The sequence below is a fragment of the Parvularcula lutaonensis genome (assembly GCF_014651915.1).
GTDB lineage: Bacteria > Pseudomonadota > Alphaproteobacteria > Caulobacterales > Parvularculaceae > Parvularcula > Parvularcula lutaonensis.
In genome coordinates this window covers 481,425-708,797 of the sequence record NZ_BMXU01000002.1, presented here as the reverse complement: position 1 = coordinate 708,797, position 227,373 = coordinate 481,425, and the positions used below count along the sequence as shown (strand labels likewise).

Below are 227,373 nucleotides of genomic sequence, written 5' to 3'. Positions count from 1 at the left end.
AGAACTTGTCCAGCTGCGCCTTCGAGGCCTCGAGGAGCTGGTCCGACCATTCGAGGGGCTGGCGGTACTGTGCGGAGAGAAGCGCCATGCGCAGTACCTCGCCGTGCCATTCCTCGAGAAGCTCCGTAGGCGTCACGATATTGCCAAGAGACTTCGACATCTTCGTATCGCCCATGCGCAGCATCCCATTGTGCATCCAGTGCCGGGCGAGGGGCACGCCGCCGAGATCAGTGGCGCAGCAGCTCTGGGCGATTTCATTCTCATGGTGCGGGAAGCGCAGGTCGAGACCGCCGAGATGGAGGTCGATCGGCGCACGGAGATTCTCTTCGATCATCGCGGAGCATTCGAGGTGCCAGCCCGGCCGCCCCTTCCCTTCGATGCCCCAAGCCTCGGGAGCATCCCAACCGGGCTCGCCTTCCTTGGCGGGCTTCCACAGCACGAAATCCGCAGGATCGCGCTTGTATGGCGCGACCTCCACCCGCGCTCCAGCGATGATGTCGTCGCGGTTCAAACGACTGAGGCTACCGTAACCGGGGAACGCCTGGGTGTCGAAAAGCACATGATCCTCGGCGACATAGGCGAAGTCCTGCTCCAGGAGGCTCGTCACCATCGACTGCATGGCATCGATGTGGCCCGTGGCCTTCGGCATCATGTCCGGCAGGTCGCAGCCCAGAGCCTCGAGATTCGAAAGATAAGCCTCGGTTGCCCGCGCCGTGATGATCTCGATATCGACGCCTTCCTCGTTGGCGGCGGCGATGATCTTGTCATCGATATCGGTCAGGTTCCGGGCGTAAACGACGTTTTTCTCGCCATAGACCTCGCGGAGAAGGCGCACCATCTGGTCCGCAACCACCCCTGCCCGCGCATTCCCGATATGTGGCGGCGCATAGACCGTTGGTCCGCAGCAATAGACCGTCACCCGCTCCTCTTGTGCAGGGCGGAACTCGACCTTCTCGCCGCGGAAGGTGTCGTGGACATGGATCTTCTGGCTCATGGGTTTTCCATGCCCTGAGCCTTGCCGGGACGCAACGTCGCGGCGCAAAGGTTGGCGTTTTGCGCCCTGATCGCCATATATTCCGGAGCCGCCCACTCGAGGAGCGAGGGAAAAGTTGCGGCTCAATCGGTGCCTGAAAGGGCCCCCGAACAGTTAGGACAGACCTTCCATGAGCGTCATTGCCTACGATGAGAGCGTGGTTCCCACGCCCGAAGAAGAAACTTACGTCTCCAGCCGACCCAGCCGCCACGAAGCCGAAGAGGCCGTGCGGACGCTGATCCGCTGGGCCGGGGACGATCCGACACGAGAAGGACTGCTCGACACGCCGAAGCGCGTCGCGAAGGCCTATGAAGAGTGGTTCGGCGGATACCGCGAAGACCCCGAGGCAATCCTCGCCCGGGTCTTCGAGGAAGTCGAAGGCTATGACGACATCGTCCTCCTGAAGGACATTCGCGTCGAGAGCGTCTGCGAGCACCACATGGCGCCGATCATTGGCAAGGCCCACATCGCCTACCTGCCGGACAGGCGCGTGGTTGGCATCTCCAAGCTTGCGCGTCTTGTCGATATCTACGGCAAGCGCATGCAGGTGCAGGAAAAGATGACGGCCCAGATCGCCGACACCCTGCAAAAGGTCCTGAAACCCCGCGGTGTCGCCGTGATGATCGAGGCTGAGCACCAGTGCATGTCCACCCGCGGGGTGCACAAGCACGGCGTCGATACGGTGACGACGCGCTTCACCGGCGCTTTCAAGGATGACCCCAAGATGGAAGAACGCTTTCTGCGGCTCGCGGGCAAGTAACCTGCTGTCGGTCAAGGGCCTCTGCTTTCGCAGGGGCCTTTTTAGTTGAACAGGGTCAGGAGGATGTTCGAACGGCTGTTCGAAATCTGGAGGCTCTGCCGGGCGAGCGTCGTCTGGACCTGGAACGACTGGAGCCGGGCCGACTCCTCCTGCAGGTCCGCTTCGACGAGGGCCGCGACGCCCTCTTCCAGGGAATCCGTCAGGCCCATGAGGTAATCGCGCTGGCCGGTGATCCGGTCCTCGTAGAAGCCGAGCTGGGCGAAGGCACGGTTGGCCTTCTCCTGCGCGGCATCGAGCACTTCGAGGGCAGCGGCTGTCGAGAAGCCGGGCTGGTCGACAGGCGCGACGGCTTCGAGAAGCTCGACAAGCGTCGCGCTGTCCTGGCGCGCCTGGCTGCCGATATAAAAGGCGATGCCCTTCGGTGGCAGCCAGCCCTCGGCCAGATAGGACGTCATCTGATCGAATTCGGCTGGCGTGAAGATCTGGTTGTAGAGGACGACCTTGTCGTTCGCACCCTGGAACCGGTTGCCCGTAGGGCCCGCACCCGTGTCGTTCTTGACCACGCCATTGACGACGGCGTTGCCGGCGATCCGGCCGAGACCGATGGCGTTGCCGTGGTTGTAGAGGACGCCGACGCCCGTCGCCGTATCGACGAGCGTGCCGTCAAGGTAAGCCCTGAACTCACCCGTGGCGGAGGCGTTGCCGTCCAGGACGAGCTGCGCCGTGTACCGCGTGTTGGCCTGCACGGTCGCCTGCGCCTCGCGGTAGCCCCAGGGCGTCGTGCCGTCGTTCGGAATGTTGTAGCCACCGAAGACCAGCTGACCGTTCCTGATCGAGATGTTCAGGCCACGGATACCGCCGCCTTCTTCGTAGATGATCTGCTCGGTCGTGATGTCAGCCCCGGTCTCGAAACTGATGGCGAATGTCCGCTGGCTGACGCCGCTGCCCCCGAGGCCGACATTCACGCCGCTGATCGAGCCGAGGCTCTGCGGTGTGTAGGCGCCCGGCGTGCCGAATGTGTTTTGCGAGTTGAGATCAAGCGCCGCGCCCGGTAGCGGGTTGATCGTCGCGCTGACCGGAGCGGTCCGCAGGGCTAGGCCCTGTGCACGGATCGACAGCGTATCGAAATCAAGGCTCCGCCCTTCGCGCTCATAGCCGAGAAGGAACGTCTCGACATTGTCGCGTTCGAGCAGGTTGATGCCATTGAAGCTTGTCCCCGAGATGATCTTACGGACTTGATCGACCTGTTCGAGAATGACGCGTTCGAGTTCCTTCTCTCCTGAACCCGTTTCCAGAGCGACCACGGCCGACTTGATGTTCAGGATAGCATTGTCGATCTCGGACTGCGCCGCCTGGGCCGTCTGGATCGCGCCAAGGGCGTAAAGAAGGGTATCGCGCTGGCCTTCATAGGCCGTGATGTCACCGCGGACCGTGTTCGAGACGAGAAAGAACGCCGGGTTGTCACCGGCCTTGGAGACCTTGAAACCCGTCGAGATCCGGTTCTGCGTTGTATCGAGATTGCTCTCGGCCAGTCGCAGCGTCCTCATGGCGGTCATCGCCGAAGCATTGGTCAGCAGCACGATACTCTCTCCCTCGTGATAGAGTTACACGAGAGGTGTGCCTGAGCTTTTAAGAGAATTCGCGTCAGTGTTTCCGGCTGCTGACAGCGATTGCGAAAATTGGAAGCATCGGCCCGGCAGGCCCCTAGGACCGGGAAAACGAGACCGCTAGGGGGCGCCCGCGGGATTGAAGATGAGGCGATGACCCAGACGATTGAAGAAACCGACCACTTCGAGCCGAAGTTCAATGACCAGGGCCTCCTGCCCGTGGTGACGCAGGACGCCGGGAGTGGCCGGGTCCTGATGGTCGCCTGGGCCAACCGCGAAGCGATCGCGAAAACGCTCGAGACCGGCGAAGCGCACTACTGGTCGCGTTCGCGGCGGGAACTCTGGCACAAGGGCGCCACATCCGGGCACACGCAAAAGGTCCTGCGCGTCCTCGCCGACTGCGACCAGGATACCCTTCTCTACGAAGTCGAGCAGACGGGGGCCGCCTGCCACACGGGTCGGCCGACATGCTTCTACCGGGAAGTGACGGGCGCCGGGCTGAAGCCGACGGAGTGATCCGGTAGTTGAGCGAGAATGTCCCCTGCCGCAGGTACAGATTGTCCTTTGACACCGAACGGAACCATCCGCATCGTTTTTCGGAACGAGGAGAAGCATAAATGCTCAAAGCACTACTTCCGCTGACCGCCGTAGCTCTGCTGGCGGCTTGCGCCACCACCGAGGGCACGACCACAGGATCGGCTGAGACAACGCAAACGGCGGAGACTTCGAAAGAGGCGCTGATCTGCAAGGGCGAGACGACGACCGGTTCACGGCTCCGCAAGAAGCCAGTGTGCCGCACGGCGGAAGAATGGCGGACGATCTCGGAAACGTCCGGCGACCTGATTTCCCAGCGCCGCGAGATCAATCAGGGTCGTGAAGGATCGCTGAGCCCCAACTAATGAAGATCAGGGCCGTGGCCTCCGGGAACCACGGCCTTTTCCTGCCCTAGCGACGAGCGGGCATTTTGACGATTGTCTCAGGATCGACCCGCTCGCCATGGATGAACACTTCGAGATGGAGGTGTGGGCCGGTCGCGGCACCGCTCTGGCCGACCGTGGCGAAGACCTCTCCAGCACGTAGCCTCTCTCCCTTACGCACACTGAACGTATCGAGCTGGCCGTAGCGGGTGACCACGCCGTCGGCGTGGGAAATCTCGATCATATTGCCATAGCCCTCGTCGGACTCGACCACCATGGTCACGATACCGGCTGCCGGAGCCTGGATCGGCGTACCGAGTGCTGCACCGATATCGGTGCCGCGATGCATCAGGCGACGCTTCTCGATCGGGTGCTCGCGCATACCGAAGCTGCTCGTCACCTTGCCCGTTTCAACAGGCGCCACAGTGAATGCTATCGCACCCTGCTGCGCAATGGCGACCTGCCCGGCCACCAGCGGCAAACCGACGGCGGCGGCAAGGACGATGCCTCCTCTCCGCTTGCCCGCCCTGGCGCGGGGGCGCATGATCTCGGTCAACCTCATGCCGAATTCTCCTTTGGTTCGAGGTGAAAAGACCGCCGGGGCGCATGGCAGTGCGCTTCCGGCGGCATGGTGCAGCGCCCTGACGATCAGCTCGGCATAAGCCTTGCGCATTTCTGGCCGCTGCCGACAGACGGCTTCGTCGCAGGCGAGCTCCGCTGCCAGTCGGCAGCGGGCGGTCTGGTGCAGTATCGCCGGATGGGCCCAGAACACCGCATCAATCAGGGCAAGGATGACAAAATAGCGCTGGTCGCCACGCGCGTGGTGGGCGCGCTCATGGGCGATGATGAGGGCCAGCTCGTCGGGGCTGGTCCCGGTCGCGAACGCCTCAGGCAGGAGGACGGTGCCGCGTTCGCAGACAACGGGGCTCCGCAGAGCCGCTGTGGTAGCCACGTCCGGTCCCAAGACGGACGGCCTCGCCCCTGCGGCGATCCGGCTGAGCGCGCGGCGTGCCCTCTGGATTCTGGCAAGGCGCCAGAGGACCATGGCGACATAGGCACCGAGAAGGACGGGCAGGAAGAAGGCCGGTCTCGCAACAGCAACGTGCGCTCCGTCCAAAGCTCGTTCAGCATCCGGAGCAGCCAGCAAAAGCGGCTCGGCATAGGCCATCGAAGGCACGATGCCAGGAAGATAGGACGCAAACGGAACGATTGCTGCGCCTGCGACGAAGGGCAGGAGCATCAACGCCAGTGTGCGCTTCTCCGTGGTATCCTCGAGAGCCGGTTTGCTGCGCCACTCGATGAGGAGGCGAACGGCTAACAGGGTGATGGCAAAAAGGCTCGGCAGGACAAGCCATGTGAGGAGCGCGGGAACGGACAGGAAGCTCACGGCTTATCCTCCTCGGACAGGCGCTCGAGAAGGGCTTCGAGTTCGTCGACCTCTCCGGGCTCGATGACCCGGCTGCCGGTGAAAGCCGCGGCTGGCAGCGGCGTCTCGCAGTCGAGGACGCGGCTCGCGAAATTCTGGATCAGCCGCGCCATCACTTCGAGCTTTCCCTTGGTGGGAACAAAGGTCTTTACGCCGTGGACCGGCTCGACCTTGACCAGGCCCTTGGCCTCCATCCGCTCGAGCGTCTTGCGCGTCGCGGAGAACGACCAGCCGGTGCGCGCCTCGGTCGCGTCATGCACCTCGCGCGCGCTCAGGCGACCCGAGGCCCATAGTGCCTTGAGGAGCACGAGTTCCGTCTCGGAAGGGTTCTGGGCCATGGCGCGCTCCCTGTCGCGATTGTGCGACATGCGTCACACGGACGCGACAGGGTGTCAAGCGCTATGGAACTGCCCGTCGGGTCAGTCGTCGCCGCGCTGGAAGTGCGGCGGGTTCTCCGAGGTCACCTGGCGGATCACCTTCTTGTCGATCTTCCCCGTCGCGCCACGCGGCAGCATCGTCGGCGAGCGCCAGATGCGGGTCGGAACCTTGAACGGCGCGAGCCGTTCCTTGGCGTGCTCCTGGACAGACTCGAGGTCGAGGTCGTCCGAACCGTAGATCGCAGCGCCGACCACTTCGCCGAGCTTCTCATGGGGCACGCCGAAGACGGCGACCTCATCGACACCCGCAATCTCATGGATGGCGTTCTCGACTTCGAGACAGGACACGTTCTCGCCGCCGCGAATGATCATGTCCTTGAGACGGTCCGTGATCGTCACGAAACCGGCCTCGTTGACGAAGCCGACATCGCCGGTGCGGAACCAGCCCTCGGGGAAGAAAGCCGCGGCAGTCGCCTCGGGATTGTCGAGATAGCCGCGCATATTGGCCGGGCTCTTGATGCAGATCTCGCCCTCTTCACCATCAGGAAGGCGCTGGCCTTCAGGCGAGAAGGCCGCGATCTCCGTCACCGGAGGCACCGGGCGACCGGTGGACGAAGGGTACTTCACATAGTCGCCGAGCGCGATGTGCGTGCCGAGCGCATTCGTTTCCGTGAGGCCGTAGCCTGACGATGCGCTGATCTCCGGGAACATCTCCCGCTGCAGGGCGACCTGCGCTTCGGGGCGCTTGGCTCCGCCAGTGCCGATATCGACAATGGTATCGAGATCACCGGGCTCGGCCGCCTTGACGAGATCATAGGCCATCGTCGGCACACCGAGGAAATGTGTCAGCTTCTCGTCGCGAATGATCTTCGCGGCCTGTTTGGGATCCCAGCGGTAGGTGAAGACGAGCTTCCGGCCTGACAGATAGCCGAGCAGGAAGATCGAGTGCAGGCCCGTCACGTGGAACAGTGGCAGGCTGAGCAGTATGCCGGGATTTTCAGGGCTGAGGTCGACTTCGGGTCGGACAAGCTTGAACACTTCGAGGGTGAAGGACCAGGAAAGGACCGCGTTCAGGACGCCGCGATGGGTAAGAAGGGCTCCCTTCGGCTTGCCCGTCGAACCGGACGTGAAAAGCAGGCAATAATCGCTGTCCGGATCAATCGGATCCTGGGGCACGTCCATCGATATCGCATCGTCAGCAAGGATCGCGTGGAGCTTTTCGTCCTGGCCCGGAATGTCTTCGCGGCCTGCGATGAAGGTCAGGCCGAGCTCGTCCTTGCATGGCAGCATGATCTCCGCGCGCTTTGCATCGGCGACCACCATCTTCGCTTCTGACTTGGTCAAACCGTAGCGCAGCTCGTCGGCCTGCCACCACGCATTGAGCGGCACGACCGTGGCCCCGGAACAGACGATGCCGAGATAGGCCACGCACCATTCGGGATAGTTGCGCATGGCGATGGCGACGCGGTCACCCTGCCCGATGCCCTGCGCTTTCAACCAGTTCGCGAAGCGCATGCTCCGTGCCCAGACTTCACCGACCGTGTAGCGCTCGTCCTCGTAGACGATGAACGGCAGGTCCTTGTTCTCGGCGGTCTTCAGGGCAAGGACATCCCGGAGCGACATGTTCGAGAGCGCGAAGACACGGGGGTAGTCGACACCCCGGACCGTCATCGGCATGACAGCGAACGGCGCGCCCGCGGCGAGCACCTTTTCGATGCCTTCGTTCAGCTCTTCGGTTGTGATTGGCGGGACGGCGCCTGCATCCATGTTCGGTGTTTCCTCTTATCGAGATTATCGGTTGGTCACCCTGTAGCGGCAGCGGTGCAGGGAGACCACCTGCGTTCCGTTTCTATTCGTTACGTTCCGTGAGCTCGAGGCCAACTGCATAAACCTATTGCCGAAAATCATTTCGGGTCCGACACTCTTCAATGGAGGTTGAAAAGGACGGAACGACATTCGAATACTCGCAATTGTAGGTATTCGGAGGACCGCGCGGCAAGACGAACTGCCCAAGACTGCAGATAGAATTTCACGATGACTGCCACCTATCTGCACGGATTGCCTTGCGGGCGGGCCCGAAAAGCCGCCGATGGTTGACCTTAGCCCAGCCCTTGGTGCGCGATCTTTCACCACCGCGTAGTGCCGCTTTCCGGTCACATCAGACGTCGGCCAGAAGTCTAGTGCGCATCGTACGTGTCGAAGTTACCCGGCCTGCCAGCTCCCTTCACCCGGAGCGCAGGTCTTTGCCCAAGGGTTCTCGATACCGGCGCGCCCTGCGGCACGTGGGAGCGGAGAGCCCTTCTCCCTCCCCGGTATCCGGATCGGCGGAGGCATCCATCACACGCCGGTCTGCAACGGACCTTCAGGCCGAAGCCGGGCGCAGCGATCCGCTCGAACTCCGGTGAAGGTCGCCAGGTATCCGGACCCCCCGCGGTACTTGGCTTGTCCGAAGCCGGGTGGCCATCGACGCCTATCTGCCAGGCAGGGATGGCGCCCGGTGACGGGCTACGTTTGGCCTCCGCGTCATCCCCTCACACCCCTTTCACCGAAGCCCGCTTGGCAAAGCTGTCGGGAGGCGCTTAACGGGCCCGTCTCACCCTCCGAAGGAATTCTGCCCGTGCCGCATCTCTCGCCCCTGCTGAACGTCATGATTGGCGCCGCCAAGGACGCGGCCCGTATCCTGCGCCGCGATTTCTACGAGGTCGAAGCGTTGCAGGTCCGCAAAAAGGGCGCGGCGGACTTTGTCAGCAAAGCGGATCTTGCCGCCGAAGAGGCGATCAGACGGGCGCTTCAGAAGGCGCGACCGAAATACGGTATGCTTCTGGAGGAGACCGGCGAGATCGAAGGAACCGACAAGTCGAACCGCTGGATCGTCGACCCTCTCGACGGCACCACGAACTTCCTCCACTCCATGCCGCAATTCGCTATCTCGATCGGGCTGGAGCGGGACCGCGAGCCTTATGCCGGGGTCGTCTACGCCCCGATTCTCGATGAGCTCTATTATGCCGAGCGCGGCTTCGGTGCATTCATGAACGATACCCGCCTGCGGGTGACAGGCCGAGAAGACCTCTCCGAAGCGCTGGTCGGCTGCGGATTGCCGTTCAAGGGCAAGCCCGGACGCGAGCAGGCTCTCATCGAAGTCGAGCGTGTCCTCAAGGAAACGTCCGGGGTGCGCCGGTTCGGCTCGGCGGCCTACGACCTCTGCATGACGGCCGCGGGGCGTCTCGATGCCTTCTGGGAGCGCGGTCTCAACCCGTGGGACGTCACCGCCGGGATCGTGATCGCGCGGGAAGCAGGCGGCCAAGTGTCCACTATCGAGGATGACAAGGGCAAGCCCCACCTCGACAAGAGCATTCTGGCCACGAACCATTTGATGCACGACAAGATTCGCCGGGTCCTTCTGGGCGGAAAAGGCTGAACCTGTGATCCTCCGGTCAGTCAGCAAGAACGTGCGGGACCAGAACTGGTTCGCCGTCGGTCTCGATTTCGCGATCGTCGTGCTTGGTGTTTTCCTCGGCATCCAGCTCGGCAACTGGAACGAAGCGAGGAGCGAGCGTGAGCGATACGCTGCCGCTCTGGATCAGCTTGCTGAGGAAATCGAGGCGAACCGCGAGATTGTCGCGCAGTATCGCAGCGATTATGCCGAACCGCTCGAACGTGTCCGCCATGCCCTCGACGCCCTGAGCACCTGCGCGGTGATGGCCGAGGCGGAAGCGGCCGTCGATGCCGGGCTCCAGGCGATCCGCGGCACGCCGGGGTTCTATCCCCAGATCTCGGCCATCCGTGACCTGACAGAAGATGATGCCCTCAAGAGGCTACAAGCTCCGAAAGAGCGGCGGCAGATCCAGGACCTCCGCCGCCTGATCGAGCGCGTCGATGAAGGGTCGAATTTCGTCGAGAACCTGCCTTTCAGGAACCCGATCGAAGACCATCCGATGGTCGGATATGCTGGAGCAACCGAAGACGAACGCACGCGCAGCGGTTTCGTCCGGCGCCTCGCCCTCAATGCACCGCTCGAAGAAGCATGCCGCGACGAAGCTCTCATCGAAGCCTTCTATCTTTGGGAGAGGGTCGGAGGGTTTGCCCTTCGCCTCGCGGCCATAGCGGATGAAACCCTCGACACCAGCGAGGCTGAACTCGGCTTCTAACTGCCGAGCATGTCCTTCAGCCTGCAAAGGGCCTCGTGCGCTTCGCGCGGGGACATCCCGTCAGGGTCGAGAGCGGCGAGCGTGTCACGCAATGGGTCCGTAGCCTCTTCATCCGCCTGCGGAGCAGCAGCGAACAACGGCAGGTCCGCAACGAGACCGCCGACAGGGGCCTGCGCCTCCAGCAGCGAAAGGAGCTGCTGCGCGCGAGCGACGACCCCTTCGGGAAGCCCCGCCAGCCGGGCGACGGCGACACCATAGCTGCGGTCTGCCGCGCCGGGTCTGACCTCGTGCAAGAAGACAACTTTCCCGCGCCATTCCCGGACGGTCATGGCCACTGACGTCAGCCGCGGCAGTTCCTCTGCAAGGCGGGTCAGCTCGTGGTAATGGGTGGCAAACAATCCCCTGCAGCGGCACTCCGTATGAAGATGTTCAAGCGTCGCCCAGGCGATCGACAGGCCGTCATAGGTCGCCGTGCCCCGCCCGACCTCGTCGAGGATAACGAGGCTGCGCTCCGTCGCCTGATGCAGGATTGCCGCCGTTTCGACCATTTCGACCATGAAGGTCGAACGGCCGCGCGCGAGATCATCAGAAGCGCCGACGCGGCTGAACAGCCGGTCGACGATGCCGATCTTGGCCCTCAGTGCGGGGACGAAGCTACCGGCCTGGGCAAGGACGGCGATCAGTGCATTCTGGCGCAGATAGGTCGACTTCCCCGCCATGTTCGGTCCGGTGACAAGCTGGAGCTGGGCCGCGCCGCCGTCGGCAAGGGTGCAGTCATTGGGGACGAAGCTTTGCCGGTCACGCTTGAGTGCTGCCTCGACCACCGGGTGCCTGCCGCCTTCGACGGTGAACGCAATGCCCTCCTCTATCGACGGCCTGACGTAATTCTCAGCTTCTGCAAGCTCTGCGAGCGCAGCCAGGACGTCGATGGTCGCCATGCGGTCGGCAAGGTCGAGGAGCGCCTCGCGCCGGACAGAAATAGCATCGGTCAGCTCACGGAACAGCTGCGCCTCGCGCGTGGCAACGGCGCTCTCGGCCTCCATGATGTCACGGTTGAGGGCGTCGAGTTCTTCGGTCGTGAAACGCGCGGCAGTCGTCAGTGTCCGTCGTTGGGTAAAAAGATCGTGGCCGGAGAGCTTCTCGGCCTGCGCCTTGCCTACCTCGGCGCAGTAACCGAGCGCCTTGTCGTGCTTGACCCGAAGGCCCTTGATGCCGGTGTCCTCGCGGTAGCGCGCCTCGAGACCCGCAATCAGCTGCCGGGCGCCGCTCTGGAGTTCGCGGGAGCGGTCGAGATCAGCGTCAAACCCCTGCCGGATGAAGCCGCCATCACCCTTGCGCTGCGGCAACTCCTCCGCAAGCGCACGATCGAGGAGGTTGCGAAGTTCACTCAGCGATGATGGAAGCTGCACGTCACCAAAGACTTCAGGAAGAGGGCCAGCAGCGCCCAGCCGGTAGCCGAGCGCCTCCCCCGCCGCGAGCGCTCTAGCTACGAGGCCAAGGTCGGAAGGGGCGCCGCGATCAAGCGCAATCCGGCTGACGGCACGGGCAAGGTCAGGCATGCGTTTGAGCTCAGCACGCAGATCGTCGCGCAGGAAGCTGTCCGAGACGAGGAAACCCACGCCATCCTGCCGCGTCCGGATGAGCCCGGCATCGAGAAGGGGTGCTGCGACCCAACTGCGCATCAGCCTGCCGCCACCCGCGCTCACCGTGCGATCGATAGCGTGGAGGAGTGAGCCCCTGCGTCCGCCGGACTGGCTCTCGGTCAGTTCGAGAGACCGCCGGGTCGCTTCGTCGATCGCCATGCTTCCTGCTGCGGCTCCAGTCCTCGGCACACGGAGCGCTGGTCGGCTCCCGATCTGCGTCAGCTCGAGATAGGACAGAAGCGCGCCGAGTGCCTGCTTTTCGAGCTGGCCGTGAAGGCCCAGCCCTTCAGGCTCGCTGACGCCATAGGCCTCGCATATCCTGTCATGCGACGAGCTGGGAGAGAAACTCCGCGGGTCCGCTTCGGTGATCTTCGCGTGGGAAAGCGGCGGAGCGTCGCCGGCGTCCGCAACGATCAGCTCACTGAGGGCCAGGCTTGCCAGAAGATCCGGCGCCGATGGTGCAGGTCCGCCGTCGACGATGACCTCTCCCGTCGAGAGGTCGGTCGCTGCCACGGCCACCATGTCCCCATCGCGGACCAGCGCCGCCAGGTGGTTCGGCGCCGAGGGTTCGAGCAGGCTTTCTTCTGTGAGGGTCCCTGGGGTGACAATCCGGACGATGTCGCGCTCGACGACGGCCTTCGATCCGCGCTTCTTTGCTTCGGCCGGGTCCTCGGTCTGTTCGCAGATCGCGACCGTGAAGCCGAGGCGCACGAGCTTGGCGAGATACTGGTCGCGCGCATGGACCGGCACGCCGCACATCGGGATGTCTTCGCCCTGATGCTGGCCGCGTTTGGTAAGGGTGATGTTGAGCGCCGCCGCCGCCTTCTCCGCGTCGGAAAAAAACAGCTCGTAGAAATCGCCCATTCGGTAGAACAAGAGGGCGTCGCCAGCCCGCGCCTTGATGCGCAGGTACTGCGCCATCATCGGGGTGACCTTCCCCGCAATCTCGGGAGGATGCTGAGCTGTCGCGTTCATCGCCATTTGCCTCCGGTTCTGCGGACAAGGACGCCGTCGCGCCACTGCTGCTGGCTTCGGGACGTGCGGTCCCGGTCAAGGTGCGGCGGCACGCCCGCGCCCGGCGTTATGTCCTACGAGTCTCGGGCGGGGTCATCCACCTGACGATTCCCACAAGGGGCAGTTCGAAGGCTGCCGACCGCTGGCTGCGGACGAAAACTGACTATGTGGAAAAAAGGCTGGCGGAGACGCCCGATCCGGTCCCCTTCCGTTTCGGATCCGTGCTGCCCGTGCTCGGTCAGGACCGCTTGGTGAGACCGGTCGAGCGAGGGCGCGCGAGGATGACGCTGGACGCCCTCTTGATCCCCGAGGGCTCGCCCGAACAGGTGGACAGGGCCGTGCGGCGGCTCGTCCGCGCCGCCTGCCTCGATGCGGCGCGGCGCGACCTCTTCATCTATTGGAGCGCGCTTGGCGTCGAGCCGCGGGATACGCGGGTCCGGGACATGAAGACGCTCTGGGGCCGCTGCGCGCAGGATGGGGCGACGGTGCTGAACACGCGCCTCGCCTTTGCCCCGCGGGAGGTCTTCTCGGCCGTCGCAGCGCATGAGGCTGCGCACCGGATCGTCATGGACCATGGCCCTGAATTCCAGGAAACCGTCCGCAGGCTGATGCCGGACTATGACCGCCATGATCGCTGGTTGCGCGAAAACGGGCACGGGCTCTTCGCCTACGGGGCCACCTGAGAGCCGTGCAAAAGAAAAGGGCCGACGCGAAGGCCGGCCCTTTCCCTGTTCTTTGACCAACCGGTCTTAGAAGTCGAATTCGACTTCCGTACGACGGTTGAGCGGCTCGCGGACACCATCCGGCGTCGGCTTGGCGGGCTTGGTCTCGCCAAGAGCGCGGATCTTGATCTTGTCCGCATCGATACCGTAGCTGACCAGCGCGTCGCGGACGACCTGCGCACGGCGAGCCGACAGGCGTTCGTTGTAGCTGGCCGAACCCGAGGTGTCGGTGTGACCCGAAACGACGACTTCGATGATGTCGAGGTCGGTCGCCTGCTGGGCGCGACGCTGCAGCAGCTGGCGAGCAGCCGGGCTGAGTTCGGCACTGTCAAACTCGAAGTAGACGACCGTGCGGAGTTCTTCCGGCGTGACTTCGTCCTCGGCTGCCGTCGGGCAGTCCTGGCCCATCGGGACCACGGTGCCGTCGAAGCAGGTTTTGGTTTGCGGCGTCGGCTGGACGGCCGGGGCCGCAACCGGTGCACCGGCGCCAAAGTCCCAGCGCAGGCCGAAGGTGGTTTCGTGGACTTCGTACTCGCCGGTGACGGCGGTGACTTCGTTGTTCACGTAAGCGTCGAAGTCATACTCACCGGTGCGCAGGTAGCGGTAGCCGAGGTCGAAGGAGAGGTCGTCGGTCAGCGCGAAGCTGATGCCGGCGAGACCCTGCACTGCCGTGACGTAGTCGTCGTTCGAGGCGAGGATGCGGAAGCTGACCGGACGGGTCGCGTTCATCACCTGCGCGTCGGTGACGGCCGGTTGGTCGTCGACATTGTCGAAATCGGCGCGGACCTTCGCGAAGCCGATGCCGGCACCGATATACGGCGTGAAGCGGCCAGCGGCGTCAAAATTGAAGTCCTTGTACAGATTGACCATCCCGGCGGTGACGCCGAAGGTGCCAAGGTCGTTGTTGTCGCCGAGCGGGGTGCCATTGACGACGTTCTGGCCGTTGCCGCCGGTGCGGAAGCCAGCGAACATCGCGCCATCACCCGGAAGATCGTTGACGTCCTGGCTACGGTGCGAAAGTTCGATCTCGCCGCGAAGGCCGCGTTGGAAGTACTTACCGAGGGCGGCGTAGGCTGCGAAACCGTCACCCGTCTCGAGACGGCTGTCGAATTCCTGGGCGTCCATCGAGCGCAGGGCACCTTCTTCGCTTTGGAAATCATTGGCGCCGTATTCGTAGGCATAGCCGACGCCAAGGGCGCCGTAGTGGCCTTCTTTTTCGGCGGTCTGGGCCGACGCGGTGCCCAGGGCTGCGGTGCCGACTGCAACCAGCAGTGCAAGGCGGTAACTCATACTCTTCCCCTCCAAGGAAACCAGCTGCGTTAAGAATTACGCTGGGATGATTATGCGCAGAACATGCACTGGGGGGGAAGGTTCCGTTATCCAAGGGTTAACGGCAGCTACCTTGAATTCTCTAGCGATAGTGTTGCCTTACTGCATCACGATCTCAACGAAGCGTGATCGCTTCGATGCTGGGCAGGGCCTTCGCCAGCGACACCCGGAGCTTCCCGATGGCCTGCTTCTCGATCTGCCGGACGCGTTCCTTCGACAGGCCGAGGTCCACGCCCAGCTGGGAAAGCGTCACCCGCTCCTCGCCGAAGAAACGCTGGTCGATGATCCTCCGCTCACGGTCGGTGAGTGCCATCATCGCTTTTTCCAGCCACTCGCGCCGTTTCTGGAGGTCGATCTCTTCCTCGGCGGACTGGTCAGGCAGCGCCCGCTCGTCGGGGATCATCTCCTGGCGCTCGGTATCGCCATCCTCGTTTATCGTTGCGTTGAGGGACATGTCGCGCCGACCGAGGCGCGCCGTCATGAACTCAATATCATCGCCGGAAACGTTGAACTTCTTGCCCACCCGCTCGCGCGCGATCGGCGCTGCCTGATCGACTTCCTCGATCATCGCCCGGATACGAGAGAGATTGAAGAAGATGGTCTTGTGCGCTGATTTCGAACCGATCCGGACGATCGACCAATTGCGCAGCACATAGTCCTGCATCGACGCGCGGATCCACCAGCCCGCATAGGTGCAGAAGCGGACCTCCCGCTCGCAATCGAAGCGTTTCGCTGCTTCGAGCAGGCCGATGGCCCCTTCTTGGATGAGGTCGCCGAGCGGAAGGCCGTAGCCCCTGAACTTGATGGCCGTGGAAACCGCCATACGCATATGCGCTTCGGTCAATTCGGCGAGGGCCTTTTCGTCGCCCTTCTCGCACCATGCACGGGTCAGTTCGCGCTCACGCTCGATCGAGAGGATGGGCGCGGACATTGCCCGGCGGATGGTGTCCCGGACAAAGTCCCGCGTTTTCTCGTCGGCGTGCATCAGCGTTCTCCAGGCGAGCTCCGTCGCCCGCATGGCTCACGAAGGCGCTAGGGCGCGATTCGTTCCCGTCGAGCCGAAAGTTTTTTCACTGAAACGCGAGGATCGGGGTGACGGCAGAGAAAAAGAGCCTAAGGGGGCGCGCAAAAAACAAACGCGCCTCGGGAGTGAATGGCATGAAAATCGGCGTCCCCAAGGAAATCAAGAAACGCGAGTTCCGGGTCGGCATGACTCCGTCCAGCGTCCGCGAAGCGGTCCGCTGCGGCCACGAAGTCGTCGTCGAGAAAGACGCAGGGGCCGGCATCGACCTGACGAACAGCGATTACGAGGCCGCCGGTGCAACGATCGTCGGCTCTGCCGAAGAAGCTTTCGATGCTGACCTGGTCGTCAAGGTGAAGGAGCCGCAGCTCCAAGAATGCGCGATGCTGAAGCCGCACCAGACGCTCTTCACCTATCTCCACCTCGCTGCCGACAAACCGCAAGCCGAGGCCCTGATGAAGTCCGGCTGTACGGCGATCGCCTATGAGACCGTGACTGGCGACCATGGTGGCCTGCCGCTCCTGCGCCCCATGTCAGAGGTCGCCGGGCGGATGTCCGTGCAGGTCGGCGCCTGGGCGCTGGAGAAGCAACAGGGCGGCCGCGGCGTCCTTCTCGGCGGCGTGCCGGGTGTCTCCGCCGCGAATGTCGTCATTCTCGGCGGCGGCGTCTCGGGCTTCAACGCTGCCCAAATGGCCGTCGGCCTCCATGCCGATGTCGAGCTGTTCGACCTTTCCCTGAAGCGGCTCGAGGAGCTCGACGCACTCTTCAAGAACCAGGTCCAGACAGTCTTCTCGAACCCGACCGCGGTTTACGAAGCGGTCTGCCGGGCCGACCTCGTCATTGGCGCCGTGCTCGTCCCCGGCGCCGCTGCGCCGAAGCTCGTCACACGGGAGATGCTCAAGGACATGAAGAAGGGCGCGGTGCTCGTCGATATTGCCATCGACCAAGGCGGCTGCTTCGAGACCTCCCGCCCCACGACCCATGACGATCCGATCTACGAGGTCGAAGGCATCGTCCACTATTGCGTCGCCAACATGCCCGGCGCCGTCGCCCGGACGTCGACCTTCGCGCTCAACAATGTGACGCTTCCCCATGTGCTGAACCTCGCCAATAACGGCCCGGTCGAAGCGATGCGCAAAGACCCGCACCTTCGCAACGGCCTCAATGTCATGGGCGGCAAGATCACCTATGAAGCCGTCGCCCGCGACCTCGGCCTCGAGTACCAGCCGGCGGCGAGTTTTCTCTGAAGCAAGCGCTCTTTGACGCAGCCCCCAAGGCGGCGTTAGAGGGCGCCATGCCCACCAGCGATTTTGACAGCATTCTCGGCAGCCTCGACGGGCTGACCGAACAGATGACCGACAGGACCATGCGCTGGTCCGCGATCAATTCAGGCACGGCAAACCTCGAAGGCCTCGCACAGATGGCCGACGAGGTGACCGCCGCCTTCACCGAGGCGGGCTTCGAGGCCGAGCGCGTGCCCCCAGCCCCGGTGACCGAAGTCAATGACAAGGGGGACGTGGTGGAGATCGTCCGCGGCGAAGCCTGCGTCTTCCGCGCCAACCCGACCGCGAACCGCCGTATCCTGATGACAGGGCACCTCGACACGGTGTTCCCGAAGAACTCCCACTTCCAGACGCCCGTGATCCGCGACGACGGCACCCTGCATGGCCCCGGCGTGGCGGACATGAAGGGCGGCATCTGCGTCATGCTCGAGGCGGCGCGCGCCTTCCTCAATTCTCCCTATGCAGACAATATCGGCATCGACGTCATCCTGAATGCTGATGAAGAAACCGGCAGCCACGCCTCGGCCGCGCTCCTTGCAAGGATGGCGAAGGAAGCGGACATCGGCATGGTCTACGAGCCCGCCCTGCCCGATGGCACGCTGGCAGGCGCCCGCGCGGGTTCCGGGCACTATACCTTCACCGTAAGGGGGCTCGCAGCCCATGCAGGACGCGAGTTCGACAAGGGCAAGAATGCGATCCTCGGAGCCGCGCGGCTGATGCTGGCCATCGATGAGCTGAACGGCGTGCGCGATGGGGCCACCATCAATATCGGCGTGATTGATGGCGGTGTCGCGACGAATGTGGTGCCGGACACCTGCGTCGTCCGCATCAATGTCCGTGCCCGGAAGACCGAGGATCTCAACTGGGTCGACGCCGAGATCCGCCGCGTTCATGAGGAAACCGACCTCGGCGACGGAATTACGGCGGAGCTTCACGGCGGCGTCCACCGTCCGGTCAAGGAGATGAAAGGCGGTACCGCCGAACTGTTCCAGCTCGTCAAGAAGGCCGGTGGGGATCTCGGGATCGGCATCGACTGGGCGCCCACGGGCGGCTGCTGCGACGGCAACAACCTCGCCGATGCGGGCCTGCCCAATGTCGACACCCTCGGCGTTGTCGGCGGCAAGATCCATTCGGACCAGGAATATGCGCACCCGGAAAGCTTCGTGCCTCGGGCCAAGCTATCGCTTCTCATCATGTTGCTTCTCGCCTCGGGCAAAGCCCCGTGGCCCAAGCGATTGGACGTGTGACCCATGACTGCCATCGTCAGACTTTCCGAAGAACGTGACATCGACGGCCTCTTCGAACTCGCCAAGAACGCAGGGACGGGGATGACCACCGTGCCCAACTCGCGCGAGGCGATCGAGGCGCGTGTCACAGCTTCGATCAAGGCCCAGGCGAGCGAGGAGCGCGCAGGTCCCAAGGACGTCTTCTTCTTCGTGTTGGAGATGGACGGCGAAGTCGTGGGCATGGCCTCGATCTTCCCGGCCCTGGGTGAGGACCGTCCGTTCTACTCCTACCGCATGAGCAAGGTCGCCGCGGCTGCGCCCGAGCTCGGTATCCAGGCCTCTTCGGACCTTCTCTATCTGTGCAATGACTATCACGGCTATGCCGAGATCGGCACGCTGCTCGTTTCGGACAAGGCACGCGGGACCGGCGCCGGACGCCTGCTATCGCTCAGCCGCTTCCTGTTCATGAAAGCCATCGAGGACCGCATCTCCGAGAACGTCATGGCGGAGATCCGGGGACGCTTCGACGACAGCGGAAAGAGTCCGTTCTGGGATGCCATCGCCGCCAAGTTCTTTGACATGACCTTCGAAGAAGCGGATCGCCGCTCGGCACATGATTTCCGTTTCATCGCGGACCTGATGCCGAAATTCCCGATCTACACGAACCTTCTCTCGGAGGAGGCGCAGGAGGTTCTCGGGAAACCTCACAAAGACTCAGCCCCGGCGATGAACATGTTGATGGCGGAAGGCTTCACCTTCCAGAACTGCATCGACATCTTCGATGCCGGCCCCAGCCTCGAGGCGCCGCTCAACCTCATCCGCACGGTGCGGGAGGCGGAACGGGCAGTCGTTCGCGTGCTCGATAACATACCCACCCAAGGCGAAAGGCGATGCATCGTTGCGGTGCCGGACGCCAAGCGCTTCAGGGCCATCCTCATGGAACGCGGCCCCAGCGACGGCAGCATGTTCCTCACCCCGCAGGAAGCAGACATGCTGCAGGTCAGCTCCAGCGACAAAGTCGTCTGTTCACCCCTCAAAACACGGAAAGGAAGCCGATGATCGAGCTCAAGAACTGGATCGGAGGTGCCTGGACCGAAGGCACCGGACCGCGCCTCGAATCGGTGAACCCGGCCAATGGCGAAATCATCGCCGCAGGAAGCATGGCGGGCACGGACCAGGCAGCTGAAGCGGCCGAAGCCGCTGCGCAGGCTTTCGGCGGCTGGCGCCGCAAGAGCTATGACGAGCGCAAGGCCGTGATCGAGCGCTTCGCCGAGATCGCCGCAGAACGGAAGGACGAGATGGCGCGCCTGATCGCGCAGGAAACCGGAAAGGCGCTTTGGGACGCCACCACCGAGGCGGGCGGCATTGCCGGGAAGGCTGCTTTGGCGGTCGCCTCCTACGAGGAACGCACGCCGACCAGGGAAAAGGACAACGGCCAACTGAAGCTCCGCATTGCCCATAAGCCCCACGGCGTCATGGTCGTCATCGGCCCGTTCAACTTTCCCGGCCACCTGCCGAACGGCCAGATCATCCCCTCGCTGCTCGCCGGGAACACGGTGGTCTTCAAACCGTCCGAGCAGACTCCTGCCGTGGGCCAGAAGATGTGCGAATGGTGGGAGGAAGCCGGCCTGCCGGCCGGTTGCCTCAATCTCGTCCACGGCGACCGCGAGGTCGCGCAAGCGCTCATCGGTCATGAGAAAACCGCCGGGGTTCTCTTCACGGGCGGCCTGCCGGCCGGTCGCGCCATCCACCAGCAGCTCGCAGGCAGGCCGGACGTCATGCTCGCCCTGGAGCTTGGCGGCAACAATCCGCTCATCGTGTGGGACGTCGCCAATGCCGACGACGCCGCGCAGATCATCGCGCGTTCCGCCTACATCACCAGCGGCCAGCGCTGCACCTGCGCGCGTCGCCTGATCGTCAAGGAAGGCGAAGAGGGCGACCGCATCATCAAGGCCGTCGCCGACCTCATCCCGCAGCTTTCCGTCGGTGATCCACTGGCAGAAGACCAGCCCTTCATGGGGCCGCTCATCAGCAAAGAGAGCGCAGAGAATGCGCTCAAGGCGCAGGAAGCGCTGATCGCTGACGGTGCGGAGCCCATCGTGAAGATGGAGCGGTCTCCTGCGGGGCCTGCCTATGTTACACCGGGCCTGATCGACGTGACCGCTATGGGCGACAAGGACCCGGACGAGGAAGTCTTCGCACCGCTCCTGAAGGTCATCCGCGTCAAGACTTTTGACGAAGCACTCGACGAAGCCAACGACACAAGGTTTGGCCTTGCCGCTGCGCTTCTCTCGGATGATGAAAGCCTCTGGGAGCGCTTTGCCGGGGAGATCCGTGCGGGGATCGTCAACTGGAATCGCCAGACCACCGGCGCCTCGGGCGCCATGCCGTTCGGCGGGCCGGGCCTGTCGGGCAACCATCGCCCGGCCGGCTCCTACGCCGCCGACTTCGCTGCATGGCCCATGGCCAGCATGATGTCAGAAGGTCCGCTCAAGGACGACCAGGCCGTACCGGGACGGAAAGCATGAGCGTGAAAGAAGTCAACTTCGACGGCCTCGTCGGCCCGACCCACAATTACGGCGGCCTCAGCCTCGGCAATGTCGCCTCGATGAAGAGCCAGGAAACCCCTTCCAACCCTAAGGAAGCTGCGCTCCAAGGGCTCGCCAAGATGCGGCGCATGGTGGAGATGGGCTTCACCCAAGGCTTCATCCCGCCCCACGACCGGCCTCATGTGGAGACACTGCGCGGCTTCGGCTTCACCGGGACGGATGCCGAAGTGGTCGAGAAAGCAGGACGCGATGCGCCGATGCTGCTGCGCAACGTCTCCTCGGCGTCGGCAATGTGGACTGCTAACGCCGCGACGGTGACGCCATCGAAGGACAGCGCCGACGGAAAGGTCCATTTCACCCCGGCCAACCTGCGCGCCATGTTCCACCGCTCGATCGAGCATCCGCAGACGGAGCACTTTCTTCGCACTGCGTTTGATGGCGAGCGTTTCGCTGTCCACCCGGCCATCCCCGGCGGGGGTGAGATGGGCGACGAAGGCGCGGCGAACCACGGACGCCTGTGTGCGGACCATTCCGGCCAGGGCCTGCACCTTTACACCTTCGGTCGCTCCGCCTTCGAGAAACGCATGGGCGCCAAGTATCCTGCCCGCCAGGCGATCGAGGCGAGCCAGGCCATCGCAATGAGCCACGGCACAGCGGCCGACCACACCGTCTATATGAAGCAGGCGGACGAGGCCATTGACGCCGGCGCCTTCCACAACGACGTCGTTGCTGTCGCGAACGGCCCGGTCCTTCTTTATCACGAACGCGCTTACGAAAACACCGAGGCGACGCTCGACGAGATCCGCCGCAAGGCCGATGCTCTCGGCTTCGAGCCGATCTTCATCGAGGTGCCCGGCGACGAAGTCTCGCTCAACGACGCTATCGTCAGTTACCTCTTCAACTCGCAGCTCCTGACGAAGCCTGATGGCTCGATGATGCTTCTCCTGCCAACCGAGGCCGAAGAGAACGAGCGTACACGGAGCTGGTGCGAAAGGGCCGTCGCGAGCAACGGACCCATCGCTGAAACCCTGTTCATGGACCTTCGCCAGTCGATGCGGAACGGCGGCGGGCCCGCCTGCCTCCGATTGCGCGTCGCGCTCGATGAAGCCGAGCTTGCTGCAATGCACCATGGCTTCCTCGTGGACGAGGAGAAAATCGCGCGACTCGAATCATGGGTGAGCAAGCACTACCGTGATCGTCTCACGCCTGATGATCTTCGCGATCCGGAACTGCTCGACGCCAACCGGACCGCTCTCGATGAATTGACCCAGATTATGGGGGCTCCAGGCCTCTACGCCTTCCAACGCAGCTGAGGCTGAAAACGGGGACGTGACGGGCGGCGCGAAGCCGCCTATCACCTTTCCTCCCGATGCGTTGAGGAATCCGTGGTCCCAAGAGCCGAGAACAAAGCAAAACCGCCGACGGCGCCCAAACGGCGGCGTGCAGGCGGCCTGACGCTCTCAGTGCTCCTTGTACTGACCGCTGCGGCAGGCGTCCTTGTCGCGGGCACCATCATGGAGGTCCGCTCGAGCCGGACAGAAGCCACCGAAGCGGCGAGGACCGCCGCTGTTCTCCTGTCAGAGCGCCTGATCAAGGAGGCCGATCTCAATGCTCCTCCCGGCGACACCGCCGCCGTCGAGATCGAGCGGGCGCTCGACCGCTTCGCACCCAGGGGCGGGTCGGCCTATCTCTTCCGCGGACGTGCCAACCCTGTTCTCGCAGGCGGCGAGACCGCTCGACTTCCCTTCGACCCGGCATGGCTCGATGGCCAGCCCGCTGCGGGGCAGCGTATTGCGATCCGTGCACTGCCGAACGGCGCCGTGGTCATCACGGCAGCACCCACGACGATCGCGATGGACGCGCTGCTGCCCTATGCCGTCGTTTCCCTTCTCATCATTGTCGGGGCTCTTCTCATCTTCAGACGGATCCAGGTCTTCGCTGACGAGGCTTCCCAGCTCCGCGAGCAACGCGATCAGTACGCCGAACGCCTCCAGTCCATCGAGCGCGCTGGGGTTGGGACATGGCAGCTCCAGGGCCAGCTGCTGACGCTGCCGCGATCCCTCCGCTCCGAGCTCGGCTTCGCTCCCCAGGATGCGCAGATCCCCCTGTCCGAGCTCGAGGAGGTCGTCGACGCCATGGACCTCGAAAAGGCACGTGCGTTCTTTAGCGGCACTGCCCGGCGCCGGGACATCCGCCTGCTGATGATCGACGCCTCTAATGAACGCCGGTCGGTCTATTTCGATTCAGTCTCGCAGGGTCCCGAAAGGCGCGGCATCGCGTTCGCCATTGGCGAGACCGCGCTCGGGGACAGCCGATCGTTGCAGCTGATCCAGCGCCTGCACGAAACTCTCGAAGCGATCCCGCAGGCGTTCCTGCATTGGGACGCCTTCGGCAGGCTTGTCGCCTGGAACGACCAGTTCCGGGTCATCTTCAATGTCAAGGCCGACGACATCCAGCCGGGAATGAACGTCGACGAGCTCGCCAAGGTCTGCGGCATCGACGAGCGCTACCTGCGAAACTATTTCGCGCCGCCGCCCGGTCCGCGTGCGGAGGAAGAGGCGATGTTCCCGGACGATCGCTCACTAAAGATCATCCGCCACCGGACGATTGGCCAAGGCTGGGTCTGTATCGGCTTCGACGTGACCGATGCCAAGGCCGAAGCCGAAGCGCGCGCGCGCAAGGAGCGGGAGCTCCAGATGACGGTCGATATCCTCGAACAGTCCCGGCGCGACCTGTCAGAACTCAACGAGCGCTACGGCATCGAAAAACAGCGGGCAGAAGACGCAAACCGGGCGAAGACCGAGTTCCTGGCGAACATCTCGCATGAACTCCGCACGCCGCTTAATGCGATCAACGGCTTTTCGGCACTAATGCAGTCGGAGCTCTATGGCCCTCTCGGGCATGAGAAGTACCAGGAATATATCGCCGACATCCACGATAGCGGGAAGCACCTGCTGGCCCTGATCGACGACATTCTCGATCTGTCGAAAGTCGAGGCGGGCAAGATGAACCTTCGGCTGAACCAGTTCGATCTCGAAAAAACGCTCGAGGAATCGATCCGCGTCATCGAGACCCAGACGCGCACGGAGAATATCCACCTGCATGCCGCATTCGACCACCTTCCCTCGGTCTACGGTGATGCAAGGGCGATCAAGCAGGTGGTGCTCAACCTCCTCACCAACGCCGTCAAGTTCACCGAAAGCGGAGGGCGTATAACCGTCACGGCCATCGCTGATCTCGAAAGTGTCACGGTGCTCGTCGCCGACACAGGCGCCGGGATGCCGGAGGAAAACCTCAAACGTCTGGGTACGCCCTTCGTGACCTTTGGCAGCGCGCAGAAGCGCGACAAGCGCGGCACGGGCCTTGGCCTTGCGTTGTCAAAATCCCTGATCGAAGCGCAGGATGGCATTCTTTGCATGGCCAGCGAGCAGGGTCGCGGCACGGTTGCAGCCTTCACCTTGCCGCGTCGCCGGGGTGTTCGGGTTCAGGTGCCCGAGCTGCTCGAAGGAAAGTGCCATGTCCTGACGAGACAGCCGGAGACACAGACGCCGGTCGAGCCCGACGCGCTAACGGTTGCGGGGTAAGGCCGCTTACTGGCCGGTCGGTTTCTTGTTGTTTGCCGTGGGCTTGGCCGGCGGGAAGGCGATCCTGATACCGAGGCCATAGGCATTCGACGGGGTCAGGCTGCGCGAATTGCTCTCGTCATGGGGCAGGCCGCGGCCCACCGACATGCGTCCCCCATGCCTCCGCACGATCGCGTTGACCAGAGACAGACCGAGCCCATTGCCCGTGGTCGAGCGGCTGGCTTCCAGACGGACGAAGCGCTGGGTGATCCGATCGCGGTCCATCTCGGGCACGCCGGGGCCATTGTCCATGACCGAGAGCAACGCGCCGCCGCCGGGGCGGGGCGCCACGGTCAGCTCGATCTTCGGCTTGATGCCCCGTTCCGGTGGGTGCTTGGCGTATTTGAGGGCATTATCGAGCAGGTTGGCGATTGCCTGGCTCACCAGCTCGCGGCTGCCCTGGATCTCCGGGGTGTCTTCCAGATGCGCCACGATCTCCACACCCTGCTCCTCGCCGGCCGGGATGTAGAGCTCCAGCATCTCTTCCGCGACCGCCTTGAGGTCGACGGTGCCTGAAAGAAGGTTGGTCCCTGCTTCGATCCGGGTGATGGATAGCAGAGCGTTGAACGTCTTGAGGAGCCGCTCCACTTCGTCACGTGTCTTCCTCAGGACCTCGGTCCGCTCGTCATCATCGTCCTCGTCCAGACTGTTCAGCGTACTGTCCAGACGCGCCTTGATCCGGGTGAGCGGCGAGCGCAGGTCATGGGCGATATTGTCGGAAACCTGCCGCATACCGACCATGAGCTGTTCAATGCGGTCGAGCATCGTGTTGATGTTCCGCACGAGGACGCCGTACTCGTCCTTGGAGTCTGTCACCGGCAGGCGGCGGGTCAGGTCCCCCTCGGTGATCGCCTCGACCGAGCGGTTGATCTCGTCGAGGCGCCGCACCAGCGAGGTTCCGAGAACGGCGCCGAGGCAGACTGCAAGAAAAAGCGTCACGCCGATGACCCGGAAGATGATATCCCGTCGCGTCTGGCGGAGCTGGTGCAGCGCGTCGATATCGCGGGCAAGCAGGATCGTCGCCTGGACCGGCGGACCACCAATGCCGCGTTCATAAGTCAGCGTGCGGCTGAGCCCGAGATAGCGGCGCTGGCGCGGTTCCTCATCGGAGAAAAGTGGAGGGTCCGGTGCCCAGTCGAACTCGAAACTGCCGTCAGCCGACAGCATGGGCAGCGGGATACCGTCGAGATTGCCGAAATAGCGGCCGGCGAAGGAGCCGTCATCGAGCCATATCATGTAGGTCGAATTGACCGGCAGCTTGTTGCTCTCCGCCTCCAGCACCACGGCGTTGAGAGCCGACCAATCCGGTGCCCCGGAGTTTTCGCTCACCCGTTCGAGGCGGTCGAGCTCTTCCTCCAGTTCGGCTTCGATGGAGTCATACGCCCGGCCGATCGTGCTTTCATAGACGACATAGCCGAGGATGACGAAGCCGAGGACGAACAGCGCCGCAGAGAAGATGATGTACCGGAACGCCGTCGTCCGCAGCACACGGAAGAAAGGCGTCCGCCGGAAGCCCGTCTTTTCGTCTTCCTCGTCGTCCAGAATCGGGTCGTCCGACGGCCGTGCCCGGGAGGCGGCCCCCGCCAGCGCCTCCGCCATCGGCTCAGTCCTCGTCAGTCAGGGTATAGCCGGCGCCGCGCACGGTCTTGAGAAGCGGCTTGTCGAAGCCCTTGTCGATCTTCGCACGGAGACGGCTGATGTGGACATCGATCACATTCGTCTGCGGATCGAAGTGGTACTCCCAGACGTTCTCCAGCAGCATGGTCCGCGTCACCACCTGGCCAGCATGGCGCAGGAGGTATTCGAGGAGCCGGAATTCGCGCGGCTGGAGGTCGATCTTCTTGCCGCCCCGGCGGACTGTCCGTGCGAGGATGTCCATTTCGAGGTCAGCGACCGAGAACGTCGTCTGGATGTTCGTCGGACCGCGGCGGCGACCCAGGGCCTCGACCCGCGCGATCAGCTCGGAAAGCTCGTAGGGCTTGACCAGGTAATCATCGCCGCCAGCCTGCAGGCCCGCGACACGGTCATCCACCTCGCCAAGAGCCGACAGGAACAGGGCCGGCGTCTCGTCGCCGTCCGCGCGCAGCTCTTCGAGCAGCGTCAGTCCGTCCTTGTGGGGCAGCATGCGGTCGATGACATAGGCATCGTATCCGCCAGATGATGCCATGTTCTTCCCGACTTCCCCGTCGAGCGCGTGGTCCACGGCGTGACCCGCAGACCGCAAACCCTTGACCATGAAAGTCGCTGCATCGGCATCGTCTTCAATCACCAAAATCCGCATACTGCTTACCTCGTTCCCTTACGAATTGATCGGCAGCGCCCGGAAGTCCAGGCCCTGGCGCGTCTGCACACGGAGCAGGATCGCGCCCCGATCGCGTTTCTTCGCCGCCTCGACAGCTTTCTCGATGTCGCGGGGGCTGGTCACTTTCTTGTTGTCCGCTTCCATGACGATCATCCCCGGAAGGATGCCCGCAGCAGCGGCTTCGGAATCCCGTTCGACGTCAGCGATGAGAACACCGTCGACATCTTCGGAAACCCCGAGGCGGCGGCGGGTGCTTTCGTCAAGAGCACGGAAGCTGACGCCGAGACGTTCGGTCTCTTCGGACTGGTCGCTGTCGCTTCCTCCTGCGTTTCCGGCGAGACGCTCGAGGTCACGTTTCTCGAGCTTCACCGTGAAGGTGCGCTCCTTGCCATCGCGGAAGGCCGTCACCTTGACGCGAGTACCGGGGGGATAGCTGCCCACACGGCGCGTCAGTTCGTCTGCGGACGAAATTTTCTGACCTTCGAGCTCGGTGACGATATCGCCGGCCAGCAGGCCCGCTTTCTCCGCAGGCGACCCCTCGGTGACGTTGGCAATCAGTGCGCCTGCACCCTCTTCGAGGCCGACGGCTTCGAGGATCTGGGGCTCAGGGTCACGGATCGACACGCCGAGGAAGCCACGGGAGACGCCACCGTTCTCGATGATCTCCTTCACGACGCGGCTCGCAACGTCAGACGGAATGGCGAGACCGATGCCGGCATTCACGCCTGTCGGCGAGATGATCGCGGTGTTCACGCCGATCACGTTGCCCTTCACGTCGAAGGTCGGTCCGCCGGAGTTACCGCGGTTGATCGAGGCATCAATCTGAATGAAATCTGAGTACGGAAGACCACTGTCGCGGTCCAGCGCAGAGACAATGCCCGATGTCACCGTACCGCCAAGGCCGAACGGGTTACCCACCGCAAGGACGTAATCCCCGACTCGCAGCTCGGGCTTCGGTGCGAAGGTCACGTAGCGTTGCTTGGGAGAGGGCTCGACCTTCAGGACGGCCAAGTCCGTTTCCGGATCGGTGCCGACCAGCTCGGCTTCCAGCTCCTCGCCGGAATTCAGCACGACGGTGATGTCCTGCGCGCCCTCGATGACGTGGTTGTTGGTGACGATGTGGCCCTTGTCGTCGATGAAGAAGCCCGAGCCTTCACCGAAGGCGCGACGGGTTTCCCCCTCGCTGCGGCCACCGAACTGGTCACGCAGGCCCGGAAGGAGCCGCTCCAGTTCAGGCGGCAGGCCATCGAAGCCACGTCCGACAGGAACCTCGCGCGAGGTCCTGATCGAAACGACGGCAGGGCTGACCCGCTCGACGAGGTCGGCGAAGCTCAGCTTCTGGTACAGCTCGGCATTCTGGGCCCGGAAATCGTCCATATCGACAGACTTCTGCGCCAGCGCCGGCTGCGCCATCATCCCTGAAAGAGCAAGCACGGAGGCGGCGAGGAGCGCCGATGGACGGGTGGATCGTTTCATTTTATTCCTGTTCTCCAGCATAAAAGTGCGTCGTCCGTGAGGTAGGAACGCCACCCCGCCGATGGAACTTACGTGTTGGCAAGCCCTTTAGGCCCTACCCGGTTGCAGCGAAATCGTCGGCCTCAGCTCCCGCGTCGGCAGGTTCCCAACGCTTCATGAAGGCCTCGAGTTCGCGATCCGGCGTTTCGGGCAGCATGACGTGGACACGGGCGAAAAGATCGCCGTATTCCCCGGACTTGCCCTTGCGCAGGCCCTTGCCCTTCAGGCGGAAAGCCTTGCCCGAGCTGGTGTTGGGCGGGATCTTGATGGTTGCGCGGCCCGTCAGGGTGGGCACGTCGAGCTTTCCGCCGAGCACCGCCTGCTTGAGCGGCAGCGGGACGACCGTGTGCACGTCATCACCCTTGACCTCGAAGGTCGGGTCGGGAGCGACACTGACTTCGACGAAGAGATCGCCATCAGGCCCGCCATGGACGCCCGGATGCCCCTTGCCCTTGAGCCGAAGGGTCTGGCCATCGCGCAGGCCCTCGGGGATCGTCACATTGACCGTCGAGCCACCGGGGAGCATCACGCGCTTGGTCGAGCCCCTCGCGGCGTCGAGAAAGGGCACCGTCAGGCGGGTCCTGACATCGCGGCCCTTCTGCGCGCGAGGCTGGTGGCGTGGCCCGGCATCTCCCCGGCCGAAGAAATCGGAAAAGATGTCGGAGAAGTCTTCAAAGCCACCACGGCCCGGCCGGGCCCGGCGGGCGAAGCGCTCCGCGGCCTCGGCCGGATCGACCCCGCCAAAGGGACCGCCCTGCCCGAAGACCGAGCGTTCATTGCCGTCCGCATCGATCTCGCCGCGGTCGAACCGCTTGCGCTTTTCCTCGTCGCCGAGGATCTCCCACGCCGCGGTGACGGCCTTGAACTTTTCCTCGGCGGCCTTGTCGCCCTGGTTGCGGTCGGGGTGGTACTGTTTGGCAAGCTTGCGGTAGGCGCTGCGGATCTCATCCTGCGACGCCTGCCTTCCGACACCCAAAAGCGTGTATGGATCCTTGGCCAAACGGTTCTCCCAAAAAAAGGCTGCCTCAACACGCGGATGTTGATCGCGGACGGCCCTTTTTCAACCGTTTTGCTTAACGATCATAGACCAACCGATGCACTTCTCCCTGCACCGAAAGCCGAGGAAAGCTGCGCGACCGAGGCCGATACGGCCCCCGGCTCGGTGAAGCTGAACGAAGTTTGATCCACGACATGGCGGGCAAGCTCGCCCCCTTGGGCATCATAGAGCCGGACCTCGTAGCTCTCCACCGTCTCGCCGAGAGGCACGTCGCCGGAGCCGAACTGGTCGCCACCGACCCTGGTGCGCCGGATCCAGTCGAGGGTGATCTGGGCGCCGGATGTCGTGGCCCTGAGGTGGACCGGAGCCAGCGGCCGGGCCCCTGAACCTTCAAGGGCGAAGCTGCGGCTCCTGTAGGGATAGGCGCCGGGAAGCACAGTCGCTGGCCCCGCCTCGAAGGTCACCGATCCGCCCCATTGGTCGGCTGGTAGCGGCACAGGCTTCGCGCCTTCGAGGAAGACGATCCGAGCCCCCGCCGCTGCGCCTATCGCGGCCTCGGCGTCAGTGCCGAAGCGCCCGCGCAGGAGGTCCGAAAGTTCCCACGTCCCGTCAGGCTGCAGGACTGCGCTCCGATACTGGAGGACTTCCCAACCCGCTCCCGTCTCGACGGCACAAAGATGCGCTCCGCCGAGCACGTCGGCTTCGGGCAGGCTGGAAAGTCCCCCGGCAGGCAATTGCACCCGGAACCGGCTTCCCCTGTCCCAACGCCCGGTCGCACCGCCCTCAAGGCTGCTCGCCAGCGTGCCGATGAATGACTGCGACGTCAGGCCAGTGAGATAGCCTCCGCTGCCGTCATGGACCGAGACCGTCCCCGGCCATGGCTCGGCGAAAGCCGCGAGCCACAGGTGCGCCTGGTCCGACCCTGTGGGCAGCATCGGCAGGTCCATCGCTTCGAAGACCACAGCGCCGTGGCTAATAGGAGGCGATTCCGGATCAGCGCGCAGGCCCTCATAGGCGACCTCGAAGCAGCCAGGATCCGTGGTGACGGCCTCGAACGACCGGAACGGCCCCTCCTCCAACACCGTAATCCGCAAGCGAAGCGCCGATGCTCCTGTCGCGATCGTCAAGACGGAGCCAGGCTCGATCCCGTCCGCGACTTCCGGCAGGGCAAAGGCAGCGCGTTCGCGCATGGCCCGCGCTTCGGCAAGGATCGCCCTCGCCCGCGCCGCAGCCTCCCCTTGCTCCAGCACGACAGAAGTTCCCATGCGGAGGGTCCTGCCGTTCACCACCGTTTCGTCGCGGACTTCCGTCGTCTTGAGGGCATACCCCGAAAGCTCGTCGGCATAGGTGATCGACAGGGCGGCAGGGATTTCCTCGTCCTGCGCCCGTTCGATCGACAGGGGCAGCTCGCCGAGATCGAGGAGATCGCCCTCCTCCATGGCCATGTCTTCCGAACCAGTCCGTGGCTTGACGATCAGCAGGCCATCCCGCGCGAAGGCATCAAGCTGGAAAAGGTCAAGCAACGGTTCGATGGCCTCTCGCCCAGTGGCGGGGCCCGGTATGGTCAGCCCACTGACCAGCATGTCGCATGCCGAGGCATCACAGGCGGGAAGACCCGCATCCGCGGCGAGTGTCTCGACCAGCGCACCGAGGGGCACGCGCCCAGCCCGCCCGTTAAGCCAATGCCCGGTCGTCCAATTCTCCGCATCGGCCCAGACGTCGCTACGCGCAGGAAAGTCAGGGAACGGACGGGCATCCCATGCATAGACATACATCCGCCCCGCTTCCACCATCGGCTTCTGGGTCAGGGGGCTGACGGGGTTGTTGGCAGGGTCCGACCAGAACCGGTGCTGGGCCTCGAGAAACGCCCGCTGCGCGCGGTCATCACGAACCCCGGAGGAAAAATGTGGCAGCGCGCTCTCCGCACTCTTCGGGTCGACGAAGACGTTGGGCTGGTTCGGTCCCTTGTCGACAGCACCGCAGCCGATCTCGGTGAAAAGGACAGGTTTCGATTGTGGCACCCAGCCGGTTTTCGCACCCTTGATGCCGCCGGACCGGGGGTGATGGTCTTCGCTCCACCATGACCAGATGTCCTTGGGCCTGAAAACCCAGTCCTCCCCATACGCACTATCGACAATTGGTGTCCTCAGCTGGGCCAGCCTGTCCGCGTCGGAGGCATAGTACCAGTCATAACCCTCGCCCGAGCGGATACGCCCGGCGATGTAGTCCTGGTCGTAAGGCCCGGCATGGCTCAGGCCATCGGCGTGGCCGCTGCCGTCGCGCCAGTCCGTCAGAGGGAAGTAATTGTCGATCCCGACCGCATCGATATTGCCGTCCGCCCACAGAGGGTCGAGCGGATAGAAGAGGTCGTTGCTTCCCCCAGGCTGGTAGGCCCCATACTCGCTCCAGTCCGCGCCATAGGTGATCGTTACCTGCGGCAGGATCACGCGCACCGCAGCAGCGATCCGCTGCAGCCGCGCAACGGCCGGGAAACCGCCGGCCGCGTTGCGCAGCCGGGTCAGTCCACGCAGCTCCGATCCGATGATGAAGGTGTCCACGCCCCCTGCCTGGGCGCAAAGCTGCGCATAGTGCAGGACCATTGGCTCGTAGCTGTCGAAGAAATGATCGACCTGCGCATCGACAGACGATGTTCCGTCATCGGACAGAATGTTAGCAGTGATCCGGCCGCGCCACGGGAAGCTGGCCTGTTCCGCCCCGCCATAGGGGTCGGGCAAGCCATTTCCCGAGGGCACATCCATCAGGACGAAGGGGTGGAAGGCGACTGCCAATCCCCGCGCCTTGAGATCCGCGATGGTTGCCAGAACGCCTGCGTCCGAGGGTGTTCCGCCATAAGACGGCCGGCCATCCGTCTGGCTCAGAAGGCGCGCCGTCGTCCGCGTGTATCCCGCGACGGTCCAGTCCTCAGGCTCTGTCATCCGATCTGCCAGCTCGACGCCTGGCAAGACCTCGCAGTGCCCGGCGCGCAGGTCCGTGCCGAACCAGCTGACCACAAGGGATGCTGCTTCGAGGTTCGGGAGGACGTCGATCATTTCGTCGAAACTTGCCTCGGCATCGCTCACCCCGATGCCGTTGTGGCGGTTGAGCGGGCGCGTCACGCCGTCGCCGCGGTCTTCCATCACCGTCTCGCCCGAGAGGACTGCCTCGCCTGACCCCGGTATGATCGTCACGGCACGGATCGCCTTCTCCATGCGTTTGTCGTCGCCGCCATCGACCGGACAGATCACCTCGAAGTTGAACTGCGGAACGCGGTTGCCGAATGGCGCCAGCGGCAGGTCCTCGAAGACAATATAGGCCAGACCCTTGAAGGCTGGCGCCCCGCCGAGTTCCGCTTCGAGCAGCGCGTCGGGGAGCTGGTCTTCGGTCCCGCGATGGATACGGTACTGGTAATCGGCAAGCGTGATGAGCTTGCCATCGGCCCAAACCCTTCCGATCCGGGCAAGCTCTCCCTCGCAGAGGGCGATGGCGAGCGAGATCTTGTAGCGATACTCCGTTGCCGTTGTTTCTGTCGCAGTCTGGACACCCTTCCCGCCTTGCGCGGAGGTAACGGTCTGCGTCTCCTCGACCGGGTCGGATGCCCAGATCACCTGGCCACCGATTCTCCCGCGGCCATAGACCCTCGGGATGCCGCGCCCCTCCCCCGCCGTCAGCAAGCGGATCTCGTCCAGGGCACGACCGGTGGTGATCCGCTTGACCGGCCCGAACAGCAGGTTGCTTGCCGCCTTCGCGGCCTGGTCGGCGGCGAGCGATGCAGCGTAGCGGGGCGCTTCGCGAAGCGCCGCCTTGCCAGCTTCGCGGGCGGCGGTGGTGATCGCTTGGGTCATGGAACCTCCGGGAACGCAAAGACACCGCTGATGCGTGTTTGCCAGAATTCAGAAAGGGGTGTGCTGATGACCGCCTGCCCTTCATAGGCATGGACGAACCGGTCCGGGGCGATGAGGATCCCGCAATGGCTGACCGGCATGGATCGCCGCATGCGGAAGAGAAGGACATCGCCGATACCGGCCTTGTCCCGCGCGACGAGGCTTCGCCGGGCGGCGTCAAGCAACGGCTCCTCGGGCCCGCAAAGACGCCGCGGATATGGCGGCGGCTGCTCGCCTTCGCTCCCGCAGAGCTCCCGATAAACTCCCCGGATGAGGCCTAGACAGTCCGTCCCGAAACCCTTTTGCGACGCCTGGTGCCGGTAGGGCGTCCCCAACCAGGAGAGCGTCACGATCACTGTCCGTGCTCGGAGGGCTGCTTCTTTCTCGGAAGGGCTCACGCGCCTCCCCCCGGTTGCACGACGAGGACATCCATGCCCGGTATCGTCGGGAACCCCCGGAAGCGCTCATGGTTCTGGAACCGCGCCTTGCAGGTGGCGAACTCCTTGTCGCACCCGACCGACAGCCTGACGGTGTCGCCCGGCGCCAGCGGTCCGGGAAGCTGTTCCCAGAGTGTCAGGGACAGACCCCCCGTGACCGCGCGCGACGCCCTGATCGCACGCCTGGCTCCTGATAGCTCACCGCTTTCGACTATCAGTGTTCCGAACGCAAAATCCGCAGGATCCCAAAGAGGCAACACGGAGACATCCAGCGACAGGCCGGAGAACTGAACGATGGTGCCCGAAGCCGTATGGGCCGCTTGCGTCAGGTCCACGCCGCAGCGAGCATCGCCGAGCTGCGCGTCGCAACTCTTCTGGTAGACCCGCCCCGTAGGCTTGGCGAGCGCCTGCGACAGCCCCCGGAATTCGAGAGAGAGGCGGTCGCCGGTGCGCTCAATCTCCCCTATCGTCCCGACACTGAGGAGCAGTCGCGCGTCCGGATCCTCTCCATCGACCCGCCAGATTTCCGCGCGGATCCTCGCATAGAGACCCCGCGCAAGGCCGTTTTCGGTGATCCCCTGTTCCGACAGGGATGTGGTGAACGCACCGAAATCCGGGGCAAGGTCAGCCGTGTGCTGCAGGCTTTCGACCGTCAGCCCTGGTTCGGAGTGATGCACGATGCCGCCAAAGGTCAGGTCCCGGTTCCAGTCCGTGAGGGCCGTGATGGCGCCATCGGTTCGGAAAAGCCGGACCGCATGGGCTGTCGCAGCGCCCTGACGGCTCAAACGATCCTTGGTATGCGCATCAATACTCTTCACAGGCGGACCTCGACCAGTCCGATTGCAGGCACGGAAGCCCCTTTCGCCCCCAGCTGAAGCCGCAGGCTATCGTCCTCGAACCGGGCCGGCGTGTCGAACAGGAAGCCCGCTGACACCGCTGCTCCTGCCGGAGGAGGCGTATCGAAAACCACCGCGTTGCGTTCACGCACCAGCGAGAAGGATTGGGTTTCCACGCCATCAATCGCCACACGGACGGAACCGATCCGCGCAAGCTCGATCGGCCTCGTAACACCGCCATAGCGCTTGGTCAGCGCGAAGGTCGTCTGCACGCCGTCCCCCGTTCCAATGACCTGGTCGATCGGTGAGGGGGCGATGCCTCCCACCGCAGAGCTATGGTCGAGGGGGTCGCCAAAGGGAAAGGCATGGCGCCGGCCCTCACGAGCCTCGAAAAAAGACAGGACTTCCTCGGCCTCGGCAAAGTTCCGTATACCAAGAGAAATATCCCAGCGGCGCAGGCTGCCGCTCCAGCGCGCCCGGCGCACCTCGGCCCCCGACCCTGTACGCACGATGTCGGTCTTCCGTATGGGTCCACCAACTGCGCCCAAGGCGACGGCAGCGGGGAACGGAACGTCGTGGAAACCAACCCTAACCATTGCGTGCGCTCCTTTTCATCAGTGCCTTGAAGAGGCGGTCGGCGGCCTTGCTCGTGCCTTCCTCGGCGAACTGACCGAACGCGTTCTCGAGCGGCCTTTCGATCAGCCTCTGGGCAGCAGCGCGCGCGAGATCCTCGATGATCCCGTCTGCCAGTTCGCTGATCGACTGCCGACCATCCGCAGAGGCCCGCGCAAGCTCGTCCGTCAGGTTGCGCGCCATGTCGGCGAAGGTCGTCTCGACCAGCGCCGCAAGGGGTTCGAGCTGGCCTGTAGCAGCTTCTGTGATATCGTTCGTTGACGGAGGGTTCTCGTTCATCACCACCTCCCTAATTGGCCGGAGCGAAGGTCACGGGACCTGTCGAGACGAGCCGGATCGAGAACCGCACCTCGCCCTCGGCGCGACCGTCGAAACTCAGGCTGCGAATAAGGAAATCCGAGGTCCAGCTCCCATCCTCGGGAAGGTGGAGCGTGAAGCTTTCGGGTGCAGCGCCGAGGAACACCGTTCGGACAGCGGACATCGCCGCGCCGGAAAGGAACACGCCCTCGGCCCGGAGTTCCGCTCTCGCAGGGGCGGCCAGGGCGGACGCTGTCGACCACCCGCCCCCCGCCTCGTCAGAACGGTCGGTTGCCGGACGGCTGAGCGTGAAACTCCTCCGCGTGAGCCCTGCAACATCGATCGAGGAACCGCCCTGCCCGATGGAGAGCAGGGCTTGGTCTGTACCGATCAGCTTCATGCCGCGCTCGCAATGCTGTCAGGGATCGTGACGATGCGGTACCGCATGGTCGCCTGGAAGGTATCGGGGTCGCGGAACCGCAGGTGATCCTCGAAGACCATGCGTGACTGGACAATCACGTGTCCATCAATCGGCAAGCGGAGGTTCTGCAGGAGCTGCCGGACGCGATCAGCGATAAGCTTTCCTTCCTTCCGGCCTCCCCACCGAGAGAAGGCGCTGAAGCGAAGCGTATGCTCGATGGCCCCTTCGATGCCGGAATAGGGCGCGATCTTACCCGCGCCGATCTGGAGCAGCGGGAACACGGCATCGGAGGGTATGGCGTCGTGGATTCTTGCAGGATTGCCAAGCAAAGCCTGAAGCGCCGCATCCTGGCTCAACCGGTCGAAGAGTGCGGTCTGGAGTGACCAGGCAGCCTCGAAACTCATTGCATGATCTCCTCTCCACGGACGAGCGTGAATCGGCCTTTCTCGTCCTGGTCCTGAATATCGGTGATACGGAAGGTCTTCCCCCGGTGAACGAGCCGCATCTCGAAGACGAGGTCGTTCCGTGAACGCATGAGGAATTCGCGCTGCATTCGTCGCTGGTTCTGCTCGAGGCTGCCGTCGATCGCCGACCTGTGTCCTTCGGCCTTCGTCGCCACGGTCCCCAGAGAGGTGAAGCCGAAGCTGTAGCCGCCGCCTTCATCGACGATGCGCTGGGGCCTTAGGAGCTCGACCCTGTCCGTGAGAGACGGTGTCACAGGCGCACCTCCCGCAGGCTCTGAAGCATCGTCTCGACACTGAGCGGCATGGCGACATAGCGCCCCTCGCCAACGGCCTCACGATGTTCGTAGTAGTGGGCGGCGAGGGCGTAGATCGCCTCGAGGAGATCGTCGGGAACTGTCGACACGTCCGTCCGGCCTGCTGTGAAGGTGACCTGCACTTCTTCCAAAGCCGCGCCAGTCTTTGTCCGGGGAGCCGTAATCTCCACGGTCTGGGGCTCGGACATGATAAGCCGGTATTCCGTTGTCGGTTCTAACGGATTGTCACCATAGCGGAGACTGACCAAAGTGACTGCGCTGACCGTTCCTGGACGGAGAACCAGCCTGCCCGACGGCTGTCCCTGATGGGTCAGCCGCCAGCTTTGCCCTGCAATGGCGTGGCCAAGCCTGCGCTCGATGAAACGCCGCGCCGTGATGCCGAGCCGCATCACCAGGCCGTCCTCGTCCGCATGGTCGATGCGAAGGGCTGCCTTGAGGTCCGCAAGGGTGAAAGGCTCGACGGCCGGAGGGGTGATGAGCTCGTACATCGTCAGTCCTCGGCTTAAGCGGTAGCGAGGAGCTTGATCGCAGCGTGGTCCTGGACTCCGCCACCGACACGCTTGGTGGTGTAGAACAGGACGTAGGGCTTCGCGCTGAACGGATCGCGCAACACCTGCACGCCCTTGCGATCGACAATCAGGTAGCCCGCCTCGAAGTCACCGAAGGCCACCGCATGGGCGCCGGCGCCTGCGTTCGGCATGGCCTCGACCTCGCTCACGGGGTAGCCAAGCAGCGTCGCTGGTTGTCCGGCCTGCATGCCCGGCGTCCAGAGATAGTTTCCGTCTGCGTCTTTCAGTTTACGGATGCTTTCGGCCGTCTTCCGGTTGAAGACGAAACGGCCCTTGTCGCGATATTGCGCATCGAGGGCGTAGACCATCTCGATCAGGCTATCGCCATCGACCGTACCGCTCAGCGTACCGATCTGGCCATGCGTCCGGGTGGCGTCTGCGGCATTCGGTGCCTGCAGGAAGCCGAGCGGCTTGTTGACACCGTCACCGTTGACGAAGGCCTGGGTCTCTGCCGCGGCGAAGGTCTGGCGCACTTCCGAAGCGATCCATGCTTCGATGTCGACGGCGGAGTCCTCGAGAAGCTGCGGGGTCGCGGCTGGCATGGCGTAGATCTCGCCAGTCTTGAACTCGATCGAAGCGATGGTTGGCGTCGTGGTCTCCGGGCGCGCGTCGGTCTCACCAACCCAACCAGAGGCATAGGACGCTTCGTTCACGGCAAGACGGAACGTCGAGCTTGAAATCGAACGCACGCTGCAGAAACCGCGGAACGGGCTGACTTCGGTCAGGGCACGGTCGATCGCCGCTTCGATGGTCGTCGGAACGGTGTAGCCACCATCGGCATCGCTCGAACCCGAGAGCGATTTCTCTTCGGGGGCCGAGAGAATGCCGGCGCGCATATACTGTTCGAAAGCCTGCTTCTGCTCCGGGTCTTCGTCACCGGCCTGGTCGGCGCGCAGCGCACCGATCGCGAGCCGGTCGAGTGCCGCCTTCTGCTCGGTAAGCGCGTTCTCGAGACGCTGCAGCTTCTGCTCATGAAGCGGATCGACGGCGCCGCGTTTCTCGATGGCGTCGAGGCGCGCATCATTCTCGGACTTGAAGACCTCGAATGTGTGGAGCAGGTCGCTTGCGGCGGCCTTTTCCTCGATCGAGGCGTGTTTAGTTTCCAGGGTCATGGCTCTTCCTTTTCTTAGGCCAGGAGGTTGCGCGGCAGGCGTTTGCCGGGTTCGGAGACGCGGGTGATCCGTGCCTCCGGCGACATCGGGAAAGTCACCACACTGATTTCCCAGAGATCGATGGAGGTCAGCATCCTTCCCTCCCGTGCGGCTCGGGCTTTCTTGGTCTTGAAGCCGATGGAGAGGCCATCGAGGGCGCCCCCTGCGATGAGGCTATGCGTCTCCCGCCCTTGATCCGTATCGAGAAAGAGCTGCCCACGGACATAAAGCCCGCGCCTGTCCTCCCTGATCTCCGTCCAGCGCCCAATGGGTGTCTCCGCCTGATGCTGATAAAGCATCCTAACCGGTGCCCTGGGGGCGGGGATAAGTTTCCCGCCGAACGCTCCGGGCACGACGCGGTCACCCGAAAGGTCGGCGCTGCCGAAGACGGCGGCGTAGCCCTCGATCTCGGCTCGGTTCTGCGGAATCATTGGCCGACCTCGTCATGGAGGGCCCGGTCGAGCTTGTTTTCGATCCGGTCGAGCGCGCTCCTCAGGTGAAGCGTCTGCTCCTCGAGCCGCGCGGCCCGGACTTCCAGGACCGCCATCCGGCGAAGCTGCTCTTCCAGCGTGTCGAGCCGCTGCGCCGCAGCACCCGCCCAGAGGAGCGCTGCGATCATCTGGACACAGAGCGCGGTCGAAAGCGCGACGACGATGCGTTGCGGCATCGTCATTGCAGGCCCCGCTCGGGGTCGGTCGGAAAGCCGAGGGCCTGCCGCTTTTCCGAATCGGTCAGGAACTCTGCATGTGCGATCCGGTCGAGACGGCTCGAGCGCTCCGGCGCCAGCGCTTCGAGCATCGATAGGTCCGGCTCGATACTGCAGATCCGCGCCGGATCGAGCCAGCCTGACAAGGCACCCGCCACCTTGCGCACCAGCGGCAGGACGGTCTGTCGCCAGAATGCGAGGTTCGCTTCGCGATAGTTCGTATAAGTATTGTCACCTGGGATACCGAGAAGCATCGGCGGCACGCCGAAGGCCAGTGCGATGTCCCGCGCCGCCGCGTTGCGCAGGTTCTGGAAGTCCATCTCCGCCGGGGTCAGCCCCATCGGCCGCCAGTCGAGACCGCCATCGAGCAACAGCGGACGTCCCGCCCCACGCAGGCCCGAGAAGCTTTGGTCCAGCTCGCTCCGCAGTCGGTCGAACTGCTCCGGCGTCAGGTGCTGTGCGCCGTCTGGCCCTCGGTGCACGAGGGCTCCGGACGGCCGGGCAGCGTTGTCGAGAAGCTGGCGGTTCCACGCCTGCGCAGCGTTGTGCAGGTGGATCGCCTCCGCCGCGGTCTTCAGCGGCGCGTGTCCCTTCCCGCCCCGCGGCTGCCAAAGCGCAAGACGGAGAAGCGGCATCCGGCCGGTCACATCGGGTCGGAATGTCCGCTCACCCCTCTTCATCCGGTGGCGGTAGCCATTCTCGGTCTCTTCCACGCTGTCCGGGTGAAGAAGAAAAAGCGCTCGTGTGCTCTCGCCATTGTCGAGCCGCTCGATATACGCGTTCCCGTGGGTCTGGAGGTAGCCATAGACCTCTTCGAGGAGCTCCGTCCCCGTCTGGTCTGGGTTGGGCTGGCCGATCAGGCGGCAGAGGTCGCCACCGCTCAGGGTCGCGCCTCGCTCGGTCACCTGAAGAGGCACCGACGCCGCCGCTTCGGCAATCATGCGGATACAGCGATAGGCGACGACATTCGTCGTGTAGCCCGGTGCAGGCAGGTGCACCCCCGGCTCCCCTGCGCCATGCAGCGCGATCAGTTCGGCGAGCGAGGCGCCTTTGCGCTCCGGCTCCTTGCGGGTCAGTCGTTTGAGCATGGTTTCTCCCCTATAGTGTACGGACAATCGGCGCGCCGTGCGGGCCGAGCATGAGGTCGGTCAGTGCCCAGACCATGGCATCGAGACGATCGGGGCTTGCCTCCCCGGAGGCTCCGGTGAAGGCGGTCATCTGGTCTTCGAGTTCCTTGAAGGGCCGGGCATGGAAGACCCGCCCGCGTTCGTAGAGAGCGGCGATAGGCTCGGCCCGGACGATCTTGCCCCGGCTCGCACGGACGCATTTGACGGGCACTGAGGGGTCGGCTGTGCGAAGCACCTCGGCGACGAGATCACCGCCTTGGTTCACTTCGGCAACCACCCGGTCCGCCTCATAGGCGTGGTAGGCCGCCACCGCCTTCTCCGCCCAAGCAGCCGGCGAAAGGCCCCGCACGGTCAGGTCGGCAATGACGAAGGCCCGCCGCGGCTCGCCATGACAAAGCCCTGCCACGACAATCCCGCAGGCGTCGGAACGATCCGTGCTCGTGACGGGCGGATCGACTGCGACCACGATGCGGGCGAAGCTCTGGGGGAGCTCCGCCCGCGCCGCTTCGATCATCGGCCAGGACCAGAGAGCCCCCTCCCGATCCTCGATGATCTCTCCCAGAAGCTCCTGACGGCCAAGCGCCGTGCCTTCATAAATCGCGGCAATCTCCGTGAAGAAACTTTTCGCGAGATTGGCACGGTTGGCGTAGCTCGATGCGCGCGTGACGATTGTCGTCTCACGGCCCATGATCTCTTTCAGCAAAGGGACGGTGCGCGGTGTTGTCGTCACCACCTGGCGCGGGTCGTCACCGAGGCGCAGGCCCATTTGCAGGTTCGACCAGGTATCGCCGCCGCCCGGCCACTTCGCCAACTCATCCGACCACGCTGTATCGAACTGGTAGCCGCGCAGGCCTTCGGGATCTTCAGCCGAGAAGACATGCCCCACCGCCCCGCCGGGCCAGACCACGCGCCGCCGTGATGGCTCGTAGCTTGGTCGCTCCGACGGATACCCCGATTGCGTCAGCCCCGACGGTCCCGTCACCATGACCTCGCGCCCATCGGCATAGGTCTCTGCGACAAGCGCGATACGCTTCGCGCCCTGACGCACCCGTTCGTGGATCCACTCGGCGCCGGTGCGCGTCTTGCCCGCGCCCCTGCCGCCAAGGACCAGCCAAGTCGTCCAGTCACCCTTCGGGGCCTTCTGGTCTGGCCTCGCCAAAAATTTCCAGTCCCAGAGCTGGCGGAGTAAGTCCTCGTGCGCGTACCCGTCGAAGCAATTCTTCGGTACCGAGAGCTTGCGCGTGGCGAAGAAGTCGACGTTCCAGCTCTCGCTTGAGGGCTTCAGTATCGCCGTTGAAGGGGTCGTCGGGGTTTCGCTGTTTCTGTCCGTTGTCATCCATACCGAGTGTCTTCTCGACATTGCCGCGGTGGACCTGGATGATCCGTCCGCGCTTTTCGGCGAGGGCGATCTGCTCAGCGTCCTGCCAGTCGAGACAGGCAAGGAACGCCGCCTGCTGACACACAAGGGCCTCGAGCCCCTGCCTCAGGTCATCCGAAATGGTGTGATCGCTCCGCCGCATGCGGACAGGTTACGACGCCCAGAGATGGCGGGGATAAGTCTATCGCCGCCGCTCGCCGGTCACGTAGCGCCAGTAGTCGCGCTCCTTGACCTCGCGCTCGTCGGTCATCTCGCGCGGCACGGCGATACCGACGGTTTCGACGGACTTCGGGTCGCCTGAGATCAGCGGGTGCCAGCTTGCCAGCCCCTTGCCCTCGGCCAGCCTCCGATACGCACAGGTCGGCGGCATGAAGCTCAGGTCGCGGATGTTGTCAGGCCGCAGCTCGACGCATTCGGGCACCAGCGCCGTGCGCTTCTCATAGCAGGTGCAACGCCGCGCCATGGGATCGAACAGGCGGCAGCGCATCGAGGTCTCCTGCAGGATCTCCGGCTCGTCCTCGTCCTCAAGCGTCACGATGCAGCAGCGCCCGCAGCCATCGCACAGGCTCTCCCACTCCTCACGGGTCATCTCTGTGAGGGCCTTGCGCTCCCAGAATGGTCGGTCGTCGGACACCGGCATGTCCCTCAGGCTAAACAGGAGATTAACGTCTGGCAGCGACAACGGCGCGAGAACAGTCCCCGGCCGGGATTCTGCGGAGAGAACTCCATGCTGCGCGCGTTTGTCATCGCCCTACTGGTGCTCGTCACCCCTGCTTCGGCGCAGGAGCTCGCTGCCGAGATTATCGAGCGCGATCAACCCTATGGCAGTCATCCGCGGCAATTGATCGACGTTTCCGCGCGGCCGCTCTCGACGTTGAAGCCTGCACTCCTGATCGTTCACGGCGGCGACTGGCAGACCGGCGACAAGCGCACGGCGATCGCCAAGACCAAATACTTCCTGCAGGAGGGATTCGCGGTCGCAGCGATGAACTACCGTCTCTTCCCGGAAGTCACCCCGCGCGACCAGGCCCAGGACGTGGCGGCAGCTGCGGTCTGGCTGGCCAAGAACGCGGACCGCTACGGCATCGATCCGCGACAGATCTATCTCGTCGGACATGGCTCGGGCGCCCACCTCGTCAGCCTCGTCGGAACGGACCCCAGCTATCTTGCCAAGTATGGCGCGGTGCCGTCCGACCTCGGCGGCATCATCGCGCTCGACTCGCCAGTCTATGACGTACCGACGGAGATCGCCGAGACAACCCTCGCCACCCAGCGCGGGCAGGTCCTGCGTCAGGTCTTCACCGACAACCCCAGCTTCTGGCCCGGCGCTTCTCCCGCCTACCAGACCGCCAAGACGCGAAAGCTTCCCCCCTTTTTCGTCGTCCACACGTCTGGGACGCCGAACGCCTTCCGCCAGGCCAAGCCCTTCGCCTCGGCACTCAGGAAAGAAGGCGGCGTCGCGGTGCTTTACGAGGCGGTGAGCCGGGATCCCGAAAGTGTCTACCGCTATTTCGGCGGCGAGAATGATCCGATGACGAAGGAACTCATCAACTTCATCCGTCGCGAAGCCAACATCCCCGTCATCCGGACCCGCGATCCGAAGGGGCTCGAACTGCCGCCGATCCCGTGGCTCTTCGCTTTCGAGGCCCCAGAAGAGGACGCCAATGGCCGCCGGATTACCGGGACGGAAATCACCGAGATCGTCACCCATGAGAAGCGGCTGTTCGCCGGCAATGGGCATACGAATGAAACTGAAGAGAGCCGCCGTGCCCAAGTGATGCGCCTCGACTCGCGGGAAGAACAGTGGAAGCTCGATTTCCAGATGCCGCTCGGATTCACTCGCGTCGCCTCGATGGCTCCTGTCAGCTTCGAGACCGACAGCCTGGGCCGTCCGATCGCGAAGCTCGACTACCTCCTTGTTGGCGCAACCTATGAGCGGACCGATGACCGCCCCCTGCCTGCCGCTGTTTTTATCCGCACACCGAGCGGGAACTGGACCAAGCAGGAGATCGGAGAGCTGACAGGGCCCGTCGATGCCGTGCATGTCGAATCGATGACCGGCTGGCGCGACCCGCAGACGAAGAAGGACATCGTCCTCGTCGGGGCGTCCCCGGCACCTCTCGGCATCACCAAGGGCATCTATGACCCGGCTAGTGTCGGCGGCATCCGGTTCGACGACGAGCCTGAATTTACGCCACGCGAGGATGAGCGAATCCGCGGCTTCGCGGCGTGCGGCGGGCGGATGTATGCCGCCACGGACAAGATGATCCTGAGGCGGAGGGATGGCGAGAATGCAAGCTGGCAGGTCCTCCTCGATCTCGAGGATCTCGTTGCGACCCGCCCCTATCTCGAACAGCTCGATGTCTACTGGCAGAAAAATTACGCGATCGGCTCGTTCCGCTGCGACCGAAGCCAGGCGAAGACGACCCTTGCCTTCACGTCGCTGAACCGCGCTTTCCGCTACACCCCCGGCGAAGAACGCCCTGTCGTCGAGATGGACATCGCCCAGCTCCTCCGCCGCGAGCTCGGCCGCGAGCCACACTACATCCAGGCGCAGGAAGCGACCACGATCCGCCGTCGCGGCCGGGACCTCGAGGAATGGATCGGCATCGAGGTCTATTACGATCCCGACTTCCTCGCCGCCCGCCCTGTCTTCCCCTACTGGCGCACAGGGTTCGGAAAGGATGCTTGGTATCTCGTGCGCACCGTCGTCGGAGGGCAGACCGTCTACCGCCTCGAGGAAATCTACGTTCCCGGCACGGATCCGAACCAGCGCCCCCTCGCAAGGGTCACGGATTTCGAAATGTCACCTTTCGAGAAGGACAACGCCATCTATGTGGGAGGATTTGCGCCTTGGTTCGAAAAGGTCTCGAACACCGCTTGGATCGCCCGTGGCGAGCTGTGATCGCGCTCAACAGCGTGAACTCTCGTCCAGAATGGCCGCATTGCTGCATCATTTAAGGCCGTGGCGGACATTTCCTCCGCTAGGTTGTTCGGAAACCAGGCAGCATCACGACACCGGGAAAGGAACGTCCGACGTCTAGGGTCCTGAAAGAACTGGGCACCGATCTCGCTGTCGGTTTGAAGGCGACCGCCAAGGCCCTGGGCCGGGGCGGCATGTTCGCGTTCAGGCACCTGCGCCTGCGCTATCTCGCGGCGCCGCTCGCCGTGGCCGCCTCGACCGCACTGACCCTGTCGATCCCGCTCCTCGCGCTCAATGCAGAGATCGCGCGGCAATACTTCCCGACCGACGACATCGACCTTGCCTCCGCAGGGCGGCAGCCGAACATCCTGATCCTCGCCGCCGACGGTACCGAGCTTGGTATGCGCGGCAGTGAGCTTGGCGAGCCAGTGGTGCTGACCGAGCTTCCGCCCTTCGTCATCGACAGCTTCCTCGCCACCGAGGACCGGAATTTCTTCCGCCATCCGGGCTTTGACCCCTTCGCGATGCTCCGGGCGGCGATGATCAACTACCGCGCGGGCACCGTCGTGCAAGGCGGCAGCACGATCACCCAGCAGCTGGTGAAGAACCTCTTCCTTTCGGGCGAGCAGACCCTGAGCCGTAAGTTCGAGGAGCTGCACCTTGCGCTCTGGCTCGAAGCGCGCCTTTCGAAGGAAGAAATCCTCGAACTCTATCTGAACAGGATCTATCTCGGCGCCAACACCTACGGCCTCGACGCCGCCTCGAAGGCGTATTTCTCCAAGCCACCGGAAGAGCTCACCCTCGCTGAAGCGGCGCTGATCGCCGGGCTCCCGAAGGCTCCCTCCAAGCTTGCACCCCATGCCAACTACGAAGGCGCTGTCGCCCGCAGCCGCGAAGTCATCCAGAACCTCGTCGAAGCGGGCCGCGTCGATAAGATGACGGCACGCATGGCGACGATGTTCCCGCCGGAGCTGCACCTGAAGGACCGTGCCGACGGCGCCGGCTACTTCATGGATCATGTCGCTGCCGAGCTATTGCGCGAGCTGCCGGGCCTCGACCAGGACGTGGTCGTCGTCACCACCCTCCAGCCCGGCGTGCAGAAAGCGGCCGAGCGAGCCGTTTCCGAAACCATCGAAACCGAGGCTGCGCTGGCGAAAGGCGCCGAGCAGGCTTCCCTCATTGCCTATGATCGCGAGGGCGGTATCGCCGCCATGATTGGCGGCAAGAGCTACCGTGACAGCCAGTTCAACCGAGCCACCCAGGCCCGCCGCCAGCCGGGCTCGGCCTTCAAGCCCTTTATCTTCCTCGCCGCCCTCGAAAACGGCTGGGATCAGGACACGGTCCTCGTCGACCAGCCCGTGCAGGTCGATGGTTGGCAGCCCTCCAATTATAAAGAGCGCTATCTCGGCGCCCACAGAATGCGTGAGGCCCTGGCCAGGTCCTCGAACACCGCCACCGTGCAGATCACCGAGGCCGTAGGCCGCGACGTTGTCATCGACACCGCGAGACGGCTCGGCCTCGACAGCGGCATGGCTCCGCATCCTTCGATCGCCCTTGGGGTCTTCGAAGTGCCGCTCGACGAACTCACCGCCGCCTACCTGCCCTTCGCCCATGACGGCTTCGCATCGAAGCCCCACAGCATAGTCGAAGTGCGTACCCGGAAGGGTGAGCTGCTCTTTGAGCGCGAGCCCTTCGCCGCTCCTCGGGTCATCAGCACCCGGTCTGCGGAGCGGATGACCGATCTTCTGAAATCGGTCGTCGAAACAGGGACGGGACGAGCAGCGCAGGTTCCTGGGCACCAGGTTGCCGGCAAGACCGGGACGACGAATGAATGGCGCGACGCCTGGTTCGTGGGCTACTCGGCGCACCTCACCGCCGGCGTCTGGGTTGGCAATGACGACAACCGCGCAATGAACGAGGTGTCCGGCGCCACCTATCCGGCACGGATCTGGCGCTCCTTCATGACCGCCGCTCACGAGGCGATGGAGGCCGCCCCGATCCCGCTCAGCGACGGTTACGAGCCTTATGACCCGAATATGTGGCAGCTCTCCCGAACCTACGACGCCCTCTATGACGATCTCATGTTCCGCGCCTACGGGGTGAAGCGCCGTTGGCGACCGGACTTCGTCTATGACGGCATCGGCGATATCCTCGCCCGCGAGCGCGACCCCGGCCGCGTTGAGGGCCGGGTCGCCGACAATGAGAGCTACCGACCCAATCAAGGCATCTCGGGCCAAACCGTCCCCAGGGGACCACGCGTGACGGGAAAAGTCGTCCCGCCCGAAGGCGGTCAGGACTGATCGGCGGGGTTCAGGATCCGTTCCGCTTTCTCGAAACTGCCCATCACTTCGACCGCCCAGAGATCAGGATCAAACTCCCTCTCGCTGGCGATGATGGCATTGGCTTCGGCTTCGGGGACAACGCTCTCACCTCGTCTCACCCATCGGCGCTCATTGTCGATGGTTTGCTCGGTGAACAGCACCGCCTCACGGCCTTCGACCCATTTGACGAAGATCATGCCGCCTTCCTCGTGCCCTTTGTGCAGGACGGCGAACATCAGCCCTTCGGCTTCGACGGCCCGCTGAAGCGCCGAGACCTGGACATCGCTCCTGAGGCGCGGGGCCACCGGGATCAGGCCGGCTGGTCGAGCTGCGCGAGCTCCGCCGAAGCAGGTGCCTCGATCGGCCGGTAGCGGCGCGGACGTGCCGCGGGCGCCTCGCTGAGTGGCAAGGTCAGGGTTGCAACCGTGCCCCGGCCCGGCTCCGACGTCAGGTCGAGACAGCCTCCATGGGCTTTTGCCAGCGCCGAACTCAGCGCTAGGCCAAGGCCCGAGCCTCGCGTGCCGCGCACGCCTTCCGGTCGGGCTTGGTAGAACCGCTCGCCAATCCGCTGCAGGTCATCCCCGCTCATGCCGACGCCTGTATCCTCCACCGCAATCACGAGAGCACCGTCGAGCAGGCGCGTGCGGATGACAATGCCGCCGGTCTTGGTGAACTTCAGCGCGTTGGAGAGAAGATTGAGAAGGATCTGGCGGACCACTTTCGGATCGACCGAATGGATGCCCACGGACGAAGCGGTCTTGCAAGAGAGGGTCAGCCCAGCCCGCTCGGCCTCGAGCCGCATCATCTGCGCGCAGGAGACGACCAGCTCGTCAACGCGCACCGGGCGGCGCTCCACGTCGAGCTTGCCCGCTTCGGCCTTCGACATGTCGAGGAGGTCGTTGACGAGGCTGAGGACATGCTGGCCGCTTTCCTGAATCAGCTTCGCATAGTCGCGGTATCGCTTGTCACCGAGGGGGCCGAAGCTCTCCTGTCGAAGGGCATCGGCGAAACCGATGACCGCGTTGAGAGGGGTACGGATTTCATGGCTGACATCGGCGAGCTTGTCCGGCGTCGGCTCGACCGAATCGCTGCCCGGCTTGCCAGCGTCATTCGCGGCGCGGGAGAGCAGCGGGCGGATCCGGGTACGAAAACCGCCTTGTGGCAAAGATTTAATCGTCAGGATCGCATGCGGCGCGCGGGCTTCTCTGCGCAGGTCAACGGCAATGTCAGCCTGGCCCTCCCGCAACGCCCTGTTCATCGCGTTCAAGAGTTCGGGATGCGCGCGAGCGGCGACGAGATCGGTCAGGCGGAGCCCAAGAAGCCGCTCGGGCCGTCCTCCGAACAGCTTCCCGCTGCTCTCGGAAGCCTCGACAATCGTGCCGCGGATATCTTGTTCGAGAATCATGGCGAGGGGCAGCTGGCCCTGCGGGGCGCGCCGTTGCTCGTGTCCAGGCCTGTTCTCAGCATTTTGCCGGGGAATCGCATGCATGCGTTAACGCTAGGCCTCTGGCCCTTAAAGGTTCCTGAACAGGGCGGGGGTGATCCTTCCCGAAGGTGCAGGGGTGCACCGGGTGGGAGCATTAAGATGTATCGGAACTTCGTAAATCCGTTTAGAGTTTGGAAACCATCACTGATGGTTAGTATCGGTAGCCGGGGGCAGAAGGCCGCCGAAAATTGGGAGAACCGCATGTCACTGAAGGCGTGGGTCGTCGCGGGTATGGCGGCATCGGCGTTGGCGATGGGCCCTGCAAGCGCGTCTTCGACGGTCGGCAAGAAAGCGGACATGGAACGCATGGAAGGTGCCCAGCTGATTGAGTTCGCTGCGCAGCCCTATATTCAGTTCAGGGAAGATATCGACCACGTCTCGGCCAACAAGCCGCAGGACGAGGCTTCGATGCGCGACGCCTATTACCGTCTCGCCAGCCATGACAACCGGACCATGGCCGCATCCTGGATCGCCTATGCAGCGATGATCGCGGCCGATACGCCGGAATTCTCGGCGGCCGTTGAGAAAAAGATGAAGAAGCGTGGTGGCGCCGCGGCGTTCGAAGCTGAACTCGCCGCCAATCCGGGCATGATCCGACAGCTTCCCGGCGCTGACAAAGCGATCGCTGCAATCATGGCATTCTCCACCAACGACGCCGCGCGGATCCGTGATGTCGGCGACAGCTTCATTGCGGACGCCTATGACTTGCAAAAGGTCGCCTGGGCCCGCCGCGAGATTGCGCAGTCGGGCATGGACCGCGTCGACAGCGCTCTTCGCTACGCCGCAAAGCGCCAGTGGGCCGACTACGACCGCAAGGTGAAGCCGAAGCGTAACGGCGCGGTTCGCCCGGACCTCGTCAAGAACGCCAGCTGGTCCAAGGAGTGGTCCGGCGAAGCCAAGCCGGTGAACCCGGCAGCGCGTCCGGGCACGATCGTGTCAAAGGCCCTGATCCTTGGTGCCCACTACACCATGAACTCGGCCCGCACGGAGCATCTCGCTTCGTTTGGCACCTCGAAGAAATCCGAGCGCTGCTTCACCAACGCTCAGATGAACCTCGACCAGTGCATCGCGGCGACCCGGACGCCGTACGAGGAAGCCTTCTGCCTCGGCCAACACGCGCTCAACGACATGTCGAGCTGCGTCGGCTGGCCGGCCGGTGCCGGAGCTGCCGGATCCTGATTGGGGGGAACCCGATCGCAAAGCCAAAGGGCGTCGCGTCGTCGCGGCGCCCTTTTTTATTGGCGCGCCAGCTTGTGCCGAAAACCGGCTTCCACTTTTCGGGCTGGCGCATTAGCTCCCCGGCATGACCAACCAGATCCCAGCCTTCGACGACATCGCCGCCGACTTTGCGTTCATCGACGATTGGGACGAGAAGTACCGCTATATCATCGACCTCGGGAAGAACCTGCCCGAGCTTAGCGAGGCTGAACGTTCCGAGGATAACAAAGTCCGCGGCTGTGCCAGCCAGGTCTGGCTGGTGTTCGATCAAACCGACCCGGTCGTGGCATTCCGTGGCGACAGCGACGCGGCGATCGTGAAGGGGCTCGTCGCGCTGATGATCAGCCTGTTTTCCGGCAAGTCGAAGGACGAGGTCCGCGCCCTCGACGCCGAGGCCAAACTGGCCGAGATCGACCTCCGCGAACACATCACGCCGCAGCGCTCGAACGGCGTGGCGAGCATGATCAAGCGGATCAAGGCAGAGGCATCGACATGACGGACGAGATCGACTGGGAGATCAGGCCCTATGAGGCCGGAGATGCCGAAGCCGTCCGTGCCCTGCTGACCGAGGCCTTCCCTTCGGATGCAGAAGCCAGGCTCGTCGAAGAGCTGCGCAAGGGCGGCGATACGGAAATCGAATTCCTTGCCGACGCCAACGGTGAGATCATCGGCCATGTCCTCCTGTCGCGGATGAAGGAACCCGAAAGAACACTTGCGCTCGCCCCCGTCGCCACCGCCGAGGCGTTTCGCAGGCAGGGCATTGCCGCAAGCCTGATCGAAAGCGCCCTCGCCCAGGCACTGGCCAATGACTGGCGCGGGGTCTTTGTGCTTGGTGATCTCTCCTACTACGAACGGTTTGGCTTCGATGCCGCCGAGGCAGAGGTGTTCGACAGCCCCTATGCCGGCGAGCATTTTGCCCTTGTCCACCTCGATGACGACGAACCGGTCAAGGGCAAAAAAGCGGTGCATGCGGACGCTTTTTCTCAGATCGGGTAGCGGGCGCTCTTTTTCTTTTTTCGTTCCGTGGTGGATGGCGCCCGCGGCTGAGCCGTGGCAAGCGATGTGGGGGAGAGCTTCTCGCAGGCTCGCGCCAGCGGGCCATGGGTCCCGGAGACTTGCGCTGCAAATTCGGGGATGGCGGGGGCGTGAGGTGCTCTCCCGAAGGGCCGCGTCGATGCCGGCGGCTACTTCGAGGCGTAACGCTCCGCGTTCAGACCTTCGCGTTTCTCGGCGTCCTCATTGCGATAGAAGGTGTAGCTGAGCGTGATTTCCCGGACATCGTCGAGGCGACGTTCGTCGTCCATCTCAGGGTCGATGTAGTAGGTCACGGGCATCATGACCGTTTCCCCGGGCTGGAGGAGCTGCTCTTCGAAACAGAAGCAGTCGACCTTCATGAAGTAGCCCCCCGCCTTGGCTGGCTGGACGTTGAAGGTCGCCGAACCGATCACCGGCTCGTCGGAGAGATTGGTCGCCTCGTAATAGGCAAGGCCAGTCTCCCCGATGCGTAGGGTCTGGCTGACCTGGGCGGGCTTGAACTCCCACGGGATACCTTCCGCACGCGAAGCATCGAAGCGAACGGTGACTTTCCGTTTCAGCACACGGTCGGCTTCGGCCTCGGCGACCTGAGTCGTACCACCCCAGCCCGTGACCTGGCAGAAGGCCCGGTAGAGCGGAACGGCGGCGAAGCTCAGGCCGACCATGCCGGCGACAAGACCGGAAACGAGAAGAGCGACACGGGCGTTGCGGTCCATCAGCTTGCTCCTGCGGAGTTCAGGTTTTCGGCAAGGCGCAGGATAGTCGTGGCGAAGACGAGCGCCGCGAAGGCGACCACGGCGAGCGCGATTGCGATGTTGCGGCGGTCCTGTGCCTTTTTCTCTTCGGGCGACTGCTCATGCATCTCGCCGGTGGGCAGGCCCTCCCGCGCGTCGTTGATGCCGAGGCCGCGCGGGTCATGCTTCACTTCGGGGGATGTGGTCTCGTCAGCCATGGATACCGACCCAGTGCTCGATCAGGAGGGCAAGGAAGAGTGCAAAAAGGTAGAGGATCGAGAAGCCAAAAAGCCTGCCAGCGCTCTTGGTGTCGGCCTTCTGGCGCAGGTTCCACGCCTGGCGCAGGAACTCCACACCCAGGACGATGGACGTGGCGGCGTAGAGCCAGCCCGCCAGCGGGACGAGCGCGATGAACGGCGCGCACACCACGAGGATGATCGAGTAACGCCAGATCTCCTCACGAGTGACGGCATCTCCCTTGACGTTGGGCATCATCGGAACGCCGGCTGCTTCGTAGTCGGCCTTCTTGAGAAGGCTGAGGGCCCAGAAATGTGGCGGTGTCCAGAGGAAGATGAGGCCGAAGAGAAGCCATGCCTCGAGCGGCGCCGAACCGGTGACGGCGGCGTAGCCGACGACCGGGGGCAGCGCACCCGCCGCGCCGCCGATGACGATGTTCTGGGGTGTCCGCCGCTTAAGGAACATCGAGTAGACCACGACATAGAAGCCAATCGTGATGGCAAGGAGGCCCGCGGCGAGATAGCCGCCCGAAAGCGCGAGCAGCCAGACCGACAGAGCCGAGAGAACGATGCCGAGGCCGAAGGCTTCAGCCGCCGGGACCTTGCCTGCCGGGATCGGGCGTTTCGAGGTCCGGCTCATCAGACCGTCGATGTCGCTGTCCCACCACATGTTGAGAGCGGCCGAGGCCCCTGCCCCAAGGGCAATGGCGATGGTCGACAGGATCGCCAGGCCCCAGTTGGGAACCGGACCCTGCGCGACAACCATCCCAACGAGCGCGGTAAAGATCGACAGGCTCATCACTCGCGGTTTGAGCAGGGCGGCGTAATCCGACGGCTGGGCCGTCAGGTGGGACGGAACGGTCTGGTCTTGCGCAATATCGGTCATCGGTTCGGTGGCCATCTTAGGAGTATAGCGCGGATATCAAAGCGCCGCGCCCTTGTGACAAGGACGCGGCGACCATTCGCGCGAGATGCCGCAGGTTCCTAGTGAATCTTCGGCAGTTCGTTGAACTGGTGGTATGGCGGCGGGCTCGGCAGCGTCCACTCGAGGGTGGTGGCACCTTCGCCCCACGGGTTGGCTTCGCCTTGGCCTTTGCGTCCGAAGACGAAGGCCTGGATCAGCGCGATGACCCAGATGAGCATCGCGATGAGGGTCACGTAGTAGCCCATGGTCGAGATCTTGTTCCAGTACGCGAAGTCGACCGGGTAGTCGATGTAGCGGCGCGGCATGCCCTGGAGGCCGAGGAAGTGCTGCGGGAAGAAGATCAGGTTCACGCCCGCGAACATCGTCCAGAAGTGCAGCTGGCCGAGGAGCTCGGAGTATTTCACGCCGAACATTTTCTCGTGCCAGTAATACCAGGCCGCGAAGATCGCGAACACGGCACCGAGGCTGAGGACGTAGTGGAAGTGCGCCACGACGTAATAGGTGTCGTGGAAGTAGTGGTCGATCCCTGCGTTCGCGAGCACGACACCTGTCACACCACCGACGGTGAACAGGAAGATGAAGCCGACGGCCCAGAGCATCGGGACCTTGAAGTCGATCGAGCCGCCCCACATCGTCGCGATCCACGAGAAGATCTTGATGCCTGTCGGCACCGCAATAACCATCGTCGCGGCCACGAAGTAGGCTTTCATATCGACCGAAAGGCCCACGGTGTACATGTGGTGCGCCCACACGATGAAGCCGATGAAGCCGATCGCGACCATGGCGTAGGCCATGCCGAGATAGCCGAAGACGGGCTTTTTCGAGAAGGTCGAGATGATGTGGCTGATGATGCCGAAGGCCGGCAGGATCAGGATGTAGACCTCGGGGTGTCCGAAGAACCAGAAGAGGTGTTGGTAGAGAACCGGGTCACCACCGCGGGCCGCGTCGAAGAACGCGGTGCCGAACATGCGGTCGGTCAGCAGCATGGTGATCGCGCCGGCGAGGACCGGGAGCGAGAGGACCAGCAGGAACGCCGTCACGAGAACCGCCCAGGCGAAGAGCGGCATCTTGTGCAGGGTCATGCCCGGTGCACGCATGTTGAAGATGGTGGTGATGAAGTTGATGGCACCGAGGATCGAGCTGACACCGGCAAGGTGGAGCGAGACGATCAGGAGGTCCATCGCCGGCCCCTTCACGCTGGTCGACAAGGGCGGATAGAGCACCCAGCCCCCGCCATAGCCAAGCTCCTGCCCGTAACCGGGTGCGAGCATGGACAGGCCGAGGAGCGTGGCGGACGCGCCGTAGAGCCAGAAGGAGATGTTGTTCATGCGCGGGAAGGCCATGTCCGGCGCACCGATCATGATCGGCACGAAGAAATTGCCGAAGCCGCCGATCAGGGCAGGCATGACCATGAAGAAGATCATGATCAGGCCGTGATAGGTGATCAGGACGTTGTAGAAGTTCTTCGCCGATTCGATCTGCTCCTCGGGCGTACCCGAGGTGAAGTTGGTCAGGAAGGTGATGCCCGGTTCAGCAAGCTCCATGCGCATCAGGCCGGACATCGCGCCACCGACGATACCGGCGAAGATGGCGAAGATCAGGTACAGGATGCCGATGTCCTTGTGGTTCGTGGAATTGAACCAGCGGACGAAGAAGCCCGGCTTGTGGTCGTGCTCGTCGTGAGCACCGTGACTTTCAATAACGCGGTCAGTCGCACTCATTGTTCTAGCCTCAATTACTTCAGCGCGGCTGCGCGCGCAGCACCGCTTTGCTCAGCGGCGGCAAGTTCCTGGTTCGCGAACATCGGCTCCATGCCTTCAAGTTCGCGGCGCTCGTCGATCCATGCCTCGAACTCCTCGCGGCTGACGACGCGGAGGGAGATCGGCATGAAGGAGTGGTCCTTGCCGCAGATTTCCGAGCACTGGCCGTAGAAGGTCGTCTCGATGTCGGTCTTGAACCAGGTCTCGTTCAGGCGGCCCGGGATGGCGTCGATCTTGATGCCGAAGGCCGGCATGGCCCAGGAGTGGATGACGTCACGAGCGGTTGTGATGATGCGGACAGTCTCACCGGCGGGGACGACGATGTCGTTGGTCGTCGCAAGACGGTAGAGTTCCTCCGTGGTCGCTTCCGGCGGCGCCATCAAAGCGTCGAATTCGAAATCACCATATTCGGGATAGCTGTAGGCCCAGCCCCACTGGTAGCCGGTGGCCTTGATGGTCAGGGTCGGCGCCGGGACAATCTCCGAGCGGTCCGGCCCGAAAAGGCCGAGAACGGGACCAGCGCCGACACGGCTGCGACCCGCGGTGATGACAAGACGCTCGTTCGCAGGCAGGGGCTGCTTGAGGGTCACGAGCACCCGCTCCTCCCCAAGACCCGCGACCTCGAAGTCGTCATCGGCCTGCAGCAGCCGCTTGGCGCCGCTGTCCGAGATCGCAGCCACTTCGATATGGCGCTCCTTGGTGACCATCCGGCTTTCCGGGAAGTCATTGGCGAAACCGAACTGCGTCTGGCCCGGCTGCTTCTCGTATTCGAAGACCTGCCCGTCGGGCATGACGTCCTCGACCTGCAGCAGCTCGAAGGACGGAACCGCGATGATGAGCAGGATGAACACCGGCACAGCGGTCCAGATGACCTCGACCAGCGTGTTGTGGCTGAACTTGGCCGGATTGGGATTGGCGCGCTTGTTGAAGCGGAGCACCACCCAGATGATCAGGCCGAGAATGAGAAGGCTGATACCCACCTTCATCGGCACGAGGATCGCGTTGTAGAACGAGTGGATCTGCTCGGCGACCGGCGAGGCGGCATCGCGGAGGTCGATCCCTTTCGGGTCGATGGTGTCCTGGAACTGCTCTTGGACCAGCGACTGAGCGAGCCCAGCCATGTCCGCGGCATGCGCCGGAGCGGCGGCGAGGAAGAGGGATGTGAGGGCCGCAAGGGCGGCCACGACAGGCAAACGAGTCATGGGCGTCTACTAGGGTCAGATCGTTACGTTTGTCGCCCCTCTAGACGCAGAAATATCGTCGCATAACCCCCTTTTTCCGTGCTTCGCGGCATTCTTTCGCAGCGCGAAGGCGGCTAGGTGTGCCCATGCGACCCAGTTACCAGAAACGGGAACCACCGATGTCCCTGACATGGGAGGGGTTACAGCCCTCCCTGCCCTTGCAGCGGCGGGGGACCCATGCCCAGATGGCTGTTCTGATTTTGATGAGACAGATTGCATGAGCTCCTTCTTTTTCTCCGAAACCGACCTCGACGAATCGCGGACCCGGTCGATCATCGATGAAGCGCTTGGCCACGCGGACGATGGCGAGCTGTTCCTCGAATACGCCCAGAGCGAATCATTCGTCTGGGACGACGGACGGCTGAAGAATGCGAGCTACGACATGAGCCAGGGCTTCGGCTTGCGCTCGGTGCTCGGCGAGACAGTGGCCTTTGCCCATGCGTCGGAGCTGTCAGAAGCGGCGTTGAAACGCTCGGCGGCAGCGGTGAAAGCGGTGAAAGCGGGGCATGGCGGCACGCTGGCCGCACCGCCTCCGAAGACGAACCGGCACCTCTACTCCTCGGACGATCCGCTCTCGGCGGTGCCCTTCGAGGTAAAGACCAAGCTTCTGCAGGACATCGACGCCTATGCCCGCGCCAAGGACCCGCGGGTCTGCCAGGTCTCGGCCTCGCTGTCGGGAGAATGGGTGAATGTCGAGATCGTCCGGCCGGGTGGGCTGATCGTCCGTGACGTGCGGCCGCTGGTCCGGCTCAATGTCTCCGTCACGGCCCAGGAAGGCGACCGGCGGGAGACCGGCTCCACCGGCGCTGGCGGTCGGGAGACCTATGACCGGCTGATGGAGCCTTCGTTCTGGCAGGGCCAGATCGACGAGGCGCTGCGTATGGCGCTGGTCAATCTCCGGGCCGAGGCGGCGCCTGCGGGCGAGATGGAAGTGGTGCTCGGCTCGGGCTGGACGGGCGTCCTCCTCCATGAAGCGGTCGGCCATGGCCTCGAAGGGGACTTCAACAGGAAGAAGACTTCCGCCTTTGCGGGTCTTCTCGGCGAGAAAGTGGCAGCGGATGGTGTCACGGTGATCGATGACGGGACGATCGAAGGCCGCCGCGGCTCCCTCACCGTGGATGACGAAGGCACCCCGACCTCGCGCACGACCCTGATCGAGGACGGCAGGCTCGTCGGCTTCATGCAGGACCGGATGAACGCGCGCCTGATGGGCGTCGAGCCCACGGGCAATGGCCGACGGGAAAGCCATCAGCACGCGCCGATGCCGCGCATGACCAACACCTTCATGCTGGGCGGTGACAAGCCGCGGGCCGAGCTGATCGAGAGCGTCAAGGACGGGATCTTCGCCGTGAACTTCGCCGGCGGTCAGGTGGACATCACCAGCGGCAAATTCGTCTTCAACTGCACCGAGGCCTACCGGATCAAGGACGGCAAGCTCGGCGCGCCGCTCAAGAACGTGGCCCTGATCGGCGACGGGCCCACTGTGATGAAGCGGATCTCGATGATCGGCAACGATTTCGAGCTGGATCCGGGCATCGGGGTCTGCGGAAAGGCCGGTCAGGGCGTGCCCGTCGGCGTCGGCCAGCCTTCACTGAAGATCGACGCCATCACGGTAGGCGGCTCAGGCTAAGCCGCAGCCGCGTTCTTTCGGGGACGCATGGCCAGCAGCGTCTGGTAGGCCGAGTTGACGAGCGCGGCCTGGCGCTGGGCCGCTTTGACGACATCTTCGCTGGCGCCGCGGGCGCTGACCCTGTCCGGGTGGCACTCGGAGATGCGCTTGCGCCATGCTGCCTTGAGCTCTTCGCGCGAGGCCCCCGGCCGGACATCGAGGATGCGGCAGGGATCGAAACCCCACTGCGCCTTCGCAGGAGCGATCGGCCGGGCATGGGCCGCGTGCGCCTTGTCGTTGGCAGGCTTCGGAGCGGCTTGATCCTGCGCCGCCGTGCCTCCCACCTCGAAGGAGGCGATGTCGGCGCGGTTGATTGCGATCTCGCCTCGCGATGTGCGGATGGTCAGGAACGGCATCGCCTTGGCCAGAAGCGACGACGCGGTGTCAGTCGGCTTGAGGTGCAGGACGCCCGACATGACGCGGCCATCGCGCAAGGCGATGCGGACCTGTCGCGGGGTCGTGCTTTTCTTCGCTTTGACGGCTTCGAACATGGTTGTTCCTTTCTTAACAACCCCTATGCAGGGGCTGTGCCGCAAGAGACCGTCACCCGCTTCGCGCCCTCTCCGACCGGGTATCTTCACCTTGGTCACGCTTATTCACTCTTTCTTAACCATGATTCCGCGCGAAAGTTCGGAGGAGTTTTCCGCCTTCGTATCGAAGACATCGACCAGGGCCGGAGCCGTCCGGAATTCGAACAGGCAATCTTCGATGACCTGAAATGGCTCGGTGTGTCGTGGGACGGGCCTGTTGTCAGGCAGTCGGAGCGGTTCGGGATCTATCAGGACGCCGTCGCGGATCTCGCGGCGCGCGGGCTCGTCTACCGCTGCTTCAAGACGCGGGCGGAGCTATCGGCGATTGCCTCGGCGCCTCATGGGCCGGGTGCCAAGGAACCACTGACCGCTCCCCTACCCCCTGACGAGGAAGAGGCGATGCTCGCAGAAGGGAAAGCCTTCGCCTGGCGGCTGAATATCCGTGCCGCCATGGACACGCTCGGCAGGCGAGAAATCGGCGCGACCCTATCGGACGAGACGGGCGCGGCGGAAGAGCGGAGCTTCGACCTCGCAGCGTTGGACGATGCCGTAATGGCACGGAAGGACTTCCCGACCAGCTATCACCTCGCTTCGGTCATTGATGACGCGGCGCAGGGGGTGAGCCTGGTCTGGCGCGGCGAGGATCTCGCCGACGCCTTGCCGCTCCACCGGCTGCTCCAGGAACTACTCGGCCTGCCGGCGCCGGTCTACCGGCACCATCGCCTGATCCTCGGACCCGATGGCAAACGGCTCGCCAAGCGCGACAAGGCCGCGACGCTCCGCTCACTGAGGGAAGAAGGGGTCAGCCCCGACGAGATCAGGCGGCGACTGAACGTCGGCGCGGAGCCTGGAAGGACCTGACCACGCGCAGGCGCTCGACAAACCAAAGACGCTCGACGCAATCTTCGAGCACGTCGAGCTTCCGGTCGAAATCGGTATCATCGCGATCGTCCTCGATCAGGCTACACGCATAGGCCACGGTCGTCCGTTCACGGCCAAAGGGCTTGCCGGCGTCCTGGTATTTACCGCCGAACACCACATGGGCGAGATACATTGCAACTTGGCGGGCATAGGCCACGTCAGCCGTGCTGCGCGTTTTTGCGAGCAGGGAATCCTGCGGCACACCGAACGCCCGTGCCGTGACGCTGACGACGATCTCTGCGGCTTTCTTCCAATCGGCCGGATCTTGCGGTTGTTCACCTGTGCGGATCACGAGCGGCCCTCCCCTTAAAACAAAACAATGCCTTCGCCCTCGACATTAAAGGAAAGAAACACCGTGTGGATAACATTTCCGAACCCGGCGTGATGTTTTTTGTCTTAAAAGGGGGTGCTGGCGTTCAGGTTTCGTCAATACTCGGACAAAACCTGTGATCTTTGCTCACTGCGCCAGCCGATCGAGCTCCGTCTTGACCAGCGAAGCGATCCGGTTCGCAGCTTCATCGAGTTTCAGGTTGGACTTCTCGCCAGTGGCCCGGTCCTTCCATTCAACCTCGCCCTGGCCGAGCCCTCGGGGGCCGACCACGAGCTGGTGCGGCAGGCCGCAGAGGTCCATACGCGCGAATTTCTCGCCTGCGCGGTCGGCGGTATCGTCGTAGAGCACCTCGACCCCAGCCGCTTCGAGCGCGGCCTCGATCTCGGCGCAGGCCTTGTCGGTGGCTTCGTCTCCTGCCCGAAGGTTGATGAGCCCGACGTGGAACGGCGCGACCGACATCGGCCATTTGGGCCCATCCTCGTCGTGGTGCGCTTCGATCAGCGCACCAACAAGCCGCGAGACACCGATACCGTAGGAGCCCATCTCCATGTCCACTTCCTTGCCCTCGGCGTTCTGGACACGGGCGCGCATCGGCGCGGAATACTTGGTTCCGAAACAGAAGATGTGACCTACTTCGATGCCGCGAAGCGAAAGCCTGCGGTCCTCCGGCACCTTGGACCATGCCTCCTCGTCATGGACTTCGTCCGTACCCGCATAGAGCGACGTCCAGTCGCTGAAGATCCCCTCGAGGTCGCCGTCGAAATCCGTCCCGGCATCGGGAACCGGCTTGCCGATCAGCGCCTTGTCCATGAAAACATCGCTCTCGCCATTCTCGGCGAGGACGACGAATTCGTGGGTCAGGTCACCGCCAATAGGGCCGGAGTCGGCTTTGACGGGCACGGTTTCGAGACCCATACGGCGGAAGGTGCGCAGATAGGCCGCGAACATCTTGAGGTAGCTCTTGCGCGCATCGTCCGGGGACGCATCGAAGCTGTAGGTGTCCTTCATCAGGAACTCGCGCCCGCGCATGACCCCGAAGCGGGGCCGCAACTCGTCCCGGAACTTCCACTGGATGTGGTAGAGCATCTTGGGGAGCTGCTTGTAGCTCTTGATCGAAGACCGGACGATGTCCGTGATCATTTCCTCATTGGTCGGACCAAACAGCATGTCGCGGTCGTGGCGGTCCTTGATCCGAAGCATTTCCGGCCCGTAGGCGTCGAAGCGGCCGGATTCCTCCCAAAGGCTCGCCGGCTGGATCGTCGGCATCAGGAGTTCGATGGCCCCCGCACGCTCCTGTTCCTCGCGAACGATCCTTTCGATCTTCTTCAGCACCCGCAGGCCAAGGGGCAGCCAGGCATAGATGCCCGCCGCCTGCTGGCGGACCATTCCCGCACGCAGCATGAAGCGGTGCGATGCGATCTGCGCTTCGCCGGGAGTTTCCTTGAGCGTGGGCAGGTAGAAACGACTGAGACGCATGGATGCCAAACCTTTCTTCGCCACCGCTTAAGGCCGGTGCCCCCGGACTGCAATTGGCTCGGCTCGCGAGCGGCGGCCTTCTTCACAAGGATCGGGCCGCCGGAGTCCGGCCCGGACGCCATGGGCGATGGTTGCCTCTACAGGCCTTCCGCGCAGCCAGCCGCGCTAGAAAAGCCGTAGGACACCCTCGGGACCGGGACCAGTGAGTCGATCAGGCGGTTTGGAGCCGACCTAGCGTTTGCGTCCGCCGAGGACGGCGACAAGTTCTTCGACCTTTTCCCGGCGCTGGTCGACATTATCCGATGTCAGCGCATTCTCGACACAGGTGTCGAGGTGATCGTCCAGCACCAGCTTCTCCACCCCGCCCAGAGCCGCCTTCACCGCCTGGATCTGGCGCACGACGTCGATGCAGTAGCGGTCATCCTCGATCATCTTGGCGATGCCGCGCACCTGGCCCTCGATCCGGGCCAGCCTGCGGCGCGCGCTCAGTTTCGTATCGTCGTTCATCGCGGTCTCTCGTGGCGGCGCACGATCTTGGCGCCAGTATACCCCCCGCGCAACAGCTGGGGCGGAGCGATCAGCCCTTCAGCGCATCGACAGCCATCGTGCCGAACTCGCGCGCAAGGGCGGCGGGGCTCTCATCGAAGTCGCTTTCGTGCCGGGCAGGAGAAGGTCGTCCCCCAACCCATCGGCCATCCGCGACCGCCATCAGCATGACCTCGGCAAGATCGGCGTTGCGAGTGCGCAAACAGCCTTCGTGAAGGACACCGTCCCCGACCTCGTAATCATCGGTCTTCGGACGGTCTAGCAGCCATCCCGGACGGGCGATGGTCCAGGCGAGGCCGCACTCCTCCACGGTCCGCTCCATCGCGCGCATGTCGTCGATGATGGCTCCGAGAGCGGGGATCACGCTCGCGCGGAACCAGTCGGGCAGGATCTCCTGATGATCGACGAATGCCGCGGAAATGACGGCAAGGCGATTGCGAGCAGCCCGTCTCATGCCGTCGATGATGGCCTTCGTTCCCTTGCTGTAAAGCGGCGGAGGATCAATCGCCGCGGAGGGGGAAAAGGCGACGCCGAGGCAGGAAATGATGCTTCTCCCGAGCGCGCAGAGATCCGCCAGGTCATCGGACAGCACATCGGCGGAAGCATGGGTGATGCGATCGTCATCTCGGGCGCCTTCGGGGATCGTGTGATGGACGGCGAGGACCCGCAGGTCCCGATGACGGGCCTGGCGGAGGACGTGTTGGCCGGTCACGCCCGATGCTCCGAAAACGACGATATCGTGGTTGGGATCGGTCATGGCCAGTCTCTGTTTAGCGGAAGAGCAGAACAAAAACCTGATCGAGAGCGTTCCTCTGGCACAGGAAACCGATCGCCGCACTGTGCGTGTTGGACTTGAAACAGCCGCCTGGAATTTATACCCCTAGGGGGTTAGGAGTTTGCATGAGCACGACGACCGAAATCCGGACAGATCCCGACGCCACCACCACGCAGGCGAAGACCGCTCGGCTCTACCGGATGGTCATGGACAAGCATGTCTGCCCCTACGGTATCAAATCGAAGTGGCTCCTCGAAAAGCATGGCTTCACGGTGGAGGACCACCCTCTCCGGACGCGTGAGGAAACCGAAGCGTTCAAGGAGAAATACGGTGTCGAAACCACGCCGCAGACCTTCATCGGCGACGAGCGGATCGGCGGTTACGATGCGCTGAAAGCATATTTCGACAGCTCCTTCGCCCAGAAGAAGGACGAGAAGACCTACACCCCGGTGCTGGTGATCTTCGGCGTCTGTGCGTTGATGGCATGGGCCGCGAGCTTCGTGGCGACGGGCAAGGTTGTGTCGCTGCGCGGGATCGAATGGTTCGCTGCGTTTTCGATGGCAGTCCTTGCGATCCAGAAGCTCCGGGATGTCGAGAGCTTTTCGACCATGTTCATCAATTATGACCTGCTGGCGAAGCGGTGGGTCCCCTATGCGTATATCTATCCGTTTGCGGAGGGGCTGGCGGCGGTCCTCATGATTGCTGGAGGGACCTTCGCCCTGATCGGCTCGCCTATCGCGCTTGCCATCGGAAGCATCGGTGCCGCATCGGTCTACAAGGCCGTCTATGTCGACAAGCGCGACCTGAAATGCGCCTGCGTCGGTGGCGATACCAATGTCCCGCTCGGCTTCGTCAGCCTGACGGAGAACCTGGTCATGATGGCCATGGGGATCTGGATGCCGCTCAAGATCCTGTTCCTCTAGAACCATGGATCAGGCCCCTGCGCGGAAGCACGTGCTGCTCCAGCGCCTCTCCTCCGGAGCGACTGCTTAGAATGATCGTCAACGGGGCCCAGGGGCGTCTAGTCTCTATCCCAACAGGAGACACTGCATGACAACCCTCCGTAGCAAGATGTTCGACGAGATTTCGGTCGGCGACGAGGCCGTCCTCGAAAGGACGCTGACCCAGCGGGACATCCTCGCCTTCGCGGGCGTTTCGGGCGACATCAACCCGGCGCATCTCGACGACGGCTTTGCCGCCGGAACCGTTTTCCGGGAGGTGATCGGTCACGGCATGTGGACCGGCGCACTGGTGTCGGCCCTCCTCGGCACCAAGCTCCCCGGCCCCGGAACGATCTACAAGTCGCAATCCTTCAACTTCCTCGCCCCCGTGAAGGTCGGCGATACACTACGTGTCACCGTCAAGGTGACCGGGAAGTCCGATGACGGACGGACGGTCCATCTTTCCTGCTGGGTCACCAACCAGGACGGCAAGAAAGTCCTTTCCGGGGAGGCAGACGTCATCGCCCCTCGCGAGCCCATCGAGGTCGCTGAACCCGAAGTCCCGGCCCTCATCCTCCCCGAACGCGGCGAGAGGCTCCAGGCCCTGATCGACGGAGCGAAGACGTTGCCCGCCTTGCGGGTCGCGGTCGTCCACCCGGTCGGTGCCGTCAGCCTCGAAGGTGCCCTCGCCGCGCGCGAAGACGGCACGATCGAGCCGGTCCTCGTCGGGCCGCGGGCCAAGATCGAAGCCGCCGCCGAAGCGGTCGGTCTCTCCCTCGACGGAATCGAGATTATCGACGTACCCCACAGCCATGCGGCAGGCGATACCGCCGCCAGGCTGGCGGGAGAGCACCAGGTCGATGCAATCATGAAGGGCGCCCTTCACACGGATGAAGTTCTCACGCCGGTTCTCAACCGCAATTACGGCCTGAGGACCGAGCGGCGACTGAGCCACGTCTTCGTGATGGATGCGCCGAGCTATCACAAGCTCCTGCTCATCACCGATGCTGCCGTGAACATCGCTCCGAACCTCGACCAGAAAGCGGACATCCTGCGCAACGCCGTCACCCTCGCGCAGGCGCTGGGGATCGAGACGCCAAAGGCCGCAATCCTCTCAGCGGTGGAGACGGTCACAGGCGCGATCGCTTCCACCGTCGATGCCGCCAGCCTCTGCAAGATGGCCGGACGCGGACAGATCAGCGGTGTGATCGCCGATGGCCCCCTCGCTTTTGACAACGCCATCTCGCCGGAAGCCGCGCGGGTCAAGGGCCTGAGGTCCGAAGTGGCGGGCGATCCGGATATCCTTCTCGTTCCCGACCTTGAAGCGGGGAACATCATGGCGAAGGAGCTCGATTACCTCGGCGGTGCCGTCGCGGCCGGCATTGTCCTTGGTGCCGCCGTGCCGATCATCCTGACGAGCCGGGCAGAAGGACGTCTGCCCAGACGGGCGAGCTGCGCCCTTGCCAGCTACCTCCGGGCAGCGACGAAACGATGACCACGATCCTGACGCTGAACACCGGCTCTTCGAGCGTGAAGTTCGCGCTTTACCGGGATCACTCAAGGATGCTCCGTGGTCAGATCAAGAGCTTTCCGGATGAACCCGTTCTCGCCATCGGCGATATCCGCGAAAAGGTCCCGCAGGTCCGCTCCATCGACAACGCCATTTCGCTGATCCTCGAATGGGTGGGCCGGGAAGTCCCCGGTGCATGCATCGATGCAGTCGGGCACCGGGTCGTTCACGGAGGAAGCGTGTTCGAGGGGCCAGCTCTCCTCGATGACGGAGCCGTTGAGCAAATCCGGGCCCTGTCGCCCCTCGCACCGGGGCACCAGCCAAGCGCGCTCGAAGGCATTGCGGCCGCGAAGCGTCACCTGCCCGGCGCGGTCCAGACGGCGAGCTTCGATACGAGCTTTCACCGCAGCCAACCCGCGCACGTCCAGCTCTATGCCCTGCCCCGGAAAATCCTCGATCAGGGCGTCAGGCGCTACGGATTCCACGGCCTGTCCTACGATTACCTCGCAGGCGCGGCAGCACGGCATCTTTCTCAGAAAGAGCCGCGCATTGTCGCGGCCCATCTTGGCAGCGGCGCGAGCCTGTGCGCGATCCGTGGACGGAGGAGCGTCGCGACGACCATGGGATTCACCGCCCTCGATGGCCTTCCGATGGCGACCCGATGCGGCGATATCGATCCGGGGGTCTTGCTGTATCTCATCGATCAGCAAGGCTGGCCGGTGCACGAGCTGGAGCGGGCGCTCTATCGGGAATCAGGTCTCAAGGGCCTGTCGGGATTGAGCGGTCACATGCCGGAACTTCTCGCCCGGCAGGACGATCCGCTTGTCGCCGAGGCGCTCGACTATTTCTGCCATCGCGTCCGGATTGGCATTGGGGAAATGGCGGCGGCCCTCGGCGGGATTGATGCGCTGGTCTTCGCTGGCGGGATCGGAGAGAATGCGACAGAAATCCGTGAGCGGATCACCATTGGCCTCGATTTCCTAGGCGTCTCCATCGACCAGGAAAGGAACGCCTCAGGCCAAACCGATATCTCCGCCGACGGCGCGAAGGCCACAACGTTGGTCATTCCCACGGACGAAGAAGAGACCATTCGCCGCGACGCAGCCGCCATCCTCGCGACAGGTGCCTGACCGCGGCCGTGTCAGATTCTCCCTGCGGCCGTCCGCTCAAAGGCCGACGCTCTCATGCAGGCAAAGCGTGTCACAAAGTCGTTGGCCGAGGATTTCAGACGCCATGTAACCGAGCGCGCCGCCCTGGTTCCCCCGCGTCGGCATGACAAGCAGCGGAACCCGCTTCTCGTCGACCAACGCGCGCAGGCTCGACAGGACCGAACCGCTCCGAACAAGGAGGGACCCGTCAGGCAGGGTGCCTGCGATCATGTCCCGGAGCTTCTCTTCCATCTCGGGGACCTGTGCTGCGGTCGGCACATCGACCATGACGAGGATGTCCGCATCAGGAGCGTAGGCGCGGGTCCGCTCCACCACGGCGGGGAGGGCCTTCTCTCCATCCCAGGCAATGAGCGCGGAGCTGTAGGGCGTCTCACCCTCCTCCTTCACAACGAGAACATCCTTGCCGGTATGGGTGAGCAGGTACCGCATCGTCGAGCCGAGCTGCGGAGCCTCCAGGGCACGATCGCGGTGATAGCCGATGATCGCAAGGTCGCCGCCCTCATCGAGCACATCGCAGAGGAACGGTCCGGGCAATCCCTCGCCGATATCGAACGCGGTTTCGACACCTTCGCAGCCTGCCTCCCTGATGTCCCTCGCCAGCCTCTCGTCCGCAACGCGGCGCCGCTCCTCCTGATGCGCCGCGCCATTGTCATCGAGGACATGGACGACGCGGAGGCGAGCACCGAACTGCTTCGCGAGTTGCAGGCCCCGCGGGATCACTTCGCGGCTTTCATCGGTGAGGTCCGTTCCGGCTAGGATGGTCCTGATGGCATGATCCGTCATGCTGCAACTCCCCTGGCATTGTTGAGGAACTTGGCAGGCTTCGGCGGCGTTCGGCCTGAGCGAGATCAATGTTCGCGGTCTCTAGGGAAGTCTAGAATGGCATCCATGGCCAAAGGGAGATGCACACCATGCCCTATGACGTTCTGTTCATTCCTGCCGTGACCGAAGACGAGCTGCGGCTCAGCTTCGAGGCGGCACTGCCGATCGCGGAAAAACAGCGAAGCCAGATCGCCGTCGCCTATTGCGAAGATCCTTTGCCGGCCAATGTTGCCTCCGAGGTCTACTGGCAGCCTGCGACGCTGAAATCCTACGAAGCCGAAGTCCAAGCGCGGCGGGAGAGGCTGAAGGCGGAATTCTATGAGCTGTGCGCGCGGCACGGGATCGAGACCGCGCAGCCGGAGGATGCGTTCAAGCACAAAGGGGTTGTCGCGACCTGGCAAGATTTCCGCGGCGACCGCAGCATCATCTTCGGGCAGCTCGGCCGGCTGGCCGATCTCAGCGTGATCGCCCTTGGTCACGAGCCGATGTCGCACTGGATGACGGTCATGGCCGAGGATCTCCTGACCCAGGCGCCTTCGCCGCTCTTGGTCGTCCCTCAAAGCGCGGCGACCCTTCCCCCGTCACGGGTTGTCGTCGGCTGGAACGGCAGCGTCGAGGCTAGTCGAGCGATCCAATTCGCGATGCCTTTCCTTTCTGCGGCAAAGTCCGTCCACGTGGTGACTGTTCGTGAAAAGCACCGCGAATGGCCCTCGGCAGACGATGCCGCCACCTTCCTTCGGTCGAAGGGTGTCGATGCGGAAGGACACAATATCGACCGTTCCGATCAGCATACCGATGACCTTATCGTGGATGAGGCCCAGAGAGTCGATGCCGACTTGCTCGTCCTCGGCGCGTTCTCCCGACCGCGATGGCGGCAGCTCTTCCTCGGTAGCATGACGCGCCGGGCGCTGACGAACCCTCCGCTACCAGTCCTCCTGGCCCATTGAGGTGGCATCCGTCCGCAGCGAGGATGCCGGAAACACCGCCCAGCTGCTCCGGGAGGCGCTTCCCGGAGCCACGCACCACGAGACCCATCTCTCGCACGTTTTCGTGGATAGCCTGGACACCTACAAGCTGAAGAAGCCGGTCAGGCTGTCTTTCGTTGACTACAGCACGGCAGAGAAGCGCAAGGAGGGTTGCGAGAGGGAGCTATCCGTCAACCGGCGGTATTCGCCTGAGCTTTATCTCGGCGTCGAACCGGTGACGATCTCCGGCGACAAGGCGCTGATCGGCGACGACAGCGATCCCGTGGACTGGGTCGTCCATATGCGGAGCTTTGACGAGGAGGACCGCGCCGACAGGGCCCTCACCGAGGGCAGGCTGCCTCCCTCGAAGCTGATCCGGTTCACCGACAGGCTTTTTGCCAGCCATGACGAGACGCCCAGGCTGCGGCTCGATACCTGGCCTGACACGTTCAGGACGCTTGCCCGCAATATCGCGTCCGATCTCTCAAGGCGCCTTTCGGGCCGCGAAGCCAACAGCGTGAAAACTTGGGCCTGGGAGATCGAAGCCTTGATCCACCGCGAGACGGATGCTCTCGATATACGCGGACGGAACGGGCTTCTCGCGCATTGTCATGGCGACCTGCACCTCAAGAATCTCTGCCTCTGGAAGGGTGAGCTTCTCGCCTATGACGCGCTGGAGTTCGACGACAGTCTCGTCCAGATCGACCCCCTCTACGACCTCGCCTTTCTCGTGTCCGACCTGTGGCATGCGGGCCATTGGCATGAGGCGAACGCAGTCGCCAACCGTTACGTCGCTTTGTCCTCAGACTACGGAGGTTGGCTCCTCCTTCCTGCTTATTGCTCGCTCCGAGCCGCGATCAGGGCGATGGCCGAGGCAGCCTCGCAACACCCCAGACGGGCGGCGGCTTACCTGCGCACAGCCCTCGCCTTCCTCCAGCAGCCGCTCCTGCCCAAGTCCGTGCTGATCGCCGGACGGTCGGGCACGGGCAAAACGACGGTGGCCGAACGGCTCGCCTCGATGATGGGGCCGCCGCCCGGTGCCCTGCATATTCGCAGTGACGTCGTGCGCAAACGTCTCGCCGGCCTGATGCCTGAGGAGACGATCACCAGCGATGCGTATACGGAGTCTTCGAAGAAAGCGGTCTACGAGACCTGCCGATTCGAAGCGGAAATACTGGTCGGCAAGTGGCCGGTGATCCTCGACGTGGCCTTGGCTGGCGAGGACCTGCCGCCTGCGGATCTTGTCGAACCGTTCTCCATCAAGGTCTGGCTCGACGCACCCGAAGCCGTTCTCGCACGCAGGCTGGGGAGGCGTCACGGCGACGCTTCGGACGCCGACGCCGCCGTCATGAAACGCCAGAGAAAAACGCCGCCCTCGGACGAGTTCATCCTGATCGATGCCGACGCAGACCCCGAAACCGTCACGGCTAGGGTCGCGGAATGCGTTCTCGGCAATCCCATAGAACGCACCCAAGAGGTCTACGACCCTACCCATGAGATCTGAAGCCTCCACGGCGCAGGAGACGAGCGGCAACGCAGCCATTCCGCCCAATGAGGTTTTCGGCACGGGCCTTGACGCGTCGCATCCTTTTGGCAACCGCACAATCATGCCCACCGGACAGAGCGTCGCTTCCGGCATAGGCGGGACGGGCGGATGTGGTGGTCAGGGAAAGCGTCCGGAGGTTTCCCCGTCGAGGACCGGGGTTTGCTACGTAAGGGGTCCGAACCTTCCTTGCTGACCACCACATGCTCTGGTTTGCCGGACCGAGGAGGCAGCGAATGTCGGAAGAGGACTGCCAGCCCCGTGTTCAGCAACTTGCTTCGGAACAATAGAAGTCACGGGGGTCGGAGAAAAACGAAATGATTTGATCGTTGCTATCGATGTTGGCGATAGATCAGGGGCGCTCGCCGTTCGGCCAAGAACCAGGCAAACCGTTCTCCGCCACCTCCTTCAGTACACGCACTGCCTCTGAAACCGCCTCTGTTACCTGTTCCGCTGGCCAGACAACGAATGCGGGGAAGCTGATCCTTGGCGCTTTCGGGACCTCAAACAACGCGTCGGCGGCGAGGTCCCGTTCGACCAGTCGTTTGGGAAAATATGCTGACCCGCCATGCCGCTTGATGAACGACAGACCAAGAACGCCGAGGTTGATCCGTAGGCCGTGGCTTTGCCGCTCGGGAAATGCCAGGCCGAACTTCCGCCGGAAGTCCCCTCCCCAGTCGACATGAACATAGTCATCGGGAAGAGCCGGGCTCGTCTGGCGCTGTGTCGACACCAAGACCAGCTCCTCCTGGAACAGGGGCTCGGCTTTCAACGCTGGCAAGCTGGTCGGGGAATACATCACGCTGATATCGAGGGTGCCCTCGGCCATCCGCCGGGTGAGGGTATCCGACATCCCGATCTCCGACTGCACCGCAATAGCAGGGTACTCGCGCCGCATCCGGCCCAGCCATTCCAGCAGGATCGGATCCCATATCCCGAAGCGTGCGCCGATCGCAATGACATCAGAATGGCCCTCCGGGATGGAAACTTCGCTTTTCGCATGTTCCCAAACATGGACCAGGGTGGCAGCGTGCTTCTTGAAAAGCTCCCCTGCCGAGGTCAGCGTCACACCGGCCTTGTTCCGGACGAAGAGGGTCCGGCCAAGCTGCTCTTCAAGCGACTTGATCCGGGCACTTACGGTCGATTGCGTGACGAACAACTGCTCGCCTGCTCGGACAAAATTGCGTGTTTCGGCGACGACAAGGAATGTCCGGGCGAGCTCGATATCCAATGGAAGGTCCCCTGCTCGCGCTTTCTATCGATGCGGTCGATATCAGCGTCAAGAAGTTTTCGTTTGTGCCGTGCAGCATGGCCGATCATCTAACATCGGGGAGCCGTGCCCGGCGACGGCCTCTGGTGATTTGTCGAAGGAAGGTATCCGCATGGCGTTGGAACGGTCGACACGGCTTCAAGCGGCCGGGAAGGGCGCGCTAGGCAAGTGCCCGGCCTGCGGCCAGGGACGCCTGCTGCGGCGATACCTGCAGCCCGCCGAAAAATGCACAAGCTGCGGTGAACCGCTTGGCCACCTTCGATCGGACGATGCAGCGCCGTGGCTCACGATCCTGATCGTCGGGCATTTGCTCGTCCCCTTCGTGATTCCGATCGAAGCAGCCGATATACTGCCTCCCGCCGTGTCGAGCATTGGCTGGCCCATGCTGGCGCTGGTTCTGGCAGGGTTCATCCTCCCCCGTGCCAAAGGGTTGTTTCTGGGGCTGCTTTGGTTCGACCAACACGCATCACGCGTCGTTGATGGGGCCTGTGCACCGCCGACGATCCCTCCCATTCCGGGAGAACTCCCGGCAGAAACTTAAATTCGTCCCTGTGAAGATCACGACTTCTTTCCTCGTTCCGGTCTTCTCTTCTTGCTGACAGCCTGAACCCGTTCTGTATGCCACCTGTTCGACCCATCCTCCTCTTGATTGCAGTCCTTGCGCTGGCGCTACCGCCGGCCAAGGCCTCTGCTGGAGATAGCGAAGGTCGACTGTTCTGCGGGACGGATTTGGTCACTCAGGACAAGGATGACCAAGGCACCAGCCTCGTCTGGCTGGCTGAAAGCGCCGAGTTTTCGGAAGACCTTCCGGACCATCTGGGCCCTCCAGAGCAAACCGCGCTCGCCATGCACCGAGGTTGGTCCCGATGCCAATCGTCACCGGAAGCGCAGGATGTTGTCCTCAAGCGCCTGCGTGCCGATAGCGGATCTCGGGCGCCGCCCCACCGGGGCTGAAACCTCACCTGCCTCTGAAATTCGATGGGTATGCGGAGCTCGCTCTCTGCATCATCCGCCTTGTGACCGATATCCTCTGGAATTCCTTTGCCATGTCCCGAACCTCCCTTGCCAATGGCAGCTCAGCGCAAGCATCAAGCTGGGTCGCCGATGCCAAAGCCGGTTTTCTTGTCTCGCTGATTGCCCTTCCCCTGTGCCTGGGAATCGCAGCGGCTTCCGGGTTTCCGCCCATCGCGGGGCTTTACACCGCTATCATTGGCGGCTGCATCGTCTCGTTCCTCGGTGGCTCGCGCTATACCATCAAAGGACCCGCAGCGGGCCTGATCGTGATCGCTCTCGGTGCGGTCACCGAACTGGGCGGCGGGGACATGGTGCTCGGCTACCAGCGTGCGCTGGCTGTCGGCGTCGTCGCCGCGGGCCTCCAGTTCATCCTGGCCTATTTCAAGACTGCCGGGCTCGGCATTTCGATGTCAAAATCCGTCGTGCACGGTATGTTGGCAGCAATCGGCATCATCATCGTCGCCAAGCAGCTCCACGTCCTTCTGGGCGCTAGCCCCCATGCCCATGAAACCTTCGGTCTCCTCGCGGAGCTTCCCAACTCCCTTGCCCACGCGAACCTCGCGGTGGCCCTGATCGGTTTCGGATCGCTCGCCGTCCTTCTCCTATGGCCCATGATTGCAAAGGGCCCGTTGGCCGCAGTGCCGGCGCAACTCGTCGTCCTGGTCGGTGCGATCGCCGCGTCGGTCGCGCTCGGGTTTACCGAAGCCGGTTCCATCAACCTGCTTGGACAGGCCGTTGAGACCGGGCCCCAGTATCTCGTTCCGCTGCCCGACTCGATCGTCGATGGCTTTGCCTTCCCCGACTTCTCGGTCGTCTTCACCCCGGCCTCGATCAAATACATCATCATGTTCGCACTGGTCGGGATGATCGAGTCGACCCTCAGCGTGATCGCGGTGGACTCAATCGTCGAGAAGAAGGAAAAACCTGCCGATCTCAATCGCGATCTCATGGCCGTGTCGGTCGGCAACATGCTTTCGAGCTTCGTGGGCGGGCTTCCGATGATCTCCGAGATTGTCCGGTCCAAAGCCAGCATCGACGCGGGTGCGCAAAGCTCCAAGGCCAACTTCTTCCACGGCCTGATGCTGCTCATTTTCCTCGTTGCCCTGCCGGGGTTGGTCAAGCTCGTCCCGCTCTCCGCGCTTGCAGCCATGCTGGTGGTGGTCGGCTTGCGCCTCGCCTCGCCCAAGGAAGTGCAGCACGCGAACGAAGTCGGTCGTGACCAGCTGGCACTGTTTCTCACGACGCTCGTGGTCACCCTTCTGACCGACCTGTTGATCGGTGTTGCAGCAGGTCTCCTGCTCAAGATCGTGCTGCACTTCCTTCGCGGCGCTACACCCAAATCGCTGTTCGCTCCCAAGGTCGTCACAAGGATCGAGGGCGATCATGCCGTCATGCGCGTGGATGGAGACGCAGCCTTCCCGAGCCTGTTGAGGATCAAGAAAGCCGCTTCGGAGCTTCCCGATTCTGTCCGTTCCCTGACGGTGAATGTGAGCGGCTCGAAGATTGTCGACCATACGTTCCTCAGCGGTGTGGACGTGGCTCTCGCCGACCTCACGGGTGTCGATTACAAGGTGACAGGGCTCGAAAAGCTTACGCCCCGCAGCACGCACCCGCAGCCACACACCTGCGGACGGCCTGATCGCCATGGCACTGGATATGGTTTCGGACAGGGCGTCGACGGACGCCCTTGCAACCTCGGTCAGCGATATGCTGGCCGAGGCAGCGCACCACCTGCCCGACCAAGCGCCGCTGCATGCCTTTGTTCACCACAATACCTTGCATGCATTCGAACATCTTCCGTTCAAGGAGGCTTTACGGCTCGCCGCAAAGGAGTTCGACGCCACCACGCTGATGACGGAGGCGCAATTCGAAGATGCGCGGCAAGAAGGCCGGATACGGAAATCCGATCTTCTCGCTGCCATCGACGAAAGTGTCGAGGATCCCGACGCGGCGCTTTTCGAGGGAGGCCCCACGAGACGGGCTTACCTTCTTTGGCGCCTGCAATCCGGTCTGGAAACGCCTTCGGAGGCTTCGATCGGCTGGTGGTTGCACGACAAGAAATACCTCCATCGACCGCACCCTCTGTCACGTTCTGCGGCGCGGCTCTCGACCTCTCCGCTCTATGCACAGAATCCCCGTGCAACTTCCCCTGCGCAGCTTCAGGCTTTCTGGTCCCAGCTCCTCCTTTCGGTCCCTCCGAAAACGAATGAATCCACCCCCGAGCGGCTTCGCGATGTCATCCTGCGCAGGTATGATCTTGACACTGATGAATGGATCAAGCCCGTCCTGATCCGTCTCTCTGCCGCCTACCTCGACCAAGGGGTGGCGGAGATCGGGATGCCAAACCGCCAGGAAGGTTTCTACAGCGCAGTCCGCTCGGTCCTGACCACCAAGAAGGTCCTCCGCGAACCCTGGCTCGACGGCATTGCAAGCGATTTTGCGTCCTTCCCCGAAGCTGGCGGCGTGGATGCAGTCGAAGCGATCCTAGAGACGTCTGGCTATCCACGGCGTGCCTGGCCATTGGTCATCCGGGCAACCCTCGCGATCCTGCCCGGCTGGGCAGGCATGTTCTCGAAATTCGAACGCGAGGCCGACAAGGCGCCAGCATTTGCCCTGCCTGCAAAGCTTGCCGACTGGCTCGCCGTCGCTCTCCTGCTCGACCGTGCGGCCATTCGGCGCGCTGCGCGGAAGCTGGGACTGCAGACGGCTTCTCTCATGGAAGAGCTGGACGCTGGCCAGACGGAACAGCGCTCCGAGCCGGACGCGACGATCGCGTTCGAAGTGTTCGTGGCCGCGCAGGCTTTCGACCTCGTTGCCACCTTGGCGGAGAGCGAAGAAAAGCGTCGCGGCTTTACGGATGGGATAGCTCGTTTTTCGTCATTCGAGCGCCGCTGGATCCTGCAGCTCGCTTACGAGCGGCGCCACCGGCAAGCGACCCTCGACGCCATGATCGAGCATACGGAGCTCTGCGGCACGGCAAAGCCGGAGGCCCCTCGGCTACAGGCTGTTTTCTGCATGGACGAACGAGAGGAATCGACGCGGCGGCATCTCGAGGAATATGCTCCGGGCACAGAGACCTTCGGCTGCGCAGGCTTCTTCGGCGTCGCGATGAGGTACAAGGGTCTTGACGATGTGACGTCGCGCCCGCTTTGCCCTGTCGTCCGCACACCCCAGCACTATGTCGAGGAGATCCCCGTCGACCGCGAGGAAGCCGAACGGTACAAGGCCGCTCTCCGGCGGCGGGGCCTTGCCCTTGCTCGCGCAGAACAGTCAGAGCGTTCGCTTCTCTTGGGGAGTGCATGGGCCCTGCTGGCCGGGCTGGTCGAAGGCGCACACCTAGTTGCCCGCAGCATCGCCCCGCGCTTCGCCCACCATACGCACCACAAGGCCACCCACGGCCACCACCATGCTCCGCAGACGAGGCTCGCTCTCTTCCGCAAGGATAATGAGACGACACCGGACGGTCTTTATCGCGGCTACAGTTTCGAAGAGGCTGCCGACATCGTCTTCGGCCAGTTGACGAGCATGGGCCTGACGGGTCCCTTCGCGCCGCTCGTGCTGATTGCCGGTCACGGGTCTTCGAGCCTCAATAACCCTCACGAAGCGGCGCATGACTGCGGCGCGACTGGCGGTGGCCGAGGGGGACCGAATGCCCGCGCCTTTGCGCAGATGGCCAACCATCCCGAAGTCAGGTCTCTTTTGTCAGAGAAAGGAATAATAATCCCCGACACCACATGGTTCATCGGCGGCTATCACAACACATGCGATGACAGCATGGCTTACTACGACGAGGACCTCGTCCCTGAACATCATCACCAGGACGTGGCGGCAATGAAAGAGGCGCTCGCCCAAGCCTGCCTCGGCGACGCTCAGGAAAGGTGCCGCAGGTTCGAAGACGCGCCCGCCAATATCGGAAGGCGTGAAGCCCTGCGCATCGCCGAAGCCCACGCCCAGGACCTTGCCCAGCCTCGCCCGGAATACGGCCATGCCACCAATGCCGTTTGCTACATCGGCAGGCGTTCATTGACGCGCGGCCTCTTCCTCGACCGGCGCGCATTCCTGATATCCTACGATCCAGAACAGGACGCCGAAGGCGCCGTTCTCGCCTCCATCCTCGAAGCGGCGGGACCGGTGGGTGCAGGGATCAACCTCGAATACTATTTCAGCTTCGTCGATCCCGTGAAGTTCGGGTGCGGAACGAAACTTCCGCACAATATATCCGGCCTGATCGGCGTGATGGACGGGCATTCATCGGACCTGAGAACCGGCTTGCCCTGGCAGATGGTCGAGATTCACGAGCCCGTGCGTCTGCTGACGATCGTCGAAGCGATGCCAGAGCGTCTTGCACAGATCGCGGCGGACAGCGCCATCGTCGGTTCCTTGGTCGGGAATGGATGGATACAGCTTGTCTCCCGTCATCCCGAGACAGGCGAATATGCCCGCTATCACGACGGGAAGTTCGTTCCGCACACGCCGGAGCTTGCTGGCTTCCCGAGCGCAGAGGCCTCGCACGATCTCTTCTGCGGCGTTCGTGGCCATCTCGGTTTCGGTCACATCCAGGCGTTGAAGGAGGACACTGCCCGTGCCTGATGGTCTCGCCCCCATCGCGTTGCTCACGCTCCTGTCCAGCCTCCTCGCAAGTTCCCTCGTCCAGCTATTCCGGCTTGCGCTCAATCGCAGCAAGTCCGAAGCGGCGACCTTCCGAATGACGGTCAGCGGCCTGCTCGGAGCGGCGGCCAGCGTTATCGCTCTCTCTTTCATCCTGGCGACGTCAGGACCCCAGCGCATCGATGCGGGACACTGGTTCCATCAGGGCAACTACGATTTCGCGATGCTGTTTGTCGTGGACAGCGTCGCCGTGACCTACGGCTTCATCAGCGTGGGTCTCCTGCTGCTCATCGCCGCGTTTTCGCGCAGGTACCTTCACAAGGAGGCGGGGTTCCATCGCTTCTACCTGTTCCTGACCCTCTTCGGTCTTGGTCTGATAACCGTCAGCTTCGCAGGCACGCTGGAAATCCTCACCATAGGGTGGGAAATCGTTGGCCTGCTGTCGGTCCTGCTCATTGCGTTCTTCACCACACGGCCCAAACCGGCGAAGAATGCCCTGCGGGCTTTCGTGACCTACAGGCTTGGCGATGTCGGCCTGATTACCGCGGCACTCATTCTTCACCATCTGCACGCGGCAGGCTTTACGATCCTCGAAGGGCGTTCCTGGTTCGGGATCGGCGAGGGTAGTGCCTCGATCGGGTATCTTCTCCTTCTCGCAGCGGCCGCTAAGTCGGCCCTGTTCCCGGTCAGCGGCTGGCTGCCGCGCGCCATGGAAGGTCCGACGCCGTCAAGCGCAGTCTTCTACGGCGCGCTCTCGGTCCACCTTGGGCCGTTGCTTCTGATCCGGGCAGGCGGGATCATCGAAGCAAATCCGGGTGTCGCGGCTGCGATCGTGGCAATCGGCCTCGTGACAGCCGTGCTCGGACGGATGGTGGGTCAGGTGCAAACCGACGTGAAGAGTCGTCTTGCCTATGGCTCAATCACGCAGCTCGGGATTATCGTTGCGGAGGTCGGACTAGGCCTGCACGTCCTTGCGCTCGTTCATATCGGTGCGCACGCCGCCGTCCGTACCCTGCAGATTCTGCGGGCACCGAGTCTTCTTCACGAGCACCAGCACCTCGAGCAGATGCTCGGTCACCCGTTGCGGTCCGAGCCGTCAGCAGAGACGCCCGGTCCTTTCGCACGCTGGCGGTACGCCTTCTCCCTCGAGCGCGGCGGGCTCGACACCCTGCTGCGCGACAGGGTCGTCTTCGGTGTTCTCGGCCTCGTCGGCCGCCTCGACCGTCTCGACGCCCGTGCAGCCGACCGTCTCATGGGATCTCAAACTTCGCGACCTTCCCATCCTCCTGTTTCGGGAACTGTCCAATGAACTCATCTGCCACTGCCGTCTTTGCAACCTCGAATTCTTCGTCCGTCAAAGGATCGTCGGTTCTCTACGGTATCTTCGGCCTGATGGCCGCGGGATTCGCCGTCGCCATGAGTCCAGCTGCCGGAAACGTGCTCGACTGGAGAACCGGATTTCTCGGCCTAGCCATCTCGGTGGCTTTCGCTCTCGCCAACCTGTTCTTTCCCGGAAGGGTTCGACGGCCGGAGGGGTCCTTGACGCTCGCCTCACTGGCCATTCTCGCAGCAGCGTTGCTCCTCTCTCGGTCGGCGCTCCTCGATCTCACCCTGATCGGTGTGTCGCTCGCCGTGGCCGCGGTGGCGAGCCATGATGGGTTTCGCCATCTCAGGTTGGTCGCTCCCTTCGCAGCTTTCGGGCCGCTTCTCCTCCTCGCGGGGTCATTTCAGGAGACTGAGCCCCTCGCCTCGGCCTTTGGCGCCTTCGGTCTCGCGTTCGTGCTCGGACTGTTCCCGCTGGCGCCGTGGTATGGACGGCTTTTCGAGCGCCTGCCTTCGGCTATCATTGCAGGATTGGTCATTGTACAGATCACGTTCATCACGGGATTCGAAACCCTTCGGCCCGAAACATCCCAAGCCGCCCATCTTGTCCTCGTAAGCCTGGCGATCCTCTCTTCTCTCGTCGCCCTGAGCAGGGCGGATGCACGCAGGGCCCTCGCCGGCTTGATGGGCAGCCAGCTCGCGCTTCTCGCCTATGCCCAAGCGCTGACGCCGGAACTCGCGAAATCCGATGTCATCCTGGCTTCGGCGATGATGATCGCCCTTCCGGGACTGCTCTTGGCTATCGGAGCGCTTGAGGCGAGACGCGGACGGTTGTCGCTGAGCCGACCGTCAGGCAGCTTCGAGAGCACACCCCGGCTTGCCAACACCATCCCTCTTTTCGGGCTTCTTTCGGCCGGTTTTCCGCTCTCGCTTACCTATGTCGGTGAAGACCTGATCCTGCAAAGCGGGTTTGCGAGTGAGCCGGTCATCATTGTCGGATGGGCTGTCGTGATCGCTCTCAATGCGATCATGGCCATCAAGCTGTTCCTCTTCCTCTGCCACGGCTCGGCCGAGAAACAGCGGGGTATTGACCTTCAGCCTGCGAAGTATTGGGCCGCGTGCAGTGCTATCGCCGCACTGTTCTTCGCTTCCTTTGTCGTCGGCTAGGAAATGGTCTCGGCCGCGGACGGAGGGCGCCCGGACTATGGCGCGGGCGCAGCCCCCGAATCCGTAATGGTAAGGCTGGCGGAATGGGTTTTCTTAAGGCCCGTAGGTTGTGCACAGGAGGTCTATCACCCCATCCACGAGATCTGAAAAAGCGGAGTGCCGTTCACCAGAAGGTCGGAGAAGCGGCTCGCCGCATAGGTTCCGAAGGCAAAGTCCCCGCGATGTCCTCGGACGATGCCCATCCCATCAAGGTGCTGCCGGAAGCCTGCCAGCGCCATCACCACCCCTGCGGCGACAGCGAGGCCCCAAGAGGCGGGACGCTCTGCTATCAGCTCCGGCTCAAGCTCGATCCTGGGACCACCAAAGGTGATGTGGTCCAGCGGCGCGGCCAGGAGCGCGTCGCCGAGAAGATAGAGAAGAGATGCCGCCCCGGACAGGGCGGCCCTCATGGCAGTCCGGCTCATGCCGCGACGCTCCACACGCCCGTGGTGGCAGCATCACGCGCGTAGTCGGAGAAGTCCTTCGGCGGACGCCCCAAGGCGCGCTGCACGCCGTCGGTCAAATGCGCATTGCGCCCATCGAGCACAGTGGAGAATAGGTAGTCCAGCATCCAGACCACGTCCTTCGGCGCTCCAGCCCGATCGGCTTCTGCAACGAAGGCATCGTGCGGTACATCCGTATACGTGATCTCGCGCCCTGTCGCCGCAGAGAGGTCGGAGGCCACATCCGCGAGGGTCATCAGCCGCGGACCAGTCAGTTCATAGAGCTGGCCGTTGTGGCGATCGTCCGTAAGGGATGCAACGACGACGTCGGCAATGTCATCGGCATCCACAAATGGTTCGGGGGTATGGCCGGCCGGCAGGGTGATCGCTCCGGCACGGACCATATCGACGAAGGCACCTTCCGAGAAATTCTGGTTGAACCAGCTCGCCCTGACGATGGACCAGTCCAGCCCGGCGTTCTGGACGATACGCTCTGCCGCCTGCGCCTCTTCTTCACCGCGGCCGGAAAGTAGGACAAGCTTGCGCACGCCGTAATGTCGCGCGCGTTGGGTCAGCGCGGTGATGGCGTCCGTGGCGCCCGGCATGGCAAGATCCGGCGCATAGGTGATGTAGATCGCCGAAACGCCCCGGAGCGCGGCATCCCAGCCGGCCTCATTGTTCCAGTCGAAGGAAGGGACTGCAGAGCGCGCGCCGATCCGCACGCTTCGGCCTTGAGCCTTGAGGCGTTCGGCCACGCGGCGGCCGGTCTTGCCTGTGCCGCCAAGGACCAGGGTCAGGTCATCATCTTTTGCTGTGGTCGTCATCGGTTTGCTCCTTGTTGTGGGCTGCAATCCGAAGAGTAGGGAGAAGGTGGCCAGGCCTCTTGCCGAAGGACGCCATGGTTTTGACCGTTCGCGCCAAAAAGGGATGCTACCCTCGTTGGGCACCAAGACGGTAGGAACGCGGCGTTTGTCCAGCCCATCGCTTGAACGCGCGCGTGAACCCGCTCTGCTCCGCAAACCCGGTGAGAAAGGCGATCTCCGCCAGGCTGTAGGTGGTTTCACGGAGCAGCTGCTGAGCCAGGTCACGCCGCGAAGAGTCCACCAAGGCCTGGAAGGAGATGTCTTTCTCAGCCAGGCGGCGTTGCAAAGTCCGCGCACTCATGGCGAGGGACTTCGCAACACCCGATATGGTCGGAACCCCCTCGCTCAAGGCCTGGCCGACAGCGATCTTAACACGCTTTTCCAGACCCGCATCATCGGCGAGCGCTGCAAGTTCGCTGTCGAGATGCCGATCGAAGAACCGAGCGATTGTGGCGTCACCGAGCTTGTTCGATGTATCGAGGGCCTCGTCGCTGATCTCGAAAGCGTTGCGGTCGGCTTCAAAATGGACGGGGCACCCAAAATGGTACTCGTAAACACTCGTCGGACCGCGCGGCTCATGCTTGAGATACAGGGCACACGGAGTGAACGGTGACGTGGCCACCTGCCGGATGATCTCGAGGACACTGGCCATGCTCGCTTCATTGGACAACACCATTCCAGGACTGTTGTCGCCTTTTTTATCGAGTACGAACAGGGCCCCCGCATCTGTCTTGTCCAAGGTGTATACTTCGACAGTTGAAAGGACGCGGGCGTAGCGCTCGGCGCGCGTGAGCGAGCCTTTTAGGTCCGGTGCAGACTTCCAGGCGAGACCGAACGCGCCGTACTCATCGCATCGCATGGACGCCCCTATCCTGAAGGGCAGGCGCAAGCCGTCAGGGTCCCTTTCCGCCAGTGCAGCAAAGAAGCGATAGTAGTCCGCCGATGGTACCATGCGCGCGGGGTCAATGGGCCCTTCGGGGTCCAACCCCAATCTCCTGACAAGATCATCCGTCTCGACGCCGGAACTGGCCTGCCCGGCGACCTTGTAGACATAGAGCGACGTGATCTCCCCCATGACTGGGACAATAGTCTCGGTTTATTGAAACAGTAAGTCTCGGGAACACCGCTCGTCCGACCATTGAGAAGCTGTGGCTTTTCAGGTTTTTGCATTGGAAGGCGCGGACCACCCTTTCAACCATCGGTGCCGAGGTCTCTACAGGGACCTGAATGGAGTCCCGTTCATCGAACGTTCGGGCGCGCGTCGGAACCCGCGTGGCACGATGGCTTTGGCCCGCCCTGCGATGCAAATGGCAATCAGGATCGGGTGCAAAAAGACTCGTCGACCTCATGCGGAGGGAACATGCCCAGACCACCTCGTGGGAAGCAAAAACACCGAAAAGCACAAGGAAGTACACGGAGGACCGTGAATTCCTGAATGATAACAATTGACTGAGAATGTTATAATGGTGCGGTCGAGAAGACTCGAACTTCCACCCGTGTTACCGGACAGCGACCTCAACGCTGCGCGTCTACCAATTCCGCCACGACCGCACTTTTGGCCCCGGATCAATCATTTCCCCGGTGCGAGCGCGGCGAATAGCAAAACGATTTCGGCGGTGCAAGCGCCTTCCGGCTTTTCTTCGTCGCAAAAATTGCCCATGTCGCCGCCATGACCCAAGAGGTTTTCCCCAACTGGTCCGAAGCGCCCGTGCTCTGGCGCACCAGCCACGCGCCCGTCGCCTATCCCGACGCCACGGCGGCGATGGAACGCATGGTCGGCGAGGTGCAGGCGGGTGGCCAAGAAAGCGTCTGGCTGCTGGAGCATCCACCCCTCTACACCGCCGGGACGAGCGCCAAGGAAGCCGATCTCGTGGACCCGAACCGCTTTCCGGTCTACGCCAGCCCGAGGGGTGGTCAGTACACCTATCACGGACCAGGCCAGCGCGTGGCCTATCTGATGCTCGACCTCTCACGGCGGAAAAAGGATGTTCGCCGTTTCGTGCAGGACACCGAAACCTGGCTGATCGGTGCGCTCGCTGAGCTTGGCGTGGAGAGCGGCATCCGTGACGGGCGCGTGGGCGTCTGGGTCGACCGGGGCGATGGTCGCGAGGACAAGATCGCGGCCATCGGCGTGCGCATCCGCAAATGGGTGACCTTCCATGGCATCGCGCTGAACATCAGCCCGGACCTGTCGCATTTCGAAGGCATTGTCCCCTGCGGTATTGCCGAGCCGCAATTCGGCGTGACGAGCCTTGCGGATCTTGGCCATAGCGCCCGGTTCGAGGAGGCGGATGCAGCCCTGCGCCGGTCATTCGAAAAAGTGTTCGGGCCGACCGAGGAAGAAGGCGCTCCGTAAACGTATCGCCACGAGCGGTGAGGAACGGTTCAGGCTGACTTCCTGTATGCTGCCAGAGTCTCGAGCAGCACCTCGTCCCGCACCGGCTTCCCGAGAATGGTGGCACTGGTCCATTTTTCGCGGATTTCGGTTTCGCGCCCGCTTTGGAAGATCAGTGGCACGCCGGCATCGGACAAGCGCTCAGCAGCGCCGTCAACCTCGCCATCCGTCAGCGAATGATCGAGGATGGCTACGTCAACCGTGGACGGATCAACAGCCATCAGGTCGGCCACCTCCGCAACCGTCGCAACTTGTGCTCCGTGTTCGGAAAGAATACCCTCCAGATGCGTCGCGATGAGGAAATCGTCTTCAGCGAGAAGAACGCGGAGCCCCTTGAGACTTTCCATCAGATCCCCAAGACCTCCCGCGTCAAGGGTCCGTGCCGCGCCATCAGCCGTTCGATGCGCGATACCCGGTCCGCCATGCCCAGTGCGAGGATGGCAGGGCAGCGATTCTGGTCAAGATAGAATGCGATGAACTCGCCTTCATCAGGGTCGCCCTCGTAGACAATATCGTCGAAGTCTTCCGTATGACCGATGTAGACATAGGAACCGGGCGCGTGCTGCTTGGTCCAGAAGAACGGAGCGATATCCTCTTCCTTCGGCGATCCTCCAAGTGCTGAGACGGCAGCCCGGCGTCCCAGCTGCTGGGCCCAGCGCCAGTGTTCGCTCCGCAGCTCTCCCCAACGGGTCGGCAAACGGGCGACATCGCCTGCGGCGTAGACTCCCTTGAAGCCCATGACGGCCAGGGTTTCGTCGACCGAAAGGGATCGGTCATCATTCCTCGATGCGCCAGCGAGAATGTCCGTGCAGGGACTGACCCCTACCGCCATGATGACCAATCCCGCGTCGAGCCGACGTCCATCTGCAAGCCGGACACCTGTCACACTTCCGTCATCACCCTCGATCGCCTGGACATGGGAGCCGCCGAAGAAGTTGACGCCCGCATCTGTCTGTTCACGGAGGAGGCGCTTCGCCACGCGTTCACCGAAAATCTTCGCGAACGGCAGTTCCTCCCTGGCTACGATTGAAACATCGATGTCTTCGCCACAAAGGGTCGCGGCGGCTTCCATGCCGATGAATCCGGCGCCGATGATGACAGCTCTATCAATCGCCTCGACCCGTTCGCTGAGGGCCAGCGCGTCCGAAAGATCCCTGATCGTCAGCACACCACCAAGCTCGGCACCGGGAATGTCAAGGCGCCTTGGCTCGGCACCCGTTGCCAGAATGAGGACCTCGGCGGATATCGTTCGCCCGTCTTCGAAGGTGATCCGCCTCTCTTCGAGGTCGACTTTCTCGGCGCTCGCATATTCGAAATCCAGCCAGCCATCACGAAGTTTTGTCAGTGCACCGATTTTAGCTTCTTCCGGCTCCCCGACGATGCTCTTGGTGAACGTCGTCCGGTCATAGGTTTCAGGCGCTTCGTGGCTGACCAGGGTCAGGGCACCGTTGTAGCCGTGCTCGGCCAGGCTCTGGGCTGCGGATAAGCCTGCTGCGCCTGCCCCAAGGATGATGATGCTCTTGGGATGGCCCCGCGAATCCGCTTCGGGCTTCGGTTCCTGATCGCGGTAACTCGGCTCGGAAGGTTCGATGTCGACCTTGAGCCGGCCGTCCTCGAGGATGGCTTCATACCGTTTATGGTGGCGGCAGCCAGGCGGCTCCTGGAGGAAACCGTCGCTGAGGCGGATCAGGGCACGGTGCCAGGGACAGACGAGACAATCGTCTTCGATGATCGCCTCCGAGAGAGGCGCACCCAAGTGCTGGCAATCGTGATCGAGGACAAAGAACACGTCGCCGCGCCGAACGACAACGAGGTCGCGGCAGGCGGTTGAAGCTTTGGTGGGCGTATCCTCAGCGAACTGAGAGATTGCGCCGAGATCATAGCGGGGCATGGGATCCTCCTGAGAGAGAAATAGGATTCCCGTGCCCCGCGACGATAACGTAGGTTAACTTGCGACCGATTAGCGCTTCGAGAACTGGAAGCTGCGGCGGGCCTTTGCCTTGCCGTACTTCTTGCGCTCGACCGCGCGGGCGTCGCGGGTCAGGAAGCCGCCCTTCTTGAGGACCGGACGCAGGCCCGGCTCGTAATAGGTCAGGGCGCGGCTGATGCCGTGACGGATCGCGCCGGCCTGTCCCGAAGGACCCGAGCCCTTGACGGTGCAGACGACATCGAACTGGTCGAGGCGCTCAGCGGCTTCGAGCGGCTGTTTCAGGATCATCTGGAGGACCGGACGACCGAAATACTCGGTGTAGTCCTTCTTGTTGACCGTGATCTTGCCGGAACCCGGCTTGATCCAGACACGGGCGACAGCGGTCTTCCGCTTGCCGGTGGCGTAGGAGCGGCCGAGTTCGTCGATCTTCGGTTCGGCAAGAACGACTTCTTCTTCGGTGGTCGCGCCTTCGGCAACGACACCGGCGTCTTCAGCCAGATCTTTGAGGCTATCGAGGCCTTGGGTCTCACTCATGCTTCAAATTCCTCAGCCGCGCGGCGTGTTTTTCGGGTTCATCGCAGCAACGTCGATCTTCTCGGGTTTCTGCGCTTCGTGCGGGTGGTTCGGGCCGGCATAGACATGCAGGTTCTTGAACTGCTTGCGGGCCAGCGGGCTGTCTTTCGGCAGCATGCGCTGCACGGCTTTCTCGAGAACACGCTCCGGGAAACGGCCGTCGAGGACCTTGTCAGCCGTGCGGGACTTGATGCCGCCCGGATAGCCGGTGTGCCAGTAATAGGTCTGCTGGGTCCGCTTGCGGCCGGTGAAGGCCACTTTCTCGGCATTGACGACGATCACGTTGTCGCCGTCATCGACATGCGGCGTGAAGGTCGGAAGGTGCTTGCCGCGCAGGCGCATGGCGATGAAAGAGGCCAGGCGACCGACGACGAGGTTCTCGGCGTCGATCAGGATCCACTTCTTCTCCACGTCAGCGGGCTTGGTGTTGTAGGTGCGCGAAGCTTCGGTTTGCATCGAGCGTCCCTTTCCAAGTGTGAACGGTTGAAGACGCGCCTCTGATGGATCTGCACAAAGCTGTCAACTTCTATCTGAAAAACGCATGTGTTTCAGCTTGTTGTTGCTGCGGTATTATATTACCGGCTTTTCCAGCGCCTTGAAAGAGCAGCGGTTTTCGCCGCCTTCACCTGATACCTGCCTTCCCTTTCAAACCGTGTAGGAGGTCGTCGATGCCTCCCATCTCCCCAGGACGTCCAGTGCCGCGGTGTAGCCCTTCACTGAATGCGCGGCGTAGCCCTGCGATCCATTCGCGCCCGGAAGGAAGATGCGGACCTCCTCGGGGAAGGCGACGGCGACATACCCTTTGCCCCGGAGATGCGCCGCGAGTTTGATGAGCGGCGGCTGGTCGAGTGGGACCTCCCCGGCCCCGTGCCGCAGCGTGCGAATGCGCTCGGGCCAGATGACCGGGACACGTTCGTCCTTGGCGGTGGATTTGAGCGCCTTATCCGCCGGCGCCAGCCGGATCGCCTTCAAGACCCCAACGACGGCCGAATGCCCAAAAGGCGTCTTGATGACTGTCACTGTGAATAGCCTCCAACAGAACTCAGGAAAGTTTTCAAAATATCTGCATCAATTGTGGCCAATCGGTGGCGGTTCATTATTCGCTACATTGCGTTTCAGTGAGAATGCAGTTGGCTTCTTTGTTTTCTATTATTCACATCTTGTTGAAGCGTGTTTTGTTTTGCATGGAGCCTTGTTGGCAGCGTGAAGGCGCTCACGCGGGAAAAGACGCTGCGGTGGCCAATCCGGTCGAGCTCGGCTTTTATGCGCCGGAAGAATTCGCCTTTTGAGGTCCATGATGAAGCTCACCGCCCGCGCGCTGTTGCCGCTGCTCCTTCTTGCTGCCTGCGGACAACAGGGGGCCGACGTTGCCCAGCCCGCATCCGATGACAGCGCCAGCCCGCTCCCACCGCCTCCGGTCGCGCGCGCCTCGATCACCCTCGGCAGCTTCGAGGGCCCGGTGACCGATCTTGCCGCGCTCGAAGCCAAACCCTTTGGCTTCCAGAGCGCGATCCTCGCGGCGAACGGGGATGCGGGGATCGCGGCCATCAGGGCTGATGGCGAAGCATCGACGGTCATCGAGACGATCGAAGCGCCCTACCTCATTGCGACGGCCAGCTTCCCGACCGGCGACGCCATCCTCTCCCTTTCGCAGTCCGGCGATCTCGATCTTCTGGACCCGGAAGGTTCAGGATCGATCGCCAGCGGGCGCGTTGCTACGGGCGCGATGAGTGACCTTTGCGTCTTCTCCGGCGATGAAACGGCGACCGCTGTCGTTGTCACGGCATCGAGTACGGTGGCCTTTGTCGATGTTTCCCTGACGGGCGAGCCGATCTCCGTGGTCGGAACGCCAGAAGTCATCGACGGTGTCATTGGCTGCGCCGCGGTGGGCGATGAACTTTATCTCCGGACGGCCGAGGGCTGGGATCGTCAGACCGCCAGCGGTGCCAAACCGACACCGCTCGAAAACGCCCCGGTGCTGGTCGCGGCAGGCGGCGAAGTCTTCGCCGTGGAGCCAGTGGGCGAGGATGCGCGGCTTCTCGTCAACGGTCAGCCTTTCGATACCCAGACGGCCGATGGCGAACCGCTCCGCCCGCTGATGGTGGAGCCGGCTTACGGCAATTTCGGCGGCGTCCTGCGGGATGGTGCCCTTATCGTTCTCGACGAAGGCCTCGGCCTGCATCTCATCCCGTGGCCTGCGATCGCCAAGCCGATGGGCTGGCCGGGCCAACTTGAAAGCTTATTGCCGGACGATACGGTGATGCCGGTTGACGGCCCGCCGCTGCCATCGCTCGAGCTCGATGACGGCCCCCTCGACCTCAAAGAGCCTGGGGCTGCGCCGCGCGAGCCTTATGGCGAGGACGAGCTGCCCCAGCCCCCTGACCTGCCGGAGAACCGGTAAGTCCGTAAACGGCGTAGTTCACGCTGGCGAGGACGAGGAGCGCGCCTGCCTGGTGCGCAAGGCCGAGCCAGAGCGGCACGGCCGCAACGATCGTCCAGATCCCGAGAAGAACCTGCAGCGCCACGGTGCCGCCGACCAGGAGCGCCATGGCCCGGCGGCCGGACCTGAGGGCGCGCCAGACGAAGACGCCTGCGGCGGCCAGCACGAAATACGCCCCGATCCGGTGATTGAACTGCACCGCCTCGATGCGCTCGAAGAGATCGAGGAAACGGGCGTCGGCTCCGAAATAGCCTGCCGGAAAGAACCTGCCGTCCATCAACGGCCATGAGTTGTAGGCAACGCCTGCGCGCAGCCCGGCAACAAAGGCGCCAAGGATGATCTGCAGGCTGGCGATGACCAGCAGGAAGACAGCGCTCTTGGCGAGCCACGGGTCCGGCACGGCCGCGAAGCCGCGGGGTTTGACCAGCGCGATGGCCTGCCAGACGACCAGCGAGAACAGGAGCAACGCTGTCGAAAGATGAAGCGCAAGCCGGTACTGGCTGACATCCACCCGCTCGGACAGGCCCGAGCTCACCATGTACCAGCCAATCGCGCCTTGAAGGCAGATAAGGAAGAACAGCCCCGGTAGACGCCAGCGCAGCGCGCCCTTCACCCGGCCCTGCACCCAGAAAACGATCATGGGAACAAGGAAAGCGAGGCCGATAAAGCGGCCGAGATTCCTGTGCCCCCACTCCCACCAGAAGATGAACTTGAATTCCTCGAGGCTCATCCCCGCATTCACCCGCTCATATTCGGGGATCTGGCGGTAGAGGGCGAAGGCTTCCTCCCACTGCTCCGCGTTCAGTGGCGGCAGCGTGCCCATGACGAGGTTCCACTGGGTGATCGAAAGCCCGGAATCGGTGAGGCGCGTCGCGCCGCCGACAATGACCATCAAGGCAATCAGCCCGGCCATGATGAAAAGCCAGGTTGCGACAGGGCGAAGCGAGGGGGTGTCTTGCGTATTCACGTCGCCCGTATATGCGAGGGAACACCGAAAACCCAAGAGGCCTCAGTGCCGCGGAAGATGACCATGGAGCCACGCCAGAAAAAGCTGATCGTCGCCCTCGCAACGGGGCCGTTCCTGCTGCTCTATGCGGGGCTGTGCCTTTGGATCTGGGACATGCTGCCCCAGAGCCGTTGGTCCGACTTTCTCTTCTTCATGGCCGCAGGCGTGGCCTGGGCCTTCCCGCTCAAGCCGGTGATGCTCTGGATGAACCGCCCGAAGGAAGGCTGAGGCCCTAGCGGCCCCCTCCCTCATCGCCCTGTTCCTCTTCGCCGGGCACGCGGAAGATCTGGCCCGGATAGATGAGGTCAGGATCGCGGATCTGGTCCGAATTGGCCTCGTAGATCACCGTGTACTGGAAGCCATCGCCATAGGCCCGCCGCGCAATCACCCAGAGATTGTTGCCCGGCTGGACGATGACATTGCCGTCCCTGAAGACGATGTCCTCCCGTCGCGCCTGCTCGAAGGGGACTTCGATGGCATATTTCGGTCGGCCGTCCTGGCCAAGCTGCACGATCTGGAGCGTGTAGCGACCGGGAGCTAGGCTGCCAGACACGGACCAGGTGCCATTCGCGTCAGCCTGGGTCTCCGCCACCGGGTTTCCATTGGCAAAGATCTGGACGACCGAACCGGGCTCGGCACGCCCTGCAAGGATGACGTTGCCCTCGCGGTCATAGTCGATGGTCTCGATCGCCAGAGGGCCGAGGCTTGGATCGAGCGGCGCTGCGCGCTGGAGCACTTCCGTCGTGCCGCCCGGCGTCGTGCGCAGGACCACCGGGCCCTGCCCGTCGGCCTCGGGCACGTAGATGATGACCGTCTCCTCGCCGATGATCTCCATCCCGTCTGCCGTGGTCAGCTTGAGGGTCAGTTCCACCGGGCCGGACTGCAACGGCGTATCGACTGCCATGGCAAAGGTGCCGTCGGAACCTATCGGCTCCGTCGCAATGCTTTCGCCATTGGCAAGAAGCTCGGCGGTTGCGCCAGGCTCGCCACGCCCGGCCACTGTCGCGAAGCCGTCGCGCGTGACCCGTACGATGTCGAAGGTCGGCGGGACGATCCCTGCCTCCACCTCGATTTCCACCTCATCCGAGGTGTCGGTGTCCGGGACCTGGCCGTCCCGTTGGGTCAGACCCCACCAAATGCCGAAGCCTAAAGCCAGAAGAATGATGACAAAAACGAGAGTGCGCATCGAACCGCCCAGAAACCTTGTTCCCCTACAACCCAACTCTGCTACGACGCTCGGCCGTCCGCAAGGATGGGGAAGTTTGAATAGCGATAATTCGGAGAGAACAACAAATGAACGAACTCCGCTCCATCTGTGTATATTGTGGTAGCCGTTTTGGACGTGACGATGCTTATGCCGAGGCTGCTGAAGCTGTCGGCAAGACGATTGCCGGTGCCGGCCTGCGCCTCGTGTTCGGCGGCGGCGAGCAGGGCCTGATGGGCACGGCGGCCCGCGCCGCGCGCGATGCCGGTGGCAAGGTTCTCGGGATCATCCCCACTTTCCTGCAGGAGCAGGAGGGCCTCCTCGAGAACATCGAAAGCCGTGAAGTCAAGACGATGCACGAGCGCAAGATCATGATGTTCGAGGAATGCGAAGCCTTCGCGGTGCTGCCCGGCGGTATCGGAACCCTCGAAGAAATGGTCGAGATGATGTCTTGGGCGAGCCTTGCGTTGCACAAGAAGCCGCTGGTCCTCGTCAACATCAAGGGCTTCTGGGATCCCTATATCAAGCTCATCGATCACATCTGCTCGGAAGGCTTTGCCTATCCGGGACTCCGCAACGCGATGGGCGTCGTGACCGATCCGACCGAGGTCGTCGAGAAAGCGAAATCGATGATGAAGCCGTCTCTTGAGACGGTCTGAGACTATTCCGCGACGCCGATATTGTCGGGACAATCGTTCTCGGCAGGTCGGCGATCGAGGGGGACCACATCGACGGTCTCGAGTTGCACCGTCGATTCGGTGATACCGTAGGCATCCCGTAGCCTGTCCTTGATATGCCTGAGCACCACATCCGGGTCGGCGCTCATTGGAATGACCGCGTGCAGGGAGATCATCGTCTCCCCCGGCGTGAGCTGCCAGGCGCGGCAGTCGTGCACGTCGAGAATGAGCGGCGAGGTTTTCAGCAGCTTCTTCACCTCCGACGCCGCGAGGCTCTTCGGCGCGGCCTGCATCAGGATCGCTCCAGTTTCCACGAGCAGAGGAATCGCCGAGCGGAGGATCAGCGCGCAAACGGCGAGCGTGAGGATCGGATCGATGATGGTGGAGTTTGTCCCCAGGATCACGAAAGCGGAGATGATAGCCGCGACCGATCCGAAAATGTCCGCTGCCACATGCAACATCGCGCCGCGCACATTCACATTGTCCGCCGCATTGGGGTGAAGGATCAGGAAGGCAGCAATGTTCGCTGCCAGCCCGACGACGGCGACACCGAGCATGAGGGGCGCGTTGATCGGCTGCGGGTCGCCCAACCGTTGGAAAGCTTCGAAAAGCAGGAAGCCGACGATGGCGAGAAGGCCCATGGCGTTGAGGAACGCTGCCAGGACCTGCGCCCGCTTCCAGCCGAACGGGAAACGGTCTGAAACCGGCCGTTTGGCCAGCCACTGGGCGCTGAGCGCGAGGGCGAGAGCGGCCGCGTCGGTGACCATGTGGCCGGCATCAGCCAGCAGCGCGAGCGACCCCGACAGCAGGCCACCGATGATTTCGACGATGGCGAAACCGGCAATGATCCCGAGGGCGACACCCAAGCGCCGTCCGCTGTTGTCAGCGTGACCGCCATGCTCACCATGCGCGCATCCGTGGTGGTGCGCGTGCTGCTTGTTCGACTGGCTCGTGGCCATCAGGTCCGCCTACAACCCTAACACTGCGCTGACACTGGCAGAAAATTCTAGGCTTTGCACCCGGCAATCCCAGCGACCGGCACAATGCGCGTCCAGCCATCCTCGCCGCTCAAGGCAAGGGTTCCGCCCTGGATGTAGCTCCCACTGGGGAAGGACTGCCCCCATCGCAGCCGCGCCTCGACAGTCACTTCGGGGTCCACATCCGGCAGTGTCTGGAAGACCTGTTGGCTCCGCATCCCAAGACGCAGCTCGCCCTCCTGGAAGAGAAGGCGGAGCGGCAGGGTTTCGCCGTCGATGGTCATCGTGGCATCGATGACATCGAGGGAACGGAAGATCGGCACGATGTCAGCGCCCGTCCGGGTCCATAGGATCATGCCGCACTGGCCGGCAGGGATCGCGTAGCCTGCGAGGGGCGAGGGATCGGGCGCTTCGGTGTCCCGCAAGGGACCCGTTTGCCGCTCGGACACATTCTCCGAGGTCGCGCAGGCGGCAAGGAGCAGGACGGGGAGCAGGCGCTTCAGCATCACAGGGTGGATTCCACGAGTCCGCTGCGTTCGGCAACATAGGCGTCGCCCTCGCGCCGAAATCCCGCACGCTCGAGAAAGCGCCCCAGCTCCCGCCTTGCCGGGGTGACCGAGAGCTTCGAGCGGTAACGGCCGTTGGGCTGCAGCCGCAACTCGGCGACGACCGAAGCATCCTCGTTGGAGCCCTGCATCGGGATCAGGAGGTCGGGGCCGTCACAGCGTCCCTGCCCTTCAAGCGGAAGCCCGCCGCGGGCGAAGACGCCGAGGCTCTGGGTTACGGCATCTGTCCGCACAAAGAGCTCTGCCTCGCGACAGCCATCCTTGCCGAACGCCACGCGCTCGATGTCCGCTTCGAGGTCGCCGCGAAGGGTCTGTCCGAAGACATCGACCAGACCGAAACGCGATAGCTCCATCGTACCCTCTGCATCGGAAAGCACGAACAGGCTGGACATCGCCCGGACATTGCCCGAGCCGTTGAGGCCGGGCCCCGCCACGGTCACATTGGCCTCCGCCTTCCCGGTGAGAAGCGGGAGGAAGCGCAGCGCGATCCGGGCGTCCCCGATGCGCTGTCCGTCAACCGTCAGCCCACGGATCTCTCCGTTCCAGAGCGTCCCGGTGACGCTTTCATAGCTGAGCGGCAGCCGCGCATTCTCGACCACAAGGCCCATGGGCAGGCGCGCCAGCAGCATGGTGAGGAACACGACCGCGCCGACTGCGATAAGACTGATCCGCATGTTACTGCCCCCGGCCGAGGGTGATCCGGGCCTCGACCGTACCAGGCGCTTCGCCCGGCGTGACGAAGGCCGAGGTCACGACGATGCCGCTCTCCGCTTCGAGATTTGCGAGCCATGCGAAGAAATCCTCCGAAGCCGTCCCGTTGATGTCGAGCTCGATCCGGCCGTCAGGTGTGTTGCTGATCCGGGTATAGGAAATCCCCTGGCGCTCGGCCGCTTCGGTCACCACTGAACGCAGGGCGCGGTCATCGGCACTTTCGACGCCGGGCGCTTCGAGCCCCTCGGTCAAAGCCGCGAGGCGCGCCGCTTCACGGAAATTCGCCATGCTCTGGCGCTCGAAACCGAGAATGGGAAAAATGATCCCGTAAATCAGCACCAGGAGAGCCGCGAGGGCGCCGAGGACGGCTATGAGCATCTGCTCGCGTTGGCTGAGACTGCGGTAACGGTCGAGCATCTATGAAGCCCTCAGGAACAGGCGGGTGACGAAAGCGCCGTCTTCGCTGCGGGCGTCTGCGCCTTCCTCGATCTGCACGCCGCGATCGGCGAGGTCTGCCGTGACGAGTTCGAGGTCGCTAAAGGACGCAAAGACAAGCTCCGCCGTCAGCTGGCCGTCTTCACTATAGGTCAGCGATTGCAGGAAGGTGGTCTCCTGGTCCTCCAGCACCTCTGCGAGGACGGCAGTCAGGGGCAGGAAGTCCGAGGTCGGACCAGTCACCCTGCGGTTCCTGACCTGGCGCTCCATGTCCAGCACGGGCGTTCCGGGGAAGGCGCGAGCGAAATTGGTTTCGGCAGCGTCGCGCTTCTCCGCGGCGGCAGAGGCGTAGCGAACCCCTTCGGTCAGGCTGCCAATCAGGAAGATGGCGCCGGCGATGACGGCGAGGCTTGCCGCCAGGAGATAGGGACGCAGATCGGGCATCGGCCGCCGCTTGGCAAACATGCCCGTGCGGAAGTTCGGCGCTTGCGCCGGATCGAGGTCCTTGAGGCCTACTCGCCGTATCTCCTGCCCTTCGAGGACGGCATCGGCGAAACCAGCTTCGGCCGTGAACGCACCTTCCTCGGTGCGAACCGCCGAGCGCTCGCCGAGGCCGAGGACGGCTGCCCCTTCGCTGATGGCAGGCAGCAGCGCATGATCCGTGGTGAGAATGTCAGGATCGAGACCGACCTCTTCGGCCGCGGTGAGGCCGAGCTCGATCGTCCGGCGGGGCAATGCTGTCACGAGGCGCTTGCCGTCCGTTGCAGGCCCGAAGGCGATGACCCGGCCTTCAATCGGTGCGGCCTGCTGGTCGTCGATCATCAGGCCCGCCGCTCGCTCGATATCCCGGCGGTTCTTCATCGGCAGGTTCAGGCTGCGCGTCAGCGCTGCCTCGCCGGGCAGTGCAAGGCAGACCGAGGCTCTGGGATTGGACTGGACCCGCTCCGCCAGCGCGGCAAGCGGCGTGTCCGCACCTTCATGGCCCTGTTCCTGGTCGATCCAGAACAGCGCGCGTGAGGGGTCATCGGGCGACAGAAAAACGATCAGGCTCATGGCAGGCGCTCTCCGACGCTGCGCTCGATCACCCGCGTCACACCGGCCTTGCGCCAGATCAGGCTCTCCTGCCGCATGCGGCCCGAGGGGACTTCGAGAAGGATCTCCATGGCGATCAGCTCGCTCGTCGTCGTCAACATGCTGGCGGCGTGATTGGGCAGCTCGGTGCCTGCAAGCAGCGGCTGGTTGAGAAAGGTTCCGACGTCTTCCCAGCCGGTTTCGGGCTTCTGCGCGATCACCTGCTCCGCCGCCGATCTTGTCAGGGCATCACCCAGCGCGCCCTGCAGCAGCGGGGCGTCATCGGGCGTCAGCGTGTTGACGTTCAGCATTTGAACTCCGTCGATCGGCAGGGCACAGAGCCTCGGTGCCAGAAGGGCATAAACATCGCGCGAAAATCCTGCGATCGCCCTTAATTCACTGACAGAAGCCAAGAGACCGCGCGGCGTCCTGTAGGGCACTGAATGGCGTGTGTAATCATAGTCTTCGAAGCCGCCGGGCAGCGGGCGCGTGTCAAAATCGACGAAGTCCGCGGCGCGCGCGGCCAGCTGCTGTCCCGCCGAACGGTTCGCGCCGAGGCTCTGTACCAAATCCGCGAACCGCTCCATCGCCGCTTCATCGGCCACGAGGCCGTCTTCACCCGGAGCGACAAGGTCGTTGATGTTGAAGCAGTTGCTGGCATCGCTGAAGCGGATGGTCGCCGTTCCCCCCTCGAACGGGATGATGACGGGCTGCTGGAAAAGCGGCGCTGTTGGCAGGTCAATCGCGTCGCCCTGCTCCTTGATGATCTTCAGCGCCGCCGTCTCGAGCCCCGCAATGGCCCAGAAGGCCTGGTCCCTGCTCTCTGCCGCGATGGTGCGGTTGAGCGAGCGGGTCATCAGCTCGGTCATGCCGATGGCAAGGACCGCGAGGGTCGCCGTCAGGAGGAGCACGGTAAGAAGCGCCGTGCCGCGCTGCCCTCGGCTCATACGCCGCCTCCGATCAGGAAAATGTGCTCCATCTCGTCATAGACCGGGTGGGTGAAGCGAAGCCGCACGGCCTCCGGCCGAGTGCTTTCGAACCGCCCGACTTCGGGCTCCCAGCGACCCTCGAAGAGGAACGCTATCTCGACATCCTCGACCCCCGAAACCAGCACTTCGTCACGGCTCGGGGTATCTTTGACCGCATCGAGATAGGGCCGGGTCCTGCGGATCAGGTCGCCATCGCGCTCGAGATAGGTGACGGCCTGGAGCTCGGCCCGCGGTTCCCGTGCGCCGGGGTTCGACCAGCCCGAACGGACGAGCGCGAGGAGCGGCTCTTCACCCCGCGTATCGAGAATCTCGTCCAGCGCCTCCCCGCCAACCAGCGAAGGCCGCTTGCGGTCGGTATCGGCCTCGAAGACAAGACGGTCCGTGAACAGATAGAGGTCTGCACGGATCAGCGTCCTGAAGCGCTCGATCTCGCCCGTGCGGTCCATCACCTCTTCCAGCTGGCGCGAGCCATTGGCAGCAATGCTCATCGCGGCCATGCCAATGGCGCTCACGGCGGAGAAGATGCCGAGGGCGATGAGCACTTCGACGAGGGTAAGGCCGCGCTGTTTCACTCAAGACCCTCCACGGCCCGGAGGGTCGAAAGGGTGGCGAGAACCTGCCCGTCGCGGCCGATGCGGACATTGGTCTCGACGGTTTCGAAGCCCTCGAGCGGCGCAGGGCTGCGGTCGATGACGTAGGTGAAGGCACGCCCCGCGATCTCTTCCTCGCCGGAAAGGTCCGCAGGCTGACCGGACCGCTTGGCCGCGACATAAGCGACCATAGCATTCTCCGCCACGATCCGTGCCAGAGCGCGCTCTTCGATGGCGGCGGCGTGCCGCGTGTGTTGGCCGATCAAGACGAGGATCGAGCCGACGATGGACGAGAGCACGGCAAGCGCGACAAGCACTTCGATGAGCGTCAGGCCCTTCTGGTCACGCATCGCCTTCCTCCACGAGTTCGCCAAAGGGGCCGACACGGATCTCTGCATCGCGGCGGCCGTCACTGAGCTTGACGGAGAACGGCGTCACCGAACCCTCAGGCCCAAAGACCACCTCCGGTTCCTTGGGCGCGTCGTCATCATCGGCCGGAGGGATCCCCAGCGGGATCTCTCCCCGGTGCTCCTCGAGTTCCCAGCCGCCCTCGGGCTTCAGTTCGAGATCGACGCTGCGCGGCAGCTCACGCACGGCAAGCTCCGACCACGCACCTTCCTCGGCCTTGTAAAGGACGTAGCCCCTTGGCATTGTCCGTACACCGTAGAGCGCGACTTCCGCCACCGCCGCCTCCCGCAGCGCGGCGATATCGCGCTCGACCTGCAGGGATGCCTTGGCGAGATCTGACTGGCCCCGCGGTACCGCAAAAATGACAATCCCGGCGGTCATGCCGATGATGAGCATGACCACGAGAAGCTCGACCAGCGTGAGGCCGGCTTCAGTTCTCCCAGGAGCCGATATCGGCATCGAGGCCCTCCCCGCCCGGGCGGCCGTCGCGTCCATAAGAGACGATATCGAACTCACCGAACTCGCCAGGATAGATGTAGACATAAGGATTGCCCCACGGATCTTCCGGCAGCGACTGGATGTAGCCGCCGGTCTGGTAGCGCTCCGGACGGCGCAGGCCACGCGGCATCTCGACCAGGGCTTCAAGGCCCTGTGCCTGGGTGGGGTAGCTCTGGTTGTCGAGCCGGTACTGAGTCAGCGCGGTTTGCAGGCGCTTGATATCGGTCCGTGCCGTCGAAACCGCGGCCTTGTCCGCCGCAGGCAGCACGTTGAAAACCACGATGCCCGAGATGAGGCCGATGATGACGATCACCACCATCAGTTCGACGAGCGTCAGGCCGCGCTGTTTTTCGTTCTTTTTCATAAGCATCACCTGTTATCCGAGCGCCATGTTATTGATCTGCAGGATCGGTAGCATGATCGACAAGACAATAAGCATGACAATCAAGCCGAGAAGCACGATGACCGCCGGTTCCAGAAGCCGAAGCGCCGTTGCCGTAGCCGTCTCGAAGCTCCCCTCCATCTGGGTCGCCGTGCGCGAGAGCATGTCCGGCAGCGCGCCCGAACGCTCACCCGCTGCGATCATCGAGGCCATGATGGGCGGGAACACTGCCGCCCGGCGGATCGCGACAGCAAGGCTCGCGCCCTCGCGGACGGCGTTCACGGCGGTGCCGATTTCCTTCTGGATATAGCTGTTGGTCAGTGTCCGGCGGGCGCCCTCCAGCGCTTCGAGAAGCGGCGCGCCTGCTGCGAAGAGTGTCGACAGCGTCCGGGCGAAACGCGCGGCATCAAGCTCCCGCATGAGAGGGCCGAGCACGGGAACCTTCAGGGTCCAGCGGTCGAGCAGGAGTCGTGCCCCTTCGCGCTTCCTCGCCTGCCAATAGCCAACGCCCATCAGCAGAACGATCAATGCCGCCAGCCAGCCCCAGTTGGTGATGAACTCCGACGCGCCGATCACGAGCCGAGTCGGCAGGGGGAGCTCGACGCCGTCCATGCGGCTGAACTGCTCGACCATGCGCGGCACGACGAAACTCATCAGGGCCCAGACGACACCGATGGCGACGACGAAGATACAGGCCGGATAGATGAGCGCCTGCTGCGCCTTCTGCGCCATCTGCTGGTTGCGCTCCTGCATATCCGCAAGGCGCGAGAGGACTGCGCCGAGATCGCCCGACGTCTCGCCCGAGGCAACGATGCCGCGATAGAGCGGGCTGAAGGCCTTGGGATGCTCGCCCAGCGCCTTGCTCATGCGCCAGCCTTCGATCACCCGTCCGCGCACGGCTGTCAGGACCCGTGCCATGACCGTGCCTTCCATCTGTTGCGCGACGGCGGCGAGTGCCTCCTCAAGGGGCATCGCCGCTTCGACGAGGGTGGCAAGCTGGCGCGTCGCGGCAATCACATCGGCTTTCTTCGGCGGCGGCGGCCCGCGGCGGATCTGGATGAAGGCCCGCTCCTGCGCCTCGCCCACCGAGAGGGGCGTGAGGCCCGAGGCAATCACTTCTCTCCGTGCACGGCGGAGGTTCTCCGCCTCGACGGTGCCGCGTTTCTTCCTGCCCGCGGCGTCGACAGCCTCGTAGCGGAACGCGGTCACGGCGCCTCCTGCTCCTGCACCACACGCAGGACTTCAGCGAGCGAGGTCCTGCCCTCGATCACATGCTGGTAGCCGCTCTCGGCGAGGGTCGGCACGTCGCGGAAGGCGACGGCGCGCATCTCCTGTTCCCCGGCATCATCGTGGATCAGCTTGCGCAGGTCTTCGCCGACCACCACCAGCTCGTAGAGGCCGACCCGGCCTTCATAGCCGGTGCCGTTGCAGGCCGGACAGCCCTTGGGCCGGTAGATCTCCCGTACGTCGCCCTTCTGTATACCGAGCATATCGCGCTCGAGCTTGTCGGGGCTGTAGGGCTCCTTGCAGTGGTCGCAAAGGCGCCGGACGAGCCGCTGGGCCAGCACACCGGCAATCGTCGGTGAAAGGAGGAATGGCTCGACGCCCATGTCGCGCAGGCGCGTCACGGCGCCGATGGCCGAGTTGGTGTGGATCGTCGAGAGGACGAGGTGGCCGGTCAGCGAAGCCTGCACGGCGATCTGCGCCGTTTCCACGTCACGGATTTCGCCGACCATGACAATGTCCGGGTCCTGACGGAGGATCGCACGCAGTCCGGTGGCGAAGCTCATCCCGACCTTGTTGTTCACTTGGGTCTGGCCGATACCTTCGAGCGCGTATTCGACAGGGTCCTCGACGGTGAGGATGTTGACACCGGGATCATTCAGCAACGTCAGCGCGGCATAAAGAGTTGTCGTCTTGCCCGACCCCGTCGGGCCGGTGACGAGGATCACCCCGTTCGGCTTACGGAGCACTTTCTCGAAACGGTCCCGCAGGGCCTGCGGCATCCCAAGAGCATCGAGGTCGAGCTGCGCCTGCTCCTTGTCGAGAAGGCGCATAACGATCCGCTCGCCGAAACGGCTGGGCAGCGTCGACACACGCACATCCACCAGCCGGCCGCCCATGGCCAGCGAGATCCGGCCATCTTGCGGCACGCGCTTCTCGGCGATGTCGAGGCGGGCCATGACCTTCACCCGGCTGGTCAGCACGGGCGTCAGCTTCTGCGGCAGGCTCAGCACCTCGCGCAGCACGCCGTCGATCCGTAGCCGGATGGAAAGCGCGGTTTCGTAGGGCTCGACGTGAATGTCGGATGCGCGGGTCTTGATCGCTTCGGCCACCAGCGCATTGATGAGGCGGATGACCGGCGCGTCATCCTCGGTATCGAGAAGGTCGGCTGTCTCGGGCAGGCCTTCCGCGAGGGTGGAGAGATCCTCGACCCCATCATCTTCCTCGAATGTCGCGGCAGACAGGCCCTCGACGGAGTAGATCTCGGACAACCGGCGCTCGAACACTTTATGCGGCAGGGTTTCGAAGCGCACAGGCTTCCCGGCGGCGCGGCGCGCCTCGACAAGAACCATGGGGGCAAGCGCTTCATCGCTTTCCCGGCGACCGATCACGGCCTCGCTGCCCTCGCTCTCCAGCAGGATCAGGCCCTGTTCTTTCGCGAAAGCATAGGCAAAGCGCGGCACGTCTTCGGTGTGCGGAGTGTCGATGGTCGCGGTTTCGCTCATCAGTTGCTCTGGTCTCCGCCCGACGTGGTGCCTGGCACGACGTAGCTACCGTTGGTGCCGATAAGTTCTTCGTTCACGCGGTCGAGGCGCGAAGGCCCTTCCTTGCGGCGTTCGGCACGGAGTTGGCGCTGCCGCGCGAAATCGTATTTCCTTGCCGTGACCGCATCCGCATCACGGGCATCACGGACGATCGTGGGACGGATAAAGACCATCAGCGTGGTCTCCTCCTCCGATCGGCTCTGGCCCTTGAACAGGTTCCCGACAAGCGGGATGTCGCCGAGCAGCGGGACCTTGGTCGCCGTGTTGCGCTGGTCGTTGTCGACAAGCCCGCCGACCACGATGATCTGGCCGTTGTCGGCCGTCAGTTCCTGCTCCGTCACCGACTTCTGAAGGATCGGGCTGTCGGACTGGGCGGTGAAGGCCGTCAGGGAGCTGACTTCCAGCTTGATCTTGAGGGTGACGGCGTCGCCGTCATTGATCTGCGGCGTCACCTCGAGGATCGTACCGACATCCTGGCGCTCGATGTTCCGGAAGCCGCCCTGGAAATCCGTCCCCACTGCCTCGCCTGTGACGACCGGGATCTCCTGGCCGACCTGGAGGCGCGCAGGGGTGTTGTCGAGGGCCATGGTGAAAGGAGTGGAGAGGACGTTCGAGCGGCTGTCCGACTGGATCGCCGAGAGAAGGACGCCGTACACGCCGCCATCATCGGTGACGTCGCCGAAGCCCGCGAGGAAGCCGTTGAAGCTCAGGAGGTCCTGCACCGCCGCGGTGACAAGCTGGCCCGAGATCGCCGCGACATTCGGGTCGCGGTTCTGGACCGGCACGTCGCGCGTCGTTCCGTCCGGCAGTGTTTCGCGCGTGAAGGTCTGGTCCGTGTCCTCGGCAAGGAAGTAGGCCGCGCCCGCCGCAGAGAGAAGATTGGGCCGGGTGTCCGTGAAGCTTGCCGCGGTGACCGGAAGGCCGTCGCCCCCGGAGAGATACTGCACGCCCAGCTCCCGCGCCGTGTTGTTGGCTATTTCGACCACGATGGCTTCGATCATCACCTGCGGACGGCGAATGTCGAGCTGCGACACGAGCTGGCGGATCGTCCGCTGGGCTTCGGGCGAGGCGTTGACGAGGATCGCATTGGTCGGCTGGTGGAAGGTGACGATCGGGCCGCCATTGCTCGGCGCCGCGGCGGAGCCTTCACCGGCTGGTGCTGCTTGCCCGGTGATAAGCTGGGTGATGATCGGCACCAGCTCCTCGCCATCGGCATGGTTGAGATAGATCGCGTCGAAGTTCCCGCGAACCCCGCCAGTGCGGTCGAGTTCCTCCACGATCGGCAGGACACGGGCGATCTGGCGAGCAGTACCGCGCAGAACGAGCTGGTTGGTCGCGACCGTGGGAATGACCTCAAGCCGACCGCCGCGGTTCTCGCCATTACCCGGCGCATTCAGGCGGTCGAGGGTTTCGGCGACGCTCGTCGCATCGGCGTTCTCGAGGCGGACGGTCTTGACCACCGTGTCGTCGACATCGACCGTACGGATGATCTGGCGCACACGCTCGACATTGCGCCCTGTGTCCACGACAATGAGCGAGTTGCTCTCAGCAACCGGAAGGATCAGGCCTTGCGGGCCGATCAGCCCACGGAGGGAGCCTGCCGCGTTGCGGGCATCGACATTGTCCAGCGGGAAGATCCGGGTAACCGTTGCGCCCTGCAGCTCGCCATTGCCGACGGGGCCGGCATCGCGGCTGCCCTGCTCGATCGGGACGATCTTGTAGGTCCTGTCACCGGCCGGGACGGCGGTGAAGTTGTTGACCTGGAGAGTCGCGAGGAAGACTTCGAAGATTTCCTCCGGGGTCATGGTCACGCCGGGCGGCGAGATGATGTTCACCCGGCCAGACAGCCGCGGGTCGAGGATGAAGTTGAAGCCCGTCCGCTCGGCGATCTCCGCCGCGACCACCTTCAGGTCGGCGTCTTCGTAGTTGAGGCTGGCGAGGCCGTTCTGTGCCGCAGCGGTCCCCGAAAGGACGAGGACTGACGAAGCGAGAAGGCCTTTGAGCAGTGTACGCATAGAACCTCAGAATTGCATTCCGTCCGGCAAGGTCAGGATGATGTCTTCCTGCTTGTCGTCACGCTGGACGGTGAGGATGAAGCTGCCATCGGCGGCGGCCTGGTCCAGGATGGCCTGCCAGTCCGCGGAGGCGGCCGTGATGGGTTCGCCATTGACGGCGAGCGGGAGGTCGCGGGGCCTGATGCCCTGACGGTCGAAGACACCAAGAGCCGGTCCGAAGATCTCGCCCATGGTCTGGCCACGCATCGGCATCGTAGCCACGAAATCAGCGACGTCGATCGGTACGGCATCGCCCTGCGGGTTCGCGAAGGAGGGATCGGGCGCGCCTTCGCCGCCTTCCTGCTGCAACTCGGGTCGGCTCGGGAAGAGAAGCGCCTCGCGGGTGCCATTGCGGCTGATGATGACGCGCCAGTCCTGGACTTTCTCGAGGGTCACACCGCGGACCACCTGGTCGCCCTCGGCAAAGCGCTGCTGCTGGCCACCGGGGGTTTCGATGATCGCGGTGCTGAGGCCCCCCTCCTCGCGGCTCGGGAACGTGCCTTTCAGCTTGAGCTGCAGGGTCGTGACCGGCAGCTCTTCCTCGAGGACGAGAGGGCCGCTGGCCGAAGGCTGCGCGCCCTCGAAAATATTTCCGTCAGTCAGCACGGAGAGGTCGTAGGCGAGGCCCTGTTCAGGCCGCTTTTGCTCGTTCAGCCGCACATCGGCACTGATGGGAGAGATGATCGCGAGCACCAGATCGACGAGCGCCAAGGCGAGCAGCACGACAGCGACGAGCGCAGCGACAAAAGCCGCACCATTCATTCTGCCTTGGCTTTCAGGCACTTGCCGCCCCAGCACTGCAATCCCCTTTTTGTCCTGCCGCGCACGCTCGCCGGTGCGCGCCTGCACGCCCACACTAAGAGCAATGGGCGCAGAGACCACCCACAACACAATAAGATAACGATTAGGTTTGCGTAACCGAGACACGCGCAAAAACCGCACGGCGCTTGGATTTTTAGCCTTAAGGCACCCGCCGACCGGCCGATGGTGCGGTCATCGGACGAAACGCCCTCGGGACGCCGGTTTCGCCGGGCGGCGGCGTAGCGGGCTGTTAACCGTAGACCCGGCACCTTGCCGGCGTAAGGTCCCGGCGATCCGGGTGTACCTGCGGTTTGCGAGCGAGGAATGTCCAGCATGGCGGCTGTCACGATTGCGCTGCTTCTGGGGACAATCCTCGGCAGCTTCCTGAATGTCGTCATCAGCCGCGGTCCCAGGAAGTGGGGTCTCGTCGAATCGGCGGACAGGCCCGCAGGTCTCGCCTTCCCTGCATCCCAATGCGAAAATTGCCACCGCAAGCTGTCAGCCCACGAACTTGTGCCCGTGGCAAGCTATATAGCCCTGCGCGGGACATGCAGAGCCTGCGGCGCCGCGATCGGCCTGCGCCACCTCCTGGTCGAGATCGCGGGCGGCGCGATTCTCGCCCTCGCTGTCTGGCGGCATGGCGTGAGCGCCGATGCTGCCGCGATGGCGGTTCTCCTTTTCCTGCTTCTCGCGCTTGCCGTGATCGATGCCGAGACGGGATACCTCCCCGATGCCCTGACATGGCCGCTGCTGGCGCTCGGGCTTGCCGCGTCCTTCCTGCCAGGAGGAACCGGGCCGCTTCAAGCCGCGCTTGGTGCTGCCATAGGCGGCGGCGGGCTCTGGCTCCTTGCGACACTCTACAAGCGCTTCCGCCATCGTGACGGGCTCGGTGGCGGCGATGTGAAACTCCTCGCGGCAGGCGGCGCGTGGTGCGGGGCCTATGCCCTGCCAGTTATCCTGCTGGTCGCCAGCCTCTCCGGCCTGCTCGCCGCAGTCGCAGGGATGGTGCTCGGCCAGAAAGAGCGGGCAATGACGGCAGAACTCCGCTTCGGACCCTATCTCGCAGGCGCCATCGCGCTTGTGTATGCCATCGGCGAGCCGCTGGCCCTTGCCTCCTGACCCGCCGGGGCCAGTTGGCTCCCAAGCGGACAACAAGGAGGATCACGCCATGACCAGCCGTCTCGTCGAATGGAACACCGACGACCAGACCTTCGAGGGCAAGCTTTTCACCCCCTCAGGCCCTGCCAAGGGCGCTGTCCTCGTCTGCCACGCCTGGGGTGGACGCAACGCGCATGAAGAGAACTTCGCTGAACGCCTCGCAGGCCGCGGCTATGTCGCCATGGCCGGCGACGTCTACGGCAGAGGCGTCCGGGGGAACAGCAATGAAGAAAACGAGAAGCTGATGACGCCGCTGGTCCAGGACCGAGAGCGGCTCCAGACCCGGCTCCGCGCGTCCCTCGATGCCCTTGCAGCCCAGGATGAGGTCGACGCCGGCAAAATCGCCGCGGCCGGGTTCTGCTTCGGCGGGCTTTGCGTCCTCGACATGGCGAGGACCGGCGCCAGCGTGAAAGGCGTCGCCGCGTTCCACGCCATCCTCGGCAAACCGGAGAATCCAGGCTCCGGCAAGATCGAAGCAGAGGTCATCGCCTTCCAGGGTTTCGATGACCCGATGGCCGGGCCGGACGAGCTCCTCGCCTTCGGCCATGAAATGACAGAGCGCAGGGCCCGTTGGCAACTTTACACCTTTGGCGGCGTCGCCCACGCCTTCACCAACGAAGACGCGAACGCGCCGGAGATGGGCCTGAAATTCGACGCCTTCGCCCGCGACCGGAGCTATCACGTCTTCGATCACTTCGTGGACAGACTGTTCGCCTAGGCTTCGCCTGCATTCGGTGCGCGGAAGAGCTTGCCCTCTTCCGCCCACCAGATCGACAGCACCGACAGGCCACTGACAATCGTGAAGCCTGCGGCCAGCACGACGACCTGGTCATCGAACAGGCTACCGATGAAGGCGCCGATCAGCCCGGCCACTGCGGATTGCAGGAAGCCGAGGATCGCGGACGCCGATCCCGCCACTTCGCCGAGCGGCTCCATCGCAATGGCGTTGAGGTTGGCGCCGATCAGCCCGAGCAGGGGAAACAGAAGCGCCATCAGCGTCATGAACAGCCAGAAGGGCGGGTTACCGCCGAACGACAAGAGCGTGAGCACCCCTGACAGCGCCGTAAAGGCGATGAGCGCGCCATGGGACAGCCGACGCGCGCCGAGCTTGTGGACGAGCCGTGAATTTACCATCGAGGTCACCGCCATCAGCGCGGCAACTGCCCCGAAGGCGATCGTGAAGGTCCGGTCGAGGCCATAGACGCCGACATAGAGCGGCTGCGCCACGGTGAGAAAGGCGAACAGTGCGCTGAAGAAAAAGGCCGTGGCCGCGCAATAGCCCGCCACCAGCCGGATGCGCAGGATGGCGCCGAAACCATTGACGATCGTCCGTGCCGAGAGGTCCCGGCGGTATTCAGGCTTCAACGTCTCTGGCAACCTGACGGCACACCACGCCAGAAGCGCGATCGCGCTCAGCGCCATGGCCCAGAAGATCCCCGGCCAGCCGCTGACGATCAGCAGCCCCTCCCCGGCCATGGGCGCAAAGATGGGCACCACCATGAAGACCATCATGACGAGGCTCATGAGGGACGCCATCTCGCGGCCCTTCATTGTGTCACGGACCACCGCGAGGGCGATGACTCGCGTCGCTGCGGCGCCGACGCCCTGAAGCGCCCTGAGGAGGAGGACAGCTGTGAAATCTGCGGTCATGAGCACGCCGATCGCAGCGAGAGCATAAAGCACCATGCCGACGAAAAGCGGCGCGCGCCGGCCATAGCGGTCCGCAATCGGCCCGAAGGCGAGCTGTCCCACGCTGAAACCCAGGATGTAGGTAACGAGGATCATCGCCACGTCGGTCTCGTCGGTGACGGAAAACGCCTGCGCCAGCTCGGGATAGGCAGGCAGGACGATGTCGATCGCGAAGGCGTTGAGCGCCATCAGGGCGGCGATGACGACGATGAACTCGGCCCGCCCGACGCGCCCGGCGATCAGGTTCCTGTTCGGCGCTTCGGGGGCTGCGCGCGTGACGCTCGACATGGCTGTGGGCTCTCAGGACGGACTGTCGAGATAGCCCGGAAGCGCGGCGGGCGCACCCATCTGCAGCGTCGCGGCGTCAGGAAGCGGCGGATTTCTCTTTTGCGTCCTTCGTGCCGATGCCGAGCGCCTTGAGCTTCCGGTGCAGCGCCGAGCGCTCCATGCCGACAAAACCTGCGGTGCGCGAGATATTGCCGCCGAAGCGTCCGATCTGCGCGAGCAGGTATTCCCGCTCGAACCGCTCCCGCGCCTCCCGCAAGGGCAGCGCGATGATCTGCTCCATTTCAGGCCCGGCAGGCAGGGCAGGGCCTGCGCCGATGATCTCGTCGGGGAGGTGTTCGATCCTGATCTCCCGCCCCTCGCCGCGGCCGACCATGATGAGGGTTCGCTCGAGGACGTTGCGCAGCTGCCGGACATTGCCCGGCCAGTTATAGGCCTGCAGGGCCGCCAGCGCGTCCGGCGCCAGCACCGGCGCGCGCTCGGGCGAGCCTCCCGAAAGCTGCTCGAGGAAAAAGGACGCCAGCGCAGGGATGTCCTCGCGCCGCGAGCCGAGCGACGGGGTCTTGAGGCCAACGACCGAGAGGCGGTGATAGAGGTCCTTGCGGAACGTGCCCATCTCCGAAGCCTCGAGCAGGTCCTCCGATGACGTTGAAATGATACGCACGTCGACATTGACCGCATTATTGCCGCCAACCCTGCGGAAGGACTGGTCGATCAGGACGCGCAGGATCTTGCTCTGGGTCTCGATCGGCATGTCGCCGACTTCCTGGAACAGGAGCGTGCCGCCGTGGGCCTGTTCGAGAAGGCCGATCTGCCGCGGCCGGCCATCCTCCCCCTCGATGCCGAAGAGCGCCTCTTCCATATGATCGGGTTCGATTGCAGCAGCCGCGACGACAACGAAGGGACGTGACGCACGATCCGAACGCGCGTGGATCGTGCGGGCAACCAGCTCCCTGCCGGAGCCGACAGGCCCCTCGATGAGGACCCGGCTCCGTGCCTGCGCCACCCGGTCGATCGACGCGCGCAGCTGCGCCATCACCGGGCTCTTGCCGATCAGCGTCAGCTCGCGGCTCTTCTCCTTCAGGGCACGGTTCTCCCGCTGCAGCTGCGCCCGTTCCAGCGCCCTGCGCGCGGTCAGCATCAGCCGCTCGGCCGAGAGCGGCTTCTCGAGGAAGTCGTAGGCACCCTTCTTGATCGCCGCGATCGCGGTCTCGATCGTGCCGTGGCCGGAGATGATGACGATTGGGAGGCCGGGGTGCAGCGCTTTCAGCTCCTCCAGCACGCCAAGCCCGTCGAGGCGCGATCCCTGTAGCCAGATGTCGAGGATCACGAGGGCTGGCGGCCGCTTCGCCACGGCCTCGAACGCCTCGTCGCTGTTCGCCGCGGTGTAGGGCGCGAAGCCCTCGTCTTCGAAAATACCCGCGATCAGGTCCCGGATGTCCGGCTCGTCGTCAACGATGAGGACGTCAATGGCCATGAAGCGCTGGCTCCTCCGGCTTGTGTTGCTCATCAGTCACGGTCTCTTGTCCCGGATCGACCGCAGATTGCAAGCGGGGCAGGAAAAGAGACGCAACGGCCCCTCCTCCTTCGCGGTCGCGGATCTCGAAGGAACCGTCATGGTCCTCGATCGCCTTGCGCACGATGGCGAGGCCAAGGCCGGTCCCCTTCTCGCGGGTCGTCATGTAGGGCTCGGTCAGGCGGTGGCGCAGCTTGTCGGGCAGGCCGCGGCCATTGTCCCGGACCTCGACCCGGACGCCGGAGCGCTCCTCGATCACCTCGACCTCGACCCGGCCATCCTCGACCGTCTCGTCCTCGGTGATCGCCTCGGTGGCGTTCTTGATGAGATTGGTCAGTGCCTGGACGATCAGGCGGCCATCGCACAGCACTTCGACAGGATGATCCGGCAACTGAACGTCATAGGTTACATTGGGATTGGCGACGGTGAAGGGGAAGACAGCCTCGCGCGCAAGCTCGCGCAGGTCGTTCTTCGCCATGATCGGCTCGGGCATCCGCGCAAAACTCGAGAACTCCGTCACCATGCGGCCAATATCGCCGACATGCTTGACGATCGTCGCCGTGCACTGATCGAAGATTTCGCGGTCCCTTCCTTCGAGGTCCTTGGCGTAGCGGCGGCGCAGGCGTTCCGCCGAAAGCTGGATCGGCGTCAGCGGGTTCTTGATTTCGTGCGCGATCCGCCGCGCGACATCAGCCCAGGCGGCAGTCCTCTGCGCAGTGACGAGCTCCGTGATGTCCTCGATCGTGATGACGTAGCCGGGCGAGTCCTCGCCCGGATCGGTCTCGGGGGAGATCTCGACGATCAGGGAACGGACGCTGCCCCCTTCGCCCCATTCGAGGCTTTCGCGGCTCCGCCTTCCGGTCTTCTTGGTCATGTCGAAAAGCCGGGCGATCGGCGGGATAACGTCATCGATCCGCTTGCCGAGCAGTTCCTGCGGATCCTGTCCCAGGATGCGAGAGGCGGCGGGGTTGGCGACGCCGATCTCCCCGTCGCTGTTGACGCTGATGACCCCGGCCGGGATCACCGCCAGCATGGTCTCGATGAAGAGACGACGGTTCTCGGCATCCTCATTGGCGGCGATCAGCTCCTCGCGCTGTTGCGCCAGCCTTTCGGTCATGTCGTTGAACGCCTTGCCGAGATCGCCCAGCTCGCCGTCGCGGCGCTTGACCTCGACCCGCCCGGTCAGGTCGCCGGCCGACACCCTGTCGGCGGCGGTCGCCAGCCGCCTGATCGGGTTGACGATCGCATTCGCCACGATCAGCCCGACCAGCGCCGCGCCCAGAAGAAGGACCACGGACAAAAGCAAGAAGCCACCATTGGCGACCGAAGAGAGCTGCATAACCCTGGTCTGGAGGGCCCGGTTCGCGTCCCTGAACTCCCGCACCGCGACCAGCTCATGGGCGATCACCGGGTTTTCAGCGCGATAGCCCACGAGATAACCGTCTGCCCCGCCCCTTATCGGGATGACGATGAACCAGACATTGAGCGTGTCCTGGTCGACGGCGCCGAAGCTCACCCGCGCGACGTTCTCGACACCGGAATCAGCGGTCAGGAACGACTGCGGAGGCAGCGGCTGCGGGGGCATGTTGCTCACTGTCGTCCGTACTATGACTTTCCCTTCTGGCCCGATATGGGTCAGCTCTCCGAAGCGGTAGAGCGTGGCAAGACCACTGAGATACTTGCGGTAGCCGATCGGCGCCGTGTCCGGGCGGACCCCTCCACTCATCGCACGAGACAGCTCTCTCTCGGCGATCAGGATGTTGAAGCCCATCTCCCGAGACACACTGTCCGCATACGCATTGGCGAGGTTCCGCGCGACGCTGGACGAGGTCTCGATCCGCTCGACAAAGAATTCATCGGCCAGCGTGCCCATCATTGCACCGGTCAGGGTAAAGGCCACGGCAGCGGGAAACAGGGCGACCACGGACAGAAGAAGGGCCAGCCTGCGGTGCATCTTCGCACCCGACAGCCGCTCCCTCTGTGTCCGCCAGAGCTCCCACAACCTGTCGAGGACAAGCACTGCCAAGACGAAGGCCACGCCGGTCATCAGGGCGAAAATCATGGGGATCGGCACGGGCAGGCCACTGATCTCTTCGATCGGGACGCTGCCGGCCACGAAATAGGCAAGCACGCTCGCCGCCACGATCGCGATGATGCCGACCATGATTGTCCGGATAAGGCGGGCGGGCGACGGTTGCCCCTCCGTCGTCCCGCCCTTCGGCCTGTCTACGCGCTGGCCTAGCACCTGCCGTTTCCCTGTAACGGCATTACTCGCATTTTCGTGATCGTTGATCAAGAGGTAACCATTTCCATGCGCCAGACCGTCGTCACGCAGCGGCTTTATCGCGCGCAGGGCCGAAGAGCCGCTCCAATATCGCGCGCACCTTAGCGGGATCGGTCTCTGAGCAAAGGTTTGCCTTGGCTCGGGACTTCGCCTCATCCGGGAATTCCGGCGTCACGTCGACAAGCGCCGCGAGGTGTTTCCGCGCCATGCGCACACCCAGCGCTTCGCCGAGTTCAGGGCTCTGGCCGTGTCCCTCCCGGTAGAGTGTGACAGTCTTTTCATACTGCTCGATCGCCATCCGGCCCCGCTCTTCGAAGCTTGGCGGCACCATCTCGCTGCCGTCCCGTAGTGCCGTGTCCATCGCGGCGGGCAGCCAGGGCCGTCCCGTGGCGGCGCGCCCGACCATCACGGCATCCGCGCCGGACTGCGCCATCGCCTCGCGGGCATGTTCCACGGTTTCGATGTCTCCATTGACCACGAGGGGCAGCGAGGTCGCCTCCTTCACCTCCCGCACGGCGCGCCAGTTCGCAGTGCCCTTGTAGAAATCACACCGCGTGCGCCCGTGCACGGTGAGGAGCTTCACCCCCGCGGCCTCCGCCCGCTGTGCCAGTTCCGGTGCGTTGAGGCTCTGCCAGTCCCAGCCAAGGCGCATCTTCAGCGTCACAGGTACGGAGACGGCATCCACTGTCGCCCGGATCAGGCTTTCCGCGTGGTCGAGATCGCGCATCAATGCCGAGCCTGAGAGAAGCCCGGTCACTTTGCGCGCGGGACAGCCCATGTTGATATCGATGATCTCGGCGCCCATCGCCTCGGCGACCTTCGCGCCTTCGGCCATCCACCGTGCCTCACGCCCGGCGAGCTGCATGACCTTCAGGTGCTCGCTGTCATCCATGGCGGCGCGCAGCACCACGTCCGGCCGCTCACGGGTCAGCTCTTCCGAGGCCACCATCTCGGTGACGACATACGGGCAGCCAGCCGCCTGCGCCGCCTGCCTGAACGGCAGGTCGCTGATCCCGGACATCGGCGCCAGCAGGACACGCGTGTCGACGGTGTGAGGGCCAATCTGAAGCATCGCGCGCGCATAGCGCAGAACAGCGCGAAACGCACGTTTTCGCTCGGTCAGGGGCTAGAGCCGCCCCGGCAACCTCTCGCGCGCTTCCGGCATCGTCCGGCCTATCGGCGCAAGCAGGCGCTCGGTCACGAAGTAACCGGTCAGCGCGAGGGCCGCTTTCACGTCGCCCTCGGTCGGCTCGCCCATGTCGATCAGGAAGGGCGGAAGGGGAAGCATCTTGTCCTTATACGGAAGGCCGGCTTCGTAACTCACCGCCCCGCCAGACTTCGGCGAGACGAAACAGAGCTCCGCACCGTCCTCCAGACGCCTGTCCGTCGCCACGCAGCGGTCGAGCGTCAGCCCGCCGCCTAGCGCGGACAACAGCCCCACCTCCCACTTCGCCAGCACCACGGGCCAGATCCTCCGCTCGCCGAAGGTGTCGAAAAGCACCTCGGTTGCCTCGAACAGTCCCGGCACGCCCTCCCCTTCGGGCAGGACATGAAGCAGGAGCTCCGCCGTCGCTGTGAGAGCCGACAGGGCTTTCGGGTCCCCGAACACCGCAGAGGCCCTGGGCTCCATAAGGTCGATGTCAAAATGCCCGAGGCTATCGGCGGACTTGCCCCGCCAGCGGACCTCGATGCCGTTTCCGGTCTGCAGGATCGGCGTCTTGCCCTTGCCCTGGCCGCCATAGACGAGCGCGGACACCTTGCCGCGCTGCGGCGTGAAAACCGTCAGCAGGCTGTGGTTCTCGCCCTGGGTCCGGTTGGCAAGGACGATCGCGCGGTCACGCCAGTCCATCGTGGCGTTCTCCCATTTTGACTCAGGCTGGTATAGGCTCGCGCAGCGAGAAAGGCACGCACGCAGGGGGGAACGATGTCCGAAACGGCGCTCAAGGCCCCACACCAGCTCGGACTCGACTCTTTCGTCGAAGACCTTTTCGGGCTCAACATTCGTGGTCTCGGCACGATCAGGGATCTCCTTGTCCGGCCAAAGGCCGTGTTCGAAGCGGCACGCTCTCCTGACTGGGAGGAGCGCTACACACCCTCGATCCGCCTCGTCTTTTCGATCCTGACGGTGATGGCCTTTTTCAGCTTCATCTGGGCGGGCGACGACTCACCGATGGTCCAGGCCATGATCGAAGGTCTCCTTGCGTCCTCCGATGAGACCGGGCGCACTGAGCAAGAGGCAGTCGATATCGCCAACCGGATCGTCGCGCTTTATGCAGCGTCCATCCCCTTCGTGTACATCATCTGCCACGGGCTTGTGTCCTTGGTGGTCCGGGTCTGGGGCAAGGGAACCCCCGCTTTGGTCCGCATGCGGCTCTACATGCTCTCGATCGTTCCCAGCATGACGTTCAGCGTCTTGTCGCTGTTCCTGGCGCCCCGTTTCGGGGAGTCCCTGCTGTACCTCGCTCTCAGCTATCTCACCGCCATGGCGCTCGACGCCGCCACTGCCTACCGGGGCGGTATCGTCGGTTCTTCAAGCTTCAGGCGTGTGCTGAAGGCTGTCCTGTTCGCGCTGGTATCGTTTGTTACCACAGCGGTCGCCAGTGCTCTCGCCATCGCCATACCGGGGATCTACGTTGCGCTGCAGGCCAGCTAGACGTCGAGCCCCATATTCCGCAGGCGTTCTTTCTCATCCGCCCATCCTTCGCGCACCTTGACGTAGAGGAAGAGGTGCACGGTCTCGCCGAAGATCTCCTGCATCTCCTCCCGCGCGGTCTTGCCGACATGGGCGATGGTGCGGCCCTTATGGCCAAGCACCAGCTTTTTCTGGCTGTCGCGATCGACGTAGATCGTCTGCTCTAGGCGCAGTTCGCCGCGCTTGGTCCGCTCCCACATGTCCGTCTCGACGGTCAGGCTGTAGGGCAGCTCTTCATGCAGGCGCAGGAAGAGCTTCTCCCGCGTGATCTCCGCCGCCATCATCCGGTCGTTGATGTCGGAAAGCTGGTCTTCCGGGTAAAGATGCGGGCCTTCCGGCATCCGCTCCACGAGCCATTTCTGCAGGTCCTCCGTGCCACGCTTCTTCTTCGCCGAGATCATGAAGGTCTCGGTGAAAAGGCCTTCTTCGTTGAGCACCTTGGCGAGATGGAGAAGCGGCGGTCGCGGCATCCGGTCGATCTTGTTCAGGACAAGGACTGCCTTTTTGCCCGCCTCCTTCAGACCGGCAATGATCCGGTCGGTATCCTCCGCGGCTTTCATCGCTGCAGGGCTCGCATCCTCGTTCATGGTCGAGAGATAGGCGGGCGCATCCACCAGAAGCAGCACCTCGTCGGCACCCTCGATAGCGTCCCAGGCAGCCGTGACCATTGCCTTGTCGAGGCCGCGCTTCGCGTTGAAGATCCCCGGCGTGTCGACATAGACGATCTGCGTGTCGTCGTGGACGGCAACGCCCCTGATCCGTGCGCGGGTCGTTTGCACCTTGTGCGTGACGATCGAGACCTTGGCCCCGACCATCAGGTTGACGAATGTCGATTTGCCTGCGTTGGGTGCGCCGAGAACCGCGACGACGCCGCATTTCTGAGCTTGGTCAGTCATCGGACCATACCCCCTCGCGCACGAGCATCTTCCTGGCCGCAGCCGTCTGTGCATCGCGCTTGGACGAGCCTTCGGCCTGCTCGGGTTTCAGCTTCCCTGCACGCACTTCGACCGTGAAGCACGGCGCATGATCCGGGCCCCGGCGTTTGATATCGGCATAGCTGGGAGTGCCATGGCCATGGGCTTGCGACCATTCCTGAAAGGCTGTCTTGGCGTCGAGGTGCTGGTCGGCAATGGCATCGAAATGCTTGCCCCAGTACATATCGTAAACCCGCTCCGCCGCCTCCAGCCCGCCATCGATATAGAGTGCGCCGAGCAGGGCCTCCATCGCATCGCCAAGGATCGCGTCGCGGTCGCGGCCGCCATTGTTCTCCTCACCGGCAGACATCTTCAGGGCCGGTCCCAGGTTGAAATGCCGCGCTGCGTCCGCACACGTCTCTTTCCGGACGAGCTGGTTCAGTCGCGGCGCGAGTTCGCCCTCGCTCATGTCCGGGTAGCGGCGCCAGAGATTCTCCGCCGTCAGCAGGCCCAGCACCCGGTCGCCCAGGAATTCCAGCCGCTCGAGATCTTTCACATTGTCGGAGGACACGCTTGAATGCGTCATCGCCCGCTCGAGAAGCTCCCGGCGGGCGAAGCTGTGTCCAACCGCCTCTTCGACGCTGTCGAGGGAGGCGCGTCGTTTCGTCATCATTCTACCTTGTCACCAATGCGCTCATAGCGGATCGCGAAGGGCCACTTCCAGACCTCGTAGAAGCGGGCTTTATCTCCGTCCACGGAGAATATCACGCGGCGCGCATGTCCCACGAGCGCGTCATGGGGCACGAAATTCACGGTCGTCGACCGGCTGTCGAGGCTGCGGTCGCGGTTGTCGCCCATCGCGAAATAGTGGCCTTCAGGCACTTTCTTCGGCGCGGTGTTGTCCGCTGCGCCGCGATTGCCGTCGCATTCCTGGACGATGTATGTCGGACCGCCGGGCAGGGTCTCGCGATAGCGCCGGGCCTGCGGGCTATAGCCTTCGCAGGTGGTTTCAGGATCGGGGATCGGCTCCCGGGTGACCGCCTGGCCGTTCACGTGCAGCACGCCGCCGATGACCTGGATCGTATCGCCGGGCAGGCCGACAATGCGCTTCACGTAGTCCTTGTTCCGGTCGTTGGCGTTCTTGAACACCGCGACTTCGCCGCGCTGGGGCATGTCGGAGAACATCCGGCCTTCCAGCGGCAGCCGTGTCAGCGGGAAGATAAGCGAGGCCTTGGAATACCCGTAGTCGATCTTGTCCACGAGGATGAAGTCGCCGGTCATCAGCGTCGGCTCCATCGACGCCGAGGGGATGTTGAACGGCTGGATGAAGAAGAACCGCACGAACAGGGTGATGCCGACGGCGATCACCACGGTCTTCGAGACGTCCCACGCCTCCTCCAGCATCACGCGCACCGAACGCTGCTCTTGGCCTTCAGACATTCGCAGGACCTCTTTCACTCACCGCACTCGCGTAGAGGATGACAAACGCCTGCGCCAGCGGGAAGTCGTCCGTAATGGTGAGGTGAATCTCGATCTCGTGTCCGGGCGGTGTCAGGGCATCGAGCCGGGCACGCGCGCCATTGGTGAGATTCATGGTCGGCTTGCCTGACGGCAGGTTCACCACGCCCATGTCGCGCCAGAACACGCCCTGGCTCAGACCTGTTCCAAGCGCCTTCGACAAGGCCTCCTTCGCGGCGAACCGTTTCGCATAGCTCGCGGCCCGGTTGCGCCGCCTATCCGATTTCGCCCGCTCGACCTCGGTGAAGACCCGATGGGTGAAACGCTCGCCATGGCGTTCGAGGGTCTTCTCCACCCGGCGGATATCGATGAGGTCGGAGCCGATGCCGATGATCATGTGAACCCTACCCTAGCCTAGTAAGCATCCCAGCCGGACCTGGCCGGCCACCGCGAGAGCGAGCGGAAGAAGCAGGCCCAGATCAGCAAGCGCTAGCCAAGACACGAGCGGACGAAGTGCAAACAAGGCCGTGACAATCAATCCAGAAATGAACGAGATCGGAATGCCGTAGAATGCTACCGATACGATAATCATTCCCACTCTATCGGGTTCTACCGGGTGGCAGCCTAGCCCGTTCCAAAGCCATGCAAAGATCGCCGCGGGCGTTGCAACCAGGATGTAAAGCCCCAAGCGGACGACCCTGTTCAAAGCAGCATCCCCGTCCGCGCATCGGCGATCAGCCGCTTCATCTCCTTGATCGCGCCGTCGAGGCCCATGAACACCGCCTCGCCAATCAGGAAGTGGCCAATATTCAGCTCACGGACCTGCGGCAGCGCCGCGATGTTCTGGACATTCCAGAAGGTGAGGCCGTGTCCGGCATGGACCTCGATCCCAAGCTCATGGGCGAGCTCCGCGCCCTTCCGCAGCGCATCGAAGCTCTCGGTCAGCGCCTTCTTGTCGGTCGCCAGCGCCGCCTCGGCATAGGTGCCTGTGTGCAGCTCGATCACAGGCGCGCCGAGATCGGCGGCCGTGCGGATCTGGTCCTCCTCAGGATCGATGAACAGCGAGACGCGGATGCCCGCATCCTTCAGCCGCTCGATCGCAGGTTCCAGATACGCCCGGCTGGCAACGAGGTCGAGACCGCCTTCGGTCGTCCGCTCCATCCGGCGCTCTGGCACGAGACATGCCGCATGCGGTTCCGTCCGTACAGCGATCTCCACCATTTCCGGCGTCGCCGCCATCTCGAAATTGAGCGGCAGGCCGACCTCGTCCTTCAACCGCTGCATGTCGTCGTCACGGATATGCCGCCGGTCCTCGCGCAGATGCGCCGTGATGCCATCGGCGCCACAGGCTTGCGCCAGCTTCGCGGCGCGCACAGGATCAGGGTGTGACCCCCCGCGCGCATTCCTGATCGTCGCCACGTGGTCGATATTGACGCCCAGCCTGCAGGGCGGCGCATCTTTTGCCGGATTGCCTTCCTTCAAGGCCTCCGCACGCGGGTAGCCCGTCTTGGCCCAAGGGTTGCCTCCGCGCTCGTCGCTCATTTCACGCCCCGGCTGCCGGGCTTCACAACAGGTACATTCCGCAGGTGCTCAGGGAGGTTGTCGGGATCATAGGTGGGGATCGAAAGCTCCGCCAGCGGAAGAAGCGGCACGCCGAGGTCCGCCTTGCCGCCCGAACGGTCGATGAGGCACGCCACGGCCAGCGGCACACCGCCCTCCTTCTTCACCGCGTCCACGCATTCCCGCGCCGACAGCCCGGTGGAGACGATATCCTCGACCACGATCACCTTCTGCCCGTCTTCGAGGCCAAAGCCGCGGCGGAAGGTAAATTCCCCGTTTTCGCGCTCCGTATACATGAACGGCAGGCCCATCGCCCGCGCGGTTTCGTATCCGAAAAGGATGGCACCCATGGCAGGGGCGACCACGGCCGTGGGTTTCTCGTCCAGCGTCGCGATCATCTCGGCCAGCGCCCGGCCCAGGCGCTCGGTGGGTTCGGGGAAGCGGCTCACCAGCGCCTTGTTGAGATAGGTGTCCGCGTGCAGCCCCGACGACAGCACGAAATGCCCCTTCAGGAGCGCGCCGCACTCCTCGAAAATCTTCAGCACTTCGTCCTTGGTCATCATTTCACACCTTCCGAGCGCTCGGCACTCACGACGAAGTCGGAGCCTCTCAGCGCAGTCATCACATTGGCCAGATGGCGCGCGTCGCGCACCGCGAATTCGACGCGAAGGTCAGAAAACTGAACTTCGCGGTTCTCGACCCTGAGGTCGTGAATGTCCGCCTCGTATTTCGCAAGCAGCGAACCGATGTGCCCGATGGCGCCCGTGCGGTTGGTCACTGTCACCACAACCTCGACAACAAAGGCCGCATCCGGATCGTTTCGCCAGCTGAGGTCCAACCAGTCGCTGTCGTCCTGCTCGGCAAGAAGCTGGCAGTCAATCCGGTGCACGCGAATGCGCCCGCCCTCGCCCTTGACACCGATGATCCGCTCACCCGGAAGCGGGCGGCAGCTCTGGCAGAACGCGAGCGCAGCGCCCTTGCTGAGGCCCTCGATCGAGATGGTCTGCTTGCCGACGTCCTTGCCCGGCTCGATCGGGCGGCGTTGCGCCTTCTGGCCCGCGCGCAGGTTCGGATAGACCTCGTCCAAGACCGCCGTATCGGCGACTTCGAGACGCCCGACGGCTTCCAGCAGGGGTTTCAGCCCGCGGAACCCCATCCGCTTGGCCGCCTCGCGCACGGCATCGGGCGAGTACGGAACATCATGGACATTGAAAGTGTTGCGGATGATCCGCTCGCCCAGGGCATGTTGCTCCTTGAGCGCAAGGTCCTTGGTCCTGCGGCGCAGACGAAGCTTGGCCGACCCGGTGACGGCAAAGGACTCCCAGCCCTGCGGTATCGGCGCGTCCTTGGTTCGCAGGATCTCGACGACGTCGCCGTTCTTCAGCTGGTGCCGGTTCGGGCGCAGGATGCCGTTGACCTTTGCGCCCGAATAGGTGTCACCAATATCTGTGTGCAGAGCATAAGCAAAGTCGATAGGCGATGCGCCGACCGGCAGGCCGATGACCCGTCCGCGCGGCGTGAAGCAGAAAATCTGGTCGCGATAGAATTCGAGCTTCGCGGTCTGGAGAAGTTCGCTGGCACTGCCCCCGGATTCCAGCGACGATACGGTCTGGCGAAGCCATTCGTAGTCGTTGTAGTTCTCAGAACCCTTGAGCTCGACCGTCTTGCCCTGGGCCCTCGTGCTCGCGTCCTTGTATTTCCAGTGCGCAGCAATGCCGCGTTCGGCGGCTTCGTGCATCTCCTTGGTCCGGATCTGGATCTCCGCCTTCTGGCCCTTTTTGTCCTTGGACAGAAGAACCGCGGTGTGGATCGAACGGTAGTTGTTGGGCTTCGGCGTCGAGATATAGTCGTCGAACTCGCCAGGGATCATCCGGTAGTTCTGGTGGATCACGCCAAGCGCCCGGTAGCAGTCGTCTTCGGTCGGAACGATCACCCGGAAGGCGTAGATGTCGGCCAGCTCTTCGAACAGCTGCTTCTTGCGCTGCATCTTCCGCCAGATCGAGAAGGCCCGTTTCTCCCGGCTGTAGATCTCTGCCTCGATGCCTGCCTTCTCGATCTCCGACCGCAGGGTCTGGCTGAGCGCAATCACGTCGGAGACGGAGCGTTCGGTCACCTGCTTGAGACCCGCAGTGATCGCAGCGTAATCATCCGGGCGGAGATAATAAAAGCTCAGATCCTCGAGCTCCTCGCGGAACCTCTCGATACCGATGATCCGCGCGAGAGGCGCGTAGATTTCCATCGTCTCGAGGGCGATGCGTTGTTGCTTTTCCGGCTTCGTGTGGTGCAGCGTCCGCATGTTGTGCAGGCGGTCCGCCAGCTTGACCAGCAGCACACGGACATCCTTGCACGTGGCAAGGATGAACTTGCCGAAGTTCTCTGCCTTGCCGTCGACATCGGCGGGCAGCTCCTTTGTCGAGATCTTGGTGACGCCATCGACGAGCTGGGCCACCTCGTCGCCGAAAAGCTCGGCTATATCCTGCACGGTGACGTCGGTGTCTTCTACCACGTCATGAAGGAGCGCCGTGGCGATGGTGACCGGGTCAAGTTTCAGGTCGGCGAGGATCGCAGCCACGGCCACCGGGTGGCTGAAATAGGGATCGCCCGACTGGCGCATCTGCCCGCCATGGGCCTTCATCGCGAAGACATAGGCGCGGTTCAGGAGGTCCTCGTCGAGGTCGGGGTCGTAGGACCTGACGAACTCCACCAGCTCGTACTGGCGGGTGACGTTCGGCGTCTTGCCTATCGGCGGCGGCGGGTGACCCGGCGTAGCATCACCCGGAAGATCCGGGTCCTCTTTTGGAGCTTGCGCAACCGCAGGAACGCGCGTTTCCGGCGTGTCCTGTTGAGCCTTTGCGCGTGCGCTCGCATCGGTTTGCGGCGCAGATGCACCCTGCGTCTCAATGGTGATCTCCGGGCTTGGGGTCGTGGGTTGGGCCATTGTCCCTGATGTCGCGCTTTCGCGACCGCGAAGCAAGCGCCTGCACCGCCACCAGCGCCGCAAGCGACGACGCAGCCAAGAGCAGCAAAAAGGGGCCCTTGAGGGCCCCTGTCATGCCGAGCGCCGCCACGGTGGCGGTCCCGCCCAGGAATGCTGTCGCAATCAGCGCTAGAACGCGCTGGCCGCCATTCACTTGTTCGACGGCGAGAGCGGCGCCATGCCGCTTTGCTGCAGGGCGTGCAGCAGGTCGTCTTCCGACACCTTGTCGTGCTCGGGCAGGTCGGCCTTCTCGGCGGCAACGCCTTCGGCCTCATCGGGCTCGTCGACATCGAGCTGGGTCTGGAGCGACGTGATGAGGTCTTCCTTGATCTCATCGGCGGTGATCTTGTCGGCCGCCAGCTCGCGCAGGGCGATGACCGGGTTCTTGTCGCGATCGCGGTCGACCAGCGGCTGGGCGCCCGAAGCGATCATGCGCGCACGGTGGGCAGCGAGAAGGACGAGGTCAAAACGGTTGTCGACCTTTTCAATGCAGTCTTCGACGGTGACGCGCGCCATAGGGTCTCCAAGAAATCCGGGAAGCTCGCGCCTCTACGCCGAACATCCCGCAAACGCAAGGCCTTGCTGCCGCCCCTGCCCGCCTGGCGCCCGTGCCTCCGGCATGAAAGCTTCGACAGGCTGGGTCCCGCTCTGCCCGCCCCTTGCAGGCGGGGCCCGACGCGTGCGATCCTTTACCGGAAAGAGTTCGGCAGGACCCCGATGCGATCGCTTCTTTCTTTGCTCAGATGGTCGGGCATCTTCGTCCTTCTCAGCACCGCCGCTCTTCTTCTCTTCCCGCTGATCCCCGTGGCCAAGGATTCCCTGACCGCGGGCAAGGCCCGGCACTATCTCTCCGAAAATGCCGTGCCGCTCGACCTCGAGCGCGAGGACGCCGGCCTGCGGTTCGGCAGGCCCTTCTACGAGCACAGCCTGTTCCTCCTCTCCGAAATCCATGGATACGCGGCGATGCAGGACCTCGACCTCGCCCTGCTGACCCACCTGCGCGAGAAGACGGGTCTCAGGATCTATCTCGGCGAGTTTACGCCCGCCCAGGCCGAGGCATTCAACCGGCTGGTCCTCGAAGGAAAAGAGCCGGCTGCGCGCGCGGTCTTCGACGCCTGGGCACAAGACACCCGGCAGTGGGGCAACAGGGAGTTCTTCGCCAAGCTGCAGAAAATCCGGGCGTTGAACAATTCCCTCCCGGAGGACTCCCGCATCGTTTTCATTGGCATCGACGGTCCGCAGGATCCCGAGGACGCCGCAGCAATGCTGCGCACCATGGCATCGAATATCTCGCCGGGTTTCGGCAGCACGAGCGCGATCCGCGCCATCAACCGTGCGCTGATGGAAGAGGGTTTCAGGCGCCAGATGACCGGGCGCCGCTACGACAGCATCCTGCCCAATATCGACCTCCTGATGGGCCTCCCGAATGCCCACGACCAGCAGTTCTACGGACTATGGGGCCTCGGCCACGGCGCTGAGGTGCGCATCAACGGCTATGAGCCGCTGGCGCGCAGGCTCAATGGCGAAGAAGGGCCTTTCGAGAATGCGGTGGGCACCATCCTTGCGCTCTGCCTTTCGGACTGCTTCGCCATGATGCCCGCCCGAGGCTTGCCGTCGGTCTTGCAGGGCAAGGCTGGCGAAGCCTACGCGCTCCTCCCGATGAATCTCGACAACCCCTACCTGACCCGGATCAGGGGGGCGGACGAGATCGCGCGCGCACTCGGGGACAGTGACGGGCTTCTGGTCGAGCTCGACCTTCCGGACAGTCCGTATCGAGAAGGCAAGCGCCTCATGAAGACCGACGGCTTCCTCGCACTAGTGCAGGCGGTCGACATCGAAGGCAGTGCTGCGGAAGCCTATGACGCGGTCATCTTCCTTCAGGGCTCCCCCGCCCTGACGCCTTGGTCGGGCGCGGCCTACAACGTGTCGGGCGCGCGCCAGGCGATCCGCGAATAGCGGCTGGACATCTTGCGCCCACCGGGCCAGCTTCCCGGCGATGCGTCGCGATGCACCACAGAAGGGCGAGATTGGCTTCATCGCCAATGACCGGCCCGAGGCTCAGGAAGCCTTCCGGGCGCTGACGGATGTCTATGGCAATGCCGAGCGTGGGGAAGCCAAGGTGATCGTCGCGCTCGGCGGTGACGGCACGATGCTCGACGTCCTGCGGGATACCATGGAGCACAACGTGCCGGTCTACGGCATCAACTGCGGCACAGTCGGCTTCCTGATGAACCCCTTGGGCGACATCGCCGACCTGCCGCGCAGGATCGCAACCGCCGACAAGGCGACGATCAACCCGCTCTACATGGAAGCCAGGGACAAGGACGGGAAGGTCCACACCGCCCACGCGATCAACGAGGTTTCCCTGATCCGCCAGACACGCCAGACGGCGCGCATCGCGATCAAGGTGAATGGCGAGACCCGGATGGGCCAGCTCATCTGTGATGGTATCCTCCTCTCCACCCCGGCAGGCTCCACCGCCTACAACCTCTCCGCGCACGGACCGATCCTTCCGATCAACTCGAACCTTCTCGCCCTGACGCCGATCTCCGCCTTCAGACCACGGCGGTGGCGCGGCGCGCTCCTGCCTTATGATGCGGAAGTGACCTTCGTCGTGCAGGATCCCGATTTCCGGAGCTGCGCGGCGACGGCAGACAGTTTCGAGGTGCGCAACGCGGTCGAAGTCACCTGCCGGATCGATCGCCAGCGCCGCATGACCGTCCTCTTCGATCACGGAACCGGCCTCGAAGAGCGGATCCTGCGCGAGCAATTCGAGGACTGAGGGCAGATTCGCCGCTAGGTAGGGCACCGATTCCCGCGCTGGAAGGTCCTGATTAACAGGGGATCAACACGCTTTTAATCGCCGTTAACTCTTTCCCGTCAGAGAAATCCAAGGTGTGAGGCGTGCCCGTGCGCGCCTTTCGGAGGATTGTGCGATGGGCGCTCGTGCGCTGACACTGACACGGATGGACATGGACGAGGCTCTGGTCTCGCGCCAGATCCACCTGCTCTACCAGCCGATCTTCTCGCTCAATGACGGCTCGCTGGCGCGGGTCGAAGCGCTGGTCCGTTGGGACCATCCGCGCTTCGGAACCATGCTGCCTGCGGTCTTCCTGCCCGCCTTCGAAGCCGAGGGCCGCCTGACCGCCCTGACCCGCCGCATTCTCGAAAAAGCCGCCGCCGAATTCGCGAGCTGGGCGTTCGCAAGCCCGTCCGCCCTGTCGATCAACCTCGCGCCGCGTGACTGCCTGGACACGGCACTGCCCGATTCGGTGAAATCCGTTCTCGAAGCGACCCACCTCGACCCCGGAAAGCTCACTTTCGAATGCCCGGTGAAGATCAGCGACGCCTCCGAGGCCGCGCCGGTCCTGCGCCAGCTCAAGGCCCTGGGCGTGCGCCTCTCCGCGGAAATGATGGGCCGTCCCGAAGAAGTCGGCGAGATCTTCTCGATCGCGCCCTTCGACGAGATCAAGACCGGCGGGCGCGGCCTTCTCCGCGCTGCCCGGAACAACCACACCGCCAGCCTCCAGGGCGCGGCGGACCTGATCGCTTTCGCCGAATCGAAAGGCGCCATCGTCTCTGCCATTGGCGCAGAGGACGAGGCCGCCTGTCTCGCCCTGCGCACCGTCGGCTTCCATCAGGTGCAGGCGAATGTCCTGTCCCCCGCCCTGCCCATCGACGCGATCACGCCGCGGGTGACCAATGCCGCGCGAAAGGTGCTGGGCCTCGATGAAGGCCAGAAGGCCGAAGAAGCCGAAGCGGAAGCGACTGCGGAATCAGTGGACGAAGATTTCAAGCACCAGCGCCTTCGCGCCCAGGCCGAAGCCTTCAAGCGTGCCGCCGAGAAAAAGATCGACAGCGAGGAGGAGGAAGACATCCTCCCCCGGCCGCGCGGTGCCCGGGGTATGCAGAACGCTCTCGCCGAATCATTCGGCGAGGAGCAACTCCCCTTCACCGAAGCCGAAGGTGCGGATGTGCACGAACAACAGGAGGCTCTGATGCAGGCGGAAAGCAAAGCCGGCCTCCTGATGCGGCCCAATCTTGCTGCTGCGTCCCTTGGCTATGGCGCAAGCCCGCTGCGCCGTGCACGCCGCAGCGATGCCGAGGCCGCCGCTGTGATCGTCGTCGAGCCGAGCGAGGACGACGCCAAGCGCCTGTCCAAAGAGCCCGAGGTCGCCAAGGCGATCACCGAAGTCCTCGACGCCCTGCCCGCGGATGTCGCTGAGCGTGACATTACAACGTCTGCGGATGAAAATGTCGTCACAGAGGACGAAAAGGCCGATGCTCTGGACGCGGAAGTTGCTAAGCTTCCCACTGTCGATGCATCCGAGGCCGCAGCCATCCAGCAGAATGCTTCCTTCACGCCCGTCAATGACGAGCTCCTGGACCTCGCCGCACGCCTGCGTCCGCAGACCGGCAGGAAGACCAACTTCCTGACGCGGAAGTACAAGCTGAAGGTCACCCATTTCTGGCCCAAGCCCTGGAAACGTGCCTTGATGCGGGTCCTCACCGAGCGTGAGATCGTCTCAAACGACCAGGTCCTCGACCGCCTCGGCGGTGAGGGGTGCGAGAAGGATACCGTTCCTGTGATGCCCCTGCGCGCGGACCAGGTCGGCCCGCTCTTTGTCGCGCGCGATGAGGGGCCCGAGACGGCTGACGAAGGGCCTGAACCCCTCGAGACGGCGAAGGATCTCGGCACGGCCGAGGCACGGTAACAACCTCTCGGCATCGCGCCACAGTTCATCAGCTGTCTGAGCGATCGCTCCCGGCCATTCTTCCGTTGCGCCGATATAGACCGTGCCGTCAAGCCGCGGCACGAAATAGGCAGTAGACGAACGGACAACTGTTGGTACGGCGCCTCGATCTTCGCCTGCAAGCCTTACGAGAAATGCCTGCCCGCGCACCGGCTGCAATCCTTCCGGCGCCAGCTCGGGCCGCGCGCCCGTGGTCAGGACCACCGTGCCAGCCGCGTGGAACGCGCCGTCGACAGCGATCCCGCCCTCAGCCAGCGATGCGGTCCCCTCGGCGAAGACCCCGCCCAACCGCGCGAATTCTGAACGCAGGAAAGCCAGCACTCGCAGCGGCTCGACCATCCCCTCGCGCGGCATGAACACCGCAGGCTTGCGCGTGAATGAAGGCAGCGCATCGGCCTCCGGCAACACCGATCCCGGCGGGCGGGCATGGAAACCGATGCCATAGACCCCGCTCAGCCGGTAGCCGAGATCCGTCTGCGGATCACCGCTCACCTCACGGGCGAACCGCTCCCAGGCACGAAGCCCTTCATCGAGCATCTTCTGGAAGGGCGGTGCGCCTGCTTCATGGGCGTGCTCATAGGACGGGCTCAGCATCCCCGCCGCGGCCACCGTGGAACCCTCGCGCCCGTCACCGACCCACAGGACCCTCATCCCCCGTGCTGCAAGCCGGTAGGCCGTGCACGAGCCGATGATCCCGGCCCCAATGATCGCAACGTCAAATGCCATAGCCACGAGGCGCTACCGCAGCTCAGCGGATCAGCGCAACGGGCTGGTGTCCCTGAGCATCCGCGTTTTCTCGCGGCTCGAAGCCGAAGAGCCAAAATAGTAGTTCATCACCGCCGCCGACATTGTCGCCAGCGCGCCGAGCATAATGGAAAACTCCGTTTCCGCACCGTCTGGAACATCCACGAAGAGCATCACGCCAAGGACCGAGAAAAAGCCTGCGAGCACGACCACGGCCAGCGCCCCGGGGACCCGGTCCTTCAGCGCCACTTCCCGTGCCCGCGCATCGGCCCGGTCCTCCGCCGCGATCCGCTCGGCCTCCCCTGCTGCGGAAAGGACCGCTTGCCGAAATTCGACCTCGGCCAGCTTCAACGCAGCGAGCCTCTCAGGCGCTGCCGCCAGCACGGCATCGAGCAGCTCGCCTTCCTCCGCCTCTCCGCGGCCGAGGAACACCTCCGCCAGCATCCCTGCCGCGGTTTCCGCCAAGGGCCCGCCAAGGGCGCGCGCAAGCTGGGGCGCAACCCCGCTGACGGCGTCACGAATGCGTTCGGCAGTGGATTTCTTGGTCATACCTCATGCTAAGCCGGACGGCAGACGCGTGGACAAGTATCCAGCGACTGCATAGCCCTGTTAATCATCGCTTAACCTTGAGCCGATGAAGCGTAACCGGTGGGGGTGCGGCTTGGCGGCCAGAGGGGACGCCCACGCACCCTTGGAGAACCTATGGCGCCCGTCGAGAACGAAGCGGCTGCGGAAAAGAAGACGGACAGCCTGCCAGCGGCTGAGCCGACACCCCGGCCCATGCTCGTTGCCGAGCGCCCCGATTCAGGCGCGCCGGAGCGTCCCGGCTGGCTGCCGAACCCTGAACAGATCTGGCTAGCCTCGCGTATCGCCGCGGTCCTGATACTCGTGGTCTGGCTGGTGGCATGGCCCATCGGCACGACCATCGGCCTCAGGGCGGCGACCGGGGTCTGGAAGCTCGCCTTCGGCTATAACGGCGCGGTTGCCATCCTCGCCCTCACCAACGCGGGTCTCGTTCTCGCAGGCGGCTATCTCCTGCGTGCTGCCCTTCGTCTCGAGGCGACCGCCGACCGGCTTGGCCGCGCCGTGCGCAATTTCGAGCCCTCGCTGCGGGCCGATGCCGTGCGCGAAGACCTCAACCTCCTCGGCGGGGAGATCGACGCAGCGATCGCCAAGCTCGCCCGCGCGGAGAAGCAGATTCGTGACCAGGTGGGCGCCATCGAAGAGGCTGCCGAAACCCTCAAATCGGGCACCTCGCAGGGTACTGACCGGCTGGCCAAGGAACGCCAGGCCCTGATCGAGGCCACTGCCGCCATGAACAAGGAAGCCGAGGGCTTCGCCAAGGCCCTCGCCGACCGGACCGCGGCGGAGGACGGCAAGGCCAAGTCGATCCTCCCCGAGCTCGAAGCCAAGCTGAAACGCCTCGAAGCGATCGCCGAGGTCAACGCTGACCAGTTTGCCGCTCTTCGCGAGGCGATGGCGGAGAGCACGCAGGTCTGGAAGGAAACGCCCCAGCACTTCTCCGAAGACATCAAGGGCTCCACCGACACCCTGCGCAAGGCGCAGCAGGAGCTCATGGAAGAGAGCGAGAAGCTGCGTAAGCTGATCGATCAGCAGAAGGACCGCGCGGACAATCTGGGCCGCAGCCTCGCCGAACAGTCGGAACGCCTGAAGACCCGCACCGAAACCCAGAACAAAAGTCTCGGCGGGTCGTGGAAGCGCATTCTCGACAAGGTCGAAAAGCAGGTGGGCCAGCAACAACAGCCGGGCTTCCGCGCCGAGCCAACCGTGGTCCAGACGGCGAAGACCAGCAAGGTCACGAAGACCATTCCGCCTACGGCTCAAAAGCCTGCCGACGAGCTTCCCACCCCGCCCTTCAACGGCGAAGAAGACCGGCTCGAGCGGATGCACCGCTTCACCATGGAGATGAAGAGCCAGCTCTTCGGGGAGCCGACCAAGGCGGAGAAAGAGCGCTTTGAACGCGGAGAGCGGCAGCTCTTCACGCGCCAAATCCTGGAACAGGACCCGATCATCGTGCGCGCCCGTCTTCGCGCCGCTATCGAGGACGACGAGGAATTCGCTGCCGCGGCCGAGAACTTCCTTTCCGATTTTGACCAGCTCCTGGCACCGGTCATTGCCGAGGACCCCGAAGGTGCCGAAGCGGCGCTCCAGAACATGCTGCGCTCACCGCTGGGGCAGCTTTACGTCCTCATAGGCACGGCCAAGGGCCATTTCGTCTGATTACGACGCGTCCATTTCATTCGCTTCGATCAGTTCCAGCGCCCAGGCAGCAGCCTCCGAAGCGGCCTGTGCCGCCGCGTCATTCAGGGCCTGTGCTGCCGCACGGGTGTCCTTGCCGTTGATCGGGACCTGAGCGTCGAAGCGCTTGGACTGCAGAACCCGCCCGCGCTGGTCTTCCAGCCGCACACGGAAGGAAACGTCAGCCACGGCTGGGTTCCTGGTCCGATCCGCATTGAAAGCGGAAATATCCGCGTAGATTGTATAGTCTGCGATCGGCAGCGCGACGCGGTCACTGACCGCCAGCAGGCGCTCCCGCTCCTCGAAGCTGCGTTCGAGAAGCAGCGACAGGACCCGCGGGGCGCGGTCCGACCACTCGCCGTCGGGCATGTATCGGATCTCGTTCTCGGCCGTCAGCACAGCGATCTTCGTCGTGTTGAGAGCACCCTCGGCCCGCGCATCGGCTACCGCCAGCGTGACAGGCAGCGGCGTGCCGTTGTCGACGATGTCTTTCGCCGTCAGCGTATAGCGCGGCGGAAGTTCCGAGGGCGGCGGCACCAGGCTGATGCAGCCGGAAACAAATACGGTCGCGGAAAGAGCAATCAGCAGGCGGATCATGGGCGGGCCTCGGGGCGGTTCTTACCAAGCAGGAACTTCGCCGGATCGCGTTCAAATTCCTGCAGGATGGCTTCAGTGGTGGCGAGCACACGGTTCGCCTGGGCAATCACGCCGACCGTCGCGCCGAGCCCTTCCTGGGCAAACGCGTCGATGGCCGGACGGTTATCCGACAGGATGTCGTTGATTTCCGACATCGCAAGGCTGAGCTCTTCGGCGCTTTCTGCCGACCTCTGCAGGGTCTCTCGGACATCCGTCTTCATCAGGTCTTCGGTTTCCGCGAGGATCGCATTGATCCGGTCGGTGGTCTCGTCGAGCTTTTCGACGTTACGTCTCAGGATGATCGACATCGTGGCGGCGTTATGAATGATCGTGGTGATGTCCTGGTCGCTGTCCGCAACCGTGTCGGTCAGCGTCTCGATATCCTCGAGGATGCGGCTGATACGGTCGATGTTCTCGGCGCTGACGAGGTTGGTGATGTTCTCCGCCAGCGGGCCAGAGCTTTCGATCACCGCGGCCAAGCCACCAGCAGAACCCTGGATCGTGGGGATGCGTTCGTTTGAGATCTGCTTCAGCAGCGGAGCATTGGGGTCGCCGCCGACGAACTGGATGATCGACAGGCCGGTCACGCCGACGAGCTCGAGTTCCGCCCGCGTATCTTCCTTGATCGGCGTGTTTTCCTCGACGCGGATCAGCGCACGGGCAATGTTGGGATTGCGTTGGTCAAGGGTCAGCTCTTCCACTTCGCCCACGCGGATACCGTTGAACTGCACGGCAGCGCCGACCTGAAGGCCGGAGACGCGCTCGTTGAAGACCACGTAGTATTCGTCATACGCTCTTTCGGTATTGCCGAGCCAGAGCGCGAAGATCACGGCCATCACGAGGGTCGCAACGACCGAGGCGCCGATCAGGACGTAGTGGGCACGGGTTTCCATCGGGGACTCTCCTAGGCGCTTCCAAACGCAAGTTTCGCGCCTTGGGCTGCGCGGCCGCGGGGGCCGCCGAAATATTCCTGGATCCAGGGGTGGTTCAACTGCTGCACCTCATCAAGAGGCGCATTGATGATCACCTTCTTGTCCGCGAGCACCGCCACGCGGTCACAATCGCGGTAGAGGCTGTCGAGGTCGTGGGTGACCATGAAGATCGTCAGGCCAAGGCTTTCCTTCAAGCCCAGGATCAGCTCGTCGAATTTTGACGCGCTGATCGGGTCAAGGCCCGCGGTCGGCTCGTCGAGGAAAAGGATGGCAGGGTCCATCGCCATGGCGCGGGCCAGCGCGACCCGCTTGCGCATGCCGCCTGACAGATCCGAAGGCATCTTCTGCCCGACATCCGCATCAAGCCCCGCGAGGCTGAGCTTCATTCCCGCGATTTCCTGCGCCAGCTTGTCCGAGATGTCGTGATGATACTCGCGTAGGGGTGCCATCACGTTCTCCGCCACGGTCATCGAGCTGAAGAGCGCGCCGTCCTGGAAGAGGATCCCGATGTCCTCGTTCAGCTCCTTGGCGGAGGCTTCGCGGGGATAGATCGTCTTGCCGAGGATTTCGACCCGTCCGGCTTTGGGGACCTGCAAGCCGACGATCGTCCGCAGGAGAACCGATTTGCCGGTGCCCGACCCGCCGACGACCCCTAGAATCTCGCCCTTCCGGACTTCGAGATCGAGATCCTGGTGAACGACATGGCTGCCGAACTGGTTGGTGACGCCGCGCACTTCGATAACGTTCTCGGGAGCCATCAGTAGTCGAGCTCCATGAAGAAGACCGCGAAAAGCGCGTCCGTGAGGATGACGAGAAACAGCGACTGGACCACGGCAATCGTCGTCCTTCGACCAAGGTCCTCGGCGGAGCTTTCGACCATCATGCCGTGATAGCAGCCGATGACGCCGATCGCGAAGGCGAAGAACGGTGCCTTCACCATGCCGACGACGAAATTGTCGATGACGATGATCTCTTGGGTTCGCGCCATGAACAGGGCAGGCGGGATGTCGAGCGCCAGCGCACACACCGCGCCGCCACCTATCAGGCCCAGCACGGCTGAGACAAAGGCGAGGCAGGGGACCGCGATCAGGAGCGCCACAACCCGCGGCACGACGAGGGCATCGAGAGGATCGATCCCCATCGCCCTCATGGCGTCAATTTCCTCGCGTAGCTTCATGGAACCGATAGCTGCCGTGAACGAGCTGCCGGACCGGCCAGCAATCAGGATTGCCGTCAGAAGCACGCCGAACTCACGAAGGACGGATATGCCCACAAGCTCGACCGCGAAGACCTCCGCGCCGAAATCTGCCAGGACGGTGGCGCCCATGAACGCGACAACCGCCCCGATCAGGAACGACATGAGCCCGACGATGAACAGCGCGTCGAGACCAGAGGTTTCCATATGATAGACGACGGAGGTCAGCCTGAAGCGACGGGGATGGCGAAACGTGTCGGCCATGCGCGCGATGACGGCGCCGACGAAGCTCAAGATGTGGAGAGCTTCATCAAGAATCTCTTCGGTCCCTTTACCGACACGCTCCAGAACAATCAGGAACGACGCCGGCCTTTCGGGGACTTCGCAGGAAACGAGGTGCTCGCAGGCCTGTTCGAGAAGGATGCGATGGTGCTCAGAGACGTTGACGAAGCCCTTGAGCGGCTGGTCCCGGTCGGTCCGGGCGCCGCAGGCCTGCATGGTGCGTTGCAGGATCATCGCTCCGGAGGTATCCAGGGCTTCGACCTTCGCCATGTCGATGGTCAGTGGTTTGTCGAGTGTTGTCTCGGCGAACCTCCTGATCTCGGGGTCGATTTCGATGATGCCGCCGTCAAGCGTCCACTCCCCCGCCGCGTAGATCAGCGGGGAGGCGCCGTCCGCAATCGTGAAAGACGCGTTCGCCATCAATCGTTCAGCCGTTCCGTTTACCTTGCGCAGGTGCTTCATGAACCATGCCAGAACATGCTGAATACGCCATGAAGGCCCCCGCGCCACTCTTTAGCCGTGATAAAGTAAACACAGCGCCCTTCGGTTCCCCCTCGTCTCGTTAACGTTAGGTTGTCCCATGTTCGAACAGCGCCAGGAACAGCGGCTCCGCCTCCTCCTGCTGCCGCCTGCGGTGATCATCCTGCTGATCGCCGTCTATGCGATCCTCTCGTCGCAGGAGCCCGGCCATGGCCCGCGGGAGACAATGTTCGACCTGATCACGCGCCTTGCCCCGCGCGAGGTCGCGGAAGAGTTTCCTGCGGCAACGATCCTGATCGACGAAGAGAGCGAGGAGCGGCTCGGCAACTGGCCTTGGCCGCGTAGTGCCTTCGCCAGGCTCATCGACGCGGCGGAGAACGCCGGAGCCGAGTCCGTGACCCTCACCGTCTCGGTGGCTGGGGATGACCCCCTCTCTCCTGACATCATCGCGCGCCGCTGGCTGGACGCGGCCGCGGGCGACGAAGTGGATCGCGTGGCCGCCCTGTCGGTCCTCCCCTCCAACGATCTCGTCCTTGCCCGCGCTGTCGCGGGCGGGCCGGTCGCCCTCGGCATTGGCGCGGAGGTTCGCGACACGGGAGATGATGTCGCTTGGGCCCGTGTGTCGCTCGACGGTATCGACTGGCTGGAGCTCGAAGGCGCCACCGATAGCTTGGGATACATCGCCCTTCCCTCGATCATCGGAGACGATACGCTATCAGCCGAACTCCGCGAGGCCCGCATCCCCGCCGTCACGGGCCTGCCCCGCGATCCTGGCGGTCGTGTACGGAGGTTCGCGCCTGTCTATGCCGCAGGTGACGAGCCCGCGCCTTCCGCCGGCCTCGCCGCGCTCGCCGCGAGTGGACGGACCATCACCTTGACACCGAAGCCGGGGACTGTGTCGTCGGCAGGTTCACCACCGGCGAGCATCGCTCTCGACGCCGGCGAAGCCGCCCAACTCGACGGGCGCGCCGAGCTCAGGATCTGGCTGCCGAAGGATCTCTCCGTACCCAGCGTTCCGGCCTGGCGCATACTGGACGATCCTGAAACCTGGGCGGCGTCCCTCGATGGCAAGCATGTCTTCATCGGCGAGGCTGTCTCCGAAAACGGCATCGTCCAGACGACAAAATCTCCTGTGCCCGCGGCCCAGCTCCACGCTCTCATCGCTGGGCAGCTCGATCAGGGAGCATTCCCCGTGCGTCCTGCCTGGGCAGGCTTCGCCGAAGCCTTCGCCGCCATTTCCCTCGGCGCCGTGGCGGTGCTCGCGGTGATCTTCCTGCCGACCGGCATCGCCGTCACCGCCGCCGCCGCGGTCGCAATCCTTAACTTCATCGGCGCCTACGCTGTCTTCCGGACCAGCGGAATCCTCCTCGACCCCGCACCTGCGATCTTCGCCTCCATCGGCGGTCCGTTGGCGGTGGCTCTGACGGTCCTCACCAACATGATGGTGCGGGATGATGCGGTACGCGGAGCTTTCCACGGTGCCCTGCCGCAAAAGGCGATGCGCAAGCTGCAGAGCCATGGCGGTGCCCGTCTCCTCCACGGTGTCCACCGCGAGGTCACCGTCCTCTCCTGCGCGTTCAGGCTGCCACCGAACCTCGTCAAGGAGTTCGAAAAGGACCCGAAGGACTACGTCCTGTTCCAGGCTTCGGCCAATGACCGCCTGCGCCGCACGATCCTCGAGCACGAAGGCACCGTTGATTATGGCGAGGACGGACGGCTTCTTGGTTACTGGAACGTGCCCCTCGACGAGCCCAAGCATATCGAGCTCGCCTGTGCCTGCGCGCTCAAGATGCTCGATGACGTCAGCGCCATGAGCCAGCAGGTCTCCGCCTCAGGCCATCATCTTGGTAAGGAAGACCTCGCCGATGGCCGCATCGAGATCGGCATCGCCACGGGAGAAGCCTTCGCAGGCCCCGTCGGCCTTGGCGGCCGCAACCGCTACGCCGCCCTCGGCCAGCCCGTGAGTTTCGCCGGAAGGCTCCGCGCGCGCTCGGAGGTCTACGGTCCCGCGATCCTCACCGACGCCCGTGTCTACGACAAGCTCCGCCACCACTACGCCTTCCTCGATCTCGACTTCGTCCGCCGGGACAGCGCTGGCCAGCCCGAGATGATCTACGGCCTTGTCGGCAATCCTTTCCTCAAGGCCTCGAAAAGCTTCCGCGACCTCGCCGAGGTCCAGCGCGAGCTCTTGTCGAGCTGGAAGGCCCGCGACCTCACCGCCGCCACCCGCGCACTCCAGAAGCTACGCGGCATCCCCGGCGTGCCGCAGCCCTATGTCGAGCTCTTCGAGCAGCGGATCATGAATGCGCGGCTGCAACGTGCCCGCCGCGAAGGCGACCACGCGGAAGTGCTGGGCCCGTAACGGTCCGGCACGGCAATTGTCGTCGGAAAGGAAGCTACGAGGAAGCCGTCGCGGCGCCTAGAACGCCGTCTGGTTGCCTGCGTAGCTGTTCACCGGTTCGCCATCGAGGCGGACCTGAATCGCATCGGCGGTCCGGCCAAGCTCGAGAATCGCCTGGTTGAACTGCTCCTTCACCCGGCGGATTTCGTCGCGCGAGACATTGCCGCCGTTCTTGGCAATCATGCTCAGCGCCTCGGCATAGACGAGGCGGCACTGGCGTGCCTCGACGATCGCGCTTTCGATCGTGCGCAGGTCCGATGGCAGCGGCTGCATCGCACGGACGGCATCCTTGCCCTCATGGGCGACATTCCATGCCGCGGCGAGCGTCGCCTCGACATCGCGGCGGACAACGGTGATCGGCTGGCCTTCGAGGGCCGTCAGGTAGGCTTCGGCCTGGGCTTGCGGCGACGGGCCTGCGCCTCCGAAAAGCAGCGTGACAATCCCGTCATCGCTGTCGGAGACCGGCGTCCAGGGGCGTTGTTCGAGACGTTCGAGTGCGTCCACCAGCTCTTCGCGCTGCCGCGTGCTGGCATCATTCTCGGCCACCTTCTCCGCGCCAAATCCGCCCGGAAGGGTCGGCATCGACAGCTCAACCGACGCACAGCCGGTCACAGCGAGAGCCAGAACGCCAAGAGAAACAAAGCGAAAGATACGAACCACCCTGATGGTCAGTTGTTGATGCCCCAACACCACATTTCGTGCCATGCCGATAAAATCGCGATGGTCGGCATTGCCGTGACGCGCAACGCGGTTAAGCGGGACATAACCACACTCGATCCGGTCCAGTAAAGGCGTCCATGGCGAGAACATCTTTTTATTCACCTTTGGAGCCCTACCTGCGTGCGCGCTTGCGCGTCTCGGCGCTCCACGAAATCTACTATGAATGCAGCGGCAACCCCCAGGGCAAGCCTGTGGTCGTCTGCCACGGCGGCCCCGGTGGCGGTTCCACGCCGTCCATGCGGCGGTACTTTGATCCCGAACTCTACCACATCATCCTCTTCGACCAGCGCGGCTGTGGCCGCTCCATGCCCCACGCCGAACTCAGGGAGAATTCTACCTGGGACCTTGTCGCGGACATGGAGCAATTGCGGCAAAAACTGGGCATTGTGCGTTGGCAGGTTTTTGGCGGCTCCTGGGGATCGACCCTGGCGCTCGCTTATGCCCTGACCCACCCGACCCGTGTCAGCGAGTTGGTCCTCCGCGGGATCTTTACACTACGCAAGCAAGAGCTTCTGTGGTTCTACCAGGAAGGGGCAAATTGGATTTACCCCGAAGCCTGGGAAGACTTCACCGCGCCGATCCCCGAAGCGGAACGCGGCGACCTCATGGAAGCTTACCGCGTGCGGCTGCAGGGCGATAACGAGGCCGAACGCCTCGCTGCGGCAAAGGCCTGGTCGGTCTGGGAGGGCTCGACGGTCTCCCTGTTCCCGAGCCCCGAGCGGATGGAAAGCTTCTCATCGGACCGCTTCGCCCTCGCCTTCGCTCGGATCGAGAATCATTACTTCGTGAACGGAGGGTTCTTCGAGCAGGATGACTGGATCATCGCCAACGCGAAGAAACTCGAAGGGATACCGGGCACGATCGTGCAGGGCCGCTACGACGTGGTGACGCCGATGAAGACAGCGTGGGAGCTGCATAAAGCCTGGCCGGGCTCGATCCTCAACATCATCCGCGACGCCGGCCACGCGGCCAGCGAGCCGGGGATCGTCAGTGCCCTGATTGAGGCGACCGACCGCTACGCCGGGAAAAGGTGAACCTGTCTCGCGATCGGCGAAGGGCGTGGCCGCTGCATGGCCCTCCGTCCCAAGGCACTTCCCACGGCCTGGCCATGGGCCCCATCTCCTGAACGCGAAGCCAGCTGACAGGTCCCGAACTGGACCCCACGGCCCGACCGTGGGGAGAATCAGAAAAGAAATCCCCGCCCGCTCCAGCCAGCCTATCCTGTCCGTCCCTGCTGCTATTCAGGACAATCCGGGTTCGTCGTGGTTTGGCAGCGGGGCAGTGTTCCTCGTCGCTACGGATGACAATCGTGGCACGGGTACGAGAGCTTAAAGTGCTCTGTGGGCCCCTCGCAGAAAAACACCGGTAGCGGACGCGAAAGGCCCGCATACATACTTAAAAAGAAGCGAGCCCTGGCGTCCGCTCCGTTACCTGATTTTCTCAAAACCGCCTACGGGCGGACGAACCTGCTCCCTGTCATCCCGGAGCGCCCGAAGAGCGAGCCCGGGACCCAAAATTGGCGCTGCTTGGGTTCCGGGCTCAGGCGATGCCTGACCCGGAATGACAGATGATGGGCGACCGATCAGTTGCCGTTCGCTGCGGCCAGCAGCGGCGCGATGATGACGCCCCAGACGAGGATCAGGCCGACGAAAAACGGACAGACATAGCGGATGAGGAAGCGCCAGCGCCGGTAGCTTTTCTCATGCTTGAAGCCGAGTTCCTCGCGGCTCGACGATTCGCTGACGGCATATCCTGCGAAGACCGCCGCGAGGAAACCGCCAAGGGGCAGCATGATCGAGCCGGTAAGCGCATCGGCGGCATCGAGGAGCGTCTTGTTCCCGAGCACCGGCATCTGGCCGAAGGGCTGCCACGTCGACAGGGAACCGCCATCGGGAACCTGGCTCAGGGCATGGAAAACACCGATGACGAAGATCAGCAGGCCGATGATCACCGAACCGATGGTCCGGCGGCGCGCATGGGTTGCGGCATCGAGATCGATGTCGCCCTTGGCCCAGGCCGCCGGGACCTCGAACAGGGAGATTGCCGAGGTCAGCGCGGCAAAGACCGCCATGATGAAGAAGGCGAGACCGAAGAGCGCGCCGAAAGGCATCTGGTTGAAGGCGAGGAGAAGCGGCCCGAAGATGAGACCGAGACCGCCAGCCGGTTCGAGATTGAAGGCGAACACGATCGGGAAGATTGCAAGGCCCGAAATCAGTGCCACGGCGGTGTCAGCGCTTGCCACGGTGGTCGCGGCAGCGGGGATGTTCTGGTCACGCTCGAGGTAGATACCATAGGTGATCATCAGCGCCGATCCGAGCGACAGCGAAAAGAACGCCTGCCCGACCGCGTTGACGAGGATCTCCCCGTTCATGAACTGGCTGGCGAGGGCATCGAACTTCGGACGGAACAGGAAGTCCAGCGCGCTGGCCGCATCGCCGATGATGAGCGATGTGACCGACAGGGCCACGAGCAGGAAGAAGAAGACGGGCATCAGCCAGGTCGCTGCCTTCTCGATGCCGCCCTTCACACCGCGGCTGACGATGAAGGTGGCGAGGCCGATGAAGAGACCGTGGAAGAGGACCTGCCGGCCCGGATTGGCAAGCAGTTCGGGGAAACGGCTGGTGATCGAATCCTCCGAGTCGCCTGCGAAGGCTGGTTGGGCAATGCCGGCGAGGCCCATCTCAGCGATGTTTCCGGCAATATCGCCAAGCAGGGACCAGGCGTAGTAAAGGAGCCAGCCAGAGATCACGGAATAGAAAGTCACGATCAGGAAGCTCGCGAAAATCCCGATCCACCCCATCAACGCCCAGGCCGTCGACGCCCCCTCGGCCTTGGCGAGGCGTCTGATGGCCGCGACCGGCGTGCCGCCGCCGCGGCGGCCGATGAAGAGTTCGGCCATGAGGACAGGAAGACCGATGGCGAAGACGGCGAGGATGTAGACGATGACAAAGGCACCGCCGCCATTCTCACCAGCCTGGTAGGGAAAGCGAACGAGGTTGCCGATACCGACGGCCGAGCCGATCGCTGCCAGAACGAAGGCCGCGCGGCCTGACCAGTGCTCGTCCGAGCCGCTCCGGGTGACTGCCATGGAATTTCCTGCCCTTTATCTATCGACGCACGCTTTGGAGCGCCTTTTAGACGGACTTTTAGCGATCGTTGCAATGCTTCGCCAAATGGGAACCCCTAGGATTGTCGGAATCAGGGTATGGGGCAGGCCATGAGCAACGGCATCATCGACAACGAACAGATCTCCATGCTGATCCAGGGGGCCGGGGTCGATGCGGTGCGTCCGATCCTCGACGCCTATTGGGAATCCAATGACGAGCTGACGGCGGCCCTCGAAAAGGGCTTGGCCGCTGGCGATGCCGAGGACGTGGCGAGGACCGCGCACGGGCTGAAGGGCTCGTCGGCCAATCTGGGCGCGAACGCGGTGGCGATACGCGCCAAGGAGATCGAGATGGCGGCCAAGGCCGGAGATCTCGATGCAGTCCGCGAACACTTTGCCGAGCTGGCCGCCGAGATCTCCGCCACGCGCGCAGCCTTCGAAAGGCTCCTTGCGGAAGCCTGAAATCAGCTGCCGAAGCCGGTGGTCCTGAGGGTATCCTGGTTGCGGTAGATCCAGGTCGACATCACGAGACCGAAGCCTGCCATCATCGACAGCATCACGGTGCCGCCATAGCTGACAAGGGGCAGAGGCACGCCGACCACCGGCGCAAGGCCCATGACCATGCCCGTGTTGATGAGGACATAGGAGACGAATGTTATCGCGATACCGAAAGAAAGCAGCCTGCCGAAATGGCTCTTGGCGCTCATCGCGATTTGCAGCGTCGTGAAAAAGACCGCCAGGTAAAGACCGAGCAGGACCAGCGCGCCGTAGAGGCCAAACTCCTCGCCGATGATCGTGAAAATGAAGTCGGTATGCATTTCGGGCAGGAAGTCGAGCTGGCTCTGGGTGCCTTCCATATAGCCTTTCCCGTCGATGCCTCCTGAACCGATCGCGATCTTCGACTGGTTCGGGTGGTAGTTCGCACCGAGCGGATCGGCATCGGGGTTGAGAAAGGCGGTGATCCGTTCCCACTGGTAGGCCTTGATGAAACCCGACTGCACGCCGGCGATCGCGCCGCCGACCCCTGCGATGATGCCGATGGTGACGAGGCGCCAGGAGATGCCCGCCAGCAGCAGGACCGTCACGCCTGACAGGCCGAGAAGGATGGCCGTGCCAAGGTCGGGCTGGAGGAAAACGAGACCCACGGGCGCACCGATCATGGCGAGGGGTGGGATAAGGCCGGTGATGGAGGAGACCTGCTTGAACTCGAGCCCGTGATAGTAACGGGCAAGCGCGAGGACGAGGGCAACTTTCATCAGCTCGGACGGCTGAAGCTGGAACCCGCCAAGGGACAGCCAGCGCTGGGCACCCATATTGGTGTCCCCGACCAGCGGCACGAGAAGCAGGAGGCCGAGAGTCGCGAAATAGCCGGGATAGGCGACGGACAGCCAGAACTTGAGCGGGGTGATCCCGATACCGATCATCACGACCAGCGCTGCAAGATAGCGCAGCGCATGGGGGAACGCGTAAGGGTTCCAGTTTCCTTCGGACACGGAATAAAGCGCTAGCACCCCTGCCCCGGCGATCATCGAGAGGAGGACGAGCAGCGGCACGTTGAGTTCAGCGAGGCGCTTGCGGATCTTCGACTTGCCCGCGCTTTCGATGACGATGGCGTTCATCGCGTGCCTCCGAGGCTGGCGACGTCCATGGTCTCGGGCCGCTGGCCGGTCCAGAACTTATGCTTGTCGTAGTTCGACGGATCCTTGTCGAGCACGGCACGCATGATGTCCCTCGCGCGGGGGCCTGCGGCACGGGAGCCGGAGCCGCCGTGTTCGACGACGACGGAGCAGGCGTAGCGGGGATTGTCATAGGGCGCGAAGGCGACGAACAGCGCGTGGTCGCGGAACTGCCAGGGGATTTCCTCGTTCTTGAGGCGACGCCCAGTGACCGGATCCCTCCGCAGGCCAACGATCTGGCTTGTGCCGGTCTTGCCTGCCATGAGGTAGTCGGGCTGGAGGCTGGAACGGGCCGCGGTGCCCCACTCGTTGACCACGGCGTTCATGCCTTCCTGCACGGCCTTGAGGTGCATAGGGTTGCCGGGCAGGTCCTCGAACACCGGCTGGGTCAGGAGGTCCGCGCCCATGGCCCGGACGAGTCGCGGCCTGACGTTCTTGTGAGTCGCGAGGCGGGCGCTCATCACGGCGAGCTGCAGCGGCGAAGCCGTGACGGCACCCTGGCCGATGGCGACAGAGAGGGTCTCGCCAGGGAACCAGGTCTGGTTCGGCGGGTCGTTGCGGTAGTATGCGCGCTTCCACGCGCGGGATGGCACGATACCGTCCGCCTCCGCACCAATGCCGAGGTCATAGGTCTGGCCAAGGCCGTAGCGCTTCGCCACGCCCGCGATGTCGTCAATGTCGAGTTCTGTTGCGAGGTTCCAGTAGTAGACGTCGCAGGAGTGCTTGATCGACCCCTTCATGTCGAGCCAGCCGTGGCCCCTTTTCTCCCAGCAGGTAAAATCACGACCACCGAAACGGAAAGTGCCGTTGCAGAAATGCTTTTTCTGCGGGCTGATGCCTTTCTCCTGCGCCGCGATCGCCGTCAGCAGCTTGAACGTCGAACCCGGAGGATAGGTGCCCGCTACCGGTTTGTTGAGGAGCGGCTTCAAAGGACTCTCGTTCAGTTCACGCCACAGCTTCGCTTCGATGCCGCGGGAGAAGACATTCGGGTCGAAAGAGGGGGTGGAAGCCATGACGATGACATCGCCCGTGACGATATCCATCACCACGGCAGAGGCGGAGAGCGGGTGCTCGCCGAGCGCCTCGTCAGGGTACTCGCCATAGTCATCGGCGAGAATCTCCAGAGTCTTGGCCTGGAGTTCCTTGTCGATGGTCAGGCCCACCGGTTCACCCTGCTTCGGCGGCACTGCATCGTCCGTGTAGCTCTCGATGACACGGCCGTGGGCGTTCACCTGCACCCGCATCGAACCCGGGGTGCCCTGGAGCCTTTCATCAAGGGTGCGTTCGAGGCCAGCCTTGCCGATCTTGAAGCCCGGCTGGCGATAGAGAAGCTCGATCTTGTCGGCCTCTTCCTCGGTCTGCGCTTTTTCACGAGCCCTGCGGATGTCCTCGGCCGTGGCCGCGCCCATGTAGCCGACGACGAAGGCCGCGCCCGCATCTTCCGCATAGGCACGGCTGGCGCCAATTTCCGAAACGACCCCGCGAATGTCCGTGGAGTGGAAATTGACGGCGGCGTAAGTGTCCCAGTCGAGATTGCCCGCCACCTGGATCGGCAGGAAGCTGCGCTGGCGCTTGGCCTTGTCCAGGACATCCTGGATCTGGCGGTCGGTGAGCGGCATGATGGATGCAAGCCGCTTCATCGTCTCGCGGATGTCATCGGTGCGCTCGGGGATCACGAGCACGCGGAAATCCGGCGTGTTGTTGGCGATGACTTCGCCATAGCGATCGTAGATATCCCCGCGCAGGGGAACGATCAGACGGGTGTTGAACTGGTTCTCGTCAGCCTGCGCACGAAACTCGTCGTGACGACGGACCTGCAGGTCATAGAGACGGTAGCCGACGCCACCGAAAAGCAGCGTCACGCCGCCCGAGACGAGGGTGGCCCGGCGGGTGAACTCCATATGCCGACTGGTATCGAAGGGCTCAACACGCATCGCTTACGCCACCAAGGATGGACGTTGCCGCGCAATCGTCCGTCTAAAGAAGATAAGGCACACCGGGAACACCACCACGGTGACCATGAACTGCCAGAACATAGCGAAGAACGGCATGGTGCGGTCTGAAAGGATCGACATCTCGAACCAGTAAAGGGTCATGGCAGCGAACCCTGCTGCCGCGAACCCCGTGGTCAGGACGGTGATGTCACGTCCGGCGAAATAGCCGCGCTGCCAGATGATCGCGGCGTGCAGCAAAAGGTAGACCGACGCCCACGGACCAATAGCCGCGCCGAAGAGAAGGTCCTGAATGATCCCTGCGGCAAAGGTCACGAACGGGGAAAGGTCCGCCGGCCTATCGAGGCCGAAAAGAAAGATCACGATCAACGGGAAGAACGGCGTTGGCACCAGCCCGCCGAAAAGATTGAGCGGCGTGACCATCAGGATCACGCTGACAAGCATCAGCGTCGTGGCGAGCGCTACCGTGCCGGAAGTGGCATAGTGGCGGTCATCCATCGGCGCTCACCTCCTCCGCCTCGCTGAGGACAGCGCCTCCGGCGCTCGGCTCGTCGTCGCTTTCGTCTTCCGCGGGCTCGTCGGGATCAGGGAACACGTAGTCGACCACCCTTACGAGATGTGCGCCCTGATCGGACGCATAAAGACCGACTTCGACCCCGTCTTCGGTGAGGCTGACGATCTCGCCCACAGGGATGCCTCGGGGCAAAGACCCCCCGGTGCCAGAGGTGACGACGCGCATGCCGACCTTGAGTTCACCCTTGGGGCGACCCGAGAACTGACGGATCTCGGCGCGACGCTCCGCGGTGCCGGAAAGGAGGCCCTCAGTATCCACCGCTTCGATATAGACGGGCACATGGCTGTTGGCGTCGGTCAGGAGTAGCACCCGTGAAGCGCTTTGGCCGGTGCTGACGACGTGGCCGATCAGGCCGTTGCCATCGACAACGGCGCTGCCGCGGCGAATGCCGTCCTTGCGCCCGGCCGAAAGGATCAGGGCGCGGCTGAACGGGCCGCCATTCTCCGCGATGACCTGTGCCGGGATATAGCGCTTCGGCTCCACCACCTTGGGATCGAGAAGCGCTTCGTATTCCGCAAGGCGCTGCTCGAGAGCCATCGCCTGGTTCATCCAGATACGGAGCTGTTCGTTTTCTTCACGGAGGCGCTCGTTCTCCTCCATCACGGCGAAATAGTCGCCGATGTCACCGATCCGGTTGCCCACGAACCGGACGGGAGCGGAAAAAATGCCGAGAACGGGCTCGAAACGGTCGAGAAGGCTCTCGCGCGCCTTCTCGAAAACCGAAGCCTGAGCGCCGTAGATCGAGAACACGGTCAGGAAGAGGCTGAGCCCGAGCATGGCGAGAAGATTCGCCGGCGGACGCTCTGCATCGCGGAAGCCTGCGGCTCCACTCTTTGTGAACAACGCTGACATCAGCGCTTCTCCCGGCTTTCTGCCTGGCCCCTCGCCCCTAACAGAACAGCAAGCGCTGTTAAGGGACGATTAACCCCCTCACGGAGTTTCTCATCACTTTCTAGCGTGCCCTGCTGTGCCCTGCGGTTACGGTTTGTCTAGACCGCCGAGCTGAGCGCCGTGCGCATGGCTTTGTTGTTTTCGAGAGCTGCACCGGTGCCGAGCGCCACGCAGGAGAGCGGGTCTTCGGCGATCGAGACCGGAAGACCGGTTTCCTCGCGGAGCAGCTTGTCGAGATTGCGAAGAAGCGCGCCGCCACCGGTCAGCATGATGCCGGTATCCACGATGTCCGCAGCCAGCTCAGGCGGGGTCGCTTCGAGGGCGACCTTCACCGCTTCGGTGATCTGGCTGACGGGCTCCTTGAGCGCTTCATAGATCTGGGCTGCGGAGATTTTCACCTCTTTCGGGACACCGTGCATGAGGTCCCGGCCCTTGATGTGGATGACCGCCTTGGTCGATTCCTCGTCGACGGTGGCCGAGCCGACTTCCTTCTTGATGCGCTCTGCCGAGCTCTCACCGATCAGGAGGTTAAACTCACGGCGGATGAAGGAAACGATCGCCTCGTCCATCTTGTCGCCGCCAACGCGGACCGAGCGCGAATAGACGATGCCACCGAGGGACAGGACCGCAACTTCCGTCGTGCCGCCGCCGATATCGACAACCATCGAGCCGGTGGGCTCAGCGACCGGGAGGTGGGCGCCATAGGCGGCCGCCATTGGCTCTTCGATGAGGTCGACGCGCCGGGCGCCTGCGGAAAGCGCGCTCTCCTGGATGGCCCGGCGTTCAACGGCCGTCGCACCCGAGGGGACGCAGATGACGATCCGCGGGCTCGCGAAGGAGCGGCGGTTATGCACCTTGCGGATGAAGTGCTTGATCATGGCCTCGGCGACCTCGAAGTCGGCGATGACACCGTCGCGCATCGGGCGAATGGCCTCGATCGCGCCAGGCGTCCGGCCGAGCATCTCTTTCGCCTCGTTGCCGACAGCGCGGACGATCTTTCGGCCCTGGCGGGTTTCAATCGCAACCACCGACGGCTCGTTGAGAACAATCCCCCTGCCGCGCACGTAGACGAGTGTGTTCGCGGTTCCGAGGTCGATGGCCATATCGGCCGAGAGCATACCAAAGAGGGCGGAAAGCATGGCCCGTGTCCTATTCGTTCAGCTGCCCAACACCTCGGGCGGCGTCGTGGCTCCAGCGTGTCCCCAACCTATACATCAAGCCTTTGATTTAAGGTTAAGTGCTCTGTTACTCTGATCACCAAGCGCAGATGAACTCTGCGTCAGATCTGTTTGTGGCGCGAGGCCAGCTAGGGAAGTGTTGCGCAAACGTTTATAAAGCCACCGACAGAACAGCATAAACCCGACCCAGAGAAGGGCGAGGACGGCGAGCGCGACCAGCGCCTCGGGATCGCCGCTGGTCAGGAACCGGCCGATCTCGTCGAGCTGTCCCGTGAAAAACGCGATGAGAGCCAGCTTGGGCACCACGCCAATGGCCGTGCCGAGAGCGAATTTCCAATAGGCCATGCCCGACGCGCCGCAGAGCGTATTGACCACGATGAAGGGTCCCGAAGGGGTCCAGCGGACGATCATCGAGGCGAGGATGCCGTGCCTGCGCATGATCCCGATCAGGGTCTGGCGCTTGCCCGGGCGGAGCTTGTTCACCCAGGGACCGCCAAAGAACCTGCCGAGAAAGAAGGTCACGGCGCCGGACACCATGGTCGAGCCCCAGGAGAGGACCGCCCCATACCACGGGCCGAAGACAGCGACCGTGCCCGCGAAGAGCATCGCCTGGGGAAAGCCGACAAGGGCGAGGCTGATATAGAGAAGGCAGACTGCAACCGGGGCCCAGGGGCTCGCCTTCACCGCGTTGAGGAAATTGTCGACCCCCGCACGGTCGAGGCCGAAAAGCTCCTGCCCGAAGACGATTAGCAGGATTGCCAGCACAACGACGAACAGCGTCACCCCGGCGGAGAGCGATCGTCTGGGATCGAACCTGCGCTGCAGGGGCTGGGAGGTCGGGGCTTCGGTCACGAGGGGTCAATCTTGTCTTGGCGATGGGCCTACATAGGAGAGACGATGGCGTCACGACAGAGGGATCATGGCGCCTTGTCCAAATCGCCCTGTTTCTGGGCCTCGGCGATGGCCTCGTCGAGAAAGCGGCGGGTTTCTTCCTCAGTCCGGGTCACGGGTTCGAAGATGCGGCGGAGAATGCCGGGGGTCAGGGCCGAGAGCGTGTTCACGGTGACGATGGGTGCGTCGAGGTCGCCGGTGATCGAGTAGGAGAAGGCGACGATCCCCTCGCCCTCGCGACTGACGAAGAGGCGCCCAATGCCGGGGAGCGAGCCGAGAAGCGAGTTCACCGCATAGGCCGGCGCGATCGAGCCGCGGACATCGATTGTGTTCTGGTCGAGGTCGACGACGCCTGTGGCCGAGACACCCAAGGACGAGCCGACGAGCTTGGCATCGCCAAGGCCGATCTGGCCATCCTTGGTCCAGACGTCGCCTTCGAGCTTGGTGAAGCGAATCCCCTCGCCATTAAGGGCCGCGACGGCGCCGTCGAGGGAGGTGAAGGACAGAATCTTGGCAAGGATCGGCGCATCCTGGACGACCAGCTCGCCGACCTCGAAACGGCCACGGAAGCCTCCGTCCTCGATCGTCGTGCCCTTGATCGAGCCTGCGCCGCCGGTCACGGAGTCGATGCCGAAGAACCCGTTCATCAGGATACCGAAATCGGTCGACTCCACCTCGATGAAGCCCAGCTCCTCCGTTGGCGGAGCGTCGAGGGTCGCGCTCAAAACGCCCTGCTCCCCGATCTGCGCCGTGAGGATGAACTGCTCGAAGCCCTTCCCGTCGTGCTGCCCCTGCGCCGTGACATCGTTCAGGGTCACGCCATTCTTGAGCGAGACACGGTTGAGCGCCACGTCGAGATCCGACCGCCCTGGCAGCGGGCCGCCGTCACCTGACAGGCCAAACATCTTGTCGATCAGGGCACTGGCATCGGCGTGCTCGCCGGTGAGTTCCAGATCCAGGTTCTGGTTCTCGGTGACGAGCCGGAGCGAGAGGTCAGCACGGTCCTCGATAAAGAAGCGCGGCAGCTCCAGCCGGACGACACCGCCCTCTTGGGTAAAGACTCCGCTACCCTCGATATTGAATGTCGGTGCACTGAGCTTGAGCTGCTTGAGGGAGACGAGCCCGGCCGTTCCGTCCTTCGACTTCGGCTCCGGGATCGCCACCGTTGTCTGGACGAGACCGCTGACGCCGCGGGGCTTGGAGAGCCCGAGTTCGGGGATGCTGACCGAAGCGTTCGTGAGATCGCCGGAGATCTCCATGGGTGAACCGGGCGTCAGGTCGCGGGCGTAAATGTCTGCCTTGATCTCCCCGCGGAAGAACTGCCTCAGCGGCAAGCCGATCATGTCCGCGGTGAGGGTGTCGAGATCGGCGGTCACGGCGAGATCGGCTTTCATCTCGCCACGGAGGTTCTGGCGCCAGACGAATTTCGCGGGTGCGGAGGCTGCGAGCCCGTCGCCGCGCACGGTCAGCATCTCCGGCGTCAGGATCACCCGGCCGCCAGCATCGCTGGCGTCAATCCCCGGAAGGACATCGTCAATGGAGCCGCGCGCGAACGCGCCCTCGCCCATCACCTTCACATCATCGAGGGAAGGCTCGGCGACCAGCGGCCATGTCACCTTGAGATCGAAGCTGGCCATGCCGTCGAAGTCTTCGGGCGTGTAGGTCACGCCCTCTTCGAAAACGACGAGTCCGGCCTCCTCGAGTGCACTGAGGATCGTCTCGATATCGCCCATCAGCGTCGTATTGAACGTCGCCGTCGCCCCGGCTGGGGTGAAGCGCGGCATGTCGAGCTTCGCTTCGGTCAGCCGGACGCCGGAGACGTAGCCGCGCTCCGCCGAAACCGTGAAGCTGTTGCCAAGAACGGTGGCGGTGGCTTCAAGGCCGGTGATCGGCGGCATGTCCGGCAGGTAGATCACCGTCGCGTCCGACGCATCGAAGGTGAAGCGCATGTCCTCGTCGCGAAGCGGCACCAGCGGCTTGATAGCCCCCATCGGAATGTCAGCGACATAGGAAAGGTTCGTCAGCACACCCGACTTCAGGTTGTCGACCACCCACATCCGCGCCTCGCGCGCCAGGGTGATCGGCCAGCCTGCCAGCACCTCCTCGGGCGAGAGTGGTCCGGGGAGGAGCGCGTCCGCTTCGAGCCGGGGACTGCCCGCGAAGCCCTCAGGGAAAGTCAGCGCAAGGAAACCCTTGAGCTCACTGGCGAAGTAGCTCGACCCGAGCTCCTCGAAGGTCAGCTTTCGGCGTGCCGCATCGAAAGTGCCGCGTGCGTTCATTCGCTCGACATCGAGCGGGCCCTGCATGAAGCCGCCGAGGTCGAGATGGATCGTTTCTCCGTAGACGTCGAATGCGAGAAGCAGCTCTGCAGGATCAAGGAGGTTCTCTGCCGCGACCGTGCCGCCAAGCCGTCCCCGGTTGCCCGCGATGTCGTAAGCGAGGTTCTCGATACGGAAGACAGGTGCGCCCGCGTCGAATGCGGCTTGCAGGACGTTCTCACCGAAGGAGAAGCTGCGTCCCGCCATCTCTCCTTCGCCGGGCGGCACCACGAGATCTATCGAGCCGTCGATCGGTCTTCCCTCTCCGTCCACGGAGAGATCGACCCGGCCACTGACACTGCCACCGAGGCTGAAGGCATCGACGCCGAGGACTGCGAGCACTGGAGCGATCGGCGTGCCGTCCGAAACGAAGGAAAGCTCGGTGACGCCTGTTGGCCTTGCCAGAACCTGGAGGTCAGCCTCTGTCCTCTCGCCAGCAAAGGCGAATGGCAGGCGTGCATCGACCGCGAAACCGTCATCTCTTATGCGTGCCCTGACGGAACCCGAAGCGAGGGTCACGACGGGCGCGTCGTCCGGCCCCAGATAGGCAATGGTGACATCGGGAAGGGCGACTTCGTTCACCGCGCCACTGGAGAGCAGCGTCAGGAGCCGCTCGACCGGTAGCGGACGGCCCTCAGCGGCCGACGTCCTCTCTTCAGCCGCTGGCTCGCCTGCGCCGTCGGGGACGGGTGCACGGGCCGTTGCGACGATCCGCGTCACGCTCAGTTCTCGAGGAGCAAGATCGCGGTGGAGGAAACCGCCATAGGGAAGGACGGCGCGCCCGTTCTCTGCAAGCGCTTCCTGCGCACCACTGGCAGTCAGGCGGTCGAAATAGACGACCAGATCCCGCGGCGCGATCCTGATGAAGAGCCCATCGACCTCGATATCGGATCCTGCGGCTTCGCTGAGACGCTCCTCGATGAGGGGCAGCAGCGGACCGGTGGGGATGTTCGATGTCATCGCGAGAATGGAGACGACGAGCGGAAGGGAGAGGCCGAATGCCGCGGCCCTTATCAGTGCACGGATGGCAAGCCACTGCGCGGGGTGCGCGCCGACATAGGCGCCCACGCCTTCGCCGCCGCTTTTCGCAGCGTTTTTCTGGTTCTTTGACTGCCTGCCTATCAGCACCGTGTCACCCTGAGCCGATGATTGGACTATGGCTAGGGGCTGTCCAAGCGCAAGTTCGTTAAGGTTACGACGTGGACGGGCGGCGGCCGCTTCGCTATCCGCCGGGGCGACGGTGCACAACGCAACCGGATGAGGAGACGACCGCGATGCTGCAAGAAGGCGACAAGGCCCCCGCATTCACCCTGCCCACCGAAGATGGCGAGGTCAGCCTCGACGACTTCAAGGGCCACAAGCTGGTTCTCTACTTCTATCCCAAGGACGACACATCCGGCTGCACCAAGGAGGCGATCGGCTTCTCCGAAATGCTCGATGCGTTCGAGGCGGCAGGCGCGAAGGTGCTCGGCGTTTCCAAGGACAGCCCGGCCAAGCACGCGAAATTCCGCGAGAAGCATGACCTCAAGGTGCCCCTCGCCTCCGACGAGGAAGGCAAGGTGATCGAGAAGTACGGCTCCTGGGTCGAGAAAAGCATGTATGGCCGGAAATACATGGGAATCGACCGTTCGACCTTCCTGATCGACGAGGACGGCGTGGTGCGGAAGATCTGGCGCAAGGTCCGGGTGCCCAAGCACGTCGAGACCGTGCTCGCGGCCGTCAAAGAGCTTTGAAGCCTCACTGGGACGAAGCAGCGCGCGGCATCCTCCTCGAGGGTGATGCCGACCGCAAGGCAGCGCTGGCGCAGGACGTGCTGGCGCGGGCGGAGACATTCGACCTCTCCCTCGCGCCGAGGCTCGGGCCACCCGAACGCCCTGCCCGGCCGGAAAAGCCGGTTCTCGTGCCGCCGCAGGAGGTGCCGCGCCGGGGCCTCGGCTCGGACCGGGGGCGCGCCGCGCTGCTCCACGCGCTGGCACATATCGAGCTCAATGCCATCGACCTTGCCGCGGACATGGCGCTGCGTTTCGCAGGTGCAGTTCCCGACCATCTGCGCGCTTCCTTTGTCCATGACTGGTTGAGGGTGTCCGGCGAGGAGGGCCTGCACTTCTCGTTACTTCGCGCGCGGCTCGACGCCTACGGCACGGATTATGGCGACTACCCGGCCCATGACGGGCTCTGGGATGCAGCACGGAAGACTAGCGGCGATGTCCTGGGACGCTTGGCCGTGGCGCCGATGATCCTCGAAGCCCGCGGCCTCGACGTCACCCCGGGGCTGATCGCGAAGCTGGAAGCGGTTGGCGATACCGGGTCAGCAGCAGTCCTGCAGAGGATCTACGACGACGAGATCGGCCATGTCCGCGCCGGAACCAGGTGGTTTCGTTCACTGGCGGAGTCGCGCGGAGCCGATCCTGCCGCAACCTTTCAAAATTGTGTGATGCGATATTATCCGCAGGGCCCCAAGCGCCCCTTCAACGATCCGGCGCGCGCGCAGGCCGAACTGCCGCGAGACTGGTACGAAGGTGTATCGCCCCATTGAGGACTCATTCGAGCCATGAGATGGCCGAAGGGTTGGGGCAGGCGTTTTGCAAGGGTTTGGCGGGAAGACGTGAAATCTCCGTCAAGCCTTAATTATTTTTCGATCGTGGTTTCGTAAGTCACGAAGACATGCCATGAAGTCCGTGGTAGTGTCACATCGCGGTGAGCGGGGCCGTGGGTGGCGTGCGGCAGAAGCCACACGGGCAGTCAGGGACGAGAATGGGTAAGGAAAAAAGACGTTTTGGCAGGCTCCTCGGACATCTGTTCCGGGAACGCCAGATTTACCATCGCTCCGATGGCGTCGTTCACTTCATCAAGCTCAGCTCGCGCACCCAGGTCATCTTCGCTTCGATCCTCTTCGGCGCCCTCCTCTGGGTCGCCTACGCCTCGGTCAACGTGGTGTTCAAAGAGCAGATCATCATCGCCAAGGACGAACAGCGCCGTGACGAGCAGGCCGCTTACCGTCGCCGCCTCCAGAATTCGGAACGCGCCTACGAGGAAGTCTCCTCGCTGAACTTCATCTACAGCCGCGAGTTCGAAGCCGCTCTCAAGAAGCTCGAAAGCCAGCACGACACGCTCCGCGCGCTTGTCGAGAACAAGAGCTCCCTCGATGTCCAGATGCGCGGTCTCGCCGAAACCCTTTCCGCCGCCGGTGCGCCCGGCGGCCGTCAGCTCCGGGGTACGAACCGGGTGATGATCGACCCGGTGGGTCGCGAGCCTACGCCGCGTCAGTCGCGCGTTTCCGCCCTTCGCCAAGAGGCTCTCGACAGCGTCATCGATCAGGAGATCGCCGAAGGCATCGAGAACGAAGTCCTCACCGACATGCGGATGAAAACCGCGCAGCTCTCAGCCAGCCAGGTCGTTCTCCTCGCCGGCATCGAAGAGAAGATGCAACGCTCGATCGCCGAGCTTGACCAGATCCTCCGTCACACAGGTGCTGCGGCGGAGCTCCTGCCGAAAGCGAACGACCGGGAATTCGGCCTTCAGGTTCTCGCCTCTGCGCAGGCCCCAGAAGTCGAAGCGGAGCTGATGGGCCAGGGGGGGCCTTTCATCCCGGTGGATGACGAAGAAGACACGCTTGTCACGGGCACCTATGCAGAGACCGTCTCCCGCGTGCAATCGAAGCTGACCGAGCTCGCTGCACTCTCCGGTGTCGTCAGGAGCGTGCCGATTGGCTCGCCGGTCCTGAACCGCCACCGCCAGACCTCAGGCTATGGCGTGCGTTGGGACCCGTTCAAACGCAGCCGCCGCACCCGCCACTACGGCCTCGATTTCGCTGCTGCCCGGCGTACACCGATCGTGGCCACCGCGCCGGGTCGTGTCGTCCGCGCAGGCACCTGGTCGAGCTACGGCAAGATCGTGGAAATCGATCATGGTAACGGTTTCCGTACACGGTACGCACATTTGGACCGGATCAACACACGGGTTGGTAAAATCGTTGAGCTAAACGACGTGATAGGTCTGATGGGAAGCACCGGACGGTCGACGGCAACGCACCTCCATTACGAGGTGATTTACAAAGGCAGGCAAGTGGACCCCGAGAGGTTCATTGAGGCAGGACGATATGTTTTCGAAAGCTAAGCGTGACAAAACCAACGACCGTCAGCTTCCGGATTTTGAGGGGCAAGGTCAGTCAATGAACGCCGATCCACGCATGAGCAATCGCACCGACGCCAAAGCGTCAGCGCGCGCAAAAACTCCGCGTTCCGCACCGACGGGTGTCCCGTCGCTGATCAGTGCGGACATGGTCATTAAGGGCGAGATTCGCTCCGAAGGGGAAGTGCAATTCGACGGAGAGATCGACGGCGACATCTTCGCCAAGGGTCTGGTTATCGGCGAAGGCGCCATGGTCCGCGGCGAAGTGATCGCCGAGAAGGTCAAGGTCGCCGGCACTGTTGAAGGCCGCATCCGCGCCACCCGCGTCGAGCTGACCGCCAGCTCCATCGTCAAGGGCGACGTGGTCCACACTGCCCTGATGATCGAAGCCGGTGCCCGTTTCGAGGGCAGCTGCCGCCATTCGGACGATCCGATCAACGACACCGCGCCGGCCACCCCGGCGGAGCTTCCGGCGCCGTCGGAAGACCGTGTGCTGTCGAACCAACAGGTTCCGAACGCTCCGCGCGAGCGTGAAGCCAAGCTCCGCGAAGCCCAGCCGATCCGCCGTGACGCTGCCGCTTCGGACAAGCAGCCGGAAAACGTCCAGCCGATGCGCCAGACGCAAGGCGGCAAGGCCCTCGCTGGAAAAGTCAATCTGAGGTAGGGGAACGAGATCCTGGGAGAGGAAACGCGCGGGACCGGGGTCCCGCGCGTTTTTTTCTTGGGTGCCTTCTACGGACGATCGGTCGTCTTCCTCTTCATGCAGGCTCGCCGAGGCGCGGTACCAGCGCAGCACGTCCGAAGGCCGGGCTTTCTTTGTCACTTCGAAGATCAGCACCCTGTCGAGTTCGAGCGAAGGATGGCTCGCCGCGTGTTGGGCAGACCAGAACACCTCCGCCATCGGCTGGTGATCTCGCGCCACGCTGCATCGACGTGCTGGTCGATCAGGACCACCGCAGCGAAGGGTCGTTCAGTCGGACAGGCGGGAAGCTCGGATCCCGAAGGAACCCAAAGACATTCTGCCTTCACTGACGTTCACTCTGCCAGCGGATCGATCATCCGGAAGCTCGCGGGGCTGTCTTCGGCGAGGGCGAAGCCGATGGCGCGCAGGGTCCCGCCCTTGGCGGCGAGGCGCCATTCGATGAGATGCTCCGCCTCCGGATCGCCGTCGAAATCGGCCGTGCCCACATGGACGAACTCGGCGAGGATGGCGTCGTTCTCCATCGTCCAGGTCTTCGGCCAGTCGCCCTTGAGGTTGGGATAGGCATCATCGCCGAGGCTCGCCTCGCCAAGACTGGGAAGCTCCGACCGGTCGATGGCGACGAAGAGATCGTCCGGCGCGCCCCTCGCACCCGGAACCGGCTCGGCCCGCGCGATCAGTTCGAGAAGGCCACAGGCGCGCGCCATCTGCGCCTCGCGGCGGAGATCCGCATTGGACAGCCCGCCCCAGCCCTTCTGGCGCAGGGAGCGGAACTGCGCGCAACTCTCCACGGTCTCCGCTGCGTCGTTCTCAATATCGGGCGAGGCCATCCTGAGGGGCCGTGCCGCCATGCTCTTCGGGAGGATGAGGCTTTCGCGCTCGTCCTTCAGGTCCTCGAGCGGTGCGCAGCCATCGTCGGTCTGCACCACGCCGGGCAGGCAGAAGCGCACCACGCCGTCGTCATGGTCGATGGCCGTCTCGGTCCGCAGGTCATCCATGACCACCGGCGGCTCCTCCGGGGTCAGGGGGTCATCTGGGCGGTCAGCGAAAAAGTAGGTTCCGCCGACAATCGCCGCGAGACCCGCCACCCCTGCCCCGCCAATGGCGCCTGCTTTCTTGTTGTTCATAGCAGTCCCAACTCCGCAAGTTCCGCCCTGATCGGCAGGTCATCGCCTTCGGCGCTACTGCCGAGATCCCCCGGCGCGTCCTCGGGCTTGAGATAGCGCCAACCCTGGAACGGGCCTTTGACCGTGGGGTTCACGAGGATCAGCCCCGGCTCGAGCACGATCCGGCATTTGCGCCCTTCGTTGGTCGTGACCTCCTGCAGGTCGACGATCGGCTGGCGCACCTGGATCTGGCCGGCGATGACCCAATAGATCGAGCCGCCGTCCTTCAGCTCCTCCGCACGCTTGGGGAACATGCGGGTGGTGTGGTGGACAAGGCCCTGCAGCCTGGTGCCCTTGTTCCGTTGGAGGAGGGTGTGCTGCCAAGACTTGAGGTCGTCGATGCGATCCGCACCGACGCAGAGTTTGATCAGGTGGATGGTCATCGGATCAGTTGCCGCGGACCCGTGCCACTTCCCGTGCCCGGGCCTTCTTGATGCTATGACGCGCTGCGCGTTTCGCGATGATGTAGAAGGTAAAGTAGCAAAGGCCCAGCCCGATCGAGAGAAGCCAGAGCGGCAAATCGACCATGATAGGCGACAGCAGGGACGGCGTGATGCCAATAGCCTGCGCCGCTTCGGGTGCATAGGTGTCGAGCATCAAGGCGCCACCAAAGAGCGTCAGCGCCACCGCGAGGAGGCTCGCAAGAACCGCGCCGACGGTGACGCCGATGTCTTCGCGCTCTTCTTCCTTGGCGATGATCATTTTGGACGGATCGCCCATCAGAGCGTGGCTTGCGGCATAAAGAGCCTGCATCCGGCCTTCGATTTCTTCTGGGGTCAGCGTGCGGCCTCGGTCGTGGCGCAGGCTGTCGAAATCGACCAGCGGTGCGTTGGTCACCTCCGCCGGGGCGAGGACAGTGCCGTCGCATTCGGAAGCCGGCGAGACTTCCGACGTGGGGATCACCAGCTCGGCATCGGTCGGCATTAGGAAGAGCGACTTCTCCGCCGCCCGGCGGCGAACCAGGCCGTCGAGCTTCATCAACTTTCCGTCGACCCGTGCCTTGGTCCAACGCTCGAAAGCTTCGGCCGCGCCGAGCTTGTCGCCCTCGTTGAGCTTCTTGAGGACAGTCGACCGCTTGAAGTTCTCGGCACCGATATTGAAGACGAAGCTCACCAGCGCATCGTGCTCGTTTTGGTTCAGCGGCGTGCGGACCGTGTCGCGGATCAGCTTTTCGATCGGCGCAACGTCCTTCATCAGGAGGTTGGTCGCCTCGCGCTGGCTGACTTGCGGGGAAGGCGTCTGGGTATGGTGGCCGTAGCCGATGACATAAGTGCCATCACCGCGTGCCTCATCCATCCGAGGGCTCGAAGAGAAGCCCTCATACGCCTTTATCAGATTGAGACCTGTGTCTCCCGTCTGCATCCACGCCCCCAAGCGCCTTGCGCGCCGGTTACCCAGCCCTCACCTGTCTATCACGGGCCGAAGGGATTGTGTAGCGCGGTATTGGGTTTCTGTTAACCTCTCGTCATCCCGAAAAACCCGTGATACCCAAGGGTTCGCGATCGCCTGGGGAGGTGAGGATGCCGAGGATTGTCAGGGCTCTAAGCCTGTTTCTCATCCTGTTGGGTGTATCGGGCCTCGGCCTTTCCCTCACTGCGCAGGAAGGCGGCAAGCGTGCGACTTTCCTCGAACTGAAAGGCGCGGTCACGCCCACCACCGCCAATTACCTCGAGCGGGAAATTTCCGCCGCCTCGGTCCGGGGCGACGAGCTGGTCGTCATCGAGATCGACACGCCCGGTGGCCTTGTCACTTCGATGCAGTCGATCGTGCAGTCGATCCTCGCTTCGGAGACCCCGGTGGTCACCTATGTCGGTCCGCAAGGCGCCCGGTCGGCGAGCGCGGGCCTCTACATCATGTATGCAGCCCATGTCTCGGCCATGGCTCCCGCGACGAACACCGGCTCCGCCACGCCCATCGAGCTGGGCGGCGGCGGTGGACGGAGCCCGTTCGAACAGCCTCAAGAGCCCGATGACGGGGGCGAAGCGGACGCGGTCGACGATGGCGAAGCGGCCCCGGAAGAAGCGCAGCCTGCCGAGCGCCCCGCTGACATCTCCAACGAAGCCTCGCTCCGCGGCAAGGTGATCGAGGATGCCGTCGCCTATATCAAAGGCCTCGCCGAGCTGCGTGGCCGGAACGCCGAATGGGCGGAAAAAGCCGTGCGCCCGCCCTCGGCATCGATCACCGCGAGCGAAGCACTGGAACTCGGCGTCATCGAGATCATCGCAGAGGACCGCACCGACCTGCTTCGGCAGCTCGACGGCCGCACGGTGAAGACCATCGCCGGCGAGAAGACCCTCTCCACGAAAGGCCTGCGCATCGTCGAGGTGAGACCGACCCGGCTCGAGCAGATCCTCGCGTTCTTCGCCGACCCGAATGTCGCCGCGATCCTGCTCTCGCTCGGCACGCTCGGCATCACCGTCGAGCTATGGAACCCAGGCTCTATCTTCCCCGGCACCTTTGGCGTCATCTGCCTGCTGCTGGCATTCTACAGCTTCCAGGTCCTGCCGGAGAACGGGCTGTTCCTTGCGGTCATGGGGCTCGGGGTGGTGCTCCTGATTCTCGAGGCGTTCGTCTCATCGGCGGGGATAGCGGGGATAGCCGGCATGGCGCTCCTGTCTGTTGGGCTTTATTATCTGTTCCCGGAGAGTTTCCGGGTCTCTATCTCCCTCATCATCGGCATTGTCGCCGTCATGGGTTCGGTGCTGGTCCTTCTCCTCTGGCAACTTATCAAGTCGCGCGCCCACGGCCCCTTGATCGGCAAGGAGGCCATTCGTGGCCGGACGGGGCGAGTCGAGGAGTGGCAGGGCGCCGAAGGCTGGGTCATCGTCGACGGCGAGCGCTGGCGCGCCAAGGCGAAACAGCCGCTCCAGCCCGGCGATGCCATCAAGGTCGTCGAGGTCGACGGCCTCGTCCTCATCATCAAGAAAGCGACGGCCCGACAGGGCTTTCGCCTGCCCCAACGCGCCCCGGAGGCCTGATCCATGTTCAGTATCCTGATCCCGCTTGCAGCCTTTGCCATCATCATCCTTGCTCAGATCATCAAGGTCCTGAAGGAGTATGAGCGGGGGGTGATCTTCACCCTCGGCAAGGTGGGTCGCCGTGCTGCGGGACCCGGCCTCGTCCTGCTCGTCCCAGCGGTGCAGCAGATGCGCAAGGTCGACATGAGGACGCTCGTGGCCGATGTCCCGCCTCAGGACGTGATTTCCCGCGACAACGTCTCGGTCAACGTCAACGCCGTCATCTATTACCGTGTGGTCGACGCGGTGAAGGCGGTCGTTCAGGTCGAAAACTACAAGGAAGCAACAAGCCAGCTCGCCCAGACGACGCTCCGTTCCGTCCTCGGCAAACATGACCTCGACGAGATGCTGCAGGAGCGCGACCAGCTGAACAAGGACATCCAGCAGATCCTCGACGAGCAGACCGAAGCGTGGGGGATCAAGGTTGCGAATGTCGAGATCAAGCGCGTCGATGTCGCCGAATCGATGATCCGCGCCATTGCCCGGCAGGCCGAAGCCGAGCGCGAGCGTCGTGCGAAAGTCATTCTCGCGGAAGGCGAACAGCAGGCCGCGGCCAAGCTGGCCGAGGCCGCGCAGGTCCTGTCCCAACAAGAAGGCTCGATGCAGCTCCGCTACCTCAACACCTTGCAGGAAATCGCTGGCGACCGGACGAACACCATCGTCTTCCCGTTCGGAACAGAAGAAGTCGCGAAGATGCTCCGGGGCCGGACCTGACGGTGCAGCTCAGACTGCCCTGTAGGCCGGCACGCCGAGATCGTCGGCAAGCTGCGTCATTCGCTGGCGCAGCGGGATGCCCGTCTCTTCCTTCAGGAGCCGGTCCATCCGCGCCATAAGCTGGGCGCGGTCAATGCTCCTGACCATCTGCTTCAGCGGCATGACCGCACTGGCCGCCACGGACAGGCGGTCATAGCCGATGCCGATCAAGGCAAGCGCCATCAGCGGGTCGGCCGCCTGCTCGCCGCAATAGCCAAGCGCCACAAGATCCCCCGCTTCATCGACGATTCTTTTCAGGAAACTGACAAAGGGACGACTGAGATAGTCGTAGCGCGAGGAGACGAGGTCGCTCTCGCGGTCGGCAGCGTAGAAGAACTGCGCCAGGTCGTTCCCGCCGATCGACAGGAAGTCTGCATACTTCGCAAGTCCCCGCACGTCCCAGGCGGCGGACGGGATCTCGACCATCGCCCCGACTTCGAGCTTTTCAGGGATGGGCTCGCCGACTTTCTTGGTGCGGGCGATTTCCTTGTCGATCAGCTCCCAGGCATGGGCCATCTCTTCCGACGTCGTCACCAGCGGCAGGAGCACCGTCAGGGGACGGCCGTTCGCAGCGGTGATTAGCGCACGGAGCTGCATCCGCAGCAGGCCCTCGCGGTCCGTTGCGACGCGTAGTCCGCGCCAGCCCATGGCCGGGTTCGCCTCGACCGGGCCATGCATGTAGCCAGCCCGCTTGTCCGATCCGATGTCCGCTGTGCGGAAGACGACACGCGCGCCCTGGGCGGCATCCATCACCGAGGCGTAGGTTTCAGTCTGCTCGGTCACCGAAGGCAGCGTCTTGCCGACGAGGAACTGGAGCTCGGTCCTGAAAAGGCCGACGCCGTCGGCCCCGACTTCGCGCAGGAGCTCCATGTCCATCACGAGACCGGCATTCATCTCCACGCGGACGCGGACACCATCCTTGGTGACGGCAGGCTCGTCCTTGCGAAGCTGGTAGCGGGCGAGCTGCTCGGTCCTGATCCGGGCCTTTTCTTCGTAGGTTGCGATCCCCTCCGGCGTCGGGCGGAGGAAGACCTCGCCCGAGCCGCCGTCGACGATGATGTCGTCGCCCTGCTCCGCGCGGTCGATGATCTTGGCGAGACCGGAGACCATCGGCAGGCGGAGTGAGCGCGCCACCACTGCGGCGTGGCTGTTCGAGGAGGCTTCGGCGAGAACCAGGGCTGCAACCTTCTTCCGGTCGAGCTCCAAAAGCTCGGCAGGACCAAGGGTTTCGGCAAGGATCACGGCATTGTCGGGTAGCTCGTGCCCCTTCTCCTCACCTCTCAGTGTGCGTAGGAGTCGGCGGGACAGGTCGTCGAGGTCGTGCATCCGCTCGCGCAGGTAAGGGTCGGACGCCGCCCTCATCTGGTTGCGGTTTTCCTGCTGCACCTGTTCGACCGCAGCCTCGGCATTGAGGCCTGCCATGATCTTTTCCTCGAGCCTCCGGGCCCAGCCGCGGTCATAGGCGAACAGGCGGTAGACCTCGAGCACCTCGCGGCTGATATGACTGAGCGCCCGGTCGCGGGCCATCATGTCGTCCACGGACTTCTGAAGCTCGGTCAGGGCTTCGGAGAGACGCCTCTTCTCCGCCGCCATGTCGCGGGCGAAGATGTTGCCGCCACTGCGCTTCGGCGTGAGGAGATAGGCCGTGCCCCGAACGACTCCCGGCACGATGGCCGTGCCGATCTCGTATTCGGGGCCGTGGATCATCTCTTGGACCTCGGCCACCTCCCTTTCGGAAAGGAAGCGCTCCGACGATATGATCTCGGCAAGGACGGTTGCCACCATCTGCGCCGCCTCGATCTCGTCTTCCGCATAGGCGCGGGTTGTCTGATTCTGAATGGTCAGCACGCCGATGACTTTACCTGAACGGATAATCGGAACACCGAGAAATGCGTTCAGTTCGTCCTCACCGGTTTCAGGACGGAAAGAAAATTCAGGATGTTGGCTGGCGCGGCGCGGGTTGATCGGCCTGCCTGTGCGGGCAACGAGGCCGACAAGGCCCTCGTCCCAGCGCAGGCGCGTCTGGTGGACCGCTTCACGCGCGAGGCCCTCGGTGGCGAAGAGCTCCAGCATGTCATCGGCGCGACGGACATAGATCGAGCAGACATCGGCCACCATGTTGCGCGCGATCGCCTGAACAAGGTGGTCAAGCCTTGTCTGGGCGTCGCTCTCCTCCGCCATCACCTCGCGCAGCTGTCGAAGCAGCACGCGCGGGGTCGGCGCCATGCGGGGCGGCAGGTTCATGCGAGTTACTTAAGCGTCCTGGCTTGAGAGCCCAAATGCCTCATGAAGGGCCCGAACCGCAAGTTCCGTATAGTCTGCAGCGATCAACACGCTGATCTTGATCTCCGATGTGGAAATGTTTTCGATGTTGATCGCCTTGTCCGCGAGGGTCTCGAACATCTTGGCTGCGACGCCGGTGTGGGTCTTCATGCCGATACCGATGACGGAGACCTTGGCCACGTTCTGGTTGGCCACAAGTTCGTCATAGCCAAGCTCGTCCTTGGCAAGGGTCAGCTTCTCCATGGCGAAGGAAAGGTCTTTCTCGGACAGGGTGAAGGACATGTTCGCCTCCGAGCCCTGGCGGGCGGGGGACTGGACGATCATGTCGATGTTCACCCCGGCCTCGGAGAGAAGCCGGAAGATGAGCGCCGAATAGCCCGGCTTGTCCGGCACCCCGAGAAGGCTGATCTTGGCCTCGCCCACCGAGGGTACGACAGCGGTGACGACTTCGTGCTCCATGATCTCGTCCTCTCCGGTGATGAGGGTGCCCTCACCGGTCTCTTCAGGTTCCTGCAGGGAAGACAGCACGCGCACCGGCACGCCGTAGGTCATCGCAAGGCCCACCGAGCGGGTCTGCAGGACCTTGGCGCCGACCGAGGCCATCTCCAGCATTTCTTCATAAGCGAGCACCGGCTTGCGCCGTGCGGTGGCAACGATACGCGGGTCCGTGGTGTAGACCCCATCGACATCGGTGTAGATATCGCAGCGCGCCGCGCCGAGGGCTGCGGCCAAGGCCACGGCCGTGGTGTCCGAACCGCCGCGGCCGAGTGTCGAGATCCTGCCTTGGGCCGTGAAGCCCTGGAAGCCGGCGACGACGGCCACTTCGCCGTTTTCCATCGCATCCATCAGGCGGTCCTGCGGCAGGCGCTTGATCTTGGCCGCGCCATGGCTGTCATCGGTTTCAAGGCCCATCTGCCAGCCCTGGAAGCTGCGCGCCGGGCAGCCCTTCGAACGAAGGTGCAGCGCGAGAAGGCCCGCCGTCACCTGCTCTCCCGAAGCGACCACGGCATCGTAATCAGGGTCCCGCGAGACATCGCCGCCGCCAAGCTCTTCGGTCAGCGCGACCAGCCGGTTCGTCTCCCCCGCCATGGCGGAGACCGTGACGCAGACCTTGAAGCCCTGTTTTCGCGCAGCCATCACATGGCGCGCCACGCGGGCAATGCGCTCGGGATCGCCGACGGACGTGCCGCCGAACTTCATCACCAGGACATCTTCCCGGCGAGGAGCAAGTTCTAAAGGCGCAGGCGCCAGGGTCACGATCGGCTCTCCTCATGTGCAGTGCGGCACAAAACGGCCAAGCCCTACCCCTCGCTCGCCGTATCGGCAAGGTCCTCGGCCAGCCTTTCGAGCCCTTCTGACAGGGAGACCGAGGGTGCGAACCCCGGAAGCTGGGGCAGGGTCGGTGTCTTGTCCCGCTCGAAGCGGGCAAGCTGGGCGGTCGACAGCGGCAGCTTCAGCCCGACGGCCTCAGCGGCTTTTGCCGCAGCGCGCAAGGCAGCCAGCGGGACAGTAAGAACGGCACCGTTGCCTTTGCGAACCGCCCCGAGGACGCGGGAAAAAAGCTCCTTCTGCGGCAACGCCTCCGAACCGGCGACAGCGAAAACCCCGGCGTCCGCAGCCATGACAGCCTGCACGGCAGCCTCGGCGACATCTTCGTAGAAGACGGGCTGCTGCAGGGCCCTGCCGCTGCCAGGACATGGCAGGAACCCGTATTTGAGAGCGAAGCGCATCAGCGTCGCGATGTTCCCGTCCCCCGCATGACCGTAGATCATGGTTGGCCGCAGGATGGTGATCTCCGCGTCGATACCCGAAAGCGTCCGCTCCGCCTCGGCAAGCGCCCTGTAGACCGGACTGTCGGCATCAATGCCGACATTGTTCGAGGAGAACACGACGATCCTCCGCACGCCCTCTTCCGTCAGCCAGCGGGCCGCCGGGGCCGAAACCGAGAGAATCGGCGCGAGGATGGCCGCATCGTGCCCCTGCGCCGCAGCACGGACGCCAGCCTCGTCGGTCAGGTCGAGAGTTTTATGCCGCAGGCCCTTCGCGGGCTTGCGGCTCGCGCGGGTGACGGCGGCACCCCGGCCTTCGAGCCTCCCGGCGACTTCATGGCCAACGGCGCCCGTGGTGCCCGAGACGAGCACCTTCATGGGCCGTCTGCCGCGTTGGCAAGCGAGCCAGCTACGCCTAGGTGCAGCCTTCGAGCGAGAAGGACCGCCTCATGTCTGCCACCACGATCGACCCCGATGAGGTCGCGAAGTTCCAGGCCATCGCCGCGGAGTGGTGGGATCCGCTGGGAAAATTCAAGCCGCTTCACAAGTTCAATCCGGTTCGCCTCGGCCTGATCCGCGATCAGGTGTGCGAGCACTTTGGCCGCGATCGGTTCGCCAGGAAACCGCTTGAAGGGATTCGCCTTCTCGATATCGGCTGCGGCGGTGGGCTGGTGTCGGAGCCGATGGCGCGTCTCGGCGCATCGGTGACCGGGATCGACGCCGCCGAAGGCAATATCAAGACAGCCAAGGTGCATGCGGAGCAATCGGGGCTCGAGATCGACTACCGCAACACGACAGCAGAAGAGCTTCTTGCCTCTGGCGAAGAAAAATTCGACGTCGTTCTCAATCTCGAAGTCGTCGAGCACGTCGCCGATGTCGGGCTGTTCCTGAAGACATCGGCCGACCTCGTGAAGCCCGGCGGAATGATGGCACTGGCAACGATCAACCGTACGCTGAAAGCTGCAGCAACCGCCGTCTTCGCGGCGGAGTACATCCTGCGCTGGCTGCCGCGCGGCACGCATGACCCGCGGAAGTTCGTCAAACCTGCCGAGGCGAAAAAGCACCTGGTCGACGCAGGGCTCGAGATCACGGCTGAGAAGGGGCTGACCTACCTGCCGCTCCTCGACAGCTGGCGCGTCGGCGACGATATGTCCGTGAACTACATGATCTTCGCGAGCAAGCCTGCCTAGGTGTCATTCCGGGGCATGCGGCGCCTGACCTCGGAAGCCATACCTTGTTACTCTTGGGTCCCCCGAAGGCTTTGGACCTTCCGGGATCAGAGCTACCTCGCAAGATCCAGGACCCAGCCTGTCGCCTCCCGGCGCAAACTCGCCGCCGGGTGGGTGCCATCCGCGCGAAGGGAGACGAGCAGCGCGCTACAGTCACGGGCATCTCCTTCAGCACTCCGTGCACGAAGCACCACGATCTCCGAACCCGCGCAGGCATCCATGAGGTCGGCGCGGTCCGTGATGACCGTAAGGCGCCCCCCTCGGGGAAGCGCGGTTCCGCAAGGCCCCTTGGTGCAGCCCCTCATGGTCTCCTGCATCTTGATCTCCGGGGCCGTGCCAAGGGACTGCAGCCATGCCTCGACAGTGAACCGGTCGCGGCGCTTGGAGAGGATGGCGAGCTGCGCCTCTCCGCTTTCCTGCACGACACCGACATTGCGCAGGTCGCGGCTGAGGAAAATATCAGGCTGCTGAACGGTGAGCCCTGCCGGCAGCGCGAGGAGCACCAGCGCTGCACCTGCCAGCCGCCACGGCGCCCTTGCAAGAGCGAGCGTCAGAAGCCCCGCTGACGCCAGCACGATCCCTGCTGGCGCAAGCTGCGGCACCAGTTTCACCGCACCTGGAAGACCTGCCGTCCAATCGGCGATGGCGAGGACGATGCCAATGCCCTGCCCGACAAGAAAGAGAACTGGGCCATCGAGCCCGAACGGCATGAGGAACATCGCCAGGACCATGGCCGGCATCACCGCGAGGGTGATGATCGGCATGGCGAGCATGTTGCCGAGAAGACCGAAACTCGCAATCCGGCCGAAATGATAGGCTGCGAAGGGCCCTGTCGCCAGACCCGCGAGGAAGCTTGTCAGGGTGAGGCCACCGAGGAAGCCACCAACTTTTGTCAGCGTGCTGCGTTCACCTTCGCGGGGCCAGCGCTCATCGATGAAACCGAAGGCCGAGATCAGCGTGACGACAGCGGCGAATGACATCTGGAAACCCGGTGCGACGACCGCCTCGGGGCGCAGGGTCATGATGACCAGGGCCGCGAGTGCCGCGTTCCTGAGCGAGATCCCGCGCCTGTCGAACAGGATCGCGCCGAAGACGATCGCGGCCATGATGAAGGCTCGCTGCGCCGACCACGCCCCGCCTGAGAGCGCGAGATAGAACAAGCCGCCGAGCAGTGCGCCTGCCGCCGCCCATTTCTTGATCGGCGCATGGAGCGCGAGCCATTCGCTCCGTACAAGGAGCGCGCGCAGGGTCCAGAAGAGGAACCCGCAGACAAGCCCCATGTGGAGACCCGAGATGGCAAGAAGATGCGCAAGGCCGGCATCGCGAAGGTCGTTGACATTCTCCTCACCGATCCGCTCGCGCTTTCCTGTCATCAGGGCTGCAGCGACTGCGCCCTCGGGTCCGCCGATCTTGCGCTCGACACGGTCGGCCACGGCTTCGCGCAGGGCCTCGATCCGCATACGGAGACTTGCACCCACGCCCTCGATCACACGCGGCGGTTCATAGGAGAAGCCGACCCCACCGATCCCCTCGTAACGCATGGCCCGCGCGAAGTCGTAGCCGCCGGGCATGGCAGGACCCGGCGGAGGGGTGAGCTGGGCTCGAAGCGACACGCGGTCCCCCGGCTTGGCGCCATTGGGCTCACCCCGCCAGATCACCCGCACCTTGCGCGGCGGGTCGTCGAGATACGAGATGCTCTCCACCCGAATGTTATAGCGCCGGTCGCGCTCGCGCATCTCGACATCGACGAGCGTGCCGCGCACCTCTGCTGACATATCCGTGGGAATGAGCGGCGCCTCGACCATCTCCGTACGGAGAGCAATGAGCGCCATGCCGCCGAGGAAGCAGGTCATCGCCCTTGCCGCGAGCCTCGCCCCTTCGACCCGGCGAGAGCTGGCCGCCGTCCAGAGAAGGCAGGCGCTGGCCGCAGCGAAAACCGCCACGCCGGCGCCCGGCGGTTCATTCAACGAGAACCACAGCACGATCCCCGCCGCCATCAGGCACGGCGCCCAGAGGATGAACCGCCGTTCCTCCATCGCCGACCAGCGGCGGAAGGTGGCGGACAGGTCGCGCCAGAAGACGCGCCAGCGTGAGCGCTTGGCGAATGCGCCAAGGCCGCTTAGGTGGCCGCCTTTCAGCGCTTTTTCGCCCCAGGGAACTCTCATGACCGCCGACACTAAGCCGATCGTCACGCGTTTCGCACCGTCTCCGACAGGTTATTTGCACATAGGCGGCGCCCGAACTGCCCTTTTCAACTGGTTGTATGCGCGGAGGAACGCGGCTGCCGATGGATCGAAGTTCCTGCTGCGCATCGAGGACACCGACCGCGCACGGCACAACGAGGCCGCGGTGGAAGCGATCCTCGATGGCCTGACATGGCTCGGCCTCGACTGGGATGGCGAGCCGCTCAGCCAATTCGAGCGCGCCGACCGGCACAAGCAGGTGGCCCATGAGCTCCTCAAACGCGGCAAGGCCTTCAAATGCTGGCTCGCTGGCGAAGAACTCGACAAGGCGCGGGAGGAAGCGCGCGAGAAGAACATTCGCTTCACCAGCCCCTATCGCGATGGCGGCGAGGGCGAAGGTCCCTATTCGATCCGCCTCAAGGCGCCGATTGAGGGCGAAACAATCGTCAAGGACGAGGTCCAGGGCGAGGTGCGCTTCCCCAACGCGACTTCGGACGACGTCGTGCTCCTGCGCTCGGACGGCACGCCGACCTACATGCTGGCCGTCGTCGTCGATGACCATGACATGGGCGTGACGCATGTCATCCGCGGCGATGACCACCTCAACAACACGCCGAAGCAGCAGCAGATCTACGAGGCGATGGGCTGGGACGTGCCGGTCTTCGCGCACATTCCGCTGATCCACGGCAATGATGGGAAAAAACTATCGAAGCGCCATGGGGCCCTCGGTGTCGAAGCCTATCGCGACCAGGGCTTCGTGCCCGAGGGGTTGATGAACGCCCTTCTCAAGCTCGGCTGGAGCCATGGCGATGACGAGATCATCACCAGGGAACAGGCGCTCGCGTGGTTCGACCTCGGCGGAATCGGCAAGGCCCCGGCGCGTCTCGACCCGGACAAGATGGCGAACACGAACGCGCATTATATCGAAGGCATTGCCGATGAGGACTTCGCCGACGCGATCGCGCCCTTCCTCGAGAAGCCGCCATCGGAGGCCCAGAGAGAGATGATCACCCGCGCCGCGCCGTTCCTGAAGCCGCGGATGAAACTCCTCTCGGAGGCCAGAAATGCCGCGGCTTTCCTGCTCCTCGAGCGTCCTTTCGAGATCACCGGCAAGGCCGCCAAGCCCCTGAAGAAAGACGGTGCGCTTGGCCATCTCGCGGCCCTCGCGCAGAAGCTGGAGACCGTGGAGAGCTGGGACCCGGCCACCCTGGATCTCGCCGTCCAGACCTATGCCGAGGAGAACGGCGTCGGCTTCGGCCAGGTCGGCCCGCCCCTGCGCGCTGCGCTGACGGCAGGGAACCCGGCGCCGACCCTTGGCGAGACGCTTTTCGCCCTTGGCCGGGACGAGGCGCTGGCCCGGATCACCGCCGCGCAGGACAGTTTTTCTGCGTAACTCCGTCATCTCGACCGACTGCGCGAAAGGACTAACTTGCGGTCTTGGCCCAAGCCCTTATTGTCGCGCCGCAACAAAGGGCGTGCAGATCAGCACGCCATAACCCCCACGGCAGGCGCAGATGTCCAATCCGCGCTGCCGCGCGAGGAGATACGAATAATGCAAAGCAAGATCCAGCAGGCCGGCACGGCGATTATCGAAGGCACGGAGTTCCCGGTCTACAAAGGCACCCACGGCAACGAAGTCATCGATATCCGGAACCTGACGAAGGTCACCGGAAAGTTCACCTTCGACCCCGGCTTCACCTCCACCGCCTCCTGCGAAAGCCAGATCACCTTCATCGACGGCGATGAGGGCATGCTCCTCTATCGCGGCTACCCGATCGAGCAGCTGGCCGAACAGGCCGACTTCATCGAGACGGCGTACCTCCTCCTCGAAGGCGAGCTTCCGACACGGGAAGAGTGCGCGAAGTTCCGCAACGACATCACCTACCACACCATGGTGCACGAGCACTTCCTGAAGTTCTTCGATGGCTTCCGTCGTGATGCACACCCGATGGCCATCATGTGCGGTGCGGTCGGTGCCCTCTCGGCATTCTACCACGACTCCACCGACATCCACGATCCCGAGGCGCGCAAGATCGCCGTGCACCGCATGATCGCCAAGATGCCGACCATTGCGGCCATGGCCTACAAATACACCATCGGCCAGCCCTTCGTTTATCCGCGTAACGATCTTCATTACACCGAGAACTTCATGCATATGTGCTTCTCGGTCCCGGCGGAGGATTACGAGGTCAACAAGACCCTCGCTTCGGCTCTCGACAAGATCTTCATTCTGCACATGGACCACGAGCAGAACGCGTCGACCTCGACGGTCCGTCTGGCAGGCTCGTCGGGCGCCAACCCCTTTGCCTGTATTGCGGCCGGCATTGCCTGCCTCTGGGGCCCGGCCCATGGCGGCGCGAACGAAGCTGCCCTCAACATGCTGCAGGAAATCGGCACGGTTGATCGGATCCCGGAATATATCGCCAAGGCGAAGGACAAGTCCGATCCGTTCCGCCTGATGGGCTTCGGTCACCGGGTCTACAAGAACTACGACCCGCGGGCGAAAGTCATGCAGAAGGCTTCGGCGGAAGTCCTCGAAGCCGTCGGCGTCAAGGACCCGCTCCTCGACGTTGCGAAAGAACTCGAGAAGATCGCCCTCGAAGACGAGTACTTCGTCGAGAAGAAGCTCTACCCGAACATCGACTTCTATTCGGGCATCACGCTCCGTGCACTGGGCTTCCCCCGCTCGATGTTCACGCCGCTCTTCGCCCTTGCCCGCACGGTGGGTTGGATCGCCCAGTGGCGCGAAATGCTCGAGGACCCGAACCAGAAAATCGGCCGTCCGCGCCAGCTCTACACCGGCGCAGCAAAACGCGACTTCGTGCCGATGGACCAGCGCTGAAAAAAGCGTTGAGTTCAAACCCTTTCTGATGGGAAGTTCCGACGGACATCAAGAAGGGTTCCAAGAATGCCATCAAGAATCATCGCAGCAGGCTTCGGCCTGCTGTCTTTCGTTGTATCCTCGGTGACCTCGGAAGCGATCGCTTCCGAAAATGCCCAGCCAGCAGATTCTTATCGAGAGCGACGCGAAGCCGCCGAGCAGTACGTCAACAGCCCCATGATGCAGAAGCAGTTCGACCAGATGCTCGCGCCTGGGGGGATGCTAGAGCAAGTGGTAGCGGCGGTGTCTCTGGGGGACATGCCGCCTGAGTTCAAAGCTCTGGTCATTGAACTCGCGTTGGATGAGTTCCGGGCGTTCAGGCCGCAGTTGGAAGAGGCTCTGATCGAGGCGAGCGCCCAAACTTACACGGTCGCCGAACTCAATGCGGCAGCTGCGTTCTATGACTCCCCGGAAGGCCGATCGATAATTGAGAAAGCGCCTCAGATGCAGGCGGCATATCTGAAGCTGTACGAGCCCGTTATTACGAATTACATGGACGCTGTGCAGAAACGGGCGAAGGATTTCGCTTCCGAAATTCAGAAACAGGAGCGTTGAAGCCGCTCTAGCATATGCTTCAGGACGCCATGCCCGATCGCCAACGCCCACTCCGCCAGCCGACCATCGGCATTCTCGGCGGCACCAGCCATGTCATCACCTCGCGCTATTACGATATGCTGAATGCGGAGCTTCAGCGCGAGCTCGGTGGTGACGATATGGCTGAAACGCTCATCATGGGGATGAATTTCGGCAATGTCGGCGCCTTCGTGCAGGCCGGCGACTGGGGCGGCCTTGAAGCCTATGTCGAGGGCAAGATCGACGGGCTGATCGCGGCTGGTTCCGATATCATCCTCGGTGTCTCGAACACCGTCCACGAAGTGATGGCCCCGATTATGGCGCGGAAGGAGACGCCGTTCCTGCCCATCAGTGCCCCGCTGGTCCAAGCGGTGAAAGCTTCGGGCCTCGAACGGATTGCGATCTTCGGTACCCGCTCCACCATGGACCACGGCCTTGTCATGCGCGAGGTCGAGGAGAAGGCGGGCGTCACGCTCCTGACGCCAAACGACGCGGAGAAGGAAGAAGTCCACCGCGTCATCTTCGAGGAGCTGGTCAAGTTTCAGTTCACGGAGGAGTCGCGCGAGCGCTTCTGCCAGATCGCCCGTCGGCTCCAACGTGAACAGGGTGCACAGGGCCTGATCCTGGGCTGCACGGAGATCATGCTGCTGGTCGGCCAGGACGACCTGCCGGATGTGGAAGTGTTCGCCACGGCAGAGCTGCATGTGAAGGCTGCCGCTCGCTGGGCGCTCGATCGAATCGAGGGCTGATCCTTGCGGTTGCATCGGCAACTGCAGCTACAACTGGCCGCGATGTTGCCGCGCTCGATTTCTCGTGGTTAACAATCCCGTAACCGAGCGGGCGCTGGGCGCAGAGCAGCAGCCTGCAAGGACTTCGGCGGGTGACCGTCGTGACAGAGGCCCCAAGAACCGCCCCCCTCATTCGGACGCGGGGCCTCGCCTCCAAGGGAAAGCCGCACCTCTCGGGGTGCGGCTTTTTCTTTTTCGCGCCCCGCGAGGGCTGTGGCAGCGCCATCCCATGCCCTACATCGCGGGAATGAGCGAACCGCAGGCGACGATCGAGACCATCCACACCCTTTCCGAGCTCGATCGGCAGGAATGGGACGCCGTCGCCAATCCCGAGGGCGCGGTCTACAACCCGTTCGTCTCGTGGGACTTCCTCGAAGCGATGGAGAGCTCGGGTTCGGCGAGGCCGGAGACAGGCTGGCAGCCCGCGCATATCCTCCTGCGCAGGGGCGGCAGGATCGCAGGCGCAATGCCTGCCTATCTCAAGGGTCACAGCCAGGGCGAGTATATCTTCGACCACGCCTTTGCCGATGCCTACAGCCGCGCTGGCGGGCGCTACTATCCGAAGCTCCTCTCCGCCGTCCCCTTCACCCCGGCTACAGCCCGCAAGCTTCTCGCTCCGCAGGCGGAGGACCGTGCGCTCCTCGCAGCAGGGGCGCAGCAGGTCGCAGCGCGCATGGGCCTGTCAGGCGCGCATCTCAACTTCCTCACCGAAGAGGACGCTCAGACAGCGGAGGATCAGGGATATGTCATCAGGATCGGTGAGCAGTACCATTTCGAGGACAGGGGCTTCGGTGACTGGCAGGGCTTCCTTGACGCCCTCGCCTCCCGCAAGCGCAAGGCCCTGCGCAAGGAACGGGACGCTATAGCGAAAAGCGGGCTGGCGATCGAATGGGTCTCCGGCAAGGACATTGAGGAGCGGCATCTGGACGCCTTCTGGTGGTTCTACCAGGACACCGGCGCGCGGAAGTGGGGCAATCCCTATCTGACGCGGACTGCCTTCACGATCCTTGCCGAGCGGATGGCCGACAGGCTTCTCTTCATCTTCGCGAAGCGAGGCGACGAGTATATCGCAGGTGCGATGAACCTTGTCGGCGGCGACACCCTCTATGGCCGCTACTGGGGATGTTCCGAGCACGTTCCGTTCCTTCATTTCGAGCTCTGCTACTATCAGGCGATCGACTATGCGCTCACGCATGGCCTGAAGAGGGTCGAGGCGGGCGCGCAGGGCGAGCACAAGATCGCACGGGGCTACGAGCCTGTCGCGATACGCTCGGCCCACCGCATGATCGATCCGGGCTTCCACGACGCCGTGGTCGACTACCTCAAGCGCGAGCGGCACCACATGGAGGAGGAAATCGAGCTTCTCAGAGGCTACACACCGTTTAAGAAGGGCGGATGAAGGAGATCGCGCGCATCTATGACCTCGGCGAGGCGCAGGTCGTCGTCGGGTATCTGCGGTCCAGGGGCTTTGACGTCGAGATTGCCGACTACCACACCCTCAGCGCGAGACCCGAACTCGCTATCGGCCTCGGCGGGTTCAGGATCATGGCGGCCAATCAGGATGCCTTCATGGCGACAAAGGCGCTCGAAGAAAAACGCCCGAAGCCGAGATTTGCCCCCTGCCCGCGGTGCAAGAGCACGAAAGTCAGGCGACGGCGAGCATGGGGTTTCCCCCTCGCCGTCACTGCTTTATTCGCATCGCTGTTCCCGTTCGCGCCCGCAACGGACAGCCTGCGATGCGCCACCTGCGGCCATAGCTGGAAGGATGAAGAATGAGCCTGAACATCAGCTATGATGACAACAATGTCTTCGCCAGGATCATCCGTGGCGAGCTGCCGAAGGTCGCTGTCTTCGAGGACGAGCACACTCTTGCCTTCATGGATGCCTTTCCGCAGTCGGAGGGTCATACGCTCGTCATCAGCAAGCTGGCCAAGGCGGTGAACATCACCGACCTCGATCCAGACGAGATGTGCCGCATCATGCGCACGGTGCAGACGGTTTCGCAGGCTATCGTGAAAGCGCTGAACCCTGATGGTTTCCGTATCGTCCAATTCAATGGCGAAGCGGCAGGACAGACCGTCTTTCATACCCATTTCCATATCATTCCGGTCTGGGAGGGACAGTCGCTCGGCCGCCACGGCGAGGGCATGGCTGACACCAAGGACCTCGAAAAGATCGCCGAAAGGATCCGCAATGCCCTCTGATACACTCAGTGGACGCACCATTCTTGTAACGGGCGCGAGCCGCGGCATCGGTTATGCGACGGCCCTTGCCGCTGCAAAGCGCGGGGCGACGGTCATTGCCCTCGCGCGCACTGTCTCGGGCCTCGAAGCGCTCGATGACGAGGTCCGGAAGACGAACGGCAAGGCGGTGCTGATCCCCGCTGACCTTGAAAGCGAAGAGGCCCTGACCCGTCTTCCTACCGCGCTCGAGCAGCGCTTCGAGAAGCTCGACGGACTGGTCCTCAATGCCGGCCTGCTCGGCCCGCTGACGCCGGTCGTCGATATCCTGGGCAAGGAGTGGCACAAGACCTTCACGGTCAACCTTCATGCGAACCTAGCGCTCCTGAAGCTCCTCGATCCGCTGCTGCAGAAAGCAGGCGATGCCCGCGTCGTCGGTGTCACCTCCCGCGCAGCGCATGTGTTCAAGCCGTTCTGGGGAACCTACGCTGCGTCGAAGGCCGCGTTCGAGGCACTGGTGAAGACCTACGCCGCCGAGCAGCGCGAAGGCCTGCGTGCGAACCTCATCGACCCCGGCCCGACGGCGACCGAGATGCGCGCCGAGGCCATGCCCGGCGAGGACCCCTCGACGATCACCCCGCCCGAGAAGATCGGTGAACGGATTGCCGACATGCTGGAGCCCGCATTTGACCAGCAAGGCGAGACGGTGGTGTTTCCGCGCCCTGACGGGAAGTGAGCCCTGACTTCACCTCTCCCGCGGGGGAGGGGTGAGGCTCCACACACAAAAAGCGCCCCGCAGGGCGCTCTTCCTTACGGGTTCGCGCTTGAACCTATTGCGCAGCGATCCGGTCCGTCGGAAGCTCGCCGCGGGCAAGCTTGCACTCCGCCCACAGAGCATCGAGCGCGTCCACGAGATGCTCGACATGCTCCTCCGTGTGCAGCGGCGTCGGAGAGAAACGCAGGCGCTCCGTCCCCTTCGGCACGGTCGGATAGTTGATTGGCTGGACGTAGACGCCGAACTCGTTGAGCAGCCGGTCGGAGATAGCCTTGCAATGCACGGGGTCGCCGACAAACACCGGCACGATATGGCTCTCGCTCGGCATCACCGGCAGGCCCTTCTCCTCGAGCGCCATCTTGAGATGCGCGGCCCGCGCCTGGTGTTCGTCCCGCATCGACTGCGCTTCCTTCAGGATACGGACAGACTGCAGCGCGCCAGCGACAAGGACCGGGGACAGCGCCGTCGTGAAAATGAAGCTCGAAGCGAAGGAACGGATCGCGTCGACCAGCTCGGCTGATCCGGCGATATAGCCGCCCATGACACCGATCGCCTTGCCGAGGGTGCCCTCGACGCAGTCAACCATGTCGAGGACGCCATCGCGCTGGGCGACACCGCCGCCCCGCAGGCCGTAAAGCCCGACGCCGTGGACTTCGTCGAGATAGGTGAAGGCACCGTATTTCTTCGCGACGCGGCAGATCTCCTCGATCGGCGCGATATCGCCGTCCATCGAATAGACGCTCTCGAAGGCGACGATCTTCGGCTGGTCTTCGGGAAGCTGCGCGAGGAGCTCTTCGAGATGTTCGACGTCATTGTGGCGCCAGATCATCTTCGGGCCGCGGCCACCGCGAATGCCCTGGATCATGGAGGCGTGGTTGAGCTCGTCCGACAGGATCACGACGCCCGGAAGCAGCTTGGCCAGCGTCGTCAGCGTCGCCTCGTTGGCGATGTAGCCCGAGGTGAAGAGGAGCGCCGCTTCCTTCTCGTGAAGGTCGGCCAGCTCCTTCTCCAGAAGGACATGGTAGTGGGTGGTGCCTGCAATGTTGCGCGTGCCGCCAGCGCCTGCGCCAACATGGTCGATGGCATTCTTCATTGCGGAGAGGACGGCCTCGTGCTGGCCCATCCCGAGATAGTCGTTGGAGCACCAGACGGTGATCTCCTGGGTCGAACCGTCATCCTTGTGGATGATGGCCTGCGGGAAGCGGCCGCAGTCGCGCTCCAGATCGGCAAAAACACGATAGCGGCCCTCGGCGTGGACTTCGCCAAGGGCCTTCTGGAACGCGGCTTGGTAATTGAACGTCATGCGGCCCCCGCTAGCACAAGAAATCACGGACGCGACATACGTAATATCGCTAGGGGAAATCGCTGCTCCCGAGAGCGCCGCGGCGGCGATGCGCCGCGGGCAGGATCAGAGCTGGTAGCGGATCTGGTCAGCCCAGAAGCGCTCGAGCCGGTCGAGCGTCAGATTGGTGCCCGAAATCATGTCCGACGAGACGTCACCAACCTTCTCAAGGCTCTCGAGATGGCGGTTGAACAGCGCGTCGATCTTGTCCCGCACCGCGAAACCCGTTTCCGTCAGCGAGACGCGGACCGAACGGCGGTCGCGCTCGGAACGCTCATGGCTGATATAACCGGCCTCGACGAGCTTCTTGAGGTTGTAGCTGACATTCGAGCCGAGATAATGGCCGCGGGTGCGGAGTTCCCCGGCCGTCAGCTCGCTGTCGCCGATGTTGTAAAGGAGGAGCGCCTGTACGGCGTTGATGTCCGTCTGGTCCACGCGCTCCAGTTCGTCCTTGATGACGTCCAGGAGCTGGCGATGGAGCCGTTCAATCAGCGTCAGCAGCCGCAGGTAAAGCGGCTGGATCTCGAGGCTGTCATCGGCATTGTCCAAGGAGCGGGCTGTCGCTTGATTGTGCATCGTCTCTGTCTGCTCGTTCGAGGGGTCGGGCATCGTGCAGGTCCGATCTAACAAGGCCAGTGTGAAGAATTCGCCAACAAGGGACAATCTGTGACACGCTTGAACCTAAATCAAATCGCTCAATACGGGTATTCATGAAGAATTATCACGGTTCCTTCCCGCTGACACGCCTCCGCAGGCTCAGAAAATCTAACGGCATCCGGTCTCTCGTCCGGGAATCAAGAGTTTCCCCCAGCGATCTGATCCAAGGCGTGATTTTGCGCGAGGAAGGCGACCCCGCTGCCATTCCGGCCATGAGGGGGGTCGAGCGGCTGACGGTGACTGAAGCGGCGGACCTTGCCGAACGCGCCGTTAAGGCTGGTCTCGGGGGGCTTGCCCTGTTCCCGTACACATCTGCTTCAGACCGGGATGCCGCTGGCAGCAGGGCCTTCGACCACGAAAATTTGATGGGCCGCGCGGCCCGAGCGATCAAGCAACAGGCGCCCGAGGCGGTCATCATCGGCGACGTGGCGCTCGATCCCTATACCGACCACGGCCATGACGGCCTGATGGGCGAGGACGGCACGATCCTCAACGACCAGACCGTCGAGGCGCTCTGCCGCCAGGCGGTGACGTTGGCCCAAACCGGTTTCGACGTGGTCGCCCCTTCGGACATGATGGACGGACGCGTCGGCGCGATCAGGCAGGCGCTCGACCGAGCGGGCTTCGAGGATGTCGCAATCCTCTCTTACGCCGTGAAATACGCTTCGGCGTTCTATGGCCCTTACCGTGATGCCGTGGGCAGCAGGGGGGCACTGAAAGGCGACAAGCGGACCTACCAGATGGACCCCGGCAATGCCGAAGAAGGCCTGCGCGAAGCCGCCCTCGATGTCGGCGAAGGCGCGGACATGCTGATGGTGAAGCCGGGACTCGCCTATCTCGACATGGTCACGCGGGTGAAGGACCAGTGGGGCCTGCCGACCGTCGCCTTCCAGGTGTCAGGCGAATACGCCATGCTGCGGGCGGCCAGCGAGGCAGGCGCCTTCGACTTCGACGCTGCCCTCATGGAGGCGCTCCTGTGCTTCAAGCGCGCGGGGGCCGACGCCATCATCACCTATGCCGCGGAACATGCCGCGAAGCTGCTGACAGACTAGTCTTCGATCATCGGGCCGGACAGGAATTGCCGGCCCGCATAGACCAGTGGCTTCCCCGGAAAGCTGTCGAAATGGACGATCTCACCGATCAGGATGGTGTGGTCGCCCACCTTCAGTCGCTCGGCGAGGCGGCAGTCGAAGCCTGCGATGCGGCCTTTGAGCAAGGGCGCACCGGTCTTGAAGGTTTCGCCCTCGCCATTGATGAATTCATGCTGGCCGGGCGTGGCGAAGCGCATGCACGCCTTTTCCTGGTCCACGGACAGGATGCTGACCGCATAATGGTCCGCCGCGAGGAATTCGGCAGCCACGCTCGTATGGTCGTCGAGGCACCAAGAGACGAGCGCAGGCTCGAGCGCCACGGAGTTGAAGCTGTTGACGGTGATGCCGAGCGGTTTGCCGTCGCTGCCGACGCAGCTGACGACGGTCACCCCGGTGGGGTAGCGGGCAAACGCGTTCTTGAGGGGACGAAACGGATCAGACACAGCGTTCGGCCATAGGCGAAGCATGGCGCGCCGTCCATGCCAGAAGCGCCGCACCCGCGAAAGCTAGGGTGTTTCGGCTTAACGGTCTGACATCCTTTGATTGCGCGGCCCCGTCGGATCGTGGCAGAACGATATGGCGAGCGTGGGGCGGGGAGCAGGCTGGTTGCCTCGCCCGCGTCGTTCTGCGCCATGCAAGAAATGCGCGGGGACCGTTTGCCTTCATGACCTTGGACGAACTCATCCAGCAATGGCCGATGTGGTATGTGCTGGTGGTCATTGCAGGCGCCGTGATCGCCTACGCACTCGACAGGTTCTCGATCGAAGTCGTCTCCGGCGCGGTGCTGGTGGCGCTGATCGTGCCCTTCGCGCTCTTTCCCTATTCGGATCCGACCACGGGGGAGGTGCTGCTCGACCCGGCCCAGCTTCTCATGGGGTTCGCCAGCCCGGCGTTGTTCGCGATCCTCGGCCTGCTGATCGTCGGACAGGGAATGTATCAGTCGGGGGCGCTTGAATACCCGACACAGGTGCTCGTCAAAGCCTACGAAAAGCTCGGCAAGCTCGCGGTCGTGCTGATTTTCGCCTTCATCACGGTCGTCTCGGCGTTCCTCAACAACACGCCGGTCGTGGTCATGTTCGTGCCGATCATCGCGGCCATCGCGGCGCAGGGCGGCATCCCCTCCTCCAAGATGATGATGCCGCTAAGCTTCCTCTCAATCCTTGGCGGTATGTGCACGACCATCGGTTCGTCCACGAACCTGCTCGCGGTGGAGGCCTTCGAACTTGCCGGCGGACCGCGCCTCGACTTCTTCGCGCTGATGCCGATGGGCCTCGTCCTCGTCGCGGTCGGCGCGATCTACCTCGCCATCACGTCGCGTTTCCTCTTGCCCGATCGCGAAGGTCCCAACGACCTCGTCGAGAAAGACGGTCGCCAGTTCGTCGCCCAGATCGAGATCGGCCGCGGCAACCCGCTGATCGGCGCATCGCCCAAGGCCGGCCGTTTCGAGGAACTGCCCGACATCACCGTCCGGATGATCCAGCGCAAGGACGAGGTGATCCTGCCGCCCTTTGACGACGTGAAGCTGCGCCTGGGTGACAAGCTGATCGTCGCCGGCACCCGTGCAGCGCTGACGGACCTGCTCCGCCGCAGGCCCCAGATTCTCGACAGCTTCATGAGCGAGGTCGAGACCGCCGAGGGCGCTTCGGGGGAGCTCACCATGGTCGAAGCCGTGGTCGCGCCGGGTTCGCGGATCATCGGACGGTCGATCAACCAGATCCGTTTCCGCTTCCAGACCAACTGCGTCATTGTCGGCCTGCAGCGGCGCAGCCGCATGATCCGTACCGATATCGCCTCGATCCGCCTGGAGGCTGGTGACGTTCTCCTCATCCTCGGCGACCGCTCTGATGTGCGGGCCCTGCGCGGCGACCGCGACATCATCATGCTCGAACGGTCGATGCAGGAGATTCAGGATATCGCTCATGCCCGCTATGCGGCGCTGATCTTCCTCGGCGTTGTAGGCGCGGCGTCGACAGGGTTCCTGCCTATTTCCGTAGCCGCGATCCTTGGCGCCATGCTCATGGTGGCCACCGGCTGCCTCAATGTGCGGCAGGCCGCCCGGGCCGTGGACAGACGGGTCTACCTCCTGGTCGGCGTCGCGCTTGCGCTTGGCTTCGCCCTCGACCGGACGGGGGGCGCGGCCTATCTCGCTTCCTTCATCGTACCGCTGGCCGAGAATGGTGGTCCGATCACGTTGATGGCCGTGGTGTTCGCGATCACCGCGATCATGACCAACCTGTTGTCGAACAACGCCACCGCCGTCCTTTTGACCCCGATCGGGGTCAACGCCGCGACGGCAGCCGGGATTGATCCGACTGTCATGGTGCTGACGATCATCTACGCTGCGAACTGCTCCTTCGCGACGCCCGTCGCCTACCAGACCAACCTCCTCGTGATGGGCCCCGGGCATTACCGGTTCGGGGATTTCATCCGCGTGGGCGTGCCGCTGACCATCCTGCTCTGGCTGACCTATATTGTGGTGGCGCCGTTCTATTTCCGCGCGGTCGGGCTTCTCTAGGCTACCGGTCTTGCGAATTGTCACCAACGGATTCATCCTGACGGGGTGCGACGGTAGCTCTTTTGAAGCTCTGGCGTGTTAGATTGTCCGGGCTGGACGTGAGGAGAAAGCGGCGTCGATGAACACCTTCTTCCTGGGGTCACGTTCGGAATTCTACGTCACGGCGGCGTCGGACTGCCCCTATCTTGAAGGGCGGAAGGAGAAGAAGATCTTCACCTTCCTGGGCGGCGACCGCGCGCCGGAGGTGAATTCGCTCCTTTCCCGCCGCGGTTTCAGGCGTTCCCAGAACATCGCGTACCTGCCGGCCTGTGATGGCTGCAATGCCTGCCGGGCAGTGCGCATCGTTGCCGAGGGCTTCGACGATGACCGCTACAAGCGGGTGTTCCGCAAGAACGCCGACCTGACGCGCAAGATGACCCCCGCCACGGTCACAACCGAGCAGTTCTCTGTCCTTCGCGGTTATCTCGATGCGCGTCACGACGGCGGGGGCATGACAGACATGACCGTCCTCGACTACCAGCAGATGGTCGAGCAGACGCCCGTGGACACCTTCGTCCTCGAATACCGCAATGAGGAAGGCAAGCTTCTCGCCTGTGCCCTTTCCGACCGGCTCGAGGACGGCCTCTCGATGGTCTACAGCTTCTTCGAGCCCGATGAGAGCAAGCGCTCGCTCGGCACCTTCATGATTGCCGACCATGTCCGCCTCGCGCGGGAGCTTGGCCTGCCTTATGTCTATCTCGGCTATTGGGTGCAGGGCTCGCCGAAGATGGACTACAAGCGCAAGTTCGAGCCGCTGGAGATCCTCGGCCGTGACGGCTGGACCGTGATGCGCCGCCAGCCGCCCCAAAAGCGCAAGTGAATTGGCGACGGCAGCCTGCTCGGCCAGCCCCACCGCCAAGATCCTCATCGCCTGGGGAACCGGCACGTCTCAAGCACTTTTCTTTCGCCTTGCGGAACGAAGAGGCTTCGACGTGCGCACCCCGCCGGTTCCAGACGCCCGAAAAACAGAAGGGCCGCAGCCTCGCTGCGGCCCTTCTTGGCGCCCATCGGGACAGCCTCCCCCTCAAGAGACCCGCCGCGGTAGCGCCTTTCGGATCGGGCACGATGGTGGTGCCGACCGCCGCGAGAACCGCCCCCCGTGAGCGAATATCGCCCCTCGGCTGTACCGGAGGAGCGTTCTCAACTACCATCCCCCCATTCGAGGGGAGTGCCTGGCGCAGTGGTGGATTTTCTGGCGGCGGGCGAGAGCCTTGAAACTCTCGAAACCAGGAATGCCGTGTGGGAACGCACGCTTGCGACCCTGAAAGCAGGCGGCATCAGTTTCGTGATCTACCTCACCGTCGACGGTGAAGGCGGAGCCACCGATCTGCTCACCAACGTGCCGGAAATCTACGCCGACACCGACCCCGCCCAGGATCCTTTCCTCGCCTACTCCTGCAGCCAATACGCGCCGACGAAGACAGGGCTCCACTATCTTCCCACCCATGACTACCTGCCGCCCGAGGCGAAGCAGTTCATCATCAACGCCTCGCGAGTTGGTTTCACCGCAGGCGTTGCCCTGCCCATGCGGATCGAGGGCTCTCCCCGCTTCGGCGGTTTCAATCTCGGAACGCCGCTGCCCAGGGATAGCTTCGAGCGCGAGATCCTTCCCATGGTCGAAAGCTTCCGGGTGTTCTGCCTTCTCGCCCACCGGCGGCTCGAGGAGTTGCTGCCCTCTCCCTTCGGCTCCGCCAATACTGCCAGGCTCAAGGAGCTGCTGACACCGCGGGAAGCGGAAGTCATCCGGCATATCGCCGACGGCAAAAGCCGCAAGGAAGCGGCGCGCCTGTGCGGCCTCTCCGTCTACACGGTCGCTGACTATGCGAAGTCAGCCTACAGAAAGCTCGGCGTCAGGAACCGTGCCGAGGCCGCTGCCCTGGTCTACTCCGCGGCGGAACCCAATCCCAAGGACCGCAAGGGTTGAAACGAAAAAGGCCGCCCGAAGGCGGCCTTTTGATCTTGGACCTTGAGGGTTCTCAGCCTCAGGCGCTCTGGTCCTGCGCCTGCTTCTCGGCCTTCGCGAACACACGCAGCGGTTCGCCCCGGCCTTCGACGACCTCTTCGTTGACGACGATCTCCTCGACATTCTCCATGGTCGGCAGGTCGAACATGGTGTCGAGCAGGATGCCCTCCATGATCGAGCGCAGGCCACGGGCGCCGGTCTTGCGGGTGATGGCCTTGCGGGCCACCGCCTTCAGCGCTTCTTCCGTGAACGTCAGTTCGACATTCTCCATCTCGAAGAGCCGGGCGTATTGCTTGACCAGCGCGTTCTTCGGCGCAGTCAGGATTTGCACCAGTGCGTCTTCATCGAGGTCCTCGAGGGTCGCAATCACCGGCAGACGGCCGATGAATTCGGGAATGAGGCCGAATTTCAGGAGGTCCTCCGGCTCGGTCAGGCGCAGCCAGTCACCGACGCGCTTGTCCTCGATTTCCTTCACCTCGGCACCGAAGCCGATCGAGGCCCCCTCGCCGCGGTTCTGGATGACCTTGTCGAGACCAGCGAAGGCACCGCCGACGATGAACAGGATGTTCGTCGTGTCGACCTGCAGGAATTCCTGCTGCGGGTGCTTGCGACCGCCCTGCGGCGGGACGGACGCGACCGTGCCCTCCATGATCTTGAGAAGCGCCTGCTGGACGCCCTCGCCCGACACGTCGCGGGTGATCGAAGGGTTGTCCGACTTGCGCGAGATCTTGTCGATCTCGTCGATATAGACGATGCCGCGCTGGGCGCGTTCGACGTTGTAGTCGGCGGCCTGGAGCAGCTTCAGGACGATGTTCTCGACATCCTCGCCGACATAGCCGGCTTCGGTGAGGGTCGTGGCATCGGCCATGGTGAACGGCACGTCGAGAATGCGGGCCAGGGTCTGGGCCAGCAGCGTCTTGCCTGAACCCGTGGGACCCACGAGCAGGATGTTCGACTTCGCCAGTTCGACGTCCGAGTTCTTCTGGGCGTGGTTGAGACGCTTGAAGTGGTTGTGCACGGCCACGGCCAGGACGCGCTTCGCGTAGCTCTGGCCAATGACGTAGTCGTCGAGGACCTGGTGAATATGCTGCGGAGAAGGGACACCGTCGCCCGACTTCACGAGCGAGGATTTCGATTCCTCGCGGATGATGTCCATGCACAGCTCGACGCATTCGTCGCAAATGAAGACAGTCGGTCCCGCAATGAGCTTGCGGACCTCATGCTGCGACTTCCCGCAGAACGAGCAGTAGAGGGTGTTCTTGCCGTCACCCGACCCACCGGTTCCGGTCGGTCCAGTGCCGCTTCCGCCCTTGTTGCTCACTTTGCTCATTGCCTTACTCCTCGTGGCGGGGTCCCGAGGACCCTGCCGTCACAGAAAGTGACCGCGGCTTCTGCCGTTCCACGCAAGCCTGCCCGAAGCTCAGGCAAGGCGCAATCACACCGAACGGCAAACTACGCAGCCATGTATTGATTTGGCGTTGCAGGACAGGGGCCAAGACGCCCCACCCTGTTACCTACTCATTCGCATCATTGCCTTCAGAGGATGCGCCACGCTTCTCGAAAACCTGGTCGATCAGCCCGAATTCCAACGCCTGTTGGGGAGTCATGAAGTAGTCACGATCGAGGGTTTTCTCAATGGTTTCGTAGTCCTGACCCGTGTGCTCAACGTAAATTTCATTGAGGCGGCGCTTCGTTTCGAGAATGTCCTTGGCGTGGCGCTCGATATCGGACGCCTGGCCCTGGAAGCCCGCCGAGGGCTGGTGAACCATGATGCGGCTGTTCGGCAGCGAATAGCGCATGCCCTTCTCGCCAGCCGCCAGCAGCAGGGATCCCATCGAAGCCGCCATGCCGATGCAAATGGTCGAGACCGCGGGGCGGATGTATTTCATCGTGTCGTAGATCGCGAGGCCGGACGTCACCTGACCGCCAGGGCTGTTGATATAAAGGGCGATATCCTTCTTCGGGTTGTCCGCTTCAAGGAACAGGAGCTGGGCCACGAGCAGGGTCGCAACCTGGTCATGGACAGGTCCGGAGAGGAAGACGATCCGCTCTTTGAGGAGGCGCGAGTAGATATCGAAGCTGCGCTCCCCGCGGCTCGTTTGCTCAATCACCATGGGAATGAGCGTGTTCATCGTAAGATCGTGGGGATCACGTTCGGACATCGGATACTCCGGGAAAAATCAGCAAGGCCAGTGGGGCAAGCGGACGTAGGATCAGGACTTCGAGGTGGCAAGCGGTTGGTTAACGCAGGGTGAAGTGCCCTGCCGCCGCAGCCTGCTTAGACGCGCACCTTTAAGGGCGATTTTCCGAAATTTCCATTCTTGCGTGTCTCGGTGATGTATTACATCTTATCCGGGTGTTTGTAGGGGGAGCGCGGCCATGCGCTTGTACGGTCTCATCCTGTCCATAGCCGCTTCGCTCGCACTGGGGGGCGCTGCCCACGGCGCGATGGTCATCGGGGTGGTCGAGGAATTCGGGGACGTGAAATTTCGCTTCTCCGGGTCCCTTGAACTGTCCGGTGTCCCGCTCCTGGATAGCAACAGCGCTGACACCCGCGAGCAGGGGTTTCTCGGCCCGCGTGACGGCAGTTTCGTCAATCTGCCGCTGTTCCCCTTCTCCGACGGGACAAGGCCCTACGATATCTATGCAGCGAGCCGACTCGCGCGCTTCGGATCCCAGACGCCGATCCGGGGGAAGGCGCGGGGCGATGCGTTCGGGATCACGTCGAGCGGAAAACTGCTCGTGCCCGCAGGCTACAGCTCGGGTGAGACGATCTCCGGGGAGCTCGTTTTCTTCGGAACGTCGCTCCGGGCCCTCGGCCTTGCGGTCGGCACGTTTTCGGCGTCGCTGGCCGCAGGCGATGGACAAATCACCCTCGTCATCCCTTCGCCGGACGGACAGGGCGCCATCAATCCCGTGCCGCTGCCAGCGGGTGCGCTGCTCTTCCTCACCGGCGGCGCGCTGGTGCTCGCCAACCGGCGCCGGCCCTAGTCCTTCTTCAGGCGGTAGGTCTCGGCCTCGCCGGGGAAGCTCCGCTCACGGACGTCCTTGGCATAAGCTTCCACCGCCTCGCCGATCTGCTCACGGAGCTTTCCGTAACGGCGGACGAATTTCGGGGTCCAGTCGAACATTCCCAGCATGTCCGGGGTCACGAGGATCTGGCCGTCGCAGGCAGCCGAGGCCCCGATCCCGATCGTTGGACAGCGCACCTCCTGCGTGATCTGCCGCGCGAGCTCTTCGTCGACGCCTTCGATCACCATGGCGAAGGCGCCCGCCTCGTCAGCAGCCCGCGCTTCCGCGATCACGGCCTCCCGCTCGGCGCCGGTCCTGCCCTTGGCCTTGAAGCCGCCAGTGACGAGCGACGCCTGCGGACGAAGCCCGACATGGGCCATGACCGGGATACCCCGCTCGGCAAGAAAGGCGACGGTGCCAGCAGCATAGGTGCCGCTCTCGATCTTCACCGCGCCGCAGCCGGTTTCCGACACCACCCGGCGCGCGCTTTCAAAGGCTTGCTCGCGCGAGGCCTCGTAGCTGCCAAAGGGCAGGTCGACGACCACGAGCGCATTCTCCGCCCCGCGCATCACTGCCTTACCGTGCAGGATCATCATGTCGAGCGTCACACCGACCGTCGAGGGCATTCCGTGCACGACCATTCCGAGACTGTCGCCGACGAGCAGGACGTCGCAATGCGCATCGAGAACCTTCGCCGTCGGGGCGTCATAGGCGGTCAGGCAGACGAGCGGCTCGCCGCCCTTCCGACTGCGGACGGAGGCCGCGGTCATGGCTTTTCGTTGGGACTGAGCTGACATTTAATCCTCGGCAGGCCTGAGGGCTTCGGCCTGCTCCTTAGTGAAACCGAGATAATCGCGCACGGACGACACGAACGGGTGCTCGCCATCGACCTTTTCCTCGAGGTCGACGATGCGCCAGATATGGGTCACCAGCGCCTCCTGTTCGTCCCGGTCGAGCTCCTTCGCCGCGGCGGCGAAATCGACGAAGCTGCGTCCATTCTCGAAAAGCTCCTTTTCCGCCTCTTCCCGCAACGCCCTCGCGTCAGGGTTGGTCAGCATGAAGAGCTTCATCAGCGCGGCCGCGACGAGGTCCTTCTCGACATCCGTGAAGCGGCCTTCGCGATGGGCTGCGGCGATCAGGAGCCCCGCCGCGCCGACCCTCGGCGGCAGCTTGGGTGACGGGTCCTTCGTCTCGCCATCGCCAGGCGCGAGCCATTCGGTGAAGTTTTTCAGGACCATCTCAGTCCTCCTCGAAACTCGTCAGCGCAAGCGTCTCAACGCCGAGGCCCTCAAGGCGAGATCGCCCCGGCAGCCCGACCAGTTCCACCACGAAACCCGCGCCCGCGACCTCGCCGCCCGCCGCGCGAATGAGCTCCACGCTCGCAGCGGCGGTGCCTCCGGTTGCGAGGAGATCGTCGATCAAGAGCACGCGCGCACCCTCCGGCAGGGCGTCCTCGTGGATCTCGAGGGTGTCCTCGCCGTATTCGAGCGCGTAGCTCTTGGTGATGGTCTTGTGGGGCAGCTTGCCTGCCTTGCGCACCGGAACGAAGGCCGTCTGCATCCGGTCGGCTACCGCCGCTCCAAAGATGAAGCCACGGGCCTCGATCCCTGCGACATGGGTCACGCCGCGATCTTGGTGTGCATCGGCCAGAGCCTGGCACGTCGCGCGGAACGCCTCCGGGTTGCCCATCAGCGTCGTCAGGTCGCGGAAAATGATGCCCGGCTTCGGATGATCGGGAATCGCGCGGATGGCGGCTTTCAGGTCCACGGTGGCGTCTCTCCTATGGGTGCGCATTCTGTTATGGTGCTCCGCACAACAGATGGTAGGTGGACCCCATGCGGACCAAGCTTGCAACCCTCGCCTTCGGTGCCTTTCTCCTCAGTTCCTGTGGCGGAGGCGCCGAGGAACCCGAGGTGACCGTTGAAGAACGCCTCGCCATGCCTGCCGATCCCGAAAACGGACGACGGATCTTCCGGCAATGCGCCGTCTGCCACGAGGTGACCCCCGGCGCCCGGCACCGGGTCGGTCCCAATCTCTGGGGCGTCTACGGCAAGCCCGCTGGCCAATATGCGGATTTCAGCTATTCAAGCGCGCTCAAGCGGTCAGACGTGGTCTGGGACGACGAGACCCTCGATGCCTATCTCAAGGCACCCCAGTCGGTCATTCCCGGTGGGCGGATGTCCTACGCTGGTAACAGCAACCCCGCCGACCGCCGGGACATCATCGCCTATCTCAAGACGCTGGAGGGCGAAGCGCCCGAGTAATCATTGGGTGGTTGCCCTTCGATCGTCGGGCTCGATCTTCCGTAACCCGTCCTTGATCGCGCGGAAGAGACGTCCATATTCCGGCTCGTCGTCCCAGCCGTTCCGGTCTGCCGCGGCAATGACGATGACCACGCCTTCCTCCGGGTCCATATGGACGAACTGGCCGTCATAGCCCTGCATGGCAAACGCGCCGTCATCGCCGCCCGTGGTCCAGAAATGGTGGCCATAACCGCGACGCCAGTCGCCCTTCGGCTCGTGGCTTTCCTGCGGCGGTGTGCGGACGAAATCCACCCAGCCCTCGGGAAGCACCCGCATGGTCCCCATGACCCCGTCCTGGACGTAAAGCTGGCCGAGCTTGGCATAGTCCTCGAGGGTGAGTTGCAGGCAGCAATAGCCAAGCTCCTTGCCTGCCGGTCCATGCCTGTCAGTCAGCCACGTTCCACCGGTCAGCCCCAGCGGCTCCGCCAGCTTGTCGTTGACGATCCCGACGAGGTTGGAACCATAGGCCCCGCGCAGGACCGCGGTCAGGACCTGCGTGTTGGGAGAGATGTAATCGAAGTCCTCACCTGCCGGACGGTTGCGCTTGTAACCGCGCACGGTGTCATCGACATCGCGGTTGAGAAGGAAGGTGTTGAAGAACAGCTTGCGGATGTCCGAGCCCCGCTCTTCGTAATTCTCGTTGAAGTCGATGCCTGACGACATCATCAGCAGGTGCCGGATCGACGTGTCACCGTAATCCGTACCACGATATTCGAGGGCATATTTCGACACAGGGTCATCGAGACTGTCGATGGCACCTTCCGCAAGGGCGATGCCGATCAGCGTGCTGATCCATGACTTTGCCACGGACCACGAGGTGAAGCGGTCGTCGGGTTCCGCGTCACCGAGATACTCCTCCATCACCACCACGCCGTCCTTGAGGACGAGGATTCCCTGCACGTTACGGCGCTCGGCATAGTCCTCGAAATCGCGCGTCGCGCCCATCCATTCATAGGTGATGGGAATGGGGCGGAGGTCACGGCGAAAGGTAGTCTGGACCCTGGCGGGCCGGATCGGTCGGGAGGGGTAGATCGTCTCCATCGTCCTGTAGGGAAGCCGCCGGTCCTCGAGGTTCGACATCGCGATGACCTCGCTTGGCGAGAATTCGGATCCGGGCCGGTAATACCAGAGCGCAGCGGCAACAGCACCCACGGCCACGAGGGCGATGAGCGGCAGGACGATCTTTTTCACTTCGGAACGCTTCCTCTTATTTTTCGGAACCGTAGCGCAGCCTTCCCAGAAAGCCCACGATGGCCGCGGGGTCAGGCACGGCCTTCTGGATCCTGGCCTTGGCCTTCTCGAACTCCATCAGGTTGCCGATCCGCGCGTCGAGAAATTCCCAGGTCGCAGCGTATGGCTCCTCTGCCCCAGCATCGCCCTGGTCGTTGAGCCAGCGGCTGAGGGTCGAGGCATAGATCGCCGACAGCGACATCCGCTTGGTGTACCAGTTGAAGTCCGTGCTCGTATCGCCGATCGTCCGCCACATCTTGTCTGCGGTGTTCCAGACCAGTGTCGCGCCGAGCTTGCCATGATGGGGCAGCGCCAGTGTGTGGGCCGCCCGCCGCGCCGCCTCGCGGTTCCAGTCGAGGCCCTCGATCCGCTGTTTGATGAGCCAGGTGATCTTCGCCGTGATGCCGTGGGGCTTGGGGTTCAGGGCCTCATAGGCGTCTGCCATCTTGCGGTCTTCCTCTTCGGACCAGAAGGCCAGCACGTCGCCCACGCCGCGCGGGAAAAGCCGGTCGAGAAGCCCCGCTTCGATCTCCTCTTGGTCAATGCCGGCGCTGCGTGCCGCGGTTTCGAGCGTTTCGCGGGTGAACCCCTCGAACGCGGCCTCCGGAAGGAGCTGCTCGAGGATTTCGCGGCGAGTCTCGTCGTCAGCGGCGTGCATTTGTGGCTCTCGGGTCTCAGAAGTCATCACATTGCCCATATTCTCATCGAGAAGCGCTCGACAAGGCGCGGTTTGACGCTTATGGGCTGCCTTCGCCGAAGCTGCCACCATAAGGAGTGAGACCCATCGTTAACATCGTTGTGCGCGACAATAACGTCGAGCAAGCCCTTCGCGCTCTGAAGAAGAAGATGCAGCGTGAGGGCACCTTCCGCGAAATGAAGGCCCGTAAGTTCTACGAGAAGCCGTCGGAGAAACGCGCTCGCCAGAAGGCTGAAGCGATCCGTCGTGCGCGCAAGCTGCAGCGCAAGAAGATGCAGCGCGAGGGTCTGGTCTAGCCACCCGACCCCGCTCGGCAGCTTACGAGCCAATGACGAAGCCGCCCGGCCCTGCCGCGGCGGCTTTTGTTATTCTGCATCAAATCTTTGGGCGAATCTCTTGGCTCTTGATCTGTGATGCTGTCCCGAAACCATTCACGAAGAACGACAATATATTTCAGCGCCGGATACCCTTTTCTGGCGAATGCTTGCGCGGGGTTCCACCTCCCGTGAGCATGGTTAACGCCGAGCCAACCTTTGAATAAAATGCCGCTTGTTACCAAGAGTTTGGCAGGCGCAGCTTCTGCTCCTTACAGGCATGAAGGGTTCTCCTTCATGTTCTCACTTGGGACATCAGAGCATGAAACTCCAAAAGCGCCTCCTCGGAGCGACAGCGCTGCTCGGCCTTATCGCGGGCCCGGCAGTCGCGCAGGACAGCGGCATCCTGAAAGAAGAAAAGGTGACGGTCAGCGACCTGGCTGAGCTGAACGCCTCCTTCCCGCAAGCCGGCAAGCGCCAGGACCGCGTGCAGGACTACCTGCGCACCAAGGGCGCGATCGACCCCAGCAGCGCCCTCGAGCTGGTCAGTGAACGCAGGTCGAAGTCGGGCCGAATCCACCAGCGCTTCGAACAGAAAATCGACGGGCGCCGGGTCTACGGCTCGACGGTCATCGCCAATTTCGCGAAGAACGGAGACCTCGAGAAGCTCCAGCACCGCACCCGCGGGGTCGGCATGTTCAAGGTCCGGAAGGCGCAGATCGACGCCCAGGAGGCCCTCGAAGCTGCCCGCCAGCGTGTCTTTCCCAACGCCCCGACACTCACCGGCGGGACCTCGGAAGGCTTTGTCACCACCTTCGCGTCCGACCCTTTCTTCTACGAGGCGCCGAGCGTCGAAGAGGTGGTGGTCACCGGGAAGGGCCGCAACTCGGTCGGCTTCCTCGTGAAGCTTTGGAGCGGGGATTCGAACGAACTCTATCACGTCCTCGTCGGCCCCAACGGCCAGGTTCTGGACGTCGAGGACCGCACTGCCCGTGACCAGTACGGCGTCTTCGCCGACCATCCGGGCAATTCGGCCCAGACGATCGTCCAGGGTCCGGGGGCAGGCAACGCCGAATCCCCGGCGGGCTGGCTTTTCTCCGGCACGCAGTATGCCAACTATATCCGCGGCAATAACGTCTCGGCCTATCTCGACCGGAACAACAACAACGCCCCGGACACTGCCTCGGCGCCGATCGCCGATGGCTCGTTCATCTACGCCGCCGATCTCGGCGCTGACCCCGCGACGACGCAGAACCAGCGGGTGGCCATCCAGAACCTCTTCTACCTGAACAACCGCATTCACGACATTCTGTATGCGGCCGGTTTCGATGAGGCTGCCGGTAACTTCCAGGAAGACAATTTCGGCAGGGGCGGCGCAGGCTCCGACTCCGTCAATGCCGAGGCACAGGACGGCGGCGGCGTCAACAACGCCAATTTCGCAACGCCCTCTGACGGCTACAACCCGCGGATGCAGATGTATCTGTGGAACCTCACCAGCCCCTATCGCGATGGCGACCTCGACTCTGACATCGTTTACCACGAATACGGCCACGGCCTGACATGGCGGATGATCGGCTCGATGTCAGGATCGGTCTCCGGTGCCATTGGCGAGGGGATGGGCGATGTCTTGGCCCTCCTCATCAATGACGACGACCGCGTCGGCGAGTACTCCACCAATGACCCAGCCGGGATCCGGTCCGCGCGGTACACGAACTACAACCGGACACTGGGCGACCGCACCGGCACCTCGGTCCACTATGACGGCGAGATCTATGCCGGTGCCATCTGGCGTTTGAAGGAGATCTTCAATGCTAACGGTCTGTCCAACTACGACCTGCTGGACACGCTGGTCGAGGGCATGAATTTTACCGCTCCTGGTCCGGATTACATTGATATGCGGAACGGTATTCTCGATGCGGCACCGTCCTCGCAGGACTGCTTCGTGTGGCAGGCCTTCGCCGATTTCGGCATGGGCAGCGGCGCAACCATGAGCTCTGAGAGCTTCGCCCTACCCTCCACCTGCGGCGGCGGTGGTGGCGGGTCGGCCGATACGACCCCGCCGGATTTCTCGAACCTTCGTGCCCAGAGGCTTTCAGGTGGCAGGTTCCGCCTGACCTGGAACTCGGACGAGCCATCCACCAGCCAGGTCCGCTTCCCGGCCTACAGCTATACCTATACGGACAGCACGCTGAAGACATCGCACAGCGTCACCTTCCAGGGCTCGGTGGGCACGACCTACCAGTTCTATATCGAAGGCAGCGATGCTGCGGGCAATCTCGGCAGCGAAGGTCCCTACAGCTACCGCCGCTGATCCCGGCCTCTCCAAGGGCTACCCCAAGACTGAAGCGAGGGCAGCAGCCCTCGCTTTTTTTGTGGGCTCAGGCATGCTCGCGGCAACAACGAGAAAAAGGAGACGTCCATGTCCCCCTACGACCAGATCCGCGAGCAGCTCTCCAAGATGGTCCCCTTCGCCCGGTATACCGGCGTGGTGATCGACGAGATCACGGCGGAGAAGGCCACCTGCCACCTCGACCAGCGGCCCGAGGTCGAGAACCACATCCAGTCGATGCACGCAGGCGCACTGTTCGTTCTCGGGGAGCAGGCTTCGGGCGCTGCCTTCGCCGGGGCGTTCCTTGAGCGGATGATGACCGTGCGTCCGGTCGCTGCGAAAGCGGACATCCAGTACCTGAAGATCGCCAAGGGCACGATTACCGCCACCGCGCGTATCCGCGAGAACGCAAGCGGGCTGATCGGCCAGCTCGACGAGGTCGGCAAGGTCCAGTTCGCCGTGGATGTCAGCCTGTCGGACGCCGAAGGCACCGAAGTCGCGACCATGACGGTCGACTGGCACGTCAAGAAGCTCAGCTAGCGAGGGCGTCAACGAGAGCTTTGCCTCCGGCGCGGGTCTGCTTTGCGCAGGCCCGCCATTGTCGCTGTGCCCTGAAGGCGCAATCTTCCGTGTCAACCACACCGGAGGTCCCATGCGCCATCAGCAACCGACTGGCACCAGAGGCCCGATCCTGCGCCGCGCCGACGAGCGGGGACATGCTGACCATGGCTGGCTTCGTTCAGCCCACAGCTTCAGCTTCGCAGGCTTCCACGATCCCGAATGGATGGGCTTCGAAAGCCTCCGCGTTATCAATGACGACCAGGTCGCTGCCGGCGCGGGCTTTCCCATGCATCCGCATGCTGACTTCGAGATCTTTTCCTACGTCCTGTCGGGGGCACTCGAGCACAAGGACTCGATGGGCAACGGCTCCGTCGTCAAGGCGGGCGGCGTGCAATACATGACCGCGGGGACCGGGGTCCGGCATTCAGAGTTCAATCCAAGCCGCGACGAAGATGTCCGCTTCCTGCAGGTCTGGCTCGAGCCGAAGGTCCATGGTGCGAGACCCGGCTACCAGACGCTCGACATTCCGCGCGCAGAGAAAGACGGCAAGCTCCGGCTTTTCGTCTCCGAGGACGGGCGCGACGGCTCGATCAAGACGCTGGCCGGGGCGGATGTCTACGCCGCCATTCTGAACGGCGAGCAGGAAGTCCGCTTCGATCTCCGCGACGGCAGGAGTGCCTACCTGCATTTGGCCGAGGGCTCGGCGAAGGTGAATGGCCAGCGCTTGCAACGGGGCGACGCCATCGCGCTCACCGAGCCCGCCGAGATGGTCATCGAAGAAGGTCAGGGCGCTGAGGTCCTGCTCTTCGACCTTGAAAAGAAGTCCTAGCCTTTAGAAGTCGTAGCCGATCGACACGCTCAGCAGTGTGTCGGTCTGCTTACGCGCCTGGGGCGGATCGGTCTCGTGCTTTATGTTGTAAGACGTCCGTAGGCTAATCTTATCCGTCAGGTTCGACTTCACGGCGACATTCAGGATCGCCGTCGTGTTCTCGTCAGCAACGGTCGCATCGAAGCTCTGCTCGAAGGTGACGTTTTCCTTGATGACCTGCTTGAAGGTCTGGCCGAAGAACACGGCAGCGCTCGTCTCGGTGCGCTCGAAATTCGCAGGCTCCGGGCTTGGCACCTCGCGCTCGAAATACTGAACGCCGGGGCCGATCAGCATCTGCAGCTCGCGGGTGTCGGTCTTCACGAAAGTATGGCCGAGACCGCCGCCGACAAAGGCCTTGCGGTCGAAACCGGAGAACTGGTCTTCTTCGTATCGGGTCTTTCCGTAGACGAACGTCCGGTCGCCTGTCTGGATCTCCATCCGGTACTGGGCGAACCAGTTGTTCTGTGTGACGTCGGTGACGTCCATGCCCATCGCATCGGTCGTCGTGGTTTCGGTATAGTTGCCGCCCGCATCGAATGCATGGGTCAGCACCTTGTACTTGCGCGCAATCTGGAACCTGCCGCCGATGACGGTATTCTCCGTGTTCCCCGTTGCCGAAGACAGGTTGAACACGACCGATCCGGACCAGCGGTTCTCCTCCGCCTTGATCTCGGTCGGCTGGAACAGCGAGGACGCGGAAGCAGATGCTGCTGCGAGTATAAGTAGCCCTGTCATGGGAGGTGCCCTTCCCATGCCGCCCGTTAATGGCTCCTTAACTGTCCCAAGGGGCTGGGCTGCAAAAGAAAAGCCCGCCGGAGGGAACTCCGGCGGGCTCATTACTTGGAGAGACGAAGCTTATGCGTCGTCGGTGTCTTTCAGCGCGGCGCCGAGGATGTCGCCGAGCGAAGCGCCGGAATCGGCCGAACCATACTGTTCGACGGCTTCCTTCTCTTCAGCCATTTCGCGTGCCTTGATCGACAGCGACAGGCGACGCGACGCGCGGTCGATCGCCACGATGCGGGCGTCGACCTTGTCGCCAACGGCGAAACGCTCGGGACGCTGCTCGTTGCGGTCGCGGCTGAGGTCCGACTTGCGGATGAAGGCCTTCGGGCCGCCTTCGCCGCCGACGCGGACTTCGATACCGCCGTTTTCGACAGCCGAGACTTCGCAGGTGACGTCGTCGCCCTTCTTGAGCTCGCCAATCGCATCCATCGGGTCGTTGGCGACCTGCTTGATGCCGAGGGAGATACGCTCCTTGTCCGGATCAACATCGAGGACCTTCACCTTGACGGTGTCGCCCTTGTTGTAGTCCTGGATAGCGACGTCGCCCGGCTTGTCCCAGTCGAGGTCGGAGAGGTGGACCATGCCATCCATGTTCTCGTCGATGCCAACGAACAGGCCGAACTCGGTGATGTTCTTGACTTCGCCCTCGAGGATCGAGCCCACCGGGTTCTTCTCGGCGAAGGCTTCCCACGGATTGTCGAGGGTCTGCTTCAGGCCGAGCGAGACGCGGCGCTTGTACTCGTCGACTTCGAGAACCATGACGTCGACTTCCTGGCCCGGCTCGACGATCGAGCTCGGCGGCATGTTCTTCTTGACCCAGGACATCTCCGAGACGTGGACCAAGCCTTCGATGCCGTCCTCGATCTCGACGAACGCACCGTAGTCGGTGATATTCGTGACCTTGCCCTTGAAGACGGCGCCGACCGGGTACTTGGCCTGGACACCTTCCCAGGGATCGGGCTGGAGCTGCTTCATACCGAGGCTGATGCGGCTCGTTTCCGGGTTGATCTTGATGATCTTCACACGGACGGTATCGTTGACGTTGAGAACCTCTGACGGGTGGTTCACGCGGCTCCACGACATGTCGGTGACGTGCAGCAGGCCATCGACGCCCGGTGCCAGCTCGACGAACGCACCGTAGTCGGTGATGTTCTTGACGACGCCTTCGCGCTCATCACCCTCGTTGAGGTCACGGACGACTTCCTGGCGATGTTCAGCGCGATCCTCTTCGAGAACGGCACGGCGCGAGACGACAATGTTGCCGCGGCGCTTGTCCATTTTGAGGATCTTGAAGGGCTGTTCGAGGTTCATCAGCGGCGAGGCATCGCGCACGGGGCGGATGTCGACCTGGCTGCCGGGCAGGAAGGCCACGGCACCGCCGAGGTCGACGGTGAAGCCGCCCTTGACGCGGTTGAAGATGACGCCGTTGACGCGCTCGTCATTCTCGAAGTCTTTCTCGAGACGTTCCCAGGCTTCCTCGCGGCGGGCTTTCTCGCGCGAGATGACCGCTTCGCCTTTTGCGTTCTCGACGCGCTCGATGAAGACGTCGACCTCGTCGCCGACCTTGATCGAGCTTTCGCCGTTCTGGACACCGAATTCGCGCAGCGGGACGCGGCCTTCGGTTTTCAGGCCGACGTCGACAATGGCCATATCCTTGTCGATGCCGGTGATTTTTCCTTTGACGACGGTTTGTTCAAAGCTGTCGAGATCAACGACGGAAGCTTCGAACATCTCGGCGAAATCTTCGACCGAGGGGTTCATGGTTTCGGACAAAATATTGCCTTTGGTGCAGGCGGTGGCCTGCGGGTTGAGGCTCGGAAGGCGAAGTTGGTTGCGGGCCTTCGGAGCGGGTTGGACACATGGCGCCAGCACATGACCGATCGAGGGTCAGGTTCGGATGCTGAAACGCTGGTCCTCCTCCAAAGCTCGGTCGATCGGTGGCCGGCGGCCGCGAACGGTCGGGCTTTAGGCACAGAAAGGCTTGCGAGGCAAGGCCGGGGGTCATGGCTGGTCCCGCGAACTCAACCCTGTTTGGCAAAGTCCCTGAGCGCGTTGTCGACAAGGCGCGATGCCCTTGCCAGCACCTCGTCGGGTGTCAGCTTGGAGGTATCGATGATCTCCGCATCGGCAGCGGGCTTCAGGGGCGCCTCGGCACGGCTCTGGTCGCGTTCGTCCCGGCGCCTGAGCTCCTCGAGGGTGCTCTCATAGGTCACGCTCGGATCCTGCACGCGCAGCTCTTCATATCGCCTGCGCGCCCGCTCTTCGGGGCTGGCCGTGATGAAGAACTTCACCGTCGCATCGGGGAAGATCACCGTTCCGATGTCCCGCCCGTCAAGGACCGCGCCGGGCGGGGTCAGCCCGAAATTGCGCTGGAAATCGAAGAGCGCGGAGCGCACGCCCTCATGCACCGCGACGAGGCTGGCGCCGCGTCCCACCGTCGGCGTCCTGAGCTCGGCGCTGCCCAGCGCCTCGGGGTCGAAGTTCCGGGCGACCTCCGTTGCCTGGTCGGCATCGCGGGGGTCGAGGTCGCGCTTCAGCATCAGCCAGGCCACGCCGCGGTAAAGCGCTCCCGTGTCGAGGTGCTTGAGACCGTAAAGCGAGGCAAGCCTCCGGGACAGGGTCCCCTTCCCGCTGGCAGCGGGTCCATCGACGGCGATGATCAGAGGCTTCGGCATCCGCGCGGGTTTAGCTTGCCCGTTGGGTCTGTCCACCGAGGAAATCCATCCCTCTCCCGACTTGTTAGGCGCGCGTCCCCTTGGCTGATAGAAAAAATGCTTCCATGACCGTTTGTTGTGGCAATCTGCTGAACCCGATGCTTAGGAGTTCCGCGCAGCACTCGCGCTGCAGTGAAGATTTTGGGGTAAATCATGAAAACGAAACTTCTGTGCGGCGGCGCTCTTGCCGTCCTCATGTCCGGTTGTGCGTCGATTGTGAGTGACTCGGTCTATCCGGTCACCATCGATAGCGTTCCGACCGGCGCTGACCTGAAGATCACCGACGAAAAGGGCATGATCGTCTTCGAAGGCGAGGGCCCGACGACCCTGACGCTCAAGGCTTCGGACGGCTACTTCAGCGGGGCCAACTACACGATTGAGGCGACAATCGACGGGACGGTCGGCCGTGGCCAGCTAACGTCGTCGATGGACGGCTGGTATATTGGCAACATCCTGGTCGGCGGCCCGATCGGGCTTCTGATCGTGGATCCGGCAACCGGTGCGATGTACAAGCTGCCTGAGCGCGTTGTCGTGAGTGTACCAGTCGCAGACGCCACCGATGAACCGGCCGAACTCGACACCATGCCTTCGGCCAAGACCGACCATCCCGGCGCCAAGATCCAGGTGCTTTCGCTGAACGATGTGCCCGAAGAGCTCCGGAGCGAGCTCGTTCGGGTCAACTGATCCGTAGAAAGATGGAAGGCGGCTCAGTTCCAGCCGTCTTCCTTTCGATCAACGGAGTTCGCCCGAGACCACCTTGCCGTCGATCATCGTTGCCACCGCCTTGGCGTTGCTCGGACCCGCGAAAGGATCGCCTTCGAAGATCGAGAGATCCGCGGCAAAGCCGGGGGCCAGCGTTCCCAGCGAGCCGCCCCGGCCGATGGCCAGCGCTGGCGACGTGGTGAACAGCGCGAGGGTTTCCGCCCGGCTGAGCGCTTCCTCCGGGTGCCAACCTTCACCGGAGAATCCCTGCAGGTCCTGACGGACATGGGCGGCGTAAAGCTCGATCCGCGGATCGCCCTGCTCCACCGGCGCGTCGGAGCCGAAGACGATCAGTGTCCCCTCGCCTGCGAGGCTGTTCCACGCATAGGCGCCTTCCAGGCGCTCAAGCCCGAGACGGTCCTCGGCGAAATGGAGATCGCCGATCGCATGGCTCGGCTGCATCGACGCAATGACGCCAGCCTCGGCAAAGCGGGCTAGGTCCTCGGGGTCGAGGATCTGGGCATGCTCGATCCGCAGGGTGGCTTTGGGATAATCAGCACGCAGATCCTTGTACCAGGACAGGACATCGGCATTGGCCCGGTCGCCTATGGCGTGGGTCGTGATCTGGAGTCCACCTTCCGCGGCCTTGCGGTAAGCCTCCATCGCGTCGTCCCTGTCGAGAAGGCGCAGGCCGATTGTTCCAGGCTCGTCTGCATACGGCTCTTTCAGCAGCGCTCCGCGCGAGCCGAGGGCACCATCGGCATAGAACTTGACGCCCAGATGGCAGACCAGCCCGGTATCGTCGCAGCGCGGCCCCATCTCGGCCAGTTGCTCGAGGCTTTCCGGCACAACGAAATTCGCCACCCGCAGCGGCAACTCCCCTGCCGCTGCCAGCTCTTCGAGGAGCGGCAGGTCCGCGGCCTCCACCGACATGTTGTGCACACCGGTCCAGCCGCGAGCGGCATAGGTCTCCGCCCCGAGGCGAAGCGCCTCACGGCGACGTTCTTCCGTCAGCTCCGGCACGAGGCCAGAGGTCAAGCCCATGGCAGCATCAACGAGATAACCGGTCGCGTTTCCTTCAGCATCGCGAACGATCCGCCCGCCTTCGGGGTCGGGCGTGTCCGGCGTGATGCCCGAAGCTTCGAGCGCTGCGGTGTTCGCGACCAGGGCATGGCCGTCGGCACGGGTCAGGAGGACAGGACGATCACTGACGACCTCGTCGAGATCGGCTGCGACAAGCGCGCGGCCTTCGGGCCAGCCCGTCTCGATCCACCCGCGCCCGATGATCGTGCCTTCAGGCTGCCTCTCCGCCTGCTCGGCGAGGGCCAGCTTCACGTCCTCGATCGAGCGTGCCCGGTCGAGGTTGAGGGTCATTTCCCTAAGGCCGATGCCGATCAGGTGAACATGGCTGTCGGTCAGTCCCGGAAAAACCGTTTGTGTCTCGGGCAGCGACACCCTGCAGGCGTCATCCGTGTCTGGCATTTCCGTAAGGGATCCAATGGCGCGGATCCTTCCATCGGCAATGGCTATGGCCTGGTGAGTGGCGGTTGGTGTCTCGATCCGCCCCTCGATGACCGTGATATCGCAGCCCGCCTGGGCCGTCAGCATGAGGAGCGTCATGAACATGTCTCTGGTCCTTCCTAGAGCCCTGCACCCACCGCATCACGGACGGAGCCGAAGCCTTCCGCGCGCAGCAGCTTGGGTAATTCTTCGATGATTCTTTTGACCAGGCCCGGCCCTTCATAGACCATCGCCGTGTAGAGTTGGACAGCTCCGGCTCCAGCCTTGAGCTTCGTGACGACATCCCCGGCCGTGAAGACCCCGCCGACCCCGACCAGCGGCAGCGCGCCCTTCGTCTCGCGCGCGAAGTCCCTGAGAACGGCCGTCGATTTCTCGAACAGCGGCTTGCCGGAAAGGCCACCCTTCTCATCCTTGTACGGACCATGAAGCCCGGTGCGGTCGAGGGTCGTGTTCGAAACGATCATGCCATCGACGCCTGCATCCATCGCAGCGGCGGCAATGTCCGCCTTCTCCTCATCGGTTAGGTCCGGGGCGACCTTGACGAAGACCGGCTTGCCCGTCCTCCGTGCAGAAAGCACCCGGCCGAGCAGGCCGGCGAGGAACTGGCGCCCCTGCAGCGAACGCAGGCCCTCCGTGTTCGGAGAGCTGACATTCACCGTCAGGAAGGATACATGGTCCTCGAGCGCAACGAGCCCGGTGACGAAGTCCTGTGCCCGGTCCTCGCTGTCCTTGTTGGCGCCGAGATTGATGCCGACCACGCCGGGGCGTCCCGCCCGCGCCTTCAGCCGGGCCGCGATGGCGTCGAGACCGTCATTGTTGAAGCCGTAGCGATTGATGACAGCCCGGTCCATCCGCAAACGGAAGACCCTGGGCGACGGATTGCCCGGCTGGGGCCGCGGGGTCACTGCGCCCACTTCGACAAAGCCGAAGCCAAGATCGAGCAGCGGACCTGCGACCTCGGCGTTCTTGTCGAAGCCCGCGGCCATTCCGAGAGGATTGGGAAGATCTAGCCCCGCGAAGGATGTCCGCAGCATCGGGTCGCAGGCGACGCGAGGCTTTGGCGCTAGCGGCGATTTCAGTAAGCTGACGGTCGCCCTGTGCGCTTCTTCGGGAGGCAGCAGGGTCAGGGCCTGTGTCGCGAGCCGGTCCAGCACGTCAGGCCGCCGAAACGATTTTCCGGCGACGCTTCACGGTGCTCGCCGCACGCTTCTCGATATGCTGGAAAACGAGATCGGCCACGTCCTTCTTCGAGCTTTTCTCGATCCCTTCGAGCCCTGGGCTCGAATTGACCTCGAGAACCTTCGGCCCGTTCTCGGAACGCAGGAGGTCCACCCCGGCAAAGCCCAGGCCCAACGCCCGCGCCGCACGCAGGGCGACCTCTCGTTCCTGCTTCGTGATCCGTACACTCACGGCGGAGCCGCCTTGGTGCAGGTTCGACCGGAATTCTCCGGGTGCGGCGCTCCTCTTCATCGCGGCAACGACCTTGTTGCCAACGACCAGGCAGCGGATGTCCTCGCCATTCGCTTCCTTGACGAACTCCTGCACCAGGAAATCGGCGTTCAGGTTACGGAATGCCGAGATCACCGATTCCGCCGCCTTCTTCGTTTCGGCGAGGACCACGCCTTTGCCCTGGGTCGATTCGAGAAGCTTCAGGATGATGGGCGGCTGGCCGATCAGCTTGATGAGCGCTTCATTGTCCTGGGGCGAGGAGGCGAACGCCGTGGTCGGCATGCCGATTCCATCGCGCGCGAGGATCTGGTGCGCATAGAGCTTGTCCCTGCTGGCCGAGATCGCCTCGGAGCGGTTGACGCAGAAGGCACCGGTGGTTTCGAACTGCCTGACCACGGCTGTTCCGTATGCGGTGATCGATGCGCCGATGCGGGGGATGACCGCGTCATAGCTCGGCAGCGCCCGTCCATCATAGTGGACCTCGGGCTTCTCTGCATTGATCAGCATGTAGCAGCGGGAGGTGTTGATGGTCTCGACGACGTGCCCGCGCGCCTCGCCTGCCTCGATCAGGCGGCGGGACGAATAGATCTTGGGTTCCTTGGTCAGGATGGCGACCCGCAAGGCACGCTTCTGCGGCGTCTTCGCCAGCATCTTGTCATAGGCGTCATAGCCGAGGACAGGCTGCACGTAGCTCTTTGTCGGGCTGACCCGCGGCGCCTCTCCCGGATAGGCTTCGAGGGCCTGGCGACCGAGAAGCATGTGGAAGTTCATCCCCTCGCGATCGGTCAGTGTCAGGATGATCGGCCAACGCTCGCCGTTGATCTCGATGTCGGTCTCGATCGTCCAGCGTTTCTCGGTTTCGCCATTCGACGAGGTCACGTCACGTCTGTCGAGAACATCCGCCGAGCAATAGACCTCGATGTCCGGACGCTCCGGGATCGGATGGACGCCAAAGCGGACCTTGAGCTTCGATGGCGGGCCGAACGGCTCCACAGTGAAGGCATGAAGGCTGGACGAGCGCGCGCCCGTATCCACCTTCGCCTTCATCGCCGGCAGCCCGAGCTTCGGCAGGCTCACCCACTCTTCCCAGCCAAGCTCCAGGGTCAAGCCGGCACCTCCAGCGTCATGTGCCGGGCGCGCGCCGCGTGTTCGATGGCTGCCGCGCCTTCGTCGGACACACCGAGGGCGTCGCGGATCAGTTCCAGCATCCTGATCTCTTCAAGGTTCAGGCTCTCATCGGCGGTCACCACGTCGACGACCGCTGCATAGGCGGTCTCGCCCAGATGCTCGGGAAGCGCGGCGGCGCATGCGTCCATGACTTTGCGCAGGCCCCCGTCGGAGCCCATCATCTCCCCGGCCCGCTCGGCGATCTGGACCAGCGTCTGCTCGTCCTCATTGCTGAACAGCGGGAAGGAGCGGACGACCCGCCCGATCGTGCGGAGCTCGACCGCATTGATCGAACCGTCTGACGCCGAAGCCGTCACCATCAAGTAGATGATCGCTTCTTGGGGGGTAAGCTGCGCCGGGGTGGTCGCCATGACGTCTCCTTGGAAAGTCCTTGTCATGGACCGACTAAAGAGAACGGGGGGTCAGGGTCAACGCTCGCTGGTCACGCTCCGCACTTCTCCGCTCCTCTTGATCGCATCGCGAATGGCATTCCGGCGTTTGGCAAAACTGGGGTGCGAACTTGACCAAGAAGCATCGTCGCAGCCGGGGCAATCAGCGTTCAGCGCAGCGAGCGCGGTGACGAGACCCTCGGGCTCGATCCCCGCGCCAACGGCGATGGCGACGCCGGTGAGGTCCGCCTCGGCCTCCATCGAGCGGGAAGCCGCGAGGTTCGACAGGACGGCGCCCTGCACCACCAGCTCCTCGGCGAGCTGGCTCGCCTCGCCACCAAGGAAGAGGATTAGGGCCCCGATCCCGGCGGATCGGTAGAGGCTATTGAGACCGTGGCGGTGATGCACATGGGCGATCTCATGGCTGAGCACCGCGAGGACCGGACCGTCCTCGGGGAGCAGGTCCAGGAGGTCATCGGTGATGACGATCGTTCCGCCGGGAAAGGCGAAGGCATTCGGCCCGACGAAGGGGGCGTCCCGGAAGAGAAGGCGGAAGTCGGCTTCACCGCGGGCATCGCTTCGGGCCCTGTAGGCGTCGACCAGTTGGGCGAACCGGGCCTCGATGGCAGCCCGTCGTGCTGGGTCGTGGTCCGAGGGCTTGAAGAGCGTCCGGTCGAGGGAGGCGAGCGAGCCTTGGGCGATCGCTTTTTCGACGGCGGGCGGGGTTGCGTTCACAGCGGCGTCGGTCGCGGCAGGCAGGCCGAAGCGAACGAGGCCGACGATGGCCATGACCGAGATGACCGCGACCACCACCAGGTGCGGGCCGAAACGCTCGAGGGCGGGCACAAGTCGGTCATGGGGGCGGCCGAGAAGGGCATCGATCCCGTCATTGTCCTCGGTCTCGAAGGACCAGCCACCGGGAAGGGAGACCTGCCTAGGGATCGAAGCGATCCGCGGCGACAGGTCGATATCCCGGCGCTCGGCATCGGCGAGAAATTCGCCGGTGCCCTCGCGGTGCAGCAGCAGCAGCAGCTTGCCATCGCGGGACAGGAAGGCGGGCGTGGCCCGCGCCTCGCCGTCACGCCTGAACTTGCCGAGCACCGCCATGCTTCAGAGGCCCACCCCGATATCTATGCCTTCGAGGTCCACATATTCCTCGCCGATCACGCCTGAGGTTTCTTTCACGTCCTGCACGAAATCGTCCAGCGGACCGCCGGGCAAGACTGCGGTCGCGCTGGCGATGTAGCGGGCCAGACGCACCGCGGCCCACGGCGTCATCAAGCCAAACGTCAGTACAGTGACAATGAGGTTACTGACCACGATCCAGGCGTAACGGCGTTTCGAGATCGTCGAGCGGAAGTGGTGCTTGCCGTCGAGGACGAGCGTCTCAAAGGCAATATTCCGCACGCCCGCAGTCCAGACAAGCTGCAGGATGGCGAGCAGGATCACGAAGCTGTAGATGACGAGGAGGGCTCCGAAGGCCGCAAAGTCGCCCGCCGCGGACGCCGACAGCCGGTCGACGATACCGCTCACAGCGAGAACAAGGGCCAGACCGCCGAAAGCCAGGAAACCGACCACGAAAAGGACCCCGAACAGGCCATAGAGCTTGCCGAGGGAAATTTCCGACGTGAACGGACGGTCCCCGAAGCTGTGCCTTCCAAGATACCACTCCCATGTCAGCTTGGTCGCGACCGGGGCGCCAAGGCCGAAGGAGAATATCGTGATCAGCGGCACGATGTAGATGGTCACGAAGGTTGGCCAGTAGGCCGTGTCGAAGTCGAACGAGATCCCGCGCCAGCGTGACACCCGCGCCTGGAACCGGAGCGACCTGCCGATCAGCCACGGGAAAAGGAAGAAGAACACTGGCAACACGGCCAGGCCGATCATCGGCTCGATCGAGATCACGAGATTGAAAATGATGAGCACGGAGACGACGATGATACGCGCAATCAGGATCTGAAGCGGCCTTGCGTGATAGCTGAAGGCATCGCCATCGAGCCGGGTCGATCCGTAAAAATAGCGGTTGGTCCGCACCTTGGCCCACGCGGAATAGACTCCGAGCGTGACGACGCTCAGCAACAGGTTGACAATCCAGATACCGAAAAACTCGCCGGCCTTGCCGTGAAAGGTGAAGGGGAGCGCCTGCGGCTGCTCCGCTGGTGTCTGCGTATCCATGCCCTGAAAGATTCCTCTGCCCTACCGGCGTGACCGAAAGTGTGTTTTCAATGCAGAGGGTTACCTAAAGTTTGCTCATGCGCAGGATGAGCTGTCATTTCTCGATCCGAGACACGAAAGCCCCGGAGCGCAAGCGCTCCGGGGCTCTTTTCGTTTGCTGGAACAGGCGATTAGTGCGTGACCCGGTCCTGGACTTCGCTCTCGGCCTGCTCGATTCGTTCGTTCATGTTGGAGAGCGCTGTGTTCGCGGCCGACATCAGCGCGTCGGCGAGCGGTTCGGTAGCCTTCTTCTCGCGCTCGGTTGTGGGAAGGAGCGAGCCGAGAATGAGGCCGAGGCCGACCCCGAGGCCGACACCGACCGCCGGGTTCTCCTCGTGGGCTTGCTTGATTTGCGTGATCTTGACCTTGCCTTGCTCCTTGAGCCGGCGGGCCTGCTCGGCGGCGTGCTGGCTCAGCGAAGCGACATGGTCGCGAAGGGCCTGCGCCCGTTCGGAGACCGATCTCCTGGTCCCCGACGCAACGCTCGACATCGACGAGGTGGCCCCCTTCGCAGCTTCCTTCACGCTGGACGCCGCCGACTTCAGGCCGTCCTTGGTCGCGCTTGCAGCACCGGAGACGTTGTGTCTGACCGAACGCGCGGTGTCTTTGACCCGAGCGCCTGCATCGGAAAGGCTCTGGCTGGCCTGGCCATAGCGATGACCCATCCGTTCGGACAGCGACTGCATGGCTGCATCGACGCGGTCCATGAAGCTGTCGTCGTCCTCGCCATCCATGCGCTCGATTTCGAGACGGCGGCCATACTCGTCATAGGTGCGGCGCGCGTAAGCGTCGTCGCTTTCGTTCTGACGCTGGCGCAGGCGTCGATGGGCGCTGCCAATGTCTTCGGCGAGGAGGTAATCGTCCTCCGGTGCCTGCGGCTCCCGCCGCCGTTCCCACAAGCGCCCGGCGATCATCGCAGCCCCCGCCCCGATCATGGCATAGGGCAGGAGATCGTCGCTGGCGCGGGTGGCGCGCCGGAAGCTGTGCGTATCCATACCGAAGAAGTTGGCGACCGAGCTGACGAGACTGTTCGACGACAGACGGTCCTTCAGTTCGGCCAGGTCGCTAGCGAGGGCCTGGCGCTTGGCTTCGGCGATGTTCTCTTTTTGGTCGTATTCGGTCATTGGGTCAGATTCTCCCTGATCGTCTCACGGTCGCGGCGAAGCTGCGACTTCGTGTGGGCCAACGTCTCGCCGTGGCCACCGATCTTGGAGCGGCCGTAGAAATAGACCGCGAGGGCGATCACGGTGAAGACGAGAGCAGTAATGAGATGGGCGGCAACGGGTCCGAAATCCGGAAGCAACGCGGCGCTCAGCGCCAGGCCGGCGAAGATCAGGACCGGGATCGAAAGAACGCCGGCGAGAAGCGTCAGGATGCCGCCCGTGAGCGTTTCCTTGCCGCGATCGATCACCTCGTCGCGGGCCATGCGCGCCTCGACCGAGACAAGCTCGGCGGCGTTCTGGGCGATGCTCGCCAGGATATCGACAAAATCCCTGCGTGGTGCGGTGGAAGACATCGATCCCTCCGTTACTCGGCGTTGTAGGTTGTGTACGCGGTGCGGTCCTCGCCATCGGACGCAGCGGTCTGCGGCGTTGCCTTCAGGGCGCGCGACAGGGCGAGACCGAGCAGGACGCCGCCTGCAATCGAGGCGACCGGCCGTTTGCGGGCCTGGTCGGCAAGACTCGACAGCATCGTTTCGCCGTCACGACGCTCGACTTCGCTCGCCAGCTTCTTGAGCTGCTCCGCCGCCTTCTCCGTGATGCGGGTGAGGTCCGAGCGGTCGAGTTCGTCAGTCCCCTTCTCGAGACCTGCAGCGACGTTCTTGATCGTGGTCGAAAGCTGGCTTTTATGCTCGTCGATCTTTGCCGCGGTCGCGGTCGAGGCCAGCGATTTCGCCCGGCGGGCGGTTTGCTTGGCTTGGGCCCTGACGTTCTCTTCCTTGATCTTCCAATCCGGTTCCTGGCCAACGTTCGCGCCGGTTCCAGTGCCTTGATCCAGATTAGCCATGCGGATCTCCCAAATCTGCTTCGAAAGGCAGACAAATCCCGGCCCTCAATGGTTGCAGGCTATCGCAGCTGTGAACGCATGGAGTGCGTTCCGATCACGCCCTCGCGAGGAAGAGGCCGAGCGATGCACCGGCCCCGCGATCGCGCTAGGTTGATCCGATGAGTTCCCATCCGGCCCCTTCGCTCAAAGACCGCTTCGACCGCCAGCGGATGCTGAAACTCGCAGGTCCCGTCCTCATGGCCGAGGCTGTGGGCCATGCCGCACTCGGCTACCTGATCCACCAGGAAGACTTCGCCGCGCTGTCCGGTGGCGAAGACCTCAACCCTGCGGTCTTCTGGTTCACCTTGTTCAGCGCGATGCTCCTGGTCATCGGCTGGCTCGTCACCGCCAGCCACCTGAAGACCGGCAGCGTTCCGGGGCGCAGGGTTGCGGGCGCTCTGCTGATTGCCATCCCGGTCGCCGCGGGCGTGGCCAGGGCCCTGACGCCGCTCTGGATGCTGATCGTTCCCGGTGTCATGCTGCTCTTCGGCCGCTCGACGCCCAAACTGACCGACGAGAAAAGCGGACGGAAGCTCCGCTAGCGGACGAGAACAAGCGGGCGGGGACGCCCGTCCGGCGAAAGACAGTCCTGCACGAATACCGGCTGTTCATCGCGCCGCGCGCTGCTAGCTGCGCCCCATGAGCGCCACCGTCCCCCAGAACGAGACCCGCCTCGGTGTCTCCGCGGCTATTGCCGCCTATACCATGTGGGGACTCCTCCCCCTTTTCCTGATCGCCCTCAGGGATGTCGGCGCTGACCAGGTCCTCGTGCACAGGATCATCTGGTCCGTGCCCTTCGGCGCGCTCATCATCATCGGGCGGAAGCAATGGCCGGATGTGAAGCAGGCGCTGCGCGATCCGAAGGTCATGATAGCCCTGTTTGCCAGCTCGGCGATCATCGCGCTCAATTGGCTGATCTACATCGCTGCCGTGCAGAGCCAGCATATCTTCGAGGCATCGCTCGGCTATTACATCAACCCGCTGATCTACGTGCTCGTGGGCGTCCTTTTCCTGGGAGAAAAGCTCGGCCGGCCGCAGCAGGTCGCCGTGGCCCTCGCAGTGATCGGTGTCAGCATCCTCACCGTCTATGGCGGCAAGTTCCCGACAATCTCACTCGTTCTCGCTGTCAGCTTTACGGGGTATGGGTATATCCGGAAGCTCGCTCCCGTTGGGGCGATGCCGGGGCTCTTCATCGAGACCCTGATCCTTGCGCCTTTCGCGCTCGGCTATCTCCTGTTCTTCGTTCCCGAGGCCGAGCAGGCATTCGGCACGGCACCCGCGCTCACCGCCCTCCTTTTGGCGGCAGGGCCGATCACCGTCCTGCCGCTCCTTTGCTTCGCGCTCGGCGCAAGACGGCTGCAATTGTCGACATTAGGGTTCTTGCAGTTCATCGGCCCGACCCTGCAGTTCCTCATCGGCCTGATCGACGGCGAACCGTTCACACGGGCGCACCAGCTCTGCTTCGCCTTTATCTGGATCGCGGCAGGCATCTTTGCCTGGGACGCGATCAGGCGCTCTCGGGCACCACAACCAAAGCCGGCGCTACAGTCCTGAGAATACTGGGAGGGGGTAAGAGTCGGCGGGGTACCTTGAGGGGGAACGAGGGGAGCGGCACCCCGCCTGAGGCCGCCTTGGCGACCCTCGTTCCATCAAATGGCAGACTTTCCGCGAGAAAAAAGCCCGGAAATTCAATTGGTCGGTTACGCTTCGTTTAGCGACGCGAAACCGGAATCTCCCTTCTCTCTCCGGTTGCAAGGTCTAGGATCAACACTCTTTGCGCGCCCCCTGGCCCTTCGATCATGAAAAGTGCCTGTCCCTCCAGAGCACTAGTGGATGTGATTTTCTCACCCACCTGAAGTTCGATCGCGGCGATGGGCTGGTCCACCGGCACAGGCGCCGTCCCGGTGTTACGTGTCACGAGCAATGTGATGAGGACTGCCGTGCCTCCGACCAGCAAAAGGCCCAATCCGAGGGCAAAACCCTTGGCCACGGCATGGCTGGGAACGGGAGGGGCGGAATCAGGGGTGTTCGTCATGCGACGGGGTTTGACAGAAGCCGCAGAGATTTGCACGGGGCGAGCCGTGAACGATCCCATCCATATCACCGTCACCGAAAGTCCGGGCGAGCGCATCGACCGGTGGCTCGCCGGACAAACCGGCCATTCCCGCACCCAGGTCAAGGCACTCATCAAGGAAGGTGCCCTGACCATTGGCGGCGAGGTCATGACGGACCCGACCCACAAGGTGCAGGAAGGCGAGGAAATCGCCCTCGTGCCGCCGCCGGTAAAGGAAGCCGCGCCCGAAGCCCAGGACATCCCCCTCAATGTCCTTTTCGAAGACGAGCATCTCATCGTCATCGACAAGCCCGCGGGGCTGGTCGTCCACCCCGCTGCAGGAAACTGGGACGGAACCTTGGTCAACGCTCTCCTGCATCACTGCCGCGGCTCCCTCTCGGGCATCGGCGGGGTCGCCCGGCCCGGCATCGTGCACCGTCTCGACAAGGATACCTCGGGCGTCATGGTCGTCGCCAAGCATGACGATGCCCATCGGGGGCTCCGGCGTCTTTTCTCGATCCACGACATCGAACGGAAGTATCTCGCGCTCTGCCACGCCGATCCGCGGCCCGCTTCGGGGACCATCGACATTCCGATTGCCCGCTCCACCAAGGACCGCCTCAAGCGCGAAGTCGACTGGAGCTTCGAGCGCCCCGACGCCCGTGAGGCCATCACCCACTACAGGCGTCTCGAGGCCTATGGCGAAGGTCGCGGCAAGGTCGCTGGCGAGCCCGTGGCGTCGCTCATCGAATGCACCCTCGAGACAGGCCGCACCCACCAGATTCGCGTCCATCTCAGCGCCACGGGCCACCCGCTGCTCGGAGACCGACTTTATGGCCGCGCGGGTCTTGCGGGCCTCGGCGGTGATGAGGAGCATGTTGTCGCAGCGCGCGAAGCGGTAAGAGCGTTCCGGCGGCAGGCCCTGCACGCAGCGACCCTCGGCTTCGAGCACCCGGTCACAGGCGAGTCCATGCGTTTCGAAACCCCGCCGCCAGAGGACTTCCGCGCCCTCCGCGACCTGCTCCGCGCGCTGTGACGGGCGGTTCCGTCACACGGAATAGGTGAAGAAGCGTGCTGAAATTCGCCCTTTAGAGCGTTTGGAACACTGATAATTTCCAGTCGGAACGTGATACTGTCACTTTCATTTTCCTAACGATCGTTCATGGTGAACCGATCACTCCTCTGGACGGGGGAGGGGAAGAGGAGATCCAACGTGAACAAGAAAATTCTAGCACTATCGGCCTCGCTGGCCGCAGGGGCAGCCGCATGGGGCGGCCTGGCCAGCGCATCCGACGCCGACGCGATTCGCGGGCTGACGGGGGAATCTGCGATCCAGGCCTTCCGCGCAGGAGACTTCGCCCTCGCCGACGACCACGAAATGTTCTGCGGCGTCAAGAAAGACCCGCGCCAGAAGGCCGTCGATCGTGTCATGGCGATCATCGAAGCCGAAAGCGGCATTTCGGTGAACGACGCCAGTGACCCGAACTTCAGCGGCTACCGCAGCGACTTCTCCGAGGACGCCGTTCAGGCGCGGGTGAACAGCGACGTCACCATCCGCCGCAGGACAGCCGATCCGGTCATTTTCCTCGATTTCGACCGCGACGCTGGCCAGCTGCCGACCTTCGAAGTCGATCTTCTCGATGTCGACGGCTCGCTCGTCACCACCTTCGTGCTGCCCGACTACGTCTACATGGCCGATGACCGGGCGTTCATTCTCGACCGTGTGCGCGCCGACCTTGAGCCCTACGGCTTCATCGTCACCGATGTCGAGCCGGCTTCCGGTCCATATACGGAGATTGACTTCGCCAATAACGACCGCGTTCCCGGCCAAGGCACCAACGTTACCCTGACCTTCACGCCGTCGGGCGCCGTCAGCTTCTCGATCCTGTTCGGCCGCGCCGACGAGATCGACTTCGGTAACGACAACTACGATTCAGGCGCCTTCACGGATGCGAGCCTCTGGACCGTGGTCAGCGAGCTTTTCACCGTTGGCACCTTCGAGGCCTTCTCGGGCATCGTTCCGGCAGACTCGGATGGCGATGGCGAAGTTGACTTCGCTGCGCTCCAATTCGCTGTCCGCAACCAGTCGGCCAACACCGGCGCGCACGAGATCGGTCATACCCTCGGCCTGCGGCACCACGACTCGATCGGCCCGATCGACCAGGGCCTGCCGACCACCGGCCGTCCGGCTCCCGGTGCATTCCTCCCGGCCTATACCGGCCCGATCGAGGCCACCGAGACGCCGTTCAACCTGATGGCCTCCGGCGCTTCCGTGGGTCTTCCCCTGCAGAACGCCACCACGGTCGACCGTTCGTTCTCGCAGCGCTCGAACCTCAAGCTGCAGCTCGCCCAGACCCGCGCCAAGCTGGTCAGTGAAGCCCAGCTCATCAACGAGCTCGCGGACCCGAACGAGATCCCCCGTTTCTTCGAGCCGAAGCGCTCGATCCTGCGTCCGCTGACGATGCGCCCCGGCAAGCCCGATCGCTATCTCGACAGCTACTGGTTCCAGGGCACGATCGACGGGCCGCAGGGCTTCGACACCTACGCCTTCAAGGGCAAGGCTGGCCAGACGATCACCGCCGAGATCATCTCCCAGAGCGATTCGAACATCTTCGACTTCGCGCTGACGCGTCTCGACCTTCTGCGCGTCGACCCGCTCGCAGGCTTCGTGCCGGTGGCGACGAACATCAACACGTTCGAACCCTTCGACCCGCTGCTGTTCGACTTCACCTTCCAGGAAACCGGGAACTACGTCCTCGTCGTGACCGCGCCCGATGAGTTCTACTTCGACATCGACGGCGACGGTGTCGTGCCCGACAGCCTCGTGGCCGTCGGTGCCGAGAGCCTCCTCGAGGGTGACTATGACCTCCTGATGTACTTCGCGCCGAGCCCGCGCCGCTTCCAGACGGTCATGCCCATGGCCGCAGCCGTGCAGCTCTTCATCGGCGACGAGAGCAGTTAACACGCAGAGGCGGAGGGGCAGCCCGCCCCCCGACCTGTCAGCGAAACCAGCCGCCGCGGAGCTATCCGCGGCGGTTTTTCTTTGCCCCGCGAGCAGGTTGGAGGCCCGGACCGCACCTGCCCAAGCCACCTCGAGGGCCACGATGGATCCTGAGATTGCAAATCCGAAACCTCAGGGGTTCCCTTCGCGGCAATGTGTCACCATATCGAGTGGGACGCCGAATAACTCGCCGTGTTGACCAGGCATGGTGATGACGACGACACAGGAACGAACCTCCCGAGAACAGAAACCCGCGGAACGACCTATGGCCGGTAATGCCCTGACGACGACGAGTGGACTGCCGCTGACCCCCGAAGGCGGCCTCAGCCGCTATCTTGCCGAGATCCGTAAGTTCCCGATGCTCGAGAAGGACGAGGAGTACATGCTCGCCAAGCGCTTCCTCGAGCATGACGACCCTGAGGCCGCGAAACGGCTCATCACCTCGCACCTTCGCCTCGTGGCGAAGATCGCCATGGGCTATCGCGGCTATGGCCTGCCCACGGGCGAGGTCATCTCCGAAGGCAATGTCGGGCTGATGCAGGCCGTGAAGAAGTTCGACCCGGAGAAGGGCTTCCGCCTCTCGACCTACGCGATGTGGTGGATTCGCGCCGCGATCCAGGAATATATCCTGCGCTCGTGGAGTCTCGTGAAGATCGGCACCACCGCTGCCCAGAAGAAGCTTTTCTTCAACCTGCGCAAGATCAAGGGCCAGATCGACGCCGTCGACGAAGGCGACCTCAAGCCCGAGGAAGTCGAGCATATCGCGACCAAGCTCGGCGTGTCCGAGGATGACGTGATCTCGATGAACCGGCGGATGGCCGGCGGAGACAACTCTCTCAACGCGCCGATGCGCGGCGACGGCGAGGGCACGGCAGAGTGGCAGGACTGGCTGGTCGATGAAGACGCGGTCAATCCCGAAGCCCAGCTCGCCAATGACGACGAGTTCGAGACCCGCATGGAGCTTCTGCAACAGGCAATGGGTGAGCTCAACGAGCGCGAACGGCACATCCTCACGGAACGTCGGCTCACGGAGGAACCGAAAACGCTGGAGGAACTCTCCGGCGAGTACGGCGTGTCCCGCGAACGCATCCGACAGATCGAGGTCCGCGCCTTCGAGAAGCTGCAAAAGGCGATGAAAAGGCTCGACAAGGAAATGCGCGAGGACACTGTTCGCGCGGTGTAGGCGCCTACCCCCGATTGCTTTGGGAATGGCGCTCCCCCCAAGGCGCTTCCCACGGCCAGGCCGTGGTGAGCATCAGAAAAGAAATCCCCGCTCCCACCAGCCAGCGTATCCTGACCGTCCTCACCGCTAATCAGGACAGTCCGGGTTCGTCACGGTTTGGCGGCGGGGCGGTGTTCCTGCGCCCTAGGATGACAACCCTTTGGCGCTGGACGCGGGCTTGAAGTGCTCTGTGGGCCCCTCGCTTAAAGACCGGGAGCGGACGCTAAAGGCCCGCATACAAATTATACTGGAAGCGATCCCTAGCGTCCGCTCCGTTACCTGATTTTCTCAAAACCACACACGGGCGGATCTCAGTGCCGCTGTCATCCCGGGGCGCTCGAAGAGCGAGCCCGGAATCCAAACAGTACGCACCAGGGCGTTCACCGACGCAGGATCAACCCGGAATGCGCAGCGTCAAAGAGCCCGCCTGGCACGTTCCTCAGTGCACGATCACATTGGGTAACTCGTCCGCCTTGCCCTCTTCTGGCGGAAGGCGGGTCTCCAGCGCGTCGGCTATGAGGGAGACTGCATCTTCGAGGCCCTCGACCACCGCACCCTCGCGGAGGCGTGCAGCGAGCCTGCCGATGATCTCCTCCCAGTCGGCCCTGTCGATGCTGTCGATCACCGCCTGCGCCGCGTCGTCGGCCAGGACCTCGATGCGGTGCTCGCGCATGGCCACCATCAGGAGGACAGCCGCGCGTTTGCTCGTCCGGCGCAGGCCATGGGCGTAGAACTCCGCCTCCGCCACCGCCCGCACGTCCCGCGCCACCCGCTCACGGCCAACAAGGAAACGACCTGCAGAAACCATCGGCAAGAGGATTGCGAGAATCGCAAAAAGAGCCAGCTGTGCCACCCAGATGACGAAGGCTGGAATCGCCGTGAACGGGAGGAGTGCGGCTGGCAGCGCCAGCGAGGCGATCGCCGCGGCCATTACCTCCACCGCGGCATAGTCGGTGGCACCGCGTTTCACCATCACCACGATCTCGGCGCTGGTTCGTGCTTCGGCAGCAGCGACCGCCTTTTCAAGGCGTTCGCGCTCTTCTTCAGTGAACAGATCTACCATGATCCCGAAGCTCCTCCTCCGCCAAAGCTGCCGCCGCCACCCGAAAAACCGCCGAACCCTCCGCCGCTTCCGCCAAAGGAGCCGCCGCTGCCCCAGCCGCCGCCGCGACGCGATCCCTTCATCATTTCCGAAGCAATGATCCACGCCAGTGCATCATTGCCGTCATCCCAGCGCCGCCTGCGCCGGTCGCTATCATAGAGAACCCCCCTCCGGCTGCGGAAGATCGAGGGAAGGATAAAGATGACAATGAAAATGATAAGCGGCCAGGGTATGCCGCCTTCCCCTTCCGCGACCGGTCGGGAACCGGCGCGTTGGCGACGCTGCAGCCATTCTGCTTCCTCGCCCTCAAGGACCGCCAGCATCCCCTCGACACCCGTCATGACCCCGCGGTCGAAGTCTCCTTCGCGGAACGCCGGCAGGATACCTCGCCGGATGATCGTCGATGTCAGGGCATCCGTCAGCGTACCCTCGAGGCCGTACCCGACCTCGATGCGCACCTGCCGGTCGTTGGGAGCGACGATGAGGATCGCACCATTGTCGAGGCTCCTGCCGTCGGTGCCCTTGTCTACGCCGATACCCCACGCCCGGCCAAGGGCAACGCCGAACTCCTCGATCGCCTGGCCGCCGAGATCGGGAACGGTCACGACCACGATCTGGTCGGAGGATTTCTCCTCCCACTCGGCCAGCATGCGGGTCAGCTCGGCTTCCGTCTGTGGCGAGAGGATGTCGGCTTCATCCACCACCCGGCCGGTAAGCTCAGGAAACTCCTGCGCCCACGCCACGCCGAACATCAGGACAAGGAGGAGAAAAGCCCGCAAGACGATCAGCCGTCCCGCCCGAAATCGACCTCGGGAGCGCTTTGCGCCTCGGGCGCGGCTTCGAAGGTCGCCGCGGGTTCGTAGGAGCCGTTGAAGATCGCCGCCACCCAACGATCGGGAATGACCATGAACTCACGATTGTAGTCGCGGACGGCTTCGATATAGTCCCGTCGGGCCACGGCTATACGGTTCTCCGTCCCCTCGAGCTGGGACTGGAGCGCGAGGAAATTCTCGTTCGAGCGAAGTTCGGGATAGCGCTCGACCGTCACCATCAGCCGGGACAGGGCGCCGGAGAGCTGTTGCTGCGCAGCTTCGAACTGGGCGAGCTTGTCCGGGTCCGTAAGATCATCGGCGGTGATCTCGATCGACGTGGCCTTGGCCCGCGCCTCGATCACGTCGGTAAGGACCTCGCGCTCCTGCTGGGCAAAGCCTTCGACGGTCCGCACGAGATTGGGGATCAGGTCGGCCCGGCGCTGGTACTGGTTCTGCACCTCGGACCAGGCCGCATCGAGATTGTTCTTTTTCTCCGGCACGTCGTTGATGCCGCACGAGGCCAGCATCACCGCCGCCAAGATCATCGCGAAATAGCGCACGCTTCATCCCTCCCGGAAAACTGAGCCAGTCGGATATAAGGACAGTTCCCGCCCTTCGCGAGTTCCGGTCGCAGTTCAGAGCGAAGGATGCCTGATCGTCAGGGTGCTGTTCGCCGCGGGATTCGCGATGATCGAGGTCAGCCCGTCGGGCCAGATGACCTCAACCCCGCTGACGGTATCGGCATCACCCAGGCCAAAAAGCTGCTCGGTGGAGCCGTGCGCCGTAAAGCCCGAGTTGATCGTGACGAGACCGTACTGCGTCGCTCCCCCTGCGGAAACAGCGACCCTCGCGCCGATGCCTTGCGTGTTCGGTGGCAGGCCTTCGAGGCGGACCTTCAAAAAGTTATGATCTGTCTGCTGATTGACCCAAAGATATTGCTGTTGTTGCTGGTCATAGGTCAGGAGGAGAGCATCGACCGCCCCGTCGCCGGTGAAGTCATCGCAGACCACAGCCCGCCCCTGCTTCCGGTCGAGCATGTTCGAGGCACCGGCCAGGTCTGAGAAGCCCCGCCCCCCACTGTTCATCCAGAGGTGAGAAGGATCGGTCTGGTAGTCCGACGCACCCGGAGGGTCATTGGCGAACCAGCCATTGGTCTGGTAGATATCCGTGTACCCATCGGCATTGAAGTCGGCGAAGCAGGATCCCCAGCCCCAGCCTCCGCTCTCGATATCAAGGTAGACCGAGGAGGTCGCGAAGTCACCGTCTGTGTTCTCGTAGAGGCGGTTGCCGTTGATGGAGCTGACGAACCAGTCGAAGTCCCCATCGCGGTCATAGTCACCGACAGCCGAGCCCATGCCGTTGCTGTCATTGATGACAGCGCGGTCGGTCATCTTGGAGAATGTCCCGTCGCCATTGTTGCGGAAGACATTGGACGTGCCGAAGTCCGCCACCATGAGAAGCTCAGGGTACCGATCGCCATCGAGATCGACGAAGGACGGGGCAAAGGAGTAATCATGGTCTTCGCCCAGGACCCCGACGGTGCTGCCAAGGTCGAGGCCTGCCGAGATATTTGCAGGCGCACTGACGGCGGTGAACCTGATGCCTGAGCTATCGCTGTCATTGCGCCAAAGGGTCTCCGTCTCGCCAGGGAAGTCCTGGTCCCGGGGCGTGCCCCAGTGGGCAAGGGCAAGATCGAGATCGCCGTCGAGGTCATAATCGCCGAAGGCAGCGGAGATCGAGTTGACCGAGGTCATGAATTCCAGACCGGACCCTGCGGTCGCATCGGAAAATGCTCCGGACCCGTCATTCTCGAAGATCATGCTCGGCGCCCCGCCGAGACCGCCGAGGAAGAGGTCGAGATCCCCGTCCCCGTCCATGTCAGCGAGCGCGGGTCCCGAATGCGGGTGGTTCTCCGTTGCCGATTTGGTGAAGGCGATGCCCGCAGCTGCTGCGCTCTCGGTGAAGGAGCCACTGCCGTTATTGAGATAGAGACGGTTCGCATGCCCATCGCCGCCGACCACGACGAGATCAAGGTCATCATCGCCGTCGACATCGCCCGAAGCGGCACCGCCGGCATATTGCCGCTCCATCGGTCCCACTGCCGGGGTGTAGGCCGTTCGGTGCGTCAAGCCGCGGAGCACGGCCTCCTCGGCAAAATCGGCCGCTTCGGCCTGCTGGACCGGACCGCTCGGCCCTGCAGGGGGAGGTGCGGTCGTCACGGGTGGTGCGTTCTCGCTGTCGCTGCCTCCGCCGCCACTGCACGCATAAAGCGCGGCGGCGCCGATCACCGCCCACGCCGGTCTGGCTCTCGTGAACCCCATCATTCCGTCCCTGGTCTTTCGCGCCGCCGTGTCCGCAGGCTTCTTTGCCCGGAACGCTAATGCACGAGGCCTCGAGCACCAAGAACGTTAGGAATCTCCCTCGTTTTTCGCACCGCACAGCTATTGTCCGTTGCCATACGGCCTCACGCTGCATCTTTCTCGCTCTTGCCCCTTGTAAATTGACAGTTTTGCAACGCAACATCTCGCAAGTGCGAACAAGGGACATGATTCGATGCGCCGAACTCTCCTATGGCTGTCCGCTGGTGCAGCCCTCCTCTTCTCAACGGGCACCGCTGCCGCCCAGGAAGCGTCACAGGTCGCTCCCGAAACAGCTTTCGTCTTCAACACCTTCCTCTTTCTCATCGCGGGCATGGTGGTCATGTTCATGGCGGCAGGCTTCTGCATGCTGGAGGTCGGTCTCGTCCGGTCCAAGAATGCGGGCGTCATCTGCCTCAAGAACATCGCGCTCTATTCGATTGCCGGACTGATGTTCTGGTTCATCGGCTACAACCTCGCCTATCCGGGTGAGTTCAATGGGGTGCTCGGGTTCGCCGGCGCTTTCTGGAACCCCGCTGACGAGGCACCCCTGGACACAGGCTACGCGGCAAGCTCTGACTGGTATTTCCAGATGGTCTTCGTGGCGACGGCTGCGTCGATCGTCTCGGGCACGCTTGCCGAGCGCATCAAGCTTTGGCCTTTCCTGGCCTTCGTCGCGGTTCTCACAGGCGTGATCTACCCGATCCAGGCGTCGTGGGAGTGGGGTTCGGGCTGGCTAGACAATCTCGGCTTCTCCGACTTCGCAGGCTCGACGCTCGTTCACTCCGTGGGTGGCTGGGCTGCCCTGGCCGGGGTCCTGCTGCTGGGCCCGCGTACCGGCAAGTATGGCCCCAATGGTGAGGTCGTCGCGATGCCCGGCTCCAATCTGCCGCTCGCCACGCTCGGCACCTTCATCCTGTGGTTTGGCTGGTTCGGATTCAATGGCGGCTCGGTGCTGGCCCTTGGGAGCCTCGATGCAGCAACGCAAGTGGCCGATGTCTTCGTCAACACGAACATCGCGGCTGCCTCCGGTGTCCTCGGCGCCATGGTGGTCAGCCAGGTCCTGTTCAGTCGCCCGGTCCTGCCGTTCGCCCTCAACGGCGCCATTGGCGGGCTCGTGGCGATCACAGCCGAGCCGCTGACGCCGTCCCTGCCGCTTGCTGCGTTCATCGGTGTCCTCGGCGGCGTCACGGTGGTCTTCGGCACGCTGCTGCTGGACAAGCTGAAGATCGATGACGTGGTCGGCGCGATCCCCGCGCACCTGTTCGCAGGCGTGCTCGGGACGCTGGTCGTGCCACTGTCCAACCCCGAAGCCTCGTTCGGCGTCCAGCTTCTGGGTGTGGTCTCGATCGGTGCCTTCGTCTTCCTCGTCAGCCTCGCCGTCTGGGCAGCGCTGAAATACACGATCGGCATCCGGGCCTGCGACAAGAGCCAGGAAGACGGCCTGGACCGGGCCGAGATGGGAATCAGCGCCTATCCCGAGTTCAGCCTCAACGGCGCGGCGGATGTGACCGCCACCCATGTCTCGACGGGACCTGACACGGGGCTCGCTGGAGCGAGCGCCTAGACGCCCGGAGCGTCATCATCATGGCCGCTCGTATCGGAATAGAACGATGCGGCCATGAGCCCGGCGGCGAGAAGGATCGTCGCCAGAACACCGGCACCCAGTTTCAGGAGCACCGAAAGGCGCATGTCGAGAAACTGCGGATCCGCGAGAACCATGGCGAGGACCACGAGCACCACGAGGATGCCCACGGTCCACGCCATCATCCGAATGGCCTTCCGCTTGGCGTCGTTGCGTTTGTTATCATGGCGATCATGCGAGGTGGTAGGTTCGGGCGCGTCCATAGGGGTAAGCGCGTAGCGGGGGTGACCTGCTCTGACCAGCCGCATTCAGGGGGATGCGGCGGTCAGCCCCTCACAAGCGCGAGCATCGCCCGCGCATCAGCATCGGCCTCGAACGCTTGAGACGGCGTCAGCCCGAAGCGCTCGATCATCAGCGCGGCGAGATACTTGATGAAGAGGGGCGAGTGGAAATAGGCGTTGTGGAGCAGTTCTGACTTCTCGAACTTCACCGACTGGGCAATGAGGTCCGCGCCTTTGCTGTCGAGAAGCTCGCCGGAAGACAGGAGCTCCCGCAGGCGCTGGATCGCCGCGCCGGCATCCTCTTCGGAAGCCTTGATCATCTCGTCCTCGATCTCCTGCGGCAGGGTGCCGACCGAAGATTGCTCGAAGTCGAGACCCGGCGCGACGCGCTCGATGGTTTCGCCATAGCCGTCATCCCCGAAGCTCTGGGACTTGATCTGGGTGGAGACGAATTCCGAAAGGCCCGGCGTGACGACGAACGAGGTCAGGACCGCGACGATGGCTGAGAACAGCACGACAGCACCCACTGGGACGACCGTGAAGACCTCGAGCAGCTGGCGGAAGACCGGGCTCTCGGCGAGGTTGGGCGCTGCGGCATAGAGTGCGTCCTGTGCCGGGTAGATGATGTTGTCTTCCAAGAGACCATAGCTCTCGCCGACCACCGGCGGGATCGGAACATTGCCGATCTCCAGGAGTTGCACGCCGAAGAACATCGCAAGCAGGACGAAGGACAGCCCCGAAAAGATGCTCACGAAGACCGTGCCGCGCTTGACCAGCTTCGGCTTGAGGGCCCGCGCCTTCTGGAGGCCGTTGATAGCTTCGTCATTCTCATGGTTGAGCGCGAGATAGGCGTGGCGGAAAACCGGGTAGAGGGCATTCTTCTTGAACAGCCCCTGCCGCTTCCAGTTGCGCCTCGTGTAGAGGAACAGGCCACCGATGATCAGTGCAGCGAGCAAGACCTGCAGCGACAGGGCGACTTCGAGAAGACCAGTGACGAAGCCGGTCACTTCGCGACCGTCATAGGTGTCTGTTGCAAGCTCGCCAAGCTTCATCGCGATCAGGCCGATCGCAAACAGGAGCATCAACCGCCCAACGACGTCGAACTGGGAAAACGGGTTGCGGTTCGAGCGGAAGCGGAACATCGGCGTACCGATCGTCACCACGCCCCTGATGCGCTCGCGCGCCTTCACGCCGTCCTTGAGATAACGCAGCAGGAGGGCCTGAATGGCGGCCGAGCCTCCATGGCTGTGCCCGATGACGATAGGCGGCACCTGCGACGATGCGATCTCACCGGCGAGGCGGTTGCCCGCCTTCCGGCGGTCGATTTCGGAGTTCGCACCGGACCACTGGAACGGTTCGACCTGGAGCGGCTCACGGATGAGTTCCTGAAGCCTGGTGAGGAAGGGAGAGCCCTTCTGCCACCACTTCGTGCCGGAAACCTTGGAGTCCCCGGCAAACGTGCCATGCACTGTAATGACCCTGACCATACCCACCGCCCCTGAAAGGTGAACAAAATCTTACCTCATGGAGCCGGTCCGGGCAAACGCCGCAGCCTTGCCGTCGCGGGATTTCTTGGCCAAAGGCCCGCCGATGGGCGTTTTCCTTCTTCCCGAAGAGTTCGAAACCGAGGCCGGGCACCGTGCCGCGTGGCGGTCGCTTTGGCTCGAGGATCATGGTTTCCTGCGTAAATTGCACCGCAACGAGCACTGGATCTCAGGCGACATGGTCCGCTCGGCCCAGCCATCGCCGCAGGACATCAAGTCATGGGGAGAGCGTGGCCTCAAGACCATTATCAACCTGCGGGGCCTTCGAAACAATGAGCGCCAGCCGGGCTATTGGCACCTCGAACGCGAGGCATGCGAGGAGGCCGGGATCGAGATGATCGACCTGCGCGCCTATTCCCGCGAGGCACCGAAGCCGGAGTTCCTGTTCGAGATCGACGAGCTTTTCCGGTCGATCCGCTACCCGGCGCTGATGCACTGCAAGTCCGGTGCAGACCGGGCGGGGTTGGGGGCATTCCTCTACAAGTTCCTGAAGGAGGAAACATCGCTCGAAGAAGCGCGGGAGCAGCTTTCCCTCCGTTTCGGCCATATCAAGAGTGGCAAGACAGGCGTCCTCGACCATTTCATCGACACCTACGTCGAGGCGGCTCGGCGAGACAGCGTTCAGCCTGGTCGGCAGCATTTCCTCGACTGGGTGAAGTCGGACTACGACCGGGACGCCATCAAGGCGTCATTCAAGCCGCAGGCGCTCGGGAGTTTCCTGACCGAGACGCTTCTCCGAAGGGAGTAGCGCCTCGGCCCGGGGGGTCGGTTGCATGAGCCGGAGACCCCGGCTTGGCATGACCACCTGCAGACGCTCCAATCATCGGCCCTTGGCACACCGACGATCATGGGACGTTCGGACCGCAGACGGCGGGATCGCTCCCGGATCACTGGCGAATCGCGGGCGCCAGTGACCTCCCCTCAAGTGCCCCGGAGTCCTGACACTCCCCCTCAGAAGCGTCCGGCCCCGCATGCTCCCAAACGGAAATGCGGCAAGCCGCACCCCATAGGAAAATCCCATCGACTATTCCGAAGTGCTCTCATACCTCGGGGGACAAGCCCTATGTCGTTGGGATAATGGGAGATTGCATCGCACCCCGCGGCTCGGGAAGTCGCAGTGGCGCGCATCGGGCGTTGCACGTGGTTGCATATGGTTGCACGACGCGGCGGGTTGCGGCAACGCTGCGCCTATGAATGCGAAAGACTTCCCTCAGAAGCTGCAGCTGGTGCTGAAGGTGCTGGTGGTCAGCCGTGCCGGGCTCGCCTCCGCTCTCAATGTGGACAAGTCTCTGGTCGGCCGCTGGGCCTCCGGTGCCGTGACGCCAAGCGAGCACAATCTTGCGAATCTTACTCGCTATGTTGCGGAACGGATTGACGGTTTCACGGTGCTGGACTGGGAGCGGCCGCTGGACGAGTTCACGCGCCGCATCGGCGCTGATGGACAGGGGCCCGCAACGTCGATCCCGCAATGGATTCCGTCGTCCTTCATCGACGAAGCCAAACGCTCGGCGAACCAGCGCGGCGATCTCTACTGCGGCCTCTGGAAGACGACCCGACCTTCCCATGACCTGCCGGGGCGATTCGTCCACGACATCACGCTGATCACGAATGACCGGGGCGATGGTGCGCTGTCGGTCAAGATCGGCGTCGAGGGCGTGCGCTACGAAGGCTGGTCGCTGCTCCTGCAACACCAGACCTTTGGTGTGTCCTTCGACCAGGAGTCGGGGACGATGCTGTTCTCGATCTACAACGGTGTTGCCCGGCAAAAGCCCCAGGTGCTCGACGGGATGAACCTCGCCACCCTGCGCGATGCCGGCGGATCGCCTGCGGCATCGGTCTGCGTGCTGCACAGGATTGCCGATGTCACGGGTAATCGCGAGGAAGACGAAGCGATGTTCGAAAAAGCCGTTGCCGAACTCAATCCCCTCGCGCCCGAAGGCTCGATCGACCCGGCCCTCGCACGCCATCTGACCCGCGACGCCCATGCCGAAGCCGAGGGCGTCCTCAGGCTCCTTTTCAGCCGGTCGATGTCGCGAGGAGCGAACCTGAGCGAGATCGCCGGGGGAGCGAAGTGACACCGATCCTCTCTTTTTTCCAATGAGGAAAAGAGTTTCATGCTCTCGCTATAGGTACAGTTAGCAATTATGGTTACCTTAGGGGCATGTCGCACTTCATCGACCGCCGCCTGAACCCCAAGGGCAAATCGCTCGGCAACCGCCAGCGCTTCTTCCGCCGCGCCAAAGGACAGATCAAGGAGGCCGTGAACCGCTCCCTCCGCGACCGCTCGGTCAAGGAGCTGGAGAAGTCCGGCAAGATCTCGATTCCCGCGAAATCGACGGCCGAGCCGCGGTTCCGTCTCGATGGCGCGAGCGGCAGGCGGCAGCATGTCCATCCGGGCAACAAGGAATTCTCGACCGGGGATAGGCTGAGAAAGCCTCCCCAGGGCGGCGGCAAGGGCGGCAAGGACGCGTCGGATTCAGGGGATGGCGAGGACAATTTCAGCTTCACCCTGACCCAGGACGAGTTCCTTGATATCTTCTTCGAGGATCTCGAGCTGCCGAACCTCATCAAGACGTCGCTCAAGGAGATGACGGCATGGAAGTGGCGCCGGGCCGGCGTGACGGTCACGGGCGCGCCGACGAACCTCAATCTCATCCGCACGATGAAGAACGCCCATGGTCGGCGGCTGGCCCTCAAACGGCCTTCCACGAAAGAGGTGAATGAGCTGAAAGAGCGGCTCTTCAACCTCGAACGGATTGCTCAGCCGACAGACGAGCAGCGGGCCGAAATGAAGGCCGTGCTCGCCAAGCTCGAAGAACTCGAAGCCCGGCGGCGCTGGGCGCCTTACATCGACCCGCTCGATGTGCGCTACAATGCTTTTGCGCCCCAGCCGATCCCTACCACAGCGGCCGTGATGTTCTGCCTGATGGACGTCTCCGGCTCGATGGGCGAACGCGAGAAGGATCTCGCCAAGCGGTTCTACATGCTGCTCTACCTCTTCCTGCAGAAGCGGTATGAGAAAGTGGAGGTCGTCTTTATTCGGCACACGCACCATGCCGAGGAAGTGGACGAGGAGACCTTCTTCTACTCTCGCCAGTCGGGCGGCACGATCGTCTCGACGGCGATCGAGGTGATGCAGGAGATCCAGCGCGACCGCTTCCCCACCGACGACTGGAACATCTATGTCGCTCAGGCTTCTGACGGTTACACGCAATCAGGCGACGCCCAGCGCTGTGTGCAATTGCTGAATGAAGAGGTCCTGCCGATCCTTCAGTACTACGCCTATATCGAGATCCTCGATGAGCGCGAGATGGATGTCTTCAGCGATCCCGACGCAGGCGCCGAACTCTGGCGCGCGTATCGCAGCATCAAGGACCCACGCTTCGCGCAGACCAGGATCGCGCATCCGCGAGATATTTTCCCGGTGTTCCGTGAGCTGTTCTCGAAAGAGAAGAAGGGGCAGGCGGCGTGACTGCCGAAAGCTCCGTACTGCTTCTCGGGTTTCTACTCGGCGCGTTCTCCGTGTCTTATGCTTTCACAGATGCATTGACACTGGCGCGGAGGCGTCTGTTGAAGCGAGCTACTGGGACTGCAAAGCGCACAACCATACGGATTCTCTTTCTTATATCCGTATACCTATTTTATCCAATCCTCGTTCCTGCTGTCTTGCTTGTGCTCTTGGTATCACTCGGAGGCATGGAGCGAACGTTCCCTGAGGGCAGCGCCCTCCTCTTAATGACGTCACCCTTCCTCGCTATCGCGTTGCATTTTCTGCTAAACCGTCAAATGTGGGCTATTCCGCGGAGACGCAGCCGATGAGCCCTCTCCGCATCCCCCGCGACAGAGCCGACAACTTCACCGCAGACGCCGCGGCCAAGCGGGCCGAGTTCCTCCGAGAGCAGACGGGCGCTGACCTCCCCCACGTCACCGCAAGCTCCGTTGACCTCGCCCTTCTCAAGTTCAACACAGAAAGCCTGTCCGCTGTCGTGCATGGTGACTGGTTGAGCTCCCACGACGAACTCGGAAGGAACCGCCCATGATCGCCGCCCTCTCCGCCGCCCTCTTCCTCGTCGCTGGCCCCGAGATCGGGCAGCTCCGCGATGGCGTCGTCCATGTGACCGCCGAGGAAGCGGCCGAGCTCCTAGAGGCGAATCCCGAAGTCACTGTCCTCGATGTCCGCACCCGTAGCGAATATGATGACGGGCACATCGAAGGGGCGGTGCAGGTCAACTATTTCTCGCCCAACTTCCGGGCGCAGGTGGCCGAACTCGACCTTTCCGGCGGCGTTCTCGTGCACTGCAAGAGCGGCAGAAGGTCGTCGCGGGCTCTACGGATCTTAAAGGACCTCGAGGTCGAAACCATTTATCATCTGGACGGCGGTATCCTAGCCTGGCGGAAAGCCGGGCTGGCGACCGTCAGGGGCAACGAGGAGGCGACAGAATGAGCGCCACACCGAAGAGCGACAATCTCCTGTTCTCGGAGGCCGCGTGGACCTTCGCGGATCTTCAGCGCACGTTCGACGCGATCGAGGATATCGGCCTCAATGATCTCGGCCTCGATGTCTACAAGAACCAGATCGAGATCATCACATCCGAGCAGATGCTCGACGCCTACAGCTCGCACGGCATGCCGCTGATGTATCGCCACTGGTCCTTCGGCAAGGCGTTTGCCCGGGACTCGATGAATTACCAGAAGGGCTACACGGGTCTCGCCTATGAGATCGTGATTAACAGTGATCCGTGTATCTCGTATCTGATGGAAGAGAACTCCATGACGATGCAGGCGTTGGTGATGGCGCACGCCTGCATGGGCCACAACCACTTCTTCAAGAACAACTACCTGTTCCAGCAGTGGACGGATGCTTCGTCGATCCTGACCTATCTCGACTTCGCCAAGAAGTATATTGCAAGGTGTGAGGACGAATATGGCTGGGAAGAGGTGGAGCAGACCCTCGACGCGGCCCACGCGCTGCAGGACCAGGGCGTCTTCCGCTACAACCGACCGCCCAAGCTGTCGCAGACCGAGATGCGGGCCAAGGTCGAAGCGCGACTCGAGCATGAGCGTGAGAACTTCAACGACCTCTGGCGCACGCTTCCTCAGCGTGAGGAGGATGAAGAGGCCGCGGAAGCACGGCTTGGCGAGGTGCGGAACATCAAACTGCCCGAGGAGAACCTTCTCTATTTCATCGAGAAGGCTTCGCCGTCGCTCCGGCCCTGGCAGCGCGAACTGATCCGCATCGTGCGGAATGTCAGCCAGTACTTTTATCCGCAGAAGCAGACGAAGGTGATGAACGAAGGCTGCGCAACCTTCGTGCACCACTATATCATGAACGAGCTCCACCGCCGGGGCCAGATCTCGGACGGCTCGATCCTAGAGTTCCTGCACTCGCACAGCTCGGTGGTGTTCCAGCCCGAGTTCGATGATCCGCGCTATTCAGGCATCAATCCCTATGCCCTCGGCTTCGCGATGATGGAAGATATCGTTCGTATCGTGACCGATCCCACGGACGAAGATCGCGAGTGGTTCCCGGCCATGGCGGGACATGGCGACTGGCGCGGCGAGCTGAAGAACGCCTGGGCGAACTTCCGGGATGAGAGCTTCATCCAGCAATATCTCTCGCCCAAGGTGATTCGCGATTTCGGGTTCTTCGCGCTCGGCGACGATGGCAGGAAGCCCTACTACCGCGTCGAGGCCATCCACGACGAGATGGGCTACCGCGACGTGCGCAACGCCCTGTCGACCATGTATGACCTTGGCATGCACGAGCCGAACCTGCAGGTGGTGGGCGCCGACCTCTCAGGTGATCGCACGCTGAAGATCCGGCACACAGTCTACAAGGACCGGATTCTCGACCGGAGGACACAGGATGCCGTCATGGGCCACCTCAAGTTCCTCTGGGGCTATGACGTGGAGCTGGAGCAGGACAAGGCTGAGGCGTGAGGGACCGTTAGACATTCCTCACGAACCTTCGCAAACGGTCTGCCATGACCTTACCAGGCGCCATCGTTATCGGCTCTCCCCGCGCTGGCACGACCAGTTTCTGCCAGTCACTGGAGAAGCATCCGGGCATTTTCATGTACCGGGAAAAAGAAGCGCGATTCTTCGATCGCTACTACGATTGGGGAATTGATTGGTATACGTCGCTTTTCGACGGCGCCGAAGATGGCCAGCTCGCGATGGAGGGGACGCCGGGCTACACGCAGGGCAAGCGGGCACGGGAATATGCAGAGCGGATGGCGCGACACCTGCCTGATGTGAAGCTTGTCTTCATCGCCCGGAACCCGATTGACCGGCTGACCTCGCACTATGTCCAGTCCGTGGGTAACCTTCGGCTCCCCGTTCCTATGGATGAGATGATCCGTGAACGAGACTTTCTTGTGGAAACGAGCTTGTACCATACAAGGCTGCAGGATTTCCTGGCGTTCTTCCCGCGGGAACAGCTGCACGTCATGCTGCTCGAAGACCTGCTTGCCGATCGGGACCAAGTGGTTGCGGATTGCCTTGAATTTCTCGGCGTCGATCCTTCCGTGCGGCTCGACCTCATCAAGACGAACACCCGCGAGACGCGACTTCAGGACCGTCCGTCCACGCATGGGTTTCTCGATGCACTCCGCACCAACAAGCTCTGGCACAAGGTGAGGCCGCTGATCCCGCGCCGGATGAAACAGAACCTGAAAGAGGTGGTGCGCAAGAAGGTGAACGTGCCTGACGCGTGGAGCGACCCCGCGCTGATCCCGGCTGAAGAGATTGCGCGGATGCGCGCCGATGCCGACCTCTTTCTCGACATGATCGGCAAGCCGCGGGACTTCTGGGATATAACGCCGCGCGCCGCAGCGGCGGAGTAGCTACCAGCCCTCCGAACCCGGAATACCCTTGATGGGTCCGGCGATACAGCTTGTGACCCAGCCTGCATAATAGTTGCCAGGCTGTGTTGCAGCTTTCTCGTCACCGACCCAGGCCCCGTCCATGGCCCCAGCATAGAAGACATACCAGCCCGCTATTCGCGCGAAGCCACGGCCGAGATCGTCGAGCGGGTCAGGGTAGCAGTAGACGGCTTTCTCGGCAGTCCTTCCGCCCACGGTAAGGTTGAAGTAGCGCGCTTCCCCTTTCCACTCGCAAAACGTGGAGCCGGGCACAGGCGTCAGAAACTCCGTACGCACATCGTCTGGCGGGAAGTGGTAGACGGGAGCACCTGCGGTTTCGACGACTTTCAGCCCGCGCTTGGTCTTGGCGACCACTTCGCCGTTGAAGACAACCTTCAGCGGGGCTTCGGCATCGCGGACCTCCGGTGGGCGCGGGTAGTCCCAGACGCTCTCCTGCCCGGGGCCCGGGACTTCGATCTTCGAAGGACGCCTCGCAAAGCGCCAGCTGTTGCGGTGCTCTTTCAGTCGCCGGATAAAAGCGGGATCATCGGGGAGTTGGGCCTGACCTGAGCCCTTAGGCGCCCTCGTTCATTTCGAGAGTCCTTGGGGGTGATAGCTGATGGTTGGGTTGATGGCGAGCGCGGTGATCGGCTGGCCGTCAGGTAGCCGAGACGATCGCCGCGCTTCGGCGGGCGTGAGCCCGCCAAGAGAGGTGTGCGGACGCACGTTGTTGTAATCGTGGCGCCACCGGGCGAGCATGGTTCGGGCATGGCGCAGACTGTCGAAGACCTCCTCGTTGAGAAGCTCATCGCGCAGGCGACCATTGAATGACTCAATGAAGGCGTTCTGGGTCGGCTTGCCCGGCTGGATGTAGTGCCAGGCGACACCTTGATCGCTCTGCCAACGGAGGATCGCGCGACTGGTCAGCTCCGTGCCGTTATCGCTGACTATGGTCTGAGGCTTCCCGTAGAGCCGGATCACCGAGTCGAGTTCCCGCGCCACGCGCTGCCCCGAGATGGACGTGTCTGCCACCAAGGCCAGGCACTCGCGGGTGTAGTCGTCGATAACAGCCAGGATACGGAACCGGCGGACATCACCGAAGGTTTCGGCCAGAAAGTCGAGGGACCAACGCTCACCTGGGCCCAATGGGATCGGCATCGGTTCTCTTGTTCCTGTGGCTCGCTTGCGGCCTCGTCTCCGCTTCACCGCCAGGCCCTCTTCCTTGTACAGACGCCTGAGCTTCTTGTGGTTCATGCAGATGCCCTCCCGCTCCAGCATCAAGCCGATCCGCCGGTATCCGAAGCGCCTTCGCTCTGTCGCGATCTCACGCATGCGCGTGCGGACCTCGGGGCTGTCCGGCACCCGTTCCCTGCGCACGGTCTTTGGATCGACACCGACCAGCCGGCACGCCCTGCGCTGCGAGACGTCATAGTCCGCCATCGCCTTGAGAGCTGCCGACCGCCGCATCATCGGCGTCGTCAGTTCTTTCCCAGGAGGTCCTTCAGGATCGTGTTGTCCAGCATTTGCTCGGCGAGCAGCTTCTTGAGCCGCGCGTTCTCGGTCTCGAGCACCTTCAGCTTGCGGGCGTCAGAAACGTCCATGCCCCCGAACTTCGCTTTCCACTTAATGGGATGGACGGCTCTCCCTCCCACCCGGCAGGATTCGGCCGTCGGCAAAGATTGGAGAGAGCTATGACCACCATTGATATCCTCGGGATCGACATCGCGAAGGACGTATTCCAGCTCCACGGAGCCGATCGGCGCGGCCGAGCGGTCTTCAAGCGGCGGGTGATGCGTGAACAGCTGCTCGGCGTAGTGGGTGGCTTGGAGCCGTGCACCGTCGCAATCGAAGCTTGCAATGGTGCCTTTTGCTGGGCGCGCAAGTTCGAGGAGCTCGGCCACAAGGTGCGGTTCGTGGCGCCACGGTACGTGAAGCCCTTTGTCAGAGGACAGAAGAACGATGGAAACGATGCCGAGGCGATTTGTACGGCGGTGCGTCAGCCTCACATTCCATTGGTGCCTCGCAAAACACTCGAACAGCAGGATATCCAAGCGCTGCACCGCGCACGGCAGCGGCTCGTGAACCACCGCACGGCGACTGTCTGTCAGATCCGTGGCCTGCTTCTCGACCGCGGCTTTGCCTTCGGAAAGTCGATTACCCGAGCGAGGAAGATGATTCCCGAGATCCTGAACGATCGGACGAATGAGCTATCCGAGATGGCGCGCGACACTATCGCCGAACTTTGGGACCTGATGTGCGACCTCGACCGGCGGATCATTTCCTTCGACAAGAAGATCAATGACGTCTTCAAAAACAGCGCGACCTGTCAGCGGATTGCGAAGATCAAAGGCGTCGGGCCGAAGACGGCGACTGCCATCGTTGCCGCCATCGGCGACGGGAAAGAGTTTCGGAACGGAAGGCATCTCGCCGCCTGGCTCGGTCTGGTGCCACGTCAGCAGTCGAGCGGTGACAAGAGGACGATGCTCAGCATCTCTAAGCGAGGAAGTCAGCACCTCCGTACGCTGCTTGTCCACGGAGCAAGGGCAGTCGTCCGGACTGCCCCTAACAGGAATGACCAGCTGAATGCCTGGGTCAACGACCTTCGGGAACGGCGCGGCTACAACCGAGCTACAGTTGCGGTCGCCAACAAGAACGCACGGTTTGAACCTTCACTCGAACGCATGGCGTTCAGGTTCTCACTCTGGGCTGTGCTTCGAAGTGGTGAACCCTACCGCGCCGCCGCCTGAAGACTGAGACGCTGATTGCAAGACGACGAGGAAATGGACTGCCGGGATCGAACCGGTGCGCGACGAGCCTGATTATTATCGCGGCCTTTGAGGCCTACCACCTGTTGAGGCGCGCGCATGCGGATACCCCATTTGGGCGCTCTGGCTCTGACCAGCTGACGCCGGATAGATGTTTGCAACGGATCTACGCAGCCAACTTTACCGTCACCCCTTGCAACGGGAGAGCCGTCCATAGATGTAGTAGGTCGGCGAACTGATCCCGTGCCGACGGCAAACCTCCGCGGTGGTCTCACCGCGCTCCTGCTCAGCAAGGATCGCAATGATCTGCTCCTCGGTGAATCTCGACTTCCTCATGTCCGTCTCCTTTGAGGCGGACTCTCCATTCAAATGAGGGACTAAACGGGGCTCAGCTCAGGCCATATACGGGATATAGGAACGCTCTCTTCTCACCAAACCGCCTGCGGCAGCGTTGGACTTTCCCGAAACAAAGGTGGGGTCCAGCGAGCCCTCGAGCGCGGCTGAGAACCCAAATCCGCGACCGCAGCCCGGCCAGTCAGGCCATCCTGCCGGAGGCGCCGCGCGCCGTGAGGCAGCAAAGAGAGAAAATGCCGGGGTTCTGTTGCCAGGCCCCCGGCGGCCCCGCCTAGATCTGATAAGGAACTAGGACTTGAAGCGGTTTATTTCGCACTGCGTTACGCAGCGAGAGCAAAACCTTCATCGTAGTTGTCGTTTGCAACTATAATAATGGTCCAATAACGGAGACCATCCGGACGAAAGCGAACCTTTACACGTCTGTCGATGCTATTTCGGCCCCGCCAAAACCCTCTTGACTGAAGAGGACTTAGGTGGAGCCGCCGGGTACCGCCCCCGGGTCCAGTCCGCTTATTACGAACGCCATTTATCGTCATAGCTGCCGAGGCAGCCATGACGATATAGGGTCTTTGCCGTGCCATTTGAACCCTCTTAGAGGGTTTGTTCGAACGCGACCGTCGTGAAAAGCGACGCTATGCCAAGGGTCACTCCGTAACCCGGAGCCAAGACTGGCGACGTTCCGGCCATCACCTCGTCGACCCGATTGCCGACAAAGTTCGTCACGAATTCCGTGTGACGGGCTTCTTCGGTCTGCCGAAGACGGTCGAGACCGCGGCGCTGGGCTTCGATCAGGACTTCCATCGCTTCGCTGTTCATCCCGGTGACGGTGCCGCGGTTTTCGACGGTGGTTCCTGCCTCGGCTTTCGCCGTGAGGCGATTGCGGGCAGCAGCGATAACGGCTTCGACGTCCGAAAGGTCAAAACCCAACGGCTTTTCCTCAACGATCTGCGTGTCTTGGGCTGGAGTGAGGCGGATGGCATCGACACTCGTGCCATCCTCACGGACCCACATATTGAAGGTATGGCGGCCAGGAACATCGATGTTGATCGCGACTTCCTGTCCGGAATGGGTGTCCGTGGATCCCCAAGCCTCGGCAGTTGTGCTGACCGCGATACCGCCGCGACCGCTGTAGACTTCACCATTGAGGCCGACATGCACGCTGTTGCTATCGGTGTCGCCGACGATCTGCGAGCGACCCAGCACTCCGACCTTGTAGGTCCCTGCCGCCTCGAAATCGACCGTGTAATCCAAGCGACCGGCATGGGTCTTTGTGACTTCGGTGTGCTCGAATCGGAAATTGCCTTTGACTTCAGAGGCCAAGACGCCTGTTCCATCGACCTTGGTTTCCCAGTTGTAGCCACGTGACCCGGCCGTGTTCCGGGAAAATTTCTCGGCCTCGATCAAGATCACTTCGGCCGGGCGGGTGACTGTCTCAGTCAGGGGCGAAAGGCCAGACAGCCCTTTTGCAACGCTCGAAGGAGGCGCAAGGCCCTCGAGATCGACCGTGCCTTCTTTGGCAATCCGGGCGACGTCGGCCGCGAATGCCTCGAGAGCAGCAAGCTCATCAGCGACTGATGCGTTCTGTTGAACGGC

Annotated in this window: 214 protein-coding genes, 1 tRNA gene, 1 other RNA gene and 4 pseudogenes (2 of these 220 running past the window's edge); 84 read left to right on the top strand and 136 right to left on the bottom strand. The window is 63.4% G+C overall.

The window, feature by feature from the left end; translation table 11 throughout:
• Nucleotides 1–994 carry the 5' portion of a cysteine--tRNA ligase gene (cysS, locus tag IE053_RS11755; protein ID WP_189576195.1) on the bottom strand. It extends 377 nt beyond the left edge of the window, so the window shows 994 of its 1,371 coding nt (coding positions 1–994); it begins with the start codon at nt 992–994; its stop codon lies beyond the left edge, outside the window.
• A gap of 169 nt (nt 995–1,163) precedes the next feature.
• Here cysS and folE point away from each other — a divergent pair, with 169 nt between their 5' ends.
• Complete coding sequence (gene folE, locus IE053_RS11750; protein WP_189576194.1) at nt 1,164–1,793, top strand: GTP cyclohydrolase I FolE; 630 nt, start codon at nt 1,164–1,166, stop codon at nt 1,791–1,793.
• Between the two features lie 41 nt (nt 1,794–1,834).
• Here folE and IE053_RS11745 read toward each other — a convergent pair whose 3' ends face one another.
• Complete coding sequence (locus IE053_RS11745) at nt 1,835–3,373, bottom strand: flagellin N-terminal helical domain-containing protein (RefSeq protein WP_189576192.1); 1,539 nt, start codon at nt 3,371–3,373, stop codon at nt 1,835–1,837.
• Nucleotides 3,374–3,553: 180 nt separating this feature from the next.
• On the opposite strand from IE053_RS11745, the gene hisI reads away from it, so the two are divergent.
• Complete coding sequence (gene hisI, locus IE053_RS11740; RefSeq protein ID WP_189576191.1) at nt 3,554–3,916, top strand: phosphoribosyl-AMP cyclohydrolase; 363 nt, start codon at nt 3,554–3,556, stop codon at nt 3,914–3,916.
• A gap of 101 nt (nt 3,917–4,017) precedes the next feature.
• Nucleotides 4,018–4,299 carry a hypothetical protein gene (locus tag IE053_RS11735; protein WP_189576190.1) on the top strand — a complete coding sequence of 94 codons (282 nt, stop codon included), beginning with the start codon at nt 4,018–4,020 and terminating at the stop codon, nt 4,297–4,299.
• Between the two features lie 46 nt (nt 4,300–4,345).
• Here the strand turns inward: IE053_RS11735 and IE053_RS11730 are convergent, their stop codons facing one another.
• The 3 genes from IE053_RS11730 to IE053_RS11720 all read right to left on the bottom strand — a co-directional run bounded on the left by IE053_RS11730 (nt 4,346) and on the right by IE053_RS11720 (nt 7,887).
• On the bottom strand, nt 4,346–5,704 hold the full coding sequence (locus IE053_RS11730; RefSeq protein WP_189576189.1) for a M23/M56 family metallopeptidase: 1,359 nt from the start codon (nt 5,702–5,704) through the stop codon (nt 4,346–4,348).
• Nucleotides 5,701–6,081, bottom strand: a complete 381-nt coding sequence (locus tag IE053_RS11725; RefSeq protein WP_189576188.1) for a BlaI/MecI/CopY family transcriptional regulator — start codon at nt 6,079–6,081, stop codon at nt 5,701–5,703. Before IE053_RS11725 ends, IE053_RS11730 begins: the two co-directional genes overlap by 4 nt.
• 81 nt (nt 6,082–6,162) lie before the next feature.
• A complete protein-coding gene (locus IE053_RS11720) occupies nt 6,163–7,887 on the bottom strand; it encodes a class I adenylate-forming enzyme family protein (protein ID WP_189576187.1) in 1,725 nt (574 codons plus the stop codon).
• Nucleotides 7,888–8,737: 850 nt separating this feature from the next.
• Here IE053_RS11720 and IE053_RS11715 point away from each other — a divergent pair.
• Together IE053_RS11715 and IE053_RS11710 are read left to right on the top strand one after the other, a co-directional pair.
• A complete protein-coding gene (locus IE053_RS11715) occupies nt 8,738–9,538 on the top strand; it encodes an inositol monophosphatase family protein (protein ID WP_189576186.1) in 801 nt (266 codons plus the stop codon).
• Nucleotides 9,539–9,542: 4 nt separating this feature from the next.
• Entirely contained in the window at nt 9,543–10,268 is a 726-nt protein-coding gene (locus IE053_RS11710) for a hypothetical protein (RefSeq protein ID WP_189576184.1), read from the top strand.
• Here IE053_RS11710 and mutS read toward each other — a convergent pair.
• A complete protein-coding gene (mutS, locus tag IE053_RS11705; protein ID WP_229786202.1) occupies nt 10,265–12,886 on the bottom strand; it encodes a DNA mismatch repair protein MutS in 2,622 nt (873 codons plus the stop codon). The two genes, IE053_RS11710 and mutS, sit on opposite strands and share 4 nt — an antisense overlap.
• 80 nt (nt 12,887–12,966) lie before the next feature.
• Here mutS and IE053_RS11700 point away from each other — a divergent pair, with 80 nt between their 5' ends.
• On the top strand, nt 12,967–13,608 hold the full coding sequence (locus IE053_RS11700) for a M48 family metallopeptidase (RefSeq protein ID WP_189576180.1): 642 nt from the start codon (nt 12,967–12,969) through the stop codon (nt 13,606–13,608).
• A 66-nt stretch (nt 13,609–13,674) separates the two neighbouring features.
• On the opposite strand, the gene IE053_RS11695 is transcribed toward IE053_RS11700, so the two are convergent.
• Together IE053_RS11695 and IE053_RS11690 are read right to left on the bottom strand one after the other, a co-directional pair.
• Nucleotides 13,675–14,937: an OmpA family protein gene (locus IE053_RS11695; protein ID WP_189576179.1), complete on the bottom strand. Its 1,263-nt coding sequence runs from the start codon at nt 14,935–14,937 to the stop codon at nt 13,675–13,677.
• Between the two features lie 154 nt (nt 14,938–15,091).
• The gene (locus IE053_RS11690; RefSeq protein ID WP_229786201.1) at nt 15,092–15,994 is read right to left on the bottom strand and encodes an RNA polymerase factor sigma-32; all 903 of its coding nucleotides are present in this window, start codon (nt 15,992–15,994) and stop codon (nt 15,092–15,094) included.
• A 140-nt stretch (nt 15,995–16,134) separates the two neighbouring features.
• On the opposite strand from IE053_RS11690, the gene ald reads away from it, so the two are divergent.
• The 6 genes from ald to IE053_RS11660 all read left to right on the top strand — a co-directional run bounded on the left by ald (nt 16,135) and on the right by IE053_RS11660 (nt 24,639).
• Entirely contained in the window at nt 16,135–17,244 is a 1,110-nt protein-coding gene (gene ald / locus IE053_RS11685) for an alanine dehydrogenase (RefSeq protein WP_189576177.1), read from the top strand.
• Nucleotides 17,245–17,291: 47 nt separating this feature from the next.
• Nucleotides 17,292–18,527: a hydrolase gene (locus IE053_RS11680; protein WP_189576175.1), complete on the top strand. Its 1,236-nt coding sequence runs from the start codon at nt 17,292–17,294 to the stop codon at nt 18,525–18,527.
• A 3-nt stretch (nt 18,528–18,530) separates the two neighbouring features.
• The gene (astA, locus tag IE053_RS11675; RefSeq protein ID WP_189576173.1) at nt 18,531–19,565 is read left to right on the top strand and encodes an arginine N-succinyltransferase; all 1,035 of its coding nucleotides are present in this window, start codon (nt 18,531–18,533) and stop codon (nt 19,563–19,565) included.
• Nucleotides 19,562–21,034: a succinylglutamate-semialdehyde dehydrogenase gene (astD, locus tag IE053_RS11670; protein ID WP_189576172.1), complete on the top strand. Its 1,473-nt coding sequence runs from the start codon at nt 19,562–19,564 to the stop codon at nt 21,032–21,034. The genes astA and astD overlap by 4 nt, the downstream gene beginning before the upstream one ends.
• Entirely contained in the window at nt 21,031–22,368 is a 1,338-nt protein-coding gene (astB, locus tag IE053_RS11665) for an N-succinylarginine dihydrolase (protein WP_189576171.1), read from the top strand. The genes astD and astB overlap by 4 nt, the downstream gene beginning before the upstream one ends.
• A 150-nt stretch (nt 22,369–22,518) precedes the next feature.
• Nucleotides 22,519–24,639 (top strand): sensor histidine kinase, encoded by a 2,121-nt coding sequence (locus IE053_RS11660; protein WP_189576170.1) that lies wholly within the window; start codon nt 22,519–22,521, stop codon nt 24,637–24,639.
• A 6-nt stretch (nt 24,640–24,645) separates the two neighbouring features.
• Here the strand turns inward: IE053_RS11660 and IE053_RS11655 are convergent, their stop codons facing one another.
• From IE053_RS11655 to IE053_RS11565, 20 genes are all read right to left on the bottom strand, one after another.
• Complete coding sequence (locus IE053_RS11655) at nt 24,646–26,277, bottom strand: sensor histidine kinase (protein ID WP_189576169.1); 1,632 nt, start codon at nt 26,275–26,277, stop codon at nt 24,646–24,648.
• 4 nt (nt 26,278–26,281) lie between these two features.
• Nucleotides 26,282–26,959 (bottom strand): response regulator transcription factor, encoded by a 678-nt coding sequence (locus IE053_RS11650; RefSeq protein WP_189576168.1) that lies wholly within the window; start codon nt 26,957–26,959, stop codon nt 26,282–26,284.
• Between the two features lie 18 nt (nt 26,960–26,977).
• A complete protein-coding gene (locus tag IE053_RS11645; protein ID WP_189576167.1) occupies nt 26,978–28,456 on the bottom strand; it encodes a Do family serine endopeptidase in 1,479 nt (492 codons plus the stop codon).
• Between the two features lie 94 nt (nt 28,457–28,550).
• On the bottom strand, nt 28,551–29,495 hold the full coding sequence (locus IE053_RS11640) for a DnaJ C-terminal domain-containing protein (protein ID WP_189576166.1): 945 nt from the start codon (nt 29,493–29,495) through the stop codon (nt 28,551–28,553).
• 80 nt (nt 29,496–29,575) lie between these two features.
• Complete coding sequence (locus IE053_RS11635) at nt 29,576–33,334, bottom strand: baseplate multidomain protein megatron (protein WP_189576165.1); 3,759 nt, start codon at nt 33,332–33,334, stop codon at nt 29,576–29,578.
• On the bottom strand, nt 33,331–33,723 hold the full coding sequence (locus IE053_RS11630; RefSeq protein ID WP_229786240.1) for an NlpC/P60 family protein: 393 nt from the start codon (nt 33,721–33,723) through the stop codon (nt 33,331–33,333). Before IE053_RS11630 ends, IE053_RS11635 begins: the two co-directional genes overlap by 4 nt.
• Before the next feature lie 44 nt (nt 33,724–33,767).
• Nucleotides 33,768–34,628 carry a phage/gene transfer agent baseplate hub protein gene (locus IE053_RS11625; RefSeq protein ID WP_189576162.1) on the bottom strand — a complete coding sequence of 287 codons (861 nt, stop codon included), beginning with the start codon at nt 34,626–34,628 and terminating at the stop codon, nt 33,768–33,770.
• The gene (locus IE053_RS11620; RefSeq protein WP_189576161.1) at nt 34,625–35,242 is read right to left on the bottom strand and encodes a DUF2460 domain-containing protein; all 618 of its coding nucleotides are present in this window, start codon (nt 35,240–35,242) and stop codon (nt 34,625–34,627) included. The genes IE053_RS11625 and IE053_RS11620 overlap by 4 nt, the downstream gene beginning before the upstream one ends.
• Nucleotides 35,235–35,558: a phage tail tape measure C-terminal domain-containing protein gene (locus IE053_RS11615; protein ID WP_189576160.1), complete on the bottom strand. Its 324-nt coding sequence runs from the start codon at nt 35,556–35,558 to the stop codon at nt 35,235–35,237. The genes IE053_RS11620 and IE053_RS11615 overlap by 8 nt, the downstream gene beginning before the upstream one ends.
• Before the next feature lie 10 nt (nt 35,559–35,568).
• A complete protein-coding gene (locus tag IE053_RS11610; protein ID WP_189576159.1) occupies nt 35,569–35,976 on the bottom strand; it encodes a phage tail tube protein in 408 nt (135 codons plus the stop codon).
• Nucleotides 35,973–36,401 carry a DUF3168 domain-containing protein gene (locus IE053_RS11605; RefSeq protein ID WP_189576158.1) on the bottom strand — a complete coding sequence of 143 codons (429 nt, stop codon included), beginning with the start codon at nt 36,399–36,401 and terminating at the stop codon, nt 35,973–35,975. The genes IE053_RS11610 and IE053_RS11605 overlap by 4 nt, the downstream gene beginning before the upstream one ends.
• On the bottom strand, nt 36,398–36,715 hold the full coding sequence (locus IE053_RS11600) for a head-tail adaptor protein (RefSeq protein ID WP_189576157.1): 318 nt from the start codon (nt 36,713–36,715) through the stop codon (nt 36,398–36,400). The genes IE053_RS11605 and IE053_RS11600 overlap by 4 nt, the downstream gene beginning before the upstream one ends.
• On the bottom strand, nt 36,712–37,263 hold the full coding sequence (locus tag IE053_RS11595) for a head-tail connector protein (protein WP_189576156.1): 552 nt from the start codon (nt 37,261–37,263) through the stop codon (nt 36,712–36,714). Before IE053_RS11595 ends, IE053_RS11600 begins: the two co-directional genes overlap by 4 nt.
• Before the next feature lie 14 nt (nt 37,264–37,277).
• Nucleotides 37,278–38,456: a phage major capsid protein gene (locus IE053_RS11590; RefSeq protein ID WP_189576154.1), complete on the bottom strand. Its 1,179-nt coding sequence runs from the start codon at nt 38,454–38,456 to the stop codon at nt 37,278–37,280.
• A gap of 14 nt (nt 38,457–38,470) precedes the next feature.
• A complete protein-coding gene (locus IE053_RS11585; protein ID WP_189576152.1) occupies nt 38,471–38,926 on the bottom strand; it encodes an HK97 family phage prohead protease in 456 nt (151 codons plus the stop codon).
• Complete coding sequence (locus IE053_RS11580; protein WP_189576150.1) at nt 38,923–39,168, bottom strand: hypothetical protein; 246 nt, start codon at nt 39,166–39,168, stop codon at nt 38,923–38,925. Before IE053_RS11580 ends, IE053_RS11585 begins: the two co-directional genes overlap by 4 nt.
• Nucleotides 39,165–40,289: a phage portal protein gene (locus tag IE053_RS11575; protein ID WP_189576148.1), complete on the bottom strand. Its 1,125-nt coding sequence runs from the start codon at nt 40,287–40,289 to the stop codon at nt 39,165–39,167. The genes IE053_RS11580 and IE053_RS11575 overlap by 4 nt, the downstream gene beginning before the upstream one ends.
• Before the next feature lie 10 nt (nt 40,290–40,299).
• The gene (locus tag IE053_RS11570) at nt 40,300–41,487 is read right to left on the bottom strand and encodes a DNA-packaging protein (RefSeq protein WP_229786200.1); all 1,188 of its coding nucleotides are present in this window, start codon (nt 41,485–41,487) and stop codon (nt 40,300–40,302) included.
• Nucleotides 41,453–41,848, bottom strand: a complete 396-nt coding sequence (locus IE053_RS14505) for a hypothetical protein (protein ID WP_229786199.1) — start codon at nt 41,846–41,848, stop codon at nt 41,453–41,455. The genes IE053_RS11570 and IE053_RS14505 overlap by 35 nt, the downstream gene beginning before the upstream one ends.
• A 39-nt stretch (nt 41,849–41,887) precedes the next feature.
• Entirely contained in the window at nt 41,888–42,346 is a 459-nt protein-coding gene (locus IE053_RS11565) for a YcgN family cysteine cluster protein (RefSeq protein ID WP_189576144.1), read from the bottom strand.
• 87 nt (nt 42,347–42,433) lie between these two features.
• Here IE053_RS11565 and IE053_RS11560 point away from each other — a divergent pair, with 87 nt between their 5' ends.
• The gene (locus tag IE053_RS11560) at nt 42,434–44,611 is read left to right on the top strand and encodes an alpha/beta hydrolase (RefSeq protein ID WP_189576142.1); all 2,178 of its coding nucleotides are present in this window, start codon (nt 42,434–42,436) and stop codon (nt 44,609–44,611) included.
• Nucleotides 44,612–44,787: 176 nt separating this feature from the next.
• The gene (locus IE053_RS11555) at nt 44,788–46,929 is read left to right on the top strand and encodes a transglycosylase domain-containing protein (protein ID WP_189576141.1); all 2,142 of its coding nucleotides are present in this window, start codon (nt 44,788–44,790) and stop codon (nt 46,927–46,929) included.
• On the opposite strand, the gene IE053_RS11550 is transcribed toward IE053_RS11555, so the two are convergent.
• Both IE053_RS11550 and IE053_RS11545 read right to left on the bottom strand, forming a co-directional pair.
• Nucleotides 46,920–47,255 (bottom strand): DUF1491 family protein, encoded by a 336-nt coding sequence (locus IE053_RS11550; RefSeq protein ID WP_189576139.1) that lies wholly within the window; start codon nt 47,253–47,255, stop codon nt 46,920–46,922. The two genes, IE053_RS11555 and IE053_RS11550, sit on opposite strands and share 10 nt — an antisense overlap.
• Nucleotides 47,256–47,260: 5 nt before the next feature.
• Nucleotides 47,261–48,355 carry a PAS domain-containing sensor histidine kinase gene (locus IE053_RS11545; RefSeq protein WP_189576137.1) on the bottom strand — a complete coding sequence of 365 codons (1,095 nt, stop codon included), beginning with the start codon at nt 48,353–48,355 and terminating at the stop codon, nt 47,261–47,263.
• A gap of 228 nt (nt 48,356–48,583) precedes the next feature.
• On the opposite strand from IE053_RS11545, the gene IE053_RS11540 reads away from it, so the two are divergent.
• The 3 genes from IE053_RS11540 (at nt 48,584) to IE053_RS11530 (ending at nt 50,650) form a co-directional block, all read left to right on the top strand.
• Entirely contained in the window at nt 48,584–49,615 is a 1,032-nt protein-coding gene (locus tag IE053_RS11540; protein WP_189576129.1) for a hypothetical protein, read from the top strand.
• Between the two features lie 136 nt (nt 49,616–49,751).
• The gene (locus tag IE053_RS11535) at nt 49,752–50,150 is read left to right on the top strand and encodes a SufE family protein (RefSeq protein ID WP_373302888.1); all 399 of its coding nucleotides are present in this window, start codon (nt 49,752–49,754) and stop codon (nt 50,148–50,150) included.
• Nucleotides 50,147–50,650, top strand: a complete 504-nt coding sequence (locus IE053_RS11530) for a GNAT family N-acetyltransferase (protein WP_189576125.1) — start codon at nt 50,147–50,149, stop codon at nt 50,648–50,650. Before IE053_RS11535 ends, IE053_RS11530 begins: the two co-directional genes overlap by 4 nt.
• Nucleotides 50,651–50,838: 188 nt before the next feature.
• Here IE053_RS11530 and IE053_RS11525 read toward each other — a convergent pair whose 3' ends face one another.
• The 5 genes from IE053_RS11525 to IE053_RS14730 all read right to left on the bottom strand — a co-directional run bounded on the left by IE053_RS11525 (nt 50,839) and on the right by IE053_RS14730 (nt 55,546).
• Complete coding sequence (locus IE053_RS11525) at nt 50,839–51,405, bottom strand: cytochrome c oxidase assembly protein (protein WP_189576123.1); 567 nt, start codon at nt 51,403–51,405, stop codon at nt 50,839–50,841.
• Nucleotides 51,405–51,641, bottom strand: coding sequence for a cytochrome c oxidase system small membrane protein (locus IE053_RS11520; RefSeq protein ID WP_189577042.1), 237 nt, complete (start codon nt 51,639–51,641; stop codon nt 51,405–51,407). The genes IE053_RS11525 and IE053_RS11520 overlap by 1 nt, the downstream gene beginning before the upstream one ends.
• Entirely contained in the window at nt 51,634–52,545 is a 912-nt protein-coding gene (locus tag IE053_RS11515) for a heme o synthase (RefSeq protein ID WP_189576969.1), read from the bottom strand. The genes IE053_RS11520 and IE053_RS11515 overlap by 8 nt, the downstream gene beginning before the upstream one ends.
• A gap of 98 nt (nt 52,546–52,643) precedes the next feature.
• Entirely contained in the window at nt 52,644–54,305 is a 1,662-nt protein-coding gene (ctaD, locus tag IE053_RS11510; protein WP_189576121.1) for a cytochrome c oxidase subunit I, read from the bottom strand.
• Nucleotides 54,306–54,319: 14 nt separating this feature from the next.
• On the bottom strand, nt 54,320–55,546 hold the full coding sequence (locus IE053_RS14730) for a cytochrome c oxidase subunit II (RefSeq protein WP_189576119.1): 1,227 nt from the start codon (nt 55,544–55,546) through the stop codon (nt 54,320–54,322).
• A gap of 256 nt (nt 55,547–55,802) precedes the next feature.
• On the opposite strand from IE053_RS14730, the gene tldD reads away from it, so the two are divergent.
• A complete protein-coding gene (tldD, locus tag IE053_RS11500) occupies nt 55,803–57,215 on the top strand; it encodes a metalloprotease TldD (RefSeq protein ID WP_189576118.1) in 1,413 nt (470 codons plus the stop codon).
• On the opposite strand, the gene IE053_RS14500 is transcribed toward tldD, so the two are convergent.
• Complete coding sequence (locus IE053_RS14500) at nt 57,212–57,745, bottom strand: J domain-containing protein (RefSeq protein ID WP_229786196.1); 534 nt, start codon at nt 57,743–57,745, stop codon at nt 57,212–57,214. The genes tldD and IE053_RS14500 overlap by 4 nt on opposite strands.
• Before the next feature lie 36 nt (nt 57,746–57,781).
• Here IE053_RS14500 and gluQRS point away from each other — a divergent pair, with 36 nt between their 5' ends.
• Nucleotides 57,782–58,645 (top strand): tRNA glutamyl-Q(34) synthetase GluQRS, encoded by an 864-nt coding sequence (gene gluQRS, locus IE053_RS11490; protein WP_229786195.1) that lies wholly within the window; start codon nt 57,782–57,784, stop codon nt 58,643–58,645.
• Here gluQRS and IE053_RS11485 read toward each other — a convergent pair.
• The 4 genes from IE053_RS11485 to IE053_RS11470 form a co-directional block, all read right to left on the bottom strand.
• Complete coding sequence (locus IE053_RS11485; RefSeq protein ID WP_229786194.1) at nt 58,602–58,997, bottom strand: helix-turn-helix domain-containing protein; 396 nt, start codon at nt 58,995–58,997, stop codon at nt 58,602–58,604. The two genes, gluQRS and IE053_RS11485, sit on opposite strands and share 44 nt — an antisense overlap.
• A gap of 165 nt (nt 58,998–59,162) precedes the next feature.
• Complete coding sequence (proS, locus tag IE053_RS11480; protein ID WP_189576112.1) at nt 59,163–60,512, bottom strand: proline--tRNA ligase; 1,350 nt, start codon at nt 60,510–60,512, stop codon at nt 59,163–59,165.
• A gap of 231 nt (nt 60,513–60,743) precedes the next feature.
• Nucleotides 60,744–61,019, bottom strand: coding sequence for a metal-sensitive transcriptional regulator (locus IE053_RS11475; RefSeq protein WP_189576110.1), 276 nt, complete (start codon nt 61,017–61,019; stop codon nt 60,744–60,746).
• Nucleotides 61,020–61,089: 70 nt separating this feature from the next.
• A complete protein-coding gene (locus IE053_RS11470) occupies nt 61,090–61,815 on the bottom strand; it encodes an NAD(P)-dependent oxidoreductase (protein WP_189576108.1) in 726 nt (241 codons plus the stop codon).
• Nucleotides 61,816–61,958: 143 nt separating this feature from the next.
• On the opposite strand from IE053_RS11470, the gene IE053_RS11465 reads away from it, so the two are divergent.
• From IE053_RS11465 to IE053_RS11455, 3 genes are all read left to right on the top strand, one after another.
• Nucleotides 61,959–62,756 (top strand): glutaredoxin family protein, encoded by a 798-nt coding sequence (locus IE053_RS11465; protein WP_189576106.1) that lies wholly within the window; start codon nt 61,959–61,961, stop codon nt 62,754–62,756.
• Between the two features lie 127 nt (nt 62,757–62,883).
• On the top strand, nt 62,884–64,269 hold the full coding sequence (locus IE053_RS11460) for a bifunctional enoyl-CoA hydratase/phosphate acetyltransferase (RefSeq protein ID WP_189576104.1): 1,386 nt from the start codon (nt 62,884–62,886) through the stop codon (nt 64,267–64,269).
• Nucleotides 64,266–65,414, top strand: a complete 1,149-nt coding sequence (locus IE053_RS11455) for an acetate/propionate family kinase (RefSeq protein ID WP_189576101.1) — start codon at nt 64,266–64,268, stop codon at nt 65,412–65,414. The genes IE053_RS11460 and IE053_RS11455 overlap by 4 nt, the downstream gene beginning before the upstream one ends.
• Nucleotides 65,415–65,450: 36 nt before the next feature.
• Here IE053_RS11455 and IE053_RS11450 read toward each other — a convergent pair whose 3' ends face one another.
• Nucleotides 65,451–66,236, bottom strand: coding sequence for a universal stress protein (locus tag IE053_RS11450; RefSeq protein WP_189576099.1), 786 nt, complete (start codon nt 66,234–66,236; stop codon nt 65,451–65,453).
• Between the two features lie 128 nt (nt 66,237–66,364).
• Here IE053_RS11450 and IE053_RS11445 point away from each other — a divergent pair, with 128 nt between their 5' ends.
• Complete coding sequence (locus IE053_RS11445) at nt 66,365–67,222, top strand: universal stress protein (RefSeq protein WP_189576097.1); 858 nt, start codon at nt 66,365–66,367, stop codon at nt 67,220–67,222.
• 1 nt (nt 67,223) lies between these two features.
• Entirely contained in the window at nt 67,224–68,744 is a 1,521-nt protein-coding gene (locus IE053_RS11440) for a bifunctional aminoglycoside phosphotransferase/ATP-binding protein (RefSeq protein ID WP_189576095.1), read from the top strand.
• 391 nt (nt 68,745–69,135) lie between these two features.
• On the opposite strand, the gene IE053_RS11435 is transcribed toward IE053_RS11440, so the two are convergent.
• Nucleotides 69,136–70,014: a LysR family transcriptional regulator gene (locus tag IE053_RS11435; RefSeq protein WP_189576092.1), complete on the bottom strand. Its 879-nt coding sequence runs from the start codon at nt 70,012–70,014 to the stop codon at nt 69,136–69,138.
• A gap of 151 nt (nt 70,015–70,165) precedes the next feature.
• Here IE053_RS11435 and IE053_RS11430 point away from each other — a divergent pair, with 151 nt between their 5' ends.
• The 5 genes and pseudogenes from IE053_RS11430 to IE053_RS11410 all read left to right on the top strand — a co-directional run bounded on the left by IE053_RS11430 (nt 70,166) and on the right by IE053_RS11410 (nt 78,165).
• Entirely contained in the window at nt 70,166–70,594 is a 429-nt protein-coding gene (locus tag IE053_RS11430; protein WP_229786193.1) for a DUF983 domain-containing protein, read from the top strand.
• 505 nt (nt 70,595–71,099) lie between these two features.
• A pseudogene (locus IE053_RS11425) lies at nt 71,100–72,281 on the top strand (SulP family inorganic anion transporter); the annotation flags it as partial.
• Between the two features lie 430 nt (nt 72,282–72,711).
• Nucleotides 72,712–75,657, top strand: a complete 2,946-nt coding sequence (locus IE053_RS11420) for a DUF2309 domain-containing protein (RefSeq protein ID WP_308430437.1) — start codon at nt 72,712–72,714, stop codon at nt 75,655–75,657.
• Nucleotides 75,650–76,984, top strand: a complete 1,335-nt coding sequence (locus tag IE053_RS11415) for a proton-conducting transporter transmembrane domain-containing protein (RefSeq protein ID WP_189576090.1) — start codon at nt 75,650–75,652, stop codon at nt 76,982–76,984. The genes IE053_RS11420 and IE053_RS11415 overlap by 8 nt, the downstream gene beginning before the upstream one ends.
• Nucleotides 76,981–78,165 (top strand): proton-conducting transporter transmembrane domain-containing protein, encoded by a 1,185-nt coding sequence (locus tag IE053_RS11410; protein WP_189576089.1) that lies wholly within the window; start codon nt 76,981–76,983, stop codon nt 78,163–78,165. Before IE053_RS11415 ends, IE053_RS11410 begins: the two co-directional genes overlap by 4 nt.
• Nucleotides 78,166–78,290: 125 nt before the next feature.
• Here the strand turns inward: IE053_RS11410 and IE053_RS11405 are convergent, their stop codons facing one another.
• The 4 genes from IE053_RS11405 to IE053_RS11390 form a co-directional block, all read right to left on the bottom strand.
• Nucleotides 78,291–78,629, bottom strand: a complete 339-nt coding sequence (locus IE053_RS11405) for a hypothetical protein (RefSeq protein ID WP_189576087.1) — start codon at nt 78,627–78,629, stop codon at nt 78,291–78,293.
• Complete coding sequence (locus tag IE053_RS11400; protein WP_189576085.1) at nt 78,626–79,471, bottom strand: NAD(P)H-binding protein; 846 nt, start codon at nt 79,469–79,471, stop codon at nt 78,626–78,628. The genes IE053_RS11405 and IE053_RS11400 overlap by 4 nt, the downstream gene beginning before the upstream one ends.
• Nucleotides 79,472–79,577: 106 nt before the next feature.
• Nucleotides 79,578–80,585, bottom strand: coding sequence for an AraC family transcriptional regulator (locus IE053_RS11395; RefSeq protein ID WP_189576083.1), 1,008 nt, complete (start codon nt 80,583–80,585; stop codon nt 79,578–79,580).
• Between the two features lie 389 nt (nt 80,586–80,974).
• Nucleotides 80,975–81,061 (bottom strand) — tRNA-Leu (locus IE053_RS11390).
• Nucleotides 81,062–81,179: 118 nt separating this feature from the next.
• Between IE053_RS11390 and lipB the strand changes: the two genes are divergently transcribed.
• On the top strand, nt 81,180–81,866 hold the full coding sequence (gene lipB, locus IE053_RS11385; RefSeq protein WP_189576081.1) for a lipoyl(octanoyl) transferase LipB: 687 nt from the start codon (nt 81,180–81,182) through the stop codon (nt 81,864–81,866).
• Nucleotides 81,867–81,895: 29 nt separating this feature from the next.
• On the opposite strand, the gene IE053_RS11380 is transcribed toward lipB, so the two are convergent.
• The 5 genes from IE053_RS11380 to IE053_RS11360 form a co-directional block, all read right to left on the bottom strand.
• Entirely contained in the window at nt 81,896–82,252 is a 357-nt protein-coding gene (locus IE053_RS11380; protein ID WP_189576079.1) for a response regulator, read from the bottom strand.
• Nucleotides 82,252–83,796: an FAD-dependent oxidoreductase gene (locus IE053_RS11375; RefSeq protein WP_189576077.1), complete on the bottom strand. Its 1,545-nt coding sequence runs from the start codon at nt 83,794–83,796 to the stop codon at nt 82,252–82,254. The genes IE053_RS11380 and IE053_RS11375 overlap by 1 nt, the downstream gene beginning before the upstream one ends.
• A gap of 69 nt (nt 83,797–83,865) precedes the next feature.
• The gene (gene rpsI / locus IE053_RS11370; protein WP_189576075.1) at nt 83,866–84,369 is read right to left on the bottom strand and encodes a 30S ribosomal protein S9; all 504 of its coding nucleotides are present in this window, start codon (nt 84,367–84,369) and stop codon (nt 83,866–83,868) included.
• A 12-nt stretch (nt 84,370–84,381) separates the two neighbouring features.
• Complete coding sequence (rplM, locus tag IE053_RS11365; RefSeq protein ID WP_189576073.1) at nt 84,382–84,864, bottom strand: 50S ribosomal protein L13; 483 nt, start codon at nt 84,862–84,864, stop codon at nt 84,382–84,384.
• A gap of 189 nt (nt 84,865–85,053) precedes the next feature.
• Nucleotides 85,054–85,428 (bottom strand): hypothetical protein, encoded by a 375-nt coding sequence (locus IE053_RS11360; protein ID WP_189576064.1) that lies wholly within the window; start codon nt 85,426–85,428, stop codon nt 85,054–85,056.
• Here IE053_RS11360 and IE053_RS11355 point away from each other — a divergent pair.
• Nucleotides 85,418–85,615: a hypothetical protein gene (locus IE053_RS11355; RefSeq protein ID WP_189576062.1), complete on the top strand. Its 198-nt coding sequence runs from the start codon at nt 85,418–85,420 to the stop codon at nt 85,613–85,615. The two genes, IE053_RS11360 and IE053_RS11355, sit on opposite strands and share 11 nt — an antisense overlap.
• Before the next feature lie 87 nt (nt 85,616–85,702).
• A complete protein-coding gene (locus IE053_RS11350; protein WP_189576060.1) occupies nt 85,703–86,809 on the top strand; it encodes a hypothetical protein in 1,107 nt (368 codons plus the stop codon).
• On the opposite strand, the gene IE053_RS11345 is transcribed toward IE053_RS11350, so the two are convergent.
• Nucleotides 86,727–87,815 carry a COX15/CtaA family protein gene (locus IE053_RS11345; protein ID WP_229786191.1) on the bottom strand — a complete coding sequence of 363 codons (1,089 nt, stop codon included), beginning with the start codon at nt 87,813–87,815 and terminating at the stop codon, nt 86,727–86,729. The two genes, IE053_RS11350 and IE053_RS11345, sit on opposite strands and share 83 nt — an antisense overlap.
• Before the next feature lie 45 nt (nt 87,816–87,860).
• On the opposite strand from IE053_RS11345, the gene IE053_RS11340 reads away from it, so the two are divergent.
• On the top strand, nt 87,861–88,082 hold the full coding sequence (locus IE053_RS11340; protein ID WP_189576058.1) for a DUF2842 domain-containing protein: 222 nt from the start codon (nt 87,861–87,863) through the stop codon (nt 88,080–88,082).
• Between the two features lie 4 nt (nt 88,083–88,086).
• Here the strand turns inward: IE053_RS11340 and IE053_RS11335 are convergent, their stop codons facing one another.
• On the bottom strand, nt 88,087–89,040 hold the full coding sequence (locus IE053_RS11335) for a LysM peptidoglycan-binding domain-containing protein (protein WP_189576056.1): 954 nt from the start codon (nt 89,038–89,040) through the stop codon (nt 88,087–88,089).
• A gap of 107 nt (nt 89,041–89,147) precedes the next feature.
• On the opposite strand from IE053_RS11335, the gene IE053_RS11330 reads away from it, so the two are divergent.
• A complete protein-coding gene (locus IE053_RS11330; protein WP_189576054.1) occupies nt 89,148–89,717 on the top strand; it encodes an LOG family protein in 570 nt (189 codons plus the stop codon).
• Nucleotides 89,718–89,719: 2 nt separating this feature from the next.
• Here the strand turns inward: IE053_RS11330 and IE053_RS11325 are convergent, their stop codons facing one another.
• From IE053_RS11325 to IE053_RS11260, 14 genes are read right to left on the bottom strand one after another with little or no spacing between them, the layout of a single operon-like run.
• Nucleotides 89,720–90,694, bottom strand: coding sequence for a cation diffusion facilitator family transporter (locus IE053_RS11325; RefSeq protein WP_189576051.1), 975 nt, complete (start codon nt 90,692–90,694; stop codon nt 89,720–89,722).
• 47 nt (nt 90,695–90,741) lie between these two features.
• Nucleotides 90,742–91,218: a hypothetical protein gene (locus tag IE053_RS11320; RefSeq protein WP_189576049.1), complete on the bottom strand. Its 477-nt coding sequence runs from the start codon at nt 91,216–91,218 to the stop codon at nt 90,742–90,744.
• Nucleotides 91,218–91,952 carry a type II secretion system protein N gene (locus IE053_RS11315; RefSeq protein ID WP_189576047.1) on the bottom strand — a complete coding sequence of 245 codons (735 nt, stop codon included), beginning with the start codon at nt 91,950–91,952 and terminating at the stop codon, nt 91,218–91,220. Before IE053_RS11315 ends, IE053_RS11320 begins: the two co-directional genes overlap by 1 nt.
• A 1-nt stretch (nt 91,953) precedes the next feature.
• The gene (gspM, locus tag IE053_RS11310) at nt 91,954–92,406 is read right to left on the bottom strand and encodes a type II secretion system protein GspM (RefSeq protein ID WP_189576045.1); all 453 of its coding nucleotides are present in this window, start codon (nt 92,404–92,406) and stop codon (nt 91,954–91,956) included.
• Nucleotides 92,407–93,477, bottom strand: coding sequence for a type II secretion system protein GspL (gene gspL, locus IE053_RS11305; RefSeq protein WP_189576043.1), 1,071 nt, complete (start codon nt 93,475–93,477; stop codon nt 92,407–92,409).
• Entirely contained in the window at nt 93,474–94,442 is a 969-nt protein-coding gene (gene gspK, locus IE053_RS11300; protein ID WP_189576041.1) for a type II secretion system minor pseudopilin GspK, read from the bottom strand. Before gspK ends, gspL begins: the two co-directional genes overlap by 4 nt.
• Entirely contained in the window at nt 94,439–95,056 is a 618-nt protein-coding gene (gspJ, locus tag IE053_RS11295) for a type II secretion system minor pseudopilin GspJ (protein ID WP_189576040.1), read from the bottom strand. Before gspJ ends, gspK begins: the two co-directional genes overlap by 4 nt.
• Entirely contained in the window at nt 95,053–95,424 is a 372-nt protein-coding gene (gene gspI / locus IE053_RS11290; RefSeq protein ID WP_189576038.1) for a type II secretion system minor pseudopilin GspI, read from the bottom strand. Before gspI ends, gspJ begins: the two co-directional genes overlap by 4 nt.
• On the bottom strand, nt 95,417–95,941 hold the full coding sequence (locus tag IE053_RS11285; RefSeq protein WP_189576036.1) for a prepilin-type N-terminal cleavage/methylation domain-containing protein: 525 nt from the start codon (nt 95,939–95,941) through the stop codon (nt 95,417–95,419). The genes gspI and IE053_RS11285 overlap by 8 nt, the downstream gene beginning before the upstream one ends.
• The gene (gene gspG, locus IE053_RS11280; protein ID WP_229786190.1) at nt 95,913–96,344 is read right to left on the bottom strand and encodes a type II secretion system major pseudopilin GspG; all 432 of its coding nucleotides are present in this window, start codon (nt 96,342–96,344) and stop codon (nt 95,913–95,915) included. The genes IE053_RS11285 and gspG overlap by 29 nt, the downstream gene beginning before the upstream one ends.
• Before the next feature lie 12 nt (nt 96,345–96,356).
• Entirely contained in the window at nt 96,357–97,571 is a 1,215-nt protein-coding gene (gene gspF, locus IE053_RS11275) for a type II secretion system inner membrane protein GspF (RefSeq protein ID WP_189576034.1), read from the bottom strand.
• Nucleotides 97,568–99,091: a type II secretion system ATPase GspE gene (gene gspE / locus IE053_RS11270; RefSeq protein WP_189576032.1), complete on the bottom strand. Its 1,524-nt coding sequence runs from the start codon at nt 99,089–99,091 to the stop codon at nt 97,568–97,570. The genes gspF and gspE overlap by 4 nt, the downstream gene beginning before the upstream one ends.
• The gene (gene gspD / locus IE053_RS11265; protein ID WP_189576030.1) at nt 99,091–101,145 is read right to left on the bottom strand and encodes a type II secretion system secretin GspD; all 2,055 of its coding nucleotides are present in this window, start codon (nt 101,143–101,145) and stop codon (nt 99,091–99,093) included. Before gspD ends, gspE begins: the two co-directional genes overlap by 1 nt.
• 6 nt (nt 101,146–101,151) lie before the next feature.
• Nucleotides 101,152–102,066 carry a type II secretion system protein N gene (locus IE053_RS11260; protein ID WP_189576028.1) on the bottom strand — a complete coding sequence of 305 codons (915 nt, stop codon included), beginning with the start codon at nt 102,064–102,066 and terminating at the stop codon, nt 101,152–101,154.
• 252 nt (nt 102,067–102,318) lie between these two features.
• Here IE053_RS11260 and IE053_RS11255 point away from each other — a divergent pair, with 252 nt between their 5' ends.
• Nucleotides 102,319–103,104 (top strand): prepilin peptidase, encoded by a 786-nt coding sequence (locus tag IE053_RS11255; protein WP_189576026.1) that lies wholly within the window; start codon nt 102,319–102,321, stop codon nt 103,102–103,104.
• A gap of 49 nt (nt 103,105–103,153) precedes the next feature.
• On the top strand, nt 103,154–103,861 hold the full coding sequence (locus tag IE053_RS11250) for a dienelactone hydrolase family protein (protein ID WP_189576024.1): 708 nt from the start codon (nt 103,154–103,156) through the stop codon (nt 103,859–103,861).
• On the opposite strand, the gene IE053_RS11245 is transcribed toward IE053_RS11250, so the two are convergent.
• The 5 genes from IE053_RS11245 to recO all read right to left on the bottom strand — a co-directional run bounded on the left by IE053_RS11245 (nt 103,858) and on the right by recO (nt 110,766).
• A complete protein-coding gene (locus IE053_RS11245; RefSeq protein ID WP_189576023.1) occupies nt 103,858–105,120 on the bottom strand; it encodes a multidrug effflux MFS transporter in 1,263 nt (420 codons plus the stop codon). The genes IE053_RS11250 and IE053_RS11245 overlap by 4 nt on opposite strands.
• Nucleotides 105,121–105,196: 76 nt before the next feature.
• Nucleotides 105,197–106,594, bottom strand: coding sequence for a nitrogen assimilation response regulator NtrX (gene ntrX / locus IE053_RS11240; protein WP_189576021.1), 1,398 nt, complete (start codon nt 106,592–106,594; stop codon nt 105,197–105,199).
• Entirely contained in the window at nt 106,584–108,797 is a 2,214-nt protein-coding gene (locus IE053_RS11235; RefSeq protein ID WP_189576019.1) for a sensor histidine kinase, read from the bottom strand. The genes ntrX and IE053_RS11235 overlap by 11 nt, the downstream gene beginning before the upstream one ends.
• 163 nt (nt 108,798–108,960) lie before the next feature.
• The gene (dusB, locus tag IE053_RS11230; protein WP_189576017.1) at nt 108,961–109,989 is read right to left on the bottom strand and encodes a tRNA dihydrouridine synthase DusB; all 1,029 of its coding nucleotides are present in this window, start codon (nt 109,987–109,989) and stop codon (nt 108,961–108,963) included.
• Between the two features lie 54 nt (nt 109,990–110,043).
• Nucleotides 110,044–110,766, bottom strand: a complete 723-nt coding sequence (gene recO, locus IE053_RS11225) for a DNA repair protein RecO (RefSeq protein WP_189576015.1) — start codon at nt 110,764–110,766, stop codon at nt 110,044–110,046.
• 75 nt (nt 110,767–110,841) lie between these two features.
• Here recO and IE053_RS11220 point away from each other — a divergent pair, with 75 nt between their 5' ends.
• Nucleotides 110,842–111,570 carry a hypothetical protein gene (locus tag IE053_RS11220; RefSeq protein ID WP_189576014.1) on the top strand — a complete coding sequence of 243 codons (729 nt, stop codon included), beginning with the start codon at nt 110,842–110,844 and terminating at the stop codon, nt 111,568–111,570.
• On the opposite strand, the gene era is transcribed toward IE053_RS11220, so the two are convergent.
• From era to rpoZ, 8 genes are all read right to left on the bottom strand, one after another.
• The gene (gene era, locus IE053_RS11215) at nt 111,567–112,505 is read right to left on the bottom strand and encodes a GTPase Era (RefSeq protein WP_189576012.1); all 939 of its coding nucleotides are present in this window, start codon (nt 112,503–112,505) and stop codon (nt 111,567–111,569) included. The genes IE053_RS11220 and era overlap by 4 nt on opposite strands.
• The gene (rnc, locus tag IE053_RS11210) at nt 112,498–113,193 is read right to left on the bottom strand and encodes a ribonuclease III (RefSeq protein ID WP_189576957.1); all 696 of its coding nucleotides are present in this window, start codon (nt 113,191–113,193) and stop codon (nt 112,498–112,500) included. The genes era and rnc overlap by 8 nt, the downstream gene beginning before the upstream one ends.
• A complete protein-coding gene (gene lepB / locus IE053_RS11205) occupies nt 113,193–113,963 on the bottom strand; it encodes a signal peptidase I (protein ID WP_229786188.1) in 771 nt (256 codons plus the stop codon). Before lepB ends, rnc begins: the two co-directional genes overlap by 1 nt.
• Nucleotides 113,956–114,378, bottom strand: coding sequence for a holo-ACP synthase (gene acpS / locus IE053_RS11200; RefSeq protein WP_189576009.1), 423 nt, complete (start codon nt 114,376–114,378; stop codon nt 113,956–113,958). Before acpS ends, lepB begins: the two co-directional genes overlap by 8 nt.
• 305 nt (nt 114,379–114,683) lie before the next feature.
• Nucleotides 114,684–115,523 (bottom strand): pyridoxine 5'-phosphate synthase, encoded by an 840-nt coding sequence (locus IE053_RS11195; RefSeq protein WP_189576007.1) that lies wholly within the window; start codon nt 115,521–115,523, stop codon nt 114,684–114,686.
• Nucleotides 115,520–116,101, bottom strand: a complete 582-nt coding sequence (pyrE, locus tag IE053_RS11190; RefSeq protein ID WP_189576955.1) for an orotate phosphoribosyltransferase — start codon at nt 116,099–116,101, stop codon at nt 115,520–115,522. Before pyrE ends, IE053_RS11195 begins: the two co-directional genes overlap by 4 nt.
• The gene (locus tag IE053_RS11185; protein ID WP_189576005.1) at nt 116,101–118,479 is read right to left on the bottom strand and encodes a RelA/SpoT family protein; all 2,379 of its coding nucleotides are present in this window, start codon (nt 118,477–118,479) and stop codon (nt 116,101–116,103) included. The genes pyrE and IE053_RS11185 overlap by 1 nt, the downstream gene beginning before the upstream one ends.
• A gap of 189 nt (nt 118,480–118,668) precedes the next feature.
• A complete protein-coding gene (gene rpoZ / locus IE053_RS11180) occupies nt 118,669–119,034 on the bottom strand; it encodes a DNA-directed RNA polymerase subunit omega (RefSeq protein WP_189576004.1) in 366 nt (121 codons plus the stop codon).
• Nucleotides 119,035–119,235: 201 nt separating this feature from the next.
• On the opposite strand from rpoZ, the gene IE053_RS11175 reads away from it, so the two are divergent.
• The 3 genes and pseudogenes from IE053_RS11175 to IE053_RS14495 form a co-directional block, all read left to right on the top strand.
• Nucleotides 119,236–120,474: a hypothetical protein gene (locus IE053_RS11175; RefSeq protein ID WP_189576002.1), complete on the top strand. Its 1,239-nt coding sequence runs from the start codon at nt 119,236–119,238 to the stop codon at nt 120,472–120,474.
• Nucleotides 120,475–120,514: 40 nt separating this feature from the next.
• Nucleotides 120,515–121,300: an NAD kinase gene (locus tag IE053_RS11170; RefSeq protein WP_189575999.1), complete on the top strand. Its 786-nt coding sequence runs from the start codon at nt 120,515–120,517 to the stop codon at nt 121,298–121,300.
• Nucleotides 121,301–121,454: 154 nt separating this feature from the next.
• A pseudogene (locus IE053_RS14495) lies at nt 121,455–122,165 on the top strand (EAL domain-containing protein); the annotation flags it as partial.
• Nucleotides 122,166–123,044: 879 nt separating this feature from the next.
• Here the strand turns inward: IE053_RS14495 and IE053_RS14490 are convergent.
• Both IE053_RS14490 and IE053_RS11160 read right to left on the bottom strand, forming a co-directional pair.
• Nucleotides 123,045–123,998 carry an NAD(P)/FAD-dependent oxidoreductase gene (locus IE053_RS14490; protein WP_229786186.1) on the bottom strand — a complete coding sequence of 318 codons (954 nt, stop codon included), beginning with the start codon at nt 123,996–123,998 and terminating at the stop codon, nt 123,045–123,047.
• Between the two features lie 30 nt (nt 123,999–124,028).
• On the bottom strand, nt 124,029–124,565 hold the full coding sequence (locus tag IE053_RS11160) for a hypothetical protein (RefSeq protein WP_189575995.1): 537 nt from the start codon (nt 124,563–124,565) through the stop codon (nt 124,029–124,031).
• A 153-nt stretch (nt 124,566–124,718) separates the two neighbouring features.
• Here IE053_RS11160 and IE053_RS11155 point away from each other — a divergent pair, with 153 nt between their 5' ends.
• On the top strand, nt 124,719–126,257 hold the full coding sequence (locus IE053_RS11155; protein ID WP_189575993.1) for a hypothetical protein: 1,539 nt from the start codon (nt 124,719–124,721) through the stop codon (nt 126,255–126,257).
• Here the strand turns inward: IE053_RS11155 and IE053_RS11150 are convergent, their stop codons facing one another.
• Genes IE053_RS11150 through IE053_RS11135 form a run of 4 tightly spaced genes read right to left on the bottom strand, consistent with a single transcriptional unit; the run spans nt 126,258 to nt 129,740 of the window.
• Complete coding sequence (locus IE053_RS11150; RefSeq protein ID WP_189575991.1) at nt 126,258–126,872, bottom strand: ABC-type transport auxiliary lipoprotein family protein; 615 nt, start codon at nt 126,870–126,872, stop codon at nt 126,258–126,260. It lies immediately after the preceding gene.
• Nucleotides 126,869–127,804, bottom strand: coding sequence for an MlaD family protein (locus tag IE053_RS11145; protein WP_189575989.1), 936 nt, complete (start codon nt 127,802–127,804; stop codon nt 126,869–126,871). The genes IE053_RS11150 and IE053_RS11145 overlap by 4 nt, the downstream gene beginning before the upstream one ends.
• An 11-nt stretch (nt 127,805–127,815) precedes the next feature.
• The gene (locus IE053_RS11140; RefSeq protein ID WP_189575987.1) at nt 127,816–128,601 is read right to left on the bottom strand and encodes an ABC transporter ATP-binding protein; all 786 of its coding nucleotides are present in this window, start codon (nt 128,599–128,601) and stop codon (nt 127,816–127,818) included.
• On the bottom strand, nt 128,601–129,740 hold the full coding sequence (locus IE053_RS11135; protein WP_189575985.1) for an MlaE family ABC transporter permease: 1,140 nt from the start codon (nt 129,738–129,740) through the stop codon (nt 128,601–128,603). The genes IE053_RS11140 and IE053_RS11135 overlap by 1 nt, the downstream gene beginning before the upstream one ends.
• A 160-nt stretch (nt 129,741–129,900) precedes the next feature.
• Here IE053_RS11135 and IE053_RS11130 point away from each other — a divergent pair, with 160 nt between their 5' ends.
• On the top strand, nt 129,901–132,162 hold the full coding sequence (locus IE053_RS11130; protein WP_189575983.1) for an adenylate/guanylate cyclase domain-containing protein: 2,262 nt from the start codon (nt 129,901–129,903) through the stop codon (nt 132,160–132,162).
• A 57-nt stretch (nt 132,163–132,219) separates the two neighbouring features.
• Here IE053_RS11130 and IE053_RS11125 read toward each other — a convergent pair whose 3' ends face one another.
• Nucleotides 132,220–132,861 (bottom strand): hypothetical protein, encoded by a 642-nt coding sequence (locus IE053_RS11125; protein WP_189575981.1) that lies wholly within the window; start codon nt 132,859–132,861, stop codon nt 132,220–132,222.
• Nucleotides 132,862–132,998: 137 nt separating this feature from the next.
• Here IE053_RS11125 and pip point away from each other — a divergent pair, with 137 nt between their 5' ends.
• Nucleotides 132,999–133,955 carry a prolyl aminopeptidase gene (gene pip / locus IE053_RS11120; protein WP_189575979.1) on the top strand — a complete coding sequence of 319 codons (957 nt, stop codon included), beginning with the start codon at nt 132,999–133,001 and terminating at the stop codon, nt 133,953–133,955.
• Between the two features lie 548 nt (nt 133,956–134,503).
• Here pip and IE053_RS11115 read toward each other — a convergent pair.
• Entirely contained in the window at nt 134,504–136,009 is a 1,506-nt protein-coding gene (locus IE053_RS11115) for a sodium-dependent transporter (RefSeq protein ID WP_189575977.1), read from the bottom strand.
• 129 nt (nt 136,010–136,138) lie between these two features.
• On the opposite strand from IE053_RS11115, the gene IE053_RS11110 reads away from it, so the two are divergent.
• A complete protein-coding gene (locus tag IE053_RS11110) occupies nt 136,139–136,489 on the top strand; it encodes an Hpt domain-containing protein (RefSeq protein ID WP_189575975.1) in 351 nt (116 codons plus the stop codon).
• A gap of 2 nt (nt 136,490–136,491) precedes the next feature.
• Here IE053_RS11110 and rodA read toward each other — a convergent pair whose 3' ends face one another.
• The 7 genes from rodA to IE053_RS11075 all read right to left on the bottom strand — a co-directional run bounded on the left by rodA (nt 136,492) and on the right by IE053_RS11075 (nt 146,635).
• Entirely contained in the window at nt 136,492–137,646 is a 1,155-nt protein-coding gene (gene rodA, locus IE053_RS11105) for a rod shape-determining protein RodA (RefSeq protein ID WP_189575974.1), read from the bottom strand.
• A complete protein-coding gene (gene mrdA / locus IE053_RS11100) occupies nt 137,643–139,637 on the bottom strand; it encodes a penicillin-binding protein 2 (protein WP_189575972.1) in 1,995 nt (664 codons plus the stop codon). Before mrdA ends, rodA begins: the two co-directional genes overlap by 4 nt.
• 3 nt (nt 139,638–139,640) lie before the next feature.
• Complete coding sequence (locus IE053_RS11095) at nt 139,641–140,153, bottom strand: hypothetical protein (protein WP_189575970.1); 513 nt, start codon at nt 140,151–140,153, stop codon at nt 139,641–139,643.
• Nucleotides 140,146–141,081 (bottom strand): rod shape-determining protein MreC, encoded by a 936-nt coding sequence (mreC, locus tag IE053_RS11090; RefSeq protein WP_189575969.1) that lies wholly within the window; start codon nt 141,079–141,081, stop codon nt 140,146–140,148. Before mreC ends, IE053_RS11095 begins: the two co-directional genes overlap by 8 nt.
• Before the next feature lie 137 nt (nt 141,082–141,218).
• The gene (locus IE053_RS11085) at nt 141,219–142,259 is read right to left on the bottom strand and encodes a rod shape-determining protein (RefSeq protein WP_189575967.1); all 1,041 of its coding nucleotides are present in this window, start codon (nt 142,257–142,259) and stop codon (nt 141,219–141,221) included.
• 75 nt (nt 142,260–142,334) lie between these two features.
• Nucleotides 142,335–143,150 (bottom strand): TVP38/TMEM64 family protein, encoded by an 816-nt coding sequence (locus tag IE053_RS11080; RefSeq protein ID WP_189575965.1) that lies wholly within the window; start codon nt 143,148–143,150, stop codon nt 142,335–142,337.
• Nucleotides 143,151–143,215: 65 nt separating this feature from the next.
• Nucleotides 143,216–146,635, bottom strand: coding sequence for a YhdP family protein (locus tag IE053_RS11075; protein WP_189575963.1), 3,420 nt, complete (start codon nt 146,633–146,635; stop codon nt 143,216–143,218).
• Nucleotides 146,636–146,781: 146 nt separating this feature from the next.
• Between IE053_RS11075 and bcp the strand changes: the two genes are divergently transcribed.
• The 4 genes from bcp to IE053_RS11055 all read left to right on the top strand — a co-directional run bounded on the left by bcp (nt 146,782) and on the right by IE053_RS11055 (nt 150,302).
• On the top strand, nt 146,782–147,240 hold the full coding sequence (bcp, locus tag IE053_RS11070; protein ID WP_189575961.1) for a thioredoxin-dependent thiol peroxidase: 459 nt from the start codon (nt 146,782–146,784) through the stop codon (nt 147,238–147,240).
• Complete coding sequence (locus IE053_RS11065) at nt 147,237–148,043, top strand: ferritin-like domain-containing protein (protein WP_189575959.1); 807 nt, start codon at nt 147,237–147,239, stop codon at nt 148,041–148,043. The genes bcp and IE053_RS11065 overlap by 4 nt, the downstream gene beginning before the upstream one ends.
• 218 nt (nt 148,044–148,261) lie before the next feature.
• Nucleotides 148,262–149,623, top strand: a complete 1,362-nt coding sequence (locus IE053_RS11060) for a M23 family metallopeptidase (protein ID WP_189575958.1) — start codon at nt 148,262–148,264, stop codon at nt 149,621–149,623.
• 73 nt (nt 149,624–149,696) lie between these two features.
• Nucleotides 149,697–150,302 (top strand): bactofilin family protein, encoded by a 606-nt coding sequence (locus IE053_RS11055; protein ID WP_189575956.1) that lies wholly within the window; start codon nt 149,697–149,699, stop codon nt 150,300–150,302.
• A 371-nt stretch (nt 150,303–150,673) separates the two neighbouring features.
• Here IE053_RS11055 and IE053_RS11050 read toward each other — a convergent pair whose 3' ends face one another.
• Genes IE053_RS11050 through IE053_RS11040 form a run of 3 tightly spaced genes read right to left on the bottom strand, consistent with a single transcriptional unit; the run spans nt 150,674 to nt 152,866 of the window.
• Nucleotides 150,674–151,465, bottom strand: a complete 792-nt coding sequence (locus tag IE053_RS11050; RefSeq protein WP_189575954.1) for a hypothetical protein — start codon at nt 151,463–151,465, stop codon at nt 150,674–150,676.
• Nucleotides 151,462–151,887: a DUF1489 family protein gene (locus IE053_RS11045; protein WP_189575952.1), complete on the bottom strand. Its 426-nt coding sequence runs from the start codon at nt 151,885–151,887 to the stop codon at nt 151,462–151,464. Before IE053_RS11045 ends, IE053_RS11050 begins: the two co-directional genes overlap by 4 nt.
• 4 nt (nt 151,888–151,891) lie before the next feature.
• The gene (locus tag IE053_RS11040) at nt 151,892–152,866 is read right to left on the bottom strand and encodes a lysozyme (protein WP_373302869.1); all 975 of its coding nucleotides are present in this window, start codon (nt 152,864–152,866) and stop codon (nt 151,892–151,894) included.
• A gap of 158 nt (nt 152,867–153,024) precedes the next feature.
• On the opposite strand from IE053_RS11040, the gene IE053_RS11035 reads away from it, so the two are divergent.
• Together IE053_RS11035 and IE053_RS11030 are read left to right on the top strand one after the other, a co-directional pair.
• Nucleotides 153,025–154,482, top strand: coding sequence for an NfeD family protein (locus IE053_RS11035; RefSeq protein WP_189575948.1), 1,458 nt, complete (start codon nt 153,025–153,027; stop codon nt 154,480–154,482).
• A 3-nt stretch (nt 154,483–154,485) separates the two neighbouring features.
• The gene (locus tag IE053_RS11030) at nt 154,486–155,235 is read left to right on the top strand and encodes a slipin family protein (RefSeq protein ID WP_189575946.1); all 750 of its coding nucleotides are present in this window, start codon (nt 154,486–154,488) and stop codon (nt 155,233–155,235) included.
• Between the two features lie 9 nt (nt 155,236–155,244).
• Here IE053_RS11030 and ptsP read toward each other — a convergent pair whose 3' ends face one another.
• The 3 genes from ptsP to IE053_RS11015 all read right to left on the bottom strand — a co-directional run bounded on the left by ptsP (nt 155,245) and on the right by IE053_RS11015 (nt 159,704).
• A complete protein-coding gene (gene ptsP, locus IE053_RS11025) occupies nt 155,245–157,518 on the bottom strand; it encodes a phosphoenolpyruvate--protein phosphotransferase (RefSeq protein WP_189575944.1) in 2,274 nt (757 codons plus the stop codon).
• A 9-nt stretch (nt 157,519–157,527) separates the two neighbouring features.
• Entirely contained in the window at nt 157,528–158,757 is a 1,230-nt protein-coding gene (locus tag IE053_RS11020) for an aspartate kinase (RefSeq protein WP_189576953.1), read from the bottom strand.
• 101 nt (nt 158,758–158,858) lie between these two features.
• The gene (locus IE053_RS11015; protein WP_189575942.1) at nt 158,859–159,704 is read right to left on the bottom strand and encodes an SDR family oxidoreductase; all 846 of its coding nucleotides are present in this window, start codon (nt 159,702–159,704) and stop codon (nt 158,859–158,861) included.
• 71 nt (nt 159,705–159,775) lie between these two features.
• Between IE053_RS11015 and ubiG the strand changes: the two genes are divergently transcribed.
• Nucleotides 159,776–160,516 carry a bifunctional 2-polyprenyl-6-hydroxyphenol methylase/3-demethylubiquinol 3-O-methyltransferase UbiG gene (gene ubiG, locus IE053_RS11010; RefSeq protein ID WP_189575939.1) on the top strand — a complete coding sequence of 247 codons (741 nt, stop codon included), beginning with the start codon at nt 159,776–159,778 and terminating at the stop codon, nt 160,514–160,516.
• A gap of 92 nt (nt 160,517–160,608) precedes the next feature.
• On the opposite strand, the gene IE053_RS11005 is transcribed toward ubiG, so the two are convergent.
• Entirely contained in the window at nt 160,609–162,720 is a 2,112-nt protein-coding gene (locus IE053_RS11005) for a ComEC/Rec2 family competence protein (protein ID WP_189575937.1), read from the bottom strand.
• On the opposite strand from IE053_RS11005, the gene gltX reads away from it, so the two are divergent.
• From gltX to IE053_RS10965, 8 genes are all read left to right on the top strand, one after another.
• The gene (gene gltX / locus IE053_RS11000) at nt 162,719–164,131 is read left to right on the top strand and encodes a glutamate--tRNA ligase (RefSeq protein ID WP_189575928.1); all 1,413 of its coding nucleotides are present in this window, start codon (nt 162,719–162,721) and stop codon (nt 164,129–164,131) included. The two genes, IE053_RS11005 and gltX, sit on opposite strands and share 2 nt — an antisense overlap.
• Nucleotides 164,132–164,290: 159 nt before the next feature.
• The gene (locus IE053_RS10995; RefSeq protein WP_189575925.1) at nt 164,291–165,580 is read left to right on the top strand and encodes a citrate synthase; all 1,290 of its coding nucleotides are present in this window, start codon (nt 164,291–164,293) and stop codon (nt 165,578–165,580) included.
• A gap of 66 nt (nt 165,581–165,646) precedes the next feature.
• Complete coding sequence (locus tag IE053_RS10990; RefSeq protein ID WP_189575918.1) at nt 165,647–166,174, top strand: DUF2059 domain-containing protein; 528 nt, start codon at nt 165,647–165,649, stop codon at nt 166,172–166,174.
• 29 nt (nt 166,175–166,203) lie between these two features.
• The gene (locus tag IE053_RS10985) at nt 166,204–166,941 is read left to right on the top strand and encodes an aspartate/glutamate racemase family protein (protein ID WP_189575910.1); all 738 of its coding nucleotides are present in this window, start codon (nt 166,204–166,206) and stop codon (nt 166,939–166,941) included.
• A 286-nt stretch (nt 166,942–167,227) separates the two neighbouring features.
• Entirely contained in the window at nt 167,228–168,379 is a 1,152-nt protein-coding gene (locus tag IE053_RS10980) for a GNAT family N-acetyltransferase (RefSeq protein ID WP_229786184.1), read from the top strand.
• On the top strand, nt 168,376–168,756 hold the full coding sequence (locus IE053_RS10975) for a putative signal transducing protein (protein WP_189575906.1): 381 nt from the start codon (nt 168,376–168,378) through the stop codon (nt 168,754–168,756). The genes IE053_RS10980 and IE053_RS10975 overlap by 4 nt, the downstream gene beginning before the upstream one ends.
• Nucleotides 168,753–169,184: an HIT family protein gene (locus IE053_RS10970; protein WP_189575905.1), complete on the top strand. Its 432-nt coding sequence runs from the start codon at nt 168,753–168,755 to the stop codon at nt 169,182–169,184. The genes IE053_RS10975 and IE053_RS10970 overlap by 4 nt, the downstream gene beginning before the upstream one ends.
• Entirely contained in the window at nt 169,174–169,896 is a 723-nt protein-coding gene (locus IE053_RS10965; protein ID WP_189575903.1) for an SDR family NAD(P)-dependent oxidoreductase, read from the top strand. The genes IE053_RS10970 and IE053_RS10965 overlap by 11 nt, the downstream gene beginning before the upstream one ends.
• 94 nt (nt 169,897–169,990) lie before the next feature.
• On the opposite strand, the gene hemA is transcribed toward IE053_RS10965, so the two are convergent.
• Both hemA and ldtR read right to left on the bottom strand, forming a co-directional pair.
• Entirely contained in the window at nt 169,991–171,238 is a 1,248-nt protein-coding gene (gene hemA / locus IE053_RS10960) for a 5-aminolevulinate synthase (protein ID WP_189575901.1), read from the bottom strand.
• A gap of 105 nt (nt 171,239–171,343) precedes the next feature.
• Complete coding sequence (gene ldtR, locus IE053_RS10955) at nt 171,344–171,853, bottom strand: transcriptional regulator LdtR (protein ID WP_189576951.1); 510 nt, start codon at nt 171,851–171,853, stop codon at nt 171,344–171,346.
• Nucleotides 171,854–171,987: 134 nt separating this feature from the next.
• On the opposite strand from ldtR, the gene hemB reads away from it, so the two are divergent.
• Nucleotides 171,988–172,986: a porphobilinogen synthase gene (gene hemB, locus IE053_RS10950; RefSeq protein ID WP_189575899.1), complete on the top strand. Its 999-nt coding sequence runs from the start codon at nt 171,988–171,990 to the stop codon at nt 172,984–172,986.
• Here hemB and IE053_RS10945 read toward each other — a convergent pair.
• Nucleotides 172,983–173,468: a flavin reductase family protein gene (locus IE053_RS10945; RefSeq protein WP_189575897.1), complete on the bottom strand. Its 486-nt coding sequence runs from the start codon at nt 173,466–173,468 to the stop codon at nt 172,983–172,985. The genes hemB and IE053_RS10945 overlap by 4 nt on opposite strands.
• Before the next feature lie 221 nt (nt 173,469–173,689).
• Here IE053_RS10945 and IE053_RS10940 point away from each other — a divergent pair, with 221 nt between their 5' ends.
• From IE053_RS10940 to IE053_RS10930, 3 genes are all read left to right on the top strand, one after another.
• Entirely contained in the window at nt 173,690–175,540 is a 1,851-nt protein-coding gene (locus IE053_RS10940; RefSeq protein ID WP_189575895.1) for an SLC13 family permease, read from the top strand.
• A 118-nt stretch (nt 175,541–175,658) separates the two neighbouring features.
• The gene (locus tag IE053_RS10935) at nt 175,659–176,399 is read left to right on the top strand and encodes an arginyltransferase (protein ID WP_189575893.1); all 741 of its coding nucleotides are present in this window, start codon (nt 175,659–175,661) and stop codon (nt 176,397–176,399) included.
• A gap of 360 nt (nt 176,400–176,759) precedes the next feature.
• Nucleotides 176,760–177,503: a helix-turn-helix transcriptional regulator gene (locus tag IE053_RS10930; protein WP_189575892.1), complete on the top strand. Its 744-nt coding sequence runs from the start codon at nt 176,760–176,762 to the stop codon at nt 177,501–177,503.
• A 58-nt stretch (nt 177,504–177,561) separates the two neighbouring features.
• Here IE053_RS10930 and clpX read toward each other — a convergent pair whose 3' ends face one another.
• Together clpX and clpP are read right to left on the bottom strand one after the other, a co-directional pair.
• Nucleotides 177,562–178,872: an ATP-dependent Clp protease ATP-binding subunit ClpX gene (gene clpX / locus IE053_RS10925; protein WP_189575890.1), complete on the bottom strand. Its 1,311-nt coding sequence runs from the start codon at nt 178,870–178,872 to the stop codon at nt 177,562–177,564.
• Between the two features lie 184 nt (nt 178,873–179,056).
• Nucleotides 179,057–179,704 carry an ATP-dependent Clp endopeptidase proteolytic subunit ClpP gene (gene clpP, locus IE053_RS10920; protein WP_189575888.1) on the bottom strand — a complete coding sequence of 216 codons (648 nt, stop codon included), beginning with the start codon at nt 179,702–179,704 and terminating at the stop codon, nt 179,057–179,059.
• Between the two features lie 217 nt (nt 179,705–179,921).
• Here clpP and IE053_RS10915 point away from each other — a divergent pair, with 217 nt between their 5' ends.
• Nucleotides 179,922–180,533, top strand: coding sequence for a hypothetical protein (locus tag IE053_RS10915; protein ID WP_189575886.1), 612 nt, complete (start codon nt 179,922–179,924; stop codon nt 180,531–180,533).
• On the opposite strand, the gene panB is transcribed toward IE053_RS10915, so the two are convergent.
• From panB to IE053_RS10900, 3 genes are read right to left on the bottom strand one after another with little or no spacing between them, the layout of a single operon-like run.
• Nucleotides 180,530–181,351 carry a 3-methyl-2-oxobutanoate hydroxymethyltransferase gene (gene panB / locus IE053_RS10910; protein ID WP_189575884.1) on the bottom strand — a complete coding sequence of 274 codons (822 nt, stop codon included), beginning with the start codon at nt 181,349–181,351 and terminating at the stop codon, nt 180,530–180,532. The genes IE053_RS10915 and panB overlap by 4 nt on opposite strands.
• Nucleotides 181,352–181,792 (bottom strand): TerB family tellurite resistance protein, encoded by a 441-nt coding sequence (locus IE053_RS10905; RefSeq protein ID WP_189575882.1) that lies wholly within the window; start codon nt 181,790–181,792, stop codon nt 181,352–181,354.
• Between the two features lies 1 nt (nt 181,793).
• Nucleotides 181,794–182,348 (bottom strand): adenine phosphoribosyltransferase, encoded by a 555-nt coding sequence (locus IE053_RS10900; protein WP_189575880.1) that lies wholly within the window; start codon nt 182,346–182,348, stop codon nt 181,794–181,796.
• Nucleotides 182,349–182,389: 41 nt separating this feature from the next.
• On the opposite strand from IE053_RS10900, the gene IE053_RS10895 reads away from it, so the two are divergent.
• Complete coding sequence (locus IE053_RS10895; protein WP_189575878.1) at nt 182,390–182,818, top strand: c-type cytochrome; 429 nt, start codon at nt 182,390–182,392, stop codon at nt 182,816–182,818.
• Here IE053_RS10895 and IE053_RS10890 read toward each other — a convergent pair whose 3' ends face one another.
• Both IE053_RS10890 and IE053_RS10885 read right to left on the bottom strand, forming a co-directional pair.
• Nucleotides 182,819–184,048 (bottom strand): serine hydrolase domain-containing protein, encoded by a 1,230-nt coding sequence (locus tag IE053_RS10890; protein ID WP_189575876.1) that lies wholly within the window; start codon nt 184,046–184,048, stop codon nt 182,819–182,821.
• Between the two features lie 16 nt (nt 184,049–184,064).
• A complete protein-coding gene (locus tag IE053_RS10885) occupies nt 184,065–184,745 on the bottom strand; it encodes a COQ9 family protein (protein WP_189575874.1) in 681 nt (226 codons plus the stop codon).
• Nucleotides 184,746–184,861: 116 nt separating this feature from the next.
• Here IE053_RS10885 and rpsU point away from each other — a divergent pair, with 116 nt between their 5' ends.
• The 4 genes from rpsU to IE053_RS10865 all read left to right on the top strand — a co-directional run bounded on the left by rpsU (nt 184,862) and on the right by IE053_RS10865 (nt 188,817).
• Nucleotides 184,862–185,080, top strand: a complete 219-nt coding sequence (rpsU, locus tag IE053_RS10880) for a 30S ribosomal protein S21 (RefSeq protein ID WP_373302868.1) — start codon at nt 184,862–184,864, stop codon at nt 185,078–185,080.
• Between the two features lie 340 nt (nt 185,081–185,420).
• Nucleotides 185,421–187,409, top strand: a complete 1,989-nt coding sequence (locus IE053_RS10875; protein WP_189575864.1) for a M36 family metallopeptidase — start codon at nt 185,421–185,423, stop codon at nt 187,407–187,409.
• A gap of 108 nt (nt 187,410–187,517) precedes the next feature.
• Nucleotides 187,518–187,967 (top strand): YiiD C-terminal domain-containing protein, encoded by a 450-nt coding sequence (locus IE053_RS10870; protein ID WP_189575862.1) that lies wholly within the window; start codon nt 187,518–187,520, stop codon nt 187,965–187,967.
• Between the two features lie 112 nt (nt 187,968–188,079).
• Complete coding sequence (locus tag IE053_RS10865) at nt 188,080–188,817, top strand: pirin family protein (RefSeq protein ID WP_189575860.1); 738 nt, start codon at nt 188,080–188,082, stop codon at nt 188,815–188,817.
• A 3-nt stretch (nt 188,818–188,820) separates the two neighbouring features.
• On the opposite strand, the gene IE053_RS10860 is transcribed toward IE053_RS10865, so the two are convergent.
• The 3 genes from IE053_RS10860 to cmk all read right to left on the bottom strand — a co-directional run bounded on the left by IE053_RS10860 (nt 188,821) and on the right by cmk (nt 192,302).
• Nucleotides 188,821–189,591, bottom strand: a complete 771-nt coding sequence (locus IE053_RS10860) for a DUF481 domain-containing protein (protein ID WP_189575858.1) — start codon at nt 189,589–189,591, stop codon at nt 188,821–188,823.
• 120 nt (nt 189,592–189,711) lie between these two features.
• On the bottom strand, nt 189,712–191,400 hold the full coding sequence (rpsA, locus tag IE053_RS10855; RefSeq protein ID WP_373302886.1) for a 30S ribosomal protein S1: 1,689 nt from the start codon (nt 191,398–191,400) through the stop codon (nt 189,712–189,714).
• 260 nt (nt 191,401–191,660) lie between these two features.
• Nucleotides 191,661–192,302 (bottom strand): (d)CMP kinase, encoded by a 642-nt coding sequence (gene cmk / locus IE053_RS10850; protein ID WP_373302884.1) that lies wholly within the window; start codon nt 192,300–192,302, stop codon nt 191,661–191,663.
• 204 nt (nt 192,303–192,506) lie between these two features.
• Between cmk and IE053_RS10845 the strand changes: the two genes are divergently transcribed.
• Nucleotides 192,507–193,037, top strand: coding sequence for a hypothetical protein (locus IE053_RS10845; RefSeq protein WP_189575852.1), 531 nt, complete (start codon nt 192,507–192,509; stop codon nt 193,035–193,037).
• A gap of 48 nt (nt 193,038–193,085) precedes the next feature.
• On the opposite strand, the gene IE053_RS10840 is transcribed toward IE053_RS10845, so the two are convergent.
• From IE053_RS10840 to IE053_RS10800, 9 genes are all read right to left on the bottom strand, one after another.
• The gene (locus IE053_RS10840; protein WP_189575850.1) at nt 193,086–194,681 is read right to left on the bottom strand and encodes an amidohydrolase; all 1,596 of its coding nucleotides are present in this window, start codon (nt 194,679–194,681) and stop codon (nt 193,086–193,088) included.
• 14 nt (nt 194,682–194,695) lie between these two features.
• A complete protein-coding gene (locus tag IE053_RS10835; protein WP_189575848.1) occupies nt 194,696–195,730 on the bottom strand; it encodes a quinone-dependent dihydroorotate dehydrogenase in 1,035 nt (344 codons plus the stop codon).
• Between the two features lies 1 nt (nt 195,731).
• Nucleotides 195,732–197,132 carry a 30S ribosomal protein S6--L-glutamate ligase gene (gene rimK / locus IE053_RS10830; RefSeq protein WP_189575846.1) on the bottom strand — a complete coding sequence of 467 codons (1,401 nt, stop codon included), beginning with the start codon at nt 197,130–197,132 and terminating at the stop codon, nt 195,732–195,734.
• The gene (locus IE053_RS10825; RefSeq protein ID WP_189575844.1) at nt 197,129–197,563 is read right to left on the bottom strand and encodes a tellurite resistance TerB family protein; all 435 of its coding nucleotides are present in this window, start codon (nt 197,561–197,563) and stop codon (nt 197,129–197,131) included. The genes rimK and IE053_RS10825 overlap by 4 nt, the downstream gene beginning before the upstream one ends.
• Before the next feature lie 57 nt (nt 197,564–197,620).
• The gene (locus IE053_RS10820; RefSeq protein WP_189575842.1) at nt 197,621–198,682 is read right to left on the bottom strand and encodes a M48 family metallopeptidase; all 1,062 of its coding nucleotides are present in this window, start codon (nt 198,680–198,682) and stop codon (nt 197,621–197,623) included.
• Between the two features lie 9 nt (nt 198,683–198,691).
• Nucleotides 198,692–199,756 (bottom strand): YjgN family protein, encoded by a 1,065-nt coding sequence (locus tag IE053_RS10815; protein WP_189575840.1) that lies wholly within the window; start codon nt 199,754–199,756, stop codon nt 198,692–198,694.
• A gap of 170 nt (nt 199,757–199,926) precedes the next feature.
• On the bottom strand, nt 199,927–200,919 hold the full coding sequence (locus IE053_RS10810; RefSeq protein WP_189575839.1) for a hypothetical protein: 993 nt from the start codon (nt 200,917–200,919) through the stop codon (nt 199,927–199,929).
• The gene (locus tag IE053_RS10805; RefSeq protein WP_189575837.1) at nt 200,916–201,311 is read right to left on the bottom strand and encodes a phage holin family protein; all 396 of its coding nucleotides are present in this window, start codon (nt 201,309–201,311) and stop codon (nt 200,916–200,918) included. Before IE053_RS10805 ends, IE053_RS10810 begins: the two co-directional genes overlap by 4 nt.
• Nucleotides 201,312–201,322: 11 nt before the next feature.
• A complete protein-coding gene (locus IE053_RS10800) occupies nt 201,323–201,802 on the bottom strand; it encodes a hypothetical protein (RefSeq protein ID WP_189575835.1) in 480 nt (159 codons plus the stop codon).
• 158 nt (nt 201,803–201,960) lie between these two features.
• Here IE053_RS10800 and IE053_RS10795 point away from each other — a divergent pair, with 158 nt between their 5' ends.
• Both IE053_RS10795 and rarD read left to right on the top strand, forming a co-directional pair.
• A complete protein-coding gene (locus IE053_RS10795; protein ID WP_189575833.1) occupies nt 201,961–202,383 on the top strand; it encodes a DUF6463 family protein in 423 nt (140 codons plus the stop codon).
• Nucleotides 202,384–202,480: 97 nt separating this feature from the next.
• Nucleotides 202,481–203,395, top strand: coding sequence for an EamA family transporter RarD (gene rarD, locus IE053_RS10790; protein WP_189575831.1), 915 nt, complete (start codon nt 202,481–202,483; stop codon nt 203,393–203,395).
• 157 nt (nt 203,396–203,552) lie between these two features.
• Here rarD and IE053_RS14480 read toward each other — a convergent pair whose 3' ends face one another.
• The gene (locus tag IE053_RS14480; RefSeq protein ID WP_229786180.1) at nt 203,553–203,876 is read right to left on the bottom strand and encodes a hypothetical protein; all 324 of its coding nucleotides are present in this window, start codon (nt 203,874–203,876) and stop codon (nt 203,553–203,555) included.
• Between the two features lie 46 nt (nt 203,877–203,922).
• Here IE053_RS14480 and IE053_RS10785 point away from each other — a divergent pair, with 46 nt between their 5' ends.
• From IE053_RS10785 to rpoH, 3 genes are all read left to right on the top strand, one after another.
• Nucleotides 203,923–204,930, top strand: coding sequence for an RluA family pseudouridine synthase (locus IE053_RS10785; protein WP_229786179.1), 1,008 nt, complete (start codon nt 203,923–203,925; stop codon nt 204,928–204,930).
• 177 nt (nt 204,931–205,107) lie between these two features.
• Nucleotides 205,108–206,856 carry a zinc metalloprotease gene (locus IE053_RS10780; RefSeq protein ID WP_189575827.1) on the top strand — a complete coding sequence of 583 codons (1,749 nt, stop codon included), beginning with the start codon at nt 205,108–205,110 and terminating at the stop codon, nt 206,854–206,856.
• A 304-nt stretch (nt 206,857–207,160) separates the two neighbouring features.
• Entirely contained in the window at nt 207,161–208,078 is a 918-nt protein-coding gene (gene rpoH / locus IE053_RS10775) for an RNA polymerase sigma factor RpoH (RefSeq protein ID WP_189575825.1), read from the top strand.
• A gap of 478 nt (nt 208,079–208,556) precedes the next feature.
• Here rpoH and IE053_RS10770 read toward each other — a convergent pair whose 3' ends face one another.
• The 4 genes from IE053_RS10770 to IE053_RS10755 all read right to left on the bottom strand — a co-directional run bounded on the left by IE053_RS10770 (nt 208,557) and on the right by IE053_RS10755 (nt 212,250).
• Nucleotides 208,557–209,180, bottom strand: coding sequence for a TPM domain-containing protein (locus IE053_RS10770; RefSeq protein ID WP_189575823.1), 624 nt, complete (start codon nt 209,178–209,180; stop codon nt 208,557–208,559).
• A complete protein-coding gene (locus IE053_RS10765) occupies nt 209,174–209,998 on the bottom strand; it encodes a TPM domain-containing protein (protein WP_229786178.1) in 825 nt (274 codons plus the stop codon). Before IE053_RS10765 ends, IE053_RS10770 begins: the two co-directional genes overlap by 7 nt.
• A 5-nt stretch (nt 209,999–210,003) precedes the next feature.
• Nucleotides 210,004–210,576 (bottom strand): LemA family protein, encoded by a 573-nt coding sequence (locus IE053_RS10760; RefSeq protein WP_189576945.1) that lies wholly within the window; start codon nt 210,574–210,576, stop codon nt 210,004–210,006.
• A gap of 90 nt (nt 210,577–210,666) precedes the next feature.
• A complete protein-coding gene (locus IE053_RS10755; RefSeq protein ID WP_189575821.1) occupies nt 210,667–212,250 on the bottom strand; it encodes a CRTAC1 family protein in 1,584 nt (527 codons plus the stop codon).
• A 334-nt stretch (nt 212,251–212,584) separates the two neighbouring features.
• Here IE053_RS10755 and amtB point away from each other — a divergent pair, with 334 nt between their 5' ends.
• Nucleotides 212,585–213,955: an ammonium transporter AmtB gene (amtB, locus tag IE053_RS10750; protein WP_189575820.1), complete on the top strand. Its 1,371-nt coding sequence runs from the start codon at nt 212,585–212,587 to the stop codon at nt 213,953–213,955.
• On the opposite strand, the gene IE053_RS10745 is transcribed toward amtB, so the two are convergent.
• Both IE053_RS10745 and IE053_RS10740 read right to left on the bottom strand, forming a co-directional pair.
• Nucleotides 213,952–214,158, bottom strand: a complete 207-nt coding sequence (locus tag IE053_RS10745) for a hypothetical protein (protein ID WP_189575818.1) — start codon at nt 214,156–214,158, stop codon at nt 213,952–213,954. The two genes, amtB and IE053_RS10745, sit on opposite strands and share 4 nt — an antisense overlap.
• A 140-nt stretch (nt 214,159–214,298) precedes the next feature.
• On the bottom strand, nt 214,299–215,741 hold the full coding sequence (locus IE053_RS10740; protein ID WP_189575816.1) for an esterase/lipase family protein: 1,443 nt from the start codon (nt 215,739–215,741) through the stop codon (nt 214,299–214,301).
• Between the two features lie 103 nt (nt 215,742–215,844).
• Here IE053_RS10740 and IE053_RS10735 point away from each other — a divergent pair, with 103 nt between their 5' ends.
• The 7 genes from IE053_RS10735 (at nt 215,845) to IE053_RS10705 (ending at nt 222,643) form a co-directional block, all read left to right on the top strand.
• Nucleotides 215,845–216,546 (top strand): fused DSP-PTPase phosphatase/NAD kinase-like protein, encoded by a 702-nt coding sequence (locus tag IE053_RS10735; RefSeq protein WP_189575814.1) that lies wholly within the window; start codon nt 215,845–215,847, stop codon nt 216,544–216,546.
• Between the two features lie 442 nt (nt 216,547–216,988).
• Nucleotides 216,989–217,873 carry a hypothetical protein gene (locus tag IE053_RS10730; RefSeq protein ID WP_189575812.1) on the top strand — a complete coding sequence of 295 codons (885 nt, stop codon included), beginning with the start codon at nt 216,989–216,991 and terminating at the stop codon, nt 217,871–217,873.
• An 86-nt stretch (nt 217,874–217,959) separates the two neighbouring features.
• Nucleotides 217,960–219,270 (top strand): YeaH/YhbH family protein, encoded by a 1,311-nt coding sequence (locus tag IE053_RS10725; RefSeq protein ID WP_189575810.1) that lies wholly within the window; start codon nt 217,960–217,962, stop codon nt 219,268–219,270.
• Nucleotides 219,271–219,613: 343 nt separating this feature from the next.
• Nucleotides 219,614–219,838 (top strand): hypothetical protein, encoded by a 225-nt coding sequence (locus IE053_RS10720; protein WP_189575808.1) that lies wholly within the window; start codon nt 219,614–219,616, stop codon nt 219,836–219,838.
• Entirely contained in the window at nt 219,835–220,242 is a 408-nt protein-coding gene (locus tag IE053_RS10715) for a rhodanese-like domain-containing protein (protein ID WP_189575806.1), read from the top strand. Before IE053_RS10720 ends, IE053_RS10715 begins: the two co-directional genes overlap by 4 nt.
• The gene (locus IE053_RS10710; protein ID WP_189575804.1) at nt 220,239–221,738 is read left to right on the top strand and encodes a SpoVR family protein; all 1,500 of its coding nucleotides are present in this window, start codon (nt 220,239–220,241) and stop codon (nt 221,736–221,738) included. The genes IE053_RS10715 and IE053_RS10710 overlap by 4 nt, the downstream gene beginning before the upstream one ends.
• 44 nt (nt 221,739–221,782) lie before the next feature.
• Nucleotides 221,783–222,643 carry a sulfotransferase family protein gene (locus IE053_RS10705; protein WP_189575802.1) on the top strand — a complete coding sequence of 287 codons (861 nt, stop codon included), beginning with the start codon at nt 221,783–221,785 and terminating at the stop codon, nt 222,641–222,643.
• On the opposite strand, the gene IE053_RS10700 is transcribed toward IE053_RS10705, so the two are convergent.
• Nucleotides 222,644–223,138 carry a DUF427 domain-containing protein gene (locus IE053_RS10700; RefSeq protein WP_505856247.1) on the bottom strand — a complete coding sequence of 165 codons (495 nt, stop codon included), beginning with the start codon at nt 223,136–223,138 and terminating at the stop codon, nt 222,644–222,646.
• A 111-nt stretch (nt 223,139–223,249) separates the two neighbouring features.
• A pseudogene (locus tag IE053_RS10695) lies at nt 223,250–224,337 on the bottom strand (IS3 family transposase); the annotation flags it as partial.
• A gap of 15 nt (nt 224,338–224,352) precedes the next feature.
• Here IE053_RS10695 and IE053_RS10690 point away from each other — a divergent pair.
• Nucleotides 224,353–225,408, top strand: coding sequence for an IS110 family RNA-guided transposase (locus tag IE053_RS10690; protein WP_189576941.1), 1,056 nt, complete (start codon nt 224,353–224,355; stop codon nt 225,406–225,408).
• 237 nt (nt 225,409–225,645) lie between these two features.
• Here the strand turns inward: IE053_RS10690 and IE053_RS10685 are convergent.
• The 3 genes and pseudogenes from IE053_RS10685 to IE053_RS10675 all read right to left on the bottom strand — a co-directional run.
• A pseudogene (locus IE053_RS10685) lies at nt 225,646–225,762 on the bottom strand (transposase); the annotation flags it as partial.
• 250 nt (nt 225,763–226,012) lie between these two features.
• Nucleotides 226,013–226,370, bottom strand: a transfer-messenger RNA (tmRNA) gene (ssrA, locus tag IE053_RS10680).
• A 1-nt stretch (nt 226,371) separates the two neighbouring features.
• Nucleotides 226,372–227,373 carry the 3' portion of a hypothetical protein gene (locus IE053_RS10675; RefSeq protein WP_189575800.1) on the bottom strand. Its footprint extends 255 nt past the window's final position, so the window shows 1,002 of its 1,257 coding nt (coding positions 256–1,257); the start codon falls outside the window, past its right edge — the gene reads right to left on this strand; its stop codon occupies nt 226,372–226,374.

Excerpts from the sequence above, each read along its gene's own strand:
- IE053_RS11145 (WP_189575989.1), bottom strand. The coding sequence starts at position 127,804 with ATGGAAACCCGTGCCCACTACGTCCTGATCGGCGCCTCGGTCGTTGCG.
- IE053_RS11355 (WP_189576062.1), top strand. The coding sequence starts at position 85,418 with ATGACTGTCACTGTGAATAGCCTCCAACAGAACTCAGGAAAGTTTTCA.
- IE053_RS11330 (WP_189576054.1), top strand. The coding sequence starts at position 89,148 with ATGAACGAACTCCGCTCCATCTGTGTATATTGTGGTAGCCGTTTTGGA.
- IE053_RS11450 (WP_189576099.1), bottom strand. The coding sequence starts at position 66,236 with ATGACGGATCATGCCATCAGGACCATCCTAGCCGGAACGGACCTCACC.
- lepB (WP_229786188.1), bottom strand. The coding sequence starts at position 113,963 with ATGTCTGAAGGCCAAGAGCAGCGTTCGGTGCGCGTGATGCTGGAGGAG.
- mutS (WP_229786202.1), bottom strand. The coding sequence starts at position 12,886 with ATGAACGCGACAGCTCAGCATCCTCCCGAGATTGCGGGGAAGGTCACC.
- IE053_RS11520 (WP_189577042.1), bottom strand. The coding sequence starts at position 51,641 with ATGGCTGACGAGACCACATCCCCCGAAGTGAAGCATGACCCGCGCGGC.
- IE053_RS14480 (WP_229786180.1), bottom strand. The coding sequence starts at position 203,876 with ATGACGAACACCCCTGATTCCGCCCCTCCCGTTCCCAGCCATGCCGTG.
- IE053_RS11475 (WP_189576110.1), bottom strand. The coding sequence starts at position 61,019 with ATGAACGACGATACGAAACTGAGCGCGCGCCGCAGGCTGGCCCGGATC.
- IE053_RS11045 (WP_189575952.1), bottom strand. The coding sequence starts at position 151,887 with ATGACCATCCACCTGATCAAACTCTGCGTCGGTGCGGATCGCATCGAC.
- IE053_RS11545 (WP_189576137.1), bottom strand. The coding sequence starts at position 48,355 with ATGATTCTCGAACAAGATATCCGCGGCACGATTGTCGAGGCTTCCGAG.
- IE053_RS11155 (WP_189575993.1), top strand. The coding sequence starts at position 124,719 with ATGGCGCCCGTCGAGAACGAAGCGGCTGCGGAAAAGAAGACGGACAGC.
- pip (WP_189575979.1), top strand. The coding sequence starts at position 132,999 with ATGGCGAGAACATCTTTTTATTCACCTTTGGAGCCCTACCTGCGTGCG.
- IE053_RS11250 (WP_189576024.1), top strand. The coding sequence starts at position 103,154 with ATGACCAGCCGTCTCGTCGAATGGAACACCGACGACCAGACCTTCGAG.
- IE053_RS11525 (WP_189576123.1), bottom strand. The coding sequence starts at position 51,405 with ATGGACCGCAACGCCCGTGTCGCTCTTCTCGTTTCCGGTCTTGTCGCC.
- IE053_RS10965 (WP_189575903.1), top strand. The coding sequence starts at position 169,174 with ATGCCCTCTGATACACTCAGTGGACGCACCATTCTTGTAACGGGCGCG.
- IE053_RS11030 (WP_189575946.1), top strand. The coding sequence starts at position 154,486 with ATGTTCAGTATCCTGATCCCGCTTGCAGCCTTTGCCATCATCATCCTT.
- IE053_RS11620 (WP_189576161.1), bottom strand. The coding sequence starts at position 35,242 with ATGGTTAGGGTTGGTTTCCACGACGTTCCGTTCCCCGCTGCCGTCGCC.
- ntrX (WP_189576021.1), bottom strand. The coding sequence starts at position 106,594 with ATGGCCATTGACGTCCTCATCGTTGACGACGAGCCGGACATCCGGGAC.
- IE053_RS10800 (WP_189575835.1), bottom strand. The coding sequence starts at position 201,802 with ATGGCTAATCTGGATCAAGGCACTGGAACCGGCGCGAACGTTGGCCAG.
- IE053_RS11235 (WP_189576019.1), bottom strand. The coding sequence starts at position 108,797 with ATGGTCGGCATCATCGCGATCGTGGCGGCGAGCGTGCTTGCCTATTTC.
- IE053_RS11610 (WP_189576159.1), bottom strand. The coding sequence starts at position 35,976 with ATGAAGCTGATCGGTACAGACCAAGCCCTGCTCTCCATCGGGCAGGGC.
- ubiG (WP_189575939.1), top strand. The coding sequence starts at position 159,776 with ATGTCTGCCACCACGATCGACCCCGATGAGGTCGCGAAGTTCCAGGCC.
- IE053_RS11720 (WP_189576187.1), bottom strand. The coding sequence starts at position 7,887 with ATGGATGCAGGCGCCGTCCCGCCAATCACAACCGAAGAGCTGAACGAA.
- IE053_RS10770 (WP_189575823.1), bottom strand. The coding sequence starts at position 209,180 with ATGGTAGATCTGTTCACTGAAGAAGAGCGCGAACGCCTTGAAAAGGCG.
- IE053_RS10935 (WP_189575893.1), top strand. The coding sequence starts at position 175,659 with ATGAACACCTTCTTCCTGGGGTCACGTTCGGAATTCTACGTCACGGCG.
- IE053_RS11325 (WP_189576051.1), bottom strand. The coding sequence starts at position 90,694 with ATGGCCACGAGCCAGTCGAACAAGCAGCACGCGCACCACCACGGATGC.
- IE053_RS11655 (WP_189576169.1), bottom strand. The coding sequence starts at position 26,277 with ATGGCGGAGGCGCTGGCGGGGGCCGCCTCCCGGGCACGGCCGTCGGAC.
- rarD (WP_189575831.1), top strand. The coding sequence starts at position 202,481 with ATGAGCGCCACCGTCCCCCAGAACGAGACCCGCCTCGGTGTCTCCGCG.
- gspK (WP_189576041.1), bottom strand. The coding sequence starts at position 94,442 with ATGAGCCGAGGGCAGCGCGGCACGGCGCTTCTTACCGTGCTCCTCCTG.
- IE053_RS11605 (WP_189576158.1), bottom strand. The coding sequence starts at position 36,401 with ATGAGTTTCGAGGCTGCCTGGTCACTCCAGACCGCACTCTTCGACCGG.
- IE053_RS11405 (WP_189576087.1), bottom strand. The coding sequence starts at position 78,629 with ATGAGCCGGACTGCCATGAGGGCCGCCCTGTCCGGGGCGGCATCTCTT.
- IE053_RS10760 (WP_189576945.1), bottom strand. The coding sequence starts at position 210,576 with ATGATCTTGGCGGCGGTGATGCTGGCCTCGTGCGGCATCAACGACGTG.
- IE053_RS11590 (WP_189576154.1), bottom strand. The coding sequence starts at position 38,456 with ATGACCCTGGAAACTAAACACGCCTCGATCGAGGAAAAGGCCGCCGCA.
- IE053_RS10875 (WP_189575864.1), top strand. The coding sequence starts at position 185,421 with ATGAAACTCCAAAAGCGCCTCCTCGGAGCGACAGCGCTGCTCGGCCTT.
- IE053_RS11530 (WP_189576125.1), top strand. The coding sequence starts at position 50,147 with ATGACGGACGAGATCGACTGGGAGATCAGGCCCTATGAGGCCGGAGAT.
- IE053_RS11465 (WP_189576106.1), top strand. The coding sequence starts at position 61,959 with ATGAGCACGACGACCGAAATCCGGACAGATCCCGACGCCACCACCACG.
- hemB (WP_189575899.1), top strand. The coding sequence starts at position 171,988 with ATGAAGAATTATCACGGTTCCTTCCCGCTGACACGCCTCCGCAGGCTC.
- IE053_RS10815 (WP_189575840.1), bottom strand. The coding sequence starts at position 199,756 with ATGGATACGCAGACACCAGCGGAGCAGCCGCAGGCGCTCCCCTTCACC.
- IE053_RS11375 (WP_189576077.1), bottom strand. The coding sequence starts at position 83,796 with ATGCCCCGCTATGATCTCGGCGCAATCTCTCAGTTCGCTGAGGATACG.
- pyrE (WP_189576955.1), bottom strand. The coding sequence starts at position 116,101 with ATGACCAAGGACGAAGTGCTGAAGATTTTCGAGGAGTGCGGCGCGCTC.
- IE053_RS11220 (WP_189576014.1), top strand. The coding sequence starts at position 110,842 with ATGTCCGAAACGGCGCTCAAGGCCCCACACCAGCTCGGACTCGACTCT.
- IE053_RS11135 (WP_189575985.1), bottom strand. The coding sequence starts at position 129,740 with ATGGCGAACGCGTCTTTCACGATTGCGGACGGCGCCTCCCCGCTGATC.
- IE053_RS11245 (WP_189576023.1), bottom strand. The coding sequence starts at position 105,120 with ATGTCGAGCGTCACGCGCGCAGCCCCCGAAGCGCCGAACAGGAACCTG.
- IE053_RS10905 (WP_189575882.1), bottom strand. The coding sequence starts at position 181,792 with ATGGTCCTGAAAAACTTCACCGAATGGCTCGCGCCTGGCGATGGCGAG.
- IE053_RS11460 (WP_189576104.1), top strand. The coding sequence starts at position 62,884 with ATGACAACCCTCCGTAGCAAGATGTTCGACGAGATTTCGGTCGGCGAC.
- IE053_RS11420 (WP_308430437.1), top strand. The coding sequence starts at position 72,712 with ATGGCACTGGATATGGTTTCGGACAGGGCGTCGACGGACGCCCTTGCA.
- IE053_RS11395 (WP_189576083.1), bottom strand. The coding sequence starts at position 80,585 with ATGGGGGAGATCACGTCGCTCTATGTCTACAAGGTCGCCGGGCAGGCC.
- acpS (WP_189576009.1), bottom strand. The coding sequence starts at position 114,378 with ATGATCATCGGCATCGGCTCCGACCTCATCGATATCCGCCGGGTGGAG.
- hisI (WP_189576191.1), top strand. The coding sequence starts at position 3,554 with ATGACCCAGACGATTGAAGAAACCGACCACTTCGAGCCGAAGTTCAAT.
- IE053_RS11150 (WP_189575991.1), bottom strand. The coding sequence starts at position 126,872 with ATGATCCGCCTGCTGATTGCTCTTTCCGCGACCGTATTTGTTTCCGGC.
- IE053_RS11595 (WP_189576156.1), bottom strand. The coding sequence starts at position 37,263 with ATGTACGAGCTCATCACCCCTCCGGCCGTCGAGCCTTTCACCCTTGCG.
- IE053_RS11005 (WP_189575937.1), bottom strand. The coding sequence starts at position 162,720 with ATGAGAGTTCCCTGGGGCGAAAAAGCGCTGAAAGGCGGCCACCTAAGC.
- IE053_RS11430 (WP_229786193.1), top strand. The coding sequence starts at position 70,166 with ATGGCGTTGGAACGGTCGACACGGCTTCAAGCGGCCGGGAAGGGCGCG.
- IE053_RS11255 (WP_189576026.1), top strand. The coding sequence starts at position 102,319 with ATGGCGGCTGTCACGATTGCGCTGCTTCTGGGGACAATCCTCGGCAGC.
- era (WP_189576012.1), bottom strand. The coding sequence starts at position 112,505 with ATGACTGACCAAGCTCAGAAATGCGGCGTCGTCGCGGTTCTCGGCGCA.
- IE053_RS11350 (WP_189576060.1), top strand. The coding sequence starts at position 85,703 with ATGATGAAGCTCACCGCCCGCGCGCTGTTGCCGCTGCTCCTTCTTGCT.
- proS (WP_189576112.1), bottom strand. The coding sequence starts at position 60,512 with ATGCGTCTCAGTCGTTTCTACCTGCCCACGCTCAAGGAAACTCCCGGC.
- IE053_RS14730 (WP_189576119.1), bottom strand. The coding sequence starts at position 55,546 with ATGACTCGTTTGCCTGTCGTGGCCGCCCTTGCGGCCCTCACATCCCTC.
- IE053_RS11335 (WP_189576056.1), bottom strand. The coding sequence starts at position 89,040 with ATGCGCACTCTCGTTTTTGTCATCATTCTTCTGGCTTTAGGCTTCGGC.
- rpsI (WP_189576075.1), bottom strand. The coding sequence starts at position 84,369 with ATGAGTGAGACCCAAGGCCTCGATAGCCTCAAAGATCTGGCTGAAGAC.
- IE053_RS10990 (WP_189575918.1), top strand. The coding sequence starts at position 165,647 with ATGCCATCAAGAATCATCGCAGCAGGCTTCGGCCTGCTGTCTTTCGTT.
- mreC (WP_189575969.1), bottom strand. The coding sequence starts at position 141,081 with ATGTCAGCGTTGTTCACAAAGAGTGGAGCCGCAGGCTTCCGCGATGCA.
- IE053_RS11110 (WP_189575975.1), top strand. The coding sequence starts at position 136,139 with ATGAGCAACGGCATCATCGACAACGAACAGATCTCCATGCTGATCCAG.
- gspE (WP_189576032.1), bottom strand. The coding sequence starts at position 99,091 with ATGAGCGAAACCGCGACCATCGACACTCCGCACACCGAAGACGTGCCG.
- IE053_RS10900 (WP_189575880.1), bottom strand. The coding sequence starts at position 182,348 with ATGCGCACCCATAGGAGAGACGCCACCGTGGACCTGAAAGCCGCCATC.
- IE053_RS10745 (WP_189575818.1), bottom strand. The coding sequence starts at position 214,158 with ATGATGGCGTGGACCGTGGGCATCCTCGTGGTGCTCGTGGTCCTCGCC.
- panB (WP_189575884.1), bottom strand. The coding sequence starts at position 181,351 with ATGTCAGCTCAGTCCCAACGAAAAGCCATGACCGCGGCCTCCGTCCGC.
- astD (WP_189576172.1), top strand. The coding sequence starts at position 19,562 with ATGATCGAGCTCAAGAACTGGATCGGAGGTGCCTGGACCGAAGGCACC.
- IE053_RS10735 (WP_189575814.1), top strand. The coding sequence starts at position 215,845 with ATGGGCGTTTTCCTTCTTCCCGAAGAGTTCGAAACCGAGGCCGGGCAC.
- IE053_RS11035 (WP_189575948.1), top strand. The coding sequence starts at position 153,025 with ATGCCGAGGATTGTCAGGGCTCTAAGCCTGTTTCTCATCCTGTTGGGT.
- gspG (WP_229786190.1), bottom strand. The coding sequence starts at position 96,344 with ATGAAAAAGAACGAAAAACAGCGCGGCCTGACGCTCGTCGAACTGATG.
- gspM (WP_189576045.1), bottom strand. The coding sequence starts at position 92,406 with ATGCTCGACCGTTACCGCAGTCTCAGCCAACGCGAGCAGATGCTCATA.
- dusB (WP_189576017.1), bottom strand. The coding sequence starts at position 109,989 with ATGCTTCAGATTGGCCCTCACACCGTCGACACGCGTGTCCTGCTGGCG.
- IE053_RS10870 (WP_189575862.1), top strand. The coding sequence starts at position 187,518 with ATGTCCCCCTACGACCAGATCCGCGAGCAGCTCTCCAAGATGGTCCCC.
- IE053_RS14490 (WP_229786186.1), bottom strand. The coding sequence starts at position 123,998 with ATGGCATTTGACGTTGCGATCATTGGGGCCGGGATCATCGGCTCGTGC.
- bcp (WP_189575961.1), top strand. The coding sequence starts at position 146,782 with ATGCTGCAAGAAGGCGACAAGGCCCCCGCATTCACCCTGCCCACCGAA.
- IE053_RS10975 (WP_189575906.1), top strand. The coding sequence starts at position 168,376 with ATGAAGGAGATCGCGCGCATCTATGACCTCGGCGAGGCGCAGGTCGTC.
- IE053_RS10865 (WP_189575860.1), top strand. The coding sequence starts at position 188,080 with ATGCGCCATCAGCAACCGACTGGCACCAGAGGCCCGATCCTGCGCCGC.
- IE053_RS11580 (WP_189576150.1), bottom strand. The coding sequence starts at position 39,168 with ATGACGATGCCGCAACGCATCGTCGTCGCGCTTTCGACCGCGCTCTGT.
- IE053_RS10940 (WP_189575895.1), top strand. The coding sequence starts at position 173,690 with ATGACCTTGGACGAACTCATCCAGCAATGGCCGATGTGGTATGTGCTG.
- IE053_RS10980 (WP_229786184.1), top strand. The coding sequence starts at position 167,228 with ATGAGCGAACCGCAGGCGACGATCGAGACCATCCACACCCTTTCCGAG.
- IE053_RS10795 (WP_189575833.1), top strand. The coding sequence starts at position 201,961 with ATGAGTTCCCATCCGGCCCCTTCGCTCAAAGACCGCTTCGACCGCCAG.
- IE053_RS11575 (WP_189576148.1), bottom strand. The coding sequence starts at position 40,289 with ATGCTCAAACGACTGACCCGCAAGGAGCCGGAGCGCAAAGGCGCCTCG.
- recO (WP_189576015.1), bottom strand. The coding sequence starts at position 110,766 with ATGGACTGGCGTGACCGCGCGATCGTCCTTGCCAACCGGACCCAGGGC.
- clpX (WP_189575890.1), bottom strand. The coding sequence starts at position 178,872 with ATGAGCAAAGTGAGCAACAAGGGCGGAAGCGGCACTGGACCGACCGGA.
- IE053_RS11470 (WP_189576108.1), bottom strand. The coding sequence starts at position 61,815 with ATGACCGATCCCAACCACGATATCGTCGTTTTCGGAGCATCGGGCGTG.
- IE053_RS11060 (WP_189575958.1), top strand. The coding sequence starts at position 148,262 with ATGGGTAAGGAAAAAAGACGTTTTGGCAGGCTCCTCGGACATCTGTTC.
- IE053_RS10720 (WP_189575808.1), top strand. The coding sequence starts at position 219,614 with ATGAGCCCTCTCCGCATCCCCCGCGACAGAGCCGACAACTTCACCGCA.
- IE053_RS11400 (WP_189576085.1), bottom strand. The coding sequence starts at position 79,471 with ATGACGACCACAGCAAAAGATGATGACCTGACCCTGGTCCTTGGCGGC.
- IE053_RS10970 (WP_189575905.1), top strand. The coding sequence starts at position 168,753 with ATGAGCCTGAACATCAGCTATGATGACAACAATGTCTTCGCCAGGATC.
- IE053_RS11690 (WP_229786201.1), bottom strand. The coding sequence starts at position 15,994 with ATGCGGGCGACGGAGCTCGCCTGGAGAACGCTGATGCACGCCGACGAG.
- IE053_RS11380 (WP_189576079.1), bottom strand. The coding sequence starts at position 82,252 with ATGGAAAGTCTCAAGGGGCTCCGCGTTCTTCTCGCTGAAGACGATTTC.
- rpoZ (WP_189576004.1), bottom strand. The coding sequence starts at position 119,034 with ATGGCGCGCGTCACCGTCGAAGACTGCATTGAAAAGGTCGACAACCGT.
- IE053_RS11050 (WP_189575954.1), bottom strand. The coding sequence starts at position 151,465 with ATGAACAACAAGAAAGCAGGCGCCATTGGCGGGGCAGGGGTGGCGGGT.
- IE053_RS10885 (WP_189575874.1), bottom strand. The coding sequence starts at position 184,745 with ATGCACGCCGCTGACGACGAGACTCGCCGCGAAATCCTCGAGCAGCTC.
- IE053_RS11680 (WP_189576175.1), top strand. The coding sequence starts at position 17,292 with ATGCCCACCAGCGATTTTGACAGCATTCTCGGCAGCCTCGACGGGCTG.
- IE053_RS14500 (WP_229786196.1), bottom strand. The coding sequence starts at position 57,745 with ATGTTCGAAGCCGTCAAAGCGAAGAAAAGCACGACCCCGCGACAGGTC.
- rplM (WP_189576073.1), bottom strand. The coding sequence starts at position 84,864 with ATGCAAACCGAAGCTTCGCGCACCTACAACACCAAGCCCGCTGACGTG.
- IE053_RS10705 (WP_189575802.1), top strand. The coding sequence starts at position 221,783 with ATGACCTTACCAGGCGCCATCGTTATCGGCTCTCCCCGCGCTGGCACG.
- IE053_RS11175 (WP_189576002.1), top strand. The coding sequence starts at position 119,236 with ATGCGATCGCTTCTTTCTTTGCTCAGATGGTCGGGCATCTTCGTCCTT.
- rnc (WP_189576957.1), bottom strand. The coding sequence starts at position 113,193 with ATGACGAAACGACGCGCCTCCCTCGACAGCGTCGAAGAGGCGGTTGGA.
- IE053_RS10915 (WP_189575886.1), top strand. The coding sequence starts at position 179,922 with ATGCGCTTGTACGGTCTCATCCTGTCCATAGCCGCTTCGCTCGCACTG.
- ldtR (WP_189576951.1), bottom strand. The coding sequence starts at position 171,853 with ATGCACAATCAAGCGACAGCCCGCTCCTTGGACAATGCCGATGACAGC.
- IE053_RS10825 (WP_189575844.1), bottom strand. The coding sequence starts at position 197,563 with ATGGCGACCACCCCGGCGCAGCTTACCCCCCAAGAAGCGATCATCTAC.
- IE053_RS10845 (WP_189575852.1), top strand. The coding sequence starts at position 192,507 with ATGAAAACGAAACTTCTGTGCGGCGGCGCTCTTGCCGTCCTCATGTCC.
- IE053_RS11130 (WP_189575983.1), top strand. The coding sequence starts at position 129,901 with ATGTTCGAACAGCGCCAGGAACAGCGGCTCCGCCTCCTCCTGCTGCCG.
- IE053_RS11615 (WP_189576160.1), bottom strand. The coding sequence starts at position 35,558 with ATGAACGAGAACCCTCCGTCAACGAACGATATCACAGAAGCTGCTACA.
- IE053_RS14505 (WP_229786199.1), bottom strand. The coding sequence starts at position 41,848 with ATGCGGCGGAGCGATCACACCATTTCGGATGACCTGAGGCAGGGGCTC.
- gspD (WP_189576030.1), bottom strand. The coding sequence starts at position 101,145 with ATGCGTACACTGCTCAAAGGCCTTCTCGCTTCGTCAGTCCTCGTCCTT.
- IE053_RS11185 (WP_189576005.1), bottom strand. The coding sequence starts at position 118,479 with ATGGCCCAACCCACGACCCCAAGCCCGGAGATCACCATTGAGACGCAG.
- IE053_RS10860 (WP_189575858.1), bottom strand. The coding sequence starts at position 189,591 with ATGACAGGGCTACTTATACTCGCAGCAGCATCTGCTTCCGCGTCCTCG.
- IE053_RS11095 (WP_189575970.1), bottom strand. The coding sequence starts at position 140,153 with ATGGATGACCGCCACTATGCCACTTCCGGCACGGTAGCGCTCGCCACG.
- IE053_RS11170 (WP_189575999.1), top strand. The coding sequence starts at position 120,515 with ATGCGTCGCGATGCACCACAGAAGGGCGAGATTGGCTTCATCGCCAAT.
- IE053_RS10985 (WP_189575910.1), top strand. The coding sequence starts at position 166,204 with ATGCCCGATCGCCAACGCCCACTCCGCCAGCCGACCATCGGCATTCTC.
- IE053_RS11560 (WP_189576142.1), top strand. The coding sequence starts at position 42,434 with ATGCTGCGCGCGTTTGTCATCGCCCTACTGGTGCTCGTCACCCCTGCT.
- IE053_RS11540 (WP_189576129.1), top strand. The coding sequence starts at position 48,584 with ATGGTTAGTATCGGTAGCCGGGGGCAGAAGGCCGCCGAAAATTGGGAG.
- mrdA (WP_189575972.1), bottom strand. The coding sequence starts at position 139,637 with ATGCGTGTTGAGCCCTTCGATACCAGTCGGCATATGGAGTTCACCCGC.
- IE053_RS11320 (WP_189576049.1), bottom strand. The coding sequence starts at position 91,218 with ATGCTGAAGCGCCTGCTCCCCGTCCTGCTCCTTGCCGCCTGCGCGACC.
- IE053_RS11115 (WP_189575977.1), bottom strand. The coding sequence starts at position 136,009 with ATGGCAGTCACCCGGAGCGGCTCGGACGAGCACTGGTCAGGCCGCGCG.
- IE053_RS11040 (WP_373302869.1), bottom strand. The coding sequence starts at position 152,866 with ATGCAGACGGGAGACACAGGTCTCAATCTGATAAAGGCGTATGAGGGC.
- IE053_RS11055 (WP_189575956.1), top strand. The coding sequence starts at position 149,697 with ATGAGCAATCGCACCGACGCCAAAGCGTCAGCGCGCGCAAAAACTCCG.
- astB (WP_189576171.1), top strand. The coding sequence starts at position 21,031 with ATGAGCGTGAAAGAAGTCAACTTCGACGGCCTCGTCGGCCCGACCCAC.
- IE053_RS11635 (WP_189576165.1), bottom strand. The coding sequence starts at position 33,334 with ATGACCCAAGCGATCACCACCGCCGCCCGCGAAGCTGGCAAGGCGGCG.
- IE053_RS11515 (WP_189576969.1), bottom strand. The coding sequence starts at position 52,545 with ATGACCGATATTGCGCAAGACCAGACCGTTCCGTCCCACCTGACGGCC.
- lipB (WP_189576081.1), top strand. The coding sequence starts at position 81,180 with ATGACCCAAGAGGTTTTCCCCAACTGGTCCGAAGCGCCCGTGCTCTGG.
- IE053_RS10840 (WP_189575850.1), bottom strand. The coding sequence starts at position 194,681 with ATGTTCATGACGCTCCTCATGCTGACGGCCCAGGCGGGCTGCGATATC.
- folE (WP_189576194.1), top strand. The coding sequence starts at position 1,164 with ATGAGCGTCATTGCCTACGATGAGAGCGTGGTTCCCACGCCCGAAGAA.
- gltX (WP_189575928.1), top strand. The coding sequence starts at position 162,719 with ATGACCGCCGACACTAAGCCGATCGTCACGCGTTTCGCACCGTCTCCG.
- hemA (WP_189575901.1), bottom strand. The coding sequence starts at position 171,238 with ATGACGTTCAATTACCAAGCCGCGTTCCAGAAGGCCCTTGGCGAAGTC.
- clpP (WP_189575888.1), bottom strand. The coding sequence starts at position 179,704 with ATGTCCGAACGTGATCCCCACGATCTTACGATGAACACGCTCATTCCC.
- IE053_RS11160 (WP_189575995.1), bottom strand. The coding sequence starts at position 124,565 with ATGACCAAGAAATCCACTGCCGAACGCATTCGTGACGCCGTCAGCGGG.
- IE053_RS10995 (WP_189575925.1), top strand. The coding sequence starts at position 164,291 with ATGCAAAGCAAGATCCAGCAGGCCGGCACGGCGATTATCGAAGGCACG.
- amtB (WP_189575820.1), top strand. The coding sequence starts at position 212,585 with ATGCGCCGAACTCTCCTATGGCTGTCCGCTGGTGCAGCCCTCCTCTTC.
- IE053_RS11455 (WP_189576101.1), top strand. The coding sequence starts at position 64,266 with ATGACCACGATCCTGACGCTGAACACCGGCTCTTCGAGCGTGAAGTTC.
- IE053_RS11140 (WP_189575987.1), bottom strand. The coding sequence starts at position 128,601 with ATGGCTCCCGAGAACGTTATCGAAGTGCGCGGCGTCACCAACCAGTTC.
- rodA (WP_189575974.1), bottom strand. The coding sequence starts at position 137,646 with ATGAACGCCATCGTCATCGAAAGCGCGGGCAAGTCGAAGATCCGCAAG.
- IE053_RS10715 (WP_189575806.1), top strand. The coding sequence starts at position 219,835 with ATGATCGCCGCCCTCTCCGCCGCCCTCTTCCTCGTCGCTGGCCCCGAG.
- IE053_RS11410 (WP_189576089.1), top strand. The coding sequence starts at position 76,981 with ATGAACTCATCTGCCACTGCCGTCTTTGCAACCTCGAATTCTTCGTCC.
- IE053_RS10710 (WP_189575804.1), top strand. The coding sequence starts at position 220,239 with ATGAGCGCCACACCGAAGAGCGACAATCTCCTGTTCTCGGAGGCCGCG.
- IE053_RS10730 (WP_189575812.1), top strand. The coding sequence starts at position 216,989 with ATGAATGCGAAAGACTTCCCTCAGAAGCTGCAGCTGGTGCTGAAGGTG.
- IE053_RS11645 (WP_189576167.1), bottom strand. The coding sequence starts at position 28,456 with ATGAAACGATCCACCCGTCCATCGGCGCTCCTCGCCGCCTCCGTGCTT.
- IE053_RS11735 (WP_189576190.1), top strand. The coding sequence starts at position 4,018 with ATGCTCAAAGCACTACTTCCGCTGACCGCCGTAGCTCTGCTGGCGGCT.
- IE053_RS10810 (WP_189575839.1), bottom strand. The coding sequence starts at position 200,919 with ATGACCGAATACGACCAAAAAGAGAACATCGCCGAAGCCAAGCGCCAG.
- rpoH (WP_189575825.1), top strand. The coding sequence starts at position 207,161 with ATGGCCGGTAATGCCCTGACGACGACGAGTGGACTGCCGCTGACCCCC.
- IE053_RS10690 (WP_189576941.1), top strand. The coding sequence starts at position 224,353 with ATGACCACCATTGATATCCTCGGGATCGACATCGCGAAGGACGTATTC.
- IE053_RS11725 (WP_189576188.1), bottom strand. The coding sequence starts at position 6,081 with ATGGCCCAGAACCCTTCCGAGACGGAACTCGTGCTCCTCAAGGCACTA.
- IE053_RS11015 (WP_189575942.1), bottom strand. The coding sequence starts at position 159,704 with ATGAAGGTGCTCGTCTCGGGCACCACGGGCGCCGTTGGCCATGAAGTC.
- gspI (WP_189576038.1), bottom strand. The coding sequence starts at position 95,424 with ATGCGTGACCAGAAGGGCCTGACGCTCATCGAAGTGCTTGTCGCGCTT.
- IE053_RS10805 (WP_189575837.1), bottom strand. The coding sequence starts at position 201,311 with ATGTCTTCCACCGCACCACGCAGGGATTTTGTCGATATCCTGGCGAGC.
- ptsP (WP_189575944.1), bottom strand. The coding sequence starts at position 157,518 with ATGAACCTGCCGCCCCGCATGGCGCCGACCCCGCGCGTGCTGCTTCGA.
- ald (WP_189576177.1), top strand. The coding sequence starts at position 16,135 with ATGAAAATCGGCGTCCCCAAGGAAATCAAGAAACGCGAGTTCCGGGTC.
- IE053_RS10895 (WP_189575878.1), top strand. The coding sequence starts at position 182,390 with ATGCGGACCAAGCTTGCAACCCTCGCCTTCGGTGCCTTTCTCCTCAGT.
- astA (WP_189576173.1), top strand. The coding sequence starts at position 18,531 with ATGACTGCCATCGTCAGACTTTCCGAAGAACGTGACATCGACGGCCTC.
- IE053_RS11285 (WP_189576036.1), bottom strand. The coding sequence starts at position 95,941 with ATGCCGATATCGGCTCCTGGGAGAACTGAAGCCGGCCTCACGCTGGTC.
- IE053_RS11085 (WP_189575967.1), bottom strand. The coding sequence starts at position 142,259 with ATGCTTTCCGCCCTCTTTGGTATGCTCTCGGCCGATATGGCCATCGAC.
- IE053_RS11020 (WP_189576953.1), bottom strand. The coding sequence starts at position 158,757 with ATGAAGTTCGGCGGCACGTCCGTCGGCGATCCCGAGCGCATTGCCCGC.
- IE053_RS11445 (WP_189576097.1), top strand. The coding sequence starts at position 66,365 with ATGCCCTATGACGTTCTGTTCATTCCTGCCGTGACCGAAGACGAGCTG.
- IE053_RS11585 (WP_189576152.1), bottom strand. The coding sequence starts at position 38,926 with ATGATTCCGCAGAACCGAGCCGAGATCGAGGGCTACGCCGCCGTCTTC.
- rpsA (WP_373302886.1), bottom strand. The coding sequence starts at position 191,400 with ATGAACCCCTCGGTCGAAGATTTCGCCGAGATGTTCGAAGCTTCCGTC.
- IE053_RS10740 (WP_189575816.1), bottom strand. The coding sequence starts at position 215,741 with ATGGTCAGGGTCATTACAGTGCATGGCACGTTTGCCGGGGACTCCAAG.
- ctaD (WP_189576121.1), bottom strand. The coding sequence starts at position 54,305 with ATGAGTGCGACTGACCGCGTTATTGAAAGTCACGGTGCTCACGACGAG.
- tldD (WP_189576118.1), top strand. The coding sequence starts at position 55,803 with ATGAGCTCCTTCTTTTTCTCCGAAACCGACCTCGACGAATCGCGGACC.
- gspL (WP_189576043.1), bottom strand. The coding sequence starts at position 93,477 with ATGAGCCTGATCGTTTTTCTGTCGCCCGATGACCCCTCACGCGCGCTG.
- IE053_RS11195 (WP_189576007.1), bottom strand. The coding sequence starts at position 115,523 with ATGAGCGACGAGCGCGGAGGCAACCCTTGGGCCAAGACGGGCTACCCG.
- IE053_RS11650 (WP_189576168.1), bottom strand. The coding sequence starts at position 26,959 with ATGCGGATTTTGGTGATTGAAGACGATGCCGATGCAGCGACTTTCATG.
- IE053_RS11565 (WP_189576144.1), bottom strand. The coding sequence starts at position 42,346 with ATGCCGGTGTCCGACGACCGACCATTCTGGGAGCGCAAGGCCCTCACA.
- IE053_RS10725 (WP_189575810.1), top strand. The coding sequence starts at position 217,960 with ATGTCGCACTTCATCGACCGCCGCCTGAACCCCAAGGGCAAATCGCTC.
- IE053_RS11695 (WP_189576179.1), bottom strand. The coding sequence starts at position 14,937 with ATGAGTTACCGCCTTGCACTGCTGGTTGCAGTCGGCACCGCAGCCCTG.
- IE053_RS11315 (WP_189576047.1), bottom strand. The coding sequence starts at position 91,952 with ATGCGGATCAGTCTTATCGCAGTCGGCGCGGTCGTGTTCCTCACCATG.